The 229,792-nt window shown below is 59.2% G+C and carries 208 protein-coding genes, 1 tRNA gene, 5 pseudogenes and 1 riboswitch (2 of these 215 cut by a window edge); of the genes and pseudogenes, 104 read left to right on the top strand and 110 right to left on the bottom strand.

Annotation, left to right across the window (positions count from 1 at the left end):
• Together argS and LKE65_RS06765 are read right to left on the bottom strand one after the other, a co-directional pair.
• Positions 1–110: the start of an arginine--tRNA ligase gene (gene argS, locus LKE65_RS06770; RefSeq protein ID WP_253527800.1), read on the bottom strand. 1,690 nt of this gene lie to the left of the window's left edge; 110 of the gene's 1,800 nt are visible here — the first part of the coding sequence; the start codon lies at positions 108–110; the stop codon falls past the left edge of the window.
• Positions 111–150: 40 nt separating this feature from the next.
• Positions 151–1,341 (bottom strand): deoxyguanosinetriphosphate triphosphohydrolase, encoded by a 1,191-nt coding sequence (locus LKE65_RS06765; protein ID WP_095349291.1) that lies wholly within the window; start codon positions 1,339–1,341, stop codon positions 151–153.
• Between the two features lie 137 nt (positions 1,342–1,478).
• Here LKE65_RS06765 and LKE65_RS06760 point away from each other — a divergent pair, with 137 nt between their 5' ends.
• The 10 genes from LKE65_RS06760 (at position 1,479) to LKE65_RS06715 (ending at position 8,239) form a co-directional block, all read left to right on the top strand.
• Complete coding sequence (locus tag LKE65_RS06760) at positions 1,479–1,850, top strand: HesB/IscA family protein (protein WP_086646630.1); 372 nt, start codon at positions 1,479–1,481, stop codon at positions 1,848–1,850.
• Positions 1,847–2,632 carry an exodeoxyribonuclease III gene (locus tag LKE65_RS06755; RefSeq protein ID WP_095349293.1) on the top strand — a complete coding sequence of 262 codons (786 nt, stop codon included), beginning with the start codon at positions 1,847–1,849 and terminating at the stop codon, positions 2,630–2,632. The genes LKE65_RS06760 and LKE65_RS06755 overlap by 4 nt, the downstream gene beginning before the upstream one ends.
• The gene (locus tag LKE65_RS06750) at positions 2,610–3,215 is read left to right on the top strand and encodes a GNAT family N-acetyltransferase (protein ID WP_278740803.1); all 606 of its coding nucleotides are present in this window, start codon (positions 2,610–2,612) and stop codon (positions 3,213–3,215) included. The genes LKE65_RS06755 and LKE65_RS06750 overlap by 23 nt, the downstream gene beginning before the upstream one ends.
• A gap of 196 nt (positions 3,216–3,411) precedes the next feature.
• Complete coding sequence (pqqA, locus tag LKE65_RS06745) at positions 3,412–3,492, top strand: pyrroloquinoline quinone precursor peptide PqqA (RefSeq protein WP_035370857.1); 81 nt, start codon at positions 3,412–3,414, stop codon at positions 3,490–3,492.
• An 87-nt stretch (positions 3,493–3,579) separates the two neighbouring features.
• Positions 3,580–4,491 carry a pyrroloquinoline quinone biosynthesis protein PqqB gene (pqqB, locus tag LKE65_RS06740; RefSeq protein ID WP_095349295.1) on the top strand — a complete coding sequence of 304 codons (912 nt, stop codon included), beginning with the start codon at positions 3,580–3,582 and terminating at the stop codon, positions 4,489–4,491.
• Entirely contained in the window at positions 4,488–5,228 is a 741-nt protein-coding gene (gene pqqC, locus LKE65_RS06735) for a pyrroloquinoline-quinone synthase PqqC (protein WP_086646626.1), read from the top strand. Before pqqB ends, pqqC begins: the two co-directional genes overlap by 4 nt.
• The gene (gene pqqD / locus LKE65_RS06730) at positions 5,225–5,521 is read left to right on the top strand and encodes a pyrroloquinoline quinone biosynthesis peptide chaperone PqqD (RefSeq protein ID WP_086646625.1); all 297 of its coding nucleotides are present in this window, start codon (positions 5,225–5,227) and stop codon (positions 5,519–5,521) included. Before pqqC ends, pqqD begins: the two co-directional genes overlap by 4 nt.
• On the top strand, positions 5,518–6,606 hold the full coding sequence (gene pqqE / locus LKE65_RS06725; protein WP_278740802.1) for a pyrroloquinoline quinone biosynthesis protein PqqE: 1,089 nt from the start codon (positions 5,518–5,520) through the stop codon (positions 6,604–6,606). Before pqqD ends, pqqE begins: the two co-directional genes overlap by 4 nt.
• Before the next feature lie 202 nt (positions 6,607–6,808).
• A complete protein-coding gene (locus LKE65_RS06720) occupies positions 6,809–7,756 on the top strand; it encodes a DMT family transporter (protein WP_278740801.1) in 948 nt (315 codons plus the stop codon).
• Between the two features lie 126 nt (positions 7,757–7,882).
• Positions 7,883–8,239, top strand: coding sequence for a zinc ribbon domain-containing protein YjdM (locus tag LKE65_RS06715; protein ID WP_086646683.1), 357 nt, complete (start codon positions 7,883–7,885; stop codon positions 8,237–8,239).
• Between the two features lie 231 nt (positions 8,240–8,470).
• Here the strand turns inward: LKE65_RS06715 and LKE65_RS06710 are convergent, their stop codons facing one another.
• Together LKE65_RS06710 and LKE65_RS06705 are read right to left on the bottom strand one after the other, a co-directional pair.
• Entirely contained in the window at positions 8,471–9,484 is a 1,014-nt protein-coding gene (locus LKE65_RS06710) for a hypothetical protein (RefSeq protein ID WP_086646623.1), read from the bottom strand.
• Between the two features lie 130 nt (positions 9,485–9,614).
• Positions 9,615–10,298: an ATP-dependent Clp protease proteolytic subunit gene (locus LKE65_RS06705; RefSeq protein WP_179290106.1), complete on the bottom strand. Its 684-nt coding sequence runs from the start codon at positions 10,296–10,298 to the stop codon at positions 9,615–9,617.
• A 127-nt stretch (positions 10,299–10,425) separates the two neighbouring features.
• Between LKE65_RS06705 and LKE65_RS06700 the strand changes: the two genes are divergently transcribed.
• From LKE65_RS06700 to recJ, 5 genes are all read left to right on the top strand, one after another.
• Entirely contained in the window at positions 10,426–11,451 is a 1,026-nt protein-coding gene (locus tag LKE65_RS06700) for a hypothetical protein (protein WP_278740800.1), read from the top strand.
• A 166-nt stretch (positions 11,452–11,617) separates the two neighbouring features.
• Positions 11,618–12,853 (top strand): LL-diaminopimelate aminotransferase, encoded by a 1,236-nt coding sequence (locus tag LKE65_RS06695; protein ID WP_086646621.1) that lies wholly within the window; start codon positions 11,618–11,620, stop codon positions 12,851–12,853.
• Positions 12,850–14,163, top strand: coding sequence for a homoserine dehydrogenase (locus LKE65_RS06690; RefSeq protein WP_278740799.1), 1,314 nt, complete (start codon positions 12,850–12,852; stop codon positions 14,161–14,163). The genes LKE65_RS06695 and LKE65_RS06690 overlap by 4 nt, the downstream gene beginning before the upstream one ends.
• A gap of 54 nt (positions 14,164–14,217) precedes the next feature.
• Positions 14,218–15,216 (top strand): class II fructose-bisphosphatase, encoded by a 999-nt coding sequence (gene glpX / locus LKE65_RS06685; RefSeq protein ID WP_086646619.1) that lies wholly within the window; start codon positions 14,218–14,220, stop codon positions 15,214–15,216.
• Between the two features lie 18 nt (positions 15,217–15,234).
• Entirely contained in the window at positions 15,235–17,070 is a 1,836-nt protein-coding gene (gene recJ / locus LKE65_RS06680) for a single-stranded-DNA-specific exonuclease RecJ (RefSeq protein WP_278740798.1), read from the top strand.
• Positions 17,071–17,100: 30 nt separating this feature from the next.
• Here the strand turns inward: recJ and rpoH are convergent, their stop codons facing one another.
• Both rpoH and LKE65_RS06670 read right to left on the bottom strand, forming a co-directional pair.
• Positions 17,101–17,985 (bottom strand): RNA polymerase sigma factor RpoH, encoded by an 885-nt coding sequence (gene rpoH / locus LKE65_RS06675; protein ID WP_086646617.1) that lies wholly within the window; start codon positions 17,983–17,985, stop codon positions 17,101–17,103.
• Positions 17,986–18,304: 319 nt separating this feature from the next.
• On the bottom strand, positions 18,305–19,258 hold the full coding sequence (locus LKE65_RS06670) for an RluA family pseudouridine synthase (protein ID WP_233129144.1): 954 nt from the start codon (positions 19,256–19,258) through the stop codon (positions 18,305–18,307).
• 251 nt (positions 19,259–19,509) lie between these two features.
• Between LKE65_RS06670 and LKE65_RS06665 the strand changes: the two genes are divergently transcribed.
• Together LKE65_RS06665 and LKE65_RS06660 are read left to right on the top strand one after the other, a co-directional pair.
• Complete coding sequence (locus LKE65_RS06665; RefSeq protein WP_278740797.1) at positions 19,510–20,559, top strand: FecCD family ABC transporter permease; 1,050 nt, start codon at positions 19,510–19,512, stop codon at positions 20,557–20,559.
• Entirely contained in the window at positions 20,556–21,350 is a 795-nt protein-coding gene (locus LKE65_RS06660) for an ABC transporter ATP-binding protein (RefSeq protein WP_278740796.1), read from the top strand. Before LKE65_RS06665 ends, LKE65_RS06660 begins: the two co-directional genes overlap by 4 nt.
• A gap of 6 nt (positions 21,351–21,356) precedes the next feature.
• Here the strand turns inward: LKE65_RS06660 and LKE65_RS06655 are convergent, their stop codons facing one another.
• The gene (locus LKE65_RS06655) at positions 21,357–22,823 is read right to left on the bottom strand and encodes a protein adenylyltransferase SelO (RefSeq protein WP_408744087.1); all 1,467 of its coding nucleotides are present in this window, start codon (positions 22,821–22,823) and stop codon (positions 21,357–21,359) included.
• Between the two features lie 264 nt (positions 22,824–23,087).
• Between LKE65_RS06655 and LKE65_RS06650 the strand changes: the two genes are divergently transcribed.
• The 4 genes from LKE65_RS06650 (at position 23,088) to LKE65_RS06635 (ending at position 28,616) form a co-directional block, all read left to right on the top strand.
• On the top strand, positions 23,088–24,191 hold the full coding sequence (locus tag LKE65_RS06650; protein WP_278740794.1) for a branched-chain amino acid aminotransferase: 1,104 nt from the start codon (positions 23,088–23,090) through the stop codon (positions 24,189–24,191).
• 158 nt (positions 24,192–24,349) lie between these two features.
• The gene (gene polA, locus LKE65_RS06645; RefSeq protein ID WP_278740793.1) at positions 24,350–27,166 is read left to right on the top strand and encodes a DNA polymerase I; all 2,817 of its coding nucleotides are present in this window, start codon (positions 24,350–24,352) and stop codon (positions 27,164–27,166) included.
• A gap of 3 nt (positions 27,167–27,169) precedes the next feature.
• Positions 27,170–27,793 carry an SCO family protein gene (locus LKE65_RS06640; protein ID WP_278740792.1) on the top strand — a complete coding sequence of 208 codons (624 nt, stop codon included), beginning with the start codon at positions 27,170–27,172 and terminating at the stop codon, positions 27,791–27,793.
• A 58-nt stretch (positions 27,794–27,851) separates the two neighbouring features.
• A complete protein-coding gene (locus tag LKE65_RS06635) occupies positions 27,852–28,616 on the top strand; it encodes a lysophospholipid acyltransferase family protein (RefSeq protein ID WP_278740791.1) in 765 nt (254 codons plus the stop codon).
• Positions 28,617–28,622: 6 nt separating this feature from the next.
• On the opposite strand, the gene ppk2 is transcribed toward LKE65_RS06635, so the two are convergent.
• The 3 genes from ppk2 to LKE65_RS06620 form a co-directional block, all read right to left on the bottom strand.
• Positions 28,623–29,540: a polyphosphate kinase 2 gene (ppk2, locus tag LKE65_RS06630; RefSeq protein ID WP_253527769.1), complete on the bottom strand. Its 918-nt coding sequence runs from the start codon at positions 29,538–29,540 to the stop codon at positions 28,623–28,625.
• A gap of 70 nt (positions 29,541–29,610) precedes the next feature.
• On the bottom strand, positions 29,611–31,224 hold the full coding sequence (locus LKE65_RS06625) for an inorganic phosphate transporter (protein WP_086646609.1): 1,614 nt from the start codon (positions 31,222–31,224) through the stop codon (positions 29,611–29,613).
• Between the two features lie 144 nt (positions 31,225–31,368).
• On the bottom strand, positions 31,369–31,950 hold the full coding sequence (locus LKE65_RS06620) for a TIGR00730 family Rossman fold protein (RefSeq protein WP_086646608.1): 582 nt from the start codon (positions 31,948–31,950) through the stop codon (positions 31,369–31,371).
• A 256-nt stretch (positions 31,951–32,206) separates the two neighbouring features.
• Here LKE65_RS06620 and LKE65_RS06615 point away from each other — a divergent pair, with 256 nt between their 5' ends.
• Complete coding sequence (locus LKE65_RS06615) at positions 32,207–33,502, top strand: dicarboxylate/amino acid:cation symporter (RefSeq protein WP_253527767.1); 1,296 nt, start codon at positions 32,207–32,209, stop codon at positions 33,500–33,502.
• Between the two features lie 182 nt (positions 33,503–33,684).
• Here the strand turns inward: LKE65_RS06615 and LKE65_RS06610 are convergent, their stop codons facing one another.
• The gene (locus LKE65_RS06610; RefSeq protein WP_278740790.1) at positions 33,685–35,058 is read right to left on the bottom strand and encodes an 8-oxoguanine deaminase; all 1,374 of its coding nucleotides are present in this window, start codon (positions 35,056–35,058) and stop codon (positions 33,685–33,687) included.
• A gap of 47 nt (positions 35,059–35,105) precedes the next feature.
• Positions 35,106–37,550, bottom strand: coding sequence for a TonB-dependent receptor (locus LKE65_RS06605; RefSeq protein ID WP_095349345.1), 2,445 nt, complete (start codon positions 37,548–37,550; stop codon positions 35,106–35,108).
• A 343-nt stretch (positions 37,551–37,893) separates the two neighbouring features.
• Here LKE65_RS06605 and LKE65_RS06600 point away from each other — a divergent pair, with 343 nt between their 5' ends.
• Genes LKE65_RS06600 through LKE65_RS06580 form a run of 5 tightly spaced genes read left to right on the top strand, consistent with a single transcriptional unit; the run spans position 37,894 to position 42,412 of the window.
• A complete protein-coding gene (locus LKE65_RS06600) occupies positions 37,894–39,201 on the top strand; it encodes an allantoate amidohydrolase (protein WP_095349346.1) in 1,308 nt (435 codons plus the stop codon).
• On the top strand, positions 39,198–40,424 hold the full coding sequence (locus tag LKE65_RS06595; RefSeq protein WP_278740789.1) for a pyridoxal-phosphate-dependent aminotransferase family protein: 1,227 nt from the start codon (positions 39,198–39,200) through the stop codon (positions 40,422–40,424). Before LKE65_RS06600 ends, LKE65_RS06595 begins: the two co-directional genes overlap by 4 nt.
• A 33-nt stretch (positions 40,425–40,457) precedes the next feature.
• A complete protein-coding gene (hpxZ, locus tag LKE65_RS06590; RefSeq protein WP_278740788.1) occupies positions 40,458–40,862 on the top strand; it encodes an oxalurate catabolism protein HpxZ in 405 nt (134 codons plus the stop codon).
• Between the two features lie 15 nt (positions 40,863–40,877).
• A complete protein-coding gene (locus tag LKE65_RS06585; protein ID WP_086646602.1) occupies positions 40,878–41,066 on the top strand; it encodes a DUF4089 domain-containing protein in 189 nt (62 codons plus the stop codon).
• Entirely contained in the window at positions 41,063–42,412 is a 1,350-nt protein-coding gene (locus tag LKE65_RS06580) for an AtzE family amidohydrolase (protein ID WP_086646601.1), read from the top strand. Before LKE65_RS06585 ends, LKE65_RS06580 begins: the two co-directional genes overlap by 4 nt.
• Positions 42,413–42,573: 161 nt before the next feature.
• On the opposite strand, the gene LKE65_RS06575 is transcribed toward LKE65_RS06580, so the two are convergent.
• The 4 genes from LKE65_RS06575 to LKE65_RS06560 form a co-directional block, all read right to left on the bottom strand.
• Positions 42,574–45,084 carry a TonB-dependent receptor plug domain-containing protein gene (locus LKE65_RS06575; RefSeq protein WP_278740787.1) on the bottom strand — a complete coding sequence of 837 codons (2,511 nt, stop codon included), beginning with the start codon at positions 45,082–45,084 and terminating at the stop codon, positions 42,574–42,576.
• A gap of 123 nt (positions 45,085–45,207) precedes the next feature.
• Positions 45,208–46,404 carry an acyl-CoA dehydrogenase family protein gene (locus LKE65_RS06570; protein ID WP_278740786.1) on the bottom strand — a complete coding sequence of 399 codons (1,197 nt, stop codon included), beginning with the start codon at positions 46,402–46,404 and terminating at the stop codon, positions 45,208–45,210.
• Entirely contained in the window at positions 46,401–47,747 is a 1,347-nt protein-coding gene (locus LKE65_RS06565; RefSeq protein ID WP_278740785.1) for an MFS transporter, read from the bottom strand. Before LKE65_RS06565 ends, LKE65_RS06570 begins: the two co-directional genes overlap by 4 nt.
• Positions 47,737–48,435, bottom strand: coding sequence for an enoyl-CoA hydratase/isomerase family protein (locus tag LKE65_RS06560; RefSeq protein WP_253527758.1), 699 nt, complete (start codon positions 48,433–48,435; stop codon positions 47,737–47,739). The genes LKE65_RS06565 and LKE65_RS06560 overlap by 11 nt, the downstream gene beginning before the upstream one ends.
• Positions 48,436–48,567: 132 nt before the next feature.
• Between LKE65_RS06560 and LKE65_RS06555 the strand changes: the two genes are divergently transcribed.
• Both LKE65_RS06555 and LKE65_RS06550 read left to right on the top strand, forming a co-directional pair.
• A complete protein-coding gene (locus LKE65_RS06555) occupies positions 48,568–49,593 on the top strand; it encodes an alcohol dehydrogenase catalytic domain-containing protein (protein WP_278740784.1) in 1,026 nt (341 codons plus the stop codon).
• A 4-nt stretch (positions 49,594–49,597) separates the two neighbouring features.
• Complete coding sequence (locus LKE65_RS06550) at positions 49,598–51,094, top strand: class I adenylate-forming enzyme family protein (RefSeq protein WP_278740783.1); 1,497 nt, start codon at positions 49,598–49,600, stop codon at positions 51,092–51,094.
• A 12-nt stretch (positions 51,095–51,106) separates the two neighbouring features.
• Here LKE65_RS06550 and LKE65_RS06545 read toward each other — a convergent pair whose 3' ends face one another.
• Both LKE65_RS06545 and LKE65_RS06540 read right to left on the bottom strand, forming a co-directional pair.
• Positions 51,107–51,805: an IclR family transcriptional regulator gene (locus LKE65_RS06545; RefSeq protein WP_278740782.1), complete on the bottom strand. Its 699-nt coding sequence runs from the start codon at positions 51,803–51,805 to the stop codon at positions 51,107–51,109.
• A 92-nt stretch (positions 51,806–51,897) separates the two neighbouring features.
• Positions 51,898–52,776 (bottom strand): LysR substrate-binding domain-containing protein, encoded by an 879-nt coding sequence (locus LKE65_RS06540; protein WP_278740781.1) that lies wholly within the window; start codon positions 52,774–52,776, stop codon positions 51,898–51,900.
• A 121-nt stretch (positions 52,777–52,897) separates the two neighbouring features.
• On the opposite strand from LKE65_RS06540, the gene LKE65_RS06535 reads away from it, so the two are divergent.
• Positions 52,898–54,427 carry a UxaA family hydrolase gene (locus tag LKE65_RS06535; protein ID WP_278740780.1) on the top strand — a complete coding sequence of 510 codons (1,530 nt, stop codon included), beginning with the start codon at positions 52,898–52,900 and terminating at the stop codon, positions 54,425–54,427.
• 101 nt (positions 54,428–54,528) lie between these two features.
• On the opposite strand, the gene LKE65_RS06530 is transcribed toward LKE65_RS06535, so the two are convergent.
• Positions 54,529–55,167, bottom strand: coding sequence for a LysE/ArgO family amino acid transporter (locus LKE65_RS06530; RefSeq protein ID WP_278741789.1), 639 nt, complete (start codon positions 55,165–55,167; stop codon positions 54,529–54,531).
• 75 nt (positions 55,168–55,242) lie between these two features.
• Between LKE65_RS06530 and LKE65_RS06525 the strand changes: the two genes are divergently transcribed.
• A complete protein-coding gene (locus LKE65_RS06525) occupies positions 55,243–56,145 on the top strand; it encodes a LysR family transcriptional regulator ArgP (protein WP_278740779.1) in 903 nt (300 codons plus the stop codon).
• A 36-nt stretch (positions 56,146–56,181) separates the two neighbouring features.
• Here LKE65_RS06525 and LKE65_RS06520 read toward each other — a convergent pair whose 3' ends face one another.
• Complete coding sequence (locus LKE65_RS06520) at positions 56,182–57,063, bottom strand: NAD(P)-dependent oxidoreductase (RefSeq protein ID WP_278740778.1); 882 nt, start codon at positions 57,061–57,063, stop codon at positions 56,182–56,184.
• A 229-nt stretch (positions 57,064–57,292) separates the two neighbouring features.
• Here LKE65_RS06520 and LKE65_RS06515 point away from each other — a divergent pair.
• A protein-coding gene (locus LKE65_RS06515; protein WP_278740088.1) for an IS5 family transposase occupies positions 57,293–58,056 on the top strand; the annotation gives its coding sequence in 2 pieces (ribosomal slippage) (positions 57,293–57,635 and positions 57,635–58,056; 765 coding nt in all).
• Between the two features lie 99 nt (positions 58,057–58,155).
• Here LKE65_RS06515 and xdhC read toward each other — a convergent pair.
• The 8 genes from xdhC to LKE65_RS06475 form a co-directional block, all read right to left on the bottom strand.
• Positions 58,156–59,019: a xanthine dehydrogenase accessory protein XdhC gene (xdhC, locus tag LKE65_RS06510; protein ID WP_278740777.1), complete on the bottom strand. Its 864-nt coding sequence runs from the start codon at positions 59,017–59,019 to the stop codon at positions 58,156–58,158.
• Positions 59,000–61,381, bottom strand: coding sequence for a xanthine dehydrogenase molybdopterin binding subunit (gene xdhB / locus LKE65_RS06505; RefSeq protein ID WP_278741787.1), 2,382 nt, complete (start codon positions 61,379–61,381; stop codon positions 59,000–59,002). Before xdhB ends, xdhC begins: the two co-directional genes overlap by 20 nt.
• A gap of 10 nt (positions 61,382–61,391) precedes the next feature.
• Entirely contained in the window at positions 61,392–62,897 is a 1,506-nt protein-coding gene (gene xdhA, locus LKE65_RS06500; protein ID WP_278740776.1) for a xanthine dehydrogenase small subunit, read from the bottom strand.
• A 62-nt stretch (positions 62,898–62,959) separates the two neighbouring features.
• Complete coding sequence (locus LKE65_RS06495) at positions 62,960–64,420, bottom strand: nucleobase:cation symporter-2 family protein (RefSeq protein WP_278740775.1); 1,461 nt, start codon at positions 64,418–64,420, stop codon at positions 62,960–62,962.
• 3 nt (positions 64,421–64,423) lie between these two features.
• A complete protein-coding gene (gene uraH / locus LKE65_RS06490) occupies positions 64,424–64,756 on the bottom strand; it encodes a hydroxyisourate hydrolase (protein ID WP_278740774.1) in 333 nt (110 codons plus the stop codon).
• Positions 64,753–65,271, bottom strand: coding sequence for a 2-oxo-4-hydroxy-4-carboxy-5-ureidoimidazoline decarboxylase (gene uraD, locus LKE65_RS06485; protein ID WP_278741785.1), 519 nt, complete (start codon positions 65,269–65,271; stop codon positions 64,753–64,755). Before uraD ends, uraH begins: the two co-directional genes overlap by 4 nt.
• Before the next feature lie 11 nt (positions 65,272–65,282).
• A complete protein-coding gene (gene puuE / locus LKE65_RS06480) occupies positions 65,283–66,179 on the bottom strand; it encodes an allantoinase PuuE (protein ID WP_278740773.1) in 897 nt (298 codons plus the stop codon).
• Between the two features lie 28 nt (positions 66,180–66,207).
• A complete protein-coding gene (locus LKE65_RS06475) occupies positions 66,208–67,629 on the bottom strand; it encodes an NAD(P)-binding domain-containing protein (RefSeq protein ID WP_086646673.1) in 1,422 nt (473 codons plus the stop codon).
• Between the two features lie 151 nt (positions 67,630–67,780).
• Here LKE65_RS06475 and LKE65_RS06470 point away from each other — a divergent pair, with 151 nt between their 5' ends.
• Together LKE65_RS06470 and guaD are read left to right on the top strand one after the other, a co-directional pair.
• Positions 67,781–68,683: a LysR family transcriptional regulator gene (locus tag LKE65_RS06470; protein ID WP_086646586.1), complete on the top strand. Its 903-nt coding sequence runs from the start codon at positions 67,781–67,783 to the stop codon at positions 68,681–68,683.
• 21 nt (positions 68,684–68,704) lie between these two features.
• Positions 68,705–70,054, top strand: coding sequence for a guanine deaminase (gene guaD / locus LKE65_RS06465; protein WP_278740772.1), 1,350 nt, complete (start codon positions 68,705–68,707; stop codon positions 70,052–70,054).
• Here the strand turns inward: guaD and LKE65_RS06460 are convergent.
• Positions 70,051–71,643, bottom strand: a complete 1,593-nt coding sequence (locus LKE65_RS06460) for a gamma-glutamyltransferase family protein (protein WP_278740771.1) — start codon at positions 71,641–71,643, stop codon at positions 70,051–70,053. The genes guaD and LKE65_RS06460 overlap by 4 nt on opposite strands.
• 221 nt (positions 71,644–71,864) lie before the next feature.
• On the opposite strand from LKE65_RS06460, the gene LKE65_RS06455 reads away from it, so the two are divergent.
• Positions 71,865–72,461: a nucleoside 2-deoxyribosyltransferase gene (locus LKE65_RS06455; RefSeq protein ID WP_278740770.1), complete on the top strand. Its 597-nt coding sequence runs from the start codon at positions 71,865–71,867 to the stop codon at positions 72,459–72,461.
• 13 nt (positions 72,462–72,474) lie between these two features.
• On the opposite strand, the gene LKE65_RS06450 is transcribed toward LKE65_RS06455, so the two are convergent.
• Positions 72,475–72,861 carry a hypothetical protein gene (locus tag LKE65_RS06450; protein ID WP_095349327.1) on the bottom strand — a complete coding sequence of 129 codons (387 nt, stop codon included), beginning with the start codon at positions 72,859–72,861 and terminating at the stop codon, positions 72,475–72,477.
• Between the two features lie 162 nt (positions 72,862–73,023).
• Between LKE65_RS06450 and LKE65_RS06445 the strand changes: the two genes are divergently transcribed.
• Positions 73,024–73,812: an META domain-containing protein gene (locus tag LKE65_RS06445; protein ID WP_278740769.1), complete on the top strand. Its 789-nt coding sequence runs from the start codon at positions 73,024–73,026 to the stop codon at positions 73,810–73,812.
• 305 nt (positions 73,813–74,117) lie between these two features.
• Positions 74,118–74,810, top strand: a complete 693-nt coding sequence (locus tag LKE65_RS06440) for a hypothetical protein (RefSeq protein ID WP_086646581.1) — start codon at positions 74,118–74,120, stop codon at positions 74,808–74,810.
• Positions 74,811–74,893: 83 nt separating this feature from the next.
• Here the strand turns inward: LKE65_RS06440 and LKE65_RS06435 are convergent, their stop codons facing one another.
• Positions 74,894–75,289, bottom strand: a complete 396-nt coding sequence (locus tag LKE65_RS06435) for a hypothetical protein (protein WP_179290108.1) — start codon at positions 75,287–75,289, stop codon at positions 74,894–74,896.
• A 254-nt stretch (positions 75,290–75,543) separates the two neighbouring features.
• Here LKE65_RS06435 and LKE65_RS06430 point away from each other — a divergent pair, with 254 nt between their 5' ends.
• The 3 genes from LKE65_RS06430 to LKE65_RS06420 all read left to right on the top strand — a co-directional run bounded on the left by LKE65_RS06430 (position 75,544) and on the right by LKE65_RS06420 (position 77,221).
• Complete coding sequence (locus tag LKE65_RS06430) at positions 75,544–76,218, top strand: YoaK family protein (RefSeq protein ID WP_086646670.1); 675 nt, start codon at positions 75,544–75,546, stop codon at positions 76,216–76,218.
• 5 nt (positions 76,219–76,223) lie between these two features.
• A complete protein-coding gene (locus tag LKE65_RS06425) occupies positions 76,224–76,853 on the top strand; it encodes a hypothetical protein (protein WP_086646580.1) in 630 nt (209 codons plus the stop codon).
• Positions 76,854–77,044: 191 nt separating this feature from the next.
• Positions 77,045–77,221: a hypothetical protein gene (locus LKE65_RS06420; RefSeq protein ID WP_165925242.1), complete on the top strand. Its 177-nt coding sequence runs from the start codon at positions 77,045–77,047 to the stop codon at positions 77,219–77,221.
• Positions 77,222–77,291: 70 nt separating this feature from the next.
• On the opposite strand, the gene LKE65_RS06415 is transcribed toward LKE65_RS06420, so the two are convergent.
• Entirely contained in the window at positions 77,292–77,594 is a 303-nt protein-coding gene (locus LKE65_RS06415; protein WP_233129137.1) for a YggT family protein, read from the bottom strand.
• A gap of 120 nt (positions 77,595–77,714) precedes the next feature.
• Between LKE65_RS06415 and LKE65_RS06410 the strand changes: the two genes are divergently transcribed.
• Positions 77,715–77,790, top strand: a tRNA-Ala gene (locus LKE65_RS06410).
• A 127-nt stretch (positions 77,791–77,917) separates the two neighbouring features.
• Here the strand turns inward: LKE65_RS06410 and LKE65_RS06405 are convergent.
• The gene (locus tag LKE65_RS06405) at positions 77,918–78,307 is read right to left on the bottom strand and encodes a hypothetical protein (protein WP_086646579.1); all 390 of its coding nucleotides are present in this window, start codon (positions 78,305–78,307) and stop codon (positions 77,918–77,920) included.
• Positions 78,308–78,652: 345 nt separating this feature from the next.
• Here LKE65_RS06405 and LKE65_RS06400 point away from each other — a divergent pair, with 345 nt between their 5' ends.
• Genes LKE65_RS06400 through LKE65_RS06385 form a run of 4 tightly spaced genes read left to right on the top strand, consistent with a single transcriptional unit; the run spans position 78,653 to position 83,635 of the window.
• On the top strand, positions 78,653–79,663 hold the full coding sequence (locus LKE65_RS06400) for an IS481 family transposase (protein WP_278741784.1): 1,011 nt from the start codon (positions 78,653–78,655) through the stop codon (positions 79,661–79,663).
• Positions 79,657–80,118, top strand: a complete 462-nt coding sequence (locus LKE65_RS06395) for a (2Fe-2S)-binding protein (protein WP_086646578.1) — start codon at positions 79,657–79,659, stop codon at positions 80,116–80,118. The genes LKE65_RS06400 and LKE65_RS06395 overlap by 7 nt, the downstream gene beginning before the upstream one ends.
• Complete coding sequence (locus tag LKE65_RS06390) at positions 80,115–82,325, top strand: xanthine dehydrogenase family protein molybdopterin-binding subunit (RefSeq protein WP_278740768.1); 2,211 nt, start codon at positions 80,115–80,117, stop codon at positions 82,323–82,325. The genes LKE65_RS06395 and LKE65_RS06390 overlap by 4 nt, the downstream gene beginning before the upstream one ends.
• The gene (locus tag LKE65_RS06385; RefSeq protein ID WP_408744035.1) at positions 82,325–83,635 is read left to right on the top strand and encodes a c-type cytochrome; all 1,311 of its coding nucleotides are present in this window, start codon (positions 82,325–82,327) and stop codon (positions 83,633–83,635) included. The genes LKE65_RS06390 and LKE65_RS06385 overlap by 1 nt, the downstream gene beginning before the upstream one ends.
• A 126-nt stretch (positions 83,636–83,761) precedes the next feature.
• Here the strand turns inward: LKE65_RS06385 and aldA are convergent, their stop codons facing one another.
• From aldA to LKE65_RS06330, 11 genes are all read right to left on the bottom strand, one after another.
• On the bottom strand, positions 83,762–85,207 hold the full coding sequence (aldA, locus tag LKE65_RS06380; protein ID WP_278740767.1) for an aldehyde dehydrogenase: 1,446 nt from the start codon (positions 85,205–85,207) through the stop codon (positions 83,762–83,764).
• 99 nt (positions 85,208–85,306) lie between these two features.
• Positions 85,307–86,170, bottom strand: a complete 864-nt coding sequence (locus tag LKE65_RS06375) for a LysR family transcriptional regulator (protein WP_278740766.1) — start codon at positions 86,168–86,170, stop codon at positions 85,307–85,309.
• A gap of 13 nt (positions 86,171–86,183) precedes the next feature.
• The gene (locus LKE65_RS06370) at positions 86,184–87,020 is read right to left on the bottom strand and encodes an aldo/keto reductase (RefSeq protein WP_086646574.1); all 837 of its coding nucleotides are present in this window, start codon (positions 87,018–87,020) and stop codon (positions 86,184–86,186) included.
• Positions 87,021–87,187: 167 nt separating this feature from the next.
• Positions 87,188–87,802 carry a methylamine utilization protein MauD gene (locus LKE65_RS06365; RefSeq protein ID WP_278740765.1) on the bottom strand — a complete coding sequence of 205 codons (615 nt, stop codon included), beginning with the start codon at positions 87,800–87,802 and terminating at the stop codon, positions 87,188–87,190.
• 30 nt (positions 87,803–87,832) lie between these two features.
• Positions 87,833–89,194, bottom strand: coding sequence for an outer membrane beta-barrel protein (locus tag LKE65_RS06360; RefSeq protein ID WP_086646573.1), 1,362 nt, complete (start codon positions 89,192–89,194; stop codon positions 87,833–87,835).
• Positions 89,195–89,389: 195 nt separating this feature from the next.
• Positions 89,390–89,881 carry a c-type cytochrome gene (locus tag LKE65_RS06355; protein WP_244896439.1) on the bottom strand — a complete coding sequence of 164 codons (492 nt, stop codon included), beginning with the start codon at positions 89,879–89,881 and terminating at the stop codon, positions 89,390–89,392.
• A gap of 8 nt (positions 89,882–89,889) precedes the next feature.
• Positions 89,890–90,480 (bottom strand): methylamine dehydrogenase (amicyanin) small subunit, encoded by a 591-nt coding sequence (gene mauA / locus LKE65_RS06350; protein WP_086646666.1) that lies wholly within the window; start codon positions 90,478–90,480, stop codon positions 89,890–89,892.
• Positions 90,467–91,072, bottom strand: coding sequence for a redoxin family protein (locus LKE65_RS06345; RefSeq protein WP_278740764.1), 606 nt, complete (start codon positions 91,070–91,072; stop codon positions 90,467–90,469). The genes mauA and LKE65_RS06345 overlap by 14 nt, the downstream gene beginning before the upstream one ends.
• Entirely contained in the window at positions 91,069–91,659 is a 591-nt protein-coding gene (locus LKE65_RS06340) for a MauE/DoxX family redox-associated membrane protein (RefSeq protein WP_278740763.1), read from the bottom strand. Before LKE65_RS06340 ends, LKE65_RS06345 begins: the two co-directional genes overlap by 4 nt.
• Complete coding sequence (locus LKE65_RS06335) at positions 91,656–92,852, bottom strand: amine dehydrogenase large subunit (RefSeq protein ID WP_278740762.1); 1,197 nt, start codon at positions 92,850–92,852, stop codon at positions 91,656–91,658. The genes LKE65_RS06340 and LKE65_RS06335 overlap by 4 nt, the downstream gene beginning before the upstream one ends.
• Positions 92,853–92,992: 140 nt before the next feature.
• Positions 92,993–93,880: a LysR family transcriptional regulator gene (locus LKE65_RS06330; RefSeq protein WP_278740761.1), complete on the bottom strand. Its 888-nt coding sequence runs from the start codon at positions 93,878–93,880 to the stop codon at positions 92,993–92,995.
• A gap of 61 nt (positions 93,881–93,941) precedes the next feature.
• On the opposite strand from LKE65_RS06330, the gene LKE65_RS06325 reads away from it, so the two are divergent.
• The 4 genes from LKE65_RS06325 to LKE65_RS06310 all read left to right on the top strand — a co-directional run bounded on the left by LKE65_RS06325 (position 93,942) and on the right by LKE65_RS06310 (position 96,580).
• Complete coding sequence (locus LKE65_RS06325) at positions 93,942–94,427, top strand: PACE efflux transporter (RefSeq protein ID WP_233129133.1); 486 nt, start codon at positions 93,942–93,944, stop codon at positions 94,425–94,427.
• A gap of 148 nt (positions 94,428–94,575) precedes the next feature.
• Positions 94,576–94,812 (top strand): (2Fe-2S)-binding protein, encoded by a 237-nt coding sequence (locus LKE65_RS06320; RefSeq protein ID WP_086646664.1) that lies wholly within the window; start codon positions 94,576–94,578, stop codon positions 94,810–94,812.
• A gap of 76 nt (positions 94,813–94,888) precedes the next feature.
• Positions 94,889–95,851 carry an NAD(P)H-dependent glycerol-3-phosphate dehydrogenase gene (locus LKE65_RS06315; RefSeq protein WP_278740760.1) on the top strand — a complete coding sequence of 321 codons (963 nt, stop codon included), beginning with the start codon at positions 94,889–94,891 and terminating at the stop codon, positions 95,849–95,851.
• 195 nt (positions 95,852–96,046) lie between these two features.
• Positions 96,047–96,580 carry a Dps family protein gene (locus tag LKE65_RS06310; protein WP_086646663.1) on the top strand — a complete coding sequence of 178 codons (534 nt, stop codon included), beginning with the start codon at positions 96,047–96,049 and terminating at the stop codon, positions 96,578–96,580.
• Between the two features lie 109 nt (positions 96,581–96,689).
• Here the strand turns inward: LKE65_RS06310 and LKE65_RS06305 are convergent, their stop codons facing one another.
• Both LKE65_RS06305 and LKE65_RS06300 read right to left on the bottom strand, forming a co-directional pair.
• Complete coding sequence (locus LKE65_RS06305) at positions 96,690–98,321, bottom strand: bifunctional aspartate transaminase/aspartate 4-decarboxylase (protein ID WP_086646567.1); 1,632 nt, start codon at positions 98,319–98,321, stop codon at positions 96,690–96,692.
• A 134-nt stretch (positions 98,322–98,455) separates the two neighbouring features.
• Positions 98,456–99,664 (bottom strand): AI-2E family transporter, encoded by a 1,209-nt coding sequence (locus LKE65_RS06300; protein ID WP_233129132.1) that lies wholly within the window; start codon positions 99,662–99,664, stop codon positions 98,456–98,458.
• 216 nt (positions 99,665–99,880) lie between these two features.
• Here LKE65_RS06300 and LKE65_RS06295 point away from each other — a divergent pair, with 216 nt between their 5' ends.
• The gene (locus tag LKE65_RS06295) at positions 99,881–100,642 is read left to right on the top strand and encodes a TetR/AcrR family transcriptional regulator (RefSeq protein ID WP_086646566.1); all 762 of its coding nucleotides are present in this window, start codon (positions 99,881–99,883) and stop codon (positions 100,640–100,642) included.
• A 39-nt stretch (positions 100,643–100,681) separates the two neighbouring features.
• Here LKE65_RS06295 and msrB read toward each other — a convergent pair whose 3' ends face one another.
• The gene (msrB, locus tag LKE65_RS06290) at positions 100,682–101,092 is read right to left on the bottom strand and encodes a peptide-methionine (R)-S-oxide reductase MsrB (protein ID WP_095349966.1); all 411 of its coding nucleotides are present in this window, start codon (positions 101,090–101,092) and stop codon (positions 100,682–100,684) included.
• Positions 101,093–101,390: 298 nt separating this feature from the next.
• Here msrB and LKE65_RS06285 point away from each other — a divergent pair, with 298 nt between their 5' ends.
• The 5 genes and pseudogenes from LKE65_RS06285 to LKE65_RS06265 form a co-directional block, all read left to right on the top strand.
• On the top strand, positions 101,391–102,887 hold the full coding sequence (locus LKE65_RS06285) for a sodium:solute symporter (RefSeq protein WP_278740759.1): 1,497 nt from the start codon (positions 101,391–101,393) through the stop codon (positions 102,885–102,887).
• Entirely contained in the window at positions 102,884–103,864 is a 981-nt protein-coding gene (locus tag LKE65_RS06280) for an N-acetylmuramic acid 6-phosphate etherase (RefSeq protein ID WP_278740758.1), read from the top strand. The genes LKE65_RS06285 and LKE65_RS06280 overlap by 4 nt, the downstream gene beginning before the upstream one ends.
• Positions 103,864–104,877 (top strand): N-acetylglucosamine kinase, encoded by a 1,014-nt coding sequence (locus LKE65_RS06275; RefSeq protein WP_278740757.1) that lies wholly within the window; start codon positions 103,864–103,866, stop codon positions 104,875–104,877. The genes LKE65_RS06280 and LKE65_RS06275 overlap by 1 nt, the downstream gene beginning before the upstream one ends.
• A complete protein-coding gene (locus LKE65_RS06270; protein ID WP_278740756.1) occupies positions 104,874–107,135 on the top strand; it encodes a beta-N-acetylhexosaminidase in 2,262 nt (753 codons plus the stop codon). The genes LKE65_RS06275 and LKE65_RS06270 overlap by 4 nt, the downstream gene beginning before the upstream one ends.
• Positions 107,136–107,207: 72 nt before the next feature.
• Positions 107,208–107,405 (top strand): annotated as a pseudogene (locus LKE65_RS06265) (transposase); the annotation flags it as partial.
• A 233-nt stretch (positions 107,406–107,638) separates the two neighbouring features.
• Here LKE65_RS06265 and LKE65_RS06260 read toward each other — a convergent pair.
• Positions 107,639–108,448, bottom strand: a complete 810-nt coding sequence (locus LKE65_RS06260; protein ID WP_278740755.1) for an acid phosphatase — start codon at positions 108,446–108,448, stop codon at positions 107,639–107,641.
• 178 nt (positions 108,449–108,626) lie between these two features.
• Here LKE65_RS06260 and LKE65_RS06255 point away from each other — a divergent pair.
• From LKE65_RS06255 to LKE65_RS13540, 4 genes and pseudogenes are all read left to right on the top strand, one after another.
• A pseudogene (locus LKE65_RS06255) lies at positions 108,627–108,821 on the top strand (transposase); the annotation flags it as partial.
• 248 nt (positions 108,822–109,069) lie between these two features.
• A complete protein-coding gene (locus LKE65_RS06250; protein WP_278740754.1) occupies positions 109,070–111,943 on the top strand; it encodes a TonB-dependent receptor domain-containing protein in 2,874 nt (957 codons plus the stop codon).
• Positions 111,944–112,539: 596 nt separating this feature from the next.
• A protein-coding gene (locus tag LKE65_RS06245; protein WP_278740753.1) for an IS5 family transposase occupies positions 112,540–113,303 on the top strand; the annotation gives its coding sequence in 2 pieces (ribosomal slippage) (positions 112,540–112,882 and positions 112,882–113,303; 765 coding nt in all).
• Positions 113,304–113,674: 371 nt separating this feature from the next.
• A complete protein-coding gene (locus LKE65_RS13540) occupies positions 113,675–113,902 on the top strand; it encodes an integrase core domain-containing protein (protein WP_408744085.1) in 228 nt (75 codons plus the stop codon).
• On the opposite strand, the gene LKE65_RS06240 is transcribed toward LKE65_RS13540, so the two are convergent.
• The 4 genes and pseudogenes from LKE65_RS06240 to LKE65_RS06225 form a co-directional block, all read right to left on the bottom strand.
• Entirely contained in the window at positions 113,854–116,388 is a 2,535-nt protein-coding gene (locus LKE65_RS06240; protein ID WP_278741780.1) for a phosphocholine-specific phospholipase C, read from the bottom strand. The genes LKE65_RS13540 and LKE65_RS06240 overlap by 49 nt on opposite strands.
• A gap of 268 nt (positions 116,389–116,656) precedes the next feature.
• A pseudogene (locus LKE65_RS06235) lies at positions 116,657–116,821 on the bottom strand (IS5/IS1182 family transposase); the annotation flags it as partial.
• 41 nt (positions 116,822–116,862) lie between these two features.
• Entirely contained in the window at positions 116,863–117,762 is a 900-nt protein-coding gene (locus LKE65_RS06230; RefSeq protein ID WP_278740752.1) for a FecR family protein, read from the bottom strand.
• A complete protein-coding gene (locus LKE65_RS06225; protein WP_165925229.1) occupies positions 117,740–118,306 on the bottom strand; it encodes an RNA polymerase sigma factor in 567 nt (188 codons plus the stop codon). The genes LKE65_RS06230 and LKE65_RS06225 overlap by 23 nt, the downstream gene beginning before the upstream one ends.
• Before the next feature lie 520 nt (positions 118,307–118,826).
• On the opposite strand from LKE65_RS06225, the gene LKE65_RS06220 reads away from it, so the two are divergent.
• Positions 118,827–120,275, top strand: coding sequence for an alkaline phosphatase family protein (locus LKE65_RS06220; protein ID WP_165925228.1), 1,449 nt, complete (start codon positions 118,827–118,829; stop codon positions 120,273–120,275).
• A complete protein-coding gene (locus LKE65_RS13535; RefSeq protein WP_408744034.1) occupies positions 120,181–120,663 on the top strand; it encodes a c-type cytochrome in 483 nt (160 codons plus the stop codon). The genes LKE65_RS06220 and LKE65_RS13535 overlap by 95 nt, the downstream gene beginning before the upstream one ends.
• 207 nt (positions 120,664–120,870) lie before the next feature.
• On the opposite strand, the gene LKE65_RS06215 is transcribed toward LKE65_RS13535, so the two are convergent.
• On the bottom strand, positions 120,871–121,845 hold the full coding sequence (locus tag LKE65_RS06215) for a GNAT family N-acetyltransferase (RefSeq protein ID WP_278740751.1): 975 nt from the start codon (positions 121,843–121,845) through the stop codon (positions 120,871–120,873).
• A gap of 283 nt (positions 121,846–122,128) precedes the next feature.
• On the opposite strand from LKE65_RS06215, the gene LKE65_RS06210 reads away from it, so the two are divergent.
• Positions 122,129–122,892, top strand: a protein-coding gene (locus LKE65_RS06210; RefSeq protein WP_278740088.1) for an IS5 family transposase whose coding sequence is annotated in 2 segments (ribosomal slippage) — positions 122,129–122,471 and positions 122,471–122,892 — 765 coding nt in all. Because the reading frame shifts where the segments join, the coding sequence is not laid out codon by codon here.
• A 121-nt stretch (positions 122,893–123,013) separates the two neighbouring features.
• Positions 123,014–123,332: pseudogene (locus LKE65_RS06205) on the top strand (IS701 family transposase); the annotation flags it as partial.
• 30 nt (positions 123,333–123,362) lie between these two features.
• Here LKE65_RS06205 and LKE65_RS06200 read toward each other — a convergent pair.
• The 3 genes and pseudogenes from LKE65_RS06200 to LKE65_RS06190 form a co-directional block, all read right to left on the bottom strand.
• A pseudogene (locus LKE65_RS06200) lies at positions 123,363–123,556 on the bottom strand (transposase); the annotation flags it as partial.
• A gap of 60 nt (positions 123,557–123,616) precedes the next feature.
• Positions 123,617–125,314, bottom strand: a complete 1,698-nt coding sequence (locus LKE65_RS06195; RefSeq protein ID WP_086647239.1) for a Na+/H+ antiporter — start codon at positions 125,312–125,314, stop codon at positions 123,617–123,619.
• 99 nt (positions 125,315–125,413) lie between these two features.
• On the bottom strand, positions 125,414–125,959 hold the full coding sequence (locus LKE65_RS06190) for a DUF4142 domain-containing protein (RefSeq protein ID WP_095350222.1): 546 nt from the start codon (positions 125,957–125,959) through the stop codon (positions 125,414–125,416).
• A gap of 496 nt (positions 125,960–126,455) precedes the next feature.
• On the opposite strand from LKE65_RS06190, the gene LKE65_RS06185 reads away from it, so the two are divergent.
• Positions 126,456–126,953, top strand: a complete 498-nt coding sequence (locus tag LKE65_RS06185; RefSeq protein WP_086647243.1) for a hypothetical protein — start codon at positions 126,456–126,458, stop codon at positions 126,951–126,953.
• A gap of 31 nt (positions 126,954–126,984) precedes the next feature.
• Here LKE65_RS06185 and LKE65_RS06180 read toward each other — a convergent pair whose 3' ends face one another.
• Entirely contained in the window at positions 126,985–127,890 is a 906-nt protein-coding gene (locus tag LKE65_RS06180) for a LysR family transcriptional regulator (RefSeq protein ID WP_278740750.1), read from the bottom strand.
• Positions 127,891–128,040: 150 nt separating this feature from the next.
• Here LKE65_RS06180 and LKE65_RS06175 point away from each other — a divergent pair, with 150 nt between their 5' ends.
• Both LKE65_RS06175 and LKE65_RS06170 read left to right on the top strand, forming a co-directional pair.
• Entirely contained in the window at positions 128,041–128,814 is a 774-nt protein-coding gene (locus LKE65_RS06175) for an SDR family oxidoreductase (protein ID WP_095350217.1), read from the top strand.
• Positions 128,815–129,053: 239 nt separating this feature from the next.
• Complete coding sequence (locus LKE65_RS06170) at positions 129,054–131,348, top strand: TonB-dependent receptor (RefSeq protein ID WP_095350216.1); 2,295 nt, start codon at positions 129,054–129,056, stop codon at positions 131,346–131,348.
• 28 nt (positions 131,349–131,376) lie between these two features.
• On the opposite strand, the gene LKE65_RS06165 is transcribed toward LKE65_RS06170, so the two are convergent.
• The gene (locus LKE65_RS06165; RefSeq protein ID WP_086647235.1) at positions 131,377–132,516 is read right to left on the bottom strand and encodes an MFS transporter; all 1,140 of its coding nucleotides are present in this window, start codon (positions 132,514–132,516) and stop codon (positions 131,377–131,379) included.
• 201 nt (positions 132,517–132,717) lie between these two features.
• Entirely contained in the window at positions 132,718–133,257 is a 540-nt protein-coding gene (locus LKE65_RS06160) for a DUF1269 domain-containing protein (RefSeq protein ID WP_086647234.1), read from the bottom strand.
• A gap of 201 nt (positions 133,258–133,458) precedes the next feature.
• Between LKE65_RS06160 and LKE65_RS06155 the strand changes: the two genes are divergently transcribed.
• On the top strand, positions 133,459–133,857 hold the full coding sequence (locus LKE65_RS06155; RefSeq protein ID WP_086647233.1) for a hypothetical protein: 399 nt from the start codon (positions 133,459–133,461) through the stop codon (positions 133,855–133,857).
• A 140-nt stretch (positions 133,858–133,997) separates the two neighbouring features.
• Here the strand turns inward: LKE65_RS06155 and LKE65_RS06150 are convergent, their stop codons facing one another.
• The 3 genes from LKE65_RS06150 to LKE65_RS06140 all read right to left on the bottom strand — a co-directional run bounded on the left by LKE65_RS06150 (position 133,998) and on the right by LKE65_RS06140 (position 135,952).
• Positions 133,998–134,594, bottom strand: a complete 597-nt coding sequence (locus LKE65_RS06150) for a histidine phosphatase family protein (RefSeq protein WP_253527672.1) — start codon at positions 134,592–134,594, stop codon at positions 133,998–134,000.
• 7 nt (positions 134,595–134,601) lie between these two features.
• Positions 134,602–135,534: a ribose-phosphate pyrophosphokinase gene (locus tag LKE65_RS06145; protein ID WP_086647231.1), complete on the bottom strand. Its 933-nt coding sequence runs from the start codon at positions 135,532–135,534 to the stop codon at positions 134,602–134,604.
• Positions 135,535–135,814: 280 nt separating this feature from the next.
• Positions 135,815–135,952, bottom strand: coding sequence for a hypothetical protein (locus LKE65_RS06140; protein ID WP_278740749.1), 138 nt, complete (start codon positions 135,950–135,952; stop codon positions 135,815–135,817).
• 283 nt (positions 135,953–136,235) lie between these two features.
• Between LKE65_RS06140 and LKE65_RS06135 the strand changes: the two genes are divergently transcribed.
• The 4 genes from LKE65_RS06135 to LKE65_RS06120 all read left to right on the top strand — a co-directional run bounded on the left by LKE65_RS06135 (position 136,236) and on the right by LKE65_RS06120 (position 139,678).
• Positions 136,236–137,699 carry an MATE family efflux transporter gene (locus LKE65_RS06135; RefSeq protein ID WP_278740748.1) on the top strand — a complete coding sequence of 488 codons (1,464 nt, stop codon included), beginning with the start codon at positions 136,236–136,238 and terminating at the stop codon, positions 137,697–137,699.
• 22 nt (positions 137,700–137,721) lie between these two features.
• Entirely contained in the window at positions 137,722–137,931 is a 210-nt protein-coding gene (locus LKE65_RS06130) for a hypothetical protein (protein WP_086647229.1), read from the top strand.
• Between the two features lie 9 nt (positions 137,932–137,940).
• Complete coding sequence (locus LKE65_RS06125; RefSeq protein ID WP_086647228.1) at positions 137,941–138,519, top strand: YqaA family protein; 579 nt, start codon at positions 137,941–137,943, stop codon at positions 138,517–138,519.
• A 151-nt stretch (positions 138,520–138,670) separates the two neighbouring features.
• The gene (locus tag LKE65_RS06120) at positions 138,671–139,678 is read left to right on the top strand and encodes an SDR family oxidoreductase (RefSeq protein WP_278740747.1); all 1,008 of its coding nucleotides are present in this window, start codon (positions 138,671–138,673) and stop codon (positions 139,676–139,678) included.
• 114 nt (positions 139,679–139,792) lie between these two features.
• Here the strand turns inward: LKE65_RS06120 and LKE65_RS06115 are convergent, their stop codons facing one another.
• The 3 genes from LKE65_RS06115 to LKE65_RS06105 all read right to left on the bottom strand — a co-directional run bounded on the left by LKE65_RS06115 (position 139,793) and on the right by LKE65_RS06105 (position 144,562).
• Entirely contained in the window at positions 139,793–141,673 is a 1,881-nt protein-coding gene (locus LKE65_RS06115) for a Hint domain-containing protein (RefSeq protein ID WP_278740746.1), read from the bottom strand.
• A gap of 121 nt (positions 141,674–141,794) precedes the next feature.
• On the bottom strand, positions 141,795–142,700 hold the full coding sequence (locus LKE65_RS06110; RefSeq protein ID WP_278740745.1) for a 4-(cytidine 5'-diphospho)-2-C-methyl-D-erythritol kinase: 906 nt from the start codon (positions 142,698–142,700) through the stop codon (positions 141,795–141,797).
• A complete protein-coding gene (locus tag LKE65_RS06105) occupies positions 142,697–144,562 on the bottom strand; it encodes a tetratricopeptide repeat protein (protein ID WP_278740744.1) in 1,866 nt (621 codons plus the stop codon). The genes LKE65_RS06110 and LKE65_RS06105 overlap by 4 nt, the downstream gene beginning before the upstream one ends.
• Before the next feature lie 183 nt (positions 144,563–144,745).
• Between LKE65_RS06105 and LKE65_RS06100 the strand changes: the two genes are divergently transcribed.
• Together LKE65_RS06100 and LKE65_RS06095 are read left to right on the top strand one after the other, a co-directional pair.
• Positions 144,746–145,591 carry a uracil-DNA glycosylase gene (locus LKE65_RS06100; protein WP_278740743.1) on the top strand — a complete coding sequence of 282 codons (846 nt, stop codon included), beginning with the start codon at positions 144,746–144,748 and terminating at the stop codon, positions 145,589–145,591.
• Between the two features lie 211 nt (positions 145,592–145,802).
• Positions 145,803–147,740, top strand: coding sequence for a transglycosylase SLT domain-containing protein (locus LKE65_RS06095; RefSeq protein WP_095350206.1), 1,938 nt, complete (start codon positions 145,803–145,805; stop codon positions 147,738–147,740).
• A gap of 224 nt (positions 147,741–147,964) precedes the next feature.
• Here LKE65_RS06095 and LKE65_RS06090 read toward each other — a convergent pair whose 3' ends face one another.
• Positions 147,965–149,266, bottom strand: a complete 1,302-nt coding sequence (locus tag LKE65_RS06090) for a hemolysin family protein (protein ID WP_086647241.1) — start codon at positions 149,264–149,266, stop codon at positions 147,965–147,967.
• A 255-nt stretch (positions 149,267–149,521) separates the two neighbouring features.
• On the bottom strand, positions 149,522–150,733 hold the full coding sequence (gene hpnH, locus LKE65_RS06085; protein ID WP_086647240.1) for an adenosyl-hopene transferase HpnH: 1,212 nt from the start codon (positions 150,731–150,733) through the stop codon (positions 149,522–149,524).
• 437 nt (positions 150,734–151,170) lie between these two features.
• On the opposite strand from hpnH, the gene dxs reads away from it, so the two are divergent.
• The 9 genes from dxs to murA all read left to right on the top strand — a co-directional run bounded on the left by dxs (position 151,171) and on the right by murA (position 162,011).
• Positions 151,171–153,213, top strand: coding sequence for a 1-deoxy-D-xylulose-5-phosphate synthase (dxs, locus tag LKE65_RS06080; RefSeq protein ID WP_278740741.1), 2,043 nt, complete (start codon positions 151,171–151,173; stop codon positions 153,211–153,213).
• 2 nt (positions 153,214–153,215) lie between these two features.
• Positions 153,216–153,869 carry an ABC transporter substrate-binding protein gene (locus LKE65_RS06075; protein ID WP_278740740.1) on the top strand — a complete coding sequence of 218 codons (654 nt, stop codon included), beginning with the start codon at positions 153,216–153,218 and terminating at the stop codon, positions 153,867–153,869.
• Between the two features lie 74 nt (positions 153,870–153,943).
• Complete coding sequence (gene hpnI, locus LKE65_RS06070) at positions 153,944–155,119, top strand: bacteriohopanetetrol glucosamine biosynthesis glycosyltransferase HpnI (RefSeq protein WP_086645816.1); 1,176 nt, start codon at positions 153,944–153,946, stop codon at positions 155,117–155,119.
• 146 nt (positions 155,120–155,265) lie between these two features.
• Positions 155,266–156,693: a hopanoid biosynthesis associated radical SAM protein HpnJ gene (gene hpnJ, locus LKE65_RS06065; RefSeq protein WP_278740739.1), complete on the top strand. Its 1,428-nt coding sequence runs from the start codon at positions 155,266–155,268 to the stop codon at positions 156,691–156,693.
• A 122-nt stretch (positions 156,694–156,815) separates the two neighbouring features.
• On the top strand, positions 156,816–157,670 hold the full coding sequence (gene hpnK / locus LKE65_RS06060) for a hopanoid biosynthesis-associated protein HpnK (RefSeq protein WP_278740738.1): 855 nt from the start codon (positions 156,816–156,818) through the stop codon (positions 157,668–157,670).
• Between the two features lie 385 nt (positions 157,671–158,055).
• Entirely contained in the window at positions 158,056–159,813 is a 1,758-nt protein-coding gene (locus LKE65_RS06055) for a carbohydrate porin (RefSeq protein WP_253530270.1), read from the top strand.
• Positions 159,814–159,973: 160 nt separating this feature from the next.
• On the top strand, positions 159,974–160,198 hold the full coding sequence (locus tag LKE65_RS06050; RefSeq protein ID WP_086645812.1) for a hypothetical protein: 225 nt from the start codon (positions 159,974–159,976) through the stop codon (positions 160,196–160,198).
• Complete coding sequence (dcd, locus tag LKE65_RS06045) at positions 160,189–160,743, top strand: dCTP deaminase (RefSeq protein ID WP_086645811.1); 555 nt, start codon at positions 160,189–160,191, stop codon at positions 160,741–160,743. The genes LKE65_RS06050 and dcd overlap by 10 nt, the downstream gene beginning before the upstream one ends.
• Before the next feature lie 5 nt (positions 160,744–160,748).
• Positions 160,749–162,011 carry a UDP-N-acetylglucosamine 1-carboxyvinyltransferase gene (gene murA, locus LKE65_RS06040; RefSeq protein ID WP_086645810.1) on the top strand — a complete coding sequence of 421 codons (1,263 nt, stop codon included), beginning with the start codon at positions 160,749–160,751 and terminating at the stop codon, positions 162,009–162,011.
• 105 nt (positions 162,012–162,116) lie between these two features.
• Here murA and LKE65_RS06035 read toward each other — a convergent pair whose 3' ends face one another.
• The 9 genes from LKE65_RS06035 to budA all read right to left on the bottom strand — a co-directional run bounded on the left by LKE65_RS06035 (position 162,117) and on the right by budA (position 173,502).
• Positions 162,117–162,710, bottom strand: a complete 594-nt coding sequence (locus tag LKE65_RS06035; RefSeq protein WP_086645809.1) for a LutC/YkgG family protein — start codon at positions 162,708–162,710, stop codon at positions 162,117–162,119.
• Entirely contained in the window at positions 162,707–164,113 is a 1,407-nt protein-coding gene (locus LKE65_RS06030; protein WP_086645808.1) for a lactate utilization protein B, read from the bottom strand. Before LKE65_RS06030 ends, LKE65_RS06035 begins: the two co-directional genes overlap by 4 nt.
• Positions 164,110–164,853 carry a (Fe-S)-binding protein gene (locus LKE65_RS06025; RefSeq protein WP_166116054.1) on the bottom strand — a complete coding sequence of 248 codons (744 nt, stop codon included), beginning with the start codon at positions 164,851–164,853 and terminating at the stop codon, positions 164,110–164,112. The genes LKE65_RS06030 and LKE65_RS06025 overlap by 4 nt, the downstream gene beginning before the upstream one ends.
• Positions 164,854–164,882: 29 nt before the next feature.
• On the bottom strand, positions 164,883–166,580 hold the full coding sequence (locus LKE65_RS06020) for a thiamine pyrophosphate-binding protein (RefSeq protein ID WP_278740737.1): 1,698 nt from the start codon (positions 166,578–166,580) through the stop codon (positions 164,883–164,885).
• A 98-nt stretch (positions 166,581–166,678) separates the two neighbouring features.
• Positions 166,679–168,013, bottom strand: a complete 1,335-nt coding sequence (glcF, locus tag LKE65_RS06015; RefSeq protein WP_095349767.1) for a glycolate oxidase subunit GlcF — start codon at positions 168,011–168,013, stop codon at positions 166,679–166,681.
• Between the two features lie 11 nt (positions 168,014–168,024).
• A complete protein-coding gene (locus LKE65_RS06010) occupies positions 168,025–169,233 on the bottom strand; it encodes an FAD-binding protein (RefSeq protein WP_278740736.1) in 1,209 nt (402 codons plus the stop codon).
• 21 nt (positions 169,234–169,254) lie between these two features.
• On the bottom strand, positions 169,255–170,748 hold the full coding sequence (locus LKE65_RS06005; RefSeq protein WP_278740735.1) for an FAD-linked oxidase C-terminal domain-containing protein: 1,494 nt from the start codon (positions 170,746–170,748) through the stop codon (positions 169,255–169,257).
• A 182-nt stretch (positions 170,749–170,930) separates the two neighbouring features.
• Positions 170,931–172,619, bottom strand: a complete 1,689-nt coding sequence (gene alsS, locus LKE65_RS06000) for an acetolactate synthase AlsS (protein WP_086645802.1) — start codon at positions 172,617–172,619, stop codon at positions 170,931–170,933.
• Positions 172,620–172,719: 100 nt separating this feature from the next.
• Positions 172,720–173,502 carry an acetolactate decarboxylase gene (budA, locus tag LKE65_RS05995; RefSeq protein WP_086645801.1) on the bottom strand — a complete coding sequence of 261 codons (783 nt, stop codon included), beginning with the start codon at positions 173,500–173,502 and terminating at the stop codon, positions 172,720–172,722.
• Between the two features lie 119 nt (positions 173,503–173,621).
• Here budA and LKE65_RS05990 point away from each other — a divergent pair, with 119 nt between their 5' ends.
• A complete protein-coding gene (locus tag LKE65_RS05990; protein WP_086645800.1) occupies positions 173,622–174,554 on the top strand; it encodes a LysR family transcriptional regulator in 933 nt (310 codons plus the stop codon).
• A 32-nt stretch (positions 174,555–174,586) separates the two neighbouring features.
• Here the strand turns inward: LKE65_RS05990 and LKE65_RS05985 are convergent, their stop codons facing one another.
• Positions 174,587–175,048: an Lrp/AsnC family transcriptional regulator gene (locus LKE65_RS05985; protein WP_095349764.1), complete on the bottom strand. Its 462-nt coding sequence runs from the start codon at positions 175,046–175,048 to the stop codon at positions 174,587–174,589.
• 384 nt (positions 175,049–175,432) lie between these two features.
• Between LKE65_RS05985 and LKE65_RS05980 the strand changes: the two genes are divergently transcribed.
• Positions 175,433–176,902 carry an amino acid permease gene (locus LKE65_RS05980; protein WP_278741777.1) on the top strand — a complete coding sequence of 490 codons (1,470 nt, stop codon included), beginning with the start codon at positions 175,433–175,435 and terminating at the stop codon, positions 176,900–176,902.
• 104 nt (positions 176,903–177,006) lie between these two features.
• Here the strand turns inward: LKE65_RS05980 and LKE65_RS05975 are convergent, their stop codons facing one another.
• The 8 genes from LKE65_RS05975 to LKE65_RS05940 all read right to left on the bottom strand — a co-directional run bounded on the left by LKE65_RS05975 (position 177,007) and on the right by LKE65_RS05940 (position 183,251).
• The gene (locus LKE65_RS05975; RefSeq protein WP_278740734.1) at positions 177,007–177,513 is read right to left on the bottom strand and encodes an RcnB family protein; all 507 of its coding nucleotides are present in this window, start codon (positions 177,511–177,513) and stop codon (positions 177,007–177,009) included.
• 83 nt (positions 177,514–177,596) lie between these two features.
• On the bottom strand, positions 177,597–178,055 hold the full coding sequence (locus LKE65_RS05970; RefSeq protein WP_086645796.1) for a 23S rRNA (pseudouridine(1915)-N(3))-methyltransferase RlmH: 459 nt from the start codon (positions 178,053–178,055) through the stop codon (positions 177,597–177,599).
• A 53-nt stretch (positions 178,056–178,108) separates the two neighbouring features.
• On the bottom strand, positions 178,109–178,531 hold the full coding sequence (gene rsfS / locus LKE65_RS05965; protein WP_086645795.1) for a ribosome silencing factor: 423 nt from the start codon (positions 178,529–178,531) through the stop codon (positions 178,109–178,111).
• A gap of 122 nt (positions 178,532–178,653) precedes the next feature.
• Positions 178,654–179,373 carry a nicotinate-nucleotide adenylyltransferase gene (locus LKE65_RS05960; RefSeq protein WP_278740733.1) on the bottom strand — a complete coding sequence of 240 codons (720 nt, stop codon included), beginning with the start codon at positions 179,371–179,373 and terminating at the stop codon, positions 178,654–178,656.
• Positions 179,374–179,465: 92 nt separating this feature from the next.
• Positions 179,466–180,779 carry a glutamate-5-semialdehyde dehydrogenase gene (locus tag LKE65_RS05955; RefSeq protein ID WP_408736165.1) on the bottom strand — a complete coding sequence of 438 codons (1,314 nt, stop codon included), beginning with the start codon at positions 180,777–180,779 and terminating at the stop codon, positions 179,466–179,468.
• A gap of 94 nt (positions 180,780–180,873) precedes the next feature.
• The gene (gene ychF / locus LKE65_RS05950) at positions 180,874–181,968 is read right to left on the bottom strand and encodes a redox-regulated ATPase YchF (protein WP_086645794.1); all 1,095 of its coding nucleotides are present in this window, start codon (positions 181,966–181,968) and stop codon (positions 180,874–180,876) included.
• Positions 181,968–182,549, bottom strand: coding sequence for an aminoacyl-tRNA hydrolase (gene pth, locus LKE65_RS05945; RefSeq protein ID WP_086645793.1), 582 nt, complete (start codon positions 182,547–182,549; stop codon positions 181,968–181,970). The genes ychF and pth overlap by 1 nt, the downstream gene beginning before the upstream one ends.
• A 96-nt stretch (positions 182,550–182,645) precedes the next feature.
• Positions 182,646–183,251 carry a 50S ribosomal protein L25/general stress protein Ctc gene (locus LKE65_RS05940; RefSeq protein WP_086645792.1) on the bottom strand — a complete coding sequence of 202 codons (606 nt, stop codon included), beginning with the start codon at positions 183,249–183,251 and terminating at the stop codon, positions 182,646–182,648.
• A gap of 170 nt (positions 183,252–183,421) precedes the next feature.
• On the opposite strand from LKE65_RS05940, the gene LKE65_RS05935 reads away from it, so the two are divergent.
• The 3 genes from LKE65_RS05935 (at position 183,422) to LKE65_RS05925 (ending at position 187,379) form a co-directional block, all read left to right on the top strand.
• Positions 183,422–184,501: a threonine aldolase family protein gene (locus LKE65_RS05935; protein ID WP_278741775.1), complete on the top strand. Its 1,080-nt coding sequence runs from the start codon at positions 183,422–183,424 to the stop codon at positions 184,499–184,501.
• A 155-nt stretch (positions 184,502–184,656) separates the two neighbouring features.
• Positions 184,657–186,453 (top strand): aspartate--tRNA ligase, encoded by a 1,797-nt coding sequence (gene aspS, locus LKE65_RS05930; protein WP_095349761.1) that lies wholly within the window; start codon positions 184,657–184,659, stop codon positions 186,451–186,453.
• A gap of 74 nt (positions 186,454–186,527) precedes the next feature.
• Positions 186,528–187,379, top strand: coding sequence for an EipB family protein (locus LKE65_RS05925; RefSeq protein WP_278740732.1), 852 nt, complete (start codon positions 186,528–186,530; stop codon positions 187,377–187,379).
• A 37-nt stretch (positions 187,380–187,416) separates the two neighbouring features.
• On the opposite strand, the gene LKE65_RS05920 is transcribed toward LKE65_RS05925, so the two are convergent.
• The 11 genes from LKE65_RS05920 to LKE65_RS05870 form a co-directional block, all read right to left on the bottom strand.
• Positions 187,417–189,003 carry a hypothetical protein gene (locus LKE65_RS05920; protein ID WP_278740731.1) on the bottom strand — a complete coding sequence of 529 codons (1,587 nt, stop codon included), beginning with the start codon at positions 189,001–189,003 and terminating at the stop codon, positions 187,417–187,419.
• 63 nt (positions 189,004–189,066) lie between these two features.
• On the bottom strand, positions 189,067–189,627 hold the full coding sequence (locus tag LKE65_RS05915) for a hypothetical protein (protein ID WP_086645789.1): 561 nt from the start codon (positions 189,625–189,627) through the stop codon (positions 189,067–189,069).
• A complete protein-coding gene (locus LKE65_RS05910; RefSeq protein ID WP_194301376.1) occupies positions 189,624–190,868 on the bottom strand; it encodes an aminopeptidase in 1,245 nt (414 codons plus the stop codon). Before LKE65_RS05910 ends, LKE65_RS05915 begins: the two co-directional genes overlap by 4 nt.
• A gap of 227 nt (positions 190,869–191,095) precedes the next feature.
• Positions 191,096–191,650 (bottom strand): DUF1643 domain-containing protein, encoded by a 555-nt coding sequence (locus LKE65_RS05905; RefSeq protein ID WP_095349757.1) that lies wholly within the window; start codon positions 191,648–191,650, stop codon positions 191,096–191,098.
• 88 nt (positions 191,651–191,738) lie between these two features.
• A complete protein-coding gene (locus LKE65_RS05900; RefSeq protein WP_278740730.1) occupies positions 191,739–192,269 on the bottom strand; it encodes a sugar O-acetyltransferase in 531 nt (176 codons plus the stop codon).
• 66 nt (positions 192,270–192,335) lie between these two features.
• Positions 192,336–193,472 carry a thylakoid lumen protein gene (locus tag LKE65_RS05895; RefSeq protein WP_278740729.1) on the bottom strand — a complete coding sequence of 379 codons (1,137 nt, stop codon included), beginning with the start codon at positions 193,470–193,472 and terminating at the stop codon, positions 192,336–192,338.
• Between the two features lie 116 nt (positions 193,473–193,588).
• Positions 193,589–194,818: an MFS transporter gene (locus tag LKE65_RS05890; protein WP_086645783.1), complete on the bottom strand. Its 1,230-nt coding sequence runs from the start codon at positions 194,816–194,818 to the stop codon at positions 193,589–193,591.
• Positions 194,819–195,015: 197 nt separating this feature from the next.
• Positions 195,016–196,998 carry an acetate--CoA ligase gene (gene acs / locus LKE65_RS05885; RefSeq protein WP_278740728.1) on the bottom strand — a complete coding sequence of 661 codons (1,983 nt, stop codon included), beginning with the start codon at positions 196,996–196,998 and terminating at the stop codon, positions 195,016–195,018.
• Between the two features lie 52 nt (positions 196,999–197,050).
• Positions 197,051–197,983, bottom strand: a complete 933-nt coding sequence (gene prpB / locus LKE65_RS05880; protein ID WP_086645781.1) for a methylisocitrate lyase — start codon at positions 197,981–197,983, stop codon at positions 197,051–197,053.
• Positions 197,980–199,149: a bifunctional 2-methylcitrate synthase/citrate synthase gene (prpC, locus tag LKE65_RS05875; protein WP_086645780.1), complete on the bottom strand. Its 1,170-nt coding sequence runs from the start codon at positions 199,147–199,149 to the stop codon at positions 197,980–197,982. The genes prpB and prpC overlap by 4 nt, the downstream gene beginning before the upstream one ends.
• A 36-nt stretch (positions 199,150–199,185) precedes the next feature.
• Positions 199,186–200,748, bottom strand: a complete 1,563-nt coding sequence (locus tag LKE65_RS05870) for an MmgE/PrpD family protein (RefSeq protein WP_278740727.1) — start codon at positions 200,746–200,748, stop codon at positions 199,186–199,188.
• A gap of 130 nt (positions 200,749–200,878) precedes the next feature.
• Between LKE65_RS05870 and LKE65_RS05865 the strand changes: the two genes are divergently transcribed.
• Positions 200,879–202,297, top strand: coding sequence for a helix-turn-helix domain-containing protein (locus tag LKE65_RS05865; RefSeq protein WP_278740726.1), 1,419 nt, complete (start codon positions 200,879–200,881; stop codon positions 202,295–202,297).
• Between the two features lie 310 nt (positions 202,298–202,607).
• On the opposite strand, the gene LKE65_RS05860 is transcribed toward LKE65_RS05865, so the two are convergent.
• Positions 202,608–203,405, bottom strand: a complete 798-nt coding sequence (locus LKE65_RS05860) for a YfdX family protein (RefSeq protein WP_278740725.1) — start codon at positions 203,403–203,405, stop codon at positions 202,608–202,610.
• A 491-nt stretch (positions 203,406–203,896) separates the two neighbouring features.
• On the opposite strand from LKE65_RS05860, the gene LKE65_RS05855 reads away from it, so the two are divergent.
• Positions 203,897–204,472, top strand: coding sequence for an RNA polymerase sigma factor (locus LKE65_RS05855; RefSeq protein ID WP_253530222.1), 576 nt, complete (start codon positions 203,897–203,899; stop codon positions 204,470–204,472).
• A gap of 302 nt (positions 204,473–204,774) precedes the next feature.
• On the opposite strand, the gene LKE65_RS05850 is transcribed toward LKE65_RS05855, so the two are convergent.
• Positions 204,775–205,538 (bottom strand): IS5 family transposase gene (locus LKE65_RS05850; RefSeq protein WP_278740088.1). Its coding sequence is split into 2 segments (ribosomal slippage): positions 204,775–205,196 and positions 205,196–205,538, totalling 765 coding nucleotides; the frame shifts between segments, so codons are not numbered across the junction.
• Between the two features lie 109 nt (positions 205,539–205,647).
• On the opposite strand from LKE65_RS05850, the gene LKE65_RS05845 reads away from it, so the two are divergent.
• The 3 genes from LKE65_RS05845 to LKE65_RS05835 all read left to right on the top strand — a co-directional run bounded on the left by LKE65_RS05845 (position 205,648) and on the right by LKE65_RS05835 (position 207,689).
• On the top strand, positions 205,648–205,998 hold the full coding sequence (locus LKE65_RS05845; RefSeq protein WP_278740724.1) for a hypothetical protein: 351 nt from the start codon (positions 205,648–205,650) through the stop codon (positions 205,996–205,998).
• Positions 205,995–207,197 carry a histidine-type phosphatase gene (locus LKE65_RS05840; RefSeq protein ID WP_278740723.1) on the top strand — a complete coding sequence of 401 codons (1,203 nt, stop codon included), beginning with the start codon at positions 205,995–205,997 and terminating at the stop codon, positions 207,195–207,197. Before LKE65_RS05845 ends, LKE65_RS05840 begins: the two co-directional genes overlap by 4 nt.
• Before the next feature lie 72 nt (positions 207,198–207,269).
• Complete coding sequence (locus LKE65_RS05835; RefSeq protein ID WP_086645773.1) at positions 207,270–207,689, top strand: hypothetical protein; 420 nt, start codon at positions 207,270–207,272, stop codon at positions 207,687–207,689.
• 21 nt (positions 207,690–207,710) lie between these two features.
• On the opposite strand, the gene LKE65_RS05830 is transcribed toward LKE65_RS05835, so the two are convergent.
• Together LKE65_RS05830 and LKE65_RS05825 are read right to left on the bottom strand one after the other, a co-directional pair.
• Entirely contained in the window at positions 207,711–208,316 is a 606-nt protein-coding gene (locus LKE65_RS05830) for a YceI family protein (protein ID WP_278740722.1), read from the bottom strand.
• Positions 208,317–208,433: 117 nt separating this feature from the next.
• On the bottom strand, positions 208,434–209,117 hold the full coding sequence (locus LKE65_RS05825) for a Fe2+-dependent dioxygenase (RefSeq protein WP_278740721.1): 684 nt from the start codon (positions 209,115–209,117) through the stop codon (positions 208,434–208,436).
• A gap of 399 nt (positions 209,118–209,516) precedes the next feature.
• Here LKE65_RS05825 and LKE65_RS05820 point away from each other — a divergent pair, with 399 nt between their 5' ends.
• Both LKE65_RS05820 and LKE65_RS05815 read left to right on the top strand, forming a co-directional pair.
• Entirely contained in the window at positions 209,517–210,884 is a 1,368-nt protein-coding gene (locus LKE65_RS05820; protein WP_086645769.1) for a GGDEF domain-containing protein, read from the top strand.
• Positions 210,885–211,211: 327 nt separating this feature from the next.
• Positions 211,212–211,880: an HD-GYP domain-containing protein gene (locus LKE65_RS05815; RefSeq protein WP_086645768.1), complete on the top strand. Its 669-nt coding sequence runs from the start codon at positions 211,212–211,214 to the stop codon at positions 211,878–211,880.
• 35 nt (positions 211,881–211,915) lie between these two features.
• On the opposite strand, the gene LKE65_RS05810 is transcribed toward LKE65_RS05815, so the two are convergent.
• Genes LKE65_RS05810 through LKE65_RS05800 form a run of 3 tightly spaced genes read right to left on the bottom strand, consistent with a single transcriptional unit; the run spans position 211,916 to position 213,706 of the window.
• Positions 211,916–212,236 carry an antibiotic biosynthesis monooxygenase family protein gene (locus tag LKE65_RS05810; protein WP_086645825.1) on the bottom strand — a complete coding sequence of 107 codons (321 nt, stop codon included), beginning with the start codon at positions 212,234–212,236 and terminating at the stop codon, positions 211,916–211,918.
• Between the two features lie 45 nt (positions 212,237–212,281).
• Entirely contained in the window at positions 212,282–213,064 is a 783-nt protein-coding gene (locus LKE65_RS05805) for a siderophore-interacting protein (protein WP_278740720.1), read from the bottom strand.
• Between the two features lie 45 nt (positions 213,065–213,109).
• Positions 213,110–213,706 carry a PadR family transcriptional regulator gene (locus tag LKE65_RS05800; RefSeq protein WP_095349777.1) on the bottom strand — a complete coding sequence of 199 codons (597 nt, stop codon included), beginning with the start codon at positions 213,704–213,706 and terminating at the stop codon, positions 213,110–213,112.
• A 154-nt stretch (positions 213,707–213,860) separates the two neighbouring features.
• Positions 213,861–213,941, top strand: a riboswitch (Fluoride riboswitch).
• A 105-nt stretch (positions 213,942–214,046) separates the two neighbouring features.
• On the opposite strand from LKE65_RS05800, the gene LKE65_RS05795 reads away from it, so the two are divergent.
• Together LKE65_RS05795 and LKE65_RS05790 are read left to right on the top strand one after the other, a co-directional pair.
• A complete protein-coding gene (locus LKE65_RS05795) occupies positions 214,047–214,865 on the top strand; it encodes a universal stress protein (RefSeq protein ID WP_278740719.1) in 819 nt (272 codons plus the stop codon).
• Positions 214,866–214,896: 31 nt separating this feature from the next.
• Complete coding sequence (locus LKE65_RS05790; RefSeq protein ID WP_095349744.1) at positions 214,897–215,310, top strand: CrcB family protein; 414 nt, start codon at positions 214,897–214,899, stop codon at positions 215,308–215,310.
• Positions 215,311–215,337: 27 nt separating this feature from the next.
• Here LKE65_RS05790 and LKE65_RS05785 read toward each other — a convergent pair whose 3' ends face one another.
• From LKE65_RS05785 to LKE65_RS05765, 5 genes are all read right to left on the bottom strand, one after another.
• The gene (locus tag LKE65_RS05785) at positions 215,338–216,246 is read right to left on the bottom strand and encodes an NAD-dependent epimerase/dehydratase family protein (RefSeq protein ID WP_278740718.1); all 909 of its coding nucleotides are present in this window, start codon (positions 216,244–216,246) and stop codon (positions 215,338–215,340) included.
• Positions 216,247–216,264: 18 nt separating this feature from the next.
• Positions 216,265–216,633: a cupin domain-containing protein gene (locus LKE65_RS05780; RefSeq protein ID WP_278740717.1), complete on the bottom strand. Its 369-nt coding sequence runs from the start codon at positions 216,631–216,633 to the stop codon at positions 216,265–216,267.
• Between the two features lie 61 nt (positions 216,634–216,694).
• Positions 216,695–217,237 (bottom strand): RrF2 family transcriptional regulator, encoded by a 543-nt coding sequence (locus tag LKE65_RS05775; protein ID WP_278740716.1) that lies wholly within the window; start codon positions 217,235–217,237, stop codon positions 216,695–216,697.
• Positions 217,238–217,368: 131 nt separating this feature from the next.
• Positions 217,369–219,372, bottom strand: coding sequence for a squalene--hopene cyclase (gene shc, locus LKE65_RS05770; RefSeq protein WP_278741774.1), 2,004 nt, complete (start codon positions 219,370–219,372; stop codon positions 217,369–217,371).
• Positions 219,373–219,520: 148 nt separating this feature from the next.
• A complete protein-coding gene (locus LKE65_RS05765; RefSeq protein WP_086645759.1) occupies positions 219,521–220,084 on the bottom strand; it encodes a TetR/AcrR family transcriptional regulator in 564 nt (187 codons plus the stop codon).
• 428 nt (positions 220,085–220,512) lie between these two features.
• On the opposite strand from LKE65_RS05765, the gene LKE65_RS05760 reads away from it, so the two are divergent.
• Positions 220,513–221,328: a serine O-acetyltransferase gene (locus LKE65_RS05760; RefSeq protein ID WP_278740715.1), complete on the top strand. Its 816-nt coding sequence runs from the start codon at positions 220,513–220,515 to the stop codon at positions 221,326–221,328.
• Positions 221,329–221,564: 236 nt separating this feature from the next.
• On the opposite strand, the gene LKE65_RS05755 is transcribed toward LKE65_RS05760, so the two are convergent.
• A complete protein-coding gene (locus LKE65_RS05755) occupies positions 221,565–222,041 on the bottom strand; it encodes a hypothetical protein (RefSeq protein ID WP_278740714.1) in 477 nt (158 codons plus the stop codon).
• Positions 222,042–222,078: 37 nt separating this feature from the next.
• On the opposite strand from LKE65_RS05755, the gene LKE65_RS05750 reads away from it, so the two are divergent.
• Genes LKE65_RS05750 through LKE65_RS05735 form a run of 4 tightly spaced genes read left to right on the top strand, consistent with a single transcriptional unit; the run spans position 222,079 to position 225,449 of the window.
• Entirely contained in the window at positions 222,079–222,948 is an 870-nt protein-coding gene (locus LKE65_RS05750) for a family 2B encapsulin nanocompartment shell protein (protein WP_278740713.1), read from the top strand.
• Positions 222,935–224,569, top strand: coding sequence for a cysteine desulfurase (locus LKE65_RS05745; RefSeq protein ID WP_278740712.1), 1,635 nt, complete (start codon positions 222,935–222,937; stop codon positions 224,567–224,569). The genes LKE65_RS05750 and LKE65_RS05745 overlap by 14 nt, the downstream gene beginning before the upstream one ends.
• A 2-nt stretch (positions 224,570–224,571) precedes the next feature.
• Positions 224,572–224,991, top strand: a complete 420-nt coding sequence (locus LKE65_RS05740; RefSeq protein ID WP_278740711.1) for a YeeE/YedE family protein — start codon at positions 224,572–224,574, stop codon at positions 224,989–224,991.
• Positions 224,988–225,449 (top strand): YeeE/YedE family protein, encoded by a 462-nt coding sequence (locus tag LKE65_RS05735; protein ID WP_165926019.1) that lies wholly within the window; start codon positions 224,988–224,990, stop codon positions 225,447–225,449. Before LKE65_RS05740 ends, LKE65_RS05735 begins: the two co-directional genes overlap by 4 nt.
• A 23-nt stretch (positions 225,450–225,472) precedes the next feature.
• Here the strand turns inward: LKE65_RS05735 and LKE65_RS05730 are convergent, their stop codons facing one another.
• On the bottom strand, positions 225,473–226,402 hold the full coding sequence (locus LKE65_RS05730) for a LysR substrate-binding domain-containing protein (protein ID WP_095349735.1): 930 nt from the start codon (positions 226,400–226,402) through the stop codon (positions 225,473–225,475).
• 119 nt (positions 226,403–226,521) lie between these two features.
• Here LKE65_RS05730 and betC point away from each other — a divergent pair, with 119 nt between their 5' ends.
• The 3 genes in view from betC to LKE65_RS05715 are tightly spaced (at most 7 nt apart) and all read left to right on the top strand, a layout consistent with a single transcriptional unit that may run on beyond the window.
• Positions 226,522–228,060: a choline-sulfatase gene (gene betC, locus LKE65_RS05725; RefSeq protein WP_278740710.1), complete on the top strand. Its 1,539-nt coding sequence runs from the start codon at positions 226,522–226,524 to the stop codon at positions 228,058–228,060.
• Between the two features lie 7 nt (positions 228,061–228,067).
• Positions 228,068–229,303, top strand: coding sequence for a TonB-dependent receptor (locus tag LKE65_RS05720; protein ID WP_278740709.1), 1,236 nt, complete (start codon positions 228,068–228,070; stop codon positions 229,301–229,303).
• Positions 229,278–229,792 carry the beginning of a TonB-dependent receptor domain-containing protein gene (locus LKE65_RS05715; protein ID WP_278740708.1) on the top strand. 688 nt of this gene lie beyond the right edge of the window, so the window shows 515 of its 1,203 coding nt (coding positions 1–515); it begins with the start codon at positions 229,278–229,280; its stop codon lies beyond the right edge, outside the window. Before LKE65_RS05720 ends, LKE65_RS05715 begins: the two co-directional genes overlap by 26 nt.

Here is a 229,792-nt window from a genome sequence, read left to right as displayed (position 1 = left end):
GTGGGGGTCAGTTCCACGCGGGCCAGCGTTTCCTCCGCCACGTCGGGCAACAGTTCGCGCACAACGGCCAGAACATGATGACGGTAACGCTGGAAAACACACTCGGACATAGACGACTCAACCCCGTAATTGGTGCAGCAAACGCGTTTATCAGCCTGCAACGGCCAGGTCCGTCAACCGCCTATGTTCTTCCATGGCGTATCGATCGGTCATGGAAGCCACGTAATCCGCCACGGTGCGGTGCACGGCTGCCTTATCTTTATCCCCCAGACGCTGCTGCCATTCGGCTGGCAACAGGTTTGGCGACTCCGTAAGGGTGGAAAACAGCTCCCCCGTTACGTGGCGGGCCTTGTGGGTCATGCGGTTGACCCGCCAATGCCTGTACAGCTTGGCAAACAGGAACTTGCGGATCCCCTTATTGGCCTCATCCATGGCGGGGCCAAAGGCCACAACGGGCGCACTGGCGGCACGAATATCCTCAACACTGCGCGGGGCCAGATCAGCCAGCCGCGCGCGCGTGCACACCAGCACATCGGTCACCAGAGCATGAATGACACGGCGCACCATTTCGTGCCGGATACGCTGGTGGGTGCGGGTGTCGGTTTTTGGCAGGTCTGCCGCCAGTGCGCGGGCTTCGGCCAGAGCCTGCCCGACCAGTGGCACGTCCACCAGATCATCCAGCGATAGCAGGCCGGACTTTACGCCATCATCCAGATCATGCCCGTGGTAGGCAATGTCATCCGCCAGAGCAGCCACCTGTGCCTCGGCCGAGGCATAACCGCCCAACTCCAGCGGGAACAGCGCATCCACCTCCGCCAGTCTGGCGGATGGCCTGCGCACGGGGCCATTGTGTTTGGCCAGCCCTTCCAGCGTCTCCCATGTCAGGTTCAGGCCATCAAATGCCAGATAGCGCCGCTCCAGCAGCATGACCTGCCGCAACGCCTGCGCGTTATGGTCAAACCCGCCGTACTCCTGCATGCGCGCGGCAAGTGCATCCTCCCCCGCATGGCCAAAGGGGGTGTGGCCGAGGTCATGCGCCAAGGCCACGGCCTCGGTCAGGTCCTCATCCAGCCGCAGGTAGCGGGCCATGGAGCGGGCCACCTGCGCCACTTCCAGCGAATGGGTCAGCCGGGTGCGGAAAAAATCGCCCTCGTGGTTAATGAACACCTGCGTTTTATACTGCAAACGCCTGAAGCCGGAGGAATGCACCACCCTGTCCCGGTCACGCTGCCAGGGGGAGCGGGTCAGGGATTCGGGCTCTGCGTGCAGGCGCCTGCCCCGGCCCTCGCCGGGCTGCACGGCATAGGGCATCAGCTCATCGCGTTGTGTGGCTTGCAGCATTACGCACCTCCTGGCCTGTCCGGGCGGCACAATGCCCACGGACCATGCCGCCTGATCTTAGGCTATTGGAGGAAAGTTGACCATTGGAGGCGTCTTGCCCCTTCAAACCTGCACGCGGGCGGATTATCTATGGGGGTATGACACAGCCAGCCCCCACTTTTTCCGTCTCCGACTCCGCTGCCAACCGCATTGCCAGCGTTATCGCCAAAAAACAGGCCAGTGCCACCACCGGGCAGGAAGCCCCGGTTGCCCTGCGCGTAGCGGTGGAAGCAGGGGGGTGCAACGGGTTCCAGTATCAGTTCATCCTCATCCCGCCCGGCGGGCTGGCCGCTGATGATGTGCGCATAGAAAAAAACGGCGCGCTGGTGGTGGTGGACCCCACAAGTCTGGACCTGCTGGCCGGGGCGGAGCTGACCTTTGAGGACAAGCTGATGGGGGCACATTTTGCCGTGGCAAACCCCAATGCGGCGTCCTCCTGCGGGTGCGGCACGAGCTTTTCCCTCGCATGAAAATCGCGACATGGAACATCAACTCGGTGCGTCTGCGGCAGGATCTGGTGCTGGACTGGCTGGCGCGCGAACAGCCCGATGTGCTGATGTTGCAGGAAATCAAATGCGAGACGCATCTGTTCCCCTCCGAGGTTTTTGCACAGGCAGGCTACCGCAGCGCCGTTGTGGGGCAGAAATCCTATAACGGCGTAGCCACTCTGGTCCGTGGGGATTTTACGGTCACAACCGAGCATCTGCCCGGCTTTACCGACCCTGCCGCCCGGTATGTGGAGGTTTGCACCCAAGGGCTGGTGCTGGGCAACCTGTACCTGCCCAATGGCAATTCCGGCGCGGAACAGGGTTACGCCACCAAGCTGGAGTTTCTGGCAGCACTCACCGCGCGCGCGCAGGATTTTTTGCAGCAGGATACGGACTTTGTGCTGGCGGGGGATTACAATATCTGCCCCACCCCAGAGGACTGCGCACCCGGTGCGCTGGCCCCGGATGACGCTCTTGTGCGCCCGCAAAGCCGGGCAGCATGGCGGCAACTGCGCTGGCTGGGCCTGACCGATGCCCTGCGCGCCCTGCACCCCCACGGTGCGGCCTATACATTCTGGGATTATCAGGCCGGAGCATGGCCACGGGACAGCGGGTTGCGGATCGACCATATGCTGCTCTCCCCCCGTGTGGCCGAACGCCTGCAAACAGCACAACCCGACCGGGAGGAACGCGGCAAGGAGCGCCCATCCGACCACGTGCCGCTTATTGTCACGCTGGAAAATGGCGCACCCACACCCAGCTAGGCCCACAGGCACAGCGGGCAACCCTGCCACGGGTGCCCGCCTGCCCTGCACCATCCGCCCCGCCTGTCTGGCGGATGCCCCGCACCTGCCAGCACTGGAGCGCGATGCCGCACAGGCCTTTGCCACCATACCAGAACTGGCCTGGCTGGCCGGGGGGGATGTGCTCCCCCTTGCCGAACATACAGCCAGCATAGCCGCGCAAGCCTGCTGGGTTGCGGCCAGTGCTGCGGGGCCGTTGCTGGGGTTTGTCACAGCGCATCCTTACGGGCAGGACCTGCATATTCAGGAAATGTCGGTCACGCGGGCGGCACAGGGCCAGGGGCTGGGCCGCCGCCTGCTGCACGCCGTATGCACAGCCGCACAGAAGCGGGGATTGCAGCGCGTAACACTTACCACGTTTGTCAACGTGCCATGGAACGCGCCATTCTATGCCTCGGCCGGGTTTTGCCATGTGCCCGATGCCGCACTGGACGCACGGCTGGCCAGCATACTGGCGGATGAGCACGCCACCGGCCTTGCCGCAATGCCCCGCTGCGCCATGCAGTATGCTGTACCTGCGGCGGCTGAATGTGTTTCAAAATGAAACAGTTGCGCCGCTCAAAGCGGGCATGCGCCATCACACTGCCGTGATAAGGCCGCACCTTCTCCCCTTATGGCAGTACCAGCCCTTGCACGTTTGTTTTTTTTCATCACACTAACCACGCTCTGACGCACCGCACGTACCTGCGATGTGTGGCTGCGTTTTGTGCACACCACACCCAATGCCAAGGAGAAACATCATGGCCTGGAACGCACCGAAAGTGACGGAAATTCCGTTGGGCGCAGAAATCAACAGCTATGTCTGCGGTCAGAAAAAATAAGAGAGGGCATGCCCTCTCTCAGCCGTCAGGCGGGTTGGTGCCTCACCGACTTTCCCCCTGACGGCTTTTTTGTTTAGAAAGCGTCGTATGCTTGATATTGTCGTCCTTGGCGCAGCCGCTGGTGGCGGTTTTCCACAATGGAACTCCAACGCCCCTGCCTGCCGCCGCGCCCGCGCGGGTGACCCCGCAGCCCCCGCCCGCACACAGGCCTCCATAGCCGTTAGCGGGAATGGCACGTCGTGGTACGTGCTGAATGCCTCCCCCGACCTGCGGACCCAGATCAACCAGACCCCCGACCTGCACCCGCGCACCGGCCTGCGCTCCACCCCCATTGCCGGGGTTGTGCTGACCAGTGGGGAAATTGACGCCATTACCGGCCTGCTCACCCTGCGCGAGCGACAGGCGTTTGAGCTGTATGCAACGCAGCCGGTGCTGGACCAGCTGGACGCAAACCCCATTTTTACAGCGCTCGACCGTACACTGGTGCCCCGCCTGCCCATGGTACTCGACCGCCCGATTGCCCTGGACCCACCGGGCTTTTGCATCACCCCGTTTTCCGTTCCCGGCAAAGTCCCCCTTTATGCCGAAAAAGCGGAAAACCCGGCCGAAATCATGACGAATGGTGAAACCATCGGGCTGGAAATAACCGATGGCACCGCCCGCGCCCTGTTTATTCCCGGCTGCGCGATGATGACGGATGAACTGCGCGCCCACATTCAGGGAGCCGACGCTGTATTTTTTGACGGCACGCTCTGGACGGATGATGAAATGGTGCGCGCGGGCCTTGGCAGCAAAACCGGCCACCGCATGGGCCATATGTCCCTCGCCGACCAACCCGATGGCACGTTCTGCGCTTTTGCGGATTTGAATGTGACCCGCAAGATCCTCATCCACATCAACAATTCCAACCCTGTTCTGCTGGCCGACAGCACCGAGCGCCAGCAGGCCGAAGCCGCAGGCTGGGAAGTAGCCTTTGATGGCATGAAGGTAAGATTATGACAGACCGTATTCTCACCCCCGATGAACTGGAAGCCGCCCTGCGCGCCATTGGTGCCGAGCGCTATCACAACCTGCACCCCTTCCACCGTGCCTTGCACGACGGCAAGCTGAACAAGGGGCAGGTACAGGCCTGGGCACTGAACCGCTATTACTATCAGGCCAGTATTCCCGCCAAGGATGCCTCCCTGCTGGCCCGCCTGCCCACCACGGAGCTGCGGCGTGAATGGCGGCGCAGGCTGGAAGACCATGATGGCACACAGCCCGGCACGGGGGGTGTTGCCCGCTGGCTCAAACTGACCGATGGCCTCGGGCTGGACCGCGCTTATGTGGAATCGCTCGATGGGCTGCTGCCCGGCACGCGCTTTGCCGTGGAAGCCTATGTGCAGTTCGTGCGGGAACGCTCCATTCTGGAGGCCATTGCTTCCTCCCTGACCGAGCTGTTCTCCCCCACCATTATCAGCGAGCGGGTTGCGGGCATGCTCAGCAACTACGATTTTGTCACCGAGGAAACACTCGCCTACTTCAAGCCTCGGCTTACGCAGGCCCCGCAGGATTCCGCTTTTGCGCTGGCCTATGTGCGCGAGCACGCCCGCACGGCAGAGCAGCAGACAGCGGTGCTCAACGCGCTCAAGTTCAAATGCAACGTGTTGTGGTCCATGCTGGATGCACTGGATTACGCCTATGTGGTCCCCGGGCGTGTTCCCCCCGGTGCATTCCGCCCAGGCCCGCAGGCATGACCGAGGCCACAGGCCCAACTTTGTGCGAGACGACCGTGCCACGCTTTGCGCGTGGCACCCGCCTGCAATATGACCGCGTGCGGGAGGTCTGGTTTATTCAGGCCCCCGAGCGCGCTTTTCATGCCGATGCCATTGCCGCCGAAGTGCTACAACTGGTGGATGGCACCCGCCCGCTCCACACCATTATAGACCTGCTGGCCGAAAAATTTACCGCCCCCCGTGCCGTTATTGCGCAGGACGTGCTGGCCATGGTGGCAGAACTGGCCACAAAGCAGGTGCTGCTGCCCGCATGAGCGCGCCCCCTCCCCCCATGAGCCTGCTGGCGGAGCTTACCCACCGCTGCCCCCTGCAATGCCCCTACTGTTCCAACCCGCTTATGCTCGACCCCAGAACGCAGGAGCTGGGCACCACGGAATGGCAGCGTGTGCTGGACGAGGCGGCGCTGATGGGCGTGTTGCAGGTGCATTTTTCTGGCGGGGAGCCAATGGCCCGCCCCGACCTGCCAGAACTTGTGCGCCACGCAGCACAGGCTGGCCTGTATTCCAACCTGATCACCTCTGGCGTGCTGATCCGCCCGGACACACTGCGCGCTCTGGCCGATGCGGGGCTGGACCATATCCAGCTGTCTTTTCAGGACGTGGCCCCCGCCAGCGCGGACCGCATTGCCAACATGGCAGGCGCACACGCCAAAAAGCTGGAAGCAGCGCGCCTGATTACCGCAGAGGGTCTGCCGCTCACGCTCAATTTTGTCATCCATCGCCAGAATGCCGAGCGTGTGCCCGCCATGCTGGAACTGGCTGAACAGCTTGGCGCCAGACGGGTGGAAATTGCCCACACCCAGTATTATGGCTGGGGCCTGCTTAACCGCGATGCTCTCCTGCCCGACCGTGCCCAGATAGAGGCCACGACCGAAGCCGTAGCCGCAGCCCGCACCCGGCTGGCAGGGCGCATGAGCATAGATTTTGTCACCCCCGATTATTACGAGGACCGGCCCAAACCCTGCATGGGCGGATGGGGCCAGCGTTTTTTAAACATTACCCCCACAGGCAAGGTGCTCCCCTGCCACGCGGCGGAAACCATTCCCAACATCACCTTCCCCAATGTGCGCGAGGCAGGCCTTGCCGCCATATGGGAGGGTTCCCCCATTTTTAACCTGTTCCGCGGCACGGAATGGATGCCCGAACCCTGCCAGTCCTGCGCATTCAAGGAGGAAGACTGGGGAGGCTGCCGTTGTCAGGCACTGGCACTGGCCGGCAAGGCGGATGCAGCAGACCCGGTCTGCCACAAGGCTCCCGATCACAAACAGGTCACGCAGGCTATTGCCCAGCGCCCCCAAACGCCGCCCCCCTTCCGCTACAGGCGCTTCGGGAACGCCTGAGGCAAAAAGGGTTTTTACAAAACCGGCCACCACCTGACCCAAACAACGCCACGGATGCCACGTGCAGGCGCAGGACATGCGAACAAATTGCATCGCAGCCGCACTTATGGCTAAGAGGCACCACTAACCCGCTCGGACCCGAGCGCCCCACCATTTGCCCGGGCCGCATGGCCCCACACCCCCGGCCAAGGCGACCAACCCCATGCACCACCCAGCCGCACAGCATAACCTTGGTAAAGGCATTGCCTGCGGTGTTGGGGCGGGCGCATTGTGGGGGCTGGTTTTTCTGGCCCCCGAGCTGATCCGCAACTTCAGCGCGCTGGAAATGGCCTGTGGCCGCTACGTGCTGTACGGCCTGTTTGCCGCCGTTATGGTTGCACCACACTGGCAGGTGCTCAGCCATACCGTAAGCCTGCGCACATGGTGGACGCTGAGCTGGCTCTCCTTTGCGGGGAATACGGCTTATTATGTGCTGCTCTCGAGCGCTGTCAAAAACGGGGGCATTACCAGCACCACTCTTGTAATCGGCTTTTTGCCCGTACTGGTGACACTGGTTGGCAGCCGCGACAAGGACGCCCTACCCCTGCGCCAGCTTTTACCTTCCATCCTGCTGTGCCTGACCGGTGCTGCGTGCATTGGCTGGCAGGCCATGCATACGCATGCACATTCTGTTGCCCGTGCGCCTTTTCTGGGGTTGCTCTGCGCTGTTGCGGCGCTTGGCTCCTGGACACTCTATGCCGTGGGGAATAGCCGCGCACTCGTGCGCCAGCGGCATTTTTCCGCCCATGACTGGAACCTGCTGACCGGGCTTGCCACTGGTGCCCAGAATGTGGTCCTGCTCCCCCTTGCCCTTCTGCTGGACAGCACAGCCCACGGGCTGGAGCAATGGCGCAACTTTGCACTGGTGAGTGCGGGCGTAGCTCTGCTGGCCTCCATTGCAGGCAACGCGCTGTGGAACAGAATGAACCAGCTCCTCCCGCTGACACTGGTGGGGCAGATGATTCTGTTCGAAACCCTGTTTTCCCTCTGCTACGGTTTCATATGGGAGCAGCGACTGCCCAGCGGGATGGAAACACTGGCCTTTGGCTGTGTGGTGCTGAGCGTATTGCTGTGCGTACGCGCCCACCGCAAACCGGCAGCCGCTGCGTAACCCCCAACTGCTTCCACTTTTTGCCTGCTGAGCTAACGGGAGCGCCAGCCTGCTTTTTTCCCTGCTATTTCTATTACCGGGCGCATGTATTAGGTTGCGCCGCATTGTAACCACGGGGGGATGACCATGAGCGACGAACACAAATGCCCGCAATGCGGCTGTGAACATATCTATCAGGATGGCGGGCTATGGGTCTGCCCCGAATGTGCGCACGAATGGAACGAATTTTCCACCAGTGCAACGGATGCAGATGCAGGCGGTTCTGGCGTTATTCATGATGCCAACGGCAACGTTCTGGCTGATGGGGACACCATTACAGTCACCAAGGACCTTAAGGTAAAAGGGTCTTCTCTGGTGGTTAAAAGCGGCACCAAGGTCAAGAACATCAAACTGGTCGATGGCACGGACGGCCACAACATTGCGTGCAAAATAAGCGGCATCGGGGCCATGAACCTGAAGTCGGAATTTGTAAAAAAATCCTGAACTCCCGCACAAGACCTTACTGGCATGGGCCACACAAAGCCCCATGCCAGTACATAGGGTTTGGAAAAAACAAACCTATTATGAGGTCTCTGACTTACCATGCGGCATAGAAGTATGCCGCGCCTAGGCACTTGCTGAACCAATATCCGGCTGCGTTTTGTGCCTATGCCCCAAACAAAACAGCCTGCCCCATAAGGGCAGGCTGCATGCAAACCACGACAGGCAAAAAGCTCAGGCGGCTTTTTTACCGTTGGCCTTGAAAATACCCGATGTAAATTCCCACACCCGACCCACATTGCGGATCACCTTGGCAATGGCGGGGGTTGTGGTCGGGCGTAGCAGGCGCGGGTCATACCCAGCAAAGCGCCGATCATCTTCTTCCAGACACAGGTCCATAAAGTCCGGCAGGCTGATCTGGATGTTGGTCACTTCCTTGGTGCCGGTTACGGTAAAGTTGTTGTCCTGCGTATGGACCTGCCCGCTATCATCCACCGTGCGGGCAAGGCTCATGCGTTCGTAGGCCAGAAAGCCCCAGACAGCCCATACCTTTGCCTCAAAGAACGGGCGACGCCACCACGGCATAACCGCGCGATACCAGGCCAGCCAGTTGGCAAAGAGCAGGATATGGCGGCATTCTTCCTGCATGATCGGCTCGAACGTGTCGGTCAGGGCTTCGGGGAAGTAGCCCGAACGCTTGGCCAGTTCGAACATGCCAAACGCAAAAAAGCTATCCACGCATTCCGAAAAACCAGTGACCAGATAGGCCCATTCCACGTCCTTCGGCTCCACATACGGGGGCTCGGGGGCCATGGGAATGTTGTAGGCTGCCACCATTTTGGACAGCACTTCCTTATGCCGGTTTTCTTCCCACGCATTGCGTGAGATGGCATCCTTGACATCAGGATCCGTGACCAGGCTGGCGTAAGCGGCCATACGCAGGCGGGCCTTGCCCTCGGTCTGCACGGCAATATCCCAGATCGGCAGGGAGGTTACGCGGTGCAGGGTTTCGGGGTCCAGCTTGGGCCAGTCAATGACAGATGGCTTGTACGGGTTGAACGTATCGCGGAACATGGCCGCGAGTGCGCGCTTATGCTCTTCCGAACCCGGCTTAAGCGGCCCGCGAATGGGGCTCAGCCAATGCCGCGCGCGGAAATCCGCTTCGGCCACAGCCTCGGCATTAGGGGGTGCAGGAAGGTCATCCATACTTTCCGGCAGATGGGAGTAAATATCGCTCAGAGAACCCATGTGAGGAACCCGTTATCTGGGGACCTCCCCTTTTTGCAACCGGCCCTGACTGGCTGGAACGTCGGAAGGTCCAATAAACCTGAAACATGCCGCCATCCCCATTGCCGGGAATGGCGACGACGCCCCCGTGTTAGTGCAGATCAGCCAGCTTAGAAATGATCTTGGTCACTAAACCGTAATCTATCGCTTCTTTTGCGGACATCCAGTAGTTGCGGTCCGTGTCCTTGACGACTTTTTCGTAAGGCTGCCCGGTTTCACGCGCGAAAAGGTGGTTCAGGCGTTCGCGCATTTTAATGATCTCGCGCGCTTCGATATCAATATCGGTTGCCGGACCACGCACACCGCCCATGGGCTGGTGCAGCAGAAAACGCGTGTTAGGCAGGCAGAATCGGCGGTCCTTGTGACCTGCGGCAAAAATAAGCGCGCCAGCAGAAGCCACCCAGCCCGTGCCGATCATGTTGACCGGAGCAATCGAATCGACAAAGCGGATCATGTCATGGATCGTGTCGCCACTTTCCACGTGTCCGCCGGGGGAGTTGACGTACACATCAATCGGCTTGTCGGATTCACCGGCCAGTGCCAGCAGGCGGCCGGTTACGTCGCGCGCGACCTTGTCGTTTATCCCACCAAAAATAAGCACCTTACGCTGCTTGAACAGCTTGTGCTCCAGTTCGCCCTGCGGGGCGCCAGAGGCCTTGCCTTCCTCTTTTTCGGGGGTTTCCGGGGTTTCCGGTTCATCGTCCAGCCTGATGGCGTTACGGGAGAAGATGCCTGTCATTGCTGTCTCCGCACATTGTTCCGTAGCAGTGTTCATTCCCTTATCCTGCGCTGCCCGAACGTGCCTGCCAAGGGGCAATCATGCGCTCTCTCGCCACGGGGGAGGGAAAAGGGTAAGGTGCGGGGCAATTTTATATCAGGTTTTTCGGAGCATTCCCCCCGCCATGCAGCAGCCCCCTCTGGAGCAGAAGCCGACCAGCCGGACCAACGCCCCCCGGCCAGACCGCTTTTTGCAGGCTGCCAGCATGGCTGCTCTTGTTGCACTGGGTGGCACATTAAGCGCCTGCCAGCACCGCGATGCTATTGATACAGCTCTGGACTGGTCACGCAGTATGCGCGGCGGCGCCATTGCCGAGCAGCGCCCCCCACCACCCGGGCGCTACGACCCCTACCCCAAAGTGGGCCTGACCCCAACGGATGTGCCCGAAGTGCCCTCCCCCGATGCGCGCGCCCTGTTAAGCGAACAGCTGACCCGCGACCGCAACCTGACCTACCGGACCGTGGCCGCCAACGGGACCATGATCCCCAACATTCCGCCCCCACCCAATGCAAGCGGCAGAACCAGTGCGCAAAAGGCCCAGCCAACCCTGCCCGCGGGCGTAAGCGGCGCGGTGATGGACGCAGCCGACAGCGCCCCCCAGCCCGTGCGGGCACCCCTGCATTCGGCCGTATCCAGCCTGCCAGCAGGCACCACGGCCTCCTCCCCCGCACCGGAGGAAGCCGAGGCGGAAGTGGCCATGCCCGAGGTGCACAAAAAAGCGGATATTCCCGAATTACGCCCCGACCAGATTCCGCAAATACCTCAAACCCCGCCCACGGCCCCCAGCTTCCCCGGTTTTGATGTGCCAACGGATGCAAACCTGCCCGATGCCGTGCGCCCCAACTATGACCTGACCGATATAAAAGGCACGGCCTTCCATTTTGTGCCCCAGTCCGACCAGCTTTCCAGCGGGCAGGACGCGGCACTGGCCAAGATTGTGCAAAAATGGCCAAACGGCCCCCTGACCATCCGCGGGTTTGGGGATGCCGCATCCATGAGCCCGCAGGATCAGGCCGATGCCGTACGCCTTGGGCTGCTGCGTGCCCAACGCCTTGCCGTAGAACTGACCGGACGGGGCATTCCCGCCAGCGCCATAACCGTACGGGGCGATGCCTTTGGCACAGGGGCAAAGGTGGTTACCCCGCCCTGATCCCCCGCACACACCCCTTTTGCTCCGCCCCGCATGCGGTAAAAACGCACCCGCACGGCGGTTTTGCATCCAGAGGAGTTGCCTGTTCCATTTTGGCGATTACTATGCTCACTCCCTTCATCCTACAGGGGCCATGTTCCCTGTCCTTTCAGAGCACCCAAAGTCCATGACCGAAGAGTTCCATCGCATCCGCCGCCTGCCGCCTTATGTTTTCGCCTCTGTCAATCAGGCCAAGGCAGCAGCGCGCGCACGGGGCGAGGATATTATTGACCTTGGCATGGGCAACCCCGACACCCCCACCCCGCCCCATATTGTGAACAAGCTGATTGAAACGGTGAACGACCCACGCTCGCACCGTTACTCGGTCAGCCGTGGCATTCCCGGCCTGCGCAAGGCCGTGGCGGGGTATTATGACCGGCGCTTCAACGTCAAACTCAACCCCGACAGCGAAGTGATTGTTACCCTTGGCTCCAAGGAAGGGCTGGCCAATCTGGCCTCCGCCATTACCAGCCCGGGGGACACCATTCTGGTGCCCAACCCGTCTTACCCCATTCACCAGTTCGGGTTTATTATTGCGGGTGCGTCCGTGCGCTCCATCCCCGCCACCCCGAACGAGGACATGCTGCGCGCACTTGAGCGCGCCGTACGCCACTCCGTGCCCAAACCCACGGCGCTGATTGTCAACTTCCCGTCCAACCCCACATCGTATCTGGCTGATCTGGATTTTTATAAGGAACTGGTCGCCTTTGCCCGGCGTGAGGAAATCTGGATTCTGTCCGACCTTGCCTATGCCGAAATCTATTTTGGCGATCTGGTTCCCCCTTCCATTCTGGCCGTTCCGGGCGCACGTGACATTGCGGTGGAATTTACCTCGCTCTCCAAGACCTACTCCATGGCTGGCTGGCGTGTGGGTTTTGCCGCAGGCAACGAACGGCTGATTTCCGCCCTCACCCGCATTAAATCCTATCTGGATTACGGGGCCTTCACCCCCATTCAGGTTGCCGCCGTAACCGCGCTGAACGGCCCGCAGGACTGCGTGGCCGACCTGCGTAACCTGTACAAGGAACGGCGCGACGTGCTGATCAAGGGCCTGCATTCCGCCGGATGGGACGTGCCCTCCCCCGAAGGGTCCATGTTCGCATGGGCTCCCATTCCCGAACCTTTCCGCGAGATGGGGAGTGTTGCCTTCTCCAAACTCCTGCTTGAAGAAGCCGGCGTTGCCGTGGCACCGGGCCTTGGGTTTGGTGAATATGGTGATGACCACGTCCGCATCGGGCTGGTGGAAAACACCCACCGCCTGCGGCAGGCCCTGCGCTCCATCAAGGGCTTTATGGCCGCCCACGGCGTCAAGGCCCCTCCCTCCTCCAACCCAGCCCAAAAACCGGAGTCTGTTGCACCGTGACATCCTGTTCCTCTTCTTCTCCTCTTCGTCTTGGCATTGCCGGGCTCGGCACGGTTGGCGCGGGCGTTATCAAACTGCTGCGGGCCAATGCGGACCTGCTGAGCGCACGGGCAGGCCGCCCGCTGGAGGTTGTGGCCGTTAGCGCGCGCGAGCGCACGCGGGACCGTGGGGTGGATGTGTCCGCCCTGCGCTGGTACGACAACGCCGCCGATCTGGTAAACGACCCCGATGTGGACGTGGTGGTGGAGCTGATTGGCGGGGCAGAAGGCACCGCCCGTACACTGGTGGAAGCAGCCCTTAAGGCTGGCAAACCTGTGGTTACCGCCAACAAGGCGCTGCTGGCCCTGCATGGCTCCACCCTTGCCCGCCTGAGTGCTGACAACAACGCCCCCCTGCTGTTTGAAGCAGCAGTTGCTGGCGGCATTCCCGCCATTAAAACCGTGCGCGAAGGGCTGGCAGCGGACCGCCTGCTGCGCGTGGGCGGTATTCTTAACGGCACCTGCAACTACATCCTCACCGTCATGCGCGAGACGGGCAAGGATTTTGCAACCGTGCTCAAGGATGCGCAGGACCTCGGCTATGCCGAAGCCGACCCCTCCACCGATGTGGACGGGCTGGACGCAGCCCACAAACTGACCATTCTGGCTGGTCTGGCCTTTGGTCAGCCCGTAGCGTTTGACAGCGTGCATGTAGAGGGCATCCGCCGCATTGGTGCGGTGGACCAGAGTTTTGCCCGCGCCCTTGGCTACCGGATCAAGCTGCTGGGCCTTGCCAGCATGACCGATGCCGGGCTGCACGCCCGCGTAACCCCCTGCCTTGTGCCCCAGCAGGCTCCGCTGGCACAGGTGGATGGCGTCTTTAACGCCGTGGTGGCGGAAGGCGAGTTTGTTGGCCGGATCATGATCGAAGGACGCGGGGCCGGTGCTGGCCCCACGGCTAGTGCGGTCACGGCGGATCTGGTGGATATTGCCCGTGGCAACACCATTGCCGTGTGGGGCGTGCAGACCAGCGCCCAGTCCCCGCTGCGGGCCTGCCCCATTTCCAGTGGGGAAGGTGCCTTCTACCTGCGCCTGATGGTGGAAGACCGCCCCGGCGTTATTGCCGACATTACCGCCATCCTGCGTGATTGTGGCGTATCGCTGCGCAGCATGCTCCAGCACCCGGCGGAAAATGACAGCACGCCTTATGTTCCCCTTGTTCTGGTCACACATCGGACATCCGAGGCGGCTATGCAGGACGCCGTCACCCGGATTGACGCTTTGACTGTTGTGACAGACTCCACAGTTGTGATCCGGATCGAGGCTGCCTGAAGCAACCCACCAGCCCCGCCCGATCAATTGTGTAATTAAGGATCCCGCTTTCTCATGTCTGATTCCATTGGCCCCTCTCCCTTCGTTGTTTCCGACCGCAATCTGGCTCTTGAGCTGGTGCGCGTGACCGAAGCGGCGGCCCTTGCCTCTGCCCGCTGGACGGGCCGCGGCCGTAAGAACGATGCAGACGGTGCCGCGGTGGAAGCCATGCGCATTGCCTTTGACACCGTGGCCATTGATGGCACCGTGGTCATTGGTGAGGGCGAAATGGACGAAGCGCCCATGCTCTATATTGGCGAGAAAGTGGGCTCCGGCGGCCCGGCCATGGATATTGCCGTGGACCCGCTGGAAGGCACCAACCTGTGCGCAAAGGACATGCCAAACGCCATTACGGTGGTGGCACTGGCCGAACGCGGCAACTTCCTGCACGCACCCGATGTGTACATGGACAAGATTGTGGTTGGCCCCAACCTGCCCGCAGGTGTGGTGGACCTTGAAAACACGATTGAAACCAACCTGAAGAACCTTGCCAAAGCTAAAGGCAAAAGCGTGCAGGACCTGCTGCTGTGCACGCTCGACCGCGAACGGCACGAGGAAATGATTGCCCGCGCCCGTGCAGCCGGTGCCCGCGTGCGCCTGCTGAGCGATGGCGACGTGGCCGGTGGCATTGCTGCCTGCCTTGATAGCAGTCAGGTCGATATTTACGTCGGCTCCGGCGGTGCGCCCGAAGGGGTGCTGACCGCCGCCGCCGTGCGCTGCGTGGAAGGCCAGATGCAGGGCCGCCTGCTGTTTGAAGATAACGCCCAGCGCGAACGCGCCCAGAAGATGAACCCCGGCAAAAACCCCGACCGCAAGCTGGACCTGCATGATATGGCAGCAGGCTCGGTGCTGTTCTCGGCCACTGGGGTCACCACCGGGGCGCTGCTGCGCGGCGTGCGGCAGTACCCGCATCAGGCGGTGACGCACTCGCTGGTCATGCGTTCCAAATCTGGCACGTCCCGCTTTATTGAAGGGCACCACAACTTCAAAACCAAAACATGGACGCCGCAATAACAGGCGTTTTTTAACCCCATGCTCTCGACCGCATCACCAGAGGGGGCGCACGCCCCCACCCCAGCCACAACACCAGCCGTGCTCAATGTAGAGCACAGCGTGAACGCACGACGCTGGTCCTGGCGGGAGGGAGCAGACAACCCGACTACCAACCGGCTGGGGGCCGCACTGGCCCAGCAACTTGGCATACCCGAAATTGTAGGCCGCCTGCTGGCCATGCGCGGGGTCAGCCCCGAACATGCACCGCATTTTCTGGCCCCCACCCTGCGCGCCCTTATGCCCGACCCGTCCTGCCTGACGGATATGGACAAAGCCGCCGCCCGCATGGCGCAGGCCGTACAGGCGGGGGAAACCATAGGTATTTTTGGCGATTATGACGTGGACGGCGCATGCGCCAGTGCCGTGCTGGCCGCTTTTTTTGAACAGCTTGGCTGCTCCGTTCTCACCCATATTCCCGACCGCATGACCGAAGGGTATGGCCCCAACCTGCCAGCACTTGAGGCACTGGTGGCCCAAGGTGCCAAACTGCTGGTCTGTGTGGACTGTGGCACAGCCTCTGCCGATATTCTGAACCAGCTTGCAGGCAAGGCCGATGTGGTGGTGCTGGACCACCACAAGTCGGAAGATGCCCTGCCAGCCATTCTGGCCACGGTTAACCCCAACCGGGCGGACTGCTCATCGGGTCTTGGGCATATCTGCGCTGCGGCACTGAGTTTTCTGGCCACTGTTGCGACCAGACGCACCCTGCGCGAGAACGGCTTTTTTAACGCAAGCCATCCCCAGCCCGACCTGCGCCCCCTGCTGGACCTTGTTGCGCTGGCCACGGTGTGTGACGTCATGCCCCTGCAAGGGGTCAACCGCCTGTTTGTGGCCGAGGGGCTAAAGGTTATGGCGGCCCGGCAGCGTGTAGGGGTTGCTGCCCTGCTTGAAATTGCGGGTGTCAGCAAAGCGCCTGATGCGTTTTCGTGCGGGTTTGCGCTGGGGCCGCGTATTAATGCGGGCGGACGCATAGCCGAAGCCGCACTTGGCCTGCGCCTGCTCCGCTGCCCGGATGTGCATGAAGCAAAGCAGATGGCCGAGCGGCTGGATGCCGTCAACCGCCGCAGGCAGGATGTGGAAGCCGATATTCTGGACCGCGCCATGGAGCAGGCAGCAGAACAGAAGGACGCCGGCCACGGCGTTATTCTGCTCGCGGGTAAGGACTGGCACCCCGGCGTCGTGGGGATTGTGGCAGGGCGCATAAAAGAACGCTTCAACCGCCCCGCCCTTGTTGGCGCGCAGCAGGAGGACGGGAGCATAAAAGGCTCTGGCCGCTCGGTTGCCGGGCTGGACCTTGGTACGGTCATTATTGCCGCACGTCAGGCCGGGCTGCTTAAAACAGGTGGCGGGCACGCCATGGCTGCGGGTTTTTCGCTCCATGCAGACAAGCTGGCGGAGTTCCACTCTTTTCTCGATACCCGTCTGCCACAGGCGGCGGAACTGCCGCCCACCGTGGACCTGACCATAGATGCCGTTGTGGCCGTAACCGGAGCCACGGCAGAACTGGCGACCGACATGGCAGCTCTGGCCCCCTTTGGCGCAGGCAACCCCGAACCACTCATTGCCCTGCCCAATGTGCATATTGCACGCACCGACCGCATAGGGCGGGACAGCAACACCCTGCGGGTGCTGATCCGCGCCAGCAATGGCAGCAGGCTCAAGGCACTTCTGTTCAAGGCGGATAACAACCCGCTCGCTGTTGTGTTGGAAGACGCAACCCGCCCCGCCCTGCATCTGGCAGGCTACCTGCGGGCAGAAAGCTGGAACGGGCGCACAGACGCCACTTTTTTTGTGCAGGACGTAGCCCGAGCCTGAACGGCCCTACCCTGTGCAGGCACAGGGGGCTTATTCCCCCTGTGCGGCGTTGCGGCGGGCTGCGACTTCCTTCTTCATGGCTTCCTGCACTTTTTCAAACGCGCGCACTTCAATCTGGCGCACCCGCTCGCGGGAAATGCCGTAGTCGTGGGCGAGTTCTTCCAGCGTTGCCGGGTCATCCTTGAGGCGACGTTCGGTGAAAATGCGGCGTTCACGCTCGTTCAGGGTTTCGAGTGCTGTGGCAAGCAGGGCCTTGCGACCCGACATTTCCTCGTTTTCGGCGTAAACCTCTTCCTGGTTCACCTGATCGTCCACCAGACGGTCCTGCCATTCGCTTTCCAGGTCCGTTTTAAGCGGGGCGTTCAGGCTGTGGTCCGGTGCAGCCATGCGGCGGTTCATGTCCACCACATCCTGCTCGGACACACCAAGAGTTGTGGCGATCTTGTTGACCTGTTCGGGCTGGAGGTCACCATCATCAATCGCCTGCATCTGCCCTTTAAGGCGGCGCAGGTTGAAGAACAGCTTTTTCTGGGCTGCCGTTGTGCCCATTTTGACCAAAGACCAGCTATGCAGGATGTATTCCTGAATGGCAGCGCGGATCCACCACATGGCGTAAGTGGCCAGCCGGAAGCCTTTTTCGGGGTCAAAGCGGCGCACGGCCTGCATCATCCCCACATTGCCTTCGCTGATCAGTTCATTGATCGGCAGACCATAACCCCGATAGCCCATGGCAATTTTGGCAACCAGACGCAGGTGGGATGTCACCAGCCGGTGGGCTGCCTTGACATCTCCCTTATCGCGCCATTTGCGTGAAAGGGTGAGTTCTTCTTCTGGCGTGAGCAGGGGATACTTACGAATTTCCTGAAGGTACCTTGAAAGATTGCCTTCAGGCCCAACATCAATGACGGAAGCCATGATTTGAGTACTCCTTCCTGAGATGGAAACTCCCACGGATGCGTTTGGTTCCTGTTCCGTTAACAGGCGCATCCAGACTTGCAGCGGCGAGTCCCATTACCCGATGGAAAACTAGACGGCCCTTGCATCTACCCTCGGCATGAGCAGCAGAGACCAAAGGCCCCTTCCCGCTTTACGGAAAAGTGAGCGGTATGGACCAAGAGGGTGCGCCTGAAAAATGCACCCTGTCAAGAAAACAGGTGCGGATGGTAGCAAAACTGCCACAGTTAGTGGACCGTAGCGGTCCCCTTTAATGCGGACTCGGAGCAGGCCTGCGCCGTTACGAGTCGCTCAGGGCCTGTTCCAGTTCCTGCATGTCGGGCGGCATTGGGGTTTCAAACAGCAGGTTTTCGCCCGTTCTGGGGTGGGTAAAGCCCAGCCGCGCCGCATGGAGCGCCTGACGGGGGAAGTCCAGCCCAGCCCCCTTGCCCACCGGGGACAGGCCACGGGCCGCAGCAGGCACGCGCCGCAGGTAGAGCGGGTCCCCCATAAGCGGATGGCCATTGGCCGAAAAATGCACCCGGATCTGGTGCGTGCGGCCCGTTGCCAGTTTGCACGCAACAAGGGCGGCCGAAGCACTGAACACCTTGAGCGTGCGGTAATGGGTCAAGGCCCATTTGCCACCATGGGTAACCAGCGCCATGCGTTTGCGGTCCCGCTTGTCGCGGCCTATTGCGCCTTCATAATCCCCCTCCGCAGGGGTGGGTACACCCCAGCAGAACGCCAGATAGGCACGGTCTATGCGGCGGGCGGCAAAATCATCCGAGAGAGCCAGATGCGCTTTTTCCGTTTTGGCAACCACCATAACGCCCGACGTATCCTTATCCAGCCGGTGCACAATGCCGGGGCGGCGCTCCCCGCCAATGCCCTTAAGGCTATTGCCGCAATGGGCGATCAGGCCGTTGACCAGCGTACCCGTCTCGTTCCCCGGTGCGGGGTGGACCACCAGCCCCGCGGGCTTGTCCAGCACAATCAGGTCGTCATCTTCATACAGGATGTTAAAATCCATGGCTTCGCCCTGCGGGGTGGCAGGGGCTGCGGCGGGCAGGTCCAGCACCACCACCATTCCTGCCCGGACCGGCGTGGCGGGCTCACGCAGCACCACGCCATTGCACAGGAGATTCCCGCCCTCGATCAGCCCTTTGATGCGTGAGCGCGAAGGGGCTCCGGGGCAGTTGGACAAAAACCGGTCCACCCGCTCGCCCGCCTGTGCGGCATCCACCGTAAAGGCCAGTGTGGTGCCGTGGGTAGGGGCAAGGCCGGGCGCGGCTTCGCCTTGAGGGGGAACTGTATGTGCCAAACCCGTTTGTCTCATTCACGCTTATGGGGTGGAATTGCGCGTACAAAGCCTGCTTGCAGGCTGTGCGTCAAGCCGCAGGATGTAAACCACCAGCCCAGCCTGCCGCGTGGCCTGCACGCCTTTTGGTGTGCCCGTACACCATGCCCCCTTGCCCTGCGCCATATACGGCAGGATAGTGTGCGGGTATGACCCACCACCCCACCATTGCCCGCACCTACCAGACCGCCCTGCGCCACCGCAGCCTTGTGCTGGCCGGGCTTTTGGGTGCGCTGGCCCTGTCTGTCCTGCTGGATTGCGCGGTGGGGCCTGCCGAACTTTCCCCCACAACCATGCTGCGTGCTGTTTTTGACCCTGCCGGGGTAGATGAGCAGACAAGCCTGATTGTCTGGCAGATCCGCCTGCCCTACGCGCTTATGGCGGCCTGCGTGGGGGCTGCACTGGGGCTGGCAGGGGCGGAAATGCAGACCATTCTGGCCAACCCGCTGGCCAGCCCGTTTACGCTGGGCCTGTCCGCCGCCGGGGCGTTTGGCGCGTCCCTTGCCATTGTGCTGGGCTGGCACGTAGCGCATATGCCCGACATGTGGCTGACCGCAGGGAGCGCCTTTGTCTGTGCGGCCCTGTCTGTATGGATTCTGGACATGCTGGTGCGGCTGCGTCAGGGCGGGACGGGCACGGTTATCCTGTGCGGGGTGGCACTTGTATTTTCGTTTCAGGCGTTGGTTGCCCTCATGCAGTTTGTTGCAAACGAGGACGCCCTGCAAAATCTGGTGTTCTGGACCCTTGGTAGCCTGACCCGCGCAACATGGGGCACGCTGGGCCTGCTGGCCGGGGCTCTGGCCTGCATCCTGCCATTTTCGCTCCGGGCGGCATGGCCGCTTACCACCCTGCGTATGGGGGAGGACCGGGCTGCAAGCCTTGGGGTGGATGTGCCACGCCTGCGCCGCGCGGCCCTGCTGCGCATAAGCCTTTTATGCGCGCTGGCCGTAGCCTTTGTGGGGGTTATTGGCTTTATCGGACTGGTGGCCCCCCATATTGCCCGCCGCCTTGTGGGGGAGGACCACCGCTTTTACCTGCCCGCCAGCCTGTTGAGCGGGGCGTTCATTCTCTCCCTCGCAGCCCTTGTTGCGCGGGTGCTGGTGCCCGGCGTTGTGGTGCCAACAGGTATTGTGACCGCTCTGGTGGGCATACCCTTTTTTCTGGTTATTGTGCTGCGCCGTGGGGAAGGGCTGCCATGACGCCCCCCGTGCCAGCCGGGCTGACGCTGCATAACCTGACTGTGCGGTACGGGCGCAAATCCGTACTGGCCGAACTGGATGCAGGGCCGTTCCCCCACGGGGCGGTCTGTGCCGTTCTTGGCCCCAATGGCAGCGGCAAATCCACCCTGCTGCGCGCCACTGGGGGGCTGTTGCACGCCACAGGCACACTCATGCTGGATGGGGTGGACCTTACCCCCCTGCCCCGGGCCCAACGGGCGCAACACTGCCTGTACCTGCCCCAGACCCTGCCAGAGCCCGTACGCCTGAGCGTGCTGGATGCCATGCTGGCCGCCCGCCACGCCACAGGCAGGCAGGGCAACACCAGCACGACAGCGGACATAGACGCCGCCATGGCCTGTCTGGCCGATGTGGGCATTGCCCACCTTGCCACGCAAAGCCTGCACGAACTCTCCGGCGGGCAGCGCCAGCTTGCAGGGCTGGCACAGGCCCTTGGCCGCAAACCCCGCGCCCTGCTGCTGGATGAACCCCTGAGCGCGCTTGACCCGTACTACCAGCAGACCGTTATGACCCTGATCCGGCGTGAGACCGCACAGCGCAATCTGGTCACACTAATTGTGCTGCATGACCTGAACATCGCACTCAACCAGTGCGATCTGGCGTGCCTTTTGCACAATGGCCATATTCTGGCCTACGGCCCCCCGACGGAAGTTTTAACCCCCGAGCACCTGCGCACCGTGTACCGTATTAATGCACGGGTAGATACAGGGCGGGACGGGCAACGCTTCATCAGCACCGCAGGTGTGGTGTAACGCCCCTTACGTGCCACAATAGGTATAGGGTACCACCTCGTCAGGTGTGGGGGATGCTGTGTAACCTTCCATGCCCGGCTGCTCCACATAAGGGGTGGCCAGCACGTTCAGCATTTCCCGGAACGGTGTATAATCGTGCTGTTTTACGGCGGCCTGAATCATGGCCTCCACCTTGTGGTTGCGTGGAATATAGCACGGGTTGACCTGCTGCATGGCGCTGGCACGGGCGGCATAGTCCGCACTCCCCTGCTGCGCCACACGGGCACGCCAGCGGGCCAGCCACGGGCTGGTACTGGCAGGCAGTCCAGCCGGCAGGCCGGAGCCGTGCAAAGCCTCTTCATGACTGAGAGCGCGGAAGGTGTTGGTCATGTCCATCTTTTCCGCCTCCATATGGTCCAGCAGGGTTTTGAACAGGGTTTCATCCCCCTCATCCTCCCCCACCAGCCCCAGCTTTGCGCGCATGCCAGCAAAATAGGCTGCATGAAAATGCGGATGGAACGCCCCAAGTGCTTGCTGGGCCAGACTGATGGCCTGCCCGTCCTCCTCCGCCAGCAGGGGGAGCAGGGCCTCGGCAAAACGGGTCAGGTTCCACAGGGCTATGGTCGGCTGGTTGGTGTAGGCGTAACGGCCACGCTTATCTATGAAGCTGAACACGGTGGCCGGGTTGTAGGTGTCCATAAAGGCGCAGGGGCCGTAATCTATGGTCTCGCCCGATATGGCCATGTTGTCGGTGTTCATGACCCCATGAATAAAGCCGACCAGCATCCACCGCGCCACAAGGGCCGCCTGCGCCGCCACCACGGCCTGTAGCAGCGCCACATAGGGCTGCGCGTCCTGTGCTGCCTGCGGGTAAAGCCGGGCAATGGCAAAATCGGCCAGCGCGCGCAAGGCGTGCCTGTCCTGCCGGGCGGCAAAGAACTGGAACGTACCAACGCGGATATGGCTGCGCGCCACACGGGCCACAATGGCACCGGGCAAGGGTGTTTCACGGTAAACGCGCTCCCCCGTTGCCAGTGCGGCCAACGCGCGGGTGGTGGGGATGCCAAGGGCTGCCATGCTCTCGCTCAGCAGGTATTCACGCAGGACTGGACCAAGGGCGGCCCGGCCATCCCCACTGCGTGAATAAGCCGTGGGGCCGGAACCTTTGAGTGCAATTTCGCGCAGATGGCCGTTGCGGTCCTCAACCTCCCCCAAAAGCAGGGCACGGCCATCCCCCAGTTGGGGAGAAAAATGGCCAAACTGGTGCCCCGCATACACGGTTGCCAGCGGGTCCATGCCCTGTGGTATCTGGTTGCCTGCCAGCATGGCCAAGCCCTGTGGCCCGGCCAGCCATGCTGCATCCAGCCCCAGCTCTGCGGCCAGTGCCGTGTTCAGGGCAATCAGTTCAGGCCGGGCAACCGGGGTGGGCTGCGTGCGAGTATAAAAGCTGGAGGGCAGCGTTGCATAACCCTGCCGGATAGAAGAATGAGGCATTGTTACACCACCTTGCAAAAAAGCCTTGGCACTGTGGCGCGGGGCTTCCAGCCCTGCCGCAGCCGCACAACACACAGGAACGGACCACATACGCCATGGTTTGCACCTGTCTGGCACAGACACGGCGAACATGATAGGAAAGAGCCCAACCGGGCCACCGGCAGGCTGCCTTATGGCGTGCCTGAAGCAACAGAATAAACCCGTATATCGGAGCAACCAGGCCCCTGGTCCCCACACCAGCGCCGCGGAAAACGCGAGAACACCATGACCACCGTAGCCGACAGCATTGCCTTCAAGATCACCCGCAAAACGGATGGCACCCCCGCCGCCGAGCGTGAAAGCCTGGTCGCCAACCCCGGTTTTGGCCGCGCTTTTACCGATCATATGGCTGTTGTTACCTATACGGAAGGCAGGGGCTGGCATTCGGCCGAAATTCTGCCCCGCCAGCCGCTCATGCTCGACCCCGCCGCCTCCGTGCTGCACTACGCGCAGGAAATCTTTGAAGGCATGAAGGCCTACCGCGCCCCCAATGGCGGTGTGCAGCTCTTCCGCCCCGAAGCCAATGCCCGCCGGTTCCAAAAATCGGCCGAGCGCATGGCCATGGCGGAACTGCCCGAAGACCTGTTTTTGGAAGCGGTGACCCAGCTGGTCAAAATCGACCAGGACTGGGTGCCCGCACCCGAGGTGGGCACGCTTTACATCCGCCCCTTCATGATTGCGACGGAAGCAGCCCTTGGGGTCAAGCCTGCCTCCGAGTTCAAGTTCATTGTCATTGCCTGTGCTGCGGGGGAATACTTCTCCAAGGACGCCGGTCCGGTTTCGGTCTGGGTGGAAACGGAAACCGTGCGCGCCTCCCGCGGGGGCACGGGTACGGCCAAATGCGGCGGCAACTACGCCGCCAGCCTGACCGCACAGATGGAAGGCAAGCACCACGGCTGCCAGCAGGTTCTGTTTCTGGACGCGGAAGAACGCCGCTGGCTGGAAGAAATGGGCGGCATGAACGTAATGATGGTGTTTGAAGATGGCACCCTGCTGACCCCCCCGCTGGAAGGCGGCACCATTCTGCACGGCATTACGCGTGACAGCCTGCTGACACTGGCGCGCGATGCGGGCCTGACCGTAAAGGAAGAGCGCTACGCGCTTGACCAGCTTTTTGCCGATGCCAAATCCGGCAGGCTCAAGGAAGTGTTTGCCTGTGGCACGGCGGCTGTTGTGTCCCCCATCGGGGCATTCAAGAGCAAGACGGATAGCTGCACCATCAACAACAATCAGGTGGGTGACGTCACGGCAAAGCTGCGCCAGAAGCTGTGCGACATCCAGTTTGGCCGCGCGGCTGACCCACATAACTGGATCAGCACCGTAGCGTAAGGCCACCTCAGGGTACCCTGCTCAAACACCCCGGTCTCTGCCGGGGTGTTTTTGTCTATACCTCCGGCAGAGACGCTGGACAGACCGGCCCAAGCGGCATATCCCCAGAACATGCTTGCTTTTTTACCCGCCCTCCCCTGCACACGGTTCCCCCAGCCATGACCAACACGCCGCATCTGGTTCTTGTGGATGGCAGCGGCTTTATTTTCCGCGCTTTTCATGCCCTCCCCCCCATGACCAGCCCCGAAGGGGTGCCGGTCAATGCGGTGTACGGCTTTACCAACATGCTGGCCCGCCTGCTGCGCGACCATGTGGGCACGCATCTGGCCGTGCTGTTTGATGCAAGCCGCCAGACCTTCCGCTCCGACATTTACCCCCAGTACAAGGCCCACCGCCCAGAACCACCGGAAGACCTGCGCCCCCAGTTCAGCCTGATCCGGGATGCCACGCAGGCTTTTAACGTCCCCGGCATAGAACTGCCGGGCTGGGAGGCAGACGACCTGATTGCCTCTTACGCCGTGGCCGTGCGCAAAATGGGGGGCACCTGCACCATTATTTCCTCCGACAAGGATCTGATGCAGCTTGTGGGGCAAGGCGTGTGCATGCTTGACCCCATCAAGCAGACCCCCATAGGCCCGGCGGAAGTGGAAACCAAGTTTGGTGTCCCGCCCGAAAAAGTGGTGGATGTGCAGGCCCTTATGGGCGACCCGACGGATAACGTGCCCGGCGTGCCCGGCATTGGCCCCAAAACGGCCTCGGCCCTGATTAACGAATTCGGTACGCTGGAAAACGTGCTGGCCAGCGCCCCGGATATGAAAAAATCCAAAAAGCGGGACATGCTGATCGAGCATGCGCAGGCGGCCCGCCTCTCGCTCCAGCTGGTCACGCTGGCAACGGATGTGCCCCTGCCCGTACCGGTAGAGGAACTGGCCACGCGCGAGCCAGACAAGCTGGCACTGGCCGACTGGCTGGACAGCATGGGCTTCCGCTCCGTCATGTCCCGCATGGGTATGGGCAGCCCGGCTGGGGCACATGCCCACCGCGCAGCCCGTGCCTCCGCCCATGCCAGCGCAAACGGGCAGGACACCCCCAACCCGGCTCAGGCCGCCCCAGCCCAATCCACTGGCCCCGCCGACCTGCTGAGCGCACCCTATGCGGAGTACGAAACCGTGCGTACCGCCGAGGCCCTGCAAAAATGGGTCAGCATGGCGCAGGAAGCAGGTGTATGCGCCGTGGATACGGAAACCGACGGGCTGGACCCGCTGGCTGCCAACATGCTCGGCTTTTCCCTTGCCACCGCACCCGGCAAAGCCTGTTACGTGCCCGTACGGCACGAGGGCACGCTGGAAGCCCTGACCGGCGAACAGCTTGACGCCACACAGGCACTGGAGCTGCTACGCCCGCTGCTGGAGGACAAAAGTGTTCTCAAGGTTTTCCAGAACGCCAAGTTCGACCTGCTGGTACTGGACCACGCAGGCATAGACCACACCAGCATTGCGCCGGTGGATGACACAATGCTGATCTCCTACAGCCAGTCTGCCGGGCTGCATGGGCAGGGCATGGATGAGTTGTCTGCCCTGCACCTCAACCACACGCCCATAACGTATGACAGCGTAACCGGCACGGGCCGCAACCGTATTCCCTTTGCCAAAGTGCCGGTGGAAAAAGCCACTACCTACGCTGCCGAGGATGCAGACGTAACCCTGCGCCTGTGGCATGTGCTGCACCCCACCTTGCGCACCAACAAGGCACTGGCCCTGTACGAGCAGGTGGAACGCCCGCTGGTGCAGGTGCTTGCCACCATGGAAAAAAACGGCATTGCAGTGGACCGCGCGGAACTGACCCGCCTTTCCGCCGATTTTGAAAGCCGCATGAAAAACATGGAACAGGGCATTTACGCCGCGGCTGGCAGGGAGTTCAACATTGCCTCCCCCCGCCAGCTTGGTGAAATCCTGTTTGATGAAATGGGGCTCAAGGGCGGCAAACGCGGCAAGGCGGGGGCGTGGAGTACGGATTCCTCCGTATTGCAGGACCTGGCCGATCAGGGCCACGACCTGCCGGTGCGCGTGCTGGAGTGGCGGCAGCTTGCCAAGCTCAAATCCACCTACACGGATGCCCTGCTCAAGCTGACCAGCAAGGAAAGCCGGGTCCATACCTCGTTCCAGATGGCCATTACCACCACGGGCCGCCTGTCCTCCTCCGACCCGAACCTCCAGAACATTCCTGTCCGCACGGAGGAAGGTACGCGCATCCGTCAGGCATTTGTGGCTCCGGCAGGGCGCAAGCTGATCTCGGCCGACTATTCCCAGATCGAGCTGCGGCTGCTGGCCGATGTGGCCAACATTCCCACCCTGCGTGAAGCCTTTGAGCTGGGGCAGGACATTCACGCCCGCACAGCCTCCGAGGTGTTCAACATCCCGCTCGAAGGCATGGACGCCCTGACCCGCCGCCGCGCCAAGGCCATTAACTTTGGGATTATTTACGGCATTTCCGCCTTTGGGCTGGGCAAGCAGCTTGGTATTCCCGCAGGGGAGGCCAAAAGCTACATAGATGCCTATTTTGCCCGTTACCCCGGCATCCGGGATTACATGGAGCAGGTCAAGGCCGAAGCCCGCGCCAACGGCTATGTCATGACCCCGTTTGGCAGGCGCTGCTATGTACCGGGCATTCATGAGAAAAGTGCCGTTCGCCGCCAGTATGCGGAGCGGCAGGCCATTAACGCCCCCCTTCAGGGTGGTGCTGCGGACATTATCAAACGCGCCATGGTGCGCCTGCCCGAAGCCCTGAAGGCCACAGGGCTGGACAGCGCACGCATGCTGCTACAGGTCCATGACGAACTGCTGTTTGAAGTGGATGCAGAGCAGGCCAGTGCCGTGGCGCAAAAAGCCAAGACCATTATGGAAGCAGCAGCACAGCTCAAAGTGCCGCTGGTAGTAGAAACAGGCATTGCCCAGAACTGGGCGGAGGCACACTAACCCATGACACCAGCAGGAAAACGCATTACCCTGATCAGTGTGGGTATTCTGGCTCTTGCCGGGTTGGGCAGCTTGCTGGCCACCGAGCTGGCACTCAAGCATAGCATTACCCTTAACTCCTACGGCAACCCCGTTGGGGGCTCCTTCCGTCTGATGGATGCCACAACCGGCACCATGACGGACAAGAGCTTTCAGGGCCGGTGGATGCTGGTGCTGTTCGGGGCAACCCATTGCGGGCAGGACGCATGCACCCCTGCCCTACAGGCCATGTCTGCCGCCATGGATGAGGTTGATCCGGGCAAACGCAAGATGGTTATTATTTTTGTCAGTCTGGACCCCGACCGGGATGACGCCCAGCGCCTGCGCCAGTACGGCGAGACCATAAGCCCCCGCGTGGTGGCTGGCACGGCAGCCCCCTTTGCTCTGGCTGATCTGGCCAAGGAATACCATGCACCGGTTGAAAAAATGACTGACCCGGAATGGGATTACGCCATGCGCATGTCCCCCCAGTTTGTGGTTATGGACCCGCAGACACGCTACCGGGGCACCATAGATGCACAGGCTGACAAAGCCAGTATGGCCGCAAGCCTGCGCCAGATCATGGCGGCGGATGCTCCCGCCCCCTGATCAAGCTCCCCCGCCTTAACTTCTGTTATGTGTTCCTGCAGGTCTGTTCCGTAGCCCCATGCCGCTATCCCCCTCCGCCATAAGTGCCTCGGCGCGCTTTTATACCTCCCTGCTGGTAACGGGAGGGGTTTTTGTGGTGCTGGATGCAGGGGCATTTGTGCTGCGCCATACCATGCCCGAGGGCGCACGCCGCAGGCGTGTGGCCCGGCGCTGGCTGTGCACCATGGCCAAGGTGGCCGTACGCTACCTGCATGCCGCCGGTATTCTGGACTGTAACATGGCAGAACTGGCAGCCATTGCCCAGCGCCGGAACCTTGTGCTGGTTGCCAACCACCCCTCCCGGCTGGACTGCCTGCTGCTGGCCGCAGCCCTGCCGCATATGGTGTGCGTGACCAAAGCCTCCATATGGGAGCGAGGCGTGCTGGGCAGCACCCTGCGCACCGCAGGCTATGTGCGGCACGATACGTTGCTCAGGATTATTGGCCCGGCATCCCAGGCATTGCATGAGGACTGCCAGCTTCTGCTATTCCCCGAAGGAACACGCTCCCGCGCAGGGGCCGAACCCGGCCCGGTGCAGCCCGGCTTTGCCGCCATTGCCCAGCGCACACGCTCGGACGTGCAGGTGGTGCTGATAGAAACACCATCGCCCTATCTGTCTCAGGGCTGGCCGTTTTTAAAACGCCCTCCCCTGCCCATGCACTACGGTATAAAGCTTGGACCGCATTTTGCCGCCCCCAAACGGGACGAGGCCAGCGGGCGGGCCCTGATTGAAGCCGTGGACAACTGCTTCAGGTCCTCCCCGCAGGGCGGGGAGGGTTTTTGAATACGCCTAGTAGATTTCTGGAACAATCATGTTTTCAGGCGTAGGCAGGCGTTCATAGTCCGCATGATGCACACGCGGGGGCAGATCCACCTCGGGGTGTGACACAGGCTGGTAAGGCACCTGCGCCAGAAGATGGTTGATGCAGTTCAGCCGTGCGCGCTTTTTATCCACCGCCTGCACAACCCACCACGGAGCCTCGGCAATGCTGGAGCGCTCGAGCATGGTTTCCTTGGCTTTGGTATAGGATTCCCACCGGCGGCGGCTCTCCAGATCCATCGGGCTGAGCTTCCACTGCTTAAGCGGGTCTTCTATTCTGGCACGGAAGCGGGCTTCCTGCTCATCATCCGTGATGGAGAACCAGTATTTGACAAGCTGGATGCCACTGCGCACCAGCATGCGCTCAAACTCTGGCACGGAGCGGAAGAACTCTTCGTACTCCTCATCCGAGCAGAACCCCATGACCCGTTCCACACCAGCGCGGTTGTACCAGCTGCGGTCAAACAGAACGATCTCACCCGCAGCGGGAAGCTGGGCTACGTAACGCTGGAAGTACCACTGCGTTTTTTCGCGGTCTGTGGGGGCGGGCAGTGCAGCCACGCGGCAGATGCGCGGGTTGAGCCGCTGGGTAATGCGCTTGATCGCCCCACCCTTGCCTGCGGCATCGCGCCCTTCAAACAGCACCACCAGACGGTGGCCTGTTTCCTTCACCCAGTCCTGCAAACGCACCAGTTCGCCTTGCAGGCGGACCAGTTCGCTAAAATAGGTATGGCGGAAGCTGCGGTCAGACACGGAGTCCTCACCCCCCAGCCCCTCTTCCTGCAATTCGAGTTCGATCTCTTCATCAAGATCGTCAATGATCTCCTGCCGGATACGCTCGCGTTCACGCTCGGCGGCAGAAAGGCTGTTCACATTGGCATCAGACATGATCTTGCCTTTGCTGTTTGGCAGAAACAGTGTCTGGCGTGGTGCATGACCACGCCAGAGCGGAAGTTTTTTAGAAAATGTGGCGGAACACCACATACAGCACGCCACTGATCAGCATGGCGGCAGGCAGGGTGGTAATCCATGCCATGCCCATGGCGCGCAGGGTGCCCCACTGCAAGCCACCACCACCGGCAGCCATTGTGCCAGCCACACCGCTGGAGAGAATATGCGTGGTGGAAACCGGCAGGCCATACCCTTCGGCCAGACCAATGGTGCCCATGGCCACGAACTCGGCGGAAGCACCCTGAGCGTAGGTCAGGTGGCTTTTGCCAATTTTTTCACCCACGGTCACAACAATGCGCTTCCAGCCGACCATGGTGCCAAGGCCCAGAGCAAGAGCCACCGCAATTTTAACCCACACAGGAATAAAGCGTGTGCCTGCGTTAAGCTGCTTCATGAACTTGGCGAGTTCGCTGTCTTCTTCTGCGCTAAAGGTCGCTGCCTTGCCCATGTTGTGAATGGCTTCCGCCACCAGATACATGTCGGTACGCACGTTGGGCACGGTTGCTGCCGGAATTTCGTGCAAGGAGTGATACCCACTTACGGCCTGTGCAATATCAGCCGACAGGACGGAGAGTGCGGCATACACTTCGGGGCGGGCTACGGATTTGATGCGCAGCGCGTCTGTTACCTGGGCGCGGGCTTCTTCCGCCGTAGGCTGCTTGAGCATGGGCTGGGCGTGCACGTCAAACACGTGGGAGGCCTGCTGTGCGGTTTCCACAAAGCCGGGCATCATGCTGTCGGGCATGGCGCGGTTCAGGGCGTAGGCGGTAGGCGCAGCACCAATCAGGATCAGCATGATCAGGCCCATGCCCTTCTGCCCGTCGTTGCTGCCGTGGAAGAAGGAAACACCCGTGCAGGTGCCAATCAATAGACCACGGATCCACAGAGGGGGCGGGGCATCGCCTTCAGGCGCACGGTAGAGGGCGGCATTGCGCACCACAACGCGCAGCACCATGAACAGGCCCGCAGCAAGAATAAAGCCGCACAGGGGGCTGAACAGCAGGGCGGAGAACACCTTTTTAACCTGCATCCAGTCCACGCCATACAGCGCGCTGCCAGAAGGCGACATAAGCTGGTTTGCAAGGCCCACACCCAGAATGGAGCCAACCAGAGCGTGGGACGAGCTGTTGGGAATACCCAACGCCCATGTTGCCAGGTTCCACACAATGGCGGACAGCAGCAGGGCAAAGATCATGGCATGGCCAGCACCACTGCCAACCTGGAGGATCAGTTCCACCGGCAGCAGCGTTACAACACTATATGCCACCGCCCCCGAGGAAGTCAGAACCCCCAGCAGGTTCCACATACCAGACCAGACTACCGCAACCAGTGGCGGCAGGCTGTTGGTGTAAATAACCGTTGCGACCGCATTGGCCGTATCGTGAAAACCGTTCACGAATTCAAAGCCCAGAGCAATAAGCAACGCCAGAGCCAGCAGGGCGAAGGCCCCGGTTGCTATGCCACTGGTACCAACAGCATGCAGGTCAGCCAGCACGCTGTAACCAACAAACGCCAGAGCTGCTGCAATCACTCCCAAAAAGAACATGCGGAAAGCCTGATGCTCCCCTTTACGCATATTCGGACGTCCTCCAACCGGAGAACTCAGCATTGTATCTGACATAAAAGCACCCTGCGCAGAAAAAGATGAGCGCAAGATAAAACTCTTTTTATTCAGGTTGCGTTAAGAAATTGTGAAACAAAAATCCCTTTTACATCAACTCTATAATCTAAATATCACCCCCATTGGTGCAGTATTGAAACAAATTCAGCGTTCATCCTGCGCAATCCATTTTGTTTCCTGCGGGGGGTGCCATTGGGCCAGCCTGTCCAGCAGGTCTTCGGGTGTCTGGCCAACCTGCAAAATGGCTCTGTGCGCGGGTTTAAGAAAACCCTCCGCCACCACGTGGTCCAAAAACGTGCCAAGCGTGCTGTAAAACCCGTTTACATTCAACACACCGCAAGGTTTGGCGTGGTTGCCAAGCTGGGTCCATGTCCAGACCTCAAACAGTTCCTCCAGAGTGCCAATGCCGCCGGGCAGGGCAATAAAGGCGTCGGACATATCCGCCATAAGGGCTTTACGCTCGTGCATGGAGCCTACAATCCGCAGGTCCTCCAGCCCGTTATGCGCCACCTCCCGCGCAACCAGTGCCTGCGGGATAACGCCCGTAACCTGCCCGCCACCGGCCAGTACGGCATTGGCCACAGCCCCCATAAGCCCGACCGAAGCCCCCCCATACACCAGCCCTATGCCGCGCCGGGCCATAAGCAGGCCAAGCTGCTCTGCCGCATGCAGGTAAGCAGGCCCACGCCCGGCACTGGAACCACAAAACACACAAATCCGTCGCACGACCGCTTATTCCTCCCGTAAACCCCGGTACATGATGCGCCCATTCCGCCCGCGCATGCACAGGTGCGGGGGCAAACACACAACCGTGTTGTTTTTTTCATGCCCCAGATAAGGGGACAACCCTTTCCAAACTGCAACAAGTGGGAGTAGCCTACCCCCTGCTTACACCGAGAGGCTTGATATAACAGAATAACTTTTCGCCAACGCCCATTGTGGACGCCAAAACAAAAACAATAAAAACAGAAAGATAACCAGCGTGCTTCCCTCTACTGCTCCCCTATCCAGCTCACACCAGCGGTTCCTTTATCTTCAGGTTCTCGCAGCCGTGGCGGCAGGTATTCTTGTCGGCGCTCTGTTCCCCTCCGTTGCAACGTTGCTCAAACCGTTGGGAGACGGGTTTGTCAAACTGATCAAAATGGTCATTGCGCCGGTTATCTTCCTGACGGTCAGCACCGGCATTGCAGGCATGGCGGACCTTAAACAGACCGGCCGCGTGGCGGGTAAGGCCATGCTGTATTTCCTGTGTTTTTCCACGCTGGCACTGGCCGTGGGCATGGTGGTGGCCAATATCGTGCGCCCCGGCGCTGGCATGCACATCCACCCGCAAAGCCTGGACAGCGCCTCCGTTGAGCAGTTTGTGCAGGCAGCACACGGCCATTCCTTTACCGACTTCCTGCTCCAGATCATTCCCTCCACCACGGCGGGGGCTTTTACCTCGGGCGAGATCCTGCAGGTGCTTCTGGTCGCTATTCTGTTTGGCATCAGCATGGCGCAGATGGGCCAGGCGGGGGAGACGGTTCTGAACCTGTTCCGCAGCCTGACAGAAATGGTGTTTGGCGTGGTCCGGCTGGTTATGTATCTGGCGCCAGTTGGTGCATTTGGGGCCATGGCATTTACCGTGGGCAAGTTTGGCCTTGGCTCCATTGTGCATCTGCTGGGGCTGGTGCTGACCTTTTACTTTACCGCAGGCGTGTTTGTGCTGGTTATTCTGGGTATTGTTGCCCGGATGGCGGGGTTCAGCATTCTGCGGCTTCTGATGTTCCTCAAGGAAGAACTGCTGATTGTGCTGGGCACCAGCTCGTCCGAATCAGCCTTGCCGGGGCTTATCAGCAAGCTTGAGCAGGCCGGATGCAAGCCGGGCATTGTGGGGCTGGTGGTGCCTATGGGCTATTCCTTCAACCTTGATGGCACCAATATCTACATGACCCTTGCAGCCCTGTTTATTGCACAGGCAACCGACGTGCATCTGGGTTTTGGTGAACAGCTTGCCCTGCTGCTTGTGGCTATGGTCAGCTCCAAAGGGGCTGCGGGGGTGACAGGGGCAGGCTTTATTACACTGGCGGCCACCCTGTCCGTTGTACCAAGTGTGCCGGTGGGGGGGATGGCGCTTATACTGGGGATTGACCGGTTTATGTCCGAGTGCCGCTCGCTCACCAACCTTGTGGGCAACGCCGTGGCGACCATTGTCGTGGCCCGGTGGGAAAACGCACTGGATACAGAGCAGCTCAATAAAACCCTGCATGCCTCCCGGAAGGAGATCCCTTCCGCCTGACCCCACGACCACAAGGCCTCCCCCCCAACGGGAGGCTTCTACAGGCTGGGAAAAACAGGCAGGGAGAGAAATGCTGGCGACGCGGAACTGACACGCAGCCAGCACGGCTCAGGCAGCTGCGCCGGAGGTAGCGCCCACTTTGCCGGGTGGGGCTGACTGGTAAAACACCTGTATGGGCAGCTCTACGCCCCAGCGCACAACTGCGCAGCAAGCTGGTTATGCCGCGCCACCAGCCCATGCAGGTCCAGACGGGCAAAGTATCCGTCCTGTATCAGAACATTCCCGTTAACCATGCTCATGGAAACCTGCGTGGGGGAGCAGAACACAAGGGCTGCTACGGGGTCGGTCTGGGCACCGGCATGGGCCAGACCGCGCACATCAAACGCAACAATATCCGCCGCCATGCCCACGGCAATCTGGCCAATATCATCCCGCCCCAGCACGGCCGCACCACCCCGCGTGGCAAGGGCCAGTGCATCCCGCGCGCTCATCATCCCCGGTGTTTGCGGGGTTTCGGGGAGCAGGCGGGAGAGCAGCATGGCCTGCCGTGCCTCACCCAACAGGCTGGCCCCATCGTTGGAGGCGGAGCCATCCACCCCCAGCCCCACACGCACACCCGCTGCCTGCATCTGCCGCACCGGGGCTATCCCCGATGCCAGCCGCATGTTGGAGCACGGGCAATGCGCCACACCTGTTTGCGTGCGGCCAAAACGGGCCATGCCGTCCGCGTCCAGCTTTACGCAGTGCGCGTGCCAGACATCGGCCCCGACCCAGCCCAGTGCTTCAGCGTATTCTGCCGGGGTCTGGCCAAAGCGCTCGCGGCTGTAGCTGACATCATGATCATTTTCAGCCAGATGCGTGTGCAGCATGGTGCCTGTGGCACGGGCCAGTGTTGCCATGTCCCGCATAAGCTCCCGGCTGACCGAAAAAGGCGAGCACGGCGCGCCCGCAACCCGCAGCATGGCAAGGGGTTCGGGGTCATGGTAGGTTTCGATCAGGCGTTGTGTGTCGCGCAGAATATCGGCTTCACGCTCCACCAGCGCATCAGGCGGCAGGCCCCCCTTGCTCTCCCCCACGCTCATGGCACCACGGCAGGCATGGAAGCGCATGCCCATGGCAAAGGCGGCTTCTATCTGGTCATCCAGCCTGCACCCGTTGGGAAAGATGTAAAGATGGTCACTGGTTGTGGTGCAGCCTGAAAGCAGCAGTTCCGCCATGGCCGTGCGGGTGGAGACCTGCACCATTTCCGGCGTAAGGCCCGCCCAGATCGGGTAGAGCGTTTTAAGCCAGCCAAACAGGGAGGCATCCTGTGCCTGCGGAATAACCCGTGTGAGCGACTGGTACATATGGTGGTGGGTGTTCACCATACCCGGCAGCACCACATGGCCTTGCAGGTCTATAACGTGGTCAGCGCCGGGCGGGGGTGCAACCTGCCCCCCACCCAGCGCCACAATCTGCCGCCCTTCTACCAGAACCCACCCGTTTTCCAGTTCGGTGCGGGCGTCATCCATACACACCAGTCTGGTTATGTTTGTGAGCAAAGTGCGGCGTGGCATGCAAACTCCTGTCGCACCCGGCAAAACCGGGTGCGCTGGTGAATTGATCAGAAGGACGTGGAGACGGAACCTACCATGGTAAAGCGTGGTTCCACCATGAACGAGTTGCCATAACCCAATCCACCCGTGTTGCTGCCACTGCCGCTCCACACCGGGTGCGAGTTCAGGTCGCTCCCCCGGTAAACAGCGCCCATGGCACCCGTGCGCACGATAGACCCGGTCAGGTTGGTAAAGTTCAGCTTGAACGTAGGCGATTGGAGGAAACCAAACGGCTTGAAGTGATACCCGAGCGAGAGCGTGTTGGTCACATACCCCGGAATACGCTGGTCGTTGGCAATGGCAACAGACTGCGGGCCGGTGTAGTGCACGGAACCGTTCGCAAAAAACCCTTTATATGTATAGGTCAGACCAAAATTTGCCATAACCCGCGGGGCCATAATGGCCTGTGTGCCCTTGGAGTGGATCATCGTGTTGTCGTTAGGATCATACACGTTGCTATCCTGCGTAGCGTGTAGATACTCGACCGACGCATACGGGCTGAAGCCATGGTAGGACGTACCCGCGACCATGAAGTCAAACCCACGCATGGTCTGGCTGCCAATGGACATGGGGCTAAAGCTGTTCATACCCACGTACTGATCAACAAGCCTGTTTTTGACGTTGTAGTTGAACAGAGACATATCAACCATAACGTATTTATTGTGGTAGCGGTAACCCAGTTCTTCTTTGATGGAATACTGATTTTTGGGAATTGGCGTACCCGCGTATGTCCAGCCCAGATCGGTAGCACTTGGCTGACGGTAATCACCTTCCGCGTTCACGTAAATCTGGTTGTTCTCGTTAATCTGGTAGCTGATGGACAGTTGCGGCAGAGGCTCAGTTCTATTCGCACCAGAGTTGGAGCCGGTCGGATGGTTTGTATTCCCCATCCAGCCATTATTCCAGGTGTTGGACATAACGAACTTGAACCCGGCATTGATCAGCAGGCGGTTGTTCAGGTAGCGCGACTGGTTCTGGATGAACAGCGAGTGCAGTTCATACCCTGCGGTCTGGCCAAAAGTGGAACCAACCACATGTGCAGATGCAGTAGGGCCGGAGGCGGCCCCATTGGCCAGAGTTGTTGCAGTTGGGTAGGACTGAATGGTCTGGTTGTTTTCGTACCAGTAACCAAAGCTCAGGTGGTTGTGCTTATCAATATCATACCCAAGTTTGGCAACCACACCGACCTGTCGCGCCTCATTTTCCAAAAAGTAGTTGGTCATGTTGGTGCCAGACGGCACGGCCTGCCCCGTTGACGCATAGTTCCCACCTACGACGCTATTCGTCACAGGGTTGTTATAACCGGCCACCCCACCGGGGGAGGCATCCCACCCCTGCCCGAAGCTGAAATAGGGCTGGATGTCGAATGTCAGCTTTTTGGGCAGTACAATATGCACAGGAGCGGTCAGAAAAATCTGGTTCCAGTGGTCATTATTGTTGCGCCAGTAGTTAACATCCTTGGAGCTGGCAGAGCGGCCATAGCCATCGCCCGTATGCTTGTATTTGTAGAACTGCTCGGCAGTCGGGTAGTTGTCGATGACGAAGTCTTCAGAGTTCCAGGACAGGAACAGGTGGGCGTTGGAGCCGTTTTCCCAGTCCTTGCGCACGCCAAAGTCGATGTGCTTGCGCTGGTTGGTGCCAGCACCCATCCAGCTCCGGTCATGCGTGTTGGAGAACGAGAAAAAGCTCTTGATCCCGGTCCGGCCGATCTCGCCGGATTCCAGACGAATGAACTCGCGCGAGAGGTTGTTGGTGCCATAGGAAAAATCGACCATGCCGCCCATTTTTTCAGACGGCAGATGCGTGCGCGAGTTCATGACCCCGCCTGCCGCAGACATAACCGGCAGGTCACGCGCGGCACTGCCGGGGGTTACGCTGACTTCATCCAGGTTTTCCGAATCAATATCTTCGGTCATGTATTTGGCCGCTGCCGCCGGTGCACCATCCACCATGAGCGCCATATCAAGGTCCGTCAGCCCGCGTGACTGGATGGACCCGCCCTGCATCCCCGATGCGTCGGGGGTCATGACATTCAGGCTGGGCAGGTTCTTGACCAGATCAAGCGGTGTGGAGGTCGGGCTACGCATGTTGATGTAGGCTTTGGTCACGGTCTGCACCGCGTGGGGGGCCACTTCCTGGCGCATCATGCCACCACCGCCGGAACGGGCCGTGCGGTTGGATGCAACCGAAATTTCCTCTGCCCCACCTGCCTGCACCGACCTGTTGGCTGGCTTGGCATGGGCATGCCGGGCCGCTGCCTTGGCCGGAGCATGCCCTGCCTTGCCCGCAACAGGGGCGCTCTGGTCGGTCGTGGCGGCAAAAGCCTGCCCCACCCCCTGCACACTGGCACAGAAGCCGGCAACACTGGCCAGACAGGTCAAGGTCGCAAGGCGCTGCCGATAGGTCAGGGATGAACCGACAGAACGGCGGGTGGGAAAAAATCGGGAAGGCATGGTGTAGTCTCCCAAAAGCAGAAGCTGGAGCAGGGGTAAGGGCGGCGGGTCAGGCATTATCGCGGTGTGTTCCCCTGCAGATTGCCTAAGGCGGGGTGTGTTCCGAAACTCTGCCCATAAACGATACGATTCCGATATATAATTGCGAGTTCCCTTTCTCACAAAATAAAAAAAAGCACTTTCTCATTGCTTTTTTCAGCACGGGGGCCGCGCTCAATTTTGCAACGCGAAATTGCCTTTTTTGCTTTTGGGAGAACGGACCAAATCCGTCTATGATTGCCAGACTACGCCAGCCAGTGCTGGCAAAACCCGATCAGGCATTTGCATACCAAGGACAAAACCAATCACCCCGACCCCGCCCTTCCCCCAAGGCCCGGCAGAGGCCAGCAAAAAGGACTCCCGTCCGGTCAACCGGTGTGACCATCTTGGCTCACACCCTTTTTCCGATACGCAGGACGGTCTTTTTCGGGCCTATCTGTCCCCTGCCCATGCGGCTACCTGCAAACAGGTTGCCTTGTGGATGCACGAGGCAGGCATGGCCACCCGCACGGATGCGGCGGGCAACCTGATCGGCCGTTACGAAGGGCAGACCCCCGGTGCCCCAGCGCTCCTTATCGGGTCACATCTGGATAGCGTGCGTAATGCGGGCCGTTATGACGGCACGCTGGGTGTCATGCTGGGCATAGAGGTCGTGGCCCATCTGGCCGCTCAGGGTGAGCGCCTGCCTTTTGCCATTGAGGTCATCGGGTTTGGGGATGAGGAAGGCTCGCGCTTCCCTGCCTCCATGCTTACGTCACGCGCGGTGGCCGGCACGCTTGATGCCCTCCCCCTTGGCACGGTGGATGCCAGCGGCACCACCTTGCATGATGTTCTGCACCAGAACGGTCTGGACCCCGCCCGCTACCTTGAGGCAGCCTACAAACCCGAACAGGTTGTCGGTTATCTGGAAGCCCATATAGAGCAGGGCCCCGTGCTGGAAGCCGCCGGGCTGGGTGTTGGTGTGGTCACCGCCATTGCCGCGCAATATCGCTTCAAGGTGAGCATACAGGGTGTGGCGGGCCACGCCGGCACCATGCCCATGTCCTTGCGGAAGGATGCGCTGGCCGCAGCCGCTCAGGCCATGGTGGCCATCGAACGCATTGGCGCAAATGGCCCGCCCGATCTGGTGGCAACCGTTGGCCAGTTGCATGTTGGCCCCGGTGCCAGCAACGTTGTGCCCGGCCAGACCACCTTCAGTCTGGATATCCGCGCAGGCACCGCACAGGTGCGCGACCAGGCCACCACCCAGATTTGTGAAGCCTTGCAGAACATTGCAGACGAACGCGGCGTGGGCCTGAGCATTGAACTCCAGAACGACCTGCCCGCCACCCCCTGCAACCCCGCATTAACGGCCTGCCTTGCGGCATCCGTCACCCGCATAACCGGGCAGGCGGCGCACCATCTGGTCAGCGGTGCAGGGCATGATGCCATGGTCATGGCGGCCCTGACCCCGGTGTGCATGCTGTTCCTGCGCTGCCATCAGGGGATCAGCCACAACCCCGCAGAAGCCGTGCGGCATGATGATGCCCATACGGCTTTTCTGGTCATGCTGGATTTCATACGCGCATTTGCCACCACAACCGCACACAAACCAACGGAGTTTTCTGCATGAGTTCCACGTTTTTCCGGCAGATTGATCCACCCCAGCGGATGTTGATGGGCCCCGGCCCCATTAACGCGCACCCGCGTGTGCTGCGCGCCATGTCGGCTGACATGCTGGGCCAGTTTGACCCGGAAATGACAGAGTACATGAACGAAACCATGGCTCTGTACCGTCAGATTTTCATGACACGGAACCAGTGGACCTTTCTGGTGGATGGCACGGCCCGCGCAGGGATTGAGGCGGCTCTGGTCTCCCTTGTGGAACCGGGCGATAAAATCCTGCTGGTGCGGGCCGGGCGTTTTGGCCTGCTGCTTTCCGAAATTGCAGAACGCATCGGGGCGGAAATCTGCGCGCTCGACCTGCCATGGGGGCAGGTGGCCACGCTGGAACAGATTGAAGACGCACTAAAAACCCACAAACCAAAAGTGTTCGCCTGCATTCATGGTGACACCTCCACCACCATGGCCCAGCCGTTGGAAGGGGTTGGAGAACTCTGCCGAAAATACAACGTACTTTCCTATACGGACGTCACCGCGACACTGGGCGGCATGGCCATTAACACGGATGTGTGGGGGATGGATGTAGTCTCCGGCGGGTTGCAGAAATGCATGGGCGGGCCACCCGGCTCCGCCCCCATAACCGTGTCGGACCGGGCAGCGGAACACATTATGGCCCGCCGCCATGTGGAAGCAGGGATCCGTGGCGAAGGTACGACCAATGGCAGCCGGGCACGCATTTTGTCCAACTACTTCGATCTGGCCATGGTCATGGATTACTGGTCGGGAAAACGCCTCAACCACCATACCGAGGCCACGACCATGCTCTACGGCGCGCGAGAAGCCGCCCGCATTGTGCTCGAAGAAGGGCTGGATGCCCGCTTTGCCCGCCACGCACAGGCCAGTGCATGCTTGATTACGGGGCTGCGCGCCATGAACCTGCGCATTTTTGGGGATGATGCCCACCGCATGACCAACGTAACCGGTGTGTGGATCCCCGATGGTGTGGATGGTGAGGCCATACGCACCCGCATGCGCGATGATTTTGGCATAGAAATTGGCACGGCCTTTGGCCCGCTGGCAGGCCGTATCTGGCGCATTGGCACCATGGGGTACAATGCCGTCAAACATAAGGTGCTGTTAACCCTTGGCGCACTGGAGGCCTGCCTTGCAGCACAGGGCTACACCCTGCCCCGTGGTGCAGCCGTGGACGCCGCACTGGCCGAATGGCCATAACCCCAAGGCCACCCGCAAAAGGACGGCACGCGCATGACATTGGATGACGCCCAGACCATCCTCGCACTCACGCACTGCTCCGACCAGTACGAACGCGCACTGGCCGAAAACGATGTGGCCGTGCTGGACGCCCTGTTCTGGCAGGGGCCACAGACCGTGCGCTACGGCGTGGGGGAAAACCTTTACGGCGCGGAAGAGATTGCCGCCTTCCGCCGCAACCGCACAGGTGGCTCGCCCCCGCGCGCCATGTTGCGCCGCACCATAACCCCCATTGGCACGCAGGCGGGGGTTGTCAGTCTGGAATTCCGCCGCATCGGCTCTACCCGCACGGGTCGGCAGATGCAGACATGGATCAACACGCCCGATGGCTGGAAAATTCTGGCGGCCCATGTGTCCATCATGGCCGAACAGCCAGAAACCGAACGCCCCACACTGTAAGGAAAGGAGCATGCCATGACCACGCCTCCCTTCTCTGATGAGGTTCTTGTCGCTGCCCGTGCGCAGGCCATGGAGCTTGACCTCCCCCCGGCCTGCATTGCTGGCGTGATTGCCAACACCCATGTGTTGCAAAACTATGCGGCCCTTGTAAGGGATTTTCCACTCCCCGACACATGCGAACCAGCGGGAGACTACACACCATGACCCGCTTTGCAAGCGCACTGGGTATTGCGCAGGACATCCGCAGTGGCAAACGCAGTGCGGCCTCCGTCATGCAGTCGGTGCTGGCCACCATCAACCAGCATGATGCCGCCATTCACAGCGTGACCCACCTGTTTGCGCAGCAGGCCATGGAGCAGGCTCAGGCCGTGGATGCCCTGCTGGCCCGCAACAAACCCCTGCCCCCGCTGGCCGGTGTGCCTTTTGGGGTCAAGGACCTGTTTGACATTCAGGGCCATGTCACCACCGCAGGCTCCATTGTGCTGCGCAATACTCCCCCCGCCACGCAGGATGCCGCCATTGTGGCCCGCCTGCGCGCAGCCGGAGCCATTGCCGTTGCCACACTCAACATGGATGAGTTTGCCTACGGTTTTGCAACCGACAACGCCCATTACGGCATAACCCGCAACCCGCACGATACAAGCCGCATGGCGGGTGGGTCCTCCGGCGGGTCGGCGGCGGCTGTTGCTGCCGGTTTTTTACCGCTCACACTGGGGACAGACACCAACGGATCCATCCGTGTGCCCGCATCACTCTGCGGGGTATGGGGGTTAAAGCCCACATTCGGCCGCCTCCCGCGGGAGGGTGCTTATCCTTTTTCCGCCAGTCTGGACGTAGTGGGGCATTTTGCCGGAACGCTGGATGACCTTATGGCCGCCTTTTACATTATGGCGGACACACCAGCCGAACCCGAACCCCAGACCTTACGCGCGGCATGCCTTGGCGGCTGGTTTGCACAAAACCTCAGCCCCGCCCTTGCTGCGGCCATAGGCCGGGTCTGCCAGCATCTTGGTCTGTCGGGCAGTGTGGAACTGCCACAAACACCAACAGCCCGGGCTGCATCCTTCCTGATTACCGCGGCAGAAGGTGGCACGCTCCACCTGCCCCGCCTGCGCGCAGCAGCAGAGGAATACGACCCTGCAACCCGCGACCGGCTTCTGGCTGGTGCCATGCTGCCCTCCAGCACCTATGTGCAGGCACAACGCTTCCGCCGCTGGTTCCGCCAGCAGGTGCATGCCGTGTTTGAGCAGGTGGATGTGCTAATTGCCCCTGCTGTTATGTGCGAAGCCCCCCGACTGGATGACCCAACCGTTATGGTTGACGGTAAACCGGCCTCCGCCCGTGCCAATCTGGGCCTGTACACGCAGCCTATCACCCTGCCGGGCCTGCCCGTGCTCTGCCTGCCGCTCAGGAACACCGGCACCCTGCCGCTGGGCCTGCAACTGGTAGCGGCTCCCGGGCGCGAGGCTGCTCTGTTCAGTCTGGCCCGCAAGCTGGAACAGGCTGGTCTGGCCGGGCGCTGCCCGCTTGAGGCGCAACAGGCTGCTTAAAAAGCATGTGCCGGGCAACACTTCACCCGGCACATGCCTCCCCAGAATAAAAAACATCTGGTAATCAAACAGCTTTTAATAAGCTCCGGAAGGAGCCCATTATACAGTGCGCTCTGATAGCGCATGAAGGTTTTTGCCCATGAAATGAATGGGGCATCACCTCACAAATGGTAGCTGATCTTTGCAAAGTAATACCCACCCATAAACCCGTAGGCAGAATAATACGGGTATTTAAACGCCCCGCTCGAAGACGCCTGCCCGGCCTTGGAAACCTGATTGGGATATTTGTTAAACAGGTTTTGCGCCCCCACACTAAGCGACCAGCGGGGATTAATGTCGTAGCTGACTGTCAAATTGGTAATGAAGGCGGGTTTGACCACTGTCCAGTCCTTTGCTGCAAGGCTGGGGTTGGCAATATATGTCAACTGCCCGTAACGCTGCTCCTGAAAAGACACGAGCCATTTGTCTTTTGCCCATGTAATCCCAAGGGTTTCCCTGTTTTTGGGGGAAGAGTGTAACAATGTGTTCTGGGCATATGCATCGAAATACGGCTGGTTGAGCGCCAGAAGCTGAGAGGGCGTGCTGTTGTAATGGCTGATTTCCGTATCGGCAAAATTGACGCCAACAGAAAAAATCCATTGCCCGTACTTATGCAGGTTCAGGTTATATGCCGCATTAACATCCCCACCATTGGTCACGGTGTTAACCGGGTTGGTATAGTACTGAACGTAGCGGATACCATTTAACCCCAGATTATTGAGCATGCTCTCCACCGCTGTTCCTCCAAACTGTGTGGAGTTTGCCATGCGGTCGTTAATGGCAATGCGGTAAAGGTTGGCGGTTAACGTAAAATTATCCACCGGGTGCGCATCAATGCCAATGCTGTAGCTGCGTGAGTATTCACCTTTCAGTTGGCCGCCACCCAGCGCCTTGGCCGCAGCACTTGTGGTGGGGAGCTGTGCAAATGTGTAGGTCGGAAATGTTGAGGTATAATAATAATTTTCCTGACCAAGAGTGGGCGGCCTATAACCCGTGTTAAAATTCGCACGAATGGCCCAGCGTTTGTTAAAATCATACCGCGTGCCAACAGAGCCTGTTTCCGTCGTGGCAAGGCTGGAATAGCTGACCACATGGCCACCTAGTGTCCACTCCCATTTTGGGAGAATATGGAAAGAAAGATTAACGTGCCCGTCAAACGTATCGCGCGCTGTGTTGCTAGCTGTATCGGGGGATGCCCCAATATGGCCCGATGCGCCGGGGGTGGCGGCGGCACCGGCGTTTGGCCCGTCCAGCACCTTGACCCCACCATTGGCCCAGGACTGATACTCCCCCGCCGTTAACTGGAACGTATCGTGCCGGTATTCTCCCCCAAACTCCAGCGTTACCGGGCGAGACAGAAAAGAAGGCGTAAAGTTTCTGGATGCTTTAAAACCCGTGACCAACTGGGTGGAAATATCCGAACCATCATAAAAATTGCGTTTGCTGGCCAGCCCGAATGTCGGGTTATCGGAATTGAGAGTTGTATAGCTCTCATCATCCCGCCCGAAGGTTACATAGCCATCCCAGTCAAACCCAGCGGTTGTGCCCTGCACGCCGCCGTTAACCTGAAAGTCATTTTCGGTCATGCCCATGAGCGGAATAAAACCATCCGGGTAGAGCGCGCGGACCGTATTGTTATTGGCCGGATTACGGTAGGTCACCTGATTTTCTACCGTTCTGTGGCCATAAGTGGCCGTCAGATAACCACGGATACTGTCTGTTATGGGCAGGGCACCATTAACGGAGAGTGTCTCCATTGTTGTATGGCCCAGCCCTTCCAGACGGTTAAAGTCACGGCCAGCCTTTGTCTGGCGCGGGTCCACACTGCCATCAGCCAGCGGGAAATACATGCTGCCCGTATAAAGGCCCGAGCGATTGGTCGGTAACTGGTTGGAAACCTGCGCCGCAACATCCAGATAACCACCACGGTTCCCCAGTTTTATCGCGTAGTCTCCATACCCGTTTACGCCCACGCCATCTCCGGCGTAATATCCGCTATCCACAAAATTGAGCGACCCCCCGCTTGTATTGTGCTTGAGCACAATATTAACCGCCCCCGCTATGGCATCCTGGCCATAAAGGGCAGACGCGCCTTCTGTAATGACTTCAATATGATCAATCGCGCTTAAGGGGATCAGGGACAGGTCAGCCGGTTCCGTGCCGGAATTGGGGCCTGCATTGGCATTGAAGTTTGCCGTCAGGTGCCGCCGTTTACCATTCACCAGCACCAGAGTCTGGTCGGCCGAGAGGTTGCGCAACTGCATGGTACGGATAAAACGGTTGGACCCCACCCCGCTGAATGAGGGGGAGCTGACTGAAGGCATTAACTGCTCCAGCGCAGCCATGGCGTTGCTCTGCCCGGTCCTTACAATTTCCTGCGCACTGATCACCTGCACATTAGCCGTGCTATGCCTGCGCGTGGTGCCGGACAACACCGGGTCTTCCTGCTTGCCCACAACCGAGATCAGCTCTGGCGATGCCTGCAAAACATCCTGCTTATGGGCAGTTTTTTTTACTGCGGACGCATCTTTTACAACAGCCTGGTGGGCTGGCGCTGCATGTGCCCCCTGCCGGTCCCGACTTTTGCCTTCCTCCACCGTGCCAGCATATGCCGTGACCGGTAGCGCCGCCATAACAACAACTATTGGGAGTGCTTTCCTTCCACTCGCAACTTTAATAACCATAACAAACGATCCCTTTTTCATACAACTAATTAAAATAGTTGTATTAAGATAAAAAAACGCCAGATGGCCGATTCAGTAAGTAAACGTGATGGGAGGCGGCTCCCCGTTAAGAAGAAAATTGCCAATTGCCTTGTATTTATAGGCAACACTATCATGCGTTGTGTGTGTGCGTGCGTTGCGCCAGTGCCGGTCAAAGTTGAACGGTTTTTGGGTGGTTGCAGCACCACCCACATCGTACAGCTTCTGCGCAACATGTATTGCGCTTTCCGTGGCCGCTATTTTGGCTTCCGCAATAGCAATGGATGACTGAACAAGCAGATTTTCGGTTTCCGCTGTTGTGCTCCGCCCCTGGTGGACATCCTCCAGCTGGGCACGGGCAGCCTGTTCCACATACTCGGCCGCACGCCGGACCAATGCTTCCGCCGCTCTGACACGGGCAGAAATTTCCCCCACCGTGTAAAGAATGTACGGGTCATCACTGGCTCTGCTCACGCCACTTTCACGCAAAGGACGGGTGTGGTTTTTGGCCCAGTAAACAGCATCATCCAGCACTGCCAGCCCAATGCCCACATCAATGGAACAATGGATAAGCTGTGCGGAGGCCCCTACGTAGTTCCGCCGACCTGCCCAATGCCCTGTGGGAATAATCTGCTCTGGCGACAGAACAACATCATGGAACTCCGTTACACCACTGGCTGTGGTACGCTGGCCCATTCCATCCCAGTCATCCAGCAGCATAAGACCCTGTGTGTCTTTGGGGAGCATGACGTAAATCCCCTTACCCGCCTCATCCACCGCCTGCACCTTGATCAGGTCGGCAAACAGGCAGCCGGTGCTGTAAAATTTGCGCCCACGCAGGACTGTTTTGCCATCGACATGCGCAATATGGGTATGGATTTCCCCCCGAAAGTTCCCGCTCCGCTCAGCCACGGCACCGGAGCTGATAATACCGCGACCGATCTGCCCCAGATAACGCGCCTGTGCATCCGGCTCGGCCATAAGCCTGAGTTGCTCGATATTGATAAAATGCGGGAACAGAGCCTGCGCCACATTGGGGTCTGCCTTGCCCAGAGCTATAAAAATCTCAGCCACGGCACTCTGGCTGACATCTCCCCCACCCAGTTCTTTCTGCACACGAGCGGCACCAAGGCCTGAACTGGCGATTTTTTCAAAAATGGCAAATGGCAGGATCCGCTCCGCATCCCGCTGGGAGGCATCTTCGGCAACAAGCGGGGCAAGCGTGCGGGCAATATGAACATAATCTGTCATGAGTGTGAATCCACGATCGAATGAGAAGGAGAGGCCGGGAGGCGGGCCGGGCGGGCCGTCATGGCCAGCAGCACAACCACTCCAAGCCCGACAAACAGGCTGACAATACTCAGTGCGACCTCAAACCCGCCCAACCGGGTTTTGAGAAAACCGATTAAAACCGGAACAAGCATGCTGCTGACCTGACCGCAGCAGTTGATCAGTGCAAAGCCAATGGCGCGGTCCTGTGCAGGCAGCAAGCTTGCAGGAATACTCCAGAAAATTGCTGTGGCAATCAGATACCCTGCGACCATGATGGTTAGAAAAAACACTGTGCTCATGGTGCCATGCACCATCCATGGCAGTGCCAGCATGCCGGCCATGGCCAGAGCACCACCCAGAGCAAAATGCCAGCGCCGCTCCTGTTGCTGGTCAGAATGCTGGCAAGCCAGAAGCATGGCCACAATACCCACGCCATGCGGCAGGGCGCTGAGCAGCCCAAGCTGCTGCAGGTTCTGCACCCCTGCGGCACGCAACAAAGAGGGCACCCAAAAATTGACCACATTGCCGGTGCACGTAATGGTCAGACAGTAACTCAGGGATAACAGCCACAGCGTACGGTTGGAAAAAGCACTGGCAAGCGATGCCCGAACAGGCCGCACGACAGAAGGTGGTTCGCGTACCATGGCCTGCAGAATGATGTTTTTTTCATCACGCCCGAGCCAGCGGGCATCGGCTGGCCTGTCCGCCAGCCAGCCAAAAGCCACAAACCCGGCAATAACTGGCGGCAGCCCACCAAGCAGAAACAGCCATTGCCACCCATGCCAGCCCCAGACCCCGGCCATATGGGTCATGATCCACGTTGCACTTGGCCCGCCCACAATGCCGCAGACCGCTATAGCCATGATAAAGCGTGACGTAATCCGGGCCCGGTATGCACTGGGGAACCAGTAAGTCAGGTACAGGATAACCCCCGGGAAAAAGCCAGCTTCCGCCATACCCAGCAAAGTCCGCGCGACGTACAGGGAATACGCCCCCTGCACAAACGCCATACCAATGGTCACCAACCCCCAGAAGATCATGATCCGGGCAAGCGTTCTCCGCGCTCCCCAGCGTTCCATGACCAGATTGCTGGGAATCTCGCACAGCAGATAACCCGCTGAAAAAAGACCAACAGACAGACCAAAAACCGTATCGCTTATGTGCAGGTCCGCGCCAAACTGCAAATGGGCAAAACTAACGGCAACACGATCCAGCCAGTTAAAAACAAGGCAGATAAAAAGGAAGGGCATCAAACGCCATGCAACACGGCGAAAAACAGCGCCTTCAGTCTGCCCGGCATGCGTCAGGCCATCATTGTTCATATCGGCCCACTTCCAGCCTGGCCTGATCAACCAGTGCATAATGCCTGTCCAGTCGGGTACGCCGCTCGGCCAGCAGCAAACGCTTGCTCCATGCCATGGCGGATGTCGGCAGTGCTGCCAGCCGGGCCGCAAGGGCTGTGGCCTCGGCCAGCGAGTCCTGCGCAAGGGAGGAAACAAGCCCCATGCGTTGTGCTTCTTCCGCACCAAAGGTGCGACCGGTCAGCATAATATCCAGTGCGGCAGCCTCCCCGATCAGGGAGGGCAGTTCAACCGCGCTAAACCCGGAGAGCATGTCATGCTCGACCTCAGGAAAGCGAAAAGAGGTCTGTGGTGCCGCAATCCGAAAATCACAATACATGGCTATACTTATTCCCAACCCAATGACATGGCCGTGCAGTGCGGCAACAACTGGTTTTGTAAAATCCTCCGCCACACCAGGAATACAGGAGGCCAGAACATCTGTTGTGGCGACCTGCTGCGTTGTTGCGATTTCCTTCAAGTCCGACCCGGCACAGAAGGCCCGCTCACCCGCACCGTGCAACACCACGGCTCTGACTGTGGAATCACGCAGTGCTTCACGCCAGACGCGGCCCAAGGCGGCTTTGTCGTGGCTGTCCAGCGCATTCAACCGGTCAGGGCGGTTGAGGGTGATGGTGAGGACACCGGACTGTATAGCACTATCTATCATGGTGTATTCCGTTTTAAAACATGATTCAGAGTCGTTAATTTATCCATAGCAACAATTTTCAATGTGGAATATAAAAAGTTTATATTTTGGTCTATATGTTCGTAATTCGAACATTTATGGAGGGACTACGGCATGAAAGCGATCATACTCTCGAACTTTGGCGGTCCATCTCAACTCCGGGTGGAGGAGGTACCAACCCCCGTAGCAGGCCCGCATGATGTGCTTGTGCAGGTGGAAGCTGCCGGAGTCTGCCACCATGACCTGCTGCACAGGGCAGGCAAACTGGCAGGTGCCCCCAAGGGGGTTATTCTTGGCCATGAGGTCGCAGGGCGTGTTGTGGCCACCGGTGCCGCAGTCAGCACTCTTCAGGTCGGGGAGCGCATAACAGGCTATCAACGCCGCTTTTGCGGCCAGTGCCGCGACTGCCTGAGAGGGCGGCAAGACCTGTGCCGCGCGGTCTCCCTCCCCGCCGTGGATACAGAAGGTGCTTATGCCCAGTATATCCGCCTGCCTGCGGTATCTGCCATTCGCATACCGGATAATGTGAGCTTCCAGCAGGCGGCCCTTGCCTCCTGCCCCATTGGCACCGCCATGCGGGCTCTTATCTCGCAGGCCGGGCTTACTGCGGGTGAGACCGTGCTGGTCAATGGTGCCAGTGGCGGGCTGGGCGTGCACCAGATCCAGATTGCCCGCGCACTTGGGGCACACGTCATTGCCGTAACCGGGGACAATGCAAAAGCCAGCAGGCTGGAAGAACTGGGAGCCTCTTCCGTTGTGGTTGCACGGGATGGAAACTACAGCGCCGAGGTGTGGAACAAAACCGGCAAAAAGGGCGTGGATGTTGCCATGGAAAATCTGGGCAGCACTCTCCCCCAGACCCTGCGTGCAACGGGCATGGGGGGGCGTATTGTGGTGCTGGGCAACATTGCTCCGGGGGCTGTTGAAGTTTCGCCCGGCCTGCTTATCGGGCGCAGGTTACGTGTACAGGGCTCAGGCAGCGCCACGCTGGACGAGGTCAGCCAGTCTCTGGCCATGATCGCCTCTGGCCTTGTTCGCCCCCAGATCGACCGTGTCATGCCCTTTACCCAGGCGGCTCAGGCCCATGCACTGCTGGAGGCACGGCAGGTCAATGGCCGCATTATTTTGAGCGGATGGTAAGAGCATGAGCATACAACAGCTTTTTTCCAACGCGGCTTCCCGCTGGCCAGAGACACTCGCTCTGCATGAACCCGCCACGGGCCAGAAGCTTACATTCTGGCAGATAAACGCGGCTTTACAGGGATTTGGGGCCTTTCTGGCAGAACGGGGCATTGCCTGCGGCGCGCGGGTTGGCATTCTGGCTGATGCCAGCATCCCTTATCTGATTGCGGATTACGGCAGCATGGCCTGCGGATATGTGCGCGTGCCGTTTGACCCCTCCCTTTCTGTTGAGGAACTGCGCAACCAAATTGCCGATGCCGAAATTGCCATTCTGCTCCACGACCCCATTCATGCGGAACTGGCACAGCAGGCAGGGGGTGCCACCAGCGTTCCACTCCCCACCACATGGCAGACCATAACCGCACATACGGCAGCCCCGCTGGCCGGTGGCTCCCCCTCCACGCTGGCGTCCCTCAACTATACTGGGGGCACAACGGGCCAGCCAAAAGCTGTTATGCACACACAGGGCAGCCTGACTGCCATTGTCAGCAATATCGGGCAGGCCCGCCCGACATCTGCGGGGGATGTGCTGCTTAATGTCCGCCCCCTGTGGCCCATTGCATCGGTTTCCGTGCTGGCGCACCTGTGCCACGGGGGAACGGTCGTGCTGGGTGGGCGTTTTAATCCGTCCACGTTTCTGCCCCTCCTCCAGACAACACATGCCACCTACAGCTCGCTCGTACCCACACAGATTGCCCGTCTGGTGCAGCACGCCCAGACACACGGCGCCATTGCCAATAACCAGAATCCCCTTCCCTTTTTCCGTTCTCTGGATGTTGGCGCGGCCTCCCTGCCGCCCGAAACGCTGGAAAAAGCCATGCATCTGTTTGGCCCCCGGCTGAGTATTCTGTACGGCATGACCGAAGCACCATGGAGCTTTTACCTGCCAGCACCAGAACTTGCCGCCCTGCACAAAGCCGGCACCTGCGCTGGAGCTGTCGGTTTTCCCCTACAGCACGTGCAGGCCCGCTTAAACGCGCACAGCACGCAGCCCCATGCTGGGGAAGTTGAAATTCACGGCCCTCACCTTATGGCGGGATACTGGAAACAGCCCCAAAAAACAGCCTCCGTGCTACACGATGGCTGGCTGGCCACAGGGGACCTTGGCATTATGGACAACACCCATATGCTTAAAATTGTGGGGCGCAGCAAAGAGATTATTCGCTCTGGTGGTATGTCCGTGCAGCCAGCCGAAGTTGTTGAGTGCCTGCTCTCCTACCGCGGGGTTGCAGAGGCCCATGTTTTTGGTGCGGCCGACCCCGAATGGGGGGAGCGCGTCTGTGCCGCCATAGTCCTGCATGCCAATACCGAGCTGGAAGCGGATGAGCTGATCCTGCATTGCAAAAAACAGCTTTCCCGCCACAAGGTACCCAAACAGATATTATTTGTACCGCACCTGCCGCGCTCTCATTATGGCAAGGTACAACAGGCAAAACTGCTCAAACTGCTGGAAGAATAATGCCCCGTGCGGTCAACCAAACAGTTGTTCGGCAATACCCCCACAGGCCCGCTGCAAATGCCGCGCCAGAGAGGAAGAAACCTGCAACACTGCATCCATCTCCAACCCCGCTATGACCAGCGCACCCACAGCCGCATCCTGCCCCCGGCGGATTGGATACCCCATAGAGGATAAACCCTTGCGCTGCTCGCTATGGCCAAAAGAATATCCGCCAGCCTGAGCAACCTCCAGCAGTCTGGGGCGCACCCGCTCGTAGCGCTCATCCCCCACTGTCTGGCGCGCCTGCGCCTCGGGGTAGGTTGCCAGAATGGCGCGTCCACTGGTGCAGCTGTCTATGGCAAATTTGTCATCCAGATCCGCAACAACATTAAAAGGGGTTGCGGCTGTCCACATCCGTTCGATCAGCACAATCTGGTCCCCCACAGGCAGGGCGACAGAGACAATGGCAGGCCGATCCGCAATAACATTCTGCAAATCAATGGTGTATGGCAGCGCAATCCGCCGTAGGGGCAGGCGTGTCAGGTAGGCACTTGCTGGTAGCAGGCAGCCCCCCCCAAGGCGGTATACTCCATGTTCCGCCTCCACCTGCCGCCAGTGCATCATCGCTTTTAACAACCTGTGGACCGTACCACGGTCCATACCCGTCAACCGCGCGAGCTCCAGTGCTGTCAAACCCTTGGAGACACCTGCCAGATGCTTTTGCAGCGCCATATACTTATCAAGGACCCCAACGCCGCTACCCTGCATAACCCCCGACCTTCACAATTCTATCAGTTCAAATATTGACTTCATAAACCCTGAACCTAGGCACGCCTATCCTGAACCAGCCATTCAAGGAGCAGATGCTTGCTCTTAGGCTCCGCGGCATCTTCGCGGTAAACGATATAATACCCATATGCGGGGATCGCGCGAATATGGGTGACGGGGATCAGTTTTGCTCCGGGGTCAAAGTGCTCAAGCAATGCAGCACGCACAAGGGCTACCCCCATGCCCTCCCGTGCGGCTTGGTACATCATGGCAAAGTCACCAAAATGAGGCCCCTCTACAGGTTCTGACCAAGGCAGCCCGGCGGCCATAAACCACGGCTTCCATGGTTCCAGAGGGCTCCTTAGCATAGTGCAGTGCTCCAGGTCGGCAGGTGCAAAAAGACGATGCTGGTTTATAAAATCCGGTGTTGCAGCAGGAAAAATATCTGACTTCATAAACATCAGGCTTTTCATTCCGGGATAGTTGCCTGTTCCAAACCGAATATAAATATCCGCCCCTTCAGCTTTGACATCCAGCCCGGAAGAACTGAGTTCAATACTGATCTGCGCATCGGGGTATTCTTGCTGAAAACCCTGTATTGCGGGCCACAGAATCAGCCGGGCAAAAGACGGTGGTGTGCTGATTGTGATGCTGGCCTCAATGTTATTGGCCAGACGGGGCAGTTTAACAGCCTCAAGCGCATCAAGCGCATGCCTTACAACCGTAATATACGCTTCCCCAGCGGAGCTGAGAACCAATGCACGGCCCTGCCTGTGGAAGAGGGCAAAGCCCGCCAGTTCCTCCAGAAGTTTGATCCTGTGGCTCACGGCACTTCTTGTCAGCAGCAACTCCTCAGCCGCCTTGCTGAATGATCCATGCCGGACGGCACTTTCAAACGCGTAAAGCGTGTTCAGGGGGGGAATGCGGCGTTGCATCTGGGGCTTCTGCTCTGAGATTGGTGAAAAAACTTTGACAGACAGGTGCGACGATTTCAACCCACCTAATTCGAAATCCTCCTTATAAATTAGATGGAGAATTCAAACCGGGGTTAGAAAAATGTCCACGATTGCCAACATCATAAAATTAAATCCGCTGGATGATGTCGCCATTGCCACGCTGGCCCTGCCTGCGGGCAGCCTGCTCGAAGGAACCGACGGGGTGCGCACTGCGACCGAAATACCGGGAGGGCACAAAATTGCCTTAAGAACAATCCAGTGCGGTGATCCCGTACACAAATATGGTCAGATCATAGGGTTTGCGACGCAGGATATTGCTCCCGGCCAGCATGTACACATCCAAAACCTGTCTATGGGGCATGATTTTGCGCGGGATTATGCGTTTGGCAAAGGGGTAAAACCCTCGCCCGAACCAGCCGAGCACCTGACTTTTAAGGGATACCTGCGCCCGGATGGCCGGGGAGCAACACGCAACCTTATAGGAATTGTCAGCACGGTTAACTGCTCTGCCACAACTGTCAAAAAAATTGCCGAACACTTTGTTCGGTCAGATATTCTTGAGCACTACCCTAATGTTGATGGGGTTATTCCTGTCACACATGGCTTTGGGTGCTGTATCGACTCAAAGGGGGAAGGCCTTCAGCAGCTGCGGCGGACAATTGGGGGCTATGTGGTGCACCCCAACTTTGCGGCAGTTCTTGTGATCGGGCTGGGGTGTGAGGCAAACCAGATGGACGCCATATTCATGGCCGAGAATGTAAACCCCGGTACACGCCTGATCCCCCTTGTCATGCAGGAGGAGGGCGGAACGCAGAAGACCGTTGATGCCGGGATTGCCGCGATTGAAAAAATCCTTCCCGAAATCAACACTATCACGCGTGAGGCCCTCCCGCTCTCGCATCTGGTCCTTGCCTTGCAGTGCGGTGGATCGGATGGGTATTCGGGCATTACGGCAAACCCCGCTCTGGGGCATGCGGTTGATCTTCTGGTCGCACAGGGTGGTTCAGCCATTCTGACCGAAACTCCGGAGATTTATGGGGCAGAACACCTGTTAACCCGTAGGGCAGCACGGCGTGATATTGGCGAAAAACTCGTCAATATCATCCACGGATGGGAACAATACGCAGAGCGCGAGCACGGCAGCATTGATAACAACCCCACCCCTGGCAACAAAAAGGGAGGGCTGACAACCATATTGGAAAAATCTCTGGGTGCGGTCGCAAAAAGTGGTTCCACCGCGCTACAGGGCGTTTACCACTACGCCGAACCTATTGATGCGCGTGGGTTACTGTTTATGGATGCTCCCGGATATGACCCAATGGGCGCCACGGGCCAGATTGCCTGCGGGGCAAACCTGCTGGCGTTTACAACTGGCCGAGGCTCCTGTTTTGGATCCCGCGTTGCCCCTACCATCAAAATCGCAACAAACACCACCATGTATAACCGCATGCAGGATGATATGGACATCAACTGCGGCAGTATTCTGGATGGCCATTCCAGCGTGACAGACATGGGGGAAGAGATTTTTCACTTCATTATCCGCATGGCGTCAGGGGAGCACAGCAAGAGCGAAGCCCTCAATGTTGGTAATGAGGAAATGGTTCCATGGATGATCGGGGCCCAGATGTAATCTCAAGGCCGTAAAAGAATGTTTTGACGGCCATAACAGCGCAGGGAGGGCAATGCCCCCTGCGCTGCCTGCAATAAGGCGCTCCAGCCCAATGGCAACCATTATGACCGTGCCAGAAACGAGTGCACAAGGCCGTTCCAGAGCAGAAAACCCGCAAGCGTAAACATGATGCATCCTATAAACACATCCAGAATCAGCCATGAGCGGGGGCGAGCAAACAAAGGCTGTAAAAGGCGTGCCCCATAGCCCAGAGCCGCAAACCACAAAAAACTGGCAGACGCCGCCCCTGCTGCAAACAAGGGCCTTGCTGATGGAGGCTGTGCCGTGGCCGCAGCCCCCATTAGCAGCACTGTATCGAGGTAAACATGAGGGTTAAGCCACGTAAAAGCCGCCACAGCCAGCAGCGCCTGCCTTGACGAAATCCCACGATCCACCTGAGCCAACATGCTGCTCTGGTGTGCCGCCCGGTACAGTGATTTTGCGCCATACCATGCCAGAAACAAGGCACCAGCCAGCGTAAGACCCACCGACAGGGCAGGCAGAGCAGACGCCAAAGCCCCGACCCCACTCACACCCGCAGTAATCAGCACGGCATCCGAAAGGCCACAGAACAGGACAATCACCCCGACATGTTCCTGTTTAAGACCCTGCCGCAACACAAACAGGTTTTGTGCACCAATGGCTACGATCAGAGATGCGGAAAGCGCAAACCCAGCGAAAAACGAAATGAGGAACAGCATCATGCTGTTTCACTATGCCCTTTTCCATGATAAGGAAAACTTGTTTTTCTAAATGATATAAAGCACTCCTTACTTATGCTGGATTACGCTGCCTTGGGTATTGTCAGTGCCGTTGTGCGTGAGGGTTCTTTTGAAGGAGCGGCTCAGGCTCTTGGCATTACATCGTCCGCCATTTCACAACGCGTCAAAGGGTATGAGGAAAAACTGGGCGCGCTGCTGATTATCCGCGGTCAGCCCTGCCAGCCCACCACGCTGGGCAAGGCTCTTTGCGCCCATATTGACAAAGTCCGCCTGCTGGAAGCTGAAATTCCTCAGCTTTCTGGAGATGCAGCATTGTCCGTCTCCCGCGCACCCACGCTCAAAATTGCCGTTAACGCGGATAGTCTCGCCACGTGGTTTCCATCAGCAATTTCTGGCTTCGTAAAAGAAAGCAGGGTTTTTCTGGACCTGCTTATAGAGGACGAAGCCCATACGGCGGACCGGCTGCGGTCGGGCGATGTCATGGCCGCAGTTACGGCAGATTCAAGCCCGGTGTCCGGCTGCCGCACGCTACACCTTGGCGCGTTGCGTTACGCAGCCTGTGCAAGCCCGGATTTTGTGCAACGCTATTTTTCTCATGGATGGACGCAAGACGCATTCTCCAACGCGCCCTGCATGTGCTTTGAAAAACGGGACAGGCTGCAAACACGGTGGTTGCAGGAAGTCCATCAACTCCCTTTGCCCCGAGAGGTGCATTATATCCCGACCCCTCAGGGGTTTCTGGATTTTGCACTCGCCGGAATGGGGTGGGGGTTGCAACCCCTTGCACTCGCCAAAGCGCACCTTGAATCCGGGCGGCTTGTCGAACTCGCACCAAAGCACCGAGTAAATGTTAATCTGAACTGGGTTACTCCGCGCCTGAAAAGCGAATTACTGGAAAAACTCACCCGGAATCTCAAAGTGCAATGCTTGCAAAGCCAATACCTTGAGCGGGAATAGCCCCCAAGCCTTCCAGCTTCTCTGCGCTGGCATGCTCTACTTCAAACCACTTTCCTGACGCACGCGTTCCTGAAGAACGACAAAATCGCGGTCTGCATCCCCCGCGCTGACTGCGCTCAACAAGCGATCACGAACAATGGCGGCATAAGGGAGTGGCACGCCGTAATCTCCCCCGGCATCCATGAACATCCCGACATCCTTCAGGCCCAGAGTAACAGGCGCTCCCGGAGTGTCATAAGCATGGTCAACCATCAGCTTACCGTAGTTCTTATGGACCGGAGCGTTATAGAAGCTGCCTGTCATAATCTCAAAAATCTTGCGTGGGTCTGTTCCCGCTTTTTCATTCAGAGCAAAAACTTCTGCCATCTGTTCAATAGTTGAGTAAATCATGAAATTCAGGGACAGTTTTGCAAGGTTGGCTTGTAACGGGTCATCCCCCACCCTGAAGATATGAGGGCCAAAACATTGGAGTGCTGGTTCCAGATAATCCAGCACATCCGATTTACCAGCGGCCATAACAAACAATGCTCCCGCTTCCGCCGCAGGGGGCCGCCCAAGAACATTGGCACTGACGTATGTTTGCCCACGTTCTGCATGACCATCGCGCAAACGGCGTGCCTGCTCGAGGGATATTGTGCTGCAACAGACATGCACAGCATTGGGCAATAGCCCTTCGGCTATACCATTTTTGCCAAATGTCGCCTGCTCAGTCGTTGCATCATCCAGCAGCATAGAAAAAACAATATCGGCGTCATGGGCAACCATGGCGGGAGTTTCCCCCACAGTCGCGCCCAGAGCAGCAAAGTCGGCAGCTTTGGCGGCTGTTCGGTTATAGACACAAAGCTGATGCCCGACAGCAAGAAGGCGCCTCGCCATAGGGTGCCCCATAGCGCCCAGACCAACAAACCCGATTTTCATGCTGCCTCCTGTTGCATTGACCCATTGCAGTCAATTTTCTGAATTTTTCATAAATTGAAAAGAGCGGAGTATTCCAATCAATCAGAACAAGGCGTGGGACAGGCCCGCTCTGCCATTTTCATTCTGTTGTCAAAATTGACGCGCCATATATTCTAGGCTCAGGACCTATTAATTTATTGAACTGGACGAACGGTTGTGATTCACAGGCTTACCGATGGAAGGTGGGCCTATGAGTGATGTGTTTATGCTATCTGAGCGCCAGATAGAGCGGATTGAGCCGTTTTTTCCTCTGGCGCACGGAGTGCCACGCGTGGATGACCGGCGTGTTCTGAGCGGGATCGTTTATGTGATCCGTAACGGCCTTCAGTGGAAAGACGCTCCGAAAGCGTATGGTCCGCACAAGACTTTATACAACCGCTTTATCCGGTGGAGCCGCCTCGGTGTTTTTGACAGGATCTTTGTCGCCCTGACAGAACAGGCAGGCCGTTCGAAGCGTCTGATGATCGATGCAACACATCTCAAGGCACACCGGACATCGGCGTCCCTGCTCAAAAAGGGGCTTTTTCCCGCCATATCGGACGGACAAAAGGCGGCCTGAACTCAAAGCTTCATGCCATATGTGATGGACAAGGGCGTCCTGTTCGCCTTCATCTGACTGCGGGACAGGTCAGTGATTTCAAAGGCGCTGATGCGCTGCTGTCGGACCTGCCGGATGAGACAGAGGAAGTCATCGGCGATCGGGGATATGACAGCAATAAAATCAGACAGTCTCTCGCAGAACGCAATATCACCGCCTGTATTCCGCCGAAGAAGAACCGGAAATCAAAGCCACCTTACAATTGGCATCTGTATAAAAAGCGCCATCTGATCGAAAACATGTTCGCAAAGCTGAAAGACTGGCGACGGGTGGCAACACGATACGACCGCTGTGCTCATACATTCATGTCCGCAATCCAAATCGCAGCAAGCTTCATCTTCTATCTTAAAGAATGAGTCCTGAGCCTAGAGAATGTGACGTCTTTTGCCCACAATCGGCTCTTCCCCGACCCTGCCAACGTAACTGCTGCATACTTGCCGCACAGAGTTTAGGAGTCAGGCACTGGCGCCCATACTGGCCCCAGCAAACCCTTCCCCCTGCTGTGCGGGATGGAGCAGTTTTTCCACCACTTCGGCTGCTACAAGAGCAGCTATAACCTCGGGGCGTTTGTCCCGCACGCCCCTATCCCCTATGGGGCAGACCAGTGCTGCAAGCTGTTCTGGAGAAATCCCCACTTCTGAAAAGGATTTTTCAAACCGCAAGCGTTTTGTGCGCGAACCGATAAGCCCAACATAGGCCAGACCGGGCTGCAGGAGCGCTGCCTCCACAATCAGCGCATCCAGTGTGTGCGATGGCGTTAACACCAGAACCCCCGCACCCGGCTCCGCCGTTGCCAGAACATCGTCCCACGCGGCGGTCACGCGTGCTTCCACTCCTTCGGGCACATGGCCAAACTCATGTGCCCGCGGGTCTACCCAGACCAGCCGCAACGGCAAAGGGGCCAGTGCGTGGGCCAGTGCACGCCCCACATGCCCCGCCCCGAACAAAAACAGGGTTGGGCGCTGGGCATTCTGCTGGGCCAGTTGCTGTTCAAGCTGTGCACATAACGGAGCACTCAGCACTTCCAGCCTTACGGCCACGCGGCCACCACAGCACTGGCTGACATTACTCCCCCCCAGCACTATCTGGCGCTCGCACAGTGCCTCGCCCGACTGGAGCATGGTGCGGGCATGCTGCTCACACGCCAGTTCCAGCGCGCCGCCACCAACCGTACCCGCCACAACGTCCTGCCCGACCAGCATAAACGCTCCCTCCTCCCTTGGGGTGGAACCGCGGGTAAGCGTTACGCACGCCACTACCAGAGGCTGAGGTGCCTGCCGCCAAAGGCCAAGTAACTGCTTAGGTGTGTACCTGCGCATGACCCACTCCACCTTGCTGGCGCAGGCGCTCGGCCACGCGCAAAATCTGTTCGGGCGTTGCCGGAGCATTCAGCCCCGGATAGGTACGGTAGTTGTCCACACTGGCCAGCGCATCGGAAATGGCATGCAGCACCGCCAGACCATGCACAAACGGTGGTTCCCCCACCGCTTTGGAGCGGAAGATGGTCTCCTCCCGGTTGGGCACGTTGTCCATGAGTTTGACATTAAAAATACGTGGCCGGTCGGAACAGGCGGGAATCTTGTAAGTGCTGGGCGCATGGGTGCGTAAACGCCCCGATGTATCCCAGAACAGTTCCTCCATGGTCAGCCAGCCCGCGCCCTGCACAAACCCGCCCTCGATCTGCCCTATATCAATATCCGGGTTAAGGGAGAGGCCCGCATCGTGCAGGATGTCCACCCGCTCCATGCGGTTTTCCCCCGTAAGCAGGTCCACCACAACCTCCGCGCAGGCCGCACCGTAAGCAAAGTAATAAAACGGTCGGCCACGCCCTGTTGCACTATCCCACGAAATTTTGGGCGTTTTGTAAAACCCTGTGGAGGAGAGGGAAATACGGGCCATATACGCCGCATTGACCAGTGTGGCGAACGGCACCGTAGCCTCCCCCACCACCACACCATCGGCTGTAAAATGTACCTGTTCGGGGGGAACCTGCCATTTGGCAGCGGCAAAGTTTACAAGCCGGTCCTTGATGGTGCGCACAGCCGCCAGCACGGCCATGCCGTTCAGGTCCGCACCACTGGACGCGGCGGTAGCAGAGGTATTGGGGACCTTGCCTGTTGTGGTGGCGGTAATGCGCACCCGCTCATGGGGCAGACCAAATTCGCGCATGGCAATCTGCACCATTTTGGTATGCAGGCCCTGCCCCATTTCTGTCCCGCCGTGGTTCACCTGCACCGAGCCATCGGTGTAAACATGCACCAATGCCCCGGCCTGGTTAAAATGCGTAGCGGTAAAGGAAATACCAAACTTGACCGGCGTTAACGCAATACCACGCCGCAGGTACTGGCTTGTCTTGTTAAACTCCCTGATCTGTGCGCGGCGTTTGCGGTAGTCGCAGTCCTGCGCAAGTTGGGTCATAACCTCCCCGGCAATGGAATCCTCCACGGTCATGTGGTACGGAGTGACGTTGCGTTCGGTCGTGCCATACACATTGCGCAGCCGCACATCCAGCGGGTCCAGCCCGGTGGCAAAGGCAATCTGCTCCATAATCCGTTCAGCCGCAGCAGCCCCCTGCGGGCCACCAAAACCGCGAAATGCCGTGTTGGACTGCGTATTGGTGCGCAGCGGCACCGAGCGCAGGCGTACGTCCGGGTAGTAATAGGCGTTATCGGCATGGAACAGCGCGCGGTCCGTTACCGGGCCGGACAGGTCGGCCGACCAGCCACAGCGGGCAGCCAGCTCCATATCCACCCCCAGAACATGACCCTGCGCATCAAAACCCACGTCATAATCAATCACAAAATCATGGCGCTTGCCCGTGATCATCATGTCATCATCACGGTCAAGGCGGAGTTTGGCTGGGCGGCCGGTGCGCGCGGCGGCAAGGGCTGCCAGACAGGCCACAATGTTGGCCTGAGTTTCCTTCCCGCCAAAACCACCGCCCATGCGCCGGACTTCCACGGTCACAAGGTTGTTGGGGCAACCCAGCACGTGGGCCACCATGTGCTGGGTTTCGGTCGGGTGCTGGGTGGAGGAGCAGATACGCATTTCCCCGTCCTCTCCGGGCCAGGCCAGCGCGGCCTGCCCTTCGAGGTAAAAATGCTCCTGCCCGCCAATGGCCAGTTGGCCTGCAAGCCTGTGCGGGGCATTGGCCAGAGCCTGAGCGGCGTTACCCCGTGTCATTTCCAGCGAGCGGCAGACAAGTGCCCCCCCTTGTGCGCGGGCCTGCTCTATGTTCAGCACTGCGGGCAGGTCCTCGTATTCCACCCGTGCCAGCACTGCGGCCTGGCGGGCTGCATGGCGGGTTTGGGCCACCACGGCAAACAAGGGCTGACCACAAAAAAACACATGGTCTTCGGCCAGCAGGGGTTCGTCCCCCGCTCCTACGGAGCTGATCTGGTTGTGGTGCGCTATATCGCGCGCGCTCAACACGCAAACCACACCGGGGTAAGCCTGCACCGACCCCAGATCCATGCTGATGATGCGCGCATGGGCGCGGCTGCTCAGGCCAAGGGCAACATGCACCGCATTGGGCGGTGTTGGCATATCATCCACATACCGCGCCTCCCCCGCTACGTGCAGGTGCGCGCTCTCATGCCTGAGCGAGGAAGACGCCGCACCGGCCACCTGTGCGGGATCTTGGGGTGCCGAGCCTCCGGTTTCAGCTGGTTGTGCTGCCATGGTGTGGGGGTCAACCATGCGCCACCTCCTGCCAGTTCTGTAATGTTGGGGCGTGGTGCGGGCTGTTATCCCTATCAGGCTCAAACAGGCGGACCAGCAGGTTGGCGGCAACCGTTGCACGGTACCATGCACTGGCCCGCATGTCTGACAGAGGGGTAAAATCCTCTTTTATGGCCGCTTGCGCTGCAAGGAGTGTTTCGGGGGTACGCATCTGCCCCATAAGAGCAGCCTCCGCCCTGCTGGCCCGGCATGGTATGCCCGCCATGCCGCCATAGGCCAGACGGGCCTGCTGGATGGTGCCATCCTCTGCCATAACCAGCACAAAGGCCCCCAACACGGCAGAAATATCCTGATCAAACCGCTTGGAAACCTTGTACACTCCGCACACGCTCCCAGCAGGCAACGGCGGAATAAGCACGCCTTCTATAAACTCGCCGGGGCGGATGTCCTGCTTGCCGTATTCGAGAAAAAACGCTTCCAGCGGCACAACCCTGCGGTCAGGCCCGCAGCGCAGGTGAAGTTGCGCACCTGCGGCCATAAAAATGGGCGGGCCATCCCCAATCGGTGACGCATTGCCGATATTGCCGCACACGGTGGCAGCATTACGAACCTGCGTGGACCCGATACGCCGCAGCGTATCTGCCGCCGCTGGCAGGTGCGCGACCAGATGAGGCATGGCCTCCGTATAGGTAACGCCTGCTCCTATCCACAACGCACCATCGGGGCGGGTGTGGATTTTGTGCAGGTCGCGGGCGGTACGCACGGCAATAATATGGGGGAGCTGGCGCAATCTTTTGGTGACCCACAAGCCAACATCGGTCCCCCCTGCCACCAGTACGGCCGCCGGGTCCTGCGCATAGGCAGCGGCCAGTGCCTCCACCGTAGCAGGGAGCGTGACACGCCCCTGCGGGCTATGCAGTTCCACTGTTTTGCCATCCTGCAGGGCCTGTAGGCGCGCGCTCAGCTCCGCCGTACGGGCACTTATGGGTTCACCATGCCGGGCGCAGTAGGCTGCGGCTTTTTTCATGGCGCGCACAATGGGGGCATACCCCGTGCAACGGCACAGATTGCCTGCCAGTGCCTCGTTTATAATCCGCTCACCATCCAGCGTGCCCTCAAGTGCCGCCATATCCGCGCGCGTGGACAGCGCAACCATGGACATGACAAACCCCGGTGTGCAGAATCCGCATTGCGATCCGTGCTCGTCTACCATGGCCTGCTGCACCGGGTGCAATGCGCCATCGGGGCTGCGCAGATCCTCCACGGTCAAGAGCTGCGCGCCATCGAGCATCCACACCATGTGGATACAGGCATTAACTGCGCGCCATACCAGATGCCCCTGCTCCAGCCGCCCGACCAGAACGGTGCAGGCACCGCAATCCCCTTCGTTACAGCCTTCCTTGGTGCCGGTGCGGGCCTGCTGGTCGCGCAGCCAGTCCAGCAGGGTCAACTCCGGCGGCAGGCTGGACAGATGGTGGAGGGTATCCCCCACATAAAAGCTGATGTGCTGGCGCATGCGTGCCCTCCCGGCTTATGTTTTTATGCGCATCTGGCACAGAGTATGCGAAACGCCGATGCTTACTCGGTCTGGGCGCGGCCAGCCTGCCCAAGGGCTGCCTGAGGTTTGTCCTGCGCGCCCACAACGTTCCAGACCGGGGTTTCGAGTATAACCGTATCCTGTTCCACCGTTTGCTCGGAGGAACACAGATTGCCAAAGTTGAACACCAGATGCAGCACAATGGCAGACAGGGCACCCAATGTAATACCGCTGCCAAAAATAACCTGCATCCATGCGGGAAAATGGTCAGCAATATGGGGCTGTGCTGTTGCCAGCATGCTCAGCCCGATGCTGGTGCCCACAATAACCGTGTTGTTCAGATTATCAAAATCCACTTTGACAAGAGTCTGAATCCCCACCACAGCCACGGCGGCAAACATAGCCAGTGCGGCCCCACCCAGTACCGGCAGGGGCACACTGGCAATAATGGCGGCAAGCTTGGGCAGGCAGCCAAGCCCCATCATGATAAACGCCGCCGCCACCACAACCCAGCGGCTGGTCACCCGTGTAAGCCGCACAAGGCCCACGTTCTCGGCTATGCAGGTGTAGGGGAAGGAGTTCAGCACCCCACCAATTATGGTTGCCAGACCATCCGCACGGATCGCCCGCGTGATGTCGGCTGAGGAAATATCCTTTTTAACAATGGAGCCCGTTGCAAACACATCCCCCGTAGTTTCCAGCATGGTAATGATCATGACCACCAGCATGGACAGCACCGGCACCACATGGAAGGTAGGCATGCCAAAGTAAAAAGGCTGCGCAACGGTCACCCACGGAGCAGACAGCACGCCATCAAAACTGGCATCGCCCAGAAACCACGCGGTTAACGTGCCAGCCACCAGCCCGAACAGAACGGCAATGCTGGCCACAAACCCCTTGAACATACGCTGGATGAACAGGATGGAAACCAGCGTACCCAGACCATACGCCACATTGCGCATGTTAACCGGGTTTTGCATGACCCCCGTGCCCTGCCCGTTAACAATATCATTCGCGGCCACCGGCAGCAGGGCCAACCCGATAACCAGAATGACAGACCCCGTGACCACAGGCGGGAAAAACCTGACCAGCCTGCCAAACCACGGTGCCGCCAGAAAGGTAAAGATCCCCCCAGCAATGACCGCACCAAAAATCTGGGGCAGCCCCTGCACGCCCCCACCCGCGGCCACGCCAATGGCGATCATGGGGGTAACGGCCACAAAGGTTACCCCCTGCAACAGCGGGAGCTTGACCCCGATATAACGCCCAAGCCCTGCGGACTGGATGAAGGAGGCAATGCCACAGGTAAACAGATCCGCCTCGATCAGATGCTCAAGTGCGGCACGGGGCAGACCCATGGCCCCCGCCAGCAGAACAGGCACAATAACGGCGGCCGCATAGAATGTGAGCACATGTTGCAGGCCATAGAAGCCAAGCTTCCAGACCGGGAGCATCTGGTCCACGGGGTGGACGGTCTGTGGCGTGTTGCTGGCAGGTTGCATGGCTTAACTCCCCCTGTAAGTCGAATAGGCGTATGGGGCGACCAGCAGGGGCACATGGGCATGCCCGCTGCCGCCAAGACCAAAGCAGATTGGCACAATATCCAGGAACGGCGGGTCCGACAGCGGTGTGCCCTGCTGGCGGAAATAGGCCGCGACCTCAAACTCCAGGCAGTAGGCACCGGCTTCCAGCTCAAGCGCTTTCAGCTCCGGGCAGCGGCCATCGGCATCGGTCTGCCCTGCAAACAGAACGCCTGTGGCCCCACTCAGGCGCAACGCCACCCCCACCGCCGGACGGCCGGAAACCGTGTTGAGAACATGGGTTGAAAGAGAGCTCATGCCACCACCTTATCGTGCAGACGTAATGCGGCTATTGCGTCAATCTGGCTCAGGGCCTCGGCCAGTTCGGCTTGGGGCGTGCTGGCAAGCCGCTGCTCCATGGCCTGTGCAATAACCTGTTTGGCATGCCCGCCCACCTTGCGCACACAAATAACAAACGGCATGCCGAACTTGTGTGTGTACGCATCATTCAGGGCACGAAAATGCGTGTATTCCTCTGGCGTTAGCCGGTCCAGCCCTGCCCCGCCCTGTTCCTGTGCAGAGTCTGCGGTCAACCCCGGGTCAACCCCCAGACGGTGCCCAAGCTCGGGGTGGACACGCACAAGCGCATACTGTGCCGCCTCGGGCGCGGCACGCATGGCGGTGGAAAACGCCGCACACATGCCGCCAAGGTCTGCAAACGGGCGGTTTTTGGCTGCCTGCGCCGCAACCCATGGGGAATGTTCATACACACTCCCAAACGCCTCCACAAAAGCGGCATCGGGCATGGCGTTAACCTGCGCCAGAGTGAGCATGGCGGGGGCGGTCATGCCGGGTGCACCTTCTGCCAGTGGCGGGCAATGTCGGCCCGGGTTGCCACCCATACATCGGCATGGGCCGCCACGTGCTCCAGAAAGCGGGCAACAGCCAGTGCCCGTGCGGGCTTGCCTGCCAGACGGCAGTGCAGGCCAACGGACATCATGCGCCCCCCTTCCTGATAGAGCATGTCAAACGTGTCGCGCAGGTAACGGAAGAACTGCTCGCCCTCGGTAAAGCCGTTCAGGGCGGCAAACTTCATGTCATTCACATCCAGCGTGTACGGCACAATCAGTTGGGGTTTGCCGTAGCGCCGGTCGTAATAGGGCAGGTCATCGGCGTAGGAATCCGCATCATACAAAAAGCAGCCTTCCTCCACGACCAGACGGGCGGTATTGGGGCTGGTGCGGCCCTGATACCAGCCCAGCGGCGGAGCACCCGTAACCTGCGTGTGCAGGGCTATGGCCTCGCGCATATGGGCGCGCTCCACATCCTCTGGCACGTTCTGGTAATCTATCCAGCGCAGGCCGTGGGTTGCAATTTCCCACCCGCTGGCCTGCATGGCGGCAACGGCTGCGGGGTTGCGGGCCAGCGCCATGGCAACACCAAAAACCGTAACGGGCAGGCCCGCTTTTGCAAACAGGCGGTAAAGCCGCCAGAAGCCGGCACGACTGCCGTATTCATACAGGCTTTCCATCTGCATACAGCGCGCACCGACAATGGAAGACGTGCCCACCATTTCGGACAAAAATGCCTCGGACCCGCGATCATTGTGGAGGACGCAGTTTTCCGCACCCTCTTCGTAGTTGATCACAAACTGCACGGCTATACGCGCGCCACCGGGCCAGTGTGCATCGGGCGGGGTGGCGCCATAGCCGATCATGTCACGCGGGTAAGTCTGGTTCATTTTTATCCCGTTTTACGCTTGGTTTTTTTCAGGCCTGCTCTGGCGGCGGGTCAAAGCTGGTCAGTTCATCCACGTTATAATCCAGAAGGCTTTGCAGGTGCAGGGCTCCGTCCTCCACAAACAGGCTGCGGCCTATGCAGTTGGTCAGTTTTTCCACCCCGAAGCGCATCCCGCTAATGGTTGCCCCGGCAAGCCCCATGCTGGGCATGGCGGAGAACGTAAAGTTGTAGATGCACTGCATCATGGGGGCGAGCGGGTCATTGGCTTCCAGCGGCTGGAACTGGAAGGCGTTGCTCAGGTAAGGGTGGCTGCCCAGCAGGGCGCTCTGCTCATCTGCGGGGGCTTCAAACCGGTCTTTCCACAGGGCAACGCGGCTGGCGATACGCCCCAGTTCGGGCCGCTTGGTCAGGTCGATAATAAAGCCTGTGCCAATGATCAGGAAGTCGAACTCCATCTCGCCTTTTGGGGTGGTTACGACCACGGCCCCGTTTTCCTCCCGCACGGCGGTCCAGGGGGTGCCGGGGTGGTAGGCAAAGTTGGGGTGCTTGCGGCAACGCCAGAACGTATCCTGCGGGGGCGGCTGGTTCAGGTCATAAATCTTGTACATAAAGCGCCAGCGCAGCAGGTCCGGCAGATCGGCCAGATAGCTGAGGAAGCCTGCGTTTTCCATCCAGCGGTAGGGGTTCACCGTGGGGATCTGCTTGCGGCGCAGGCACAGGTCCACGCTGGCAGCGCCATGTTCCAGCACGGTTGCCGCGTTATCAAACGCCGAGGCACCAGCCCCCAGCACACCAATGCGCTTGCCGCGCAGGGCTTCAAAATCAATCTGTTCACAGGTATGGGCATAGCGGCTTTTGGGCAGCCCCTCGCGGATAAAGTCGGGGACATGCCACGCCCCACCGCCTTCTATGCCGGTCGCCAGAACCACACGGCGCGCCCAGACCACATGCTCGGCCCCACCCGCGCCGGTAAAGGTCAGCCTGAGCAGGCCGTCTTCCCATGCAATGTCGGCCAGACGGTGTTCGTTTTTAACCGGCAGGTCCAGCACATCACGCAGCCAGAGCAAATAATCCTGCCAGTCGTGACGGGAGATTTTATCCAGATCACGCCAGGCCTGTTCGCCGTATTTTGCCTCAAACCAGGATTGGGGGGTCAGGCTGGGAATACCAAGGTCCGGCCCGGTCACGTGCTTGGGCGTGCGCAGGGTGATCATGCGCGCAAAAGTAACCCACGGCCCTTCTTCCCCCTCGGGAGCCATATCAAAAATACAGGTGTTGGCCACGCCGCGCCGCCGCAGGCCAAAGCATGTGGCAAGCCCGCCCTGCCCGCCGCCAATAATGGCCACGTCCAGCACATCCCGTCCGTTGTGCTGATGGGGAACGCACCAGTTACCCGAGGCAAACTCGATTTTGGCAAGATCGTCCCGAACACGTTTGTTTAGCTGTTCCATACCCATTTATCAGTCCACATTATGCAGATCGGGAATCCTGCGTGGTTCCTGATCGCGCCAAATAAAATCAGACTTACTGTTTCACACACGTATCGTTCTTGTATATGACTTAATTCAGCATGGTGCGTTCGCAAAAAGAGAGCAAAAGCTGATGCCCGTTTTTTCCCGCTTCCTGCGGTATTTCATGGCCGTAGCCCAGCATGGCTCTATTAGAAAAGCTTCGGACGAGCTGCATATTGCCGCATCCGCCATAGACCGGCAGGTGTTGCAGGGCGAAAAAATTCTGGGCACCCAGCTCTTTGAGCGCCTGCCATCGGGGCTGCGGCTGACCACGGCGGGGGAACTGCTCCTAACCTCCTGCCGCCGCTGGTCCCGCGACCTGAACGCCCTGCAAACCCAGCTGGATAACCTTAAAGGCCTGCGGCAGGGGAGCACGGATATTCTTATCCCCGATGCGCTGACCAAGGGTTTTCTGCCCACCCTTCTGGGCAAGCTGCGCCAGACACATCCGGGCATTATGGTGAGCGTGCATGTACGCAAAAGCCACGATATGGGGGAACTGCTGGTTAAGGGGCATGCCGACTTCGCGCTCATGTTCAACCCCGGCCACATGCGCGAATTAACAGTACGCACCCACAAGGAAATACCACTGGGCTTTGTCTGCCTGCCCTCGCACGAGATCGCGGAAATGACCGAAGCCCGCTTCAGCCTTGCGGCGGAATACCCCATGATCATCCCGGCCCCTCCGCTGGCCCTGTGGCGCCCCATTGGGGTGCTGGAGGCGGAAACGGGGGTCAAGGTCGCAACCGTGGCCAAGGCCGACAATATCCAGATGATCAAATCCATGGTGCTGGAAGGCGCGGGGGTGGGGATTCTAAGCTATCTGGATGCGTATGATGAGGTGCAGAAAGGCCAACTGGCCTTTACCCCCATTACCAACCGCAAGCTCCCCCCGCTAACACTGGCCCTGTGCGTAGACCGCTCGCGCCAGCTTTCCACCGCCGCGCGGTTTATTATTACCGAAATTGAAAACTTTTTTGCCGAACAGTTCTAACGGCCCGAAAGCACGCCCCCAATGCCCCACACCCCGGACCGCCACGCCATAAGAGGCAGTTACGTTACCTTTTGCGCCAACCCCTTTACCACGCCCGATGCACTGGTGCTGGAAGAGGACGGGCTGATTATTATGGAACACGGGCGCATTACACAATGCGGCCCCTACGCCACCCTGTCCCCCCTACTGGGAGACAACACCCCCCTGACCCACTACCCCGATTGCCTGATCAGCGCGGGTTTTATAGATGCCCATGTGCATTACCCCCAGATTTCGGCCATTGCCTCCTGGGGCGAGCAGCTTCTGCCGTGGCTGGAACAGTATATTTTCCCCACCGAGGCAGAGTTTGCCAATGTGGATGTCGCCCGGCGGACGGCAAGGCTGTTTTTGTCCGAGCTGCTGCGTAACGGCACCACAACGGCCGCGGTGTACTGCACGGTGCACCCCCAGTCGGTCGATGCGTTTTTTGAGGAATCCGCCCGCCTTGGCACCCGCATGATCGCGGGCAAGGTGCTGATGGACCGCAACTGCCCCCCCAACCTGCAGGACACCGCCCAGAGCGGGTACGACCAGTCCGCCGCCCTTATTGCGCGCTGGCATGGCAGGGACCGCCAGCTTTATGCCGTAACCCCACGCTTTGCCATAACCAGCACGCCAGAACAGCTTGAACTGGCAGGCACGTTATTCCAGCACACGCCGGGGCTGTACATGCAGACCCATCTGGCCGAAAATCTGGACGAAATAGCCGCCGTGCGCAGCCTGTTCCCCAACCGCTCCTCCTATCTGGATGTGTACGCAAAAGCAGGGCTGGATGGACCACGCGCCATATTTGGCCATGCCATTCACATGGCTGAGCATGACTTTGCCCACTGCCACCAGTCAGGCTGTACGCTGGCCCATTGCCCAACCTCCAACCTGTTCCTCGGGAGTGGCGCATTTGCCCTGTTTGACGCGCTCAAACCCACCCGCCCGGTGCACGTGGCACTGGGAACAGACGTTGGGGCAGGCACATCACTCTCGCTACTGGCCACAATGGGGGAAGCCTACAAGGTATCACTCATGGCGGGGGATACCCGGCTTTCCGCAGCACAGGCACTCTGGCTGGCCACGGCGGGGGCTGCACGCGCCCTGCACCTGCACGACCATATTGGCCTGATAGCCCCGGGTATGGAGGCCGACCTCTGTGTTATGGACCCCGCCGCCACCCCGCTTATGGCCCAGCGGAGTGCCCGCTGCACCAGTCTGGCCGAGCGCCTGTTTACCTTAATGGTTCTGGGCGATGACCGGGCCATACGCGCCACATGGGCCAATGGCCGGCTGGTGCATACACGGGCAGAAACGCAGGCGGATGCAGCGGTGCATACGGGCTAGTAAGCCCCCACGCACCCATCGCTCCGGGGGTCTGCCGCCCCTTCAAACAGGCCGCTGGCATGGCGCACCACGGCCCCGGCATGGCCCATCATGCTGGTAAAGGGAGCCACGCGCTCCACCTCGTGCCCCGCCTGCTCCAGCCGGGCGATAACGCCCGCATCAAACCGGCTCTCCATTTTAAGCGAATGGCTGTGGCTGCCCCATGTGCGCCCCAGCAGCCAGCGTGGCGCGGTAATGGCTTGCTGCAAGGGCACGCCAAACATGGCGTAGCGCGTAAACAGGGCCGCCTGCGTTTGCGGCTGCCCTTCGCCCCCCATGGTGCCATAAACCATAACCCGTCCATCATCAAACCGGGCCAGCGCGGGGTTAAGGGTGTGGAACGGCTTGCGGCCGGGCACAAAGGCATTCCATGCTCCTTCCTCCAGCAGGAAGGACGCGCCACGGTTCTGCCAGAGCAACCCGGTCTGGGGCAGGAACACACCGGAGCCAAATTCAAAATACAGGCTCTGGATCATGCTGACCGCCACCCCGTGGGAATCCACGGCCCCCATCCAGGTTGTGTCCCCCATCTGGGCCGGTGCGGGCCAGGGCATGGCGCGGTATGGGTCTATGCTGGCTGCCATGGCGTTAAAGCGGGCCGTATCATCCAGAAAACCCTGTGCGTCCTCGCTCATCCAGCGCGGGTCGCCCACATGCGCATTCCGAAACAGGAAGGCATGTTTGGTAGCCTCGACCAGTGCATGCACATAGGCAAAGCCATCCACCTCCTGCACGTTGAGTTTTTCAAACAGTTTGAGAATGGCGAGCGAGGCCACACCCTGAGTCGGCGGGGGAGCGTTATAAACCTGCGCGCCCGCCACACGGGCATGCAGGGGGGCTGGGGTTGCCACTGCGTGGTGGGCAAAGTCCTGCGCGCGCAGGGGGCTGCCGGCGTGGGTCAGGTCTGCCAGCAGCTTGCGGCCAACATCGCCAGTGTAAAAACTGCCCAGCCCGTGGCGCACCAGACTTTGCAGGGTTTCGGCCAGTGCCGGGTTTTTGCGTATATCCCCCGCCTGCGGCAAGCGCCCCTGTGGGGCATAGGCTGCGGCAAAGGCAGCATTGCCCAGTAGCTCGGCCTGTTTTTCCGCCAGCAGGGAGGCTTCACTCGTGGTCAGGGCGTAACCGTTCCGGGCGTACCAGATGGCATCTTCCAGCACGGCGTCCAGCGGCAGGGCGGGCTGGAGTGCCGCACTACGCTCAAGTGCTGCCTGCCAGCCCGAAACCGTGCCCGCCATGGTATTGGCCGCCATGCCCCCCCGCCAGGGTACGCTGGTATGGCCTGCGGCCGTGTAGTCCTGCGCACTGGCATGCAGGGCGGCGGCACCGCAGGCTTCCAGCACCTCGGTCCGGCCATCGGGGTAGGAGATCAGCCAGAACGCATCCCCCCCCATGCCGGTCATGTGCGGGTAAACCGCGCACAGGGTTGCGGCCATGGCGGTAACCGCCTCCAGCGCCGTGCCGCCTTTTTTAAGAATAGCCAGACCGCTCTGGCTGGCCAGATGATGCGGGGATGTGACCATCCCCCGGGTGGACTGAAAACTATGCAGCATGGTCTGGGCGGCTCCCGCTCTGGTATGGCCAGTATTGCACGCAGGATACCGCGCTTTTGCGCCATGCCCCATAAACAAAAAAAGCACACCCCCATTGCCGGAGTGCGAGAGCCACCCGGCACTGGCCGCCCAAGCACCCCCTTGGGCACCTTTACGCCTGACAGCACACACAAAATCTGACAACCATGCCACTTTGCCCACCACCAGCAGGACCCAACGCCATGCCCCACAACCATGCAGGCACCCGGCCAGACCAGAGCACCACACCAGAACCGGCCGTGTACTTGGCCGGGCCGGGCGTTTTTGCGCTGGATGCCCGCGCACAGGGGGCACAACTGGTGGCGGCCTGCACGCGCGCGGGCCTGCGCGGCCTATACCCGCTGGATGCCGCACTCGACCCAAAAGCTCATGCTGGCCCCGCAGCCCTTGCCGCAGCCATAGCCCGCGCCAATATGGGCCTGATCCGCCAGAGCCGGGCTGTTATTGCCGATCTTTCCCCCTTCCGTGGCCCCAATGTGGATGATGGCACTGCGTTTGAAATAGGCTATGCCCACGCGCTCGGCCTGCCGGTTTTTGGCTATGCCAGCACCACCACCCCCATGGCCACCTACCCCGAACGCGTATTGGCCAGTGGGGAGAGCATGAGCACGGTCACGCTGGACAACCGCACAACACTGGTGGATGCCCACAACATGACGGTGGAGGATTTTGGCTTACCGGTGAACCTGATGATTGCAACGGTTCTGGCCGATTCCGGCACTGTTTTTTCCTCCGCCCAAGGGGCGATCATGGCTGCGGCGGCCCATCTGCTTACATGAATATGGAGGCAGGTCAGCCCGCGCCATCAGCGGGTAAGGCTGCTTCACACCGGACGTAGGAATCCTTGTCCCTGAAAAGGAACAGCACATAATAATCAAGTGCCCGCCCACGCCTGCGCGTGGTGTGGGTGTAGAATGGATACACATCCTGCACCGCCCCATACCCCGCAGGCAGCGGGTCTGACGCCATAATCGTATTCACACGGAACAGCGGCACATAAACATGCACCGGGCCGGGGTTGCGGCGCACATGCCACAACTGCCGGCGGAACTTGCGCAGGCGGTCTGGCAGAATGAACACCATATTTTCTTCAATAAACCGTTCATCCGGCTGGGGGCTGCGCAGGTAGCGCGCATCGTCCGGCATGTCGCAAAAGTAATTGTAACCCTGAATAATCATACCCTGCTTTTAATCCCCCTATGCCCGGCAGAACAGGCCCGCCCTGCACCTTAATACCTCCAACTCCCACCTGCTCCACACGCCATGGGCAAGAAAGCCGTTGTGCCCACGCGCCAAAGGGCCATACTGCTTACGGTCCGCAATAGAATGAGGAGCCATGCCATGGCCCTGCCGCGTATTCGTTCCCTTCTGGCGTCCTGCGCCTTAACCCTTGCGGCGGGCTGTGCAACGCAACCACAGCCGCTGAACACACCCGGCACAGACAACGGCGTGTATGAAGCCCGTGGGAACGAGCCATTCTGGAACTTCAGCATGGCAGCAGGCACACTGGCCCTGAGCACCCCCGATGGCCCCCGCCTGACCCGCATGATCACCCGGACCTATACCCGTGGCGACACCCGCCATTACGAGGCCCCCGATCTGGCCGTAACCATAAGCCCCACTCCCTGCCAGGACAGCATGAGCGGGCAGATGTTCACACAAAGCGTGCGCATTACCACCAAGGAGCAGACCCTTAACGGCTGCGGCGGCAACATTGTGCCCCCCACGCAACTGAACGCCACACGCTGGGTTGCCACACAGCTTGATGGCCATACACTGCACAACGGCAATGTTCTGCCCGATGCGCATGACAGCGCCACGGACGAGAACCCCGACCCGGCGGCAGACATGTTTACCCCTACGCTGGATATTAACGACAGCGGCAAGGTATCCGGGTCAGATGGCTGCAACCGTTATGCCGGTGGCCTTGTTTTTGGCCATGATGGCAAGGTGAGCCAGTCGCCACAGGCGGGCATGAGCACGCTCATGGCCTGCCCGGGCGCGCATGGCCGTGTTTCTGCCCTGTTTTTGGACCTGTTGCACACCGTGCAGTCCTGGAGCATGAAAGATGGAACCCTTGTGCTCCACACGCAGGATGGAAAAACCATGCGCCTGCGCCAGACCTTTTAACGCTACCGTGGCATAAGGCCGGTATGGGCCGGCTTTATGCTGCCCTTGGGCGGGCATGCGTAAAATTCACACAAACAGCCCGCAAAACCACACAACGAAACGAGTCCGTCTTTTTTATTGTGCTCCCAAACACCGGTTTGAGACCGCCACTAAAACAATTTTTAACCAGAAATTTACCTTTTTTGTGCAAAAGAGCGTGAGTGTATTTTAAGCATAAGCCACTCCAGAGGATTCAGAAACACGCCATGCCAGCCCGCGTTTTTAAAACCCTATCTATTTCATCCCCCCGTCTTTAAAGCACGATCATGCCCAACAGCCAGCTTTCCGGGCCTTACATTCTTACCAAAGCCAAATTTTACGATAAGTTTGTGGAATTAACCCACGACCATAGCCAGAAATTCCGCACAATCATTCATAGCATCAGTCAGGAAGAGCTGCTGGCCATTACCCTGCGCGCATTCAAAGGGGCGCAGTTGCGGGTTTCCAGTATTCTCAGCGTCGCAAAACGCTTTGCCGACCTGAACGGCACCATCCCGTTTGAAGTCAGTGCCAATCTTTATAAAAACTTTCTCAAGGCAACAGCACGCGATACCGGTATTTATACAAAAATTACTTTTGCGGAATATCTGTATTACTCAATTCACTACGAACAGTGCAAAGAAACCTATAACGCTGAAACGCTTATTCCCACCATTTACAACCCCACCCAGCCACTTGGGCGGGTGCTGGGTGGGCATATTGCGTTAGAAATTGTGTTGCTGAACATCTGCCAGGCCAATGCTCGACGCCTGAGCGAGACGGAATGGCTGGACACAAACCCGGATATGGATTGCCATACCCAGATCATGCACATCCTGCTCCGCCACCAGTTGTTGACCTTTGAAGATGTGCAGGAAGAGTTTGAGCGCATTATGCTCTACGTGACCGCATTTGTGCTCGATACCGTGCGCACGCTCTCCTCCCGCCGGACCCCGCCTGCCCCCAAACCGGAAGCATGATGCAGGCAGGGCGGGGCAAAAGCCCCCTTTAGCGCAGACCTTCCACCGGCTTCAAACCAAAGGGGGCAGGCCGTCAGGCCCGGTTACAGGTGTTCTTCCCCCTGCGGGCTTGCTGGCTGCTGCGGCTGGGCAGAACCGGGCTGGGCATTGGAAGGAGCCGTTGTGCTACCCGGAGCGGTGGAGTGTTCCACATCATAGGCGGTGGCTTTCTGCTCGTATGTGCCTTTTGCGCCGGGATGTTCCTGATCGTACAGCTTGGCCTTGTTCCTGGCTTCCTTACGGTATTCATGCCTGCGGTACATGCCCGTGACACAACCGGCCGTGGCCCCCAGTACGGCATGGTTGGCCAGATGCCCACCAACCGCACCTGCGGCACCATATTTAAGGCACCCGCCCGGTTCGGCCTGTACAACGGTTGTGCCCACTGTTGCGGCCATAAGGCCGGCCAGTCCCAGTGTCATCACGCGGTGCAGTCTCATACGCTTGTCTCTTTTCCGTTCCCAAACCAGCCCTGCTTTTCAGGGCCTGCGTTATGCATGCCTGTATCTGGTGGCAGCATTATGGTTTTTAAAGACCCGATTTTTCCATCAGGTGCCCGGCGGCCATCCCCACAGCCCAGTATAAACCCACTCTGTCTGGCATGGCTCCTCCTGCCCGGCAGCGTTTGCAGCCTTCTGCCCTGTGGGGCACAATACGCTCCCATCTTTTGCCTGAACGCACAGCAAGCCCCAACATGCCAGACGCCCCTGCCACCCCTGTAGCCGTATCCGCCCGCCGTATTCTGGTGCTTGGCATTCTGGCCGGGCACGTAGATGCGCTCAGCTTTGCTCATCTGGGCGGCCTGTTTGCCTCGGCCATGACCGGCAACACCACACATCTTTCCGCAGCACTGGCCCATGCCAACTGGCACTACGCCGTGCTGCTGGGCTGCGTGCTGGCCATTTTTTTTGGTGCGGGCTTTCTGGCAAGCCTTGCCCGCCTGCGGTGGGGAGCCACCAATGGCATTGCACTCATGGTGCTTTTACTGCTGGTGGTGCAGGCTGCCCAATTTGGGGCACATGCCCGGCTGGTCGAGCTTGTGTTGCTCCCCGCCCTTATGGCGGTTCAGGGCGAGAGCATTGCCCGTTTTTCCGGCAATGCAATCCAGACCGTGGTTATCACCAGCAACATGCTCAAATGTGCCTCGGCACTGGCCAGTGCCGTAGCCCTACGCTGCGGGGCCAGCACGGGGCCAGCATTGCCTGCGGGGGCTATTCTGCTCCCCGGTCTGTCATGGGTTGGTTTTGCCGGTGGGGCCATGCTTGGTGCGTTAGCCCTGCTGTGGCAGGCTCCCCTGCCCTTTTTATGGCCCCTGCCATGGCTTGCCATTCTGTATATTGACATCACCCCCGCAAGACCGGGAAACTAAGGCGCATGCCTGCCCGCCTTACTCCGCGCCGTTTTACCCGGCCCCTGCACCTTGTACCCCGCCTGACCCTGGCTACACTGCTTGCCCTGAGCGGGTGCGGTTATTACTCCTCCCGCATTGCGCATAAAGGGCAACTGGCCGTACTGGGCATGACTAACGAGGACCTGCAAGCCTGCGTAGGCGTACCCGACAGAACACAGATCATTAACGAGCACGTGCGGATCTACCAGTACACCCGGGGCACCAACATACCGGCAACCAACGATTCGACGCTGATTCCCCTGCAAACACTGGTTAACCTGACCCAGACAACCCTTGGCGGGGCAGGCTCCACCTGTGTAGCCTCCATCCGGCTGGTGGATGGCAGGGTAACAGACATGCATTATAGCGGTGACAACGACCAGATGATTGGCAGCGACGGGGTATGCGCCACCGTTATAAAAGGGTGCCTGAACACCCCCGTACCCTCCGCCCATAAAGTATCGGGCACCATTTTTGGCCCGGTTTCCGCCTTCCATGCGCCTGATATTAGCGGTTTTTCCCAGTCCCCGCACAATGCGGCTCCGGCTGCACCACAGGAGCAGGCAGCCCCTGCATCCGGGCCAACACCGCCTGCACCACCAGCCCGCCCCTAGCGCCCCCGCAGGCGGGACACTGCCCGAAAATGCCGCAACGCCATGCAGCAGATAGCAGTTGACCGCCAAAACCAAAGGAGTAGTGTGACGCTGTCAGATTTGTGAATGAATCCGGCAGGTTCTGCACAGTAGGCATTCCGCGCCAGAACACCAGCAGCTCCTGCCTTACAGGCTACAAAAGGGTTTTTGGAATGGGCATTTATCTGTGCGTAACACTTCTGGGTCTTGACCTGATCGCATACCTGCTCGGCGGCAACACCGCAGTGCTGGGCGTTGCGGTTGTGGCGTTCCTGGTGCCGGTTGTCATTATGAGCAGCTACACGCTGACCCACATTGAAAAAGACGGCACCCCCGACGCTCATCACTGAGCCTTAGCGGACAACCCGTTAAAAAAACCGCCAGCCTGCACGGCCTGGCGGTTTTTTTGTATCCAACGGCCTAGTGCATGATCAATGCGCTAAACACATCGGCCAGCAGCGGCTGAATGACGTACTGAATACCCAGCAGCACGACCATGGGGCTAAAATCGACCCCACCCGGCGTTGGCAGCACCCGCCGGACAGGGGCCAGCACAGGCTCGGTCAACCGTTCCAGGAACATGCCAATCTTCCAGACAAGCTGGTTGCGGCTATCCAGTATGCCAAACGCATACAGATTGACAAAAATACAGGATATAAGGAGAATCCAGCAATAAATCTCCAGTATCCGCGTCAGCACCATGAAGAGCGAAAACACAAACACGATATAAAACCAGCTCCTTACGCTTCAAGCCCGGCAGGGCCACCTTGCAGTTATACGCCCTACAATACAACTTGACAGAAAAATCGTAAGCCCTGTAAACCACTGCCTGACAGATCAGGCGGGGCTGTAGCTCAGATGGGAGAGCGCCTCGTTCGCAATGAGGAGGTCAGGGGTTCGATTCCCCTCAGCTCCACCAACCGCCTGACTCTGCTGTTGTTTTCCTTAAAAAATATCGGCTTTTTGTAAACCACCAGCCCTTGTGTTTACACACGCTGGCGGTTCTGTGCCTCCATGCCTTGCAGGCACACGCCCCATTGCCGCATTCAGCCCGCTGTAATGGCTCCCGGCTCCATCAGATGGTCTACACCAAGTGTGCGTACACCTGTGGTTTTTGCCGTGCCCAGCAGAGCGCTTCTCAGGCTTTCCACCGCATCTCGCACAAGCTGCACAATTGCCTCGCGGTCCTGATAACCGCCAAGCTCCAGTGCGTTTTGATAAAGGCTCCAAACCGTGGACCAGATAATGCCCGGCGTCAGGTAGAGCGACCATTCATTATCCGCAGGCAGAGCGTTTTTGATCTCCTGCAAAATCTGCGTAATTTCCTTCAGATCGAACGAAATCGCTGTTTCCTCACAGGCCTTGTTCTCAACACCTGCGGCCAGACGTGCCAGCTTCCACAAAAGTGCATCCGGGGTGCCGGGGGTGGTGTTCATGGGGAATCGCCTCTCATGCTGTGTGCCTGCATATGATGAACGCAGGCGCGGGCTGTAGCAACGCCGGCGCCATCACGGCAGCGTTTACCCTCCTTGCACGGCCATTCCTTACTGGCATCAAATCTGCGCAAAGGTAGAAATGTATCCATTTATATACAGATGATTTTTCAAAAAACCCGGCACATTCTTCATCCTTCCCATTTCGGAAACAAACCAATTCCATTACATTGCAAGGCCCAGACCCACCCCAAGGTGTCAGGTTGTGAGACGTCATTGGGATGATGTAGCGTGGGCGATACCGCGTTATGCTTCGTTGTTTTCTTCCGTTTGCAGGGAGACCGAATGATGCTTCAGATCCACCCACAGGCACGCACGACACCGGCTGTCCGGGCTGAGATAGCTCGTTCGTCAGAACCGACATCCGTGCTCGCCAGACGCTACGGGATCAGCGATGAAACAGTCCGCAAGTGGCGCAGGCGTGGTTCGGACGCCTGTCAGGACCGCAGCAGCCGTCCCTGGAGGCTGGCCTGGAAAGCCTCGGAGGAGGAGCGCGCCATTGTCTGTCAGATTCGGCGTTCTACCGGTTTTGGTCTGGATGATCTGACCTTTGTCTTACGGCATTTCCTGCCGCATCTGAACCGGGACAATATCTGGCGGATACTGAAAGACGCCGGATTGAACAGGCTGCCTCCTGTTCTAAAGGCCGGACCAGTTCGGGGACAGGGAAAGTTCCGCGATTACGATCCCGGTTATGTCCATATCGATGTGAAACATCTGCCAAAATTACAGACAGCAGATGGGGACAGGCGGAAACGTTTTCTGTATGTCGCCATCGATCGCTGTTCCCGTTCAGTGCACCTGGCTGTTTATGACGCGGAAAATGCGGATAATTCCGTTGATTTCCTCAATGCCGTCAAATCGGCCTTTCCTTTCCGGATCACCCATATCCTGACCGATCGTGGCTCCTGCTTTACAGCGGACGCCTTCGAAAAAGCCTGTCATGACATGGGAATCGACCGACGCCGGACCAAGGCTTACTCCCCTCAGACCAATGGAATGGTGGAACGCTTCAATGGCCGTGTCGCTACAGAAGTACTGCAGGTCTGTGTCTCAAACCATGAAGATCTGGAAATTCTGCTCAGAGGCTTCTGTTTCGCCTACAATCATCGCCCGCAGCGTGTTCTGGGCGGCATCGCTCCCGCCCAATGCATCATCTCATGGCTTGAAAAACATCCCGCGTCACGTAATCAAGACTATATCAAACCGGCTGGTCGTGACATCATGAAACAGGTCGACGAAATCCTTGATTACGCCAATGACGTCTCACAACCTGACACCAAGGAGCCACCATGCTGAGCCTGAACATAAACGGACAATCCCACCAGGTGGATGTCGATCCAGACACCCCCCTTCTGTGGGTTCTGCGCGATGTTCTGGGCATGAACGCCACCAAATTCGGCTGTGGCATAGCCCAGTGCGGTGCCTGTACCGTGCATATGGATGGCCGGGCCGTGCGGGCGTGCAACCTGCCGGTAGGGCTGATTGGTGAGCAGCGTATCAGCACGCTGGAAGGGCTGAACCCCACAGACCCCGTAACCAAAGCCGTGCAGGACGCATGGGTGGCACTGGATGTGGTGCAGTGCGGTTACTGCCAGCCGGGGCAGATCATGGCAGCTATTGCGCTCCTGCGTGCCGTCCCTCACCCCACGGATGAACAGATAGACAGCGCCATGTCGGCCAATCTGTGCCGTTGCGGCACGTATGTACGTATTCGCGCAGCCCTCCACCACGCGGCGGGAGCACTGGCATGACCACACAAACACCACGCCCCGCACTGGCCAGCCGCAGGCAGATGCTGGGGGCCGGGGGCGCCCTTCTGCTGGCCACGTTCTGGCCCACGCCACGCCGGGGCCGGGCACAGGGCGCGTCCGTGCCCGCAGGCACGGCCCCCGAGCAAGGGCTGCTGGTGGAAAACGCACAGGGAGCCTTTGCCCCCAACGCCTATATCCGCATTGCAACGGACAACCGCATCACCCTTATTCTGCCCAATGTGGAAATGGGACAGGGCATTTACACATCCTCCGTCATGCTGATTGCCGAAGAACTGGGCATAGACATGGCGCAGGTGGAAATTGAAGCCGCTCCCCCCGGCGGCGGGGCCGAAATTACGGGTGGCTCCACCTCGGTCATGACCGAGTGGCTCCCGCTCCGGCAGGCCGGGGCCGCAGCGCGCAGCATGCTGGTACAGGCCGCCGCCACACGCTGGCAGGTGCCGGTGGCGGAGTGCACAACCCGCTCGGCCACAATTATCCACGTGCCTACCGGGCGCTCCCTGCCTTTTGGTGCGGTTGCCGCTCAGGCAGCCACGCTGCCCGTGCCACAAAAACCCACACTCAAAGACCCTGCCACTTACACCCTGCTGGGCAAGCCCCAGCACCGCATAGATAGTGCGGTCAAGGTGCAGGGCCGTGCCATTTTTGGCATGGACGTACAGGTGCCGGGGCAAAAAATCGGCACCGTAGCTGCCTGCCCGGTGGTCGGTGGCACGCTGGCAGGCATGAACAAGGCCGCAGCCCTTGCCATACGGGGCGTGCAGGCCGTGCTGGTCAACACGGCCAATAACACCGTGTGCGTTGTAGCCGACCATTACTGGGCCGCCCGCAAGGGCCTGCGCGCGCTCAAGCCCCAATGGCACGATGGCCCTAACGCCCATGTGACGACCCAGACCATCTATGACCAGCTGCATGATGGCCTGAATGGCCCCGCCATTGTGGCCAACACAAAGGGCGATGCCCCAGCCGTTATTGCCCACGCGGCGGCCACACATACCGCCACCTACCAGCAGCCCCTGCTGGCCCATGCCACCATGGAACCCATAAACTGCACCGCCCATGTACGCCCCGATGGATGCGACATATGGACCGGCACACAAATTGCCGACCGCGCGCGAGACACGGCGGTAGAACTGACCGGTCTTCCAAAAGACAAGGTTAATGTGCACTGCCAGTATATTGGCGGGGGTTTTGGCCGCAGGCTGGAACATGAATACGTTACCCAGTGCGTGGAGTTTGCACGGCAGGTGCCCCACCCGCTCAAGATCATCTGGAGCCGCGAGGAGGACCTGACGCACGACCGCTACCGCCCTGCCTACGTGGACCAGATGACCGCCGCACTGGACAGCAAGGGCTTTATAACCGCGCTGACCCACCGCATTGTCGGCCCCGCCGTGGTTGCCCGCTGGGACCCGCCGGAACTGACCAAGGACGGGTATGACGAAGATCTTTCCGTCGCGACCGTTATTACGCCTTACACCTACCCCGCCTACCGGCTGGAGTTTGCCCGGCGTGAAGCCCCCGGCGTTGTTACCGCATGGTGGCGCGGCGTAGGCGGCACACGCGGCCTGTTTGTGGTGGAAGGTTTTATTGACGAGCTGGCCCACCGCGCAGGCGCGGACCCCGTAGCCTACCGGCGCGCCATGCTGGCCCAGAACCCCCGTGCTCTGGCCGTTCTGGACAAGGCCGCACAGGCCGCGGGCTGGAACACCCCCCTGCCACCGGGCCGCGCACGCGGTGTGGCCGTGCAGTTTGCCTTTGGCTCCTACATGGCCAGCATTGCAGAGGTGGAAATGCCCGAACCCGATAACGTGATTATCCACCGCGTAACCGCAGTGGTGGATTGCGGGCGGGTGCTCAACCCCGATCAGGTCATCTCGCAGATCGAAGGGGGGCTGATCTTTGGCTTTAGTGCGGCCCTTTATAACGAAATCACGCTCGAAGGGGGCCGTGTGCAGCAAAGCAACTTCAATACATGGCGCGTCATGCGCATGAACGAAGCGCCTTGCAAAATTGATGTCCTGCTCATGCCCAGCACGGAAGACCCCGGCGGCATTGGCGAGGTTGGCACCGCAGCCGCAGCCCCCGTTCTGGCCAACGCCATGGCAGCGGCACAGGGGCGGCGCTACCGCACGCTGCCACTCCTTTCCCCCCGCAATGGGGCAGACCACAAGGAGCAGGGCTGATGCGTAACCCCATGTCCTTCCCCTTTATTTCCACCTGTGTGCAGGGCACACGGGTAAAGTTCTCCCGGGTGGGTGGTGCCCTGTCTGGCATGGTCCTTGGTGGGGCTGCCCTGCTGGCCACCACAGCACATGCCCATGCAGCGGCCTCTGCCCCCAATGTGGAAAACGGGCGCTACCTGACCCGCGCGGCGGACTGCGAGGTATGCCACACAGCCGAAGGCGGAACACCCTACGCAGGCGGGCGGGCCTTCAGCCTGCCGGGAGTGGGGGTTATGTACGCCCCCAACATTACGCCGGACAAAACCGCAGGTATTGGCGCATGGACCGACCAGCAGTTTGTGGATGCCGTGCGCAAAGGTATCTCCCCCCACTGGAAGCACCTTTACCCCGCCATGCCCTACCCCGCCTATGCCCGCATGAGCGATGCAGAGGTGCGGGACATACGCGCCTATCTGGCAACCCTGCCGCCATCTGCACAGAAAACACCTGAAAATTCGGTCAAATTCCCGTTCTCCATCCGTAGCCTGATGGTTTTTTGGAACATGCTCAACGGCCCGGCCGCAAGCTATGCCAATGACCCGACCAAACCAGCAGACTGGAACCGTGGCCGCTACCTTGTGGAAGGGCCGGGCCATTGCGCAGACTGCCACTCCCCCCGCACACGAACCTTCGGGCTTGATGCCAGCCGCGCACTGGGCGGCAATGTGGTCAATGGCTGGCGTGCATATAACCTGACACCGGACAAACAGAGCGGACTTGGCGCGTGGAGTGATGAAGCTCTTGCCCAGTACCTTTCCACCGGCCATGCTGATGGCCATGGCACAGCAGCAGGGGACATGGCCGATGTTATTGGCCATAGCCTGCGCTACCTGAGCGCATCCGACATCCATGCCATGGTTGTGTATTTGCGCAGCATTGCCCCCCTGCACACGGCGGAAGATACGGTGGAAGCCAGAACCCCCACAGCGGGTGATGCCAGCTTGCCCCAGAACACGCGCGGGGCACGCCTGTATGCGTCTGCCTGTGCAGGGTGCCACATGCCCGATGGCACGGGCCGCCAATCCAGCTTTGGCACCATTACGGGAGCGCGCTCACTCGGGGCGGATAACGGGCGCAACCTTGTGCAACTGCTGGTGCAGGGGAGCGGCATGCAAACCACAACGGGTGTGCAGATTATGCCGCATTTTGCCGGTGGCGGGCTGAGCGAGCGGGATCTGGCCGACATTGCCAGCTTTGTCATGACCCATTTTACCACAGCCACCCCGCACAACATGGAACAGGCAGTGCATGACGCCAGACAGGCTGACTAAACGGCTCCCGACATAAAACAGCCCTAATAGAACAGGGCTTATACAAAACAGACAAAAAGGCTGCGGAGCCAGAACGCTCCGCAGCCTTTTGTTTTAACCCCCAAGCCCCGTGCTTACGGGTGGCGTTCAGGCGTTCAGGTAGATGGTTTTGGTCTGCACATAAGCTTCCAGCCCATGCTGCCCGTCTTCCCCACCAAGGCCACTGTTCTTGTAGCCGTGGTGGAAGCCCTGCGGTTCTTCCCCCGCGCCACGGTTGACGTATATTTCGCCAAACTCCAGTTCACGCGTCATGCGCAGCACCCGACCCAGATCCTTGGTAAACAGATAAGCCGACAGGCCGTACTGGCTATCATTTGCCAGTGCGAGGGCTTCATCAAAATCCCGCACCTTGAGCAGGGACAGTACTGGGCCAAACACCTCGTTTTGCACAATATCCATACCATGCCGCACATTGGTCAGCAGGGTGGGTGCATAATAAGTGCCGTGGTCATAGGCTGGCCCGCTCAGGCGGTGGCCACCCAGCTCCAGCGTGGCACCCTGTGCAATGGCTTTTTGCACCATGGCATCCACTTTTTCCAGCTCCGCCAGACTGACCTTTGGCCCCATATCGGTATCATCCTGCATGGGGTCGCCCACTTTCAGCTTTTCCACGCGTGCACGCAGGCTTTTTGCAAACTGGTCATACACGGCCTCGTGCACGTAGGTCCGCTCGTTGGCGGTGCAGACCTGCCCGCCGTTAAAGAAGCGCGCGCTCACCGCAGCATCTACCGCTGCGTCTATGTCCGCATCTTCCATAACAATAAACGGAGCTTTACCCCCCAGTTCCAGCCGGACTTCCTTCAGATGTTCGGCAGCGGCCGCCATGATCTTTTTGCCCGCAGGGGTGGAGCCGGTCATGGTAATCAGCGGCACATCCTTGTGGGCCACCAGTGGCACACCCACATCCGGGCCATCCCCTGTTACAATGTTCAGCACACCGGCAGGCAGCCCAGCTTCCTGCGCCAGAGAGGCCAACGCCAGAGCCGAGAGCGGGCTTAGCTCATGCGGTTTAACAACAATGGTATTCCCCGCAGCCAGTGCCGGGCCGATTTTGCGCGCACACAGGGCCAGCGGAAAGTTCCATGCGGCAATCCCCCCCACAGCACCGTGGGGCACGCGGTCGATCAGGATTTTTTCTCCCTCACGTTCACCGGGAATAATCTCGCCTTGCAGGCGGCGGGTATTTTCAGCCGCAAAACGCAAAAGCCCTGCGGCAAAATCCACCTCCACCCGTGCTTCTGCAATGGGTTTTCCCATTTCGGAGGTAATGGTGGTGGCGAGTTTTTCCTTGTCACGCACCAGCAGGTTCATCAGGGCGTACAGGTAATCGGCCCGGGCGGAGGCTGTTTTGGCACTCCACGGACCAAAAGCCTTGCGCGCGGCTGCCACGGCCTTGTCCACATCCGCAGTATTACCTTTGGCTGCGGCTGCCAGCGCCACGCCATTGGCCGGGTTTTTAATGGTTACGTAATGGCCGGAGCTAGGCTGAACCCACTGACCGTTGATGAACTGTTCATGTTTTTTCAAAGACATTTCCAATAGTCTCCTTACCGTCTGGGTATGATTATTGGGCATGGCGCACCACTTTAAAAGTGATGATATGTGAGCCAAAGGCTCATAAAAAATGAACACCTATTCCGCTGGGGTGCCCAGATAGTCCACAAACCGCATAAGCAGCGGAGTTACGCCATCACGTCGCCATACGCTGTACACCGGGGCTTCTGGCAGGTCTGGCGGGGTCATGGCATGCAGCCCCTGCGCGTGGGCTGCGGGCAACATCACATCGGGGCAGCAGCACACCCCAAGCCCTGCGCGTACACAGGCAAAAATAACGTGGTAGGATTCAATGGTCTGCACACGCCTTGGTACAACACCGTTCTTTTGCATCCATGCCTCGAACACACTGCGGTAAAAACAGTCCGAGTTGAACAGAAGAACATCCGTGTTCGCCCAGTCTATCTCACCGGGTGATGCAATCTGTGCAGGCGCCACAAGGCGCAGGCATTCCGTAAAAACCAGCCGGCTTTCCAGCAGAGGGTGCTGGATTGGGCCATCGGTCAGGGCCAGATCCACTGCGCGTTCCATCAGCATCTGTTCCAGCGTGTAGCTCGCGCGCTTGAGCACGGTCAGCTCCACATCCGGGAATGTCTGCATGAAAGATGGCAGGCACTGGGGCAGAAAATGCTGTAACGCTACATCCAGCGCCCCAAGCCGGAGCACACCACGCGGCACATCGGGTTTAAAAAAATGTTCAAGGGCTGAGGCTTTTTGCACAACCTCACGCGCCTGCGCGTAAAATGCCCGGCCAGATGGTGTTTCAACCAGCCGCCCTTTTTCACGCAGGAACAGGGGCTGGCCAACACTCTGCTCCAGCTCCCGCAGCCGGGCCGTTACGTTGGAAGCAACACAGTTCAGGCGGCGGGAGGCAGCCACAACCGAGCCTGCCTCCATAACCGCGCAGAAAAACCTGAGCTGTGCGAGTTTGAGGCTATCCATGCCCCAGCCGCCCTTAAAACTCCTCGTACGTTGCGGGGTCCTGCCCAAAGGAGCGCCCATCGGGGCGGGCCAGAGTGGCAATGTCCTTCATGTCCTGTTCCGTCAGTTCAAAATCGAACACGGACATGTTCTCCACCTGCCGCTCACGGTGCGATGCCTTGGGGATCGGCACGGAACCAACCTGCACATGCCAGCGCAGCACAATCTGTGCCGGGGTTTTACCAAGCCGTTTGGCAATGCCTGCTATCAGCTCATCAGACAGGATTTTGCCACCCCGGCCAATAGGGCTCCAGCCTTCGGTCACAATACCGTGCTTCTGGTGGTAGGCCCGCATATCGTCCTGCGGGAAGTAGGGCGAAAGCTCGATCTGGTTGATGGTGGGTAGCACACCTGTTTCGGCATGCAGCTTGTCCAGATGTTCGGCCAGAAAGTTGCATACGGCAATAGAGCGCACATAACCGCGCTTTTGTGCCTCGATCAGCGCCTGCCATGCCTCCACATACAAACCCTGCTTGGGGTTGGGCCAGTGAATGAAATACAGGTCGTAATAATCCAGACCGGCACGGTAGAGGGATTCCTCAATGCAGGTCAGGGCTTCATCATATTTCTGGTGGCGGCCGGGCAGTTTGGACGCAATGCTCAGTTCCTCGCGCGCACGCCCGCTTTTACGCACGGCCTCGCCCACGGCCCCTTCGTTTTCGTAATTAAACGCGCTGTCCAGCGCACGGTAGCCAACATCAAGCGCACTGAGCATGCCCTGCACGCCTGCTGCACCGTTTAATTTGTATGTACCAAAAGCTATAAGTGGAAAGCTCCGGCCATCGTTCAGGGTTAGTTCAGGAATGCTCACGCCTGCGTTCTCCTTGAGTATGGATGGACCCCGCACAGTCCCCCGCACGGATTAACCTCAACGCTTCTGTGTGCATGAAGGTTCCGCCATTCACAAGGCAGGAACAGGCAGGCCGGGTACGCATGGTAAGCTGGCACACGACAAAAGGCCGTGTGCCAGCCCCCCCCCTACGCGCTGGTGCGGGCTGCTTTACGGTTATGGGCGATATAGGCCTGCACCGTGCCAAACCCGCTCTCCCACGCATTGAGCAGGCTTTCCAGATGTTCACGGTTGTTCACCAGCCCGCGTGCGATCAGCACCCCCTGCTGGTCAAGCAGGAAGGCAGCTGGCAGCTTGTCCACTTCCAACGCACGGCCCAGAGCGGGGTCGTTTATAAACAGGGCCGATGGTGTGGCGGTCTGCTGTGCAAAAAGGGTTTGTGCGGCTGGGTTATCATCCCCCGCCAGAACCAGTTCCAGCTGCTCCTTGGCGCAAAAGCTGCGTGCAATGGGTATGACCTTGCGCGAGATCGGGCAGGTAGCCGACACAAACAGCAGCAGGCGGGGCATGGCCCCACCGGCCAGCCCCATGGCCTGCCCATCCAGCGTTGCAAAGGTGCCTGTGGGGGCCATGTCCCCCGGCTGGGGGCCGCGTGTGTTTGTCAGGGCACCTACGGGCGCGATTTCCTGAAAAAGCCTGCGCAGCCTGAGCACCATGCGGTACGCCACAAAAAATGCGGCACACAGCAGCAGGCTCAACATGGCATTTGCAAGAACAAGAGCCTGCAGGCCTGCCTGTGTCATACCGGCTCCTTCCCGACCTGTACCGGCGTATTAGTAAGACCAGATGGCATCGCAGCTGAACCAGAACATGTTGTTGGTGCCGTTATTGGCAAAATTGACATTCGGATCATCCGTGGGGGAAACACGGTTGAACGGACGGGTGCCATTGAGCGACTTGTCCAGCCGCACTTCGGGGCGGAGAGAAAAGCTGCCGCGTGGCAGTTTGAGGAACTCCGGCCGGTAGGTCACGCCCACGGTCAGTTCCCCATACGTGGTGCCCGGTGCCTGATCGTAGGGGTAGCTCCGCCCGCGCAATTCGTTCACGTAGGACATGGTGGAGGTGTTGGCACCTACAACCTGCCCGTTATTGTCACGGAAGATTTCACCACGTGCATTAAAGGTCAGCGAGGGGGAGAAATCATGCGCAAAATAGGTGGTCACGCCGTACACGTCATCCTGCAAATAGTCGTCATGGTAATAGGTACCATTGAGCGTGATGGACGTGGTGTCGTTCAGTTTGTACGTAGCCAGAATATCGCCAACATATTCCATTTTCTGGTTGGCTACATTGCCAATGGCATACACGCTCTGCTGCGGACCAAGGTAGGCAATGGCCGCCACATCCAGATTGCCGTCAGCAAGGCCTGTAAGCTGCACGCCAAAATAGCCTTTGGGCCGCTTGTTGTTTTTGGCACCGCCAAACGTGGTGGAGTTACCCGCATTAACCCCCAGAACCCATGCAACCGTGTCGGTCATATGCCATGTGGCCAGCACGCCCACGGTTTCAAATGGTACAATGTAATCGGATGAATAGTTATAGGAATAAAAGGGGCGTTCCAGTGCGTCCGTGCCCTCAAAACCCTGAATACCGTATTGCTGGCCAATCTGCAGATCTATGCCGCCCTTGCTCAGCCAGGGGAGATGCGCATCAATATGGGCCTGTGTTGGCGCCCACTGGTACATGCCTGTCAGGTTGCCATCGCCCATGCCAATGGTGGGGTTAAAGCGGGCGTCCGAACCGTACAGCACTTCGAACACAAACCCGATGCCATAGCCCCCGCCAATGTCGGTCGTGGGGTGGGAGAGTGTACCCGTAATCTGGTTCAGTGTAGCCGTGTTGGCGCGGTCCACGTAGGACTGTGCCCAGTTCCGGCCTGTGTGGGTCCACGGGTTGCCGTTTACGCCGGCTTCGACCACAAGGTGGCCTTCCAGATCATCAAACCATGTATGGTTCTTGGAGGTTTTAAGATTAACCTCTTCCTTGTCCGCCTGTGCTTTTTCCGCAGGGGTTTCTTCCAGCACCAGAGGGCGGGCGGAATCACCGGGAATTATTTTTTCCTGCGCCATGGCGGGCAGCGCCGCCAGTTGCATGGTCAGCCACATCCCAACGGGCAAAGGGCGGCGAAGAAACATACTTTTTTTGCTCCACAGATCAGAACCAAATTATTCAGTAAAACCCGCCGGGCGGGTGAGTATGACAGTTTGCACCGGATACAGGCTGGATAAGGCGTGACCAAAAGTCACTTTAAGTTTTCATGTCACCCGCCAGACCTGCCCCAAGCTGGGCGTGCTCCTTGTTGCCGCACCGCCACAAGGAGCACACCGCACTCACCCTTTGCCGGGTGTATGCGCGCAGGCCGCAAGCGAGCGTTCGAGCACATGCGCACGCAGGCTCATGAAGTCCGGCCCCGAGAGCGGGTGCGCACGCCATGTGTGCACTTCCGCTGCCGTATAAGGCTTGAAGTTGGGCGGCGTGCTGGTCCCACCCAGTGTGATCAGCACAAAGTTCATGACATCCGCCAGAGTCTGGTCATCGCGGATCAGGGACATGGACACACCTGGCACACGCACCAGATAAGACCGCCCCTCCTCCGTGCAGGCAAAGCTGCCTACCGTGTTGCGCAGCATGGGCACAAAGGTCGGGCCGGATATGCCCTCAATCCCGTGGCACCCACCACAATGCGAAACATAAACAGACTGCGTATGGCTCAGGGTTGTCGCACCCGGCACGGCATCTGGCACCGCATGGGCACGCGCGGTGCCGACCATAATGGCCAGCACCGCAACGCAGGCAGGCAGAACACAACGCAACAACGCCATGCGCATGCTCAGGAAGCTTTCCCGATCACGGCGGCGGTGGAGCAGTTGTACATTTCCGACGTACCCGTGCCGAAGCACCAGATGATGTCGTTATTGGCCATGGGGCGGTAGGAGGGCTGGTCCCCGTCCGTGCCAAGGCAGGTCACTTCGTTACACGAATCCTGACCACAGCAGTCACGGTAGGCAATCATGTAGGAATTACCATCCTGCGGGTTGTAGCAGCTCCCGATCCATGATGTGGGGGACGGAGCCGTACCGGGCGGGCAGCTATGAACCCCACCACCGCAGGACGTGCACAGGTTGCCGTCAATGGCGCAATAACGCCAGTAATCGCACGCATTGGCATCCTTGACCTGTGCCTTGGTGCCAAAAGGCGTTGGCGCCTTGGAGGCAGCCTTGCCCGCAGCAGGCGTTGCTGCCGAAGCACGGCTGACCGGCAGCAGCGGGAACAGCGGCACGGCAGCCGCAAGCCCGCCCAGACGGGCCACCACACCACGGCGGGACGTACGCCCCGCAAAGCGGCGCAGCACGGATTCGGTCATACGGTCGAACAGGGAGACATCCTGTTCCGTTTTTTGAGTGTGTTCAGAAGGCAACATGCGCATTCGCTCCTGTATCGGCTGGCGCTGCGGAGTGTGTGGAGGCCACGCCATCCAACACCCCTTCAATCTGCCGCCGCGTATTAACTAGGTCTTTGGCCAGTATGGTGCCGCGCTCATCAAGCACTACCACCGCTGGCATACGGTTGATTTGAAGAACCAGAGCCAGTTCAACCCCGGTTATAAGTGGAACACCCTGCATTTCTGGCCGGGCCAGCTGCATGGCTTTAAGTTCGGGTTCGGGGCCGTCCCCTACAAACACAAGGTCCAGCCCACGCTCGGCAGCAATCTGGCGCGCAATGGGGGAGACACGCTTGCACACGGGGCACTCCGCCGCCACAAACAGCAAAAGCTGCCTGCGACCTGCGGGAAGAACATCCCCTACGGTAAAGGGCTGGCCATCCAGCGTATGCAGGATCAGGCGCGGGACCACCTGCCCCACGTCCAGACCGGGCTTGACCTCCTGGTTACCCAGCGGTGCCAGCCGCTCGTGCAGCACACCGATCTGGCGGGCCAGTGCAACCAGCACAACGGCCAGCACAAACACCAGAACAACCAGAACAGCCTGCCAGAGGCACAACAGCATAATCATGCGCCGTGCTCCTGCATGCCGGACCCGGGCACATGCACCGGTGGCAATACCTGCATGGCCTGCCACAGCAGATACAGGCACACGCCCCCTACAACCCCCTGTCCCCACAGTACGGGAGCAACCCCATACCCAAAGACAAGGCCCATGCAGGGCACAAGAGCCAGCACGGCACAGGCCAGAGTGCGCAGCACAACTGCCCAGGAGAGCTTTTGACCAGCCACCCCCGGCGTGCACCCACACGACAGATCCGTACGGCCGCGCAGCACATTCACGCCCATGGCGCAGGCAAACACGACCAGCAGCACCGCCGCAGCCATGCTGCCAACACCTGCCCCGATACCGGAAAACAGCAAAGCAGCGACCCCGATTTCGGCTACAGCCAGTGCCCAGGCCGCACTTTCGTGCGACCATGCAGGCAACAGGCGGTAAGCAGCAAGTGTGCCCAAAAACGTGTCATGCGCACGCAGTTTGGCAATACCGGCCACCATAAACAGGGCGCCAATACCACCTGCACACAAAGCCGCTACCAGTTGCCCTGTCTCAACGCACCATACGGGTGCCTGAAAAGGCGAAGCCTGCAGGCTCATCCTTCACCCGGCGCAACCGTGAAAATCAAAGACGTACCAAGCCCTTTCATGGTCCGCAGCAGCTTGCCGGTGCGGGCGTCGGAGATAAAGAAGTTGCCATCTTCATCCGCAGTAAACATCAGCGGGCTTGCGTCCTGCGTCACGCCGACCATGGTGCTGGCCACCTTGAGCGGCATACGGCGGATACGCTTGTGCGTGTCCGTGTTGTACACCCAGACTTCGGTCCCGGAATCCTTGTGGGTCCAGAACGTGCCACGGTGCATGAGCACATACAGCTCGTGCGTGTCTTTGTGCAGGGCGGACATCTGCCACCCACCCGGACGCCAGGTGACTTCAAACGGTGCCGTAGCATCGGACCCGGGCTTGAGACCTGCCCCTTCCTGCAAGGACCATGCAGGCTGCACAACACTGTTGGCAGACAGGGTGGTTGGGTAAACCTTGCCGCTATAGCTGATGAAATACGTAGAACCGTCTTTGGCAACACTGGGGCTCTGTTCAAAAATGCCGTCTTTGTCGGGCTCAAAGAACGCAGCGCTGTGGGTTACACTGGCCTTGCCATCTGCCTCGACACTGACATTGCTCAGAGTACCATCACCACACAGGGAGGAAAAACCGGCATTGCCCCAGGCGTATGCAAGGGCGCAGCCGGGAATTTCCACCGTATGGGTAACTTTGTGTTCCTTTGTGTCCACCACCTGCACCGCGTTGGCGGGGCTCATCTGGTACACATAAACCCGTGCGCCATCGGCGCTGATGGCCATGTCGTTCCGCTTGGGGGTCACCAGTGCGCGGGACGGCAGTTTTTCATCCGCAGTCAGCTTGAGTGTCTGGGAATCGTATTCGGCCAGAAGGTCGTTCCGTGCGCCACGGTTGCCGCGTTCCCATGTGGTTTCACCCACATAAAAGTGGCTGGCATCGGGGCTGAGCACCATGTTGGGGTTGTAGGCAGCCTGCACCATACCCAGCAATACGCCACGGTCGGCGTCCACCACATCAACACGGCCATCCTTGTTATGGGTGTAAACCGCGTCTTCCACCAAAATGGTGTGGGAGCTGTAAGGTTTTAGGGTGACCACGTCGCTCTGCTCGGTTTGCAGGACGGGTTCGGCGGCCTGAACGGTGGCTGCTGAAAAAAAGGCCGCACTGCCAAGAAGCAGGCCAAGCCATGATTTGCGGGGGCTAAGAAGGGACATGCAGACCTGTTTTTCTCTCGTTTTCCTTCAGGATTTTCGTATCATAGTCGTTACTGTTGCCTTTTCAACACAAAAATTGCACACATATGTCAACAACCTGACACGACCGGGAACCGACCGCGGAAATCCGGTGGTCGATTTTAAAAATTCCCTTCTTTTTTAAAAAATCGTTGCAAAAGCCACCGCGCGGCAACCCCGTGGGAACCCTTGGCGTGCCAGACCACGGCAAGGGGCACCAGACGGTTGCCTGCATCAAATTGTTGCTCCAGCACCACAATGTCCGGTGCGGCGGGCGATGCCGCCAGAACATGGTCGGATACAAAGGCCCAGCCTATGCCCTGGCGCACCAGTTCCAGAATGACCCAGTGGCTTTCCACCCACCAGACTTCCCCCGCCAGCCGCAGGTAATGCCGCTCGCGCTCCTGCCCACGGGCCGCGACCAGAATCTGGCGGTAGCGTTTAAGCTCCTCCCACGCTACGGGGCCACCCTGTGCCAGCGGGTGGTTGCGCCCGCACACCAGCTTGAGCGGCACCCGCCCGATGGTGCGGAAGGCAAGTTCGGGTGGCATGCGGTGCTGCTGCCACATAACCCCAAGCTGGGCGGCACCATCACGCACCAACTGGCCGACATCCTCCATGAGTGGAAACAGGATTTCCATTTCCACATGCGGAAAAACCTGTGCAAATTCCGCAAAAACCGGGCCAAGAGCATGCTCGGGGTATAGTTCGTCTATGGCGACAACCAGCTTGTTCTCCACCCCGCTTTCCAGCGAGCGGGCAACGCCAATCAGGTGTTCACGCCGTTCCAGCACCACGCGGGCCTCACGCAGCAGGCGCTCGCCATCCACGCTCAGTACGGGGGTGCGCCCTGTGCGCACAAACAGGACAACCCCAAGGTCCACCTCCAGATTGGCCACATGCGTACTAATAGCCGACTGGGCGCGCCCCAGCGCACGCGCCGCCGCGGAAAAAGACCCCGCATCCACCGTGGCCACAAAGGCTTCAAGCTGTTCGAGAGAAACGTTCATCCATCTGTTTTTCCGATAGGTTCCATCTTTTCTTTCCTATCAGGCTCGATAGATTGCCGCCATGTCAACTTACTCTTCCAGCCAGCCCCCGGCCATGCGCGCGGCAGGGCTACCCGCACCTCCTGTGGTTCCCATGCGTTCGGGCATGGACCGCCTGCGCCATGTTCTGCTGTTCGAGCTTATTGCGCTCTCCATTACCATTCCGGCTGGTAGCGCCCTGTTTGGCCTGCACGAATCCGCCATGGGCGTTATTGGCCTTGGCAGCGCCATAACCGCCATGGTGTGGAACTACCTGTACAACCTGATTTTTGACCGGGTCATGACCCATCTTTACCGCACCACGCACAAAACCATGCGCGGGCGGCTGGTGCATACCCTATTGTTCGAGGCCGGGTTGCAGGTGGCCCTTGTGCCGGGGATTGCCCTGTACACCCATGCCCCGCTGATGGAGACGTTCTCGCTCTCCCTCTCCCTTGCCCTGTTTTATCTGGTTTACGCTTTTGTCTTCAACATGGCGTATGACCGGGCCTTCCCCCTCCCGCACTAACCCGCCCCTTGTGGCAGCACGGCAGGGGGCACGGCCCCCTGTAATCACTTTTTGGGGCAAATGAGGAGTGCAGCGCACGGAAAGTATTGCGACTAATTCTCATTTATGGTTGAGTGAGGTCAGACTCGTAACCATGAGGTGCAAAGTAATGGTTGTCTGCTCCTGCAACCTACTGACTCATAAAGATGTTGAAGCCGCCGTGGCCGATGGTGCAAACCACCCGCGTGAGATTTATGCCGCCCGCGGGTGCAAGGCCCAGTGCGGCAACTGCGTTAAAGGCGTTGTGTGCCTGCTGCGCGAAGCCAAAATGAGGCACATGCAGCAGGCTGAACTGGCCGCCCACGCCGCCCGCCAGCAGAGCGTGGCCATGGCTGCTTCTGCCTGAGCACACGCCAGCCGGGCTTATTCCTGCCCTTTTACCCCGCTTGCACACTCCTCTGGCTTCTGGCACCGATGCAGGCATGAGCGATCCTGTTTTTGTATTTGGCGGCGGTGCCTGGGGCACTGCACTGGCCCTGCATGCTGCCCGCACCGGAGCACAGGTGCACCTGTGGGCACGCAACGCGCAAACCCTGCCCAATGGGGCCATGCCGCGCCTGCCGGACTACCCGCTCCCCCCTACCGTTCACCTTTGCTCCGCATTGCCATCAATTCCGCCGCGCTGCGTGCTGGTTGCCGTGCCCACGCAGTATCTGGCCTCTGTTCTGCCTCTGCTGCCCACTGGTGTTGCCGCCATTTTGTGCTGCAAGGGCATAGAACGCCAGACACTGGCTTTTCCGCTGGATATTCTCGCGCGGGAGCGGGCAGATGTCCCCGGCGCTGTGCTGTGCGGCCCCAATTTTGCGCGCGAGATTGCAGCAGGCCTGCCCGCAGCCGCCGTGCTGGCGGCCCCGGACGCCGCACGCGCGCAAAACCTGAGCACCCTGCTTTCCACCCCCCTGTTCCGCCTTTACGCCAGCACGGACTGTGTGGGGGTGCAGCTTGGGGCCGCAGCCAAAAATGTAATTGCCGTAGCCTCGGGCGTGACCATAGGCGCAGGTCTGGGCGAAAACGCACGCGCAGCCCTGATTACCCGCGGACTGGCCGAAATAACCCGGCTGGCCACAGCCCTTGGCGGGCAGGCGGCAACGCTGGCGGGCCTTGCGGGGCTGGGGGATCTGCTCCTGACCTGCACGGGTGCATCCTCGCGCAATTATCAGATGGGGCTTGCCCTTGGGCAGGGGATGAACACGCAAACCGCCCTGAACAGCCTGCCCGGCGTGGCCGAGGGGGTAACAACGGCTGCCGCCCTGCAAAGGCTTGCCCGCACCCATGGGGTGGAAACCCCCATAACCGACTGCATTGCCGCCTTTATGGAAGGGCAGATAACCCTGCAACAGGCCACCCACAACCTGCTCAGCCGCCCGCTTAAAAGCGAGGTTTAGCCGCCCGTCCTGCGCACAGGCTGTAGCAGGCTACGCTCTGGCAATGCGCGCACCCCGTTTTGTCACGTTCGTGTGAGGGGTGGAGTCTTTGCCCGCATGGGGTTGTATCTGCCCATGCACTTTCCACGTTGGATGCAGCGGTGGGGGAACACCCCGCACCGCAGACTGACATTTATTGGAAAGGCTGGCATTCCCATGACCAAACCCAATGCTTCAGAACGTCACATCAAGGAATATCTTGGCACGCCCACAGACCTGAAGGCCGAAAAGGTCAAGGCTGTGGCCGCAGGTCTGGCCGAGGTTCTGGCGGATGTGTTCGCCCTTTACATCAAAACCAAGAACTTCCACTGGCATATGAGTGGCCGCCACTTCCGCGATTACCACCTGTTACTGGACGAGCAGAGCCAGCAGATTTTTGCCATGACCGACCCTCTGGCCGAGCGCGCACGCAAGATTGGCGGCACCACGCTGCACTCCGTTGGGGAAATCAGCCGCAAAACGGCCATTCTGGATAACGATGCCCTGTACGTCACCCCCGAGGACATGCTGGCCGAACTGCGCGAAGACAATCTGACCCTGACCAAACGCCTGCGCGCGGTGCATGAAATCTGTGATGATGCCCACGATGTTGCCACCGCCAGCCTGCTGGAAAACTGGATTGATGAAACAGAGCGCCGCACATGGTTCCTGTTTGAAACCACCCGCCCGGTTTTTGGCAAAAATGACTGACGGCCGCAGGGGCTAGCGCCCCCACGCAACCAGCCCCGCGCAGGTCATGCGGGGCAATACCGGGCAGGCTGGAACAGGGTTTACCCCCTACCCCGGCCTTTGCCCGGCTTTAGTGTGCCGCAGGTGCGGGGGCTACGGCCTTAACCCCTTTTTCCGCGCAGTAGCGGGCATAATATTCATCCGCCATGCGCCGCAGGGCCGTACCTATGGCTGCATACTGGTACTCGTTAAGATTGGCGAGCGAGGCCCGGGCCGATGGGCGTTTAACGGCAAAGCCATCACCGGGCAGCAGCACCACGCCTGTTTCTTCCGCAATGCGGAACAGGATGGTCTGGTAGTCCACCTTGGTCATCAACCACCGGGCAAAGCGGCGGCCATAAAGCTGCGTGACCACATTGGCCAGATCAATCAGCGTATAATAGTGGGTGCTGCCATCATCATCCGGCGCTTTTACGCCCAGATCGCGGTACAGGGCCAGCTCACGCCGGTGTAACAGGCGTTTGAGCGCGTTTTTATACGCATCCCGCCCATCCATAAGAGCAAACAGGGCAAACAGCACCATCTGCACCTGCTGGGGGGTGGACAGGCCCGCCGTGTGGTTAAGGGCCACGGTGCGGCTATCGGCCACCAGACGGTCAATAAACTTCAGGCCACGCACGTCGGGAGTGAGCGAGGCGTAGCGCTTGTCCAGCTCCTGTTTTTCGGCTTCGGGCAGGGCTGCCAGCGCGTGATCCAGCACGTTGTTCTGGTGCATGGCCACAACACCAAGCCGCCAGCCCGTGGAACCGAAATACTTGGAGAAAGAATAAACCAGCACCGTATTGTATGGGCAAATGGCGTAAATGGACCGGAAATCATCGGCAAAAGTGCCGTACACATCATCGGTGACAATAATCAGGTCCGGGCGTTTTTTGACAATTTCGGCAATGCGGGCAAGCCCTGCATCGCTCATACGGACCGATGGCGGGTTGCTGGGGTTAACCACCAGAAAAATCTTGACCGAGGGATCAAGCAGTTTGTCCAGTTCCTCTGGCGGGTACTGCCACCCGGCCTCGGGGTCGGCATTAATAGCCACTTCCTGCAACTGGTAGTCCCGCAGTTCCGGGATTTCCACGTACGGGGTAAAGACTGGCATGCCAATGGCGGCCTTGTCCCCCGGCCGGATCAGCCCGTTCTCCCGCAGGGAGGCAAAAATATAGCTGATGGCAGCCGTTCCCCCTTCCAACGCAAACAGGTCTGTCGTGCTTTCGGGCATGGTGCCGCCTGCCATTTCGTGCAGCAGGTAGTGGCGCACCACCTGTTCGGCATAGCGGAGCATGCGGGGTGGGGTCGGGTAGTCACACCCCAGAATGCCGGCCGTGGCTTCTAGCAGGAACGCATCAGCTGGCAGGCCCATCTGGTCACGCACATAGGACAGGGCACGGCGCAGGAAGGCCACGCCGGGCACATCCTTGTTGGCTGCCAGAAATGCCTCAAACCGGGCTTCTATTCCTGCACGGCGGGGCATCCCCCCCACCCCTTCAGCCATATAGGAAAAGGTGAGCGCAGAATCGGCTGCGGCAAACATGCCAAGCTGAAAAAAGCCCTGCCGGGGCAAGGTCGCCAGAAAGTTGGGGTTGCCGCGCCCTGCATCCAGCATGGCCCGCTGTGCCCGCCCCGAGGCCAGCCGGATAAGCTGGTCCTTGAGTTCAAACGGGCTGAGGTGCCGGTATTTCTGAAAGTCGTCGGCTGGGCTGGACATCCCGTGCTTCCTTCAAGCGGATATTCTTGTTGTGGGGAATGTGCATGCACACAAGCGGGAAAACCACCCCCAAAAACGCAGATCGTGCCTGTTTTGTCCTGTTTTTTACCCTTTTATGCCAAAAACGCGCGCTGTCAGACCTGTTCTTCCTCCGGCAGGGGGGCGGTCAGGTGGTCGATCACCGCCAGCAGCACGGCCGTAATGGGGGAGGCAAAAGCAAAGCCCCACATCCCCAGAAAAGCGCCAAATATGGTCTGGGAAAGAATGGTCAGCGCAGGCGGCATGCTGACCGCCCTTTTCTGAATGAAGGGAGACATCACATACCCTTCAAACGCCTGAATAAAGGCATACAGCCCCGCCACCATAAGGGCCTCACGCGGGCTGATGGACAGGGCGATCAGCAAGGCAGGCACTGCCCCGATAAACGTACCCAGATAGGGAATGAAGTTGGCCGTACCCGCAACCAGCCCAAGCGGGAAAGCAAGCGGCATACCCAGCAGGGACAGGCCAACCCATGTCAGCACGCCCACAACGGTCATATCCAGCAGCTGCCCCGCAACCCAGGCAGAGAGCACATGGGCTGTTGTGCGGATCAGCTCACGCGCGGTGCCACGGTAGCGCGTGGGTACCAGCCGCAGCAGGCCATTGGCATACAGGTGGGGGGAGAGCGCAAAATACACCCCCGCAATCACAATAACCACCAGCGTACCTGCCGACCCGAAGGTGGAGGTCAGCACGTTGGTCATGGAGCCTGCAAAATCTATTCCGCCAGCTCCCTCCGACCCAAGGGGGCCGGATGTCTGGTTGCCACCAAAAAAGCGGGGAATGTGGTTGAGCACCGAATGCCCGATCGGGTTTTTGTCCAGTGCGGCATGCAGGGCATCGCGCTCATGGGTCAGGGCCGCATACAGGTGGGAAAGCTGGGTGACCAGCTCGGGGCCGGACACATGCACAACAAACGAAACACCCCCCACAAGCCCGGCAAGGAACAGCACAACCGCCACCCACTGCCGCATGGGCAGCACCCGGCAGATCAACCGCGCGGCACCATGCAGGACCACCGCCACAAGGGCTGCGGCAAACACCACCATAACCACGGCCCCACCCGCATAAATGAACAGCCCCACACACAGGGCCGCCACCACGGCGATGGCAAGCTGGTAAAAGCGGCGCAGAATACGCCCCAGCTTTTGCACGTTCAGGGCCAGAACGGCTATCTGCTCCGCGCTGGCGGTCCCCGCCGCATCTGCCATGGGGGTGGGGGGCAACCCTTTATACGCACTGGTCTGGCCGGGCTGGTCTGGTGCGGGAGCCTGTTCGCCCTCAAGCATCTGCTGTTCCACTGGGGTTATTTCCTGACATGATCGTGCGCCACATGGTATGTGTGCTTTGTGTGTGGCGGAAAAGAGCTGCCGCAACACCCCCTTTTCTTGCAACACATTCTTGCGTCGCACGGAAAGACCTCGAAATAAAAACACGACACGGGTATAAAACCGCCACATTGCAGATGTGTTTCCCTACCCCTTCCCCTACACCAGCTAACACAAAGCGGATAATCGTTGTCTGAGCCCCCAGCCCCCCGTTCACCCAAAGGTTACCTGAGCAAGGCCCTTACCTTTGCCACCCGTCCTCTGGACATGGCAAACCCTTGCCTGCAGGGGCGTAAACGGCGCTGTGGGCGACCCACGACCGATGTTACGGAAGACCTTGACCAGTATCTGCTGGAAATAGCGGCGGGCCTGTTTGTGCAGCATGGCTATGCGGGCACCTCCATCGACCAGATCGCCCGCAAGGCGTGCGCCAGCAAACAGACAATCTACCGTCGCTATTCCTCCAAGGAAGCGCTGTTCATAGCAGTGGTCACCAACCTGACCGGCTCGGTACTGCGGGCCATGGAACAGACCCCCCTGACCAACCCGCTGGAGGAGCTGCGCCACATCAGCCGCCTGATGCTGGATTTGACCCTCCGCCCCGATGCGCTGGGCACGTACCGGATTCTCATAGCCGACGGGCACCGCCACCCATCCCTGCAACAGCAGGCGGTGGCGGCCATTGGCCAGCCTTTCCATAATAATTTTGTGCGCCTGCTCAAAGCTGCGGAGCAGAAAGGCCAGATCAACCCCGGCCATGCCACGGATACCACGGCCCGCCTGCTGACCGGCATGGTTACCGGCTGGCCAATGGAAGACAGCCTTTTTGGCCTTGATCCGCTCAAGACCGAGGAAGAGCGCGATGCTTTTTTTAACGAAGCATGGTCTTTTTTCCTCAACGCCGTAGGGGGGAGGCAGACTGCCCCGGCCCCGCAACAGGTTCCGGGCTGAGCACACACCTGCGCGCCCCGCCACACCGGGGTTGTGTGTTTACCCGGCGCTGCCCGTAGCACTGGGCCGGAAGTCCAGCGCAAGCCCGTTCATGCAGTAACGCAGCCCGGTCGGGGGTGGCCCGTCGTTAAAGACATGGCCCAGATGGCCCTCGCACTGCGCGCAGTGGGCTTCCTCCCTGACCATGCCGTGGCTTGTATCACGCCGGGTGGCAACGCCCTGCGGCTCTGCCGCCCAGAAGGATGGCCACCCGCTCCCGCTCTCATACTTGGTGGTGGAGGAAAACAGCAGCGTACCGCATGCCGCGCAATGGTAGGTGCCGGGGCGTTTTTCCCCGTTCAGGGGGCTGGAGCCGGGGTATTCCGTGCCATGGCCGAGCAGAATCTGCTCCTGTTCGGGGGTCAGGGGGGCACGGGGGCCACACCCGCCAGAACTGCAACTGCTGGTCATAACGGTTCCTTTCTGCCTCCAACCGGTGCGGTGCACCAGCCACCCCGCACCGGGGCACTACCTGCCGCCCAGACTACCGCTGGCAAGCCTGCTGCGCCAAGCCCCCGGCCTGTCACACTCGGGCGAGCGCCTCCCCCGGGCAGGCCCGCCACGCGGGGCACGGGAATAGAGGCTTGCTGCCCGCGCGGGCTGTTCCTAAAGTTCGTGTGCACCATACCAGCCTTACCCCGCACACGGGCTGGCCCGCCCGGTATGGCGTTCCCCCAGCCCTGCCCCACGGCATGAACAGGACCACACCATGAGCCTTACCGATCTGCTGGTCATGCTGGCCTATCTGGCAGCCATGCCGGTTGTGGCCCTTATGCTGGCGGGTCGCCAGTCCTCCCCCACCGCGTATCTGGAAGGGCACAGGGACCTGCCATGGTGGGCGCTGTGCCTGTCCCTTGTTGCAACGGAAACCTCTACCCTGACCGTCATCAGCGTGCCGGGCATTGCCTATGGGTCGGGCATGGTTTTTGTGGGGCTGGCCCTTGGCTACCTTGGGGGCCGGGCCATTGTTGCGTGGTGGTTCCTGCCCCTTTACCAGCAGGGGCATATGCTCAGCGCCTATGACTGGCTGGGCCGGCGCTTTGGCCCCACCATGCAGCGGCTGGCCTCCGCCACATTCCTGACCACCCGCCTGCTGGCAGAGGCCGTGCGCCTGTTTGCGGGCATGCTCCCTTTGGCCACCATGCTGGCAGCCCTGCACATACACCTGCCCCAGCCCGTGCTGCTGGGGGGCATTATGCTGCTGACCCTGTTCTACACTGTTTGTGGCGGCCTGCGCGCAGTGGTCTGGTCAGACAGTATCCAGTTCGGTCTGTACCTGTTCGGGGCGACTGCTTGCGCGCTGCTGCTCTGGCATGGCGCTCCCGCGGGCACATGGCACAACCTGCAACAGGCGGGACGGCTGCACCTGTTTGCCCATGACGCCCCGTTGCTGAACAGCCCGTTTACACCCCTTGCCGCCCTTGCCGGGGGGGCTTTGCTCTCGGTTGCATCCCACGGTACCGACCAGTTGATGGTCCAGCGTGTGCTGGCCGCACGTAGCCTGCGGGATGCGCGGCTGGCCCTTATGGGCAGCGCGCTGGGGGTGGGCATGCTGTTTGCCCTGCTCAGCCTGACGGGCGTGCTGCTCTGGGCACGCAATGGCGGGCTCACGCTTGCGCAGGCAGGCTATGCCAGCCCGGATGCCATTTTTCCCGCATATATTGTGCACGACCTGCCACCGGGCCTGCGCGGGCTTATGCTGGCGGGTATTCTGGCCGCCACCATGGGCTCGCTCTCGGCTACGCTGTCGGCCATGACCGCCGCCAGTGTGGGAGATTTTGCCCCCCTGTGCGCGCGTGCCGCACGCAGGCTGCGCTGCTCCGCGCTGGGCTTTGCCCGGCTGGTTAGCGTGGTGTGGGCCTGCGCGCTGGTGGCATGTGCGGGACTGTTTGCCCATGCCAGCCAGTCCGCCATTCTGCTTGGCCTGTCCATTGCCGCGTGCGGGTATGGCCCCATGCTGGGCACATTTGTTGCGGGCATGGCCATGCCCCGTGTGCAGGCACGCACACTGGCACCTGCCTTTGCACTAAGCGTGCCGTGCATGGTCTGGGCCATGCTGGCCCTACGCCCCAACGGGCACCCCCTTGCCTTTGCGTGGCTGATCGTACTGGGCGTGATTCTCCTATTCGGGCTAGCCGGCCTGCTCCATATCATGCACCTTAGTCGGTACCCCCTGCCCGCCCGCAACCGGAGGCCAAAATCATGACGACTCAACACACACCAAACCAGCCCCCCCGCACGGAAATGCAGGACCCGCGTTATGACGGACTGGACACATGGCCCACCGCCACCGTGCTGGAAAGCCTGCTGGAAAGCCAGCTCACGGCCACGGCGGCAGTACGCTCCGCTCTGGCGGACATGGAGGCTGCCATTACGCAGGCGGTGCCACGGCTGGAGCGGGGCGGGCGGCTGTTTTACGTAGGGGCAGGCACATCGGGGCGGATTGGCTTGCAGGATGGTGTGGAACTGATCCCAACCTATGGCTGGCCATCGGAGCGGCTGGTGCTGCTGCTGGCAGGCGGGGAGGCCGCCCTGTTCAGCCCCGTGGAGGGCGCTGAAGATGATGAGGACGAAGCCCAGCGCGCCATAACCAGCCACACCCCCACGGCTGATGATGTGGTGATCGGCATTGCCGCAAGCGGGAACACCCCCTACACCTGCGCAGCCCTTGCCAGCGCCCGCTTTTGCGGCAGCCTGACCATTGGCCTGTCCTGCACCCCCGCAGCCCGCCTGCTGGCCGAAACCGACATAGGCATCCTGACCGAAACCGGGCCGGAAGTCGTTGCAGGCTCCACCCGCATGAAGGCAGGCACTGCGCAGAAAATCTGCCTCAACCTGCTTTCCACCACACTCATGATCCGCCTTGGCCATACGTGGCGGGGGCATATGGTGGACATGCGCATTGTCAACACCAAGCTGGTGCACCGCGCACTACGGATGATTACCCAGTTAACCGACTGCTCGGACACACAGGCACAGGCCGCCCTGCTCAAGGCGGATGGGTCCATCAAACTGGCTATACTGCTGCGTCAGGGGCTGGAACCCGCACAGGGGCGCATGCTGCTCCGCCTATGCGACGGGCACCTGCGCCGGGCACTGGACCTGCTGGCTGTGCAGGCTGCACGTGGCGTAGGCCCCGCCGTCCATAACACCACACCCGCGCCCGAACAGATGCTGTATTAATGCCCCCGGCCCAGACCCTTCTTGCACTCGATGGCGGAGGCACCCATACCCGCGTTGCCCTGATCACGCGGGATGGTGGCCTGCTGGCCCACACCACCGGCCCCGGCTGCAACCCCTATGACCGGCCAGACTGGGCCGAACACCTGCATACCCTGCTGCGCGCACTCCCCCATAACGGCCTGTGCGCGGCCGTATTGGGCATGGCCGGGTATGACGGGGCGCGCTCTTCCTCCCACCAGCAGGTGGACGTTGCCCGCGCAGCCCTTGGGCCAGACATCCCGCTGGAGCTGGAAAACGATGTGCAGACCGCCCACCGGGCTGCCTTTGCCGGAGGGGCGGGGGTTTTTGTGCTGGCAGGCACAGGCTCCGTAGCGCAGGCGTGCACGCAAGATGGGCACACCACCCGCGCAGGCGGCTGGGGCTGGCTGTTCGGGGATGAAGGAGGCGGCTACTGGATTGGCTGCCAGGCCCTTAACCACGCCGCCCGTTTTCTGGACGACCCCACAACACCCTTTGCGCCCTTTGCACGCGCCGTGCTGCATGCGCTGGAACTACCCGACCACGGCCCCAACGCCGCCGACGCCTTGCGCGAGTGGCTGCGCACCCGCCCCCACCCACGCTCTGCCGTTGGGGATGTGGCCCCCATAGTCCATGCACTGGCCCAGACGCATGCCCCCCATGCTCTGGCCATACTGCATGCGGCGGCTGCGCATCTGGCCGATCTGGCGCATACGGCCTGCCGCGGCCTTGTGCCACCCCCTGCTGCACCCACCAGCCCTCCGGCTGAACAGCCCCTGAAAGGCCTGCCGTGGAGCTATGGCGGGAGTGTGATGACCAGCGCGGTCGTCCGTGCGCGTGTGAGCACACTGCTGGGCCAGCCCGCAACCCCTCCCGCCCTGCCCCCACTGGGTGGCGCCGCCCTGCGTGCAGCCCAGCTGGCAGGCTGGGAGGTAGATGCGGCATGGGTGCACAGGCTTGCAACCTCACTTTCGGTGCAAAACACACAGCCATGATTGCTCACTTTTTCAAATCCATCCCGGCCAGAACACTGCTCCTATGTGGCCTTGCCCTGGCTGGGGGCACACCCTGTGTGGCCATGGCGCAAAATGCGCTGGACACATCCCCCGGCACGCCCCAACTGGCTTTTGTGCGCAATAGCGTACGCCTGCCGCTGATCATGCCAGCACCGACTGTTCTACAGGCATCAGGGGCAGCCTTTGCCCTGCCCCAAAGCCTGACCCTGCATTGGAACAGCCCACCAAACCCGCTGTTGCTCCGGGCTGTAGAGCGGTTGCGTACCCGGCTTTGCATACTGGCAGGCAGGCCCATTATGTTCACTCAGGCCCCACCTCCACCGGGTGGGCTTGTGCTGAACATCAACACCCCCAAGGACATCACATTCCCCAGCCCCACCATGCGTGAGGGCTATACGCTGGATGTTGCCCCCACCGGCATAACCCTGAATGCACAAGGGGTGGCCGGAGTGCTGCATGGCCTGACCAGCCTGATCCAGCTTGTACGGCAGGAGCGCGATGGCCCCGTGCTGGCACAAGCCCATATTGAGGATACCCCGCGCTTTGCCTGGCGTGGGCTTATGCTGGATACCAGCAGGCACTTCATGCCCCTGCCCGACCTGCTACGCCAGCTGGACGCCATGGAAATGGTCAAGCTGAACGTGCTGCACATCCACCTGTCCGATGGTGCCGCCTTCAGGGTGGAAAGCAGGGTTTTCCCGCGCCTGCACACACTTGGCAGCCATGGGCAGTATTACACGCAGGAGCAGGTTCGCCAGCTTGTGCGTGAGGCTGCGGACAGGGGTATCCGTGTGGTGCCCGAGTTTGATACACCCGGCCACAGCTACGCCATGCTGCTGGCATACCCGCGCTATGCGGCCAACGCCCCGCTCAACACCACCGACCGGGCAGAGATCAACCGCGCAGCCCTGGACCCCACCAACCCGGCTACACTCAGCTTTGTAAACGCCGTGTACGCAGAAATGGCGGGCCTGTTCCCCGACCCCGTTTTTCACATCGGGGGGGACGAGGTGGTGGCAAAACAATGGGCGCAATCCCCCCACATTGCCGCGTATATGAAGCAGCGCCACATAGCCTCGGTTGCAGCCTTGCAGGCGGATTACACCCGCCACGTAGCCCACGCCCTGCGCCTGCGTGGCAAAACCGTTATGGGCTGGGATGAGGTACAGGAAGCCGATATTCCCCCTGACACCATTATAGAAAGCTGGCGCGGCCCCGCCCATACCGCACAGGCCACAGCCGCTGGCCATGACACGGTTATTTCCGGCCCCTATTATCTGGACCGCCTGCTCCCCGCGAGCGCTTACTACACCACAGACCCGCTGGACATGCGCAAGGATGCGGCAGAAGCACAGGCAGCAGCCCAGACCACCGGCCCCAACCCGCCCGACAACCCGCCAACACCCACCGCCACCCCGGCAAAGGCGGAGGACGCCCCTCCACCACCCCTGAATGACTCACAAAAAGCCCATGTGCTGGGTGCGGAAGCCGCCTTGTGGACCGAGGTTGTCTCCCCCGACATGCTGGATGCGCGCATATGGCCACGGGCAGCAGCACTGGCCGAGCGGTTCTGGTCCGCGCCGGAGCAGTGCGATGCCACAACCCTGTACCCCAGACTGGCCATTATGGCAGACCGACTGGACCTGCTGGGGCTGGAGGCGCACGCCAACACCCAGCGCATGCTTGAGCGCCTTGCTCCGGGGGAGACTGAGGCCGCTGCCGTGCTGCTTCAGGCGGTCTCACCCGTGCGTAATTACGCCCATAATCATGAGTTTTTACAAATCCGGCATAAACAGACCGCCACCTTGCAACAGCTCGGCACCCCGGCGGATATTGCCAGCCCAGACAGTTTTGAGGCTGAAACCTTTAATGCCGAAGCCAAAGCCTTTATTGCGGGCCATACCGAACTGCGCCATGAGCTGGAAAATACACTCACCCGCTGGGCCGGTAACGACAACGCCTTTGCCCGCGCAGCAGCCCATAACACGGGGTTGACCCCGGCATTGGCAGCCTCGGCCCAACTGGCCGATCTGGCCCGTGCGGGGCTGGCCGCACTCGGCACCGGGCGCACACTAAACTGGCGCGAAAACGCCCGCACTGCACTGCTTGCTGCCAAAAAGGACATAGCGGCCTCGGCCAGTATTCATGTCGTGACCAATACCCCCCAGCCCGAAGGGGACCTGATCCAGCGGATCGTCCCCGGGGTGGAAGTTCTGCTTGATCAAACCATCCCCTAGGCTCAGGGCTTATTAATGTATTGAACTGAGCGAACGGTAGTGATTCACAGACTTACCGATGGGGGTAAGGCTATGAGTGAAGTGTTTTCGCTGCCTGAGCGCCAGATGAAGCGGATTGAGCCGTTTTTTCCTCTGGTGCACGGAGTGCCTCGTGTGAATGACCAGTGTGTTCTGAGCGGGATCGTTTATGTCATCCGTAACGGTCTTCAGTGGAAAATTGGTCCGAAAGCGTATGGTCTTCACAAGACGTTATACAACCGCTTTATCCGGTAGAGCCGCCTGATCTCTGATATTACTCCTCGTTCAGACACTAAAACCAGAATCGCAAGCTACCAAGACCTACCAATCCGATTTTCGTAGCCAGGATATCTTCTACGTTCGATGCTACAAAGCCTGCCGACACCCAACTAGCAAAACCAATAGTACCCGGAAGAAGCGTATATTTAAGGGAATTTCTGCCGATCCCCATTTTCCATCCCTCCGGTTTTATAAATCTATTTATTCTAAAACGCTTCTTGGGATGCTTCGTGCTCTAAAGCGCAAGTCGCACTCTCCGCGGGTGTCGCTTTAACACGCGCATTTTGTAATTCTTTACGAATTGAGTCCATTTTTTCTGCAAACCATGGCTGCTCCTGTATGGCCGCAAACATGGCGCTGCCATTCATGTAGCCTGCCTGTACATCGCTTTTCCAATGCACACCGCAGACAATACGGCTTTCGCCAAAAATTCGTCCACGTTGCATGATTTGACTTGAACGTTCCGGCATAGCGCTACTTAGGATAGAGGCGACCAGCCAGCCCCATGTAGTATGCCCAGATGGATAGGAAAAACTCGATGCCAGTTTGTCGGCATCTGGCGTGCAAACAGGCTGACTTGTACCCACGAAAGGCCGTTGCCGCCGCCAATTCTCTTTTTCTTCCGTTATCCGCTGTTCAAGGGGCTTTTCCAATGCGTTCAAAACAGCAACAAGAGTGGGGAGTTCGCTCGGCAAAAGCTTGAATCCTGCAGCACATGAAAAGTCACTAATCATATGTTCTGGATTAAGATCCGCGTCATTGTGCGCCAGTTTCCAGCGATTACTGTTTTTTAAAGCCCGCGTACTTTCAAAAGCCTGTATGTCAGCTTCCTGCGCATGAGATTTGATGGCTGGCGGCGGCGGCAAAAATCCTCGGCCATCTGGCAACATTATCGTTGCTGCGTGCCCGACTTGAAGTGGAATCAGCGTGTCACCGCAAATCAGCATCGTTAGAAGGATCAGAGCACCACGATCCATAAGAATAACCTCAATACGTTTTAAGAAAGCGGATGTCATACTGCATCCCGAGCATGCTTGACCGTGACAATTTAATGAAAATGCCAAGCCTGGAATTCATTCTTTGAGATAGAAGATGAAGGTTACGGCTATATGAATTGCGGACATAAAAGTATGAGTGCAACGGCCGTATCTGTTGTCTACACGCCTTCAGTTTTGCAGCTTTGCATCTATGTTTTCGAAAGGCAAACGTCCTCCGTTTCATCCGGCACTGGTCTTCATGACCCTGGTCATCCAGAACTTGAGCGACCTGTATGATGAACGGACGGAATACCTGATTAACGATGGCCTGTCCTTTATACGTTTCCTTGGTCTTGAGCTTTCAGATCGTGGGGCTAGCTTCAAAACGGTCTGCCTGCTTTCGCGTGATCTGGAAATAGAAAGCAACCATGCCGGGACAATGAAGACTTTCTGTTGCTCTTGCGCAACTTACTTGCCTGAAAACTAAGGATATCCTCACAGCCCCGAGGAAATTAGCCATCACGGTTTTCAGCAGATGTTTTGTTTTCTGCACATTCCGGCACTACCTGCGTCTTAAAATCGTCACAAAAAAAGACGGCGGAAAAACGCGCATGCAGGACTCTTTGGAGTAGATGGTCTGTCTCAATCAAGGTTGCAAGAATGTCTTTCCTAAGCCGATCTCGCCTGCTCGCCCTGTCGTCCTCCGTCGCATGCTTCGCTCCAGTTAGTGCCGTTGCTCAGGATCCACAGAGTGTTTTCGCAATTCCAGCACAAAAGCTGACATCTGCTTTAATGGCATTCAGCCGCCAGACCGGGCTACATATCGCATTTGATGGTAAGGTTGCCGATAACCTGCGCTCGGTTTCACTATATGGCAAAATGGATAACTTGAAGGCGCTCCATAAACTTATTGGCAACCCCGCTTTTAAAATTGACGCATCAAATCCGGGCGTCATTACGCTACGTACAAAAACGTCTAAACAAAAGCATAGTTTAGAAACAAGTGGCGAGGATAACCTGACTGTACAGGGGCATAGGCGCGAGCTTCGGACTAAACGTAATTTTGCAGGTGTTGTAGACACTGTCACCTATAACGACCTTTCCAACCTTGGTGGCGCAACCTCCTTGGCACAGCTACTGACACAGTTACCTGGTGTGACCGGCATTCGTAACGGTGATGAACCCCGATACATCAGTGTGCGTGGTGTGTCCTCAGACCTGAACCAGACAACGCTTGATGGCATAACGCTTGCAAGTATCAGCGATGGGGGCAGCATCAGGCGCCGTGTTAATCTGCAGAATATACCGGCTGAAATGACGGGAGAAGACAGTATTTATAAAACCTTTACTGCCGAGCAGGATGGTGGCGCTATCGGCGCGGTTATTGATATGAACCCGCGTAGTGCTTTCGACCACAAAGGGTTGTATAAGTATATTGATATTTATGGCATTTACGGAACAGAAAAAGGGTCTGCTGGCGCGAACAGAATACCCGGCATGTCTCCCCATTTGGGTCGTGGGGCTAAAGTCGTTCTTTCCGACAGATTTGGTAAAGACAAGGAATTTGGTTTTATGACCTCATTCCGTTACCAGATGCGTACGCGCAATACGAGCAAGACTTGGCAGGAAGACAGTTACAACTTTTATAATACATCAGGGAAGATTCTTAAGCCGAATGCGTCCAGCACTCCTGGCTGGAATGGTATGACAGCGCCACGCTATGTGGATAGCGGAACATATTCCAATGATCTGAACACATTAGGAGGTGCTGCCCGCCTGGAATGGCACCCCAAAGATAGCGGCTTCGAAGCTTCCGTTATGGGTTATGCATATCAGAGATGGGAAAACTCCTTTATGGAGCATAATGAATACCTTCTCGATGATACAGGGATATGGAACCAGACTCCTACGACTGGTCGTGAGTATATTTACCGAGCACGGACCATTGCCCGTAAAGACAACTGGAAAATGAACACAAACGGTGTGCTGGGTAATTTAGGATGGCACGACGATGTTTCTACTCTTAAATTGCGGGCCGGATACACATGGGAAGATTACTATGACCATGAGCCGTATATCACAGCCAGATCTTATCCAAGTGAAAAAGGAAGTAACGCGATTTTTGCTGATTACTATATAGATAAGGACAATGTCGCAACGCTTACAGATATTAGCGACATGAATAAATTACTGAATAGTGGCTATAAATATCAGTATATACAACAGGAATTTGACCGAGATCATGAAGGTATGACGAACGTCCGCCTGGACTATACGCGCAATCTCAAGCCTAATTCCCTTGGGTTTGGTTTTGCGAGCGGGTTTGAATGGCGCAGCCTTAATGCGACCAATTCGTCAGACCAACTCTGGTATAAACCTGGCGGCAATGCAGCTTCAAGCATGTTTATTCCAGACATGAAAAATCCTAATGGGCCGTTTGTAGACGTGCAACATTTCCCATGGAATCAGCAAACGCTGGACGTAACAAAATCCAGAAATTACACCCAACTGGCTTACTTCCGGTATCAGGAACAGCTTTTTGATGGATATGTCTCGCTTCATTATAAATGGCGTCATTCACAACTTATTGCTGGGGTGCGCGCGGATTCTGTCAACTTCAATGCATTTATTCCTGAAACGGACGGAACTAACCCAACAGGTAATATTAATAAAAAGAATAGCGGGTATATCAATCCTCTGCCGTCTTTGACGTTTGTGCATGAATTCCCAGAAAATCTGATACTTCATGCTGTTTACAGCCAGTCTGTCGGTCGTCCACAACCGACTGATCTTGCGCAGGCTGCACAATTTAGCTGTGGCAATTCGGATGATACACAAGGGCAGGTGAATTGTTCGCTGACGCAAGGCAACCCTAATCTAAAGCCTCGTCAGGCTCAGAATTTTGACGTGTCAATTGATAAATTTTTCAATCATGGAAATGGCGTTGTAAGTGTCGCGTATTTTAACAAAATGATCAAACATGATATTTACACGACAAGGGCAACAGAACTTATCAATGATCAGCTCACTTACGTTAAGCAGCCACGTAACGCCAACAATTCGACACTCATGGGGGTTGAGGTTTCTTTTGTTAACCGAAACATTAAAGGTCCATGGAGACAGTCTTTCGATATTAATGCTAGCGGAACATGGATGCAGGGCCGCATGACATATGAAGGGTCTGGTGTGTCCTACAAGCTGCACCAGTTAGTCGAGCAGCCGAAATACGTCTTTAATGGAAGTGTGACCTGGCATATTCCACAAGTCCGTGGCGCAGTGAAAGCATCATTTTCTTACTCTGCCAAATATCTTGAGGGGCTGAATGATGATCCGACGCAAATCTATGGTTACGGCTCTCAGCCGAGTTTGGACATTGGTGCCTGGCATGACATTACAGACAGCCTGCGTATAAAATACGAGGTTTACAATCTAGCTGGCTCACATACACGCATGTATTATGGTGAGAACCTCAACCGCCTTGAAGCAAAAGAAAGTTATGGCCGCAGCATTTATTTTGAGCTGGTTTATAATTAACTCTATGGTTGTATTTTGTGTCATGAGTAAGCGCGTAGAGCACCGGTCTGATGTGTTCGTCCAAGGACGGACCATCTGAGGAAGTGAGCGAGGCTTCTCTGCGTTCAGCAAGCTTTACGATGAATAGCCTGATTTCCTGAATGTACGAGCGGCCGACGATTATCGTGTTTTGCGTTGAGTTTTTCTGATACTGGACACTCGCCATGGTAATCCCTCCATAAAAAGAGCTGTTTTTAGAGGGGAATTTTCTCACCGTAAGAATGAGGAGATTCTGATGAAAAGTGATCGCTTTACTGGTGCACAGATCATGGCGGCGCTCCGTCAGCCCAGCACCGGGTACTGGTCGGACAGGCTGCCACGCATCATGAAGTCACAGTGTCCAGACCGGTCGGATTTTGGGGATCTCGGATCCTGCTTTCGTTATCGTCCACGACTGGCAAAGGAGAACGACAGGATTACCGATTTTCTGGAAAGACTGAAATAGAATCACAGCATTTTGTATCTGCGCAATGTGCGGATCTAGGCTCAGGACCTATTAATTTATTGAACTGGACGAACGGTTGTGATTCACAGGCTTACCGATGGAAGGTGGGCCTATGAGTGATGTGTTTATGCTATCTGAGCGCCAGATAGAGCGGATTGAGCCGTTTTTTCCTCTGGCGCACGGAGTGCCACGCGTGGATGACCGGCGTGTTCTGAGCGGGATCGTTTATGTGATCCGTAACGGCCTTCAGTGGAAAGACGCTCCGAAAGCGTATGGTCCGCACAAGACTTTATACAACCGCTTTATCCGGTGGAGCCGCCTCGGTGTTTTTGACAGGATCTTTGTCGCCCTGACAGAACAGGCAGGCCGTTCGAAGCGTCTGATGATCGATGCAACACATCTCAAGGCACACCGGACATCGGCGTCCCTGCTCAAAAAGGGGCTTTTTCCCGCCATATCGGACGGACAAAAGGCGGCCTGAACTCAAAGCTTCATGCCATATGTGATGGACAAGGGCGTCCTGTTCGCCTTCATCTGACTGCGGGACAGGTCAGTGATTTCAAAGGCGCTGATGCGCTGCTGTCGGACCTGCCGGATGAGACAGAGGAAGTCATCGGCGATCGGGGATATGACAGCAATAAAATCAGACAGTCTCTCGCAGAACGCAATATCACCGCCTGTATTCCGCCGAAGAAGAACCGGAAATCAAAGCCACCTTACAATTGGCGTCTGTATAAAAAGCGCCATCTGATCGAAAACATGTTCGCAAAGCTGAAAGACTGGCGACGGGTGGCAACACGATACGACCGCTGTGCTCATACATTCATGTCCGCAATCCAAATCGCAGCAAGCTTCATCTTCTATCTTAAAGAATGAGTCCTGAGCCTAGGCCCAGTATCATAAGCGGGGTTATCGGGAACTGGCACTCAAACTGTGAACTAAACCCCGTAAGCATCTGATACGCGAAAAATCTAAAAGGCTGTTAGTCCCTGCCCTTCTCAAAAGGATCCGGTCCATGGACTTCATGCCCGACAGGCTTTTGGATGTTTGTACCTTTCGGTTTCTGAGCATCCAGGCTGACTTCAACCGTGGAGGACCGACGATTGAGGTTGATTTTTCCTTACCGGCCTGTTGGGTTGTCCGTTACCTGAAACTGGTTATGAAGTAGCAGACCAGAGCCTATCCGAGTAGATAATGGCTCTGAATATATCAGTCATATGTTGATTTAATAGGCCGAAAAGCAGGGGATTACTGGGTGCTATACGCAACCAAGTAATCCGCAGCAGAACGCCTATATCGAACGCTATAGCAGAAATGTACGGCAAAAATTGCTCGAGCAGTATCTGTTTGAAAGCATTCAAAACGTGCAAGAGGCCCCAACACAATGGCTCTGGATAGATAACTATAACAGAATAAGCATGGGGGGTTACCGTGACATGTCCAGTCTCTCGTTGTTTCTCTCAGGAACCGGATAAACATTACCCATTGCTGGATCCGTTTCTCCCGGCTTCCTGGTTTCAACCCGACCGGCAAAATGCCACAGAAAATCAGAATCATCCGGGCTAGTTAAAACAACATCATACCACATTGAAGATTTCGTCAGATCAAATGTAAGCTCAGTGCTCTGCCCGGGCTGCAGGGTGGTCATTTTTTGCCCTTCCTGACTTTTCAGCACACTCATAATGTTCGCCGGTTTCGTTCCCCGATTGGTCAACCGCAGGACAAAATCTTTCTTTTTGGCGAGGAGGTAAGCAGATTGGATATGAAGCTGTGGGCCTTGCAACTGCCCTTTATACCCCCGATAAAAACCATTCGGTGCATGGACTGAGACATCGTACACTTGGCGTTTAAAAGATGACGTGTCGAAGGGAATATTTAACGTATCCCCCGCTGCGACAGCATAGGTGGCTGCTTGCATGCTCGAAGCAGTTTGAACATCGTGATAATACACATTGAAAGGTAAACCAGCTGCATGGTTTCCATGAATCTTGGTGCCTGCCTGTAGATGCAGAGTAATTGTGCCTCCGTTTTTTTCGATACTACCGTCACAATAAGGTTCATATGGCAAAGCACAGGATGGGCGGGTGCCAGCCTCCTGCTTGATCGTGTTGCGAACGTCTGTGGGAAAAGTGCGCAGCGCCGAGACTTCGGTCGCCGTAAGGGGACGAAACCCACCCGGCATGGGTTGATCGCGCGCGCCTTCAATCATGTGTAAATGAGTATCGCGGTTCAGGTACGGTAAAGTCGGAATTGAGCCATCATAAGGACGGAAACACGACGTGAGGTTACCACTAATCGCCCGTCGCCATGGCGAAATATTGGTCTCTCTAACAGTTTTGCCGAACTTTTCCTGAATGAATGACTCCAGAAAACGCAAGGTTGACGTGTGCTCGAAAAGCTGTGAATTCACCCAGCCACCTCGGCTCCACGGTGAAGCAACAATCATTGGCACGCGAAAGCCAAGCCCAATCGGCCCAGTACGGGCCAGACGACTTGGTACTCCCATATCCATTTCATCCTGAGCTGTCGTATATTCGAGCCCGTCCGGACCAATACTGGCTGATGACCGTCCTGTTTCAGGGCGCTTGGGGTCAGGCGCGGTATATGAAGGGCAATGGTCAAAATATCCGTCATTTTCATCATAAGTTATGATGAAAATGGTTTTTTTCCATACTTCCGGATTTTCCGTCAGAATGTCCATCACTTCTGACACATACCATGCGCCGTACCACGGAGAACTTGGATGGTCGGAAAAGTGTTCCGGCGCTGAAAGCCAGGACACCGTTGGCAATTTGCCTGCTTTTACATCCTGACGAAACTGGTACAAAACATCGCCTTTAGGGGCCTGCATATGCAAGTTATTTACCCCATCATTAAAAAATAAATCTTCAAGTTTCCGATAGTTATTGTCTCCGCTATTAATAACAAATGCTTTTTCAAAAAGATTACGCTCTGAGTCCGACAGTTTTTCTTTCGTTAAGTCAGAAACAGAACGTCTACGCAAAAGGACCGCAAGCAGGGCGCGTGCTTCAGCTAACTGTTCGTTATGAGACTCAGACGTAAGCATCTCTCGCTTATGCAACTGTTCGATATCATTCTGACATTCGCTAATTCGTGCCTCCAGCCAGTCCCCAAAACCCGGATTGGCCGAAACGCAATATTGATCAAAACATTCTAGAATATTTGTGCTAAAATTACTGAGCCATGCATCTTCTGCTTCACTCATGCCGCCGGTTTGTGTCAGTTCATTTTGATAATATTTCCAGGAAATACCCGCTTTTTCTAACCGCTCGGGGAAGGTCGTCCATGTCATCCCCCCTTCAAGAATTTCGTCATTGCGCATATACACCTTTGACGAGACATCCTGTTGATTTCTTACCGTTCCGGTCATGAACAACAGACGATTAGGGGATGTGCCTGTCATTGCACCACAATAATTCTGGTCACAAACAGTAAACGCATCAGCCAAAGCGTAGTAAAAGGGTAGATCTTCGCGGGTATAATATCCCATCGTCAAAGGATATTTGCCATATCCCTTGTGATGCGATTTTTTGGCATCAATCCACTGATCATGTCCGCCATTATTCCATGCGTCAACCTGACTGTCACGGGAATGAGGAATTGAGCCCATCCATGTTACACGTGTATCCTTGATGTTCAAACGCCATGGTAGGTAAGTTTTGCCCGATTTGCCGGTTTGGGCAAAAACTGAAACTCCGTCTGGTTGGCGCATTGCACGGGGGTCGTTAAATCCCCGAACACCTTGCAGAGTACCGAAGACATGATCGAAAGAGCGGTTTTCCTGCATAAGAATAACGATGTGCTCGGCATCTTTCCATGTTGAACCAATATCCGGCGCAATGGCAAAAGCCCGCTGAATGGAAGAAGGCAACACTGAAGCAGACCCGGCAGCTGCTCCAGACAAGAGGGCGTATTTTAAAAAATCTCTACGTGTTGTCACCGTCATACCCTCGCGTTCGTCTTATGAAAAAGATCAGGCTGCTGGCAATGATGCATATAGCCGAGCACTTTGTGGCAAAAAATATCCTGTATCAAAAATGCTGCACTTATGAGGGTGCGAGACGGCTCATTTCGGCACCCCAAAAAAGACATGACTGCATCCTTGTGTAACAGAAGCATCTGCCTTCAATGAGTCGTCGGCATTCCCATTTCCGTCGTTTTTTTTTGTGACAGTAATAAGACACGCATCCCGATGCTCAGCTCAGGACTTATAGCCAGAGCATGACAATTGCAGCGAGGCAGATGGCCGAGAAGAAGGCGATTGGGTATCTGTCATAGCATGTTGCGCCCCGTCTCCTGCCCTTGAGCCTGCCGAACATGATCGCGATACGGTTGCGGCGTTTGTATTCCCACTTGTTGTATTTTACCGGTTTCCCGCCTGCCTCCCATATCCATGGGCCCTGAGCCCAAGAAGCTATTCCAGATAAAAGTGATGTGCGTCCTCTCTTACCCGTGCACCCGCAATGCTTCGGGCTGCCTGGACAAATATATCAGGTCGATTAAGATCGAATAAGCCCGAGAGCCTCTGATCGCCCAATCGAAAAGAAGAAATGATCTGTTTCTGATTGTAGCGATTGAAAATATCTGCCGCTTCGGAAATAGTTTCTGTTTCGAGTGCTATTTGACCTGTTGTCCATGCGAGCAGACGGACAAGTTCATCCTTATCCAAATGACTGAACCGTAATGTTCCGCGTGATGTCACCGTAATACGAGTGCCTGTGGTAAGACATTTAGGATCGGATATGCTGCGCCCCCACACATGTGCACTGCCGTTAATCACAACACCGCTTTCGTGATTCTGACCTTGAGAAACCAGCAGACTGCCGTTCACTATAAATCTCAGATTGGCTGTTTTCACCAGCTCGTCGCACGCGGTAACGTAACAAAGACCAGAAATTACACGGGTGTCACAAGAGCTGTCTTCAACTTTGGTATGACAGTCTAGTATCAGTTTTCTACGCCATTTTTCTGGAGTATACAGAATATTCCTATGAGTTTCATAGAAAATTTTTGCTTCTGTTGTTTCTGACGGCACAAAAATGGCACAAAAAAATGCAGCTGCCGCTGTTGAAACAACCATCCGTCTGGATGGAAGTTGCCGTCTCTGGCTCCAGCCGGCGGTAGGAGACCGTAATGCCTGCGCTCTGTTTGTCGCGTGCCATATAGCCTGACATCGCAGAAACGCACCTTTATGCCGTACATCCTCACGAATCCAGTTCTGCAACAGACGGTCTTCTTCTGCTGTCAACTGTCGCCTATCAAGACGTGCGATCCATTCTGCTGCAATCTGGTCAGGAGTGGCTTTTTTTGTCATTACCCACACCTCCTCTTATGGGTATTGCCTGGCTTTTGTCACGCTGGGCATAGAATTTTGAAATGGAAAGCAATGCGCGCGCCAGTTGTTTTTCAACACTGTTTTCTGAAATTCCACGATTTTTTGCACAATCTTTTTGTGTGAACCCGTTAATCTTGCGATCAATAAACACGTTACGACAGCGCTCAGGCAGACGTTGGATTACTGAATTCAGAAACCTCAACTCTGCTCTAGCATCTGCCACTGCTTCAAGTGACGGCATATGATCTGCCAACAGATCGTTCTGTACATCAGCCAGAGCTACTATTTCTACAATACGAGCCTTTTTATAATGTTTCAAAATAAGGTTCCGGCAAACCGTATAAAAATAGGCAATAGGATTGGAAATATTATCAAGCTCAGCTTCCGCCATGATGACGTAAGCTTCCTGAATGATGTCATCTACCTCGATCTGAGGAAAGCGACCAAGCCATGTTCTCACCACGTGCTCATTCGGCAGAATATGTTTCGCGAACCAGTAGCTGTAATGTTGATCGCCAAGCATAAAGACGCCCCACCCTGAATGCGTAGGACGTGTAGCATTTTATCATTCTTTGTTTGTGAACGTTTTATGACAGAATATGAAATCACTTTTGACGCAATCTCTCTGGCGCGCTGTGAACGCTTGGAATCCCGCCAAAACACAACGAGAAACAGACTTCACTCTTTCTTGGGGGCTGAAATCAACCTTTCACTCAGCCGTGCAATTCGTTTCAATCATCATCCTGCTTAACTAACGACATGCCGAAAGGGCGCGCGTGCTGTTGCGTCTACACAAAACTCAGTTTCTGTCCGCAACACCTTTTATGACACTTATGTTGCATGCTTGCTGACTGGTTGCAAAGTCTCAACAGAGAGCGCAATGCATACCCTAAATACATGACTTCAGTCCCATAGTTTTATATTTTTCTCTTTAAAAATCTGGTTGTTTTTCGTTTCATTCTTGTTGCCGGTCATAAGCTGTAGCATCTTTAAGCGTGATTGAACGGCGTATATGTATAGATAAAAGCAGGAAGCGCTAATCTATGTTTCGCTCACGCCCGTCAACGCGCCGCCGCCTTATAACAGGTGCCGCCCGTCTAGCAGCGCTTAGCTCTGCTGCAACTCTTATGCCGCCTCATGTGCGCAAACTTATGGCCCAAACGCCTAAGCGGGCAGGGTCGCTCAAAGACATTAAACATGTTGTCCTGCTCATGCAGGAAAACCGTTCTTTTGACCATTATTTTGGTACTTTGGCTGGTGTGCGCGGGTTTAACGATCCAAACGCTCTAACCCTTAAAAACGGCAAAAGTGTTTTTTACCAACCAGACCCGGAAAATTACCATTCAGGCTACCTGCTGCCTTTCCACCTTGATACTAAAACAACTAACGCGCAAAAACTGCCTTCAACCAGCCACGCATGGAACGTGCAGCATATTGCATGGAATGGTGGCAGAATGGATCAGTGGCTCTTAGCCCACCGTTTGGTCGATAAAGAAAATGCTCCTTACGTTATGGGCTATTTCAAGCGTGAAGATATTCCATTCCATTATGCCCTGGCCGATGCTTTTACAATTTGTGATGGCTACCACTGCTCGGTTCTTGGCCCAACGGGACCAAACCGCTTGTACTACATGACCGGCATGATAGATCCAGACGGCACCAGTGGCGGCCCCAGTACTAGCAACATTCGACCACAAGAAGGCTTTGCCTGGAAAACCTACCCAGAACGGCTGGAAGAAGCCGGGGTAAGCTGGCGCGTCTACCAGTGCGGCAAACATGGTCGCCCCTTTAATCAGTTGCAACATTTCCGGCAGTTTATGGATGCGCCCCATAACTCTGCCCTGTACCGTAAAGGTGTGCCAGAACCGTCTGAAGGTGAGTTCGAACATGATGCTTTGCATGATCGCCTGCCAACGGTTTCTTGGCTCTGCCCCCCCGACTGGGCATGCGAACACCCTGACTACATGCCCGCTGCCGGGGCTGAATTTATCGCGCAAAAACTCAACGCACTCGCTGCCAACCCAGACGTATGGGCAAAAACGGCTTTTATTCTCAATTATGATGAAAATGACGGCCTGTTTGATCACGTACCCCCGCCGTTTGCCCCCGACGGTACATCCGGAGAATATGTTGATAAATGGCCTATTGGGGCAGGCTTTCGCGTACCTTGCATCATTATTTCTCCATGGACAGTAGGCGGCTGGGTATGCAGCGAAACCTTTGACCACACCTCAACACTCCAATTTCTTGAGCGTATAACAGGCGTGCGCGAACCTAATATTACCCAGTGGCGGCGTGATACGTTTGGAGATCTCACCTCAGCCTTCCGTTTTGGAGCAATGCCAGAAGCCGCGCCAACTCTGCCGCCCACAGCAGACTTGCTCAAGCAGGCAGAATATGACGCTGAGCATTTCAGTGATCCTGTTTTTCCAGATAAGCACCAAGTTACCCCCAAGCAGGAAGCCGGCACCCGCAAGCGGGTCGACCAGTAAAAGAGTGCCCAGCATGCGACAAAGCATACTGCGTGTTACGCGAATGACTGCGTGTGGCCTCTTGGTGGCGTTTCCCGTGCAAGGGCTTGCTGTGCCGCAGCCGGCGGGCATTACTGCCACCTCACAACAGGTGGCGTATGGGGTTGCGCTCTACAAGCAGCGTTGTGGCGCATGCCACAACACCCCCTCTCGTAGCTTGGACGAGGCCCCACTCCTTGCGGGCTCAGCGTTTGCGCAAAAATGGTTGTCACGGCCTGCCGTGTTGTTCCAAAAAATCCGCTATTCTATGCCGCAAGATAATCCCGGCACCTTAAGCGATGAAGAAGCCACAGCCTTAGTCGCGGCGTTAGCAAGTGGGGGTATTAACGGCAAAGCCCCTACAAAATAAGAGATGGGCGCAGGACGCTACAGCTGTTCGTCCGTGATCCGATTTCTATCCATGGCATCGACAGTCATCATCTCCGTTGATTCTTCCGGCTTGTGTTTTTTGCTCAACGAATCATATGGTGGCTGAGCTGCTCAATGAGCTAATCATCAAGAAAACTTTGGAAAACACATAGTGTCATCTGGTACAAGCTATTGTACACATCACGCGCTAACTGACAGCACGGCCTAAAATCTTATTTTTAAAAATTTTCAGCGTGCCATTCGCAGATCTTTCCCATTGCCGAAGTATGGACGCGCCTAAAACTTGCGGGCGAACAATGGGAGGCAGTCCAAAGCTGGCAATCATTTTTGCAGATTTTGCTGAGGCAAAACTGTCAAAATCAAATGTAAGACCTTTGTTATGGGCGTATTCTATACTTTGCCAGATCAGGAGCATGTTAGAGCCGGCAATAGTGGCTCCACGATCTCTGGCTGATTGCCAGAAGTACAGGTTGTTCTGGTCCCAGATTAATACGACAGCCGCAATCAACTGATTATGCTCATCCCACGCGCTCATGACACAGGCTTGTTCTCTCTGGCAACATGCGTCAAAAATTTTTTTCATACGCGCAAAATCGTGACTATTTTGGGCGCGAGGCTGGTCAATGAGAGAGATACGAATAAAATCGTCCAAATTAGTATTACAGACGACGGAGAGTTTTTTATCTGCTGTTCTAATCAGATTGCGTGTTTTTTGATCGCAATTATCCCATACGTCTTTAAGAGGGATATCCAATGGAACACGAAATGTGAAAGCCTGACCAATTGTGAACTTGCATAAAGAAAAAGCAAATGCAGTTTCATCTTCCGGATCAAGACTTATATGCAAGCTATCGTAAGGTGGTATTTTTTTTACTAATTCGGCAATGGTATTGCGAATATTCTGCGCGCGGCGAAATGGCTTGGATGGAGGCAAAAATAAGCGTGGCCCAAGGGTTCGTGTATAAGGAGGACGTGTTATTATTTTCATACCCAAATGCGTTTGCATAAAAATGGCTAGATCACCAATAACAAGACCATCTTTTTTAACTTCAATCAGATCGTAATGCCCATCTGTAGCAGCATTAAGCCACCACTCTTGATGAAAAATTGAAAAAGGACTTTTCTCTGTTACCTGTTTATTATTAATCATGATATTTCCCATAACCCCTCCAAGATTGAGCGGTTTCCGTCTTAATTTTATGAACATACTTCATTTTCTCGGGAATAGTGATCTATCCCCATCGACTGGGCCGTTTCGTTTATTAGCGGATTAAGTTCATCACCGCCAGATCCGGGTGGAAGTGGAGTGCCCTAAAACCCTTCTGGCTTTAATGTGCCCCCTGTGATTCCATCTTTCCAACGTGGATTTTAGGCTCAGGACCTATTAATTTATTGAACTGGACGAACGGTTGTGATTCACAGGCTTACCGATGGAAGGTGGGCCTATGAGTGATGTGTTTATGCTATCTGAGCGCCAGATAGAGCGGATTGAGCCGTTTTTTCCTCTGGCGCACGGAGTGCCACGCGTGGATGACCGGCGTGTTCTGAGCGGGATCGTTTATGTGATCCGTAACGGCCTTCAGTGGAAAGACGCTCCGAAAGCGTATGGTCCGCACAAGACTTTATACAACCGCTTTATCCGGTGGAGCCGCCTCGGTGTTTTTGACAGGATCTTTGTCGCCCTGACAGAACAGGCAGGCCGTTCGAAGCGTCTGATGATCGATGCAACACATCTCAAGGCACACCGGACATCGGCGTCCCTGCTCAAAAAGGGGCTTTTTCCCGCCATATCGGACGGACAAAAGGCGGCCTGAACTCAAAGCTTCATGCCATATGTGATGGACAAGGGCGTCCTGTTCGCCTTCATCTGACTGCGGGACAGGTCAGTGATTTCAAAGGCGCTGATGCGCTGCTGTCGGACCTGCCGGATGAGACAGAGGAAGTCATCGGCGATCGGGGATATGACAGCAATAAAATCAGACAGTCTCTCGCAGAACGCAATATCACCGCCTGTATTCCGCCGAAGAAGAACCGGAAATCAAAGCCACCTTACAATTGGCATCTGTATAAAAAGCGCCATCTGATCGAAAACATGTTCGCAAAGCTGAAAGACTGGCGACGGGTGGCAACACGATACGACCGCTGTGCTCATACATTCATGTCCGCAATCCAAATCGCAGCAAGCTTCATCTTCTATCTTAAAGAATGAGTCCTGAGCCTAAATAATATAATTATTTATTTTGAATATTTTATATTTATCTTCACCTCACGCGGAACGATAGTTTTATGTTGCTTATTTTTATACTGGGGTGTTCATCCTCTCCATGAACAGGGGGCAGATCGCACCGTTGTTTACGCAGAAGCATGTTGCGGCTTCTGCGTGCGCCTTCCTTGACGTTCTAATCGGCAATGAACCACGCAAGGCGGGATGGATGCGTGCGGAAGCCGCAGGATATCCCGCTCCATAGCGGCAATAGGCGCTTCTGGGGTTGCGAGCAGTGGAATGCCGATGCCTTGTGTGATGTCGTCAGGGAGCATGTGGTCGAGCATCTGGGCACTGCAGGTAGCGCCCCTATCATCGGTGAGACCGGTTTTCTGAAGAAAGGTCAGGCGTTCTGCAGTGTAGGACAGCAGCATACGGGCTCTTCTGCATCATGCGGATGAATACCCCGTAACACTCCAGCGGTTGTAGAGCGTCTTGTGTGGACCGTATTCCCGGGGGAGGACATCACGCCAGCGCAGACCCTTTCGGTTCGCGAAAATGATCCCGCTCAACACACGATGGTCATCAATGCGAGGGTTGCCATGGCTCTTCGGGAAAAGAGCCGCGGACGATCCATCTGCTCGTCCGTAAGCCCATACAGGTCACTCATCTTCGGTCCCCTCAAGAGGTCTGAGCCCAGACACCCTGCCGCCTACGGATACCTGTCGGGTCAGACCTCCCTTGGGAGGCGCTGGGCGAGGGCGTGAATCACTTCCTCCTCGTAATCCAGTTCTTGCTGTAGCTTCCACTCTGTCTGGTCATTAATGTCCTGCTGGGCCACCAGTTCACGCATGGTCTGGCGTTCGGCCCGCAGGATTTGCAGGCGCAGGGCCAGTTCCATACGGGCATGCCGTATGGCGTTGCGCCTATCGGCCTGGGCAATGCGGGGGGTGGCGTCCTCCTGCTCCAGCCGGGTCTGGTAGAGCTTGGTCAGGCGGGCAATAACCTCCACACGGGCGGCCTCCAGAGCGGCTTTCTCCTCCTCCGTTTCGGGCGGGGTTTCTATGGCGGGCATGGTTTCGGCCTTGCGCAGCAGGTCCAGTGCGGCACGCAGCAACCGCTGGCGGGCCATGTTTTCCTCCTGCGCATTTTTATCCACCAGTTCGGCCGGGATAAACTTCAGGCATAAGGGAATAATCACGCTGGCAACCAGCAGGGAAAGAACAATAACCCCCGCGGCAATAACCACCACGGCTTCACGCGTGGGGAAGGACATTGTGCCATCCTCCCCTGTAGGCAGGGACAGCACCGCCGCCAGCGTAACCGCACCACGCACCCCGGCAAAACTCAGCAGCAGGCTGGCGGCAAACCCTGTGGCCTCGAACGGAATATGGTTGATCCGTGCGGAAGCCCAGCGGCAGGCAATGGACAGCCAGACCCCCATAAACCGCATGACCAGCATAATGCAGTAAATCTGCACCACCAGCAGCCCCAGCCGCCACATGCCCACATGCTGGGCCAGTACCAGCGTATGCGCACTTTGCAATAGGTTAGGGAGTTGCAAGCCAAGGAACAGAAAGATCAGCGCGTTAAACACGTAGCTGACCATGGTCCATACCGTGGTGGATTGCAGGCGGGTGCTGGTGGAGGCATCCTCCACAATCCCTGAAAGCTTGACCACCATACAGCCCGCAACCGCGGCCAGAATGCCCGAGCACCCCATGGCTTCCGCCAGAGCGTACATCAAAAACGGCAGAAGCAGTACCAGCACAATCTGGGACTGGGTTTCATCATACCCGGAGCGGGTGAGCATCTTGTTCAGGCGGGCGGCAACCCAGGCGACAATCCCCCCAATGGCCAGCCCTCCGAACGCGACCAGCAAAAACGTGCCAAACGCCTGCTGGTAGGAGAACTCACCCGTAAGCGCATCGGCCATGGCAAAACGGAAGCAGACAAGGCCCGAGGCATCGTTAAACAGCGCCTCGCCTGACAAAAGCTGCAACAGCCGTGTAGGCACCCGCCTGCCCTTGATCAGGCTGGATACGGCAACCGTATCTGTGGGGGACAGGGCGGCCGAGAGCGTAAAGCAGACCGGCAGGCTCATGACCGGCAAAATCCAGTGAATGGCATAGCCACACAGCAGGGTGCTGAGCACCACCAGCCCAAAGGCCAGAAACAGGATTGGCCCACGCAGCTCCCCAAACTCGCGCAGGGGCATACGAAATGCATCCGCGAACAGAAGAGGCGGCAGAAACACGAACATGAACAGTTCGGGGTGCAACTGCACATGCATGCCCGCAAGCCCGGCGCAAACGCCCAGAGCGATCAGAATAACGGGCTGCGGCACCTTTTGTTTAAACCGCAAGGTTATCAGGCTGCTCACAGCGGTCAGCAGTAAAAGCAGCAGAATGAATTCGATTGTCAGCATGGTGCATGCCCTTTGCGGGGCTTCATGTTTTTGTGCAAGCCATTATCAACTCACAGCCTCATAAAAGACTGCATGCACCTTTCCCGTGCAGGCAGGCCCCTAGCGCATGACGGCCTGATAATCCGCCAGCCGGGTCTGCACATCCCGCGCGATTGCGACCAGATCGGGGTTTTTGGAGGTGGCAATCTGGCTGGCAAGCACAGGCTTAATTTTGGCATGTGTAGCCGTAAAGTAGCGGATGTAATGCCTGTCAAACGCAGCACCCTGCCAGCGTTGCAGGCGTTCGATCTGTTTTTGTTCGGGGCCAGATGGCTGGGCAGGCAGGGTCAGGGCATGGGCCGCAGCCACCTTGGCCAGCCGGGCTTGCAGCGCGCCTATGTCCTTGGAGATCGTCTCCCCCACAAGGGCAATATCGTTCCGGGCGGCATGGGTTCTGGCTATGTTGGCCATGCCAATCTGGGCAAGGTCCATGGTGTTGAGCTTTTGCACAAAAACGGCATCCGCTGCACTGAACGGAGCAGGCTTTGCCAGAGCAGGCAAGGGCGGAGCCGCAGGCTGGGAGGGCGTAACATAGGCGCACGCCCCCAGCAGCAACAGCATGAAAGGGGAGAGCGCAGCCGCCTTATGGCGGAACAAAAACAACATAACCGGCAGTTCTCCCTTACAGGGGCCAGAGGTGGGGCGGCAAGCACACCCAATATTGAAAACAATGTTTGCAATAAGCAAACGGGCAGACGTCACTTGTGATTTTTATATCCACAACAGATGCCACACCCAGTGACCACACCCCTTATGATGAAAGCATATAACACGGATGGCAAGACTGCGGCGGACGCATTTATAGCGACCGCCCCCATAGGGCAGGACTGCCCGGTGCCCGATCTATAATAGCGGACACAGCATATTTTACTGGCACGGTTTTATTTTACACTTTGTTTGCGCCTTGCATCGCGCGCACAGAACACAGTAGGCTGGGCGCGGAATGTGTGCCATGCGGGGGCATGCGCCAAGTCTGGCTATTGGGATATGCCTTTATATGAACTGTCGTCTTTTAAACACCCTTGCCCTGTCCTCCCTCTGTCTGGGGTTGAGCGGGTGCGGTTACTTTGACTCGCGTGCCGCGCATAAGGCGCAAGTTACCATGATCGGCATGACATCATACGACCTGCAAGCCTGCGCGGGCCTACCCTCCGCCACAAAGCAGTTAAACGATACAACACAGATTTTTATCTATAACGGCACACAGCCCCAGCCCAGCTATGGGGGCTCCACGCTTATTCCGGTGGGGGATATTGTCACCACCATCAACCAGCTTGGGGGTGGGGGTGGCACCACCTGCTCCGCCGTGATCCGGCTGGACCATGACCGGGTGGCGGATGTGCATTACACCGGCAATAATGATGAGCTGATTGGCTCGGACGGGATCTGCTCCATTATTACCCGCGGCTGCTCCCGCCAGCCGGAAGGCACAATGAACAAAAACACAGGCAGCCTGCTGTTTGGCCCTGTTTCGGCCTTCCATGAGCCCAAGGGCCCCAATCAGTCTGCCGGGTCCACCTACTCCTCCCAGTCGGGTACGGTTGAACTTAACCCGGACCCCAACTCCAAAAATCCGGTTATTATCCCCCGTCTGCCCTGAACCCTGCGTACTGGCCCGCTGCCATGGCGGGTCAGAGCAGATGCTGGGCCAAAAGCCCTTCCATCCACCCGGCAAAAGCCTGCACGCGGGAGGAAAGGTGCCGCCTGTGGGGGTAAAGCAGGTTTACCGGCATGGCGGGTGCGCACCAGTGCGGCAACACCGCACATAACTCCCCGCTCTGCACCAAGGGCTTTACATCATATTGTGGCACCTGAATAAGCCCCAGCCCGGCCAGACAGCAGGCAATCTGGGTTTCCGCACTGTTCACGGTTACGGGGCCGGGCAGGTCCAGCGTGTGGAGGGTTCCGTTTTCCTCCCACTCCCATGCCTCCACCCGCCCATTGGCGGGGGACATGTAACGCACGGCAACATGCCCATCGCGCGCCAGATCGGCCGGGGTCCGGGGTATGCCGTGGCGGGCAAGGTAGGCGGGGCTGGCAACATTGAGCAGGCTCATACGCCCCATGCGCCGCGCGATCAGTCCTGAATCATGCAATGTGCCTACCCTTAGCACACAGTCCAGCCCCTCCTCCGTCAGGTTTACCGGCCTGTCCGTTACCCCCAGTTCAAGCTGAATATCTGGATGGGCCGCAACAAACTCCGGCAGTGCTGGGGCAACAATCAGGCGGCCAATACGCGCAGGCAGGTTAACCCGCAGCACCCCACGCACGTGCCCGCGCTCGCGGCGGAACAGGTCCTCCGCCTCGTCCATATCCGCCACAAGCCTTACGCAGTGTTCGTAAAACGCGCGTCCGTCTGGGGTGGGGGTTACGGAGCGGGTGGTGCGCGCCAGCAACCGCGCCCCCACGCGTGCTTCCAGTGCCTGCACGGCGGTCGATACGGTGGAGCGTGGCTGGCCCAATGTTTCTGCCGCACGGGTAAAACTGCCCGTTTCCACCACGCGCGCAAATATGCGGCATTGATCTATACGGTCCATTGACCTGCCCCCTGCCCCACCCCGGATTATTCGCAAAAGCTGACAGGTCTTATCATATTCCGCCGCTTTATTGGTAATTTACAAATGATACTGTGCCCGGACAGAAAAAACGGGCCAGCGCCTGTTTGCACCAGCTAAGGCAGCACAGACATGACCACACACAGCATAACCGGCAAAACCGTTCTGATCACAGGTGGGGCCAAAAACCTTGGCGGAATGGTGGCCCGTGATCTGGCAAGGCATGGCGCCCAAACGGTTGTCATTCACTACAACAGCTCCGCAACCGAGGCAGATGCCAAGGCCACAGCGCAAGCCGTGCGCAATGTTGGCGCAAAAGCCTTTGTTATTCAGGCAGACCTGACCCAGCCCGGAGCCATGGCCGATCTGTTTGAAAAAACACGACAGATGACGGGGGGGCTGGACATAGCGATCAACACCGTGGGCAAAGTGCTCAAAAAGCCCATAGCCGACACAACGGATGAAGAATACGATGCCATGTTCGCCATTAACACAAAGGTGGCGTTCCAGTTTATCCGCGAAGCCGGCAAACACCTGAACGACAACGGCAAACTGCTCAGCATTGTGACCTCCCTGCTTGGTGCTTACACTCCATTCTACAGCACCTATGCAGGTGCCAAGGCAGCCGTGGAGCACTTTACCCGCGCTGCCTCCAAGGAGCTGGGAGCACGCGGTATTTCGGTCAACGCCATTGGGCCTGGCCCCATGGATACCCCGTTCTTTTACGGGCAGGAGGAACCAGAGGCCGTTGCCTACCACAAGAGTGCCGCAGCACTTTCCCCCTTCAGCCAGACAGGGCTGACAGAGGTGGAAGATATTGTGCCCCATGTACGCTTTATGGTGTCCGATGGCTGGTGGATGACAGGGCAGACCATTCTGGTCAACGGTGGCTACACAACCAAATAACCTTTTTATAATAAGGGTTTTTTTCAAACGCCTCTCCCCCACCACCTTGTGGGGGAGAGGCGTTTTTGTATGGCATGGTGCTGTATAGGGCACTGTTTGAGGTGGGTCTGCCATGCGTTGCACAAATGCAACAGAGGTTGGTCCTGTTTGCGGTGCGGCGCATAATTTGATTGTTATGTTATATTATAACTAATAGCTATGCGGCCCTTGGCTCACTCCAATTCAGGCGGCATGTAATTATGACCTACCGACCATCTGGTCTTCTCCTCTGCTCTTCTTTTTTGAGCAGCCTGCTGGCAACAGGCCATGCAGCAGCAGCCCAGACGGCCACGACCACCACGCAGGTCACAGCCACGACAACCACAGGCACACTTGCAGGCACTGGCACCCCGGCCACGGCCAAAAAGCCCGTGCGCAAAGGGGCGGAAACCGTGCAGGTTATCCCCCACTCCACCACGCATGAGGCGGAACAGGTTATTGTAACCGCACATCTGGACCGTGCCCGTTCCGAGCTGTCGCCCACCACGGGGGCCAGCGTGTACCATTTCAGCCGTCAGGCGCTGGAGAATATTCCCGGTGGGGATAATGCCCCGCTTAATCAGGTTCTTTTGCAAGCTCCGGGGGTTGCGCAGGACAGCTACGGCCAGATCCATGTGCGCGGGGACCATAACGAAGTGCAGTTCCGCCTTGATGGCGTGCAGCTACCCGAAGGGCTGAGCGTATTCGGGCAGGCACTGATGACCCGCTTTGCCGATAACATGTCCCTGACCACAGGCGCGCTGCCCAGCCAGTTTGGCTTCCTGCAGGCTGCCGTGGTGGATATTACCACCAAAAACGGTACGACCAATGCAGGGGGGAACCTGTCCATTTACGGTGGGGCACGAGATTACTTCTTCCCTTCCCTGCAATATGGTTTTCACAAAGGAAAGTGGGATTTTTTTGCCACGGCGGACTTTGTGCATGACCGCGTGGGCATAGAAAACACCACAAGCTCATTTAACGCCCCACATGACCTGAGCAACCAGTACCACTTTTTGGGCCATGCCCGTTATACGGTGGATGAAGATACGCGGATCAGCCTGATTGCAGGCATTTCCAACGCGGAATACCAGCTCCCTAACAACCCCGGCCTAACGCCCGATAGCTGGAGCCAAAACTACACACCTCCCGCAGGGGCCACTACCAACAGCGATAGCCTGAACGAACACCAAAAGCAGATTACCGACTTTGCCGTGCTGGCCCTGCAAAAGGAAATTGGAGCTTTTAGCCTACAGGATTCCGTTTTTACCCGCTACAGCTCCCTGCGCTACTCCCCCGACCCCACGGGGGACCTGCTCTACCTTGGCAATGCCCAGCGGGCCGCGCGCTCGGTCTTTTCCACCGGCACCCAGCACGACGTAACCTGGCGCGCAGCGCGCGACCATACTGTGCGCTTCGGGTTTCAGGTTTTTGTGGAACGCAATGTTTCGAGCACCACATCAACCGTTTTCCCACAGACCAATGTTGGCAGCACCCCGCCCACATACGGCCCCAACCCCTTTAATGTGTATGACAGCAGCGGCAAAACCGGCATGGTTTATGGCGTGTACGCGCAGGACGAATGGCGCCCCTTGCGTAACCTGACCATCAATTACGGCCTGCGTTTTGATGGCGTGAGCGAATACACCGCCGAACACCAGTTTAGCCCGCGTGTAAACCTTGTGTGGAAACCATGGAAAAACGGCACCCTGCACGCAGGCTACTCGCGCTATTTTACCCCCCCACCGTTTGAAATTGTAAGCGGGGCATCGCTTACCCATCTGTACGGCACCAGTGGCGCACCCAATTCGCTCACAAACAGCAAAGTGCGTGCCGAGCGCGACCATTATTTTGACGCAGGGTTTGACCAGACCATTCTGCCCGGCTGGCATATTGCCTTTGACGCCTATTACAAACTGGCCAAGAACCTGATTGATGAGGGCCAGTTTGGCGCCCCCATTATTCTGAGCGGCTTTAACTACCGCCATGGGCAGGTAAATGGGTACGAAGTCAGCACCTCCTACGACCGCGGCCCACTCTCCCTTTACGGTAATTTTGCATGGTCACGCGCCATTGGTAAAAAAATTACCAGTGCGCAGTTCAATTTTGACCAGGGCGAACTGGACTACATCAGCAGCCGCTGGGTCCATCTGGACCATGACCAGCGCTGGACCGCATCTGCTGGAGCAGCATACACATTTTTCCACAAAACCCGTGCTCCGCTACGCCTGTCCGCCACACTGGTCTATGGCAGTGGCCTGCGCGCGGATGATGATGCAAACGGCATCCCCAACGGGCTTGCATTAACACCTTATGCTACCGTTAATTTTTCTGCCGTGCAGACCATTCACAACACCTTTGGCTCGGCATGGCAGGGGGACACGCAGCTAAGGCTGGATGTGATCAATCTGGGAGACCACACCTACATGCTGCGTGATGGTTCGGGCATTGGTGTTACCGCACCCCAATACGGCCTGCGCAGGACCATACTGTGCGGTATATCGCAAGGGTTTTAACAACCGGGGCTGAATGGGCACACCCCGTTCAGCCCTGTTTTCTGCCACTCACCACAAACCGTCCGGCCCACAGCACCAGCAGGGCAAGCAGAGCAATACCCGCACTCCATGCCAGCACCGCGTAAGGGCCGGCGGCACCCAGCACGACCCCGCCGCATAAAGCACCCCCACCAATACCGGCATTAAAGCCGGTCACGCTAAAGGAGCATGCGGCCTCGCGCTCATCCGGAGCCAGTTCCATGGCGTAACTCTGGGGGGCCATGTTCATAACCGCGCCAACAATCCCCCACACGACCATATCCACCCAGACCAGACCGGGCCACCAGCCTGCCGCCACCATAATGCCGTGGCTGGCTACAAGCGCCGCCGTTGCCACACCAATCAGCCGTCCGGCAGAACAGGGTAGCCGCCCCCCCACCCAGTTGCCACCAACCCCCGCAACGCCATACACCAGCAGCAGAACGGGAATAAGCCGTTCAGGACTATGCGGAATGGTTTGCAGGAGCGGGATGATATACGTGTAAGCCGTAAAATGCGCGATAATCACCAGCATTGTCAGCACGGCAATATAAACGAACACGGGCTGGCGGAGCAGGCGCAGCAGGTCCAGCCGCCGCCGCTGGGCCGGCATGGCGGGCAACAGCACCAGAGCTGCGGCAAACACCGCCAGAGCCCCTGCACCGCAGGTTAAAAAAGCCGCACGCCAGCCCAGCCATTGCCCAATGGCGGACACAAGGGGAATACCCCCGGCAAACCCCACCGCAACCCCTGTAAAAGCCCAGCCCGTGGCCCGTGCCACAGGTATGTCTGGCGCCAGACGGACCGCAACCCCCGCAATAACCGACCAGAAAATACCATGCCCCAATGCCAGCATAATGCGTAGCACGGCCATGAGCGCATAATTGGTGACAAAGGCGCAGGCTATATCCACCCCGCCAGCCAGCAGCAGCAGGCTGGCCACAAGTACCCGCCGGTCCACGCCAGAAGTCAGCAATGTTAGCGGAATGGCCGTTAACGCCACCAGCCAGGCATAGCCTGTAACCAGCAGCCCAACCTGAGCGGGGGATACATGCAGCCCCTGTGCAATATCGGTCAGCAACCCAATGGGCATGACCTCGGTCACAAGCCATATGAACGCCCCGACCGAGAGCATGACAAGACGTACCATGGCAGCATAACCCGACAGAATGGAAAAGAAGGCAGACGTGCCCCTACTATGCCAGCCCCGCCTGCACAACCACGCAGAAAACCGTAAGGGCAGGCACGCTCTACTCAGACACGGCACGCCCGATACACCGACCCATAAAAACAGGGGGTGGCGGGCATATGCCCGCCACCCCCTGCATGCACCGCATTAAAACGCTGGAGTTCAGGCCACAGGCTGGGCGGGGGCTGAGGCATCGCCCAGAGCCGCCTTGAGCCGTGCTTCTGCTTCGGGGGAGAGGGATGTCTGCAAAATACGGGCATGGCCTTTGAACTGTTGCAGATCGGCCAGAACCTTATCCGGCTGGGATTTGCGCACCAGCACAAACAGGGCAGAGGTGTTGGGGGGAATGGTGTCGCTCAGTTTGGTAATAAACCCGTCATCAATCCCGTAATCGGACATCTTGCCTGCCAGAGCGCCTGCACCGGCCCCAACGGCACTGCCAATAACAAAGCCTGCCAGCGGGTTAAGGCACAAAAGCCCGACCACCGCACCCCAGAACCCGCCAGAGAACAGCCCCCAGGATGCACCCGCTTTTTCCAGATTAACGCTCTGGTGCAAACGCGGCTTGCCGGTGGCATCCCGCGTGACCACAACGGCATCTTCCAGGTCTAGCAGGTATTCTTTCTGCAAGGTGTGGCATTCGCTCAGCACCTTGGCGGCGTCATCAATATGGTCAAAGCCCAGCACGATCAGATCAGACATGGTATTTCCTTGCTTTTGCGGCTTTCCCCCAAAAAGGGGCAACCACGTGAACCCTACGTAATGTAGGGAGCGGGCAAGGCCTTTGCCAGAGTGCTGCGCACAGGGCTGCCAGATGTTTTTTATTTAATATTCCGCCCTGCAACTCCACCGCCCTGCGGTCCGTTGCACCTGTATCTCCTTTTTTAACAACAGGGGGCTACCATGACATTCCTTAACACCGTCTCCAATGCCATCACGCATGTGGGGGATTTTATTACCGGCGCCACGGGCGACAAATCGGGCCTGATGACCGCACTGAACGAAGTGCTCGGTCCCGTCCCCCGGCCCGACCTACCCAGTAAGCTGGAAAAACGCGCACAGGCCATGGGCATGATCAGCACCATACGCCGCTGGCAGAGCGCGCCACACAGCCCACCCGCAACCGAAGCAGAAGTGCGGGGATTCTTTTTGCAAGAAGAACTGGACTGGTTTTCTGAACAGACAGGCCTTTCCGACCTGGCAACCATGAAGATGATCCGCAAGATGCTGCCGCAATGCGTCAGGCTGCGGGCCATCCATGACCCGTCCCTTTTCCCGCAGCCGCCCACGGTTCGGGAATGAACCGCCAACCCGCCTGACCTGATGTGGCAGGCATACGATGCCCCCACATCAGGCACGGCTCTACTGTACCGCACCGGGCAGGCACGCTGGCCCAGCACAGTTAACAGGTGCAAAAAAACCTTCTGGCCAGAGGCGTAATATCAGGGGAGTTCGCTCAGATTCCACCCGGTCTGTGCATCATGCACCGCGCTGAGCGGAATGGCGTTGGGCAGGCGTACATTGGCTGGCAGGGCCATAACCGCGCGCAAGGCCCGGAACAGCGCCCCGTGGGCCACCACCAGAGGTAACCCATCTGCTGCCGTGGCGCGGTTAAGCGCACGGGCAGCTCTGCTTTTAAGCTCGGCAAACGGTTCAGCCCCCGGTGGGGTGTACTGCTCGGCTATCCAGTCATCATACCAGTCGGCAATCGGCTGGCCTTCCTGCTCGCCAAAGCAGACCTCGGCCAGATCCTCATCCACGCTCAGGGGGAGTTGCGGCAGGCCGTAGGCGACCAGTTCATCCCGCACAATCTGGGCCGTACGGTGGGCACGTTCGAGGGGGGAACACACAATGCGTGTAATGGCTCCCGCCCCTTGTGCGCGTATGGCCTGCTCGATCAGCCTGCCAGCCTCCACCGCCTGATCAATCCCGGTCTCGTTCAGCGGCACATCCGTACGCCCCTGAGAAAGACCGGCCCTGTTCCAGTCCGTCTGACCGTGCCGCAGATACCAGTATGGACGGGGGAGAAGCACGGTCATGGCACCTTCAGTCAAACAGGGACGATACGGAGCTTTCGTCCGATACGGCACGCATGGCGCGCGCCAGCAGGCCGGAAATGGTGATCTGGCGGATATTGCTGGCCGCCATGACCGGCGCTGTTGCCTGAATACTGTCTGTCAGGGTCAGCATTTCAATCGGGGACTCGGCAATACGGGGCACGGCCTGCCCGGTGAGCACACCGTGGGTAACGTATGCACCAACCGATGCCGCACCCTGCTGGGCAATGGCGCGGGCTGCGTTGCACAGTGACCCACCGCTATCCACAATATCATCCACCAGCAGGCAGTGACGCCCCTTGACGTCGCCAATCACGTTCATGACCTCGGACACGCCTGCGCGCTCACGCCGCTTGTCAATAATGGCCAGATCGGTGTTCAGGCGCTGGGCAAGCTGGCGCGCACGCACCACCCCACCCACATCGGGGGAGACAATCATAAGGTCGCGGTCACCGTACTGGGCGCGGATGTCGCGCACAAACAGGGGGGCTGCGTACAGATTGTCCACCGGAATATCAAAAAAGCCCTGAATCTGCATGGCGTGCAGGTCCAGTGTCAGCACACGGCTGGCACCGGCTTCCACCAGCAGGTTGGCAACCAGCTTGGCGCTGATAGGCGTACGGGGGCCGGATTTGCGGTCCTGACGGGCATACCCGAAATACGGAATAACTGCCGTAATACGTTTGGCCGACCCGCGACGCAGGGCGTCCAGCATGATCAGCAGTTCCATCAGGTTGTCATTCGTGGGCGTGCAGGTGCTCTGGATGACAAAAACATCCTCACCGCGCACGTTTTCATGAATTTCAACAAACACTTCCATGTCCGCAAAGCGGCGCACGGTTACGTTACACAGGGGCAGGTTCAGCTCTGCTGCAACGGCCTGGGCCAGTGGCAGGTTGCTATTACAGGCGACGATTTTCATGACAAGGACGGTTCCCGGCCTCAGCTGTTACACGAATTAGGAAGGAAGACTGCAGCGAGGGGGGGTTTAGCAACCGCGCGCCCCATTGTCATCCACCCTTCGGCCTGCCTGATGCGTCCGGGGTGCAGGCGTGGCCTAAAAGCCGCGCATCTCCGCCCTGTCCATGATCCTTAACTTGCGCAAATCCGCCCTTTTCTCTAAGTGGGAGCGTTGCGGTCGGGCCGGGTACGGGCCTGTGTCCCGGGCAAACTGCCCGCACGGGCAACACCGCCTGGCAGGTTCAGCCCTTGCCAGTCTGGTGCACAACACCCCACCAATGGCTGTTTACCGCCACATACGCCGCACCTCCGCCTCTTCCGCGCGGATAGTCACGCCCCAGAATACCCCCGGCAGGCAGCCACAGGCCCCTTGCCAGCATGGCATACCCCCTTAGTGGTAATTGCATACCTACCATGCGCAGTGCGCATAAGAATCCAACGCAACTCACGAGCCTATCACTGCCGGAGCGGGCACACATGGGCACATCCTCCGCCCGGCATGGCCGCACGGGATTCACGCCCCCACGCCATAAATCAGCCGAGCCATGCGGTTTAATCCACCAACAGGTTATTCGCAGCGCCGCCCGGACGTGACATACTGCCCGGCTGTAATGTCCGCCCGAGCGTGCCCATACGCAAGGAGCAAGCCCCAACGGAGCCAGCATGACCCGGCCACCCCCGCCCGGCAGCCGCCATAAAGCCTGTTTTACAACAGGCAGCATCATGCGGCACGTGCTGGTCATGGCCGGAACGGGGGCCATCGGGCTTATGGCCGTGTTTGCGGTTGATATGCTCAACATGGTGTATATCAGCCACCTCAACAACACCGCCATGACCGCGGCCATTGGCTTTGCCAGTGCTGTTATTGGCCTACAGATTGCCATTTCCATTGGCCTGACCATTGGCATAAGTGCCGCCACAGCGCGTGAGATCGGTGCCGGACGGCATGAGGAAGCCCGTTGCCTTGCCGCCTCTTCCATGATTGTCATGACCGTGGTCACGGGGATTCTGGGCCTTGCCACGGCCATGGAGGCCGCCCCCATCCTCCACCTGTTTGGCGCACAGGGGCAAACCCTGACCGAAGCCACAGCCTACCTGCGTATTCTCAGCGTTGCCCTGCCCCTGATCTGCGTTGGCATGGGCTGCTCGGCCCTTATGCGGGTGGTGGGGGATGCCAAAGGCTCCATGCACATTACCCTTATGGGGGCCGTGGTGGCGGCCGTACTGGACCCGCTGTTTATTTTCGGGCTGCATGAAGGGCTTGTGGGGGCTGCCATCAGCACCACCTTCTCCCGCATTGTGGTGGCCGGGGCCGGGCTGCGTGGCGCCCTGCGGCACAGCATGCTGGCCCGCCCCTGCCTGCGCCGCATTATGCCCGACACCCGCCGGGTGGCTGGCATATCGCTCCCCGCTATCCTGACCAATCTGGCAACACCCGCAGGGGGGGTGTACGTCACGCGCGCCATGTCCAGCTTTGGGCTGGAAGCCGTGGCGGGGCAGGCCTCTATTGAGCGCATGGTGCCGGTGCTGTTCTCGCTCGTGTTTGCGCTGACTGGCTCGGTCGGCCCGATCATGGGCCAGAATGTGGGCGCAGGCCGCCCCGACCGTGTGCGCCAGACCCTGACAGCCGCACTTAAGCTGGTTGTGCTCAGCGTAGGGCTGACCTGGGTTGCACTCTACTTTGCGCAGGACCTGATTATTGCCATGTACAATGCACAGGGGAATGCTGCGGCACTTCTGCACCTGTTCTGCACATGGACCATTGGCAGTTACCTGTTTGTTGGCATGCTGTTTGTTGCCAATGCCGCATTCAACAACCTTGGCTTCCCCCTGTATTCCACCGCGTTCAACTGGGGGCGGGCAACGCTGGGCACCATTCCGTTTGTTCTGCTATGCGCGCATTATGGCCCGCAGGGGGTACAGGTGGGGCAGGCCATGGGTGCAGTGCTGTTTGGGTCATTTGCGGTCTTGACTGCATTCCGTGTCACGCAAACACTCACATCGGCTCCCGCGTCGCACCCTCCGGCGCAGGATATGCGGAGCACGCCAGTTTCTGACGTGCCAACCACCAGTGCAGAAGCCGCCATGGCGGAACTGGACGAAGTGGAAAGTGCCTCCGACCTTTAACCGAGGGGACAGGAATACGCACATGTCCAAGCTGACCACGCAAGAACGCAATGCCCTGCCCGATAGCGCCTTTGCCCTACCCGGCCGCCGCTACCCCATACCAGACGCCACCCATGCAAGGGATGCCCTTGCCCGCGCGAGCGAAATGCTGCATCGGGGCAACCTGACACAGGCGGAATACGACCTGATCCACAGCAAGGCGGAAGCCGTGCTGCGCCAAGAACGACTGTAACGGACCTGAATGCTCGATAAACTCTACGCCCGCGTTCTGCGGCATGCCGCCAGCCCCCACGCACCTTTATGGCTGGCGGCACTGGCTTTTGCAGAAGCCAGCTTTTTCCCCCTCCCGCCGGAAACGCTGCTTGTCCCCATGGTGCTGGCACAAAAGGACAAGGCATGGCGGTACGCCGCCATCTGCACCGTGGCCAGTGTGGCCGGTGGCCTGCTGGGCTGGCTGATTGGCGCGCTGTTGCTGGATACGCTGGCAAAACCCATTGTGCATTTTTACCATGCCGAACACACACTGCTCTCCTTGCAGGAAAAATTCCGCCAGTGGGGGGTATGGATCATTCTGTTCAAGGGGTTGACCCCCATCCCCTACAAGTTTGTGACCATTGCCAGCGGCATGGCGCATTTTGCCATTCTGCCCTTTATGTGCGCGAGCCTTGTAACCCGTGGCGCGCGTTTTGCGCTGGTGGCGGGCCTGCTGCGCCGCTTTGGCCCAACCATTCAGGATTTTCTGGAAACCCGCCTGCCGCTGGTTACGGGCGTATTCGCCCTTGCCCTGCTTGGCGGCTTTTTGGCGCTGCGCTACCTGTAGCCCCTTAACGGGGCCATATGGCCCCTGTGGCGCACAAGGCAGGCGCGCTCTGGCACGCCTTGCGCTCCACCCCCTGCTCGCGCAGGTAGAAAGACCCAGTTTTTAACACCCCATCCACACCACCAGAACCAACGCGGGAGGCACATCAGGCATGGCAACTCAGATTGCAGTCATTACAGGAGCAGGTTCGGGCATTGGCCGTGCAGCAGCCCGCGCACTGGGGCGCGCGGGGTTTGATGTCGCCCTGCTGGGGCGGGACAGAGAACGCCTGGAAGCCACGGCACAGAATCTGGCCCAGCATTCCGTCCGCTCCCTTGTCATCAGCGTGGACGTGGCCGACGCACAGGCCGTGCAGGACGCCGCCAACCGGGTTGAAAGCGAACTCGGCCCCATTTCTGTCTGGGCCAACTGCGCGGGGGCCACAGTTGTTGGTCAGGTTGCAGCCCTGAATGCACAGGACATCGCACGGGCCACGCAAGTGACCTATCTTGGCAGCGTTAACGGCACACTGGCAGCCCTGAACGTTATGCGGCGCAGGGGACAGGGGGCAATTATCAACCTTAATCTGGCCCCCACACTGCGTGACCTGCCCCTACAGGCAGCAGAAAACGGCTCCCGCGCGGCACTGCGCGGCTTTTGCAACAGCCTGCGCACGGAACTGCGGCATGATGCAGACCATATCCGCATTGTTATGGTGGACCTGCCTGCCATTAACACCCCGCATTATGGCTGGACCCGCAACCTGACTGGCAAGCGGCTCAAACCCTTTGGCCCGGTTTACGAACCAGAAGTTGCCGCAGAGGCCATTTGCCGCGCGGCCTTTACTACCAGCCGCTCCATTTCCATCGGTTGGGCCAACAGCTTTGCCGCCCTTTGGCGTCTGGCTGGCCGTAGCTGCCGCGAGGCCCGGCTGGCCAGCCACGGCTACAAAGCCCAGATGAGCCATGACTGGGCCGAGGGCATTCAGCCAGATGACCTGTACAACCCGGTACCCGGCGCTTACGGCGCCGAAGGCCCGTTTGAAGCCAAGGCCCGCAGGCTGAACAGCCCGTTTACAATTTTTGTCTCATCCGGTCTGCGGGCCAGCCTGTTTGGTGCGCTCGCGGCCATGGGGCTGAGTGCGGCATTCAACCACATCCGCCAGTGCCGCAAAGACTGATCCCGCACGATCAGGGCCGTTAAAGCCCTCCCCCCTGCGTACCCCACCTCAGGCGTGGAAGCGCAGGGGGGGCGGAGTTATAAAAAACTACCCCGCCCTGCAAAGCTCATTTGTTCAGGCCCGTAACCTGCCATCCCCCACCCCGGCCAGAGGCGGCACAACAAATGGCCCCGCCGCATGGACCTGAATGGTCAGCAGCCCGATCAGCCCTTCCTTTACCCCCTTGAGCGGTAATTCGGCATAACCTGTGGTCCAGCGGCTTATTGCGTTGGCCTCCATAACATGCCAGCCGGGCCATGCGGCGCCCTCCGCCCGCAAGTGGCAAATCTGGGGCACATGCCGGCCACCACTAAACAGGGTTATGCCCCCTATTTTGACCCCAAAAGTACGCCTGCCATCCCCATAAGCACCATGAGCAGCCGAAGGCTGGGTGGTGCGCGAGGTGAGGAAAACCTTTTTCACCCCGACTGGCAGCATGTAAAAGCACCTGTCTCCCTCACGCCGCAGCAGCCTGATACGCTGCCCCCGATCCGTGACCAGAAACAGGTCCGGGTCCATGCTCAGTTCCGGTGCAGCCGCAAACGGCCTGCACCCCGGCACGCTGGGGCCGCGTGCGCGCAACTGGGCAAACATGGCTGCCAATGCCGCCCGCTCCACCTGCGGGGATGGCAGAACCTCCTTCTCCCACACATGGGGGGCCGCACGGCCCACACGCACGACCCCGCCGGCCCATGCCTCTGCCTGCCCAGCCTCCTGCGCCAGATAAAACTCTGTGGGTACGCCATTGGCTACAAGAACAGCATGCGTTTCTGTTTGCATAAGGGTGTAATTATAGCTGGTAATACTGTGATCATAAAAAATACTGCCACCATTCACCAGCAGGCGTACGGGCACAAAGCGCCCATTATGCAAAACGGTATGCTGGGGGGTAAGCAGCAGGTCCCGGTCGGGCAGGTTCTGCCCCAGTGCATGGCGTAAAACGCGAATGGGGTAGCCTGCCTCCTCCTCCGCGCAGTCGGGGCGGACCTGCACATGCCCGCGGGCAACCCACAACAAACGCTGGGTTGTCATGCCACCCTTGCTCCACACATCTACAAGGCTGCCGGCCTGCAATGTCTCTACCTCTGCGGGAGCATTTGCGGTGTGGATATCCGTGCCCTCAATAAAGCAGGCTCGGGTACGGGTCTGGCCTTTTGCCGCCGTAATGCGCAGCGGGCAGCGTGTATCGGCCACATGGTATTCCCCGGCATCCAGCACGGCACCCTGGGCCAGTTCCACGGTAAAACGCCCGACTTCCTCCTGCCCCTGACCGTACAGGACAATGCTCCGGCAATGGCGGTCCGCGCTCACGCGGCAGGTCACGACTGGCTGAGCACTATGGCGGACCTCGATCATGGCCTGTTCGGGGTTGTAATCCATGATTGCGGTGCCAGACAGGTCAAACGGTGCGTAATCCGCGTGGATCACCACCGTACCGCCTCCGGCCCCAAAGCGCACCGTGGCCCCGCACAGCACCTCGGCCAGCCCAGCCCCGCAGGAGAACACACCCCCATAGGCAATGTTCAGTTCCACGCCATCAAGTGTGGCATTGGGCTCCGTGGGGGCAAACATGGCGTATCCCCCCACCACATACACCCGCAAACCAGCGGGCGCACCAAGGGCCACACCCAGCAGGGCATTACCACCTATGTAAAATGCACTCCCCAACGGAGCGTGCCCGGTAGCGGGGCCTATGCCAAACGTGGCGTGCACGCCCGGCGGCACAACATAGGTGCCCCCCGCAGGCGCTGGCACGGCACGGGACGACCCATGCGTGCCTAAAAGGACATTCCCGTTGGTTTGTCCGCCAAAAATGGCAGGGTGAATAACACCGGCATAAATGCGCGTACCATCGGGGGCGGTCATGGCCACATGGTAGCCGTCGCGCACCCCCAGAAAACCCTGATGGTCCGTAATTGCGCAGCTTACGCCATTGGTATTGACATAATGCACCATCGCCACCCCCCTCCCCTGTAAAATACCCTGAAGGAAAAGGCTTAGTGGCCGAATTATAAAAAATGGTTAATGAATCTTTATACGCTATACGCGTTGACGATAAATTAACTCTGTAGGCGCATTATACCAGACCGCCCCCCCACACCCACCATGCGGAGTGTGCGTCTTCCAGCCGGTCTGCGGCCTGCCGTGCCGCCTGCGGTGTGGCAAACAGCCCAAAACATGTTGCGCCAGACCCGCTCATACGGGCCATAAGGCAGCCATCCTGCCCGCCAATATCCGCCAGAACATGGCCAACAGGGGGGCAGACAGCACAGGCAGCCTCTTCCAGACTATTCCCTTGCTGTTTGAGAAAAGCCACCACATCGGCAATATCGGCCCAGTTATCGGGCAAGGGAGCGCGCGGCAGAAAAGCCCCATCCCGCCGGCGGAACACCTCGGGGGTGGAAACAGCCTGCCCGCAATTTACCAGAACCATCCCGCATTCGGGCAGGTGGGCGGCGGGGGTCAGGTTTTCCCCTATTCCTTCCATCCGCATTGTCTGGCTGAGCAGGCAGACGGGCACATCCGCCCCCAGTGTCTGGGCCAGTGCCAGCAGGTCTGCCCGGCTGGCCTGTACGTTCCATGCCCGGTCCAGCAGGCGCAGGGCCGCAGCGGCATCAGCCGAACCTCCGCCAATGCCAGAGGCCACAGGCAGCTTTTTTTCCAGCACCAGTGTACCACCCGGCAGCCGGGTCTGGCTCCCGCGCAGCCTCTGCAAGGCATGGGCCGCACGAAGCACAAGGTTGTCCGCCCCCGTGGAGGCAGCATCCAGCACACGGCCAAAACGGCCGGTAACATGCAGGCTCAGTGGTTCGGGGCCGGGCTGGTAGTGCAGCACATCGCCCGCCCCGGCAAACACCACCAGACTGTCCAGCAGGTGGTAGCCATCTGCCCGGCGGCCGGTAACGTGCAGGTACAGGTTAACCTTGGCGGGGGCTGCCTCTGTAAATGCAAAGGTGGAGACATCCAGTGCTGCAACGGTCACGGCGTGTGCTTTCCTTGTTCCTGAACAGGTTGTGCGGGGGCGGGTTGCGCGGCCGGAACCGGCTGTACCGCAGGGCTACCCGCCCCGGCAGGAGGTGTGGGGGGAACACCCGCTTTTTGCAAGGCCGCCCGTATAAGGCTTTCATCCGCCGGGCTGGGGTGTAAGCCCAGCGCCACATTCCACTGGTCCACGGCTTCGGTCTTGCGGCCAATACGCCAGTAGGCCTCGCCCAGATGGTAGTTTACCTCCGGGTCTTCCGGTGTCTGCTCGGCGGCTTTTTCCAGCAGGGGAATCCCCCCCGCCAGATCACCCTGCTCCACGCGCACCCAACCCAGACTGTCTGTTATGGCGGCGTCCTGGTCATCCAGCGCATGGGCCTTGCGCAAAAGCTGTTCGGCTTCGGCCAGGTCTTCATGCTGTTCGACCATGCCGTAACCCAGAAAATTGAGTAAAAGCGGCTCATCCGGGGCATAGGCCAGCGCAGCGCGGGTATCATTTTTGGCCGCGGCCCAGTCCCCGGCTTCATGGTAGGCCATGCCGCGCAGGAACAGGAGCGTCCAGTCCGGGCTTTTCTGCACATTGGCCAGATCAATTGCACGGGTATAGGCGGCTATGGCGGCCTTCCAGTCCTTGGTCTGGCTGAAGGCGTTACCCAGCGAGCGCTCTATAATAATCTGGCCCGGCACCTGCTGGGCAAGATGCTGGAGGAGCGGTATGGCCTCGGCCGGGTGGTCGTTGGTGGTTTCCAGCACCGCAAGGCGCAGGGTCGCGACCATGGCCAGCGGGTCCTGCGGGGGAACGCGCACCAGTGTTTCGCGCGCGGCGGCAAAATGGTGCTCGTCGTCCTGAATTTCCGCCAGCATCAGGCGGGCATCAGCCAGCGTTGGGTCCATGGCCAGCGCAAAGCCCAGCATCAGGCGGGCGGCCTCATTAAACTGGAACAGGTTGAGCGCACTGCCCTCCCCTTCCATTCCCTGCTGGGCTTGCTCCCGCGCCTGCTGGCGGAGCAGGAAGGCCGTTAGCACATAGGCACGGGCGATTCCCTCCCGCGCGGATGTCACGGGGTAATGGGCGATTTCCGCCTGCAGGGCGGGGCCTGCCAGCCCCAGAATGGAGTCTGTTGCCACCAGTTTACGAATAACGGCCCGTGCCTTGTCCTGCTGGCCATGGTTCCATAGCCACGCCGCGTGGGAGCGGGTCAGGAGCATGTCGTAGCCGGGCATGGCCTTCTGGGCCTGCACAAACAGCGCCCCCGCCCGGTCGGACTGGCCTGCCACCTGCGCAATAAGTGCGGCATGCAGGGTATAAAACGGCATAAGACCGGAGCCGGGCACATGGAGCAGGTTTTCTATTGCCTCATCCGCGTGGCCCTGCGCCTGCTGGCACCACGCCAGCAGCAGCGGCACAATCAGGCGGGCCATGGGGTCGGCCCCGGCACGGTGGTAATACTGCACGGCCTCGGGCCATGCGCCGCGCATAGCTGCGTCATCCCCCAGAACAAGGGCGGAGATCACACTCCTGTCCTGTGGTGTTTTATCCACAACCCGGGCCAGTTCCACCGCCTGAGGGGCACCGACCATGACGCTGCGTACAAAAGCCTGCCGCAACAGGTCTGCATCCGCCGGGTCCGCCTGCAATGCCTTGCGGAAGGCCTGTGCTGCCTCAAGGTCATCCCCCAGGCGCACAGCCACGATCCCGCGCAGGTAAGCCTCCGAATCGACATACCCGTGCCCGGCTTGGGCGGCGGGGCCGGTTTTATGGTGTAAAACACGTGCAGGCTCAGGCACCGCCGCCAGCGCAGGCGACACCAGCATGGTGGCAGACAGCAGGAAAACCGTAGGCATAAGACGACAAAACAGCATAAGAACCCTATTCAGGCTGAGACGGCAGCACCGGGTTGCCGCGGCTGGCGGCCCACATCTGCCAGCATAGCAAATGAGGAACGACATGAACGGCTGGCTTTGTCTCTACCGCGCTCATGCCAAACCGCCAAACCATCCGCTCCATATTCTGGTCCACCCCGTGATTGTGATAGGGGTGGGATAATGCACGATGCCCTCTCCCTCCTCCGCCTCTATACCGAATGGGGGGTGGATACCGCCGTAACCGACACCGCCACAGACCACCGCCTGAGCGGGGCCGGCGCGCACCATCTGCCACGCCTGCCCACCCCCGGCAAACCCCGCCAGAGCGCGCCAGCCGTGCAGGCTCCGCCCATGGTAGCGCCCCATACCCTGCGGCAGAACCCCACCCCTGCCGCGGGGGGCGAAGGCGGCATTACCAGCCTGGGCGAGTCCATAGCCCTTGCCCAGCAGGCCGCCGCACAGGCAAGCACACCGGATGCCCTGCGCACTGCCATGGAGCGGTTTGATGCATGCTCCCTGCGCGGCACGGCCATGCACACACTCCTGCCCTCCGGCCCGACCAACGCCCCGCTCATGCTGATCGGGGAAGCCCCTGATGCGGATGAGGACCGGAGCGGCCATGTTTTTGCCGGCCTGTGTGGCACCTTGCTGGATACACTGCTGGCCCCGCTGCCACTGGAACGCAGCCAGCTAACCCTTGCCACCGCCCTGCCGTGGCGCCCCCCGGGTGGCCGCCCCCCATCGGATGCGGAACAGCGCATCTGCCTGCCCTTCCTGCACCGTGCGATCACTCTGTTTGCCCCCCGCCGCCTTGTGCTGTGCGGCCGCCTGCCCGCAACCATGCTGCTCGGCAAAGACACCCCCGCCGCACGGCGCGAATGGGGCACGCTGGCCCTGCCCGGTCTGGGGGATGTGCCGGTTCTGGCCATGCGCCACCCGCTCCAGCTCCGTGCCTCCCCCACAGCCCGGCGGGAGATATGGCAAACGCTTATGCTGGTGATGAAAACACTGCGTGACACGCCATGAAGCAACCAAGGGGATAGTGGCAATATCCCCACACCCGTCACAAAGAATTACAGCATGAAATAACGCCAAATACCTTTGAAAAACAAAGAACTCCAAAAGCAACAACCGTTGCGTTACGCCAAAGCGCGCAATGGTTTCTCCAACACGCCAACCAATGTTTACACAGAGTAAACTTGCTTTTTGCGCGCAAAAAGCCTAGACCCCGCCAGCCATGCGAGCGATAGGTCAAATTCCTCATCAGATCGCGGCAAAAGCCTTTTTGGCTGGAGCCGCTCTTTTGGCCAGCGCTTCCGTCACCACGACGAGAGCCCATGCCAGTTCCCCGGACCACGGGGCGGAACCGCACAGCGAAGAGCTGGCGATGGTTCTGCCGCGCCGGGCTTTTCCGGAAGGCGATGATCTTGTACTACCCAGACCACTGCCACAGGATGTAGCAACCAACATCCGTGCCGTTTTCCGTCTCCAGCGCATGGGTGCGTTTGCCGAGGCGATCAACAGCACCACCCATCTGACCGACTCACTGCTGCTGGGTGAGGTGGAGGCAAACCGCTACCTCAACCCCAGCTACCACCCCAGTGCGACCGAGCTGCGCAACTGGCTCAAGCAATACACCTCCTACGCGGATGCTCCGGCCGTATGGGCGCGGCTTGCCGCCCTGCCCGAACGGGGTGGGCCCATGCCCGCAGCCCCTTCCACCGAGCATCTGGCCCCCGAACACGCCGCCCTTGCGGCAGGGCCGCTGCAGGAGTTCACCCGCAACCCCATGCTGGACCGCACCTTGCGTGAACGCACGACATGGGGCCTTAAAGGTGTGCATAGTGCTCTGCACCTGATCAGCATCACGCCGGGTATGACCCCTGCGTATGCCGCCCAATTGCAGGCCGAAACCGCACAGGCCATGCTGGCCGCGGGTGAAACCGATCTGGCGCTGGACATCAGCCGCACAGCCAACACCGTATCCCACGGGCGCAATGCGCTGGCGGGTTATGTGGCCGGGCTGGCCCTGTGGCAGAAGCAGGACTACGCGCAGGCCAGACAGTTTTTTGAACGTGCCTCCCACGCACCGCGCGCCACGCCGGAAATGCGGGCCGCAAACGCCTTCTGGGCCGCGCGGACGCACGAAAAAACCAATAACCCCCACAGCCAGCACCTGTGGCTCCAGCATGCCGCCACCTTCCCCCGCACATTCTACGGGCTTCTGGCGAACACCATGCTGCGTGCGGCAAGCACCCCACACAAGCTGAGCGAACGCCACGGCCTTGCCAGCTTTGCTCCGCTGGAAAGCTCGGGCGCTAACAGCCAGAGCACGGCCTCCGCCCCGGTTCTGACCGAAATTGACATAGAAGCCGTGGGGAATACCGAGGTTGGCCGGCGCGTATTTGCCCTGCTTCAGGTCGGGGAGCCGGAAATAGCGGAAAACGCCATGCGCCGCGCATGGCCCAACCTGCATGACGTCACCCTCGCCCGGTCCTTCCAGCTGGTAGCCGGGGCGGCGGGGCTGCATGATCTTGCGCGCGAAATGGAGGATTCCCTGCAAAGCCAGGCAACCTCCGCGCAAAGCACGGACGATGCTCCCCTGCCACAACTGCGCCCACGCAACGGCTTTACCATGGACCCGGCACTTGTTTACGCGCTGGCCCGTGTGGAATCCAACTTTGATGCCCGCGCCGTATCCGGCGCAGGGGCCCATGGGCTGATGCAGATCCGCCCCATAACGGCCGATTTTGTTACCAGTGCCTCTGCCTCCAACCCCAACCACAGGTTTGAGCGCTCGGCCTCTGCCCTGCATGACCCCAGCCTTAATCTGGAAATCGGGCAGCGCTACGTGCAGTATCTGGCCAAGCTGACCCAGCAGGCCAACCATACCGAAGCACGGGGCGGGGACATCATCCGCCTGCTGGCCAGTTACAATGCAGGCCCCAACGCACTAGCCCACTGGGAGAATCTGGCGGCATCCTCGGATGATCCGCTCATGTTCATGGAACTGCTCCCCAACCAGGAAACCCGGAACTACGTCCACCGGACCCTGACCTATCTGTGGCGCTATGCTGCAAAAATGAAGCTGCCCACCCCTTCCCTGAGTGCTCTGGCACACGGCACATGGCCTGACTTTGCGGATGAAACCGCTCTGGCCAGCACCCTGCATTAAATCAATGCAGGCTCAGGGGGCTTTCCCTTCGGGGAGTGTGGGGTAAGCACCTTACAATCCGGCCTGAGCATTCGCTTGCACAACAAAGGGGCGCTGGCATAAGCCAAGCGCCCCTTTGTTGTATCTCCCCTGCCAGAACAGGCCGGGCACCATACAGGCACACCCCACACCGGCCCGGCACACATGCGGGGAACGGGAGGAGGTGTGCCCGGTCGGGTCTCCCCTCAGTTCTCCGCAAGTGCCTGACGGCTGGCCCGCACACGGGCCACACGGCGGCCTTCCACTTCCAGCACCTCAAACAACCAGCCATCATAGGCCACCTTATCCCCCGCCGCAGGCACACGCCGCAGCAGGGCCAGCAGTAGGCCACCCAGAGTGTGGTAGCTGCCTTCCTCCGGCAAAGAGCGCAGGCCCAGCATATCCTTGATCTCATCCACCGAGGCGGTTCCTTCAAGGCTGATCACAGCATCGGGCGCAGGCACGTTAGCCGCGTGGTGGCTGGACTGGGGCTGCTCGTGCGAGGTTTCCCCCACAATGGCGTCAAACAGGTCCGCCGGGGTCACGACCCCTTCAAACGCCCCGTATTCGTCCAGCACGAAGGCCATACCCAGACTGATGCTACGCATACGCTCCAGCATATCCAGCGCGGAAATGCTGTCCGGCACCACCACCATCGGCCGCATGCCCGCTTCAATGGAAACAGGCATGCCCTCAAGCACCCGGTCCAGCATGTCCTTGGCCAGAATAACGCCCACGGGGTTATCCACCCCCCCTTCGCACACCACAATGCGGGCGTAGCTGGTCTGCTTGAGCACCTGCACCAGTGCCTCACGCCCGGCATGGCGGTCTATCCAGCACAGTTCGTTTCTGGGCGTCATAATTGCCCGTACAGGCCGGTCTGCCAGCCGCAGGAGCCGCTCGATCATGCTGCGCTCCTCGTGCTCCAGCACGCCCAGACGCGCTCCTTCGGCTATGTAGGCTTTGAGTTCTTCTTCCGTCAGGCTCTGGTTGACCGCATCACTCGCCCCCATCAGGCGCAGAACCATGTTGGAGGAAGCCCGCAGCAGCATGACCACCGGGCCCGTGACCCTGGCCAGCAGTTCCAGCGGCATGGCCAGACGGGCAGCCATTTTTTCCGGCTCCCGCAGAGCAAGCTGCTTGGGCACCAGTTCCCCCAGCACCAGCATGATGGCGGTAATGAAAACCACCACAACAACCATGGAAAGCTGCGGGGCAAAGGGTTTGAGAAGGGCAAAGCGTTCCAGAATGGGGGTCAGGTGTGCCTCGATCTGCACACCACCAAACGTGCCTTCCAGAATGGAGACAAGCGTCATGCCCACCTGCACCGTGGGCAGGAAGATCTGCGGGTCCTCGGCCAACCGCATGGCCCGGTCCGCACCGCGCATACCGCTCTCCTGCAACTGCGCCAGACGCGGCTTACGCACGGAAATAAGGGCGAGTTCACCCATGGCGAACACGGCGTTGAGGAAAACCAGAAAGAAAATAACAAGAATGGAAAGTGCCATGGGTAAAACCAACACGCCTTTATGCTGTAGCGGGCTTTGCGCAACAAAAGCCCCACGCGCACGATAAGGGATGATCCCGCGGGAGACCAGCGCCGAACATGCGACCCTCCCTACCGGCTAGGTCCATGCAGCGTGTGTATGCCTGCCCATCGGATAAAGCGGACCAAATCGGTATTCTTTTTACGGCAGGCACAAAAAAACGGCTCCCGAAGGAGCCGTTTTCTGTCTCGCCTAACCGATTCGCACAGGGCCGAATCAGTCTGCGGCACTGCTTTCTGCAGGTTCAGCAGCCTTGGGGGCCTCGTCATTCGCACCTTCGGTACGCACGACCTTAACCCGGGGAGCCTTGGCGGGCTTGCGCGCCGCAATGGCTTCCATCTGCTCTTCCACCTGCTTGGAAAACACGTACTGGGCCGGACGCTGGTTAGCCAGAGAGATTTCCGGCACCATCGGCTTTTCGGTTTCAGGGCCAAACAGCGCGACCTTGGCAATGTGCCAGGGGCGGCGGACGGCATCCATAACAGCGGTGGATTCATAACCGGAATGCACCATGCAGTCGGCGCATTTTTCGTAGTTACCGGTGCCGTAATCGTCCCACTTGGTGTCGTCCATCAGCTCACGGAAGGACTTGGCGTAGCCTTCACCCAGCAGGTAGCACGGGCGCTGCCAGCCAAACACGTTACGCAGGGGCTTACCCCACGGCGTGCAGTGGTACTGCTCGTTACCGGCAAGGAAGTTGAGGAAGAGCGGAGACTGCGTAAACCGCCACTTCTTGCCCTTGCCCAGACGGAACACATCGCGGAAGAGCTGCTTGGTTTTCTGCCGGTTGAGGAAGTGCGCCTGATCGGGTGCACGCTCGTAGGCATAGCCCGGTGCGGTCATGATCCCGTCCACGCCCATAGCCATCACTTCATCAAAGAAGTTGGCCATACGCTGGGGGTCTGCCCCATCGAACACGGTGCAGTTGATAGACACGCGGAAACCGCGCGCCTTGGCCTTTTTAATGGCGGCAACCGCGCGTTCGTACACCCCGTCCTGACAGACGGAGGCATCGTGCATGGTCTTGTCGCCATCCAGATGCACATCCCACGAGAAGAAGGGGGATGGTTCGTAATCGTCCATCTTCTTTTCAAGAAGCAGGGCGTTCGTGCACAGGTAGACGTACTTCTTGCGCGCGATCAGCCCACGGATGATTTCGGGCATTTCCTTGTGCAGCAGCGGTTCCCCGCCGGCTACGGCAATCACTGGTGCGCCTGCTTCCGCATCCGCATCCAGACATTCCTGCACGGTCATGCGCTGGTTGAGAATAGCCGCTGGGTAATCGATTTTTCCGCAGCCTGCACAGGCCAGGTTGCAGCGAAAAAGCGGCTCAAGCATGAGCACCAGCGGATAGCGCTTGCGCCCCGTAATATGCTGTTTGACAACGTAACTGCCGACCCTGACGGCCTGCATTATCGGTACGGCCATAAACCCCCGCTTTGGCGCATCCACTTAACGCCTGTATCGTGACTGGTAGTAAGACAAGTCAGTATTGAGTATGTCCATAAAGCGCGCGACCGGACCTGCTGCCTGCCTGGCCTGCTACTCCACCCGTGGACTGTTAGAAGGAGCAACAGGCGCGGAACATGTATAGCCACGCGTGTATGAGGTATTCGCCTGCATATAGGTGGCCTCGTTTGTCAAGCTCAAGTCTTTTTCGCTACCTGTTGCAAAAAAGACACAATCAGCAGCGAGTTTTGTTTCCGTGCTTGCGTTCTTTCACAAAACATTAAACCAAACCCCATTGGTTCGCGATGTCTGTCGGCATGTTAACGCGATGTAAGGCACGCCGGGAAGCAGCATACCCTGCCTGAAAAAGGCAGTTATGTGCCGTTTTCCGCTAAAAAGAAGATGGAAACAATCGCATGGACAGTTCTAAAAACCAGAACGCCGCGTCACCGATTCCCACTTTTGGCCGTTTTCCTGCGCTGGATCGTGTTCGGGTTCCTGCGGACCTGCGCAACCTGTCTGTTGAGCAGCTCAAGCAGCTTGCGGACGAACTGCGGGCCGAAACTGTGGACGCGGTCTCCACCACCGGGGGGCACCTTGGGGCCTCGCTTGGTGTTGTGGAGCTGACCGTAGCCCTGCACGCGGTGTTCGACACGCCCGATGACCGGGTGATCTGGGATGTGGGCCATCAGGCCTACCCGCACAAGATTCTGACCGGACGGCGCGAGCGCATCCGCACCCTGCGTCAGCCGGGTGGGCTGTCGGGCTTTACCCGCCGCTCCGAGAGCGAATACGACCCGTTTGGCGCGGCCCATTCCTCCACGTCCATTTCCGCAGGGCTTGGCATGGCGGTGGCACACCACCTGCGTGCCGAGGATGACCCCTCCTACCGTGAACGCAATGTGATTGCGGTAATCGGCGATGGCTCCATCTCTGCCGGCATGGCGTATGAGGCCATGAACAACGCCGCAGTGGCCGGGCCGGGCGCTGAACGCCTGATCGTGATCCTCAACGATAACGAGATGTCCATTGCTCCGCCGGTCGGGGCCATGTCCAACTACCTCTCGCGTCTCATGTCGTCGCGCAAGTTCATGGAACTGCGCGAACTGGCGGGCAAATTCGTCAAGAAGCTGCCTGCTCCGGTGGAACGCACCGCCCGCAAGGCGGACGAATACGCACGCGGCATGATTACCGGCGGCACACTGTTCGAGGAGCTGGGCTTTTACTACGTTGGCCCGGTAGACGGGCACGACCTGCCGCAGCTGGTCAATATCCTGCGCAACCTGCGCGATACGGATAAAGGCCCCATCCTGCTGCATGTGATTACGGAAAAAGGCCACGGCTACCGCCCGGCAGAAAACGCGGGCGACAAATACCACGCCGTAGCCAAGTTCAACGTCATTACCGGTGAGCAGAAGAAAGGCCCCGCAGGCCCGCCCAGCTACACCTCGGTTTTTGCGCGTGAACTTGTCCGCCGTGCCCAGACCGACAAGCGCCTGACCGCGGTCACCGCCGCCATGCCGTCCGGCACCGGGCTGGATGCTTTTGCCAAGAACTACCCCGACCGCTTTTTTGACGTAGGCATTGCCGAGCAGCACGCGGTTACCTTTGCCGCAGGCATGGCCACCGAGGGGCTACGCCCATTCTGCGCCATTTACTCCACCTTCCTCCAGCGTGCGTATGACCAGGTCATGCACGATGTGGTGCTCCAGAACCTGCCGGTCCGCTTTGCCATTGACCGCGCGGGGCTGGTCGGGGCCGATGGTGCAACACATGCCGGATCGTTTGACATCGCCTATCTGGGCTGCCTGCCGGGCATGACCATCATGGCGCCTTCAGACGAGCTGGAACTGCTGCACATGACAGCCACAGCTGCTGAGTTTGATGAAGGCCCGATTGCCCTGCGTTACCCACGCGGCAACGGGCTTGGGCTGGACCTGCCTGCCGAAGGGCAGGTGCTGGAAATTGGCAAGGGCCGCATTATCCGCGAGATGGGGCGCCAGTCCGGTGCGCAGACGGGTGGCATTGCCATTCTCTCGCTCGGGCCAAGGCTTGGGGCCTGCCTGCAGGCAGCCGACATGCTGGCGGCACAGGGCCTGCCCCCGACCGTGGCCGATGCCCGCTTTGCCAAGCCGATTGATACGGCTTTAGTGGAAAACCTTGCCCGCAACCATGCGGTGCTGATCACCATTGAGGAAGGGTCCGAAGGTGGGTTTGGCACACAGGTCTGCCACCATCTGGCCCGCACCGGGCTGCTTGACCGGGTGCGCTTCCGCCCCATGACCCTGCCCGACCGCTTTATCGACCACAACACGCAGGACGCGCAGTATGACGAGGCCGGGCTCTCCGCACCCCACATCGTCGCTACCGCTCTCAACGCACTGGGTGTGAGCGCTACGGGCATCGGAGACATGCTCGAAGCAACCTTGTCAAACCGTGCAACCGGGACAAAATCGTAAGCATGGCACGTATTTCCTTCCGCGCAGGGCTCGTGCTTGGCATGAGCATGGCGCTTCTTCCCGTAGCTGGGGCTGGCGTATCCGCCCCGGCTGCGTTTGCCCAGTCCGCCCCGTCCAGTGCAGTGATTGCCCCCGTGCAAACGCTGTACACAGCGCTGGACCAGATCGTGCAGTCCCACGGCAGCTTTGCCGAGCGCAGCCAGATCGTGGCCACAGCGGTGGACAAGTCCTATGATCTGGAAGCCGTGCTCAAAGCCTCCATCGGCCTGCGCTATAACGGGCTGAATGCAGACGAAAAGCAGAAGCTGCTGGCCGCATTCAAGGCCTACACCGTCTCGCGCTACGTGAGCAACTTCAAGCCGGGTGCGGACATCAAGTTCACCATCCAGCCCACCGTGACCGACACGGCCGTTGGCGGCAACAAGCTGGTGGTTACCGACCTTGGCGCGAGCGATGGCTCCACCCCGACCGAGATCAGCTACATCATGAACAATGCCAGCGGGTCATGGAAAATTGTGGACGTGCTGCTCAGCGATGCCCGCATCAGCCAGGCTGCGGCCCAGCGTTCGGACTTCAGCTCCACGCTGACCTCGGGTGGCGTTTCTGGCCTTATCAGCGTTCTTGAGCGCAAGGCTCAGGCCTACGCCAAAGACTAAGGGAACAGGAACAGGCGCGTGCGGCAACGCAAACAGACACACTCCCCCATTATGGGGCGCATGATGGTCGGGGCATGGTAGCGGTTTTTCCTCTTCTGGCTGCTGCCAGCGCGCTTCTTTCTGTTACTGGCTGTATCCAGTCCTCTCTGGGGGCTGGATTGCTGGCACGTTTCCGCCGCAATGAGCGGCAACCTGTTGTGCTGGGCAGCCCCCCGCCGGTAACCGTGCTCAAACCCCTGTACGGCTCCGAACCCCTGCTGGAAGAAGCTCTGGAGAGCTTTTGTACACAGGATTACCCCCATATGCAGATCCTGTTTGGCGTGCGCGATGCGGATGACCCCGCTATTGCCGTTGTACGCCGCCTGCAGGAACGCCATCCTTCGCTGGACATGGAACTTGTGGTGGACCCCGCCCTGCATGGGCTGAACCGCAAGATCAGTAACCTGATGAATATTCTGCCCAAGGCGCGGCACGATATTCTGGTTATTTCCGATTCCGACATCCATGTACGGCCCGATTACCTGCAACACATTGTATCGGCCCTGCACCAGCCCAATACAGGGCTGGTCACCACCCTGTACGCGGGTCTGCCAGCAAGTGGTTCCCTTGTGCAGATGCTGGCGGCCTGCCAGATCAACCATAATTTTCTGCCCGGTGTCATGCTCTCGCGCTATCTGGGGCGGCAGGACTGCCTGGGCGCCACCATGGCGCTGCGCCGCCAGACACTGGATGACATTGGCGGGCTGGAAGCCCTTTTACCCCATGTGGCCGATGATGCCCTGCTTGGCAGGCTGGTACGGCAGGCTGGCATGAACATTGCCATTGCCGAATGCATGACATGGACCACCATTGCCGAATCCAGCTTTGGCGAGCTGCTGCGGCACGAACTGCGCTGGGGCCGCACGGTGTGCACGCTGGCGCCAGCGGGGTATGCGGCCTCCTCCATCCAGCTCCCCCTATTCTGGGCGACGCTGGTTGTGCTTTTTCAGCCACACGCGGCATGGAGTTTGCCATTCTTCTGGGGCATATGGGCCATGCGCGGGGTTACTTCGCTGCTGATTGACCGCGCCGTGGGCGCCCGCGCGCTGTGGCCTCTTTTGCTGCTTCCCCTGCGGGACTGGCTGTCTGCCGCCATTATGGTGGGGAGTGCCAGCGGGACGGAAGTCCACTGGCGGGGCCAGACCATGCACATTGCCCCCCACCCCAATACCGCACCAACACCCGTGAGGACTCTCTCCCCCGGACCCTAGTGAACGCATGCAAAGACTTGCCTTCTTCCCATACGCCAGAGTATTTGCCTAAACCAAATGCAGATACGGAAGTCCTTGAGCCAGCATTTATGCCGGAGCTTACTGTTGGACCCCACCGTTCTACGCCCTTGTCAGGATAGAAACCGATGACGATGAGAACCCTTTTTCTCCAGCCGCCAACTTTTGATGGTTTTGATGGCGGCGCAGGCTCGCGCTATCAGGCCCGCCGTGAAATTAAATCTTTCTGGTATCCGACATGGCTGGCCCAGCCTGCTGCTCTGGTTCCCGGCAGCCGCCTGATTGACGCCCCCCCCGCCAACATGGGCATGGAGCCCATTCTGGAAGACGTGAAAAACCGCGATCTGGTGGTGCTGCACACCTCCACCCCGTCCTTTGCCAAGGACGTGCAGGTGGCCCAGATGCTCAAGGACGTTAACCCGAACCTGAAGATTGGCATGGTTGGCGCCAAGGTGGCCGTTCAGCCGGAAGAAAGCCTGCTCAAGGGTGCGCCCATCGACTTTGTTGCCCGCAATGAATTTGATTACACGATCAAAGACATTGCCGATGGCATGGACTTCAAGGACGTGGACGGCATTACGTGGCGCAACAAGGATGGCGAAATTATTGCCAACCGCGACCGCGCCATGATCGAAGACATGGACGCCCTGCCCTTCGTGACCGAAGTGTACAAGCGTGACCTGCGGATTGAAGATTACTTCATCGGCTACCTCATGCACCCGTACCTTTCCATCTACACGGGCCGTGGCTGCAAATCGCGCTGCACCTTCTGCCTGTGGCCGCAGACCGTGGGTGGCCACCGCTACCGCACCCGCAGCCCGCAGCATGTGGCAGCCGAAATCCGTCTGGCCATGCAGTACTTCCCGCAGGTTAAGGAGTTCTTCTTTGATGATGACACCTTTACCGACGACCTGCCCCGCGCCGAAGCCATTGCCCGCGAACTGGGCAAGCTGGGTGTAACCTGGTCGTGCAACGCCAAGGCCAACGTGCCCTACGACACGCTCAAGGTCCTGCGTGACAACGGCCTGCGCCTGCTTCTGGTCGGCTACGAAAGCGGCAACCAGCAGATCCTGCACAACATCAAAAAAGGCATGCGTGTTGAAGTGGCGCGTGAGTTCACCAAGAACTGCCACGAACTGGGGATCAAGATCCACGGCACCTTCATTCTGGGCCTGCCGGGCGAAACGAAGGAAACCATTCAGGAAACCATTCGCTTCGCACAGGAAATCAACCCGCACACGTTGCAGGTTTCCCTCGCGGCACCTTACCCCGGCACGGCCCTGTTCAAGGAAGCCACGGAAAACGGCTGGCTGGACGAAAGCAACGCCGAACTGCTGGACGAAAACGGCGTGCAGATTGCACCGCTGCACTACCCGCACCTGTCGCACACCGAAATCTTCAACAGCGTGGAAGAATTCTACAGGAAGTTCTACTTCCGCGCTCCCAAGATTGCCTCCATCGTAGGTGAAATGGTGCGTTCGCCCCAGATGATGAAGCGCCGCCTGCGCGAAGGTGTGGAATTCTTCCAGTTCCTTAAAGGCCGCAAGGCTGCCTGATCTGGCATAACTGATGGCGCTGGGGGGGGGATGGCGCATAAGTCCCCCACCCAGAACAGCCATGACAGCCCCCGCCCGCCAGTGCTAGACACAGGCAAAGGTTACAAAGGGCTGCCAGAACCATGAAACGCGCCATTATTTCCGCCGATGATTTCGGCATGTCGGTTGAAGTGAACGAGGCCATTGAACAGGCCCACATCAACGGCGTTCTCTCAACTGCCAGTCTTATGGTATCCGGCCCTGCTGCACAGGATGCCGTGGAACGGGCCAAACGCCTGCCCTCCCTTCATGTTGGCCTGCATCTGGTGGTTATTGAAGGACCATCGGTTCTGCCCCACAGCCGCCTGCCGCTGATTACGCGCGATAATGGCTGGTTCTCCTCCTCCCAGTTAGGGCTTGGAGTGGACTACTTCTTCCGCCCCGAAGGACGGCGGGAACTGGAGGCGGAAATTACCGCCCAGTTTGAAGCCTTCAGCCGCACGGGCCTGCCGCTGGACCACGCCAACGCCCACAAGCACATGCACCTGCACCCCACCGTAGGCAAAATGATGATTGGCATAGGCAAAGGCTACGGGCTGAATGCCGTGCGGGTACCTCTGGAGCCACCCCGCCCCCTGTATGCCGCAGGCACCTATACCGACACGCTGGGCGATGCCGCCCTGCGCCGCTGGACCGCCCTGCTGCGCCATCAGGCCCATGCTGCGGGCATGGCCACGAATGACTGGTGCTTTGGCCTGGCCTGGAGCGGGCACATGACCACCGAGCGCATGGCCGCTCTGGCAGCCCACCTGCCTGATGGTGTGTCCGAGATCTATTTCCACCCCGCCACCCACAAGAACACCATGCTCGCAGAACTGATGCCCACATACGAGCATGAGGCCGAGTTCAAGGCACTCTGCTCTCCGGGCTTTCGCAAGGGGCTGGAGCAGGCGGGGGCACAGCTTTGCGGCTGGCAGGACATCGCTCGTGGAGCATAGCTGCTGCGCGTATGTTGCAAATTTATCGTTATAACAAAAATTTGCACTCCGTTTTTACTAAAAAACCTATTTTGTTTGGTTTTGGGTAATAATGTTTCAAAACCACCCTTGACCGGACATTTCCGTTCATGCTCCTGATGGCAGACCGACAACAACAAAAACAATAACGGTCTGTCACATGGTCGCACATTCTGCCCGGCGGAATATCCGCCTCCGCTCTTATGCCGCCCAGCCTCGCGCGCTGTGGCGTTACGCCCATGCCCTGCCGGTTCATGGGGTTGTACGCACGGCCTGAACAGCAGGCCCAGCAGCACGCTCCCTTAAACAAACCCCTGCACGCATAAGACAACTCCCTCCAGCAAGAGCGAGAGGAAGCGGAATAACAATGCCAAAAATACACCGCACCCAGCGCCCCGGCACCCCCGAACACGGGCCAAAACACACCCGCACAACTGCCGCCTGCGCCATTGCGCTGGCCTCCGTGTGGCATGCGCCTTTTGGTTCTGGCGTGGCACAGGCCCAGACCACCCATGCCTCCGCCCTTACGGCCCAGCCAAGTGTGGCGCCTATTTCCGACACCATCATCAACCCCGGCAGCAAGGTCCATGCCCTGCCTGCGCAGTCCCTGCGCCCGCTGGATGCGGAAACCATTGGCCCGGACCTGAGCGCCATCCGCCGGCCGCCCAACACGCCCATTCCGCCAAGCGGGGTGCCCATTCTGCCGTCCCCCGGTCTGGCACCTTTGAGCGTGATGCCGATCATGCCATCGGAAACACCCCACTCGCTGCACCAGATCGAACTGGACTCCCTGATCAATGGGGAAGGCCCCTCCGCCCTGCTGCCCGCAAGCTGGGACGCCCAGCGTGATTACGACCTGCCAGACCCGTACTACGTGCCCACAGCCGGTACGGGGCACCTTATTCCGCAGCTGATGCCCTTCCGCGACCGGCTGAGGGACAAGGGGTTTTCGTTCTCCTTCTCCTACAAGGGAGAAGCCATGGGGCTGGCATCTGGCGGGTTACCCGGCCAGAAAGGCATCAGCTACGTGCATGAGCTGACCTTGCAGACCACGTTTGATCTGGGCCGCATGAACTCGGCACTTAACGGCTGGTCCGTGCATGGGCTGGTTATGGAACGTGCAGGCCGTGCCGCGCAGAACGTACGCGCAGGCGAATACTATGTGGCCTTGCAGGAAGTGTACACGCTCTCGGGCAACGTCGCGGCGCATCTGGTGGACATGTACGCCGAGAAAAAGATGCTCAACAACAAGCTGGACATCATTTTCGGCCGTATGTCGCTCACCCATGTGTTCGCGACATCTCCGCTGCTGTGCTCCTTCATGGTCACCTGCTCGGCCCCTGTGGCCATCAAGCAGCTACCGGGCATGAGCGTGTACCCAAAAGCCACATGGGGTGCGCGCGCACGCTTCCGCCCCACGCGGGATACGGCCATACAGGTTGGCGCTTACTCCGTGAGCACCCTGAGCGAGAACCCCTCGGGCTGGGCATGGGGGTCCGAGAACGCAACAGGCCTGTCCCTGCCGATCGAGTTCACCTGGGCACCGTTCCTGACCCGCAACCGCCTGCCCGGCCACTACGTGCTGGGATATGAGCATGACACCACCCGGTATGCGGACAAGATTGGCTCGGTCCTGCCCAAGCGCATTGCCGACACCCTGCCCGGCACACGCTCCGCCCCCTCCGATGCCATGTGGCTGGAGGCAGACCAGATGATCTACCGCCTTGGCGGGCGTAACCAGATGGCCGGTGGCTACCTGATGGCAGGTTACGTGCATGCCACCCCGCACGTGGTCAACATATCGGATCAGGCTTATGGCGGCCTGTCGTTTGTGGGGCTGATCCCCACCCGCCTGACAGACCGTTTTGGTGTGCTGTATTCATGGTACAAGGTCAGCCGCCGCCGCCGGGAGAGCGAAATTCTGGCCGTGGATGGCGGGTACTCACTGGGATCGACCATTCGCGGAATCCAGAATGATTCCGAACTGGTCGAAGCGTATTACGGGATTGACGCCACACATGGCGTGCTGGTCCAGCCTGAGTTCCAGTATCTGATCCACCCGGGCGAAACACACCACATCCCCAATGCGGCCCTGATTGGGCTCAAGGTTATTGCCAACCTGTAAAAACCACCTCCTGCCGGTGCGCCCACTGCACCGGCAGGCACGCATAAAACAGCACAAAGGCCGCCCGCCCCTGTGGCAGGCTCTAGGCATGGCGCGGTACGTCTGCTAGTCAGCAAGGCGAACGTTTAACCCGTACGCGACTGGCCTTGCTGCATCTGGCATGACTGACACGCCCGACAAAACCCAATCTTCCGGACAGACCCTTTCCGCCAGAGCGGAGGCGGCCCGCGCCGAGCGGCTTGCCCGCCAGGCCGCGGCACTGCGCGCCAACCTGCGCCGCCGCAAGGATCAGGCCCGGACCAGACAGGACCATAACACGGCGGAGGAGCCATCCCCCGCCACCACACAGCCCCCCGGTAATGGAGAGAGCAAGACATGCCCGTGATGCCCGATACATGGATCCGCCAGATGGCGCACGATCACGGCATGATCGAACCGTTTGTGGAAAGCCAGAAGCGCGAAGGCGTTATTTCCTACGGTCTGTCCTCCTACGGGTATGATGCCCGCGTGGCCGATGATTTCCGTATTTTTACGGATGTAAACAACGCCATTGTGGATCCCAAAAACTTCAGCCCCGAAGGTTTTGTGTCTCGCAAGGCGGATGAATGCATTATTCCGCCCAACAGCTTTGTGCTGGCCCATACCATTGAATACTTCCGTATTCCGCGGGATGTGCTGGTGGTCTGCCTTGGCAAGTCCACCTACGCGCGGTGCGGCATTATTGTAAACGTGACCCCGCTTGAACCGGAATGGGAAGGGCAGGTCACGATCGAGATCAGCAACACCACCCCCCTGCCCGCGCGCATTTACGCCAATGAGGGGATCTGCCAGTTCCTGTTCTTCAAGGGCGATTCCCCGTGCGAGACCAGCTACGCGGACCGTGCGGGTAAATATATGGGCCAGCGTGGCGTTGCCACGCCCCGGATGTAAAAACCATGGATCATTTTGTTATCCGCGGCGGCCGCCCCCTGCACGGCGAAATTACCATTGGCGGGGCCAAGAATGCGGGCCTCAAGCTGCTGGTGGCGGGGCTGCTGACCTCCGAACGGCTGGTGCTGTCCAACGTCCCCCATATTGCCGACATTGCCACCATGCGCGCCCTGCTGGAGCAGCATGGGCTGGAAGTGCATGATGTTACGGGCGATGGCTCCACCCTGTCGGTCGGGGGGGATATTACCAATACCGAAGCCCCGTATGACATTGTTTCCAAAATGCGGGCCTCCATTCTGGTGCTTGGCCCGCTACTGGCCCGCTGCCGGGAGGCGCGCGTGTCCCTCCCCGGTGGGTGCGCCATTGGCACCCGCCCGGTGGACCTCCACCTTAAAGGGCTGGAAACACTGGGCGCGGAAATTACGCTGGAAAACGGCTATATTAACGCCCGTGCTCCCAAGGGGCTTGTTGGCGACCGCATTATTCTGCCTTTTGCCTCGGTCGGGGCGACTGAAAACCTGATGATGGCGGCAACGCTTGCACAGGGCAAAACCGAAATCATTAACGCCGCGCGTGAGCCGGAAATGGTGGATCTGGCCAACTGCCTGAACGCCATGGGCGCCCGCATTACGGGTGCGGGCAGTTCCGCCATTTTAATTGATGGCGTGGAAGCCCTGCACGGTGCCGAACACCGCATTATGCCCGACCGTATTGAATGCGGGACCTATGCCTGTGCCGCCGCCATTACAGGTGGGGACCTGCGGCTGGTAGGCGGGCAGATGGACCATCTGGGCGCTGTTGTGCGAGCATTGGAGGAATGCGGGACCGAAGTCACGCAGGATGGGGACACCATGCGCGTGCGCCGCACCGGAGCGCTGCGCGGGATCGACATCATGACCGAGCCTTACCCCGGATTCCCGACCGATATGCAGGCCCAGTTCATGGCGCTGCTCTCGGTTGCCGAGGGGGCCTCCATGATTACCGAGACCATTTTTGAAAACCGGTTCATGCATGTGCCCGAGCTCAACCGCATGGGTGCGCGCATTAACGTCCACGGTTCTTCCGCCATTATCCGTGGGGTACATAGCCTGTCTGGCGCACCGGTTATGGCGACCGACCTGCGGGCCTCGTTCTCGCTCATTCTCGCAGGGCTTGCCGCCCATGGAGAGACCATTCTGAGCCGCGTGTACCACCTTGACCGGGGGTATGAGGCGGTGGAACGCAAACTGGCAAAATGTGGCGCACTGATCGAGCGCGTGCGGGACTGAGCGCCCGTTAGCCCTCGACCCGAGCGCAAAAAAGCCGGAGCGGCGTAAACTGCTCCGGCTTTTTTTATGCGTTTCCCGCCTTCAGGCGGGATGGGAGGACAAGGCTCAGTCTTCCCACCACACGCTCAGCGTACGCACGCCCTGCGCACCGCGGATCAGCACACCCTGAATATCCGCCGTGGCGGATGGCCCGCTCATGAGCACACCATAATTGGCGGTGTGGAACTCGGGGCGGTCCATATAGGCTGTATGCATGTTGGCGGTCAGGTTTTTGGCCGACAGGATCACCACAATATGCTGGGTCAGGTGGGCGGCGGAGTTCAGGTCCTGCAACTGGGCTTCGCTCAGGTAGATCGAACCCATTTCCGCAATGCCGAAGGGGGAGCGCACAACCAGCACATCCACCGAGGCCGCCTGCTGGGGTGTGCCCAGCTCTTCTATGCGGATCGTACCTTCAAAATCCGGCACGGCGGAGCAGATAACCTTGGAATCGGGGAAGCGACGGGCAATGGCGGTAGCCAGTGTGTCCCCCTCCTGCCGTTCCAGCACCTGCCCGCCCAGAATCTGGAGGCTGTTTTCAAACCGGGCCTGCCCGTTATCCATATCCCCCAGACGTGCAACAGGGGGGAGCGGGTGGGCCTTGGGGTCTGGCCTGTTATCGCGCAGGCGGGTCAGAATGGCATCGCGCGAGGTGCTCATGCGCTTTCCCCTTCCTTCTTTTTGGTTTTCAGGCGGTTCTGCTTGTACCAGCTATGGAAGGTCTGCTTGACCGGATGCGGCAGTTCGCGGTGCTTGCCCCACGGGTTAAGCCAGTTATACAGCACAAAGCGCGGCATGGTGCTGAGCGCGACCTCGGTCCCGTTAATGGCAGCACGGTACAGGGTGGGCTGGCCCATAAGCTTGCCCGCCATGTGCATGACCTCACGCTTTACAAACGGCAGTTCGTGGTGTTCAGCCAGAACACGCCGCCATTTGTAGAGCTGTTCGTGAATGTTGATCTTGACCGGGCACACATTGGTGCAGCTCCCGTTCATGGTCGAGGCAAAAGGCAGCGTGCTGTATTTGCGCTCGTTAAAGGTGGGGTCAATAATCGCGCCAATGGGGCCGGAATACACCGCACCATAGGACAGGCCACCCGAACGGCGATAAACCGGGCAGGTATTCATACATGCGCCACAGCGGATACATTTGAGCGAGGTCCAGAAGTCCTCCATGCCCAAACGGTGCGACCGCCCGTTATCCACCAGCACCACATGCATCTCGCTCCCTTTTTGCGGGCCACGGAAATGCGTTGTGTACTGCGTAATGGGCGAACCAAGGGCCGAGCGTGAAAGCAGGCGGATAAACACACCCATATCCGCCATACGCGGCACCAGCCGTTCGATCCCGATCGTGGCAATGTGCAGGCCCGGTACAGTCGCACTCAGGTCGGCATTGCCTTCGTTGGTGCAGACAACAAAGGAGCCTGTTTCGGCCACCACAAAGTTGCCACCCGTCATACCCGCATCGGCGGACAGAATAACCGGGCGGGCAGCCAGCCGCTGCTGCCATGCAAGGGACTGCGCGCTGTTGTCGTTGGGGTCCGTGTGATAGTGCTCGGCAAAAATCTTGGCAACATCGGGGATCAGCTTATGCACGGCTGGAACCACAATGTGGCTGGGCATCTGGTTATCCAGCTGCTGGATGCGCTCCCCAAGGTCAGTTTCCGTCACCACAACGCCGCGTGGCTCCAGATACTCGCGCATGCAGCATTCTTCGGTCACCATGGATTTGCTCTTGATGAGCGATTTGGCGCCGTGCTTTTCCAGAATTTCGCCAACAATGCGGTTATGTTCCGCGCCATCGGCTGCCCAGTGCACATGAATACCGTTCTTTTTGGCGTTGGCCTCAAACTGTTCAAGGTATTCTGGCAGGTTGGCCAGCGTGTGCTCCTTGATGGCGGATGCACGTGCGCGCAGTTCCTGCCATTCGGGCAGAATGTGCATCTGCCCATCACGCTTTTGCCGCAGGTCCCACAGCCGTTCGTCATGGAAATCCATGTGGGCGGTATCTTCGATAAACGCTTCCGCCGCCTTGGCGTGGTTGACAGGTTTGACTTTCATTCCCGCGCTCCATTCAGAATTTCAGCAATATGAATGAAGCGGATGGGAACACCGGCCCGCTCCGCACACCCTTGCTGGTGCATCATGCAGGACGTATCGGCCGAGACAATATACTCAGCCCCTGCCTGATGGTGGTCCCGCACCTTGTCCGTGCCCATTTTGGCCGAAACAGCCTCCTCCGTAACCGAGAAGGTGCCACCAAAACCGCAGCATTCATCAGGCCGTTTGGGTGTGGCAAAGGAAATACCCTTGACCTTGCCCAGCAGGTCCATGGGTTTGGAAAAGAACGGCTCGCCCAGTTCGGACATGCTGGCCGTGCGCAGGGCGCGCAGGGTGCCGCAGCTGTTGTGCAGCCCCACCTTGTGCGGGAACTCCGCCCAGGGGAAGTCCTGCACCTTGAGCACATCGTGCAAAAACTCGACCAGCTCAAACGTGTTTTCACGCACATGGCGTACGTCATCGGTCTGCTCGATGGCGTCAAAATTATCGCGCACATGGTGCGTGCAACTGCCGGACGGCATGACAATGGCATCATACCTGGCAAAGTTTTTAACAAACAGTGCTTCTGCCGCAGCCGCATCCTTGTTGCAGCCCGAATTGGCCATGGGCTGGCCACAGCAGGTCTGGTTCATTGGGTATTCCACGTCCTGCCCCAGCTTTTCCAGCAGTTCCAGTGTGGCAATCCCCGCGTTTGGATAAAACGCGTCTATATAACAGGGAATAAACAACCCGATTTTCATACGCACCCCCGGTAAAGAAGCGAGCCTCCTCAGCTCGCTGCAATCACAATTTCCACTAACGATGGGCCATCAGTCGCCAAGGCGGCCTCCAGTGCGGGGGCAATATCTGCCGCCCGTGTCACTTTGGTGGAGGGCACCCCCATGGAACGGGCGAGCGCCTGATAGTCTATGCTCGGGTTAACAATATCCATAGCCGGATATGTGCCCTCCCGCGCGGAAATATAATCTTTCTGCTGCCGCATGAAGTTCTTGAGCACGTTGTACTCCTGATTATTCATGACCACAAAAGTAACGGGCAGCTTTTCATGTGCCGCAGTCCACAATGCCTGTGGCGAATACAGGGCCGCCCCATCCCCCACAAGGGAGACCACACGCTCGCGCCCAAGGCCGAGTGAGGCCCCAACCGCTGCGGGCATGCCCCAGCCCAGCGCACCGCCACGCAGGAACGAATACTGCGCAGACCACGCACTTTCCAAAAACAGACGCACATCGGAGGATGTGGCTATGGCCTCATCCACAATGGCAATATCCGGCCCCACGGCGCGCACCACTTCCCACGCGGCAACGCTGGGGTGGATGACCGCATCGCTACGGTGGGCCTGCATGGCCTGTCTGGCCTGCGCCTTATGCTGCATGCGCTGGGCGGCCACACGCTCGCCCGCCGCGTGGTAGCCCGCGGCTCTGCCCTGTGTGAGCACCTGCAACTCCGGCAGCAGGGCCTGAAGCGACGCCCGCACATCCCCCACGACCGAGAGCGGGGTCCAGAACGTGCGCCCAAGGTCCCTTACATCGGACGACATCTGATACACCGCACAGCTTGGCGGCAGGGCCGGGCCTTCGGTGTAGAGAATGGTAATGAGCGATTTGCCACCAAGGGCAAAAATGGCGTCATACGCGCCCAGTGTCTGCGCAATGGCGGTTGCCTGTGTGGGCAGGTTGCCGCACCACAACGGGTGTGCTGTGGCAAAGGGAATGCGCGACGGCCAGGAAGACCCATAAACCGGCGCACCCAGGCACTGGGCCACGGCGGCGACCTCGGCTGCCGCATCGGAGCCGTACACCTCGTCCCCCGCAATAATGGCCAGCCGCCCCGGTGCTATGCCCGCCAGCGCACGGGCCAGCTCGGGTAGACCACCGGCCACAGCCTGCCGGTTGATCTGCGATGGCGCACCAATATCCACCGCACTCAGCTCCTCCATGACGTCCATGGGAAGCGAGAGGAACACGGGCCCGGCGGGGGCTGCCGTGGAATCATGAAAGGCGCGGCGCAGTAGCACGGGCAACTGGTCCGCATGGGCGACTTCCTGCGCCCATTTAACGGCGGGGCGGGCAATCTGCACCAGATCCCCGAACAGTAGCGGGTCGGAAATGGTATGGCGCGAATCCTGCTGCCCCGCAGTCACCACCAACGGCGTTTGCGAGACACTGGCGTTTAGCAGGTTCCCCAGCCCATGCCCCAGCCCGCCCGCCGTATGCAGGTTTAAAAAACCCGGCTTGCGGGCAGCCTGCGCATAGCCATCGGCCATGGCCACAACGCTGGCCTCCTGCAACCCCAGTACGTAATGCACGTCGGGTATTTCCAGCAGCGCATCTATCAGCGGGAGTTCGGTGGTGCCGGGGTTGCCAAAAATGTAATCAACCCCCTCGCTCCGCAACACCTCCAGCAATACGGCAGCCCCACGGCGCAGTTGCCCTCCGGCTGTATCCACCCCTGTTATGCCTGACATGCCTTATGCTCCCCTGCGCTGTTGCGCGCCTTGCACCTGTGTCCGCCGTTATCCAGCCCGCTACGGGCCACACCGTGTGCGGCACGGCCCTGTGCTGGCTACTCCGCCGCCAGCTTCTGCCCTTTAAGGGCTGCGGGTTCCGGCCCGCCAGTGGCCCAGTCCAGCAGTTCCACCGTGTGCACAAACGGCAGCCCGGCCTCCCCTGCAAGCTGGGTCATGCACCCGATGTTGCCGCTGGCGGCAATCTGGGCATGTACGGAGCGGATGTTGCGCAGCTTGCGCTCCTTCAGCTCATTGGCGATGTCTGGCTGGAGCAGGTTGTAGGTACCAGCAGACCCACAGCACAGGTAGCCCTCGGGCACATCCAGCACGGTAAAGCCTGCCTCACGCAGCAGGTCCTTGGGCTGGTTCACAATCCGCTGGCCGTGCTGCATGGAACACGCGGAATGGTACACCACCCGCAGCCCCGTGGGGGTGGCAGGTTTTTCCAGCCCGATCTCGACCATAAACTCGGTAATGTCCCGCGCCATGGCGGACACGCGCGCGGCCTTGTCCGCCCATTCCGGGTCCAGCCTGAGTGCGTGGCCATAGGCCTTGATGGATGTGCCACAGCCGGATGTGTTGATGACAATGGCATCCAGCCCGTCCGGGCCATCGGCCTCACGCAGCCAGGCGTCAATATTGGCCTTGACCAGTGGCAGGGCCTGCGCCTCGTCCCCCATATGTTCGGCAGGGGCACCACAACAGCCTGAACCTGCTGCGACCACCACCTCTACCCCATGGCGCTGGAGCAGGCGGATTGTGGCTTCGTTAATGGCTGTGTCCAGCACGGTCTGCACGCAGCCGTTAAGTAGCGCCACACGCTTACGCGGTTTGACCGCCTTGCCTGCCTGCGGCGCGGGTAAAAATGTTTGCGGCCGGTCCACCGGGCTGGGAGCGGGCAACGGGTTGGTTGGCACCATATCCAGCATGGCACGCAGGGTGCCCGAAAACAGACCCCGGAAGGGCCTGCCCAGACGCCCGCCAAAAATGGCAAGGCGGAACAGGCGGGCATTGGGAATAAGCCGGACCAGCAGTTCGCGCACGGCGCGCTGGAAGAGCGGGCGTTTGTAATGCTCCTCCACATATTCGCGGCCATGGGCGATCAGTTTGGAGTATTCCACGCCTGACGGGCAAATAGCCTCACACGCAAGGCAGGTCAGGCAGCGGTCCAGATGTTCGACCGTTTTGGCATCAGGCACGCCACCTTTTTCGTACATGTCCTTCATAAGGAAAATACGGCCGCGCGGGCTGTCGTTTTCCTCATGCTTGACGGCGTATGTGGGGCAGCGCGAGAGGCACACGCCACAATGGACGCAGTTACCAATAATGTCCTTGGCCAACTGCACGTTCGGGTCCGCATCCAGCGCGGCCTGGGGAATATGGCTGAGCATTGGGGCGTCTCCTATGCCTGAACGGTCATGCGGCCGGGGTTGAGAATACCTGCCGGGTCAAAGGCTGTGCGGGTGCGCGCGGCTAGTGCTGCAACCCCCGCACTGACGGGCGGGAACGCACCAAACTGGGCACGCACCGCATCGGGCGCACGCAGCAGGGTTGCACGCGCGCCTGCTTTTTCCGCCATTTTACGGTAACGCAGGGTATCCACCTCGGGCTGCACGCCGCGCATGGTGGAGAACACCACACCGCCGGCCCAGTCCACAAAAAAGCGGTTGATGCAGCCTGCACTGCGCGCCTGCTCCACAAAGGCGGGCATGGTTGTGGCGGGCAGGTTAACACGCCACACCAGCTCGTCCGGTTTGGCATTCAGGCAGTCCAGTTCACGCACACCGGCCCACAGGGCGCGGCTCTGCTCCTGCTCCAGCACCACCATGCCACCACGGGTGGCCAGCATGCCATTGAGCACCTGCTGGTTGCCCGCAACGCCGGGCACTGTGCCTTCCACGCGCACCAGCAGTTCGCACAGCCCTGCGGCATTGACCCTGCGGGCCAGCCCGCCAAGCCCCAGCGGAAGGGCGCGCATTCTGGCAAACAGGGCTACGTCCTCCTCCAGTGTGGCGGCGGGCAGCACCAGAGTTACCTCCGCCCGTGGGGCGGGCAGCACCTTGAGTGTAACGGTTGTGAGTGCTGCCAGCGTACCGTTGGCCCCTGTTACCAGTTTGCTGATGTCGTAGCCGGTCACGTTCTTCATGGTCCGGCCGCCAGCCTTGAACACATCGCCCTGACCGTTCACACCTTCCACGCCCAGAACAAAGTCCCTTGCTGCCCCGGTCAGAATCCGGCGCGGGCCAGACAGGGCGGTGGAAACCGCCCCACCCAGTGTGCTGCGCGCGCCATTGGTGCCATACAGCCCGGCATAGCGTGGGGGTTCAAACGGCAGGTATTGCCCTTTTTGCGCCAGAACCTGCTCGACCTCATCCAGCGTGGCGCCAACACCTGCGCGAATCACCAGATCATCGGGGTCATAAAAATCTATCTGGTCCAGCCCGCCCAGTTCCAGCACGCGGGTAGCGGCAACCGGGTTACCCAGCCCGGCACGGGTGCCATTGCCCCGCACCACCAGAGGCTCGCCCCGGCTGGCCGCGTCCATAAGAATATCTGCAACGTCCTGTGTTGTGGCAGGACGCATGGATGCAGTGGTTTGTGTGTCTGTCATGCTTGCTATGCCCTACCGGAATCAGAAACGCGGAATATCCGCAAAACGCAGGTTGCCGTTGTTCACATGCATCCGCCCGAACTCCGCACAGCGGCACAGGGTGGGGAACATCTTGCCCGGGTTCAGCAGGTCCTTGGGGTCAAACGCACATTTGACCATCTGCTGCTGCTGCAAATCCACTTCGGTAAACTGGTGGGTCATCAGGTCACGTTTTTCAACGCCAATGCCGTGTTCACCGCTGAGCACCCCGCCCGCATCCACGCAGGCGATCAGCACATCGGCCCCGAACTCCTCGGCTTTTTCCAGATCGCCCGGTTTGGCGGCATCATACATGATGATGGGGTGCAGGTTGCCATCCCCCGCATGGAAGCAGTTGGCGTAATCCAGCCCGTATTTTTTGGACATGTCCGCCATCTTGTTCAGCACCTCGGGCAGCTTGTTGCGCGGAATGGTGCCGTCCGTGCAGTAATAATCCGGGCAGAGCTTGCCAATGGCGGAAAATGCCAGCTTGCGGCTGCTCCATATGCGCTGGCGTTCTTCCTCCGTGGTGCTGACCTTGAGCTCAATAGCCCCCTGCCCACGCGCCACATCGCTGACCACACCAACCAGCGCGTCCACCTCAACCGCCGTGCCATCAAGCTCGCACAGCAGGAGTGCGGCCGTGCGGTCATCAAACTTTTCCTTGATCAGGACGGAAACCGCATCAAGCACCTTGCGGTCCATGAACTCCAGACCCGCAGGAATAATACCCACGCCAATAATGGCGCCCACACATTCGCACGCTTCCTCCACGGACGCGAAGCTCATGGAAATCACGCGTGCAACTTCGGGCACGGGCTCCAGCCGCACGGCAATTTCGGTCACGACCGCCAACAGCCCTTCAGAGCCGGTCAGCACCCCCATAAGGTCCAGCTCACCCTCGGCCGCGCCAAGGTAGGCACCGCCCAGTTCCACCATTTCGCCGGTCATCAGCACGGCCTGAATGCCCAGAATATGGTTGGCGGTCACACCGTATTTAAGGCAGTGCACGCCCCCGGCGTTTTCCGCCACATTGCCACCAATGGTGGAGATCAACTGGCTGGACGGGTCAGGCATGTAGCACAGGCCAAGGTGGCTGACAGCCTCGGTAATTTTAATATTGGGCACACCCGGCTGCACGCGGGCTACGCGGTTGTGTTCATCCACCGCCAGCACGTTGCACAGGCGGGACGTAACCAGCAGCACGCCATCTTCCAGCGGCAGGGCACCACCCGAGAGCGATGTGCCAGAACCACGGGGAACAATCTTGACGCCTTTTTCGTTGCAGAAACGCAGAACAGCCTGCACTTCCTGCGCAGACCCCGGCAACACGACCAGCAGCGGCATAGCCATATAGGCGGTAATGCCATCGCACTGGTAAGGCCTGCGCTGTGCATCGTCGGAAATAACCCAGTCTTTTCCCACAATCTGGCGCAGACCCTGTGCCAGTGCATCACGCTGGCTTATAATGGTCTGGTTGGGTTCGGGCATCTGCATTCTTGTTCTCTTTCATACTGCGTTGCCGCGTCATGGAAGAAAAAAGGCAGTCTGCCTGCCTCCTTTGCTCCGTCCGTCAGTGGCGCCGTGCTGTGGTGTTATAACAACATTATCGCGCTAATGAAACGGATGGAGCGGATGACAGCAATAGAACCTGTTCTGCGTCAAGCGCAGCGCTATGTTCAGGCTGCTGCCGTGGTTTCCCCCAACTGTGCCAGAGGCTGCATGAGCAGGTGGTTGTGCGAATAGTCAACCGGCACAGCAATAACCACCGGCCCTTCCACATCCATGGCCTCGCGCAGGGCCTGCCGCACGCCATCTTCCGTTGTGGCCGTAATGCCTTTTGCCCCGCAGGCTTCTGCATATTTTGCAAAATCAATCGGGCCAAAATGCACGCCGGAGCCACGGCCGTACTTCTTCTGCTCCTGAATTTCGACCATGTTGTAAGCCTGATCAATCCAGACCATATGGATCAGATTGCACTTCAGGCGCACGGCTGTTTCCAGCTCCATGCTCGACATCATGAATCCGCCATCGCCAGAAATTGAAACAACTTTTTGCGATGGGTTAACAAGGCTGGCCGCAATCCCCCACGGCAGGCCTACACCCATGGTCTGCTGGCCGTTGCTGATAAGCACCTGACGCGCCCGGAAGGAGAGCAGATAACGCGCCAGCCAGATATGGAATGTTCCCATATCCAGGCACAGGGTCATGTCCGGGGTTACAAACTGTTCCAGCTCACGCACGATCTGGAGCGGGTGCACGGCGGAGTTACTGCTGCTACGTGCCGTAAGCAGCGCAGTGCTGCGGGCTTTTTTATACCCTTCCAGCACCGCTTCCAGCTCCGGCGCGCGGGCAAGGCCACCGGCTTTGCCGCCCAGCCCTTCAAGGGTCAGGGCAATGTCACCGATCAGTTCAATGGCGGGCACAAAGGCATTGTCGAGTTCAGCCGCCACAATATCAACATTGATAATCTGGCGGGCGTCATTCACGTTCCACAGCCACGGGTCATATTCCACCGGGTTGTAGCCCACGGCCACCACCACATCGGCCTCGTGCAGAAGCTGGTCCCCGTGCTGGTTGCGGAACAGGCCGATACGCCCACCAAAGCGGTCCACCAGCTCTTCCGATACGGCACCAGCTGCCTGATACGTCCCCACAACCGGCACGCCTGTCTGTTTGACAAAAGCGCGCACGGCATCTGCCACATCCGGGCGGCTGGCGAGCATGCCCAAAAGCATGACGGGACGCCTGGCTTTTTTAAGCAGCGTTGCGGCCTCGGCCACCACATCTGCCGGAGCGCCCCCCATGCGCGGGGCCAGACGGTCAGCCAGAACCGGGGCATTGGCAGGCATGGACAGCACATCCATGGGCGTGCTGACAAATGCCGCACCCGGCCGCCCGCTTTCTGCAAAGCGGAAGGCATTGGCCATAACTTCCGAAATGGCGGTGGGGGTGGTCAGTTCCACGCTGTATTTGGTTACGGGGCGGAACAGGCTGACCGTATCCATGGTCTGGTGTGTCAGCTTAAGCCGGTCTGCCAGCTTGACCGCGCCACCAATGGCCAGAACGGGGTCCCCTTCCGAATTGGCGGTGGCCAGCCCGGTAATAAAGTTGGAAGCACCGGGGCCAGATGTTGCAATGCACACCCCGGCCTTGCCGGTAATGCGCCCGAGGCCCCCGGCAATAAAGGCGGCATTCTGCTCATGCCGGGTCACAACGGTTTCGATCGAGGAATCAACCAGCGCGTCAAACAGCCGGTCCACCTTGGCACCGGGAATACCAAACACATGGGTAATGCCATGCGCTTCCAGATTTTTGACAATAAGCTCCGCACCGCATTGTGCAGTGGTATCTGCCATTTTGGTCATTGTTGTAAAAACCCTCAGGTCAGGCGGGGTTGCGGGAGGAAAAGTCGCGCAACAACCCCGTGCAGTTCAAAAAAAACAAACAGGTCAGGCCGGTAAGGTGTCAACCACCTTCGGCAATGCGAATGGCTTCACTCAGGCTTTCGGGGTTCAGGTTGGCCTGCGCAAACTGCTTTGTGCGCGGCAACTGCACCTGAAGGTCGGAAATTGTGGCAACCTCAAGCATACCCTTAACAATTCTGTATTCGGTCACATGCCCACCGCGCTTATGGTCCTCGGACAGAAAGTGCAGGTGGTAGCCAGCAACATTCACGCCCTGCATGTAAACCGGGCTGCGGAAGCCGATCATGGTTCCGGTAACCGATTCCAAGGTAAAGGTTGGCTGCTTTTTAACCACTTCGAGCATATGCGGGTACGGCTTGCACTGGCAGAACACCGTGCGCGTATCCACCCGCTCGAACAGGCCGGTAAAGCGTACCGCACCAAACAGGTTGGGGTTGCCAAGCAGGTGGTCCACCAGCTCTTCAAAACTTTCCTTGTCCTTGGGCGTGTCGATCATCACGTTTTTTTCGGGTTCGAAATACGTCACGCAGGCAAAGGGAGTTTTGAGCGAACCGGGCACTTCTGCTGCCAGCCCTTCCGCACGGAACTGGCGCACAACGCCGTCCGTTACAATCATTTCCCCATCAAGGGAGTTAAAGGTGCCAAGGCCGAAGTTGCCGTGCTGGAGCAGTTCATCCAGCGTGGTTTCCCCGTCGTACACCGCGTCCAGCAGGGCAGCCATGGTGGAGGTCTGGTAAAGGCGGTTCACTGGTGGTTTGCCCACAACCCCGTTCCCCAACGCCGCGGACCGCAGATCTATATCCGCTACCGGCTGCTTTACCATGCTCAACACTCCTTCAAACGCTTAACGGCCCATACTCATCTGACGCAGATGTTATAACGGCTTGAAGCAGTCTTCCAATATATCTTGGCGGTGTTATCCATATCGGATATATATGGGTTATGGACATCCGACACCTGCGCTATTTTGTAACCGTGGCCGAACATGGCTCCATTACCCGCGCGGCCGAAGCGCTGGGCATGGAACAGCCCCCCCTGAGCCAGCAGATCCGCCAGCTTGAAAAAAACCTTGGCGTGGTCCTGTTCGAGCGCCTGACGCGCGGCGTCAAACTGACCGACATCGGGGCCGTGCTCCTCCCGCGCGCCAGAACCATTCTGGACCTGCAGGCCCAGTTTCTTTCCACCGCGCAAGGTCTGGCACGGGGGGAAATGGGGCATATCCGTCTGGGCCTTGCGGGGGCTGTCTCGCTTTTGCCGGTTATCCCGTTCACTATCCGCCGGTTCCGGGAAATGGCGCCCGATGTCACCATTTTTCTGGAGGAGAGCAATACGCCCTCGCTATGCACCGCGTTGCACGAACCCAGCGTGGACATAGCCATTGTGCGCCCCCCCGTGCCCGACCCCGTGCGACTTTCGGTTTTTCATCTGCTGGATGAACCCACGGTTATTGCCCTGCCGCGTGGGCACAAGCTGGCCGATACCCCCGTGATCAGTCTGGACATGGTGGCACAGGACCCGCTGATTATCTTCCCGCGGGAACTGGGGCCGGGCTTTCATGATGCCATTCTCTCAGCCTATCAGGTGGCCGGGGTAACACCCGTTATGGGGCAGCAGGCCCCGCAGATTGCGGGCACCATTCCGCTAGTGGCTGCAGGGCTTGGGGTTTCGGTTGTGCCGCGCTCACTCAGCCAGATTCATGCCGGGGGGGTCACCTTCCATACCATTAGCGAGCCTGCCCCACGGGCCACGCTGGCCGTGGCCATACGTGCGGGCCAGAACATGCCGCTGGTCACCCGCTTTGCCAGCGTGCTGCGCACGGCCTGCCGCAAATGGACAAACCGGCAGCCAGAACAGGACTTTTTTGATCTGGAATAGCAGGCGGGGCCAAAATGGCTGCGCCATCGGGGCTAAAAGGCGTATCCCCTTGCATCGGCCACGGCCCTGAGCACAAAAAACGTGCGGGTCTGGCGCACATGGGGCAGAACGCTCAGCACCTCGGCATGGAAGCGGTCAAAACCTTCCATATCCCCGACACGGATTTTTAAAAAATAGTCAAAATCCCCTGCCACAAGGTAGCAGTCCAGCACTGCTGGCTGGGCAGCCATGGCGGCCTCGAACATGGGAAAACTGTCTGCCGCACGCTCCAGCACAACCCCGACCAGCACCACCATGCCCAGCCCGACCCGGCTGGCATTGACCTTGGCCTGTACGGCGGAAATATACCCTTCATCAAACAGCCGCTGCACCCGGCGGTGGCAGGTGGCGGGGCTGACCTGCACCTTGTCCGCCAGATCGTTGTTGTGGATGCGCCCGTTATTTTGCAACAGGCGCAAAATCTGCCGGTCCGTCTTGTCCAGACAGTTTTCCATGGAACCCTGCTCTCCAATTACCCAAATATATGAAATTTTGTTATTTGTTTTTCATTAAAAGAGAAATATTCCATCATCAGAGTTCTTCTTTTTGAACAAAAACTGTCTGCCCCCTGCCTCTCACCTTTTCATAATCACTTCTGAGTGCACAAGGGCAAAAATGAGCTGCCGCGCCCTGCGCAGCCTTGGAGAAAACAATAAAATTATTTGCCGCGCAGGACGGATTTTGTTTAATTTTATATAAGTTGCAAAAGGACTTACGCACCATCCCAATTTGTTGCACAAAAGCAACGTATACAGACCCGCCAGCCCAAACCGGTTCTGCACCGGAACACCCAGCCGGCCCCGTTCCCGCCACCAGTACGGAGACAGACCACTTTGAGCATGCATGCACCGCCGCCATCCGATGCCACGCCAGGCCAGACAACGGAAGGTTACCGGCAAGGTCTGGGCAAACGACAGATCCAGATGATTTCCGTTGGGGGGGCCATCGGCACTGGTCTTTTTCTGGGTGCAGGCAGCCGGTTGCAGGCTGTGGGACCATCCCTTGCCATTGTCTATCTGGTTTGCGGCGTGTTCTCCTTCCTCATGCTTCGCGCTCTGGGGGAGCTGGTCATGTACCGCCCCACCAGTGGTAGCTTTGTCTCCTACGCGCAGGAGTTTCTGGGGAGCCGGGCATCTTATGTTGCAGGCGCGCTCTCGTTCTTCAGCTGGGCCATGACCGGCATTGTCGATATTACGGCCGTTGCACTTTACATGCATTTCTGGGGTGTTTTTGCCGTTGTGCCCCAATGGGTCATGGCGCTTATGGCGCTGGTGGTCATTACCTGCATGAACCTGATTGGCGTCAAATGGTTTGGGGAGATGGAGTTCTGGTTCTCCATCATCAAGATTGCCGCCCTGCTGGCTTTTCTGGTTGTGGGCACGGCCATTCTGGGCCTGCGTGTACCCGTGGACGGGCATAGCACCGGCATACAGCTTATTACCGAACATGGCGGGCTGTTCCCGCACGGCATGCTCCCTGCCCTTGTGCTTATTCAGGGCGTTGTGTTCGCCTATTACGGCATAGAGATGATTGGCACCGCCGCAGGGGAATGCAAAAACGCGCGCGAAGTGCTGCCCTCGGCCATTAACAACGTGATCTGGCGGATCATGATCTTTTATGTCGGCACGGTTACCTTGCTGGTTCTGCTGCTGCCCTGGTCAGCCTATCAGGCCGGGGTTAGCCCGTTTGTGACCTTCTTTTCCCGCCTTGGGGTGCCGGGGGTGGATTCGCTCATGAACATAGTAGTGCTGACCGCCGCCCTGTCCAGCCTGAACTCGGGCCTGTATTCCACCGGGCGGGTCCTGCGCGCGCTGGCCCTCAATGGCACGGCTCCACGCTACCTTGCCCATATGAACAAACAGGCCGTACCAGCAGCCGCCATTTTAACAACTGTAGCCATTTATCTGGTGGGGGTGGGGCTGAACTACCTCCTGCCTTCCCAGATTTTTGAGATTGTTCTCAACATGGCTTCTATCGGCATTGTCAGCACATGGTGCTTTATTGTGCTCTGCCAGATCAAACTGCGGCAAGCCATTCGGGCAGGTCGTATTGCCCCCACGGGTTTTGCCATGCCCGGCGCACCCGTTACCGCGTGGCTGACCATTGCCTTTTTTATCAGCATTCTGGGGCTGATGCTGTTTGACTACCCAACAGGCACCTATTCCATTATGGCCATTCCGGCCCTTGCCGCCCTGCTGTTTGTGGGCTGGAAGGCCGCAAGCCACACGCCCCTTAACGTTGTGCCCCAGACCATACCTTCGGCTGAATTAACCGATGATGCCGATTTTACCCCACCCCGTGCGGAGTAAACACCGGCACGCTCTTCCCTGCGGCATATGGCCCGCAGGGAGCACGGAATACAAAAAAGGGGAGCCGGTCTGGCTCCCCTTTTTTACTGGACCACGCAGCCCACCTAGTAACCCGGCGGGGGTGGGTAAGGTACGGGGGCCGGCACCACCGGGTATGCCGGGTAAGGTGTCACCACCGGGTAGGGCGTTGCCGGATAAACACTGCCCGCAATGACATTGGAAATAATGCCCGTTGCCACTGCCGCCAGTAAAAAGCTGCCGCCGTAGCTGATCCAGCGATAACCCGGTGGGGGGGCATACAGGCCACGGTAACCGCGCCAGTTATCTACAAAAATACCGCCGCCATCATACCGGTCTCCCCGCCGCCATGAGCCGCCATGCGGGCCACCGCGTGGGCCTGCACCCCAGCCTGGGCCGCCACCCGGCCCACCCCGAAAACCACCACCATGGCCACCACCAGGCCCTCTGCCCGGGCCACCCGGTCCACCAGGTCCGCCATGGCCACCACCGCCCGGCCCACCTGGGCCGCGCTGGGCATAAGCCGCAAGCGGTGCTGCGGCAACAAGCAGCCCCATAAGAAGCGCCATTGAACGTTTTGCTTTGAAGATCATGCTGAATCTCCTTCCTTCCACCCCATTGAGCCTACCATGATGTGGCGGAAGTTTGTCGAGATCATAGCCGTTTGGCGTTGGGTTTAATCCGGCCTGCCCGCCCGGTGGTACGGGTGGCCCGCAGCAATGGCCTGCGCGCGGTAAACCTGCTCGACCAGCATAATCCGTACCAGCATATGCGGCCATGTGAGCGTGCCAAAAGACAGGGTGGCATCTGCGCGTTGCAGAACGGAACTATCCAGTCCTTCTGCCCCGCCAATAACAAAGCAGGGCGTGCGCCCCGCGTCCTGCCATGCGGCAAGGCTGGTGGCAAAGGCAACACTGCTATACGTGCGCCCACCTTCATCCAGCGCCACAACATGGCTGTGTGCGGGGCAGGCGGCCAGAATAGCCTGTGCCTCACGCCGTTTGATCTCATCGGGGCTGCCGCGCCCGTCCGGCAGTTCCACAATATCCAGCGCCGGACGCAGGCGCTTGAGATACCGCTCCACCAGCGCACGCTCGGACTTGTCCTTCATGCGCCCTACCGCCACAAGCCTCATACCCGGCACCTGTGGCGGCAGAATCGTATGCCCTGTAAACCAGACATCAGCACTTACAGACGAGTCACGCCGTCTTCGTTGCTTTCATCCAGTTCCGCACCCCACATTTTTTCCAGCCCATAGAGCGCACGCGCTTCGGGCTTGAACAGGTGGACCACAATATCGCCCGTATCCAGCAGAACCCAGTCGGACCCATTAGCCCCTTCAACCAGCACGCGCTTGATACCAATATCACGCAGCTTGCGTTCAATATGCTGGGCCATGGCGGCAATCTGGCGGTCGGCCAGACCGGTTGCGATCACCATTTTATCGGCAAAGGAGGCACGGCCGGCAAGGTTGATCACAACCAGATCTTCCGCCTTGTCATCCTCCAGACTGGCGGTGATCAGCGCAAGGGACTGTTCGAGCAGATCGGGGGCAATGGCCTCACGCTTGGTGCGGGTTTTTGGCCCTGCTGCGGCTGCTTTTTTGCGCACAGAGCCGGGGGCTGCCGCCGCTTTGGGGACTGCGGCTGCACGGGTGGAGGCCGCACGGCCCCCGCGAGCGGTGGCCGTGGACGTGCGGGTGCGTGCGGGCGTCTCGGCGGGTGGCTTGGTGGTTATGACCGTTCTCCTGAAAACTGACTACTCTTTGGGGTGATGGGCTGATCCGTAGTGGCGTCAAACCCGCCCCGCTGACGAATGGCTGTTGCAGATATACTGTTTTGTGCCCCCGGAAGGAAAGCCCAAGCTGGGGGAGAAAGTGTGGCAAGCCGTGCTGCCTGCCGTGCAGGCACACGCCAGCGCGCCAGATACTGCGCCGCCAACCCGCCCAAAGCCCGCACATTCTGCCCCGGACGGGGGAAAACTGCCACAGGTACCTGCCGCACCAGCTGGTGCCAGTGCTTCCAGCGCGGCAATGTTACCAGACCATCCGCCCCCATCAGCCATACAAACCGAACATGGGGGAAGCGGGCCTTGAGCCGGGCAAGCGTGTCCACCGTATAACGGGTGCCGAGTCGGGCCTCCAGATCGGTGGCCACAATCCTGCGCCCATCCGCCAGTTGGCGCGCAGTAGCCAGACGGGTGGTAAAAGAGGCCATCTCCCGCCCGGCCTTGAGCGGATTACCCGGAGAGACCATAAGCCAGACCTGATCCAGCCCTAGCTCCAGCATGGCCCGCCGGGCTATGGCCTGATGCCATCTGTGCGCAGGGTTGAATGACCCACCCAGAAGTCCCACGCGGCTGTGGCGGTTATCCCCCCATGTGGGAATCCGGCACCCTGCGGGCTGCACTCCCCTGCCCGTTATGGCCGCCGTATCTACTTTTGTAACTGGCATATACCGTTGTGGCCCATGCAGGCCGCGCGCACTGCCCACCCCAAGTATGCGGGGGGCGGTGTGCGCCACTGGCCTGTTATGGGCCTGCGCGCTCAGGTACGGACCTGACCGCTACCAAGCACCTCGTAGCGGAAGGTTGTCAGCTGTTCCACGCCAACTGGCCCACGGGCATGGAAGCGGCCTGTGGCAATGCCAATTTCCGCCCCGAACCCGAACTCCCCACCATCACAGAACTGGGTGGAGGCATTCCACATGACAACCGCGCTGCTCACACCGTTCATGAACCGCGCAGCAACGGCTTCGTCCGCCGTAACAATGGCTTCGGTGTGGGATGAGCCAAAGCGGGCAATATGGTCGAGTGCCTCGTCCACACCATCCACTACGGCTACGTTCAGCACGGCATCCAGCCATTCGGTGGCAAAGTCTTTTTCGGTACCCGCAGGCAGGTCGGGCATGATCTGCCTTGCGGCTGCATCCGCCTTGAACGTGCAGCCCTGTTCAGCCAGGTCAGCCACGATCTGGGGCAGCAGGACCGAAGCAATGGCTGCGTCTATCAGCAGGGTTTCGGTTGCGCCGCAAATGCCCACACGGCGCATTTTGGCGTTCAGCACAATCCGGCGGGCCATGGCATGGTCGGCTGCGGAATGAACATAGGTGTGGCACAGCCCTTCCGCATGCGCCAGCACAGGCACACGGGCCTCACGCTGCACGCGCTCCACCAGCGAGCGGCCACCACGTGGAATAATCAGGTCCACAAGGCCAGCAGCGGTCAGCATGTCCGCCACGTGTTTGCGATCAGCATCCGGGGCGATCAGCACGGCATCTTCCGGCAGGCCCGCATTGCGCAGGCCGGTCTGCATGGCGGCATGAATGGCGCGCGCGCTATGCAGGCTTTCCGACCCGCCACGCAGCAGCACGGCATTGCCGGACTTGATGCACAGCCCGGCCGCATCGGCCCCTACATTGGGGCGGCTTTCGTAAATAACGCCAATAACGCCAACAGCCGTTGCCACCTTGCGAATACGCAGGCCATTGGGGCGGGACCATTCCTCCAGCACCTGCCCTACGGGGTCGGGCAGGTCGGCAATGTCTTCCAGCCCACGGGCCATGGCCTCGACCCGCTCGGGGGTCAGGGTCAGCCGGTCACGGAATGCGTCCTTGGCGGTAGATGCGGCAAGGTCAAGCGCATTGGCCGCCAGAATGGCCGGAGCAGACGCCCGCAATGCGCTGGCCGCAGCCCATAGGGCCTTGTCCCGCTCGGAGGAGGAACTCTGCGCCAGCGTGCGCGCGGCCAGTCTGGCCCTGTGTGCCAGATCGTGCATGGAACATGGCGATGGCACACCCTGTGCTGGTGCGCGCATATCTGCCGTGGCCACATGCTGCCGACTGTCTTCCTCCGTATTCATGCTGGCGTCCCTTATCTCCATTGTCCGGTTTTCTTTTTATCGTGTGTGGTCCGCCCACCGGGGCGGACCTGATCATGCGCTTTAGAGTGCCGTATCAGACATTAAAGCGGAAGAGCAGAATGTCGCCGTCCTTCACAACGTAGTCACGGCCTTCAATCCGCAGGCGTCCTGCTTCCTTGGCACCTGCTTCCCCATTATATCGAACATAATCGTCAAATGCGATGGTTTCGCAGGCAATAAAGCCACGTTCAAAATCATTGTGAATAACGGCAGCAGCCTGCGGGGCCTTGGTGCCGACCGTAATGGTCCATGCACGTGCCTCCTTGGGGCCTACGGTAAAGTAGGTGCTCAGGCCCAGCAGTTTGTACCCTGCGGCAATCACACGGTCCAGACCGCTATCGCTCAGGCCCAGCCCTTCCAGGAACTCACGGCGTTCCTCGTTTTCGAGCTGGCTCACCTCAGCTTCGATCGCGGCGGAAACAATAACAACCGCTGCCCCTTCGGCTTCTGCCTTGGCCTTCACCTTTTCGGAGAACGCATTGCCGGTGGAGGCCGAGTCTTCATCCACGTTGCACACATACAGCACGGGCTTGCTGGTCATGAGCTGCAGGCGGCGGACAGTCTCCTCCTCCCCGGCGGGAATGGCGGTGCGCGCAGGGCGGCCATCACGCAGGGCGGCAAGAATGGGCTGCATGATCTCGATCTGGGCCACGGCTTCGCTGTCGCGGTTGCGGGCGCGTTTTTCCAGCGCGGGCAGGCGTTTTTCCAGCGAATCCAGATCAGCCAGCATCAGCTCGGTTTCAATGATCTCCGCATCCCGGACGGGGTCCACGCCCCCTTCCACATGGGTAATATCATCATCCTCAAAGCAGCGCAGGACGTGGATAATGGCGTCCACCTCACGGATATTGGCTAGGAACTGGTTGCCCAGCCCTTCCCCCTTGGAGGCACCGCGCACAAGGCCCGCAATATCCACAAACTCAAGGCTTGTGGGCACTTCACGCTGGGATTTGCCAATAGCCACCAGCTTGTCCAGCCGTGGGTCCGGCACCGCAACGCGGCCCACATTGGGCTCGATCGTGCAGAACGGGTAGTTGGCGGCCTGCGCCGTGGCCGTGGCCGTAAGCGCGTTGAACAGGGTGGACTTGCCCACATTGGGCAGACCAACAATACCGCAGTTAAAACCCATCAGCCCTTGCTCCCTTGTGGCAGTGCAACCTTGGTCATAAACCGGTCGGCATGCCCATCCGCCAGCAGGGGGGCGGCATCGGCCATGCTGGCGAGCATGGGGTCGAGCCAGTCCTGCTGGTCTGTTTGTGTAAAATTACCCAGCACCCAGCCATGCACCCGTTCCTTGGCGCCGGGGTGGCCTATGCCAATACGAACACGCCAGTAATCGGGCGTGCCCAGCATCTTGTCTGTCGAGCGCAGGCCGTTGTGGCCCGCTGCGCCGCCGCCACGCTTGATGCGCAGCCTGCCCGGTTCCAGATCCAGCTCATCATGGAAAAGCGTTATCTGCTCGGGGGCTATTTTGTAAAAGGCCGCAGCTTCCTGCACACTCTCGCCCGAGCGGTTCATGTAGGTCATGGGCAGCAGTGCAAGCACCTTGTGGCCGCCTATGCGCCCCTCGGCTACCTCACCCTTGAAGCGGTTGCGCCATGGCGTAAAGCCGTATCTGGCGGCAATGGCCTCGACCGCCATAAAGCCAACATTGTGCCGGTGCCGGCGCATGGAGGACTCGGGGTTACCCAGTCCGACCCAGAGCAGCATTGCGGATTCTGCCTTGTGTTTATGAACAGAAAGGGGGGCACATGCGCCTGCACGTGCCCCCGCGTTCCATAAGCTTCAGATTGCCTGAACTCCCGATTAGGAAGCGTCAGCACCTTCTGCCGGAGTGGTGTCAACCAGCGGTGCGGCAATGGAGGCAACCACAAAGTTGGCTTCGTGGGAAACAGGCGTTGCACCTGCCGTGCCCTGCACATCGTCCCAACGCACGTTGTCGTTGATGTCGAGCTTGGTCAGGTCAACAGTAAAGAACTCGGGGATGTTCTCTGCTGCCACTTCCACGTCAACCGTGTGACGCACGATGTTGAGCATGCCACCACGCTTGATACCGGGGCACTTGTCTTCACCCACAAAGTGCACGGCCACTTCAACATGCACGCGCGAGCCAGCGGCCAGACGCAGGAAGTCGATGTGAACGGGCGAATCCTTGACCGGGTGGAGCTGCACGTCACGCACCAGAGCGCGTTCGTTCTTGCCGCCTTCGATCTGGATGTCATACACGCGTGAGCGCCAGCCAGAGGTCTGGATTGCCTTGACAACCAGACGCGGGTCGAGCGCGATCAGCGTGGATTCCTGCTTGCCACCGTACACAACGCCGGGCACCAGGCCTTCACGCCTCGTCGCACGCGCTGCCCCCTTACCAGCCTTCGCGCGCGCAGAAGCTTGGATTGTTGTAATTTTGGACACCTTGACTTCTCCTGAAAAACTTGAGCACGCAGGCCTCCAGGGGTGCCTGCGCGGTGGCTGCGGCCTTACAGCAAAACCCCGCCACAGGCAAGGTCCGGCTTGGCTTGTGGCACCTTTATCCCGCCCTGTGCCCCATCTGGCACACCCCAACCCCGGCCGGAGCCTCCGCCATGAACCCGCCTTTTCAGCCCGTCCCCCACCAGCCTGCCGCCCCCACACCCACGCAGCAATTTGGTAGTGACCATGATACGGGCCTGTGCCCTCAGGCGCTGGAAGCCATAAACCGCGCAGCCTCCGCCAGTGCCCCACCTTATGGGGATGACGCATGGACCCGCCTTGGGGCCAAGGCCGTGGCGGACCTGTTTGCCGCCCCGCAGGCCCGCGTGTTTTTTGTGTTCAGCGGTGCGGCGGCCAATGCGCTGGTGCTGGCAACACTCTGCCCGCCCTATTGCAGCATTATTGCTTCCGAAATCGCCCACGCGGACACATCCGAGCGGGGGGCGACGGAATTTTTCTCCGGTGGGGCAAAGCTGGTCACCCCTCCCACGCAGGATGGCAAGCTGACCCCCGCCGCCATTACGCAGGCCATGCGCCGCGCACGTGGCCCCGGAGCCTCCACCCCGGCGGTCGTGAGCATAAGCCAGCCGACCGAGAACGGCCTGCTCTACTCGCTGGACGAAATACGCGCCATTGCCAATGCCTGCCACGACAACGGGTTACGCCTGCACATGGATGGCGCACGCTTTGCCAACGCCGTGGCCGCGCTGGAATGCACCCCCGCCGCCATGACATGGCAATCCGGCGTGGATGCGCTCAGCTTTGGTGGTGCCCGCAATGGCATGGCCATGGGGGATGCGGTGGTGTTTTTTACCCCCCAGCTGGCTCAGGGCTTTGCCGAGCGCGCCATGCAGGCCGGGCAGATGGCTGCCAGAATGCGGCTCCTGTCCGCCCCGTGGCGGGGCATGCTCCAGTCCGGCGCATGGCTGGCCAATGCCCGCCATGCCAATGCCAGCGCGCAGGCTCTGGCACAGGCCATAACGGCGCTGGATGGAGTGGAACTGGCATGGCCCGTGCAGAGCAATGCCGTGTTTGCGCTCATGCCCGAGCATGTAGCCAACACCCTGCGCGCGCAGGGGTGGCGATTCCATACCCTGTTCGGGAGTGTTTACCGCTTTGTCTGTGCATGGGACACGCGCGCAGACTCCATTACCGCCCTTGCCGCGGACCTGCGCCGCAGCACACAGGGCTGAATAACGCGTAAAATGCCCCACAAGCGCTAAAACAGGCAGGCTAAGCCTGCACCAGCCTTGACATAACGCCCCTGCCCCTGCTTCCTCCACCCCAATTCTCTATGGCAAAACACGTGCCCGCCCGCAGGCCGGGCCACAATTTGTGGGACAAGACCATGCACCCTTACCGTACCCATAGCTGCTCGGCCCTTCGCGCAAGCGATGCTGGCACCACCGCGCGCCTGTCCGGCTGGGTGCATAGCAAGCGCGACCATGGCGGCCTGCTGTTTATTGACCTGCGGGACGAAACGGGCATGACCCAGATTGTCATCCCCGCCGGGTCGGATGTCATGGCAACAGCCGAACACATCCGGGTGGAAAGCGTGATTACCGTAACCGGTGAAGTGGTCCTGCGCGAGGAAGGCACGCGCAACCCCGACCTTGCCACGGGTGATATTGAAGTGCGCGCAAAAGACTTTGTCGTGCAGTCCCACGCCGCCGTGCTGCCCCTGCAGGTAGCCGGGCAGGAACATTATTCGGACGAGCTGCGCCTGCGCTACCGCTACATCGACCTGCGGCGTGAAAAAGTGCACGCCAACATCCGCCTGCGCTGCGCCGTTATTGCCAGCATGCGCAAGCGCATGACGGACCTGAACTTTGTAGAACTGCAAACTCCTATCCTGACCGCCTCCTCTCCCGAAGGGGCGCGCGACTTTCTGGTGCCCTCACGCAACCACCCCGGCAAGTTCTACGCGCTGCCGCAGGCACCGCAGCAGTTCAAGCAGCTGGCCATGGTGGCGGGGTTTGACCGCTACTTCCAGATTGCTCCGTGCTTCCGTGATGAAGCCTCCCGCGCGGACCGCTCCCCCGGTGAGTTCTACCAGCTTGACTTTGAAATGGCCTTTGCCACGCAGGACGAAATTTTTGCGGTGATGGAAGAGGTCATGAGCGGGCTGTTTACCGAATTCGGTAATGGCCGCACGGTCAGCACCGCGCCGTTCGAGCGTATTCCCTACGCCCGCGCCATGAAGGTTTATGGTTCCGACAAACCCGACCTGCGCAACCCGCTGCTGATTACGGACGTCACGGAAGACTTTGCAGGCTCCGGCTTTGGCCTGTTTGCCCGCATTGCCGCCGATGGTGGTGAAATCCGCGCCATTCCCGCCCCCGGCGCGGGGGACAAGCCCCGCTCGTTCTTTGACAAGCTCAATGCCTGGGCGCGTGAGAACGGGGCTGGTGGTCTGGGCTACATCACCTTCAACGCCGAAGGTGGGCAGGGCCCGATTGCCAAGAACCTTGAGGCCGACCGGGCAGAGGCCATTCGCGCCAAACTGGGGCTTAAGGCGGGCGATGCCGTGTTCTTTGCCGCAGGCAAGGGGCATGAGGTAGCCAAGTTCTCCGGCCTTGTGCGCACCCGCATTGCCGAAGAACTGGACCTGATCGAAAAGAACGCCTTCCGCTTCTGCTGGATCACGGACTTCCCCATGTACGAGCTAAATGAGGAAACGGGGCTGGTGGACTTCTCCCACAACCCGTTCTCCATGCCGCAGGGCGGGCTGGAAGCCCTGAACACCAAGGATCCGCTGGATATTCTGGCCTACCAGTACGACATTGTATGCAACGGGATCGAACTCTCCTCCGGTGCGGTGCGTAACCACCTGCCCGACGTGATGGTGCGGGCGTTTGAAATTGCAGGCTACCCCGAAAGCGAGGTGGAAGCCCGCTTTGGCGGCATGCTCAACGCTTTCCGCTACGGAGCACCCCCGCATGGTGGTTCCGCCCCCGGCGTGGACCGCATTGTGATGCTGCTGGCCGATGAACCGAACATCCGCGAGGTTATTCTGTTCCCGCTCAACCAGCAGGGCGAAGACCTGATGATGGGGGCCCCCGCCCCCGTAGCCCCTGAGCGCATGAAGGAACTTTCCCTCGCACTCAACCTGCCCAAGCCCAAACCAACGGTTAAAAAAGACTGATAACCGTTTTTTGAGACCACAAACATTCATCCGGCTGGTTGCATGACCACGCCGGATGTTTTTTTGTAGGGGGTATGACCATACGCCCCCCGCGCCACCAGACCACCCTGCTGGCAGCTCTTGCCCCAGCCTGCCTTACCCTTGCCCTGCTGTGCCCGGCTGCACGCGCGGCGGCCCCTACATCCCCCCTTGTGTCACAACAGGCGGTGTATGATCTGGGGCTGGTGGAATCTGCGGGCGGGCAAACGCTCTCTGCTACCGGGCGCATGAGCTACTCCGTGCTCAAGACCTGCCTTGGCTGGTCCTCCCACCAGAGGCTGGACATACAGAGTGTCACCCGCAAGCAGGGCGAGGAACACCTGCTCTCCGACTATGCGGCGCAGGAAAGTCTGGATGGCCGCCACCTGACCTTTAAAAGCCAGGAAACACGCAACGGCAAACTGCTGCGCGTTGTAAGCGGGGAGGCAAGTCTTGCCCCCGATGGGTCCGGGGTTGTGCAGTATCGCCAGCCGCTGGCCAAAACGCTGCGCCTGCCCGTGGGCACCCTGTTCCCCGTAACCCATACGGCCCGTATTTTAAGTGCCGCCCGGCAAGGTGAAAAAGACCTGACCCCCCCCCTGTTCGACGGCACCCTGCCTGATGGGCCGGAAGATACCTATGTGACCCTGCTCACATGGTCGCCCCCTCCGGCTGGCAACACGCCGTACCAACCCTTGCAGAAACTGGCCTCCGGGCACGTGCATATCGCCTTTTACGACCGCAACGCCCACACCATGATGCCTGAATACGAAATGGGCATGCGCTATTTTGCCAATGGCGTGTCTGACCAGCTGCATCTGGATTTTGGCGATTTTAAAATGCAGGGCACGCTCAGCACGCTCGACCTGCCCGCCACACCCACCTGCACGCAGGATACCGCACCGTAAGCGCCCGCACAGCGGGGGCGCACGCGGCGGGGTGAGCCTATGCCTCCACCGCGTCGCCCATGAACAGCAGGTTCTGGAAATCCATTTTCTGGTTGGGGCTTTTTCTGCGCCACTTCTTTTTATCTGCCCGCCGCCACACACGCGGCACAAACGGGTAGGCCCGAGGCAGGCAGCCGGACAGAAGTGCCGCCCAGCTCATGATCAGGATCGGGGTCAGGCTGGTGCTGGCCAAAGCCCCCATATAGGGGGAATCTGCCATAAGGTTCTGGGACAAAGCCATGATGGAGGACACATCCAGTGCCTCATCCATCCACTGCTCACGGCTGCGGCCTGCAAAACCCCACCCCGCCAGTGCGGCGGCCACGGCTTCGGCCTCCTGCTTGCGGGTTAACTGGAGCGCGTGGTCCAGCAAGGGGGTCTGCACCGCTGCCAGATACGCAGCATTTTTGCGCAAAGCCGCCCGCAACCCCGCCACACCCGGCTGGGCGGTCTGTTCGGTATCTGCCAGCTGCCCCATATCCTCCACCTCCTCCGCCAGAGCAGCGCGGACAAGCCGCCCGCGCTGGGAGGGGCTGAGCGCGGGCATAAGGGCTGCGGCAACCAGCGGGTTAAGCAGGGCCTGAGGAATATCGAGCGTGTTGTCTACCGTCTCCAGCATCTGGAGCAGGGCGGTGGCGGCGGCTTTTTGCTCATCCGTCGCATTGGTGTTTGTCAGCACGGCAGAAAGTGCTCTGAACAGGTCTGGGAGCAGGGCGCTGCTAAGGGCGTTGGTCAAACTCCCCCCCACTCCTGCGGAGGATGCGGGCATGAGTGCGGCCACAGTCCCGGCCTCCACGTCCTGCGGGAGCTGCACAATACCGCCGGGCAGCACAATTTCCTCCTCCTGAGCGCCTGCCATACCTTGCAGGGCGCTGGCCAGCCTGCCATCCTGCGCGGTGTTGCCAACCAGCCCGTACAGCCCTGCCGTGGTCACAACCGCCCCACCCAGCGCGCCCGGTGCTTCCGGCTGCGCCCCAAGGGACTGGAGCAGGGGCAAGGCCGCGGCAATTCCACCCGCAAGCGCATTGCCTCCCCCACCAGCGGACTGGCCCGCCATGGCTGTGGCCAACTGCACAAGCCTGCTGGCCATGGCTTTGTGGTCTGCTGTGGCGGCAGGGTCATTCAGCACCGTATTTGCGGCCTGCATAAGATCCGCAACAAGGCTTGTGGTCCCGGCCCCTGTGGGCACACGCCCTGCCATGCTGGCGGCGGTATTCTGGCTGGTTGCTGCCGCAGTGGCCGTATTATCCGCACTGGCCGTGGGCTGTCTGGCAGAGGAGGTCCCGCCAAGCAGGGTTTTTGCCCCTTCGGATAATGTGAGCATAACCTCAGCCTGCTGGGCCTGTGCGGCAACCAGTGCCGTGCGCGCACTCTGCACCAGTGCTGTGGAAGAGGGCAAAGCCCCGGCAAGGCGGGACTGCGCGGTAGCCTGCCCGGCCCCGCCATCGGCCATGCTGGTGCTTTGCCCGGCACTTTGTACAACCTGCCCCAGCCAGTTACCCACGCCGGGCAGGCCGCCTGATCCTGTGGTTGCTGTCATGGCCTGCTCCGTAGCCTTTATGGCATGGTGGACAAAACCCGCCATGCCCCCTGCGCGGTGCATTACCCTGCCACACCGCGCAGGCTCAGGCCAACAGGATTAAGCGGCTTAGTGGACCTGCGCGCTGCTGCTGGCGGGCGCACCCTCGCGCAGAACACCCACCAGTTCCTGCAAAGCCTGCGGGTTGTTCTTGAGAATAGCCACATTGGCCGCATCGGGCACAGGCATTTGCGCGCCCCCCTGGCCGGGTGGAATATTGAGCAGGCTGCCGGTCAGCCCCACACAGGTCAGGCTCATGACAAAGCTGCGCGCATCCAGCCCGTGCGCCTTGAGAATGGCATCCAGCCCCGGCACCTGCCCCACAAGGGCAATCTGCTGATCAAGCGACATGCCCACATGCCCCGGCGGCTGTATTTTGGCAGCCTGAATAGCCCGGAGTGCGGCACTCAGCCGGGGCAGCACATCGGGGGCCAGTTTGTAGTGCAGGGCTGTATCCATGTCATGCTGCATGGTGGCGACCTGCTCGGGCGTGAGGGAGGGGGCCTGCGGCCTGCTCCCGCCAACGGGGGCAACGCTCTGGGCCTGTGCGGCCCCGGCCAGCAGCAGGGCCATAGCCCCCAGAACAGTGGATGCCTTGCGAATAAAAACCATGTTTTTCAACCTTTTCATGCTTCAATCACCCATTCGCCCTTCCGCATGAGCGGCACGCGGCCACCCTGTGCGTCCAGCCCATCCACATCAATCTCACCCGAACCGATCATCCAGTCTATGTGGATCATGCTGGTATTGGCCCCACGTGCGGCCAGTGCGGCCTCGTCCTGCCCCTGCGTGTCGCGCATGCATTTGGTGTAGGACTGGCCAAGGGCTATGTGGCTGGCGGCGTTTTCATCAAACAACGTGTTCTGGAACAGCAAGCCGCTACGCGAGATGGGGGAGGAATGGGGCACAAGCGCGACCTCGCCCAGCCTTCTGGCTCCTTCATCCGTATCCAGCACGCGCTCCAGCACATCCTGCCCACGGGTTGCGTGCATTTCCACAATACGCCCGGCCTCAAACCGGACCCTGATCCCATCAATCAGCGTACCCTGATGCGAGAGGGGCTTGGTGCTGGCCACGGTCCCTTCCACCCGCAGGCGGTGGGGGGTGGTGAACACCTCCTCGGTCGGGATGTTGGGGTTGCACACAATGCCGTTGCCTGCTTTTTCCGCACCGCCAGCCCAGTCATGCCCATCGGCCAGCCCGACAAGCAGGTCCGTGCCGGGGCCGGAAAAATGCAGGGCGTCGTAGCGCACATCGTTCAGGTAGGCTGCGCGGCGGTGCAGAATGGCGTTGTGGGCCTCCCACTGGGCTACGGGGTCATCCCCCGTAAGGCGGGAGACGGCAAAAATGGCCTGCCAGAGTTTTTCCACCGCCTGCTGTTCAGGCAGGTCCGGGAACACCTGCATGGCCCATGCCGGGGTGGCGGCCGCCACAATGCACCAGTTCACATCAAAATTGGTAATGATCTCCATGGCCGGGCGGTTAACCCGTGCCGCCGCCTTGCTGGCGCGGGAGACGTGGTCCGGGTTCTGCCCCGCCAGCAGGGCCGGGTTGGAACCGGTAATAGCCATGCGCGCAGCCCCCGCGCGAAAGCCCTCCGCCATACCGGCGGACAGCCAGCCCGATGCCGTATCAAACGTGTTTTCCGCACCATATTTGTAGCGGGCAAGCGTGGTTTCCTCATCCGAATAGAATGTGGTGACCAGCGACGCCCCAGCCTTGTATGCATGTTCCGTAATACGGCGCACCAGCGGCACGGCATGCAGGGGAGCAGTCATGATAACCTGCTGGCCCGGAGCTACATTCAGCCCCGTGCGGGCCGCAACCTCGCCCAGACGGTCAAGCTGGGCTGCAAATTCGGCCGAAGCCAGATAGCCACCATGGGCCTGCGTGTTGCGTTCTGTCACGTTTATGCCTGTCCTTTTTTGTGGCGTAACCCTTTGGTGCTTATGGGATACGTATGGAGCGCGTCCGTCAACTCCGGGTTTTTACGCCCTGCCCTGCTGGCAGGCCCCATTATGGGCCAACGCATACCGCAAACCCGCCAGACCTGCCTTTTTTGCTAGCCAGCCGGGCAAAGCCTGCCGGGTGCCCCGGCTTACGCCACGGGCAGTTCAAACGGTTTTAATTCCGCTGGCAGGTAAAGCGGGTGGCACGGCCGCCCGGCGTTGCTCAGCCGCAGCGCACACACCGCAATGCCGTGGTCTTGAAGCATCTGCACAACCTGCGGCCCACGGGCGAGCAACGCCTTGTGGTGGGGCGAGCCATAAGCCGCCACGACCAGATCGGCCTTGCGCGCCATGTCCAGCAAAGCGGCATCGTTGCCGGGGCCTATGGGGTCCGGGGTTTCCAGCAGGCGGAGCTGGTCCGTGCAGCGGTAGGCAAAGGTATTACCAACATACAGGCCACCATAGCCCCATGCGCGCGCGTAACGCTGGCACTTGGCCACGGTCCGGTCATCCCCGTGTTCGGTTGCGACCGATGGGTTCATCATCAGCCACATGACCAGCGGCTTGTCCGCATCCCACACCCGGCGCAGGGTGTAGCGGTAGCAGTCGTCCGGCCCGCCATAGGTGGCAGTACTGACAACATCCCCCGACAGTTTGAGCGGGCGGGACTGGCCTACATGGTGGCCTGCAAACAGATCGTTCATGATACTCCGGCTGGCAGAGGGTTAGGCACGGCTTTCTCCCCCTCGTTTACGGTGCAATGGCGTGTGGCACAAACCCGCATGCGCGGAGCTAGGGGGCAAACCCGGTACGGTCAGCCGGGGTAAGTGCGCGCAGCACCCGGCACGGCACACCAGCCGCTACCACACCTGCGGGCACATCACGCGTAACCACGCTGCCCGCACCAATAACGCTGCCAATGCTAATGGCCTGCGCGTAACAGCCCCCTGCCGCGCGCTCGTGCATATCCAGCGCATGGTTGGCTGTGTACAGGCCCACACGCGGGCCAAACAGAACATTATCCCCAATTGTAATGGGGGCCGCATCGAGCAGAATGCAGTCAAAATTGGCGTAAAAATTATTACCAATGCTAATATTACGCCCGAATTCACACCGTAATGCCGGTTCAAAATGCACCTGCTGGCCAACACGGCCCAGCAGGGTGCGTAAAAGCGCCTCCCGCTCGGCGGCTGGGCGGCCAAAACTTGCATTGTAACGGTTGCTCAGCACAACGGCATCTGCACGGGCCTGCACCAGTTCTGGTGCAAGGTCATTGTACATTGCGCCAGTGCGCATGAACGCCATGTGGTTTTCCAACGTCATACCGTGCCATTCTCCCTACCCCCGGCCTCTGGCCCAACAACGGGGCGCAAAAAGGTGCCCGCGGGCCTAGCCGGGGTGTATTGCGTGCCAGTGTGCCGTGGCTGCCGCCCGGATTGCATCCTGTTCATGCTGTATTTTTTCCGGGTCATACCCAAGGGCCACACATTGGGCGTGCGTAATATACCCTGTTTGCAGCAAAAACAGGGCCAGTTGCTGCGGGTATGGCACCGTACGCACATACGGTGCCGGGCAGGCCGTACGCCCTTTACCCCACGCGGATTTATCCAGCGTGCACCATTTTAGCAGATAAGGTGATTGCGGGTTATAACGTGCCAGCATATAGCGCCACCCGGCCTGCAATTGCCCGGCGTTAGCACTGGTTGCCACATAACCTGCCAGATACCCGTTAACCTCGCGGCTTCTGGGAGCAGGCACATCCTCCTCAGTTGGCAAGATCCTGACGGTCAGCTTTATGTACGGCCTGAAGCGGGGCTGCCGGGTGATGACATTCAGCTTCCCCTGCGCGTATTCATAAATAACGTCCGGCCCTACAGACAGATCATGCGAGGGAAAAACGGCATCAAACCGTTTATCCGGAAAAATGAACTGCCGCCCGCCATCATGAGCAACATCCACCACCGAGGGCGGCCCGAACCCATTCTGTTTGGGTAGCTGAACCGCATACCACTGACCCGCATCCCCTGCCCCCACAATAGCACTGACCAGACAGCAATGCGTCCCCCCCGTAAAACCAGACAGGAGAAGCTGTGGCAGCACTGCCCCTTGCTCCAGATAGTAAAAAGACAGGTTGAGATCACTAAGTGTCCCTTTTCCTCCGCCCCCGAGCGCTGCAATAACCTGCCTGAAATCAGGGTGCCCCGGAGCACTGGCCACCAGTGTGGCAACCTTGCAAAGCCCCCCTGAGCGTGAAAGCGTAGCCTGCTCCTCCCACTCCAGCAGGCCATGGGAGGGGCAGGGCTGGTGCTCGGCAAACTCCACCCGCATGCTCAACTCCCCGACAGTGACACTCAGAGGTTGGGAAAATGACCGATCCGCAGCGTTAAAAACAATTGCACTGGCAAACGGCCCAACATCCCGAGCGACAGCGGAAAAATCATCCTGCGCGGGAGCCGCCAGAGCCTGCGTGCCGCAGACAGCCGCCAGAAACAGGCACAGATGAAGGGGAAGCCTTAAATAACGCATGAACACATATCTCTTTTTGTATCTTCACACCACACAGGCCAAAAGGCAGAAGGCCACGCAGCCGGGCGAGCCAGACGTTTGAGCGGTGCATACTGCCTCTCCCTGTCTGGGGGTTTTCAGCCAAGCCTGCTTTGCGGGTGCAGGCGGGCGTTCAGCAGGGTCAGCACCAGCACTCCCAGTGCTGCTCCCCCTACAGTGAGCATAAGGGCGGGAGCAAGCCCTGCCCCGATCCACCCTGCAAGCCGGGTTTGCACAAGTGCGTTGCTAGCCGCAATAAGATTACCGCACTGATACGCCAGCCCCGGAAACGTGGCACGGACAGAAGCAGGGGAAAGCTCGCTCAGATACGCCGGTACCACCCCCCACGCTCCCTGAATACAGAACTGGATGCACACAGCCCCCACCCCAAGCCAGAAAATGGAGTGCGGCAGGGTCCATAACGGCAGCAGCGGAATAGTCAGCGCTGCGGCCACGGCAATGGCATACTGCCGCCCGATACGCTGGGAGAGCACGCCAAACACCACCCCGCCCGCAATGGCCGCCAGATTGTACAGCACGGCCAGCAGGGTAATGGAGGGAGGAGGCACATGCCGCTCAAGTGCCAGAAACACCTTGGGATACAAATCCTGCGAGCCGTGGCTCATGAAGTTGAAGGCCGCCATAAGCGCCACCGCAAACACGCACAGGGCCATGTTCTGGCGTGCAACCGCCAGCATGCCCGGCGGGCGCTCGGCCCCTGCCCCCTGTGCCTGACGGGCCAGCCAGTCCGGGCTTTCGGGCACACGCAGCCAGATGTAAATGGCCGACACAATAGCCCCGCCCCCCAGCACAAACAGCCCACGCCAGCCCAGCACGGGCAGGAGCAAGAACATAAGTGAAGCCAGCAGATACCCAGCCGGATACCCGGCCTGCAAAATGCCCGATGCCGTGCCCCGCCATGACGGTGGAACACTTTCCATGATCAGGGAGGTGCCAACCCCCCATTCCCCCCCAAGGGCCACACCAAACAGGGCACGCAGAACCAGAAAAACCGTAAGCGTGGGCGCAAAGGCCGATAAGACCTCGATCAGCGAGTAAATGGTAATTGTGCCGATCAGCACCGGTTTGCGCCCGTACGCATCTGCGGCGCGCCCGCATACAAAAGCCCCTATGGGCCGGGTGATAAGGGTTAGTGTGGGGGCCAGCAGCACTACCTCCAGCGAGGTGGAAAAACTGCGGGCCACATTATCAAGCGTGAACAGGACAATAAAAAAATCGCAGGCATCAAGCATCCACCCCAAAAAGGAGGCGGCCACAACATGCCGGGCTGTTGTACGGTCAATGGGGGAGAGAGCAGTGGCGGCCATGGGGGTACTCCTGCTTGCCGGTTACCCACCTTGTGGCATGCCCGCCATTGGCTTTGCCACGCAGGAATAATCACGAATACGCCAGACCCACGCGCAGGCTATGGCCTGAATAAGCAGAAGGGCCGGGGCGTTACCGCCTCGACCCCCCCGGTCTTGCCGCGCTTAGCAAGATTCCGCTGCGTGCTGGCCACCAAGCCTCAGGCTCGGGCCTGCACTGCTTCTGGCTGCCCAAAGGCCATTTGCCCCCACACGCGCTCGCGCAGCATGGGTACAATGGACTGATCGCTCAGGGCAGACAGATCACCCAGTTCATTGGTATCCCCACTTGCGATCTTGCGCAACAGGCGGCGCACAATTTTGCCAGAGCGTGTGCGGGGCAGATCGGGCACCAGATACACCGCCTCCGGTGCTGCGTACCGCCCGATCAACTGCACCACAAGGCGGCTTATGCCCTCCTCATCCAGCCCGGAGGTTACATCCTTGCGGGGGATGGCAAACACAACCAGCGCCTGCCCCTTGACCGGGTGCTCCACCCCCACGGCCGCGCATTCCACAATCCTGTGGTCCGCGCCCAGAGCGTCCTCCACCTCTGCCGTGCCAAGGCGGTGCCCGGCAATGTTGATCACATCATCCATGCGGCCAGTTATCCAGTAATACCCGTCCTCATCCCGCCTTGCGCCATCGCCTGTAAAATACAGGCCCGGTGCAAGGGCAAAATACGTCTGGCAGAAGCGGGCATGGTCACCCCATATGGTGCGCGCCTGACCGGGCCATGAGCGCGCAATGCACAAAGCACCTTCCGCAGCACCCTGCTCCACTTTACCCCGCGGGTCGAGTATGGCCATTTCCACCCCCGGCAGGGGCATGGTGGCCGAACCGGGCTTGAGCGAATGCACACCGGGTATGGGGCCAAGCACAATGCCTGCGGTTTCCGTCTGCCACCACGTATCGGCCACGGGGCAGCGTTTTTTGCCCACCACATCATGGTACCACAGCCACGCATCGGGGCTTATGGGTTCACCCGCAACACCCAGCAGGCGCAGGGAGCCAAGGTTATACCGGTTCACCACCGCATCGCCTTCGGCCATCATGGCGCGTACGGCTGTGGGCGCGGTAAAGAGCATGCTCACCTTGTATTCATCAATCAGTTCAAACCACCGCCCCGGCTGGGGGTGAGTAGGCAGACTGTCCGAGATCATGGTGGTGCCACCATTGGCCAGCGGGCCATACACAACCGAGGTGTGCCCCGTAATCCAAGCCACATCCGCCGTGCACCACAGCACATCGCCCGGCTGATGGGTATAGACCATGCCCATGGTGTAGGCCGCCCAGACCATATACCCACCCGTTGCATGCACAACCGCCTTGGGCTTGCCCGTGCTACCCGAGGTATAAAGCATGAACAGCGGGTCTTCCGCCCGCATGACGGCGGGCACAAAATCTGCCTCAAAATTATCTACAAAATCATGAAAATCGTAGTCCCGGCCCGGCAGCATGGGCACGGCTTCTTCCGATGTGCGCACGACCAACATGGAGTGCACGCCGCTATTGCCCCCGGCCTTGCGCAGGGCTTCATCCATGCTCTGCTTGTACGCCACAGGCTTGTTGCCACGCCATGCCATATTGGCGGTAATAACAGCCACAGCCCCACTATCCACCAGACGCTCGGCAATACCCTCGGCCGAGAACCCGCCAAACAGCACCACATGCACCGCACCAATGCGCGCGCAGGCCAGCATGGACACAACCGCCTCTGCCACCATAGGCAGGCAGATGGCCACGCGGTGCCCTTTTTCCACCCCCAGATGGGTCAGGGCATTGGCCAGACGGCAGACCCGTTCGTGCAGGTCCTTGTAGGTCAGGCTTTCCGAGCGGCCTGCGGCCTCGCGCTGGCTGATCAGGGCAACCTGGTCGCCCCGCTCGGTCAGGTGGCGGTCTATGCAGCAGACCGACGCATTCAGCGTGCCATCTGCAAACCAGCTTATGGACACGTCTTTTTCAAAACTGCCGGCAAAGCCCTGTGTGGGCCGCGAGCACCAGTGGATGCGCCGCGCCTGTTGCAGCCAGAACCCGTCCGGGTCGCGCCGGGCATGTTCACGCATGGCCTGCAACTGCTCCGGAGACATAATGGCCGGGTAATGGGGGTAGGCACGCGCCGGGATGAGTGTTTGGTCCGTCATGGTCTTGTATCCCCTGTTCTTGTTGTTTGTGTGGGACAGAAGTCTGCGGTTTTCAGGCTGCGTTGCGGTCGGGCTGTCCAATGTGCGGGAGAACCGTGGCCACAATGCCTGCATCGAGTGTTTCATAATCATAATACCGAAGCGTTTTGTACAGCTCCTCGCGGGTTTGCATCCGCTCAAGCATGGCCTGTGTGCCCCCCGTGCGGGCAATAGTGGCATACAGGTCCGCCTGTGCCCGGTTGGCTGCCCGCAGGGAACTGACCGGCCATATGACCATGCTGTACCCCATGGCCTCGAACTCGGAGGCGGTAAAATAGGGGGACCGGCCAAATTCGGTCATATTGGCCAGCAGGGGCACATCAGGCAGGCGGCGCGCAAACTCCCTGAACATATCTTCCGATATCAAAGCCTCGGGGAAGATGGCGTCTGCCCCAGCCTCATAATACAGCCGTGCACGGGCTACCGCGCCGTCCAGCCCTTCCGAGCCAGCGGCATCCGTGCGCGCAATCACCACCATATCGCGCCGGGCCCGGGCGGCGGCGGCCACTTTTTGCGCCATCTCCTGAGGGGAGACGAGTTTTTTGTCATTCAGGTGTCCGCATTTTTTGGGCAGAACCTGATCTTCAATATGCACGGCGGCGGCCCCGGCCTCTTCAAACGCGCGGACCATGTTCATCACGTTCAGGGTTTCACCATACCCGGTATCCCCATCCACCAGCACGGGCAGGCCCGTGGCACGCACAACCTGACGGATGAAAAAACACACCTCGTCTATGGTAATAATACCAAGGTCCGGCAGCCCCATGCTGGCGGTCATGGCCGCGCCCGAAAGATAGAGCGCGCCAAACCCACAGTCCTTTGCCTGCAGGGCCGCCTGCCCGTTATGTGCACCGGGAATTTGCATAATGCCCTTGCGGTGCATCATGTCCTTAAAACGCTGGCCCGCAGGCGTTGCGGGCAGGTCCTTGCCTACCAGATAGGTCATGCGGCGAACTCCAGTCCATCGCGTTCACGCAAAGGGATGAGCGGGCGGGCGTCTGGCCCGGTATAATTGGCGGAGGGACGGATGATTTTTCCATCCATGCGCTGCTCCATAATATGCGCGCACCAGCCGGTCACACGGGCCATGACAAAAACAGGCGTGAACATGGCCGTGGGAATGTTCATGGCGTTGTAGGAAACAGCACTGAACCAGTCGAGGTTAGGGAACATCTTTTTCTGTTCAGCCATAACCCGCTCTATGCGCTCGGCTACGGTATAGAGCCGCATGGTGCCGTTGCGGCGGGAGAGGTCCCTTGCCGTTTCCTTGATAATTTCGTTCCGCGGGTCGGCCAGAGTGTACACCGGGTGGCCAAAGCCGATAATCACCTCCCTGGCCTCCAGCCTGCGGCGGATGTCCGCCTCGGCTTCGTCCGCCGTGTGGTAGCGTTGCTGGATGTCCAGCGCCACCTCGTTCGCACCCCCATGTTTGGGGCCACGCAGCGCACCAATGGCGGCCGTTACGGCGGAATACATATCCGACCCGGTGCCCGCCACAACACGCGCGGCAAAGGTGGAAGCGTTAAACTCATGTTCGGCATACAGGATGAGCGATGTGTGCATGGCCTGCACCCAGCTATCGGGGGGAGTGGTCCCATGCAGAAGGTGCAAAAAATGCCCGCCTGCACTGGCATCATCCGTATGGGTGTCTATCCGCCGCCCGTGGTTGGAATAATGGTACCAATACAGCAGCATGGATGCGGTGGAGGCCACCAGCCTGTCCGCAATTTCCCGCGCACCCGCGGTGGGGCAGTCGCTCCGCTCGGGCAGGGCACACCCCAGAACGGACACCGCCGTACGCAGGACATCCATAGGATGGGTGGAAGCTGGCAGGCGTTCCAGAGCAGCCCTTACAATATCGGGAATATCGCGCAGGCTCATCAGGTGGCGTTTATACCCTTCCAGCTCTGCCGTGTTGGGCAAAAAGCCGTAAATCAGCAGGTAGGCGACCTCTTCAAACGTGCAGGCACGGGCAAGGTCTTTTATGTCATACCCACGGTAATGCAGGTCATTCCCGCTATGGCCGACGGTGCTCAGGGCCGTGTTGCCCGCCACGGTGCCGGACAGGGCCACGGATTTTTTGGGTTTTGTGCGGTGCAGTTCGGTGTGCATTGCTGTTGCTCCCCTGCCTTGGTCTTTATGTGTCTGTCAGGACGTGAGGGCCGCGGTCTGCCGGGTATTTTTGGCACCCAGAGCAGACTGGCCGAAGTTGAAAATGCCTTCCACCTTGTTGATCTGCATGTCCTGTGGCGGAATATGCAGTTCAAGCTGGTGGAGTTCCCCCGCCCCGAGTTCTGGCAGGCGCTGCACGGCGGCCAGAAAACGCTCAACTTCCGCCGGATCCACAATACCTTCTGACAGGGTGCGGAACTTTTGAATGTAATCCGCACGCTGCCACGGCGTTGCCCCCAGCGTATGGGCATTGGCCACGGCCAGCTCGTCTGCCAGCACGGTGCCGTTTTTCAAGCGGATGACAATACGCCCGCCAAAGGCTTTTTTGTCGGGGTCGCTCTCATGGTAGCGTTGTGTCCATTCGGGTTTTTCAATCGTGTGGATTTTTTTCCACAGCCGCACCGTATCAGGCCTGCGCGCCCGTTCGGGTTCGTAGGAGCGCACGTGGTGCCAGCATCCATCCTGTAATGCCACAGCCACAATATACATGATGGAATGGTCCAGTGTTTCCCGCGTGGCCTGTGGGTCAAACTTCTGCGGGTCATTGGAGCCGGTGCCGATCACGTAGTGGGTGTGGTGGCTGGTTTCGATAAGCACATCTTCCACATCCTCCCAGTTGCTGATTTTTTTGCCCATGCGGAAGGCAAGGTCGATCAGCGCCTGACTTTGGTATTCGGCTGAATGTTCCTTGGTAAAAGAATACAGGATGGCCCGCTTGGGTTCGCCCATACCCGGCAGGGGCACGGTGTAATGCGCATCTTTACCATCAAGCATCCATGCAATAACCCCATCCTCCCCTTCATAGATCGGGGTTGGAGATGTTTCGCCCAGCATGGCGCGATCGACTGATTCCACAGCCATTTTGCCTGCATGGGCCGGGGCGTATGCCTTCCAGGACGAAATCTCGCCCTTGCGGCTCTGGCGCGTGGCGGTGGTAACATGCAGCGCCTGCCCGATAGCCTGATAAATGACCGATGGCGGCAGGCGCAGCAACGTGCCAATACCCGCCGCAACCGATGGGCCAAGATGAGCCACATGGTCAATCTTGTGCTTGTGCAGGCATATGGCGCGGGCCAGATCAATCTGGATTTCATACCCAGTGGCAATGCCGCGGATCAGGTCCGCACCGCTGCGGTTACACTGCTGCGCTACGGCCAGAATACCGGGAATATTGTCCCCCGGATGGGAGTATTCAGCCGCCAGAAAAGTGTCGTGGTAATCCAGTTCGCGCACAGCGGTGCCGTTGGCCCATGCCGCCCACTCCGCATGGACCCGTACATCCGGCCCCATGCCAAACACCGTAGCCCCGCCGGGCCTGCGGTGGGCGAGCGCTTCTGTCCGGGCACTCATGACCGAATGGCGGTTGACCGAAGCCATGGCTACGGCGGCATTGTCAATCATGCGGTTGATGATCATATCTGCCACAGCAGGTTCCACCGCAACCGGGTCGGCCGCGACCTGTGCAATTTTCCAGGCCAGTTGGTCTGCGCGGTTCAGGCGTTCACTCTCTGGGTGTACGCGCACTTCATGATTTTGCATTGTTCCGGCCCTTGCCATCTTGTGATCTGGGGAAACAGTTGCAGACTGTTGCGTAAAGCAGCAGAGGAATAAGAGTAAAAAGAAGCGAAGGAATTCGCGCCCGTTGCAAAGTCTGTGAAGGTTGGTGAGCATGCCCAGAACCAAAACCAAGCTGTTTGCTGGCAACCGGCTACGCCAGCTCCGCCAGCGCGAAGGCATGACACAGGCCGTGCTGGCGGAACGTGTTGGCGTATCGCTCAGCTACCTTAACCAGCTTGAGCGCAACCACCGCCCTCTGCCCGACCACCTTTTGCAAAACCTGTGCGAACGCTTTGCCCTGAGCCCCGCATGGTTTGCCGACACGCGCGAAGCCCATGCCGTGCAGGCACTGCGCGAGACCATGGCCGACCCGATTTTTAAAAACTCACCACTACCACTTACCAAAATGGCGGAAGCCGCCCGCCAGACCCCCGAACTGTGCGAGGCATTTTTAACCCTCTACCGTGCATACACGTTTGAACAGGAGCGGCACGCACACGCCCCCTTGGCCAGCACACCCCCGCTTGAACCTTACGAGGCCGTTGGTAACTGGGTGCAGGACCACAACAACTATTTTCATGAACTTGATTGTGCAGCCGAGGCATTTTACGAACGTCTTATCAGTACGGATGCATCGCTGGACGTAGCCCTTGCCCAACACCTGCGCAACCAGCACGGGCTGGGTATAACCCATAATACGGATATGCAGGAACGCGGGCTGGTCTGGCGGATTGACCGGCATAAACGCCAGGTGCAGCTCCCCCATAACCAGCCGCCGGAAAGCACACTGTTTTTTCTGGCCCAGATTATAGGCCAGTTGGAACACACCCGTCTGATGACAGACATTTTGCGCCGCGAAGGCCCAAAGGAGCGCAATGCGCAGGAACTCGCACGGGTGTATCTGGGCAATTATTTTGCCGGAGCACTCATCCTGCCCTATACGCGCTTCCTGCATAAGGCCCAGAGCATGCGGTATGATGTGGACGACCTGCGCCGCCACTTTGGCGTCAGTTTTGAGCAGGTCTGCCACCGCCTGAGCACCATGCAGCGCTTTGGTGCGGAAGGGATTCCGTTCTATTTTCTCAAACTGGATATTGCTGGCAATATTCTTAAAAGTTTTTCAGCCAACCGTTTTTCTCAGGCCCGTTTTGGTGGGCCCTGCCCGTTGTGGAACGTGTTCCGCGCCTTTGCAACACCGGGGCAGATTCAGGTCCAGCTTTCGCAGACAACCGATGATTCCATTTATCTGAATGTTGCACGCACCGTTGGGCGGGAAGGACTGAGCTACGCCGACCGCCCCCGCCAGATTGCCATTGTGCTGGGCTGCACCATAGCAGATGCGGCAAAAACCGTTTACGCCGCCGGGCTGGATCTGGCGGACCACACATTGGTTGTACCTATTGGCCCCGGATGCCGGGCCTGTGGGCGGGAACTATGCAGCCACCGCTCGCTCCCTGTTTCTGGCAGGGTGCTGGATACGGGCAGCAATGCGCGTGGAGTTGTGCCCTACAGGGCCGTGCCCGAACACTAAAAAACCCGCTCAAGGAGCGGGTCTGGTGCTGGTAGGGCAAGGGGTAGGAGGAGAAGAAAGAACCTTCCGGACTGACCGGGGATGCAAAACAGCCCGGAAGTTTAGGGGGGATAGTTTTTTACGGTAGTCACGACAACCACAGATTGTCGCGGTGATGCCCCTTGCCCCACCAGCAGAAACGCCTTCATCACCGCGACAAGATGATAATAAGAACGATTCTCATTAAAGAGCAAGCGAAAAAACAAGGGATGCGAAATTTTTTTCGCCACCCCTTGTGTTATTCTTACAAGCCTTTGGTTTATCAGTGCTTTTAGTGGGCACTTCCCGTAGCGGAATCGGCCTTGGGGGCAGCCGCCGGCGCGGGGACCGTAGCCGGGGCTGGCGTTACAGCAGCGCTCCCCTGAGTTGCCGCCTTGGCCGGAGCCTGCGCTGGGGCTTGTGCCGGGGACTGGGCATTTGCGGACTGGTCCACAAAATCGTCCGAGACAAACACAATGCTATCCAGCAGCTGGTCCAGTGCCTCCTTTGCCTGTGCGGCCTGCCGGCCCTCGGTCAGCACCCGGGCGCGGTACAGGGTGCTTTTGGTCTGTTCCAGCGGGGCAAGCGCGATAATAAAGTCGGCATCTTCGCCCACTACCTGCAGGTTCTGCTGGGCCTGCGCGTTCTGCCCGGCCTTGAGGGCTTTGTTGGCCTGCTGGGCAGCGGCTTTTTTATCGGGGGCCAGAGTTTCGGTCAGAATGAACTCACCACCAACGGGAATCCACGTCACAGCGCCGGTTGTGGGCTTATGGGTGGCAGAAACAGGGTGCTGGGGAGCAGGCTGCAACTGGTCTTCCGCCGCATAAAACCGCCGGTTATCCTTTTGTGCCGCAACAAAGCGCTTTTGCGCATCGTAAATCGGGGGGATGGCAGCATCCGTTTTGCCCTGCGCCAGCAGGTCACGCGCGACCAGCACATCCTGCAAGGCTTTCTGCCCATCCACAGACAGGTGGTGCAGGGCGCGCCCGGCCTTGAACTTTTCCCAATCCGTGTGAATGGCCCCGGCATGCGCTGCCGAAGCACTGACCATAAGAGCGGCCACTGCCGCAAGAGATGCCTTAAAACGCATAAAAACAATCCTGACCGAAAATGTTGAACACCAAAGTATTAAGGATTCAAACTCAATATCTGGTTAGCAAAATACGTTTCTCAAGGTGTTGAATGCAAAAGAAAGAGCATTAAAAAATTTATTATTTTTGAAAACTTTGCTTTACTGGCCGCGCAAGTCCCGAACTGACCAACCATTACGCAACACTGCCATGTTGTAAAAACAGGCACAGCACCCCAGACGGGCATGGCCGCGGCCCTGCTCTCCCCAGCCCCCCTGGCCCTATTGACGCGCAAAAAAAGCCCTTTGCGTTAGATTCGCCCACAGATTCTGCGGATGCTCCGGTGCATAAGCCTGTGGATAATGTGTACAGTTGGTGTGAATGCCGCGCATCCACCGTGCAGGCACGCCACCCCAGCGGGCGCCCCTTGTCATGCAAGTGTCACACTGCACAGGGTATGCGCTTGCTACATGCCTGCCAATCAACCACACCGGCGGGGCAGAGGGTTCGATTGTTACACACGACAGACGAATGCAGCATCTGGCTGGCTACCCATATTCTCCCGCATGAAGGCCATATCCGCGCCGGGTTACGCCGCTACGCCAATATTGAAGCTGACGACATTATTCATGAAGCCTATGTTGTTATGGCGCAGGCGCAGTGGTCATCCATTACCAACCCGCGCGCCTATTTTGTTTCGGTCTGCCGTAACCTTGTTATGCAGCATTACAGGCGCGCACGGGTTGTGCCGGTTACCAGCCTTGCTCTTATACAGGCAGATACGCTGGCAGATACGGCCCCCTCCGCCGAGCAGGTAGTATCTGCCCGGCAGGAAATGCGCTTCCTTGAAAAAGCCATTGCAAAACTTCCCGCCCGCTGCCGGGATATTTTTGTTCTGCGCCGCGCACGTGGCCTGACACAAAAGGAATGTGCCGCGCAATTGAATGTTTCTGAAAATATTGTAGAAAAACAGCTTGCCCGCGCACTTGTTTTTCTTTCCAGAGAATATGCGCAATCAGAGAGGGAAATGACCGTTGAGGTGGAGCAGCGCCCGCGTCTTGTCCACTCTCGCAAGCACCAGCCCTGACGAGACTGCGGCGCAATGGGCAGCCAGACTGGACAAAGCCCCCCCCTTTGCGCAAGCGAGCAGCAGGCATTCCAGTAATGGCTTGAGCAGGATATACGCCACAAAAGTACCTTCCTGCGTGCCAGAGCCATATGGCATGCCAGCACAACAAAAGAAAAGAATACAGACGAACACATGACCCTTCTGGGCCATGCCATACGCCTGCCCCCCACGGTTGTGCCGCTGGGTATTAAGGAACCCACGTCGCGCATTCAAAGCAACGTCATCAACAATAACATTATTCCGCTAGTTAGGCTCAGGACTCATTCTTTAAGATAGAAGATGAAGCTTGCTGCGATTTGGATTGCGGACATGAATGTATGAGCACAGCGGTCGTATCGTGTTGCCACCCGTCGCCAGTCTTTCAGCTTTGCGAACATGTTTTCGATCAGATGGCGCTTTTTATACAGATGCCAATTGTAAGGTGGCTTTGATTTCCGGTTCTTCTTCGGCGGAATACAGGCGGTGATATTGCGTTCTGCGAGAGACTGTCTGATTTTATTGCTGTCATATCCCCGATCGCCGATGACTTCCTCTGTCTCATCCGGCAGGTCCGACAGCAGCGCATCAGCGCCTTTGAAATCACTGACCTGTCCCGCAGTCAGATGAAGGCGAACAGGACGCCCTTGTCCATCACATATGGCATGAAGCTTTGAGTTCAGGCCGCCTTTTGTCCGTCCGATATGGCGGGAAAAAGCCCCTTTTTGAGCAGGGACGCCGATGTCCGGTGTGCCTTGAGATGTGTTGCATCGATCATCAGACGCTTCGAACGGCCTGCCTGTTCTGTCAGGGCGACAAAGATCCTGTCAAAAACACCGAGGCGGCTCCACCGGATAAAGCGGTTGTATAAAGTCTTGTGCGGACCATACGCTTTCGGAGCGTCTTTCCACTGAAGGCCGTTACGGATCACATAAACGATCCCGCTCAGAACACGCCGGTCATCCACGCGTGGCACTCCGTGCGCCAGAGGAAAAAACGGCTCAATCCGCTCTATCTGGCGCTCAGATAGCATAAACACATCACTCATAGGCCCACCTTCCATCGGTAAGCCTGTGAATCACAACCGTTCGTCCAGTTCAATAAATTAATAGGTCCTGAGCCTAGCATGGACGACATCATCCAGTTCCAGCCCCAATATGCTGGCTTCTTTTGGCCTGCTCTATGAGAGCGAAAAAGAGGCCTATTTTTCCATTATTGGCAAACACTGGGGCTTGAACAGCGAGACCAACGCCGCAGGCAATACACAGTTTGCCAACCAGTACAAGATTGGCAGCAACGTAACAGCCGACCTTGCGCCGGGCTGGCGCATCCGCAATGCTGGCAGCGTGTTCCGCGAGATTACGCCCAACCTTAAAATTGGCACTCTGTTCAACAACCGCGCCATCACCAACTTTGCGGGAAACCAGAGCTATGGTTATGCCCCCCCCCTTTACTGGCGCAACCCCGGGCGCAGCGTATTCTTTAACCTTGCAATGACCGTACCATGAGACACCTTGCCCTGTTCTGCGCACTGTTTGTGGCAACGCCCACCCTTGCAGCGCCCTCTGCCCCCCTTCCCTCCACACAGCACGGAGCTGTGCTGGAACGGGTGGTACTGCTTGCCCGCCACGGCATACGCAGCCCCACCAAACCACCCCAGACCCTGCAGGCCCAGACCGGCCACGCATGGGCACAATGGCCCGTAGCCCCCGGTGAGTTAACCGAGCACGGCAAGCAGGCACTGGCCCAGATGGTGGAGCTGGTGCGCCAGCACTACACGCTGGCGGGCCTGCTCCAGCAGAGCAACTGCCCCACACCTGCCAGCATTGCCATATGGGCCGATGCCAAGGACCACCGCACGCGCGAGAGCGGGAGCATCTGGGCCGACCAGCTTGCACCGGCCTGCGGCTTGCGCGCCAGCGGCCTGCCCGATGGGCAGGAAGACCCCATTTTTGCAGGCTCACCAGCACCACTCAGCACGCAGGAACAAAGCGCCATCACGCGGGAGTTTGACCAGCGCGCGCGCACCCTGCCCCCCACGGTGGAAGCCAGCATGAGCACGTTGCAGGCCGTTCTGGCCCCCACCGCCTGCACAACCGATACCCCCCACTGCCTGAGCGCCAACAAAGCCACGCTGGCATGGAAAAAGGGCAAACCCCATCTGGAAGGCGGCATTGCCACCGGTGGCACAGCGGCCGAAAACCTGCTGCTGGAATACACACAGGGCATGCCCGCACAAGCCGAACCGTTTGGGGGGCATGACCCCGCAACCCTGATCGGGCAGGTGTTCCCCCTCCATACGGAGGAAAGCTGGCTTGTCCGCCGCCTGCCCACACTGGCCGCACACAAAGGTGCCCCCATGGCCGCAGCCGTGCAAAATGCGCTGGACGGCAAACCAGTGGAGGGTGTGCCCGCAGTAACCGGGCAGACAAAACTGTTCGTGCTGGCCGGGCACGACACCAACCTGGATGCACTGGCCACGCTGTACGGGCTGGACTGGTCCTTTGCCGACCAGCCAGACCCCACAGCCCCCAACACAACGCTGGCCTTTGAGCTGTGGCGCACGGCACATGGCCCCTACATTGTTGTCCGGCTGTTCCACCAAGGGCTGGAAGCCCTACGCACTCTGGCCCCCCCCACTCCGGCACTGAGCATGCAGGTCATTGCCGCTGGCACGTCCCTCCAGACCTTGCAGCCTGCCAGGTAGGCACCACACCACCGCGCATATGGGGGGCGAGGTGCCTTTGCAAACACCCCGCTCACACCCCATATCTGTACCATGACCGATGCACGGACCCCAACCGGGGCGGCCCACCCCACCGAACTCCTGCGCCAACGCCGCATGGCGCTGCTGCTTGTCCGGCTACCGGACAAAACACGGGGCTGGCTGTTCTGGCTACGCGAACCGAGGCAGAAGTGGTTGCGCCTGCCTGCTGGCTCATTGCTGGTTGTAGGGGGGCTGTTTTCCTTCCTGCCCGTGCTGGGGTTGTGGATGCTCCCCTTGGGCATTGCCCTGCTGGCAGAGGACTTTGCCCTGTGCCGCAAGGTTTGCGCCCATATGCTGGACTGGGTTATCAAGCGCAAACCCCACTGGCTGGGCATAGAACCGGACGAAACGGAGGAGGATGCCTACCTCCGCATCCGCCCGCAAATCCCTCCCCACCACCGCACAGGCATGGACGAACAGGCAAACCTGTAGGCTGCTGCTCAGGCCCCGCACTCAGCGGGGTGTGGCAGGCGGGCAGGCCGGGCTTGGGCCAAGGTTTATAAGCGTTTGCGTGCGCACCATGGGGTCCACTGTATACAGGAGCGTACTAACCCCCCACTGGCGTTGGTCAAACGTGGCATCACTCTGGATCTGGGTGAGGGTATTGCCTGTAAAATGCATGGCCACATCAAAGGTGAGCGGGTGGGTCTGCCCCCGCATGCTCAGCTGGCCCACAAGCTGGGTGTGCGGTTTGCCTTGGCGGATTGTGGGTTTGCAATCCCCGACAAACGTCATGCTCGGGTGGTCGTCCCCATCCAGCATGATGCCTGAAAGCATGATCCCCCGCAGCACGGACGACCCGACCTTGAGAGACTGCACAGCCATGCTCAGCTCCACATGGCAGCTCTGGTCCTCGGGGTTGTAGGTCAGGTTGCCTTTGAGCTGTTCAAAGCTCCCTTCAATACTGGTCACGGCTGTTTTGGCGTACAGGTGGGCCTGTGTATTGGCCGGCCCCAGCACCACATGCTGGGGCTGAGCCAGCGCGCGCGCATATGGCAGGGCCATGCCTGCACAAGCGACCCCCATAAGCAATACTGCCTGAGCTGTACGTCTTGCCATAAAACCTCCCTCATGGCGGCATCCAGCCATTGGGCCGCTCCATACCCCCTGTTAACGCTCCAAGGGCCAAAAGGCTGCCCGGTCCATGGTGCGCCGTCTGTGGCGGTGCCTGAAGCGTTACAGCTCCGCCCACTGGCGCATGAGGTTGTGGTAGGTTGCGGTCAGCCCCAGTACGGCGGGGTGATGGTCTGGCAGGGCCTTGCGTGTTTCCATAATCGAGCAGTCAAACTGGTACAGTAACGCACGTTGTGTGTCGTCCCGCACCATGGACTGGGTCCAGAAAAATGATGCCCAGCGGCTCCCCCGCGTAATGGGGCTGACCGCATGCAGGCTGGTGGACGGGTACACCACCATATCCCCCGCTGGCAGCTTGACACTCTGCTGGCCGTACGTGTCCTGAATAACCAGCTCCCCTCCGTCATACTCATCCGGTCCACTTAAAAACAGGGTGGAGGAAACATCCGTGCGCAGGCGGAACCCCGTGCCGGGCACGGGCCGGACGGCGTTATCCACATGCATGTCAAACTGCATGCCCTGATCGTAACGATTGAACAGGGGAGGATAAACACGCAGTGGCAGAGCAGCACTGTGGAACAGCGGGTTGCGGCCCAGTGCCTGCAAAATCAGGTCCCCCAGATATTTACTGGCCTCACTGTCCTGCGGAATCTGGAGGTTGTATTTGGCTTTGGCGGACTGGTCCCCCGCGGTTACCTTGCCATCCACCCAGTTCTGCTGCTCCAGAATCTGGCGGAAACGCGCGACCTCCTCCTCCGTCAGAACTTTGGGAATATGGACCAGCATGCGCCTGTGCTCCTTGGGTTGGCTATGTGGGCCGCTTATAGGTGATTATGCGAATGATTATCAATAAAAATGAGCAGTCACCCACCTGCTCCCGCCACGCACGCACCCCTTGCATCCATGCCGTTAGGGTATAAAGTCCGCCACCTTGCACGGCATGCCGCATGCCCCCGACAACACAGCGCAAAAAGCATAGAGCCATGTTATAAACACCAAACCACAACAGCCACACAGGCACATTGGTTGTGATATGCATAAATACCACAGGCTGTGCTTTGTATTATAAACGCGGTTGGTATTATACTGTGCCGTTCGTCAACTGGTTTGGTTCTTGTCCCGCGTTATTAACACTCCGTGCCGAATCATATTTTATATAGTGCTTTCAAAGGGTTCCGTTCACATATGTCTCCCGCATTCATTACCTTGTCCCCCCTCGATCAAATGAAGGAGACAATGAACGAGACACCGGCGCATGTTCGCGAGCTGTTGCGCGCTGTGGTCACACAATCCGGGCCGACCTGCGTAAACCTTTTTTACTCCGCACTGTTCCAGCACAAACGCGCCGCCATTTTTCTGGAAAAGGAAACGGTTGAGGTCAAAATGCGGCCCCAGCTTCTGGCCTGGATCCAGAGCCTGTTCTTTACCGATGCCGACCATGTTGAGGACCTGAGCGAACTCCAGTGCCGTGTGGGGGCAGTTCATGCCCAGCTTGAGATTCCGACCGATATTGTGGTGTACGGGATCTACATTATCAAACAGGCACTGATTGAGGGCATAAAAGCCGCCACATCAGATAAAGACGACGTTATTGCCGCCATTATCTACCTGAACAACATGATGGACTTTGCCTTCAAGTTCATGATCAAGGCCTATGACGTCAGCTTCCGCAAGAAGGTGGAAAGTGACGAGGCCTTCCGCCTTGTCTCGCTCGGGCACAATATTTCCTACGAAAAAGAAACACAGATCAGCACCTTTTCGGGCTGGAGCACGCAGGCATTCTACTGTCTGTGCAAAGGCCACCCCGAAGACCTGCCCACCATTGCGGAATCCGAGTTCGGCCTGTGGCTGACCCATAAGGGCATGAGCCTGTTCAAAGGTACGCACGAGGCCAATGAAATCCAGCGCAAGGTGCGTGAGCTGGATGCCAAGATTACGGCCATCCGCCAATCCGGTGTTATTCCGTCGGACTTCCCCACCGAACTCCACAAGGCCATTACCAAACTCACGTTCCTGATCGGGCGCGTGTTCCGGCATCTGGAGGAAGTGGAAAACGGGCGCGACCCGCTGACCAAGGTGTTCAACCGCCGGTTCCTTGATGTGGTGATCCAGAACGAAATTACCTTTGCCCTGACGCACGAAAAACCATTCAGTCTGGTTATTCTGGACATTGACCACTTCAAAAAAATCAATGACCGCTTTGGCCATCTGGTGGGCGATGAAGTGCTGTGCTTTGTGGCCGAGATTATTGCTGCCAACGTCCGCGCCAACGACTTTATCTTCCGCTACGGGGGCGAGGAGTTCCTGATTGTCCTGACCGAGGCCCCGCTGGCGGATGGTCTGGCCTGTGCGGAGCGTATCCGTCATGCGCTGGCGGAACAGGCGCTTACGCTCTCCTCCAATGATCAGGTGCATGTCACTCTCTCTGGCGGGGTCACCACATTTGAGGGCGAAACCAATGCCCGCCTGCTGATCCATCAGGCGGATGAGGCGCTTTACAAAGCCAAGAACAATGGCCGCAACCGCATTGTAACAACGCACCACGCCTCTTAAAAACGCCTGATTATATTACGAATATATCAGCATTGCTGCTCGCGTTCCTTGTTACACACAAAAGGAACGGAGGCGGGAGGCTGCATCCCGCGCATGGCGGATTTATGCACAGTGCATTGAATAAAAACAATTTTATATGCCTTTCCCCGCGTTTTTCCTGTACGCTGGGCTGTGTTTCCCTTCTGGCATTGCAACAATTGCAGTGCAGAAGCGCCATGTTTTCTTGGTAATAATTTTTTTTCTGAGTTTACTGCGTATTTTATTGCTTATAAAATCACCCAACGAAAACTGAATAAATCGCATTCAATCTCCACGAGTAAACTATGTATGCCTGACTGTACCATTGCCCCTATGTGGGATGCCGGAACGCTTCCCCCTCCATCACTCCCCCACAAGGAGTTTATTCAGGGTGTGAGCAATATCCAGAACGGGCATGGTCGTCGCGTTGGGTTGCTGGCTACGCGGATCAACGAACTGGCGGGACTGGGGCTGGACCAGGATATTATCCAGCTTGCCGGGGAACTGCACGACACAGGCAAGGTACTGACCGGGCGGGACATCCTGCACGCACCGCGCCCACTGACCCCGGAAGAAAAAGGCGTTATTCGCAAGCACCCTCTGCTGGGGCTTGGCGTGCTGCAATGGTACGAGCACGAATTCCCGCGTGAAGTCATGGATGCCGCCCTGCTCCACCATGAACGGTGGGATGGCACAGGCTACCCGCTTGGGCTTAAGGGGGCGCATATTCCGCTATGGGTGCAGGTTATATCCGTGGCGGATACCATTGATGCCTGCCTGTCCAAGCGCAATTACAAGCACTCCTGGACACCCGAAGCGGTCAGGAAAATTCTGCAACAAGAAGCCGGGCGCGCGTTTGAACCCAAACTGGCCCTTTTGTGCGCCACCCATCTGGATGACCTGCTGGAAGTCTGGAATGCCGATTACGCGTGGGAGAAAATGGGGAACAAGCTCCCCGACAACCTGCACTCAAACTAACCCCCGCACATGCAGGAACAGGGGCTGGTTCCCGCTCAGGCCGGTACGTTCTGTAACACCGTAAAGCCTTCAAACACCGGCGGGCCTGCGGTCAGGGCACGCCCCTGCCCTGCCCCCGCATGGGCCTGACGGAACTGCTCGGACTGGGTCCAGCCTACAAACGCATCGTATGACGCCCATACGGTATGGGAGGCATAAAGCCTGCCGCCTTCCTTTTCCGGGCCTTGCAGAAACTGGAAGCTGATAAAACCGGGCACACTCTGCAACAGCACCTCGCGCTCCAGCCAGCGCTGGCGGAAGGCCTCCTCGTTTTCAGGCGGGACCACAAAACGGTTCATGGCAATGTAGTGGGGCATGGTCTGTCTGTTCCTTTCCATACAGGTGGCGGGGTGGCCTGATCCTTAAAACTCCGCGACATCCCGGACCGAGGCATCCCCCTGCCCCATAATCCAGTATCCCGCTGCCTTTATCCACTGGGCGGGTACGCAACGTCCTTCCAGCAGGTACTGCCGCACGGCCCGGGCAACATGCGCTTCTGCCCCAACCCAGACAAAGGTGCCTGGTTCAATACAGACCTTGTCCAGTGCCGCCACAAGGGCCTGTGCCTGATCCGCCTGCGCCATGGGCCGGTGTACCCAGTACGCGCCATGGCTGGCAGAGGTTGCAAAACTCTGCTCATCTTCCGGCCCGGGCACGGCAACAACGGTTGTTACGGCTGCATGGGCGGGCAGTTCCTCCACCCTACGGCCAATGGCTGGCAAAGCTGTTTCATCCCCCACAAGGAGCCATTGCGCGACCGGGCCTGCAATAACGCGCGAGCCTTTTGGCCCGCCAATATCCAGTTGTGCACCCACGCTGGCCGTGCGCGCCCATGCCGCGGCCGGGCCTGCGTGATGGTCCACAAAGTCCAGCACCAGCGTTGCACTCCGCTGGTTATAGCGGCGTGGTGTGTAATCCCTGCGCACTTCCACACCATCGGCTCCGGGCAGGAAGATTTTAATATGGTCATCGGGGGAAGCACTGACAAAATCCGCCATATCCGGCCCGCTCAGGGTTATACGGATCATATGGGGGGTCAGGCGCTCCACAGCCACCACGCTCAGGCTACGCCTGCGCAGCGGGTGGCGCACGGACTCACTTGCTGGTGCAGGTGGCCATGCCTGTTCTTTAGCTATGTTGTGCATCTCTGTCTGGTCCCTGAATGAGCGTGGAGGATGCTCCAATGGCGCTTATGTCTGGCTGATTGCGCGGGCGGCCTCGTCCAGCAGGGCGGCAATCTGTTCCGCTTCCTGCGCACTTAGCCCGCCGTTGCGCAGCTTCAGGCGAAGGGCGGTTTTCAGGTTTTCCATGGCGCGCAGCACGGGTACCGGTGCATTCCGCCGCCCGCCATGTTCTGGCGCATCGGTGCTGGCAGCACGGGTAAGAATGGCGTGCAGGTCCGCACTATTGGCCGCCAGATACGCCTCCCCTTCGGGCGTGATGTGGTACGTCTTGCGCCCGCTCTGCTCTGCGGGGCGGATGTGCCCGGCTTCTTCCAGCCATGTGAGTGTGGGGTAAATCACACCGGGACTGGGCGTGTAGCTGCCTGCAAACTTGTCTTCTATGGTTTTGATCAGTTCGTACCCATAGGTCGGGTTTTCCCCTATCAGGCTCAGTACGAGCAGACGCATCTCCCCGTAATCGAACAGCCTGTGGCGGCCACCCCGCCGTCCGCCGCCGCCCCGCCCGTGGTGGTGGCGGCCATGCCCTGCCAGATCGGACCGACCTTCGGGGGCAAAAAACTGGTGGCGGTGGCGACCGCCTGCGTGTCTGTCTTTGTGTTTCATGACTCCGATATACATTCCGATATATCGTAAGTAAAGATATATCGGGATATGTTTTTAAAATCCTGCCCCAACCCCCGCAAATCCGCCAGAGACTCCCCCGCGCACGCCACGCCAACACAGGCAGGATTGACTTGGTAGGCGAGTTTTATTCATACTCAGGCACGGCAATGGACTCTGCCGGATTTTGGCCCGCCAAAATCGAACCGCCTTACTGGCTGATGATTCCTACCCCGCAAAACCATGCGTGAGGGAGGAGTGCGTCCAAAACCATGCCCCGCATACACAACCAGACCGGGCTTTGCCCCACCCCCACCAACCGCACAGGCAGGAACCCCTTGCAATGCGCCTGATCGCTGTTCTGGACGATGCCCAGACCGCAGCCCTGACCCTGCACACCGCAGGCCAACTGGCTGCCCGGCTGGGAGGGGCGGATATTTGCGCCTTCCACCCCATGCCTGCCACGGACCCTGATTTTCAAAGCCCGGATGAAGGGCTGCCAGACCCCGCACAACAGGCCCGCTTTGTGCAAACGGTTGCCACCCGTGCCCACGCCATCCGCCAGATTTTTGAATACTGGCGTAGCACAGCGCAGAGCAGCCCCCACGCCCAATGGATGGAACAGGCAGGCCCGCCGCGCACAACCCTGAGCCTTGCCGCCAGCAAAGCCGATTTTGTTGTTCTTGGCCCGGCCAGCGCGGCCACTACACCAACAACCCGGCAGAGCTTTGCCGCTGCCCTGTACGATGCACAGGCAACGGTGCTTATTGCTCCACCCACACCACAGCCGGGCTTTGGCCAACACCCCGTTATAGCCTGGCAGGACACCCCCAACCTGCACCGCGCCACCGCCGCCGCCATGCCCCTGCTCCGCACGGCTGAGCGCGTGAGCATTCTGTTAGGGGAACACCACCCCAACGCGGTTGCAGACCCCACATTGCTGGCCACACTACGCACGCTTGGCGTGGCGGTCACGCTGGAGCGGTTTGTTCTGACAGAGCAAAGCGTGGGCGAGCAGCTCCGCGCACGCGCCACGCAGGCGGGGGCAGACCTGCTGGTTATGGGAGCATACGGCCGACCGCATTTTATTGAATGGCTATTTGGCGGTCCCACCGTGGACCTGCTGGCCCATGCCACATGGCCAATACTGACGCATCATTGATAAACACAGAACCACAGGCACAGAGTTTTCCATGTTGACCAACATTTTACCCTCTCTTCTTATCGGTCTGGCCGGGGCTGCTGGCACATTGCTGCGCTACTGGGTGGGGCTGGCAACCCTGCGGTGGAGCCAGCTTCTGCCATGGGGGACAATTGCCATTAATGTATCCGGCTCGTTTGCCATTGCCTTTTTTGGCACCCTGACCGCAGCAGGCGGCCGCCTGCCCGTGTCCGAAACCGGAAGGCTGGTGTTTATGGTCGGGTTATGCGGGGGGTACACCACGTTTTCCTCCTTCAGCCTGCAAACGCTTGACCTGCTTAAAAACGGAGCACCCGGGCGGGCACTTCTCAATATCGGTCTGTCTGTCGGGCTGTGCATGCTCAGTGTGAGCGCAGGCTACGTTGCCGCGCAGGCCATAAATACCGCAAGCGGCACCGAAAACTGATTTACAAGACCGTATTTTTACCCACGCCTACACTACGTCCCATGGCTGCGGGCGCGGGTTAAGGCCCAGAGCGCGCCGCGCCTTGTGGTTGCTCGCGCCATCAAGCTGGTTCTGGTAATATACACTTTCCGGCCCCAGTTGCTGCATGGCAGTTTGCTCATCCATATGCTCCGGCGGGGGAGCACCAACCCACCGGGCATAGGCTGGTAGCCATGCTTGCACCCGTACTGGCTGGTCATCCACCACATTGTAAATACCCTTTGGCGCAGTCAGGGCAGATACGGTTGCTGCTGCGGCATCCTCTACATGAATAAAGGAGAACACGCTCCGCCCTGCCCCAATTATGGCCACCTCGCCCCGGCGCATATGGGTGGTAAAGGCTCCTTCGGGGTCGTACCATGTATGGGGGCCATAAAAAAAGCCGTATCTCAGGGCTATTCCCTGCATATCTGTTGTGTTGATAACCCGGTTTTCCAACGTAGCATACATGCGTGCACTCTCCCCCACATGGCCGGGGGCCGTGGTTTTGAGTGCAGCCGTATCGTCCGCCAGCGCACCGGCTCCATCAAGATAAAAGCCGCAGGACTGCTGGATATATCGCTTTACGCCACAGGCCTGTGCCGCATCAAACAGGTTGCCGCCCCCTTGCAGGCGCAAAACCCGGTCAGCAGGCAGCCTTTGGGGCAGGTCAAACGGACTGGCCGGGAGCGATGTTAGCTGGTCCACCACACAGTCGGGGCGCACCTGCTCCATAATGGCAAAAACTGCTGAGCGGTCCAGCGCATTCCCCTGCACTACCCCCGCACCAAGCGCGCCAACCACCTCCACCCCACGCAGGCTTTGTGCCATACCCCATACTGTATGCCCTGCATGGCGCAACTGCGTGATCAGGGGACGGCCCAGCGCACCACTGGCTCCGGCTACAAGAATCTTCATGCCTGTTTATCCGTCTGTTCAAGGGGCGGGAGCAACAAAGGGAGCAGCCTTGTTCTTGACGAAAAAGGCAATAAACCGCGCAGGTTCGGTATTACTGGCATTACGCCCCACAAGATGCACATCTGCCGGGCCTTCAAAAAAGCTTTGTCTCTTATGCAGTGTTACAGCAGCCTGCCCTTTGACCTGCATAATCACACTGCCCTGAAGCACATACACAAAAACAGAGGCATTATGCCGGTGCACAGGGTCTGCCCCTCCGGGTGGGTAATCCACCAGCACCATAGCCCCCTCCTTGCCTGCAAGGCCGGGCAGGTCGTGGGTCAGCAAAGGGGTCACGCCGGTAGCGGGAGCGGCGTGTGCTCCTCCGGCCACGACACAAAGCACCATGCCGCAAAGGGCCATGAATTGACGCATAATCGAACCTTTTTTACAAAATCTGTCTGGGCTATCAGGCGGATGCCGCACGTTTTTTCTGCCGCACCTTGCTGGTTCTGCGGGTGCGGGCCCGCTCCCCAAACCAGTGTTCCGCCTCCCCCATAAAAGCTGTGGGGGCTTTATTGCGCACGGTCTGCGCCAGATCGGCCAGTGTGGTCTGGGCCAGTTGGGCACGCATAGCCTGCTCGGCCTGCAACATGGCGGCATGAATACTGCATACGCCCCGCTCGGCCCATTCTGGCGGGCAGTTGCCAAACAGGGCACAACGCCCACGGATTTCCTGACAGGTAAAAAGCGCTTTGCGCCCTTCTGCTGCATCCACCACATCCAGCACGCTAATCTGTGCGGCGGGGCGTGCAAGCTGGTAGCCCCCACGCAGCCCTTCCGCAGCAATGAGCAGCCCGGCTTTTTCCAGCCGGGGCATGAGCTTCGCCATAAAAGCTGCGGGAATCCCCTGCATGTCCGCCAGGTCCAGACTGCTCACTGGCTCGGTGTGCTCCACCAGCCAGAGCAGGCTGTGCAGAACGTATTCAGTGCTTGCGCCATAAAGTGACATACGAGGACCATATTGGTCCGCGTTTTGATTCGCAAGAAAAAACCGCCCCAAAAAGGGCGGTCATCCTGAACCATACGGTATGGTCGCCTACCCCGCCCTTTACTGGCAGGCGGGGCAGGCCATAGCCGCCATTACTGGCCCACGGGCATAATCCGTGCCGCACGGCTAAGCGCCATAAGCGGGAAGAACTGGCGATACAGGTCATACCGCAGCATGAACGCGCGGGAGAGTTCAGCCCCCTGCTGCAGGCGTTTGGCCACTGCCGGGTCATCAAGCTTGATGGTCTGCCCCACCCCGTAACCGGGGAAGCCAGTGCCGGTAAACTCTTCTTCCGTCCAGCTACCATCGGTTTCCTGCCGGTCGATCAGGTAGCGGCAGCCGCGCGCAATGGCAGGGTAGTCCTGCTCACGGTTGGCGGCAATCAGCCCCATAAGCGCCCACGCGGTTTGCGACGGCGTGGTTGTGCCCCACCCGATGGAGGAAACATCCATATAGGATGCACAACTTTCACCCCAGCCGCCATCTTCCTGCTGGTGGGCAATCAGCCAGTCACACGCACGGGTAATGTAGGGCTGGGTCATGTCCTCGCCAATGGCGGCAAGGGCGGGCAGTACGGCGCCGGTGCCGTACAGGTAGTTCACACCCCAACGCCCGAACCATGCGCCCGATGCTTCCTGCTCGGCACGGATATACGCAAGCCCGCGCTGGAGGGCGGGGGTCTGGCGGGGCACACCCAGCAGGCCAAAGGCTTCCAGCACATGGGCGGTCACATCGACCGAAGGTGGATCAAGGGCCTCACCAAAGTCACAGAACGGGATTTTGGAAAGCAGGCTGCGGTTATTATCCTTGTCAAACGCACCCCAGCCGCCGCAACTGCTCTGCATGGCAATCAGCCAGTTCACACCGCGGGTTATGGCGTCTTCAACACCTTTTTCCTTCCATTCCTCCCGATTACGGCAGGAGGAAAGGGCAATCAGGGCTACGGCTGTATCGTCCGTATCGGGGTAACGGTCATTGGCGTATTCAAACGCCCAGCCGCCCGGTTCCACATCCGGCAGCTTGATCGACCAGTCCCCTTTAACACGCACCTGCCGCGCGAGCAGCCAGTCCAGTGCCTTGTCCATCTGTGGGGTGTAGCGTTCCTCGGCATTGGCATCATGCAAGGCCATAAGGGCCAGCATTGTGTCCCATACCGGGCTGTTGGTGGCCTGCACCCATGAGGCATCGCCCTGATCACGCCGCCAGCCCGGGTCATCCAGTGCGGCCAGAGCCTTGGCCATGACCGGGTGATGGAACTGGTAGTCCTCCCCATGCAGGGCCATCAGGCCGTAAACCCACGGGGGTTGAATCCCACCCCATCCACCATCGGCATCCTGATGGCGGATAATCCATTCCAGCATATGGCGGATAGCCGCCTCACGCACCGTATTCCGTTTGAGGAACCGGCTCTGGAGCCAGTGCAGCCCCTTGTCTGTGGTGCGGAAAAAGCTTGACCACAGATCCACCCCTTCCTTTTTGGGCAGAACGTAATCAAAGTTCTCACGCCCCTGAGGGAAGAGCGCATCCAGCCGGTCCTGCGGGCGCAGGGGGCGGCTTGGCCTGCGGGCGGAAAGAATGGCCAGCGGCACCAACGTTGCCCGCGCCCATTGCGCAAAGTTATAGATGGAAAAAACAAATTTGTTCGGGAACCAGATAACCTCGGGCGGGAGGTTGGGGGTCTGCTCCCACGGCCATTCACCAATCAGCGCCAGCCAGTAGCGGGTAAACACACGTACGTTGCGCAAGCCCCCCATGCGCATGATCCATGCACATGCCTTGCTCAGTTCTGGTGTATCGGCTGCGTAACCGAGCGAGCGCAGGGCCGCGTAGGCTTCCACCGTTGCGTTAATGTCGCCATTACCAGCACCCCAGTATGTGCCCCAAGACCCATCCTCGCGCTGCATGTGCAGCAGGGCTTTGCCAAGGCGGGGGCGCAGGGGGTGGTCCTCCAGCCCAAGGTACCACAGGGCCAGGCACCACTCCGCCTCCATGGAGGCATTGGACGCCACAGGTCCCACCCAGTGCCCATCGGCTTTCTGCTCCCCTATCAGCCAGTCGCAGGCGGCTGCCACGGTGTGGGCCAGACTGTTGCCCATGCCCGTAAACGGTGTGGGAGTTACACAGGAGGGAGTGGGAGGAACTGTAGCAGACACGGCCGCCTTCACTTTCGAGGGGTGAGAAATCGTATTCATTGGTGGTGACCCGAACACACTATACAAAGTTCAGTCATGCAAGGCCCTGCGCTTATGCGAGACTGGCTTCCATGGGTAAAGCCAGTTTTTGAATATCCGCAAAAACGCTGGTCCATTCTGCATCCTGCATATCGACAAACCCGAGACTTCTTAGAAAAAAAGCCCCTTCAGCGGCAAAAATCATTGTGCGTATCTGCCGTGCTTCCACGGTATGGCCTTCCCCCTGCCCCAGACCCAGCCAGCGCGCATACCACGCCTTGATCGGGGCCAGATGCCGGGGGGACTGGAGCAGCGTCACCAACATACCCACCATGCGCGCACGTGCGGCATCATCTATGCGGGCACAGGCCTGCACATAGGCGCGGGCAAGGCTGGCCGGGCCTGCGGCAGCACTACGGCAACGCGCTACATGGGTATCAAACACCAGAATCCAGCGTTCGATCAGGGCTGCTATCAGGTCATCCTTGCTGCCGAAGCAGTATTGCAGGCCGCCTTTGGTAATCCCCGCCTCGCGCGCCACGGCATCCAGCGTAAGGGCGGTTGCGCCATTGCGCTGCACAAGGTGCTCGGCACAGGCCAGCACTTTTTCGCGGTCTATGGTTCTGGGGCGGGCCATACCTTTGCAATACCCTTAGCTGGTTTAATTCCGTCCAGATGGAATTAAACCAGAGCGCAAGCGCTTTCAACCCCCCGCCACACATGGCCTATGCGCACCCCGCCAATAAACTATTTTATTTCGTATATTATTGCCTTCAAAATAACTCACGAATTTGCGTATTTATATTGACTCCCCATTCCATGCCGCTAAATTGCCTATACAGTTTTGGAGCACAACAATCACAGGCAAGGCGTAAGCGGGTTTTTTCATGCTTGTTCATCAGCACATTCCCCTGACCGCCCGATGTCGGGCCACCCAACGCAGCCCTGACTAACAGGGGCTTGCCCCGCCCCATGCCCAGGCTGGCTCCCACCACGGATACGTAGGAACCGGGATGTCTGGCCCAATACAGTTTCCGACCCTGTTTTCGGAAAAAGGCAGGCATCATGGTTGATACGATGCTCTTTGCACAGCCCGCCAGAACCGACGGACAAACCGACACGTTTGCCCACACGGTATGGCGCAAACTGTGCCATGAACTGCAAGCCGCTCCGGCTCCTTTATGGGCGAAACACAGCACGCCCCAGTCCCTTCTGGCGCGGCTTTTGGCCGAAAAACTTGCCGAACCCATTATACCTTTTGCAAGCCTGTACCCCCTGTTCTGCCAGATTTTGCAGCAATCACCCGCCATTATGGCAGCCGCAGCACAGGACCTGCACGCCTACGCCACCATGGGCCCAGCGCGTGAGGGATATGTTGCGCCGTTTTTGCACCTCAAGGGTTTTCAGGCCGTGCAGGCGTACCGGATAGCCCATGTTTTGTGGCGGAACGGGCAACGCCTTTCCGCGTTACACCTGCAAAGCCGTGTTTCTGAAGTCATGGGCATAGATATTCACCCCGCCGCTGTTCTGGGGCACCGGCTTGTACTAGCCCCCGGATACGGCCTTGTCATTGGTGAAACTGCATTGGTGGAAAACGATGTTGTTCTTATGTCGGACATAACACTGGGCGGGACGGGCAAACAGGCTGGCAGGCGGCACCCTACGCTCCGCCGTGGCGTGCTGGTTGGGCCGGGCACGCAAATTCTGGGGGCAATAGAAATTGGGGAAGGGGCAAAAATTGGAGCGGGGGCTGTGGTTGTCAAACCGGTCAGCCCGTTTACCGCTGTTGCTGGCAACCCGGCACGGTATGTAAACAGCCATACCCATTGGCCTGTTTTGACAATGGACCTATCCTTCCCGGCCATTGACTATCTATTATAACCCATATTTTAGTGAATAATAATAATTAACATTTTTCTTCCGTTTAATGTTGACCTTCTTTTTGTGGGTGCTAGGCTGAACAGACAAACCGAATCAGGCCATCTGGTCGGTTATTAAAAAGGAGCATGACCATGTATCCTACTTTACTTTTCATAAATCGATGTTGACCGGGCCATAACGCTCGGAAACCCATTTCCAGCACAGCACATCTTTAAATAATACCTCTTTATGAAAGACTATTTGCCGTGACTGAAGCACAGTCCACCCGTGCCGTCAGTGCCTCTGCACTGGACCGCAACCTGTCTGCCCGCCAGCTTTCCACCGCCCATGTCACCCGTGTGCAAAATCTGGAGCGCAGCCCGCGCTGGCTGCACCTTCTGCTCCCCTGGGTGAATGTTGGCGGGGGCGTATTCCGCGTTAACCGCCGGCGCCTTGTTTCCTCCCGTTTTGGGGGTGTGCTCTTTACGGGTGAAGGGGATGCTGCACGCCCCGTGCCAGAAAGCCTGCGGGCACTTCCCGAGTTTTCGCAGGCAACGGATGCCCAGATCCATGAACTTGTAAGCAAGTTCCAGCACCACACCCACCCCGATGGGGCCGATTTTACCTTGCCCGAAGGCACTCTGGCCCTTGTTGCCAGCGGCGCTGTGCAGCACCATACAAACAACGGAGCAGCACGCACCGTGCGGCACCTGTTTGCGGCACCGGGGCAGCATTTTGTTGCGCCTTCCGGCCTGAGTGGCAAAGACCTGCATGCCGTTGGCAAAACAACCCTGCTCACCCTCCCCCCCCGAGCAGATCGCCAGCACTCCGTGGCTGAAAACCGCCCTGACCGCGCAGGACGTGGCCAGCCGCGCCGACGTAAACCAGTATGGAGAGGCCGCCATTCAGGTTCTTTCCAGCGTGGACGGAGAGCCAAAACTTCCCACCACTTTTGTCGATTATCAGGACCACCCGCGCGAATACTATATCCATTCCATTCAAACCGTTCTGCGCACGCATACCCGTATTACCGACCTGTACAGCAACGAATTTGACCAGTTGCGTGAACAGGTGCGTGTGGTGATTGACGTTATCCGCGAGCGCGAGGAATGGGAGCTGCTCAACAACCCCGAATTCGGGCTGCTGAACGAAACCGCCATTGCCCAGCGCGTGCCCACACGCGGCGGCCCACCCACCCCGGATGATCTGGATGAACTGCTGACAAAGGTCTGGAAAAAACCGGGCTTTTTCCTTGCCCACCCCAAAGCCATAGCGGCCTTTGGGCGCGAGGCCACGCGCCGTGGCGTGCCACCGCCGACCATTAACCTGTTTGGTTCCCCTTTTATTACCTGGCGCGGCATTCCCCTTGTGCCCTCGGACAAAATTCACGTCACGCCCGATGGCCGGACCAGCATCCTGCTCCTGCGCGTGGGTGAGGAGGAACAGGGCGTTGTGGGCCTGCACAATACAGGCGTTACGGGGGAAGTGGAGCCCGGCCTTTCCGTGCGGTATAGCGGCACGGACCAGCATTCCGTGGCATCGCACCTGATCACACGCTACTTCTCCGCCGCTGTTCTGGTGGAAGACGCCATTGCCCGGCTCGATAACGTGCAGATCGGGAGCTATTATGACTACACCTGACACATTTGCAGACCCGCAGGCGCTGGCACAGCAGCATGCGGTGGAGCAGGCATTCCGCGATGTGCTGGGGCATGGGGCGGCACCTGCCGCTCCACGCACGCCCCTTCCCCCCACACAGGGGGGCAACACCCCCCACCCGTTTGCTTCGGGGGCGGATGCCTCTATTTACGAACCTGTCTGGTCCAGGCACCCGGTTTCACAAAACAAGGCGGAAGAACGTCCCCCTTTGTGGGAGGAACCCGCAACATCGCCCTTTTTTAGCGGCACATTCGCCCTCCCCCGCACCACAACACCTCCAGCCCCCGCGCCGGCCATAGCGGAGGCACCACACCATTCCGTGCCGTATTTTTTACGCCACGCAAAAGGTGCCGCCAACGCCGCCCCCCAGCATGCACCCCACCCCGCACTGGGTGGGTACGATGTGGCGCGTATTCAGGCGGATTTTCCCATCCTGCACCAAAGGGTTAATGGCCATAAACTGATCTGGCTGGACAACGCCGCCACAACCCAGAAACCCCGCGCGGTCATTGACGCCACCTCCGCATTTTATGAGCAGGACAACTCCAACATCCACCGCGCAGCCCATACGCTGGCCGCCCGTGCGACTGATGCGTTTGAGGGGGCACGCACAAAGCTCCAGCATTTTATTGGCGCGCGTGAGGCGGCGGAAATTGTATTTGTGCGCGGCACAACCGAGGCCATAAATCTTGTGGCCCAGAGCTATGGCCGGGCCAACATTGGCCCGGGTGATGAAATACTGATCACCACCATAGAGCACCATGCCAATATTGTGCCCTGGCAGCTCCTTGCCCGCCAGACGGGGGCCGCGCTCAAGGTTGCTCCGGTCAATGACCGGGGGGAACTGCTGCTGGAACATTTTGCAGCACTCCTTTCTGGCCGCACAAAGCTGGTTTCGGTCACGCATGTTGCCAATGCGTTGGGCACCATTAACCCGGTTGAGCAGATCATAGCCCTTTCGCACGCGGCCGGGGTGCCTGTGCTGGTTGATGCGGCGCAGTCCTCCCCGCATCTGCCGCTCAATGTGGCGGCACTGGATGCGGATTTTCTGGTTCTTTCGGGCCATAAAATATACGGGCCAACAGGCATTGGTATTCTGTATGGCAAACGCCACCTGCTGGAAGCCATGCCCCCCTGGCAGGGAGGTGGGCATATGATCCGCGATGTAACCTTTGCCCATACCGAGTTCCAGGGGCTGCCAGAAAAGTTTGAGGCCGGAACCCCCGATATAGCCGGTGCGGTCGGGCTTGGAGCGGCGGTGGACTACCTGCAGGGCATTGGCCTGCCCGCCATTGCCGCGCACGAGCACGCTCTGCTCGAATATGCCACGCAGCATTTTGAGCACCTGCCGGGTGTGCATATTATTGGAACGGCGCAGGCCAAGGCCAGTGTGCTTTCCTTTATTGTGGATGGGCACAGCGTGGGGGATGTTGCCAAACATCTTGACCGGCACGGCATTGCCGCGCGCTCTGGCCATCATTGCGCGCAGCCAGCCTTGCGCAGGTTTGGTGTAGAGGCCACAGTGCGGGCTTCCTTTGGCCTGTATAACAGCTTTGAAGATGTGGACGCCTTGATAACATCCCTTAGACAACTGGTGCGGTAGGCATGAGCGCAGCGTGGCTGGCAGCACTGGGCGGCGGCGTGCTTATTGGCACAGCCGCCGTATTGCTTATGGCCTTCGAAGGCCACATTCTGGGGGTAAGTGGCATACTGGGCAATGCCTTGCGCCACCCCACCCGCAACTGGCGCTGGGCCGGGCTGGCCGGGCTGGTTGCAACCGGCGTGCTGGCCCGTATGGCAGGTGCGGCCGTGCCAACACAATTTGCCCAGACTGGCTGGCTCCGCCTTGCTGTTTCGGGCGTGCTGATTGGCCTTGGCACCGCGCTGGCCAATGGCTGCACCAGCGGGCACGGTGTTTGCGGGCTGGGTAACAGGTCTGGCCGATCGCTGGTAGCGGTTGCCATTTTTATGGCGGTAGCCGTAGCCACGGTGTTTATATCCCGGCTGGAAGGGTGGGCGTTATGAACGTGGCTATCGCGTTTTTTTGCGGCCTGCTGTTTGGGGGCGGCCTGTGGCTCTCCGGCATGGCGGACCCTGCCAATGTTCTGGGTTTTCTGGATGTGGCGGGGCACTGGAACCCCATTCTGGCAGGTGTTCTGGGGGGTGCGGTTGGCGTAACCCTGCCCGGCTTCTGGCTGTTGCGCCGTAAAGGGCGGGATGCCAGCGGGCAGACACTCAACTGGCCGCGGCGCTGGCCACCCGATAAGGGACTGGTCGCAGGGTCCGTGCTGTTTGGTGTGGGTTGGGGGCTGAGTGGGGTTTGCCCCGGCCCGGCTCTGGTCCTGCTCGGGCTGGACGGCGCAAAGGCCGTACTGCTGATAACCTGCATTGCACTCGGCTGGCTGGTGGGAAAGCTGGGGTGGGAACGCCTTTACAGCCCCGCAGCGCCCGCAGGCCCACACGGGCAAGGCACACCCCCTTAACCCCACAGCCCATTTGGCCGCAGTTATGCCGGGGCAAACGGGCTGGTTTGCGCCTGCTCCAGCAGCCAGAGCTTAAAGGCGGCGGCACGGTTCTGCTTATCGGGGTTGATAGTTAAAAAATACCCTCTCTCGCTACAGATCGGCACAGGCCATGCCAGTACAATCTGCCCGCTTTGCAGATAGTCATCTATTAACGGCCGCCAGCCAAGCCCAATACCCTGACCTTGCAAAATAGCCTGTAACAGCAGGGGGTAATTCCCAAACAGCATGGAATTTTTGGTGCGGGCCGCAGGCCGGGCAGACTGCCCTACAAGCCTGAACCAGTCCTCCCACGTAAACCAGTGCTGGGCCGGGCTATCCAGGTCCAGCAGGCGGCCACGCGCCAGATCGGCGGTGGTGGACAGCGCACCCATTTGCGCCAGATAGCGGGGGCTGCATATGGGGTAGGCTTCCTCGGCGAACAAACGGAGGCTCTCCCCCCCTGCGGCCTCGGGTTTTTTACCAAACAGGATGGAAATATCCGCCTGATCAGCCACGCCCCCCATCTGGCGGGCCTGTGTGGTTAGCAGGCACAGGTCCAGTTCGGGGTGTCGGCTCTCAAAATCCGCCAGACGGGGGAGCAGCCAGTTGGCGGCAAACCCGTAATCGGTCAGCACGGTCAGGCTTTTGGGCGTGTTGCGGGCATCTATGGTCTGCATGGCCGCCTGCAACCGGCTGAGCACATCTGCCGCCACAGCGTGCAGAACCTGCCCCGCATCACTGGGGGTAACCCCCCTATGAATCCGGCGGAACAGGGTCAGGCCCAGAACCCCCTCCAACTGGGCAATCTGCTGGCTTATGGCGGGCTGGGTCATGCCCAGCTCTGTTGCCGCGGCACTAAAGCTGCCGCGCCTGCCTATGGTTTCCAGAATCCGCAGGGAGCGGAGCAGATACTCGGTCTGGTTGGGGGTCATAACGCCAGCTTATACCACGGATAAGTATGAACATACATCACAAATAACATATTTTATGTGCTTATATAAAAACTAACGATCATCATAGTGTTGTTTTGTGGTTCGGGATAATTCACGTTATGAGCAAGCAGTCCGCAACGCCTCTGAACTTTCTTGTGGTTGTGGCCGACCAGCTTACGGCCTGCGTTTTGCCTGCGCTGCTGGGCGGGCAGGACCCCAGCGTTGTTAAGGTGCCCACGCTCAGCAGGCTGGCAAAAAACGGCACGGTTTTTGCCAATGCCTATACGGCCAGCCCCCTGTGCGGGCCTTCCCGCAGCGCATTCATGACCGGGCTGCTGCCCTCCGCCAATGGTGTGTATGACAATGGCTGCGAATGGCATTCCGACATTCCAACCTTTGGCCACCGCCTGCGCCTTGGCGGCTACCAGACCATTCTGGCGGGCAAGATGCACTTTGTCGGGGCGGACCAGCTCCACGGGTTTGAAGAGCGCCTGACAACGGACATTTACCCCGCCGACTTTACATGGGTGCCCGACTGGAGCGACCGCAATACCCGCCCGGACTGGTACCATTCCATGGATTCCGTGCTCAATGCCGGGCCTGTCCTGCGCAGCAACCAGCTCGATTTTGATGAAGAAGTTGCCTTTGCCACCCGGCGCAAACTGTACGATCTGGCCCGCACAAAAAAACAGGAGCGCCCCTTTTGCCTTGTGGCCTCCTTTACCCACCCGCACGACCCGTTCAACATTACCCCCAGATGGTGGGATCTTTACGAGAACACCCCCATCCCCCTCCCACGTGTGGCTGCGCCCGACCCTACGCACCCGGCCGAGCTGCGCATCCGCGAAGCCTGCGGCATTAACGCAGCCCCGCCAACGGAGGCAGACATCCTGCGCGCCCGCCGCGCCTATTTTGGGGCGATTTCCTACATAGATCATCAGCTCAAACAGCTGCTGGACACATTGGCCGAAACCGGGCTGGACAAGACAACCGCCATTGTTTTCACCAGTGATCATGGTGAAATGCTGGGCGAACACGGCCAGTGGTACAAAATGTCCTTCCGCGAGGGGGCAGGCCGCGTGCCGCTTATTATTGCCCTGCCAGAGCAGGCACAGGCCCACCGCATTACGCAGGCTGTAAGCCTGGCCGATGTGGGGGAAACCCTGTGCGCTCTGGCCAATGCCCCGGCGGCCCCCTCCACGCATGGTCGCGACCTGAGCCCCTGCCTTGAAGGCAAACCTCTGGAAAAAGACGAGATTTTTGGGGAATATCTGGGCGAAGGCACCTTTGCGCCAACCGTCATGATCCGCCGTGGCCCGTGGAAGTTTGTCCACACCCCCGAAGACCCGGACCAGCTGTACAACATCCACCATGATGCGGACGAAACCCGTAATCTGGCCGCCCACCCCGAGCACGCCCAGACCGCCGCCGCATTTTTGCACGAAGCCTACCAACACTGGGACTTTGCCGCCCTGCACCGCAACGTGCTGGCCAGCCAACAGCGGCGCGCCCTGATCAAACAGGCACTGGCCACGGGGCACTGTACGCCATGGGACTACCAGCCCCCCGCAAACGCACACCGCCAATACATCAGAAATCACAAACCTCTGGAACAGCTCGAAGCCGAATCACGGCTGCCTTACCAGAGGAACGGATAGAACAGCCATGGTTCACACCCCTTTTACGCACCGGATCACCTTTGCTCTGGTGCTCTCCACCGGTACGGTTTACGCGGCCAGTGCGGCCCAGCAGAGCCTGCCCAGCGCACAGCAGCAGGCCAAGGCCAACGCACCCAAAACCGCCCCACACCCTACAGCCGCCAAACCCGCTGTGGCACAGGCTACCGCGCCGCAGAACACTGGCAAGCTGGAGGAAATAACGGTCCGCTCCAACAAGCGCGCGCAGCAGGCCAATACAACGCCCGCATCCATTGTGGCACTCAGTGGCAAAACCCTGCAAACAACCGGGGTGCGTGACGCACTCAGCCTTGCACGGGATGTACCCGGCCTTATGGCGGAAACCACATCCGGTTCAGCCAACCCGCGCTACCGCCTGCGCGGTATTGGCACCAACGATTTTTCGGCCAACATGACAACCGCCGTTGGTGTTTCCGAGGATGATGTGTTCCTCGATAGCGGGGCATCGCAGGGTGTGCCGATTTATGACCTGGACCACGTAGAGGTTTTCAGGGGGCCACAGGGCACCTTGCAGGGCAAGAACACCACAGCGGGCATGGTTTCCTACTATACCAAAAAACCTACCAATACACTGGATGGTTACGTACGTGGCACAGCAGGCAATTACGGCCTGTGGGGGGAAGAAGGCGCTCTGGGCGGGCCTATTATAAAAGACAAGCTGATGGCCCGCTTTGCCATAGTCAACCGGGATTACGACGGACAGTACTATAATGGCAGCCACAAGAACCCCACGGGAGGCTACCAGTATTACGATATGCGCGGGCAGATTCTGGCCAAGCCTGTCGATAATTTGTCCATTCTGGTTAAAATGCACCTTGGCCGCAACAAGACCAAGGTGCCCATAGACCATGTGGGCCTGCTACCCGGTGGGGAGGATGCACAGGGTTATACCCAGACCTCCACCCGTAATATCCAGAACAACGGGCGCACGGATGCCACCACCCGGCGTGCGGGCCTGTCGGTCAATGCCAAATATGATTTTGAAAACGGCTGGAGCCTTGCCAACATTTTTGCGCTGGAGTGGAACCACTTCAACGTTTTTTCGGATGATGATGCAAGCCCCGCCCCCGTGGATTATCAGGAAAACATAGGCGGCGTTGCACGGGTGCTGAAGCAACGAGGTCCGGGTTGTTTCTCCCCAGAACAAAAAAATACGTTATGTGGGCGGCGTCTATTACATGCGCAACCTCACCCAGTCCTATAGCCAGCAGCCCCTGTACAGCCCCATAGACAGCAGCTTTGGCACGGGGGGCAATGCCTCCAGCTTTAACATCAGCACGCAGGATGCTGCCGTGTTCTCGGCCCTGTCCTTTGACCTGACCTCCCGCCTGACACTGGATATTGGCGGGCGCTTTACCTCGGAAACACGCAGCGCCAATGGGGAGGCATGGGCTTATAACACAGACCCTTCCAACCCCTACAACACCAGCAACCGTGCGCTCACCTACATCAACACAAGCACCAACACCTACCTCAACCCCAATACGGGGCAGGCCATGGTTGGCCCACCCCTGAGCAAGACGTTTAACAAGGACAGCGAGGACGCCAGCCTTAAATACCGCATAGCACCGGGCATTATTGCCTACCTGCGCTATGCCCGTGGCTTCAGGACCGGCAACTACAACACCTATGTAGCCACCACATCCGACTTCAGCCTGTACAACCCTGAAGAGCTGACGGATTACGAAGGCGG

Origin of the sequence: Acetobacter fabarum, assembly GCF_022483405.1 — a bacterium.
In the GTDB taxonomy this organism is placed as follows: domain Bacteria; phylum Pseudomonadota; class Alphaproteobacteria; order Acetobacterales; family Acetobacteraceae; genus Acetobacter; species Acetobacter fabarum.
This window is presented reverse-complemented; position numbering and strand designations above follow the sequence as displayed.

What these genes read in the sequence shown, in the direction of transcription:
- LKE65_RS06765 (WP_095349291.1), bottom strand. Translation starts at nt 1,341, where the DNA reads ATGCTGCAAGCCACACAACGCGATGAGCTGATGCCCTATGCCGTGCAG.
- LKE65_RS06760 (WP_086646630.1), top strand. Translation starts at nt 1,479, where the DNA reads ATGACACAGCCAGCCCCCACTTTTTCCGTCTCCGACTCCGCTGCCAAC.
- LKE65_RS06755 (WP_095349293.1), top strand. Translation starts at nt 1,847, where the DNA reads ATGAAAATCGCGACATGGAACATCAACTCGGTGCGTCTGCGGCAGGAT.
- LKE65_RS06750 (WP_278740803.1), top strand. Translation starts at nt 2,610, where the DNA reads ATGGCGCACCCACACCCAGCTAGGCCCACAGGCACAGCGGGCAACCCT.
- pqqA (WP_035370857.1), top strand. Translation starts at nt 3,412, where the DNA reads ATGGCCTGGAACGCACCGAAAGTGACGGAAATTCCGTTGGGCGCAGAA.
- pqqB (WP_095349295.1), top strand. Translation starts at nt 3,580, where the DNA reads ATGCTTGATATTGTCGTCCTTGGCGCAGCCGCTGGTGGCGGTTTTCCA.
- pqqC (WP_086646626.1), top strand. Translation starts at nt 4,488, where the DNA reads ATGACAGACCGTATTCTCACCCCCGATGAACTGGAAGCCGCCCTGCGC.
- pqqD (WP_086646625.1), top strand. Translation starts at nt 5,225, where the DNA reads ATGACCGAGGCCACAGGCCCAACTTTGTGCGAGACGACCGTGCCACGC.
- pqqE (WP_278740802.1), top strand. Translation starts at nt 5,518, where the DNA reads ATGAGCGCGCCCCCTCCCCCCATGAGCCTGCTGGCGGAGCTTACCCAC.
- LKE65_RS06720 (WP_278740801.1), top strand. Translation starts at nt 6,809, where the DNA reads ATGCACCACCCAGCCGCACAGCATAACCTTGGTAAAGGCATTGCCTGC.
- LKE65_RS06715 (WP_086646683.1), top strand. Translation starts at nt 7,883, where the DNA reads ATGAGCGACGAACACAAATGCCCGCAATGCGGCTGTGAACATATCTAT.
- LKE65_RS06710 (WP_086646623.1), bottom strand. Translation starts at nt 9,484, where the DNA reads ATGGGTTCTCTGAGCGATATTTACTCCCATCTGCCGGAAAGTATGGAT.
- LKE65_RS06705 (WP_179290106.1), bottom strand. Translation starts at nt 10,298, where the DNA reads ATGAACACTGCTACGGAACAATGTGCGGAGACAGCAATGACAGGCATC.
- LKE65_RS06700 (WP_278740800.1), top strand. Translation starts at nt 10,426, where the DNA reads ATGCAGCAGCCCCCTCTGGAGCAGAAGCCGACCAGCCGGACCAACGCC.
- LKE65_RS06695 (WP_086646621.1), top strand. Translation starts at nt 11,618, where the DNA reads ATGACCGAAGAGTTCCATCGCATCCGCCGCCTGCCGCCTTATGTTTTC.
- glpX (WP_086646619.1), top strand. Translation starts at nt 14,218, where the DNA reads ATGTCTGATTCCATTGGCCCCTCTCCCTTCGTTGTTTCCGACCGCAAT.
- recJ (WP_278740798.1), top strand. Translation starts at nt 15,235, where the DNA reads ATGCTCTCGACCGCATCACCAGAGGGGGCGCACGCCCCCACCCCAGCC.
- rpoH (WP_086646617.1), bottom strand. Translation starts at nt 17,985, where the DNA reads ATGGCTTCCGTCATTGATGTTGGGCCTGAAGGCAATCTTTCAAGGTAC.
- LKE65_RS06665 (WP_278740797.1), top strand. Translation starts at nt 19,510, where the DNA reads ATGACCCACCACCCCACCATTGCCCGCACCTACCAGACCGCCCTGCGC.
- LKE65_RS06660 (WP_278740796.1), top strand. Translation starts at nt 20,556, where the DNA reads ATGACGCCCCCCGTGCCAGCCGGGCTGACGCTGCATAACCTGACTGTG.
- LKE65_RS06655 (WP_408744087.1), bottom strand. Translation starts at nt 22,823, where the DNA reads ATGCCTCATTCTTCTATCCGGCAGGGTTATGCAACGCTGCCCTCCAGC.
- LKE65_RS06650 (WP_278740794.1), top strand. Translation starts at nt 23,088, where the DNA reads ATGACCACCGTAGCCGACAGCATTGCCTTCAAGATCACCCGCAAAACG.
- polA (WP_278740793.1), top strand. Translation starts at nt 24,350, where the DNA reads ATGACCAACACGCCGCATCTGGTTCTTGTGGATGGCAGCGGCTTTATT.
- LKE65_RS06640 (WP_278740792.1), top strand. Translation starts at nt 27,170, where the DNA reads ATGACACCAGCAGGAAAACGCATTACCCTGATCAGTGTGGGTATTCTG.
- LKE65_RS06635 (WP_278740791.1), top strand. Translation starts at nt 27,852, where the DNA reads ATGCCGCTATCCCCCTCCGCCATAAGTGCCTCGGCGCGCTTTTATACC.
- ppk2 (WP_253527769.1), bottom strand. Translation starts at nt 29,540, where the DNA reads ATGTCTGATGCCAATGTGAACAGCCTTTCTGCCGCCGAGCGTGAACGC.
- LKE65_RS06625 (WP_086646609.1), bottom strand. Translation starts at nt 31,224, where the DNA reads ATGTCAGATACAATGCTGAGTTCTCCGGTTGGAGGACGTCCGAATATG.
- LKE65_RS06610 (WP_278740790.1), bottom strand. Translation starts at nt 35,058, where the DNA reads ATGCCACGCCGCACTTTGCTCACAAACATAACCAGACTGGTGTGTATG.
- LKE65_RS06605 (WP_095349345.1), bottom strand. Translation starts at nt 37,550, where the DNA reads ATGCCTTCCCGATTTTTTCCCACCCGCCGTTCTGTCGGTTCATCCCTG.
- LKE65_RS06595 (WP_278740789.1), top strand. Translation starts at nt 39,198, where the DNA reads ATGAGTTCCACGTTTTTCCGGCAGATTGATCCACCCCAGCGGATGTTG.
- hpxZ (WP_278740788.1), top strand. Translation starts at nt 40,458, where the DNA reads ATGACATTGGATGACGCCCAGACCATCCTCGCACTCACGCACTGCTCC.
- LKE65_RS06585 (WP_086646602.1), top strand. Translation starts at nt 40,878, where the DNA reads ATGACCACGCCTCCCTTCTCTGATGAGGTTCTTGTCGCTGCCCGTGCG.
- LKE65_RS06580 (WP_086646601.1), top strand. Translation starts at nt 41,063, where the DNA reads ATGACCCGCTTTGCAAGCGCACTGGGTATTGCGCAGGACATCCGCAGT.
- LKE65_RS06575 (WP_278740787.1), bottom strand. Translation starts at nt 45,084, where the DNA reads ATGGCGGCGCTACCGGTCACGGCATATGCTGGCACGGTGGAGGAAGGC.
- LKE65_RS06570 (WP_278740786.1), bottom strand. Translation starts at nt 46,404, where the DNA reads ATGACAGATTATGTTCATATTGCCCGCACGCTTGCCCCGCTTGTTGCC.
- LKE65_RS06565 (WP_278740785.1), bottom strand. Translation starts at nt 47,747, where the DNA reads ATGAACAATGATGGCCTGACGCATGCCGGGCAGACTGAAGGCGCTGTT.
- LKE65_RS06560 (WP_253527758.1), bottom strand. Translation starts at nt 48,435, where the DNA reads ATGATAGATAGTGCTATACAGTCCGGTGTCCTCACCATCACCCTCAAC.
- LKE65_RS06555 (WP_278740784.1), top strand. Translation starts at nt 48,568, where the DNA reads ATGAAAGCGATCATACTCTCGAACTTTGGCGGTCCATCTCAACTCCGG.
- LKE65_RS06550 (WP_278740783.1), top strand. Translation starts at nt 49,598, where the DNA reads ATGAGCATACAACAGCTTTTTTCCAACGCGGCTTCCCGCTGGCCAGAG.
- LKE65_RS06545 (WP_278740782.1), bottom strand. Translation starts at nt 51,805, where the DNA reads ATGGCGCTGCAAAAGCATCTGGCAGGTGTCTCCAAGGGTTTGACAGCA.
- LKE65_RS06540 (WP_278740781.1), bottom strand. Translation starts at nt 52,776, where the DNA reads ATGCAACGCCGCATTCCCCCCCTGAACACGCTTTACGCGTTTGAAAGT.
- LKE65_RS06535 (WP_278740780.1), top strand. Translation starts at nt 52,898, where the DNA reads ATGTCCACGATTGCCAACATCATAAAATTAAATCCGCTGGATGATGTC.
- LKE65_RS06530 (WP_278741789.1), bottom strand. Translation starts at nt 55,167, where the DNA reads ATGCTGTTCCTCATTTCGTTTTTCGCTGGGTTTGCGCTTTCCGCATCT.
- LKE65_RS06525 (WP_278740779.1), top strand. Translation starts at nt 55,243, where the DNA reads ATGCTGGATTACGCTGCCTTGGGTATTGTCAGTGCCGTTGTGCGTGAG.
- LKE65_RS06520 (WP_278740778.1), bottom strand. Translation starts at nt 57,063, where the DNA reads ATGAAAATCGGGTTTGTTGGTCTGGGCGCTATGGGGCACCCTATGGCG.
- xdhC (WP_278740777.1), bottom strand. Translation starts at nt 59,019, where the DNA reads ATGCGCAGGTACACACCTAAGCAGTTACTTGGCCTTTGGCGGCAGGCA.
- xdhB (WP_278741787.1), bottom strand. Translation starts at nt 61,381, where the DNA reads ATGGCAGCACAACCAGCTGAAACCGGAGGCTCGGCACCCCAAGATCCC.
- xdhA (WP_278740776.1), bottom strand. Translation starts at nt 62,897, where the DNA reads ATGCGCCAGCACATCAGCTTTTATGTGGGGGATACCCTCCACCATCTG.
- LKE65_RS06495 (WP_278740775.1), bottom strand. Translation starts at nt 64,420, where the DNA reads ATGCAACCTGCCAGCAACACGCCACAGACCGTCCACCCCGTGGACCAG.
- uraH (WP_278740774.1), bottom strand. Translation starts at nt 64,756, where the DNA reads ATGAGCTCTCTTTCAACCCATGTTCTCAACACGGTTTCCGGCCGTCCG.
- uraD (WP_278741785.1), bottom strand. Translation starts at nt 65,271, where the DNA reads ATGCTCACTCTGGCGCAGGTTAACGCCATGCCCGATGCCGCTTTTGTG.
- puuE (WP_278740773.1), bottom strand. Translation starts at nt 66,179, where the DNA reads ATGAACCAGACTTACCCGCGTGACATGATCGGCTATGGCGCCACCCCG.
- LKE65_RS06475 (WP_086646673.1), bottom strand. Translation starts at nt 67,629, where the DNA reads ATGGAACAGCTAAACAAACGTGTTCGGGACGATCTTGCCAAAATCGAG.
- LKE65_RS06470 (WP_086646586.1), top strand. Translation starts at nt 67,781, where the DNA reads ATGCCCGTTTTTTCCCGCTTCCTGCGGTATTTCATGGCCGTAGCCCAG.
- guaD (WP_278740772.1), top strand. Translation starts at nt 68,705, where the DNA reads ATGCCCCACACCCCGGACCGCCACGCCATAAGAGGCAGTTACGTTACC.
- LKE65_RS06460 (WP_278740771.1), bottom strand. Translation starts at nt 71,643, where the DNA reads ATGCTGCATAGTTTTCAGTCCACCCGGGGGATGGTCACATCCCCGCAT.
- LKE65_RS06455 (WP_278740770.1), top strand. Translation starts at nt 71,865, where the DNA reads ATGCCCCACAACCATGCAGGCACCCGGCCAGACCAGAGCACCACACCA.
- LKE65_RS06450 (WP_095349327.1), bottom strand. Translation starts at nt 72,861, where the DNA reads ATGATTATTCAGGGTTACAATTACTTTTGCGACATGCCGGACGATGCG.
- LKE65_RS06445 (WP_278740769.1), top strand. Translation starts at nt 73,024, where the DNA reads ATGGCCCTGCCGCGTATTCGTTCCCTTCTGGCGTCCTGCGCCTTAACC.
- LKE65_RS06440 (WP_086646581.1), top strand. Translation starts at nt 74,118, where the DNA reads ATGCCCAACAGCCAGCTTTCCGGGCCTTACATTCTTACCAAAGCCAAA.
- LKE65_RS06435 (WP_179290108.1), bottom strand. Translation starts at nt 75,289, where the DNA reads ATGAGACTGCACCGCGTGATGACACTGGGACTGGCCGGCCTTATGGCC.
- LKE65_RS06430 (WP_086646670.1), top strand. Translation starts at nt 75,544, where the DNA reads ATGCCAGACGCCCCTGCCACCCCTGTAGCCGTATCCGCCCGCCGTATT.
- LKE65_RS06425 (WP_086646580.1), top strand. Translation starts at nt 76,224, where the DNA reads ATGCCTGCCCGCCTTACTCCGCGCCGTTTTACCCGGCCCCTGCACCTT.
- LKE65_RS06420 (WP_165925242.1), top strand. Translation starts at nt 77,045, where the DNA reads ATGGGCATTTATCTGTGCGTAACACTTCTGGGTCTTGACCTGATCGCA.
- LKE65_RS06405 (WP_086646579.1), bottom strand. Translation starts at nt 78,307, where the DNA reads ATGAACACCACCCCCGGCACCCCGGATGCACTTTTGTGGAAGCTGGCA.
- LKE65_RS06400 (WP_278741784.1), top strand. Translation starts at nt 78,653, where the DNA reads ATGCTTCAGATCCACCCACAGGCACGCACGACACCGGCTGTCCGGGCT.
- LKE65_RS06395 (WP_086646578.1), top strand. Translation starts at nt 79,657, where the DNA reads ATGCTGAGCCTGAACATAAACGGACAATCCCACCAGGTGGATGTCGAT.
- LKE65_RS06390 (WP_278740768.1), top strand. Translation starts at nt 80,115, where the DNA reads ATGACCACACAAACACCACGCCCCGCACTGGCCAGCCGCAGGCAGATG.
- LKE65_RS06385 (WP_408744035.1), top strand. Translation starts at nt 82,325, where the DNA reads ATGCGTAACCCCATGTCCTTCCCCTTTATTTCCACCTGTGTGCAGGGC.
- aldA (WP_278740767.1), bottom strand. Translation starts at nt 85,207, where the DNA reads ATGTCTTTGAAAAAACATGAACAGTTCATCAACGGTCAGTGGGTTCAG.
- LKE65_RS06375 (WP_278740766.1), bottom strand. Translation starts at nt 86,170, where the DNA reads ATGGATAGCCTCAAACTCGCACAGCTCAGGTTTTTCTGCGCGGTTATG.
- LKE65_RS06365 (WP_278740765.1), bottom strand. Translation starts at nt 87,802, where the DNA reads ATGACACAGGCAGGCCTGCAGGCTCTTGTTCTTGCAAATGCCATGTTG.
- LKE65_RS06360 (WP_086646573.1), bottom strand. Translation starts at nt 89,194, where the DNA reads ATGTTTCTTCGCCGCCCTTTGCCCGTTGGGATGTGGCTGACCATGCAA.
- LKE65_RS06355 (WP_244896439.1), bottom strand. Translation starts at nt 89,881, where the DNA reads ATGGCGTTGTTGCGTTGTGTTCTGCCTGCCTGCGTTGCGGTGCTGGCC.
- mauA (WP_086646666.1), bottom strand. Translation starts at nt 90,480, where the DNA reads ATGTTGCCTTCTGAACACACTCAAAAAACGGAACAGGATGTCTCCCTG.
- LKE65_RS06345 (WP_278740764.1), bottom strand. Translation starts at nt 91,072, where the DNA reads ATGATTATGCTGTTGTGCCTCTGGCAGGCTGTTCTGGTTGTTCTGGTG.
- LKE65_RS06340 (WP_278740763.1), bottom strand. Translation starts at nt 91,659, where the DNA reads ATGAGCCTGCAGGCTTCGCCTTTTCAGGCACCCGTATGGTGCGTTGAG.
- LKE65_RS06335 (WP_278740762.1), bottom strand. Translation starts at nt 92,852, where the DNA reads ATGTCCCTTCTTAGCCCCCGCAAATCATGGCTTGGCCTGCTTCTTGGC.
- LKE65_RS06330 (WP_278740761.1), bottom strand. Translation starts at nt 93,880, where the DNA reads ATGAACGTTTCTCTCGAACAGCTTGAAGCCTTTGTGGCCACGGTGGAT.
- LKE65_RS06325 (WP_233129133.1), top strand. Translation starts at nt 93,942, where the DNA reads ATGTCAACTTACTCTTCCAGCCAGCCCCCGGCCATGCGCGCGGCAGGG.
- LKE65_RS06320 (WP_086646664.1), top strand. Translation starts at nt 94,576, where the DNA reads ATGGTTGTCTGCTCCTGCAACCTACTGACTCATAAAGATGTTGAAGCC.
- LKE65_RS06315 (WP_278740760.1), top strand. Translation starts at nt 94,889, where the DNA reads ATGAGCGATCCTGTTTTTGTATTTGGCGGCGGTGCCTGGGGCACTGCA.
- LKE65_RS06310 (WP_086646663.1), top strand. Translation starts at nt 96,047, where the DNA reads ATGACCAAACCCAATGCTTCAGAACGTCACATCAAGGAATATCTTGGC.
- LKE65_RS06305 (WP_086646567.1), bottom strand. Translation starts at nt 98,321, where the DNA reads ATGTCCAGCCCAGCCGACGACTTTCAGAAATACCGGCACCTCAGCCCG.
- msrB (WP_095349966.1), bottom strand. Translation starts at nt 101,092, where the DNA reads ATGACCAGCAGTTGCAGTTCTGGCGGGTGTGGCCCCCGTGCCCCCCTG.
- LKE65_RS06285 (WP_278740759.1), top strand. Translation starts at nt 101,391, where the DNA reads ATGAGCCTTACCGATCTGCTGGTCATGCTGGCCTATCTGGCAGCCATG.
- LKE65_RS06280 (WP_278740758.1), top strand. Translation starts at nt 102,884, where the DNA reads ATGACGACTCAACACACACCAAACCAGCCCCCCCGCACGGAAATGCAG.
- LKE65_RS06275 (WP_278740757.1), top strand. Translation starts at nt 103,864, where the DNA reads ATGCCCCCGGCCCAGACCCTTCTTGCACTCGATGGCGGAGGCACCCAT.
- LKE65_RS06270 (WP_278740756.1), top strand. Translation starts at nt 104,874, where the DNA reads ATGATTGCTCACTTTTTCAAATCCATCCCGGCCAGAACACTGCTCCTA.
- LKE65_RS06260 (WP_278740755.1), bottom strand. Translation starts at nt 108,448, where the DNA reads ATGACATCCGCTTTCTTAAAACGTATTGAGGTTATTCTTATGGATCGT.
- LKE65_RS06250 (WP_278740754.1), top strand. Translation starts at nt 109,070, where the DNA reads ATGTCTTTCCTAAGCCGATCTCGCCTGCTCGCCCTGTCGTCCTCCGTC.
- LKE65_RS06230 (WP_278740752.1), bottom strand. Translation starts at nt 117,762, where the DNA reads ATGACAAAAAAAGCCACTCCTGACCAGATTGCAGCAGAATGGATCGCA.
- LKE65_RS06225 (WP_165925229.1), bottom strand. Translation starts at nt 118,306, where the DNA reads ATGCTTGGCGATCAACATTACAGCTACTGGTTCGCGAAACATATTCTG.
- LKE65_RS06220 (WP_165925228.1), top strand. Translation starts at nt 118,827, where the DNA reads ATGTTTCGCTCACGCCCGTCAACGCGCCGCCGCCTTATAACAGGTGCC.
- LKE65_RS13535 (WP_408744034.1), top strand. Translation starts at nt 120,181, where the DNA reads ATGACGCTGAGCATTTCAGTGATCCTGTTTTTCCAGATAAGCACCAAG.
- LKE65_RS06215 (WP_278740751.1), bottom strand. Translation starts at nt 121,845, where the DNA reads ATGGGAAATATCATGATTAATAATAAACAGGTAACAGAGAAAAGTCCT.
- LKE65_RS06195 (WP_086647239.1), bottom strand. Translation starts at nt 125,314, where the DNA reads ATGCTGACAATCGAATTCATTCTGCTGCTTTTACTGCTGACCGCTGTG.
- LKE65_RS06190 (WP_095350222.1), bottom strand. Translation starts at nt 125,959, where the DNA reads ATGTTGTTTTTGTTCCGCCATAAGGCGGCTGCGCTCTCCCCTTTCATG.
- LKE65_RS06185 (WP_086647243.1), top strand. Translation starts at nt 126,456, where the DNA reads ATGATCGGCATGACATCATACGACCTGCAAGCCTGCGCGGGCCTACCC.
- LKE65_RS06180 (WP_278740750.1), bottom strand. Translation starts at nt 127,890, where the DNA reads ATGGACCGTATAGATCAATGCCGCATATTTGCGCGCGTGGTGGAAACG.
- LKE65_RS06175 (WP_095350217.1), top strand. Translation starts at nt 128,041, where the DNA reads ATGACCACACACAGCATAACCGGCAAAACCGTTCTGATCACAGGTGGG.
- LKE65_RS06170 (WP_095350216.1), top strand. Translation starts at nt 129,054, where the DNA reads ATGACCTACCGACCATCTGGTCTTCTCCTCTGCTCTTCTTTTTTGAGC.
- LKE65_RS06165 (WP_086647235.1), bottom strand. Translation starts at nt 132,516, where the DNA reads ATGGTACGTCTTGTCATGCTCTCGGTCGGGGCGTTCATATGGCTTGTG.
- LKE65_RS06160 (WP_086647234.1), bottom strand. Translation starts at nt 133,257, where the DNA reads ATGTCTGATCTGATCGTGCTGGGCTTTGACCATATTGATGACGCCGCC.
- LKE65_RS06155 (WP_086647233.1), top strand. Translation starts at nt 133,459, where the DNA reads ATGACATTCCTTAACACCGTCTCCAATGCCATCACGCATGTGGGGGAT.
- LKE65_RS06150 (WP_253527672.1), bottom strand. Translation starts at nt 134,594, where the DNA reads ATGACCGTGCTTCTCCCCCGTCCATACTGGTATCTGCGGCACGGTCAG.
- LKE65_RS06145 (WP_086647231.1), bottom strand. Translation starts at nt 135,534, where the DNA reads ATGAAAATCGTCGCCTGTAATAGCAACCTGCCACTGGCCCAGGCCGTT.
- LKE65_RS06140 (WP_278740749.1), bottom strand. Translation starts at nt 135,952, where the DNA reads ATGCTGGCAAGGGGCCTGTGGCTGCCTGCCGGGGGTATTCTGGGGCGT.
- LKE65_RS06135 (WP_278740748.1), top strand. Translation starts at nt 136,236, where the DNA reads ATGACCCGGCCACCCCCGCCCGGCAGCCGCCATAAAGCCTGTTTTACA.
- LKE65_RS06130 (WP_086647229.1), top strand. Translation starts at nt 137,722, where the DNA reads ATGTCCAAGCTGACCACGCAAGAACGCAATGCCCTGCCCGATAGCGCC.
- LKE65_RS06125 (WP_086647228.1), top strand. Translation starts at nt 137,941, where the DNA reads ATGCTCGATAAACTCTACGCCCGCGTTCTGCGGCATGCCGCCAGCCCC.
- LKE65_RS06120 (WP_278740747.1), top strand. Translation starts at nt 138,671, where the DNA reads ATGGCAACTCAGATTGCAGTCATTACAGGAGCAGGTTCGGGCATTGGC.
- LKE65_RS06115 (WP_278740746.1), bottom strand. Translation starts at nt 141,673, where the DNA reads ATGGTGCATTATGTCAATACCAATGGCGTAAGCTGCGCAATTACGGAC.
- LKE65_RS06105 (WP_278740744.1), bottom strand. Translation starts at nt 144,562, where the DNA reads ATGCTGTTTTGTCGTCTTATGCCTACGGTTTTCCTGCTGTCTGCCACC.
- LKE65_RS06100 (WP_278740743.1), top strand. Translation starts at nt 144,746, where the DNA reads ATGCACGATGCCCTCTCCCTCCTCCGCCTCTATACCGAATGGGGGGTG.
- LKE65_RS06095 (WP_095350206.1), top strand. Translation starts at nt 145,803, where the DNA reads ATGCGAGCGATAGGTCAAATTCCTCATCAGATCGCGGCAAAAGCCTTT.
- LKE65_RS06090 (WP_086647241.1), bottom strand. Translation starts at nt 149,266, where the DNA reads ATGGCACTTTCCATTCTTGTTATTTTCTTTCTGGTTTTCCTCAACGCC.
- hpnH (WP_086647240.1), bottom strand. Translation starts at nt 150,733, where the DNA reads ATGGCCGTACCGATAATGCAGGCCGTCAGGGTCGGCAGTTACGTTGTC.
- dxs (WP_278740741.1), top strand. Translation starts at nt 151,171, where the DNA reads ATGGACAGTTCTAAAAACCAGAACGCCGCGTCACCGATTCCCACTTTT.
- LKE65_RS06075 (WP_278740740.1), top strand. Translation starts at nt 153,216, where the DNA reads ATGGCACGTATTTCCTTCCGCGCAGGGCTCGTGCTTGGCATGAGCATG.
- hpnI (WP_086645816.1), top strand. Translation starts at nt 153,944, where the DNA reads ATGGTAGCGGTTTTTCCTCTTCTGGCTGCTGCCAGCGCGCTTCTTTCT.
- hpnJ (WP_278740739.1), top strand. Translation starts at nt 155,266, where the DNA reads ATGACGATGAGAACCCTTTTTCTCCAGCCGCCAACTTTTGATGGTTTT.
- hpnK (WP_278740738.1), top strand. Translation starts at nt 156,816, where the DNA reads ATGAAACGCGCCATTATTTCCGCCGATGATTTCGGCATGTCGGTTGAA.
- LKE65_RS06055 (WP_253530270.1), top strand. Translation starts at nt 158,056, where the DNA reads ATGCCAAAAATACACCGCACCCAGCGCCCCGGCACCCCCGAACACGGG.
- LKE65_RS06050 (WP_086645812.1), top strand. Translation starts at nt 159,974, where the DNA reads ATGACTGACACGCCCGACAAAACCCAATCTTCCGGACAGACCCTTTCC.
- dcd (WP_086645811.1), top strand. Translation starts at nt 160,189, where the DNA reads ATGCCCGTGATGCCCGATACATGGATCCGCCAGATGGCGCACGATCAC.
- murA (WP_086645810.1), top strand. Translation starts at nt 160,749, where the DNA reads ATGGATCATTTTGTTATCCGCGGCGGCCGCCCCCTGCACGGCGAAATT.
- LKE65_RS06035 (WP_086645809.1), bottom strand. Translation starts at nt 162,710, where the DNA reads ATGAGCACCTCGCGCGATGCCATTCTGACCCGCCTGCGCGATAACAGG.
- LKE65_RS06030 (WP_086645808.1), bottom strand. Translation starts at nt 164,113, where the DNA reads ATGAAAGTCAAACCTGTCAACCACGCCAAGGCGGCGGAAGCGTTTATC.
- LKE65_RS06025 (WP_166116054.1), bottom strand. Translation starts at nt 164,853, where the DNA reads ATGAAAATCGGGTTGTTTATTCCCTGTTATATAGACGCGTTTTATCCA.
- LKE65_RS06020 (WP_278740737.1), bottom strand. Translation starts at nt 166,580, where the DNA reads ATGTCAGGCATAACAGGGGTGGATACAGCCGGAGGGCAACTGCGCCGT.
- glcF (WP_095349767.1), bottom strand. Translation starts at nt 168,013, where the DNA reads ATGCTCAGCCATATTCCCCAGGCCGCGCTGGATGCGGACCCGAACGTG.
- LKE65_RS06010 (WP_278740736.1), bottom strand. Translation starts at nt 169,233, where the DNA reads ATGACAGACACACAAACCACTGCATCCATGCGTCCTGCCACAACACAG.
- LKE65_RS06005 (WP_278740735.1), bottom strand. Translation starts at nt 170,748, where the DNA reads ATGCAGATGCCCGAACCCAACCAGACCATTATAAGCCAGCGTGATGCA.
- alsS (WP_086645802.1), bottom strand. Translation starts at nt 172,619, where the DNA reads ATGACCAAAATGGCAGATACCACTGCACAATGCGGTGCGGAGCTTATT.
- budA (WP_086645801.1), bottom strand. Translation starts at nt 173,502, where the DNA reads ATGGTAAAGCAGCCGGTAGCGGATATAGATCTGCGGTCCGCGGCGTTG.
- LKE65_RS05990 (WP_086645800.1), top strand. Translation starts at nt 173,622, where the DNA reads ATGGACATCCGACACCTGCGCTATTTTGTAACCGTGGCCGAACATGGC.
- LKE65_RS05985 (WP_095349764.1), bottom strand. Translation starts at nt 175,048, where the DNA reads ATGGAAAACTGTCTGGACAAGACGGACCGGCAGATTTTGCGCCTGTTG.
- LKE65_RS05980 (WP_278741777.1), top strand. Translation starts at nt 175,433, where the DNA reads ATGCATGCACCGCCGCCATCCGATGCCACGCCAGGCCAGACAACGGAA.
- LKE65_RS05975 (WP_278740734.1), bottom strand. Translation starts at nt 177,513, where the DNA reads ATGATCTTCAAAGCAAAACGTTCAATGGCGCTTCTTATGGGGCTGCTT.
- LKE65_RS05970 (WP_086645796.1), bottom strand. Translation starts at nt 178,055, where the DNA reads ATGAGGCTTGTGGCGGTAGGGCGCATGAAGGACAAGTCCGAGCGTGCG.
- LKE65_RS05960 (WP_278740733.1), bottom strand. Translation starts at nt 179,373, where the DNA reads ATGCCAGTTACAAAAGTAGATACGGCGGCCATAACGGGCAGGGGAGTG.
- LKE65_RS05955 (WP_408736165.1), bottom strand. Translation starts at nt 180,779, where the DNA reads ATGAATACGGAGGAAGACAGTCGGCAGCATGTGGCCACGGCAGATATG.
- ychF (WP_086645794.1), bottom strand. Translation starts at nt 181,968, where the DNA reads ATGGGTTTTAACTGCGGTATTGTTGGTCTGCCCAATGTGGGCAAGTCC.
- pth (WP_086645793.1), bottom strand. Translation starts at nt 182,549, where the DNA reads ATGCTGCTCTGGGTCGGACTGGGTAACCCCGAGTCCTCCATGCGCCGG.
- LKE65_RS05935 (WP_278741775.1), top strand. Translation starts at nt 183,422, where the DNA reads ATGAACCCGCCTTTTCAGCCCGTCCCCCACCAGCCTGCCGCCCCCACA.
- aspS (WP_095349761.1), top strand. Translation starts at nt 184,657, where the DNA reads ATGCACCCTTACCGTACCCATAGCTGCTCGGCCCTTCGCGCAAGCGAT.
- LKE65_RS05925 (WP_278740732.1), top strand. Translation starts at nt 186,528, where the DNA reads ATGACCATACGCCCCCCGCGCCACCAGACCACCCTGCTGGCAGCTCTT.
- LKE65_RS05920 (WP_278740731.1), bottom strand. Translation starts at nt 189,003, where the DNA reads ATGGCGGGTTTTGTCCACCATGCCATAAAGGCTACGGAGCAGGCCATG.
- LKE65_RS05915 (WP_086645789.1), bottom strand. Translation starts at nt 189,627, where the DNA reads ATGAAAAGGTTGAAAAACATGGTTTTTATTCGCAAGGCATCCACTGTT.
- LKE65_RS05905 (WP_095349757.1), bottom strand. Translation starts at nt 191,650, where the DNA reads ATGAACGATCTGTTTGCAGGCCACCATGTAGGCCAGTCCCGCCCGCTC.
- LKE65_RS05900 (WP_278740730.1), bottom strand. Translation starts at nt 192,269, where the DNA reads ATGACGTTGGAAAACCACATGGCGTTCATGCGCACTGGCGCAATGTAC.
- LKE65_RS05895 (WP_278740729.1), bottom strand. Translation starts at nt 193,472, where the DNA reads ATGCGTTATTTAAGGCTTCCCCTTCATCTGTGCCTGTTTCTGGCGGCT.
- LKE65_RS05890 (WP_086645783.1), bottom strand. Translation starts at nt 194,818, where the DNA reads ATGGCCGCCACTGCTCTCTCCCCCATTGACCGTACAACAGCCCGGCAT.
- acs (WP_278740728.1), bottom strand. Translation starts at nt 196,998, where the DNA reads ATGACGGACCAAACACTCATCCCGGCGCGTGCCTACCCCCATTACCCG.
- prpB (WP_086645781.1), bottom strand. Translation starts at nt 197,983, where the DNA reads ATGACCTATCTGGTAGGCAAGGACCTGCCCGCAACGCCTGCGGGCCAG.
- prpC (WP_086645780.1), bottom strand. Translation starts at nt 199,149, where the DNA reads ATGCACACCGAACTGCACCGCACAAAACCCAAAAAATCCGTGGCCCTG.
- LKE65_RS05870 (WP_278740727.1), bottom strand. Translation starts at nt 200,748, where the DNA reads ATGCAAAATCATGAAGTGCGCGTACACCCAGAGAGTGAACGCCTGAAC.
- LKE65_RS05865 (WP_278740726.1), top strand. Translation starts at nt 200,879, where the DNA reads ATGCCCAGAACCAAAACCAAGCTGTTTGCTGGCAACCGGCTACGCCAG.
- LKE65_RS05860 (WP_278740725.1), bottom strand. Translation starts at nt 203,405, where the DNA reads ATGCGTTTTAAGGCATCTCTTGCGGCAGTGGCCGCTCTTATGGTCAGT.
- LKE65_RS05845 (WP_278740724.1), top strand. Translation starts at nt 205,648, where the DNA reads ATGCTGGCTTCTTTTGGCCTGCTCTATGAGAGCGAAAAAGAGGCCTAT.
- LKE65_RS05840 (WP_278740723.1), top strand. Translation starts at nt 205,995, where the DNA reads ATGAGACACCTTGCCCTGTTCTGCGCACTGTTTGTGGCAACGCCCACC.
- LKE65_RS05835 (WP_086645773.1), top strand. Translation starts at nt 207,270, where the DNA reads ATGACCGATGCACGGACCCCAACCGGGGCGGCCCACCCCACCGAACTC.
- LKE65_RS05830 (WP_278740722.1), bottom strand. Translation starts at nt 208,316, where the DNA reads ATGGCAAGACGTACAGCTCAGGCAGTATTGCTTATGGGGGTCGCTTGT.
- LKE65_RS05825 (WP_278740721.1), bottom strand. Translation starts at nt 209,117, where the DNA reads ATGCTGGTCCATATTCCCAAAGTTCTGACGGAGGAGGAGGTCGCGCGT.
- LKE65_RS05820 (WP_086645769.1), top strand. Translation starts at nt 209,517, where the DNA reads ATGTCTCCCGCATTCATTACCTTGTCCCCCCTCGATCAAATGAAGGAG.
- LKE65_RS05815 (WP_086645768.1), top strand. Translation starts at nt 211,212, where the DNA reads ATGCCTGACTGTACCATTGCCCCTATGTGGGATGCCGGAACGCTTCCC.
- LKE65_RS05810 (WP_086645825.1), bottom strand. Translation starts at nt 212,236, where the DNA reads ATGCCCCACTACATTGCCATGAACCGTTTTGTGGTCCCGCCTGAAAAC.
- LKE65_RS05805 (WP_278740720.1), bottom strand. Translation starts at nt 213,064, where the DNA reads ATGCACAACATAGCTAAAGAACAGGCATGGCCACCTGCACCAGCAAGT.
- LKE65_RS05800 (WP_095349777.1), bottom strand. Translation starts at nt 213,706, where the DNA reads ATGAAACACAAAGACAGACACGCAGGCGGTCGCCACCGCCACCAGTTT.
- LKE65_RS05795 (WP_278740719.1), top strand. Translation starts at nt 214,047, where the DNA reads ATGCGCCTGATCGCTGTTCTGGACGATGCCCAGACCGCAGCCCTGACC.
- LKE65_RS05790 (WP_095349744.1), top strand. Translation starts at nt 214,897, where the DNA reads ATGTTGACCAACATTTTACCCTCTCTTCTTATCGGTCTGGCCGGGGCT.
- LKE65_RS05785 (WP_278740718.1), bottom strand. Translation starts at nt 216,246, where the DNA reads ATGAAGATTCTTGTAGCCGGAGCCAGTGGTGCGCTGGGCCGTCCCCTG.
- LKE65_RS05780 (WP_278740717.1), bottom strand. Translation starts at nt 216,633, where the DNA reads ATGGTGCTTTGTGTCGTGGCCGGAGGAGCACACGCCGCTCCCGCTACC.
- LKE65_RS05775 (WP_278740716.1), bottom strand. Translation starts at nt 217,237, where the DNA reads ATGTCACTTTATGGCGCAAGCACTGAATACGTTCTGCACAGCCTGCTC.
- shc (WP_278741774.1), bottom strand. Translation starts at nt 219,372, where the DNA reads ATGGGCAACAGTCTGGCCCACACCGTGGCAGCCGCCTGCGACTGGCTG.
- LKE65_RS05765 (WP_086645759.1), bottom strand. Translation starts at nt 220,084, where the DNA reads ATGGCCCGCCCCAGAACCATAGACCGCGAAAAAGTGCTGGCCTGTGCC.
- LKE65_RS05760 (WP_278740715.1), top strand. Translation starts at nt 220,513, where the DNA reads ATGGTTGATACGATGCTCTTTGCACAGCCCGCCAGAACCGACGGACAA.
- LKE65_RS05755 (WP_278740714.1), bottom strand. Translation starts at nt 222,041, where the DNA reads ATGCTGCCCCGGTGCCGCAAACAGGTGCCGCACGGTGCGTGCTGCTCC.
- LKE65_RS05750 (WP_278740713.1), top strand. Translation starts at nt 222,079, where the DNA reads ATGCCGTTGGCAAAACAACCCTGCTCACCCTCCCCCCCCGAGCAGATC.
- LKE65_RS05745 (WP_278740712.1), top strand. Translation starts at nt 222,935, where the DNA reads ATGACTACACCTGACACATTTGCAGACCCGCAGGCGCTGGCACAGCAG.
- LKE65_RS05740 (WP_278740711.1), top strand. Translation starts at nt 224,572, where the DNA reads ATGAGCGCAGCGTGGCTGGCAGCACTGGGCGGCGGCGTGCTTATTGGC.
- LKE65_RS05735 (WP_165926019.1), top strand. Translation starts at nt 224,988, where the DNA reads ATGAACGTGGCTATCGCGTTTTTTTGCGGCCTGCTGTTTGGGGGCGGC.
- LKE65_RS05730 (WP_095349735.1), bottom strand. Translation starts at nt 226,402, where the DNA reads ATGACCCCCAACCAGACCGAGTATCTGCTCCGCTCCCTGCGGATTCTG.
- betC (WP_278740710.1), top strand. Translation starts at nt 226,522, where the DNA reads ATGAGCAAGCAGTCCGCAACGCCTCTGAACTTTCTTGTGGTTGTGGCC.
- LKE65_RS05720 (WP_278740709.1), top strand. Translation starts at nt 228,068, where the DNA reads ATGGTTCACACCCCTTTTACGCACCGGATCACCTTTGCTCTGGTGCTC.